The 230,686-nt window shown below is 59.9% G+C and carries 186 protein-coding genes, 2 tRNA genes, 9 pseudogenes and 1 riboswitch (1 of these 198 only partly in view); of the genes and pseudogenes, 99 read left to right on the forward strand and 98 right to left on the reverse strand.

Annotation, left to right across the window (positions count from 1 at the left end):
* The 13 genes and pseudogenes from napA to ACTG19_RS20270 all read left to right on the forward strand — a co-directional run.
* Window positions 1-1,920 carry the 3' portion of a nitrate reductase catalytic subunit NapA gene (gene napA / locus ACTG19_RS20210; protein ID WP_439989508.1) on the forward strand. It extends 570 nt beyond the left edge of the window, so only the last 1,920 of its 2,490 coding nucleotides appear in the window; the start codon falls outside the window, past its left edge; the stop codon is at window positions 1,918-1,920.
* Window positions 1,921-1,936: 16 nt separating this feature from the next.
* The gene (gene napG, locus ACTG19_RS20215; RefSeq protein WP_076495511.1) at window positions 1,937-2,674 is read left to right on the forward strand and encodes a ferredoxin-type protein NapG; all 738 of its coding nucleotides are present in this window, start codon (window positions 1,937-1,939) and stop codon (window positions 2,672-2,674) included.
* Window positions 2,671-3,546 carry a quinol dehydrogenase ferredoxin subunit NapH gene (gene napH / locus ACTG19_RS20220; protein WP_376902564.1) on the forward strand — a complete coding sequence of 292 codons (876 nt, stop codon included), beginning with the start codon at window positions 2,671-2,673 and terminating at the stop codon, window positions 3,544-3,546. Before napG ends, napH begins: the two co-directional genes overlap by 4 nt.
* Window positions 3,546-4,001 carry a nitrate reductase cytochrome c-type subunit gene (locus ACTG19_RS20225; protein WP_005334452.1) on the forward strand — a complete coding sequence of 152 codons (456 nt, stop codon included), beginning with the start codon at window positions 3,546-3,548 and terminating at the stop codon, window positions 3,999-4,001. The genes napH and ACTG19_RS20225 overlap by 1 nt, the downstream gene beginning before the upstream one ends.
* Window positions 4,002-4,012: 11 nt before the next feature.
* Window positions 4,013-4,603 (forward strand): cytochrome c3 family protein, encoded by a 591-nt coding sequence (locus ACTG19_RS20230; protein WP_005353459.1) that lies wholly within the window; start codon window positions 4,013-4,015, stop codon window positions 4,601-4,603.
* A 242-nt stretch (window positions 4,604-4,845) separates the two neighbouring features.
* Window positions 4,846-5,352 carry a molybdenum cofactor biosynthesis protein B gene (gene moaB / locus ACTG19_RS20235; RefSeq protein ID WP_421254187.1) on the forward strand — a complete coding sequence of 169 codons (507 nt, stop codon included), beginning with the start codon at window positions 4,846-4,848 and terminating at the stop codon, window positions 5,350-5,352.
* A 9-nt stretch (window positions 5,353-5,361) separates the two neighbouring features.
* Window positions 5,362-5,886, forward strand: a complete 525-nt coding sequence (gene moaC / locus ACTG19_RS20240) for a cyclic pyranopterin monophosphate synthase MoaC (RefSeq protein ID WP_005334445.1) — start codon at window positions 5,362-5,364, stop codon at window positions 5,884-5,886.
* The gene (moaD, locus tag ACTG19_RS20245; protein WP_113739135.1) at window positions 5,883-6,128 is read left to right on the forward strand and encodes a molybdopterin synthase sulfur carrier subunit; all 246 of its coding nucleotides are present in this window, start codon (window positions 5,883-5,885) and stop codon (window positions 6,126-6,128) included. The genes moaC and moaD overlap by 4 nt, the downstream gene beginning before the upstream one ends.
* A 101-nt stretch (window positions 6,129-6,229) precedes the next feature.
* Entirely contained in the window at window positions 6,230-6,703 is a 474-nt protein-coding gene (gene moaE, locus ACTG19_RS20250) for a molybdopterin synthase catalytic subunit MoaE (protein WP_113739136.1), read from the forward strand.
* Between the two features lie 87 nt (window positions 6,704-6,790).
* A pseudogene (modA, locus tag ACTG19_RS20255) lies at window positions 6,791-7,518 on the forward strand (molybdate ABC transporter substrate-binding protein).
* 111 nt (window positions 7,519-7,629) lie between these two features.
* Entirely contained in the window at window positions 7,630-8,310 is a 681-nt protein-coding gene (modB, locus tag ACTG19_RS20260; RefSeq protein ID WP_005361814.1) for a molybdate ABC transporter permease subunit, read from the forward strand.
* Window positions 8,307-9,407 carry a molybdenum ABC transporter ATP-binding protein gene (gene modC / locus ACTG19_RS20265; protein WP_162628360.1) on the forward strand — a complete coding sequence of 367 codons (1,101 nt, stop codon included), beginning with the start codon at window positions 8,307-8,309 and terminating at the stop codon, window positions 9,405-9,407. The genes modB and modC overlap by 4 nt, the downstream gene beginning before the upstream one ends.
* A gap of 84 nt (window positions 9,408-9,491) precedes the next feature.
* Entirely contained in the window at window positions 9,492-10,268 is a 777-nt protein-coding gene (locus ACTG19_RS20270; protein WP_162517520.1) for an alpha/beta fold hydrolase, read from the forward strand.
* A gap of 71 nt (window positions 10,269-10,339) precedes the next feature.
* Here ACTG19_RS20270 and moeB read toward each other — a convergent pair whose 3' ends face one another.
* Together moeB and moeA are read right to left on the reverse strand one after the other, a co-directional pair.
* Entirely contained in the window at window positions 10,340-11,095 is a 756-nt protein-coding gene (gene moeB / locus ACTG19_RS20275; protein ID WP_113739138.1) for a molybdopterin-synthase adenylyltransferase MoeB, read from the reverse strand.
* The gene (moeA, locus tag ACTG19_RS20280; protein ID WP_113739139.1) at window positions 11,092-12,318 is read right to left on the reverse strand and encodes a molybdopterin molybdotransferase MoeA; all 1,227 of its coding nucleotides are present in this window, start codon (window positions 12,316-12,318) and stop codon (window positions 11,092-11,094) included. The genes moeB and moeA overlap by 4 nt, the downstream gene beginning before the upstream one ends.
* 308 nt (window positions 12,319-12,626) lie before the next feature.
* Here moeA and folE point away from each other — a divergent pair, with 308 nt between their 5' ends.
* Window positions 12,627-13,283 carry a GTP cyclohydrolase I FolE gene (gene folE, locus ACTG19_RS20285; RefSeq protein WP_113739140.1) on the forward strand — a complete coding sequence of 219 codons (657 nt, stop codon included), beginning with the start codon at window positions 12,627-12,629 and terminating at the stop codon, window positions 13,281-13,283.
* A gap of 411 nt (window positions 13,284-13,694) precedes the next feature.
* Window positions 13,695-15,348 (forward strand): annotated as a pseudogene (locus ACTG19_RS20290) (methyl-accepting chemotaxis protein).
* A 72-nt stretch (window positions 15,349-15,420) separates the two neighbouring features.
* Here the strand turns inward: ACTG19_RS20290 and ACTG19_RS20295 are convergent.
* Window positions 15,421-17,147, reverse strand: a pseudogene (locus ACTG19_RS20295) (formate--tetrahydrofolate ligase).
* Window positions 17,148-17,214: 67 nt separating this feature from the next.
* On the opposite strand from ACTG19_RS20295, the gene ACTG19_RS20300 reads away from it, so the two are divergent.
* The gene (locus tag ACTG19_RS20300; protein ID WP_201989057.1) at window positions 17,215-17,643 is read left to right on the forward strand and encodes a hypothetical protein; all 429 of its coding nucleotides are present in this window, start codon (window positions 17,215-17,217) and stop codon (window positions 17,641-17,643) included.
* A 58-nt stretch (window positions 17,644-17,701) separates the two neighbouring features.
* Here the strand turns inward: ACTG19_RS20300 and ACTG19_RS20305 are convergent, their stop codons facing one another.
* Window positions 17,702-18,601 carry a LysR family transcriptional regulator gene (locus tag ACTG19_RS20305; RefSeq protein WP_201989058.1) on the reverse strand — a complete coding sequence of 300 codons (900 nt, stop codon included), beginning with the start codon at window positions 18,599-18,601 and terminating at the stop codon, window positions 17,702-17,704.
* Window positions 18,602-18,710: 109 nt separating this feature from the next.
* On the opposite strand from ACTG19_RS20305, the gene ACTG19_RS20310 reads away from it, so the two are divergent.
* The 4 genes from ACTG19_RS20310 (at window position 18,711) to ACTG19_RS20325 (ending at window position 21,700) form a co-directional block, all read left to right on the forward strand.
* On the forward strand, window positions 18,711-19,271 hold the full coding sequence (locus ACTG19_RS20310) for a YceI family protein (protein WP_005334411.1): 561 nt from the start codon (window positions 18,711-18,713) through the stop codon (window positions 19,269-19,271).
* Window positions 19,271-20,008 carry a hypothetical protein gene (locus ACTG19_RS20315; protein WP_201989059.1) on the forward strand — a complete coding sequence of 246 codons (738 nt, stop codon included), beginning with the start codon at window positions 19,271-19,273 and terminating at the stop codon, window positions 20,006-20,008. Before ACTG19_RS20310 ends, ACTG19_RS20315 begins: the two co-directional genes overlap by 1 nt.
* Before the next feature lie 182 nt (window positions 20,009-20,190).
* Entirely contained in the window at window positions 20,191-21,315 is a 1,125-nt protein-coding gene (locus ACTG19_RS20320) for an adenosylhomocysteinase (protein WP_201989061.1), read from the forward strand.
* 76 nt (window positions 21,316-21,391) lie between these two features.
* Window positions 21,392-21,700, forward strand: a complete 309-nt coding sequence (locus ACTG19_RS20325; RefSeq protein WP_139410592.1) for a SelT/SelW/SelH family protein — start codon at window positions 21,392-21,394, stop codon at window positions 21,698-21,700.
* A 114-nt stretch (window positions 21,701-21,814) separates the two neighbouring features.
* Here the strand turns inward: ACTG19_RS20325 and ACTG19_RS20330 are convergent, their stop codons facing one another.
* A complete protein-coding gene (locus ACTG19_RS20330; RefSeq protein WP_201989063.1) occupies window positions 21,815-23,524 on the reverse strand; it encodes a lysophospholipid acyltransferase family protein in 1,710 nt (569 codons plus the stop codon).
* A 202-nt stretch (window positions 23,525-23,726) separates the two neighbouring features.
* Window positions 23,727-24,950 carry a peptidase T gene (gene pepT, locus ACTG19_RS20335; RefSeq protein ID WP_113739146.1) on the reverse strand — a complete coding sequence of 408 codons (1,224 nt, stop codon included), beginning with the start codon at window positions 24,948-24,950 and terminating at the stop codon, window positions 23,727-23,729.
* Window positions 24,951-25,964: 1,014 nt separating this feature from the next.
* On the opposite strand from pepT, the gene speA reads away from it, so the two are divergent.
* Both speA and ACTG19_RS20345 read left to right on the forward strand, forming a co-directional pair.
* Window positions 25,965-27,866 (forward strand): biosynthetic arginine decarboxylase, encoded by a 1,902-nt coding sequence (gene speA, locus ACTG19_RS20340; protein ID WP_005344160.1) that lies wholly within the window; start codon window positions 25,965-25,967, stop codon window positions 27,864-27,866.
* Between the two features lie 271 nt (window positions 27,867-28,137).
* Window positions 28,138-28,326 (forward strand): hypothetical protein, encoded by a 189-nt coding sequence (locus ACTG19_RS20345; protein ID WP_005334402.1) that lies wholly within the window; start codon window positions 28,138-28,140, stop codon window positions 28,324-28,326.
* A 74-nt stretch (window positions 28,327-28,400) separates the two neighbouring features.
* Here ACTG19_RS20345 and ACTG19_RS20350 read toward each other — a convergent pair whose 3' ends face one another.
* From ACTG19_RS20350 to ACTG19_RS20360, 3 genes are all read right to left on the reverse strand, one after another.
* Complete coding sequence (locus ACTG19_RS20350) at window positions 28,401-28,694, reverse strand: hypothetical protein (protein ID WP_162628361.1); 294 nt, start codon at window positions 28,692-28,694, stop codon at window positions 28,401-28,403.
* Between the two features lie 282 nt (window positions 28,695-28,976).
* Entirely contained in the window at window positions 28,977-30,983 is a 2,007-nt protein-coding gene (locus ACTG19_RS20355) for a methyl-accepting chemotaxis protein (RefSeq protein WP_439989509.1), read from the reverse strand.
* 212 nt (window positions 30,984-31,195) lie between these two features.
* A complete protein-coding gene (locus ACTG19_RS20360; RefSeq protein ID WP_021229327.1) occupies window positions 31,196-32,491 on the reverse strand; it encodes an amino acid permease in 1,296 nt (431 codons plus the stop codon).
* Between the two features lie 251 nt (window positions 32,492-32,742).
* Here ACTG19_RS20360 and ACTG19_RS20365 point away from each other — a divergent pair, with 251 nt between their 5' ends.
* The 7 genes from ACTG19_RS20365 (at window position 32,743) to ACTG19_RS20395 (ending at window position 40,966) form a co-directional block, all read left to right on the forward strand.
* Window positions 32,743-33,126: a Rid family detoxifying hydrolase gene (locus tag ACTG19_RS20365; protein ID WP_005344164.1), complete on the forward strand. Its 384-nt coding sequence runs from the start codon at window positions 32,743-32,745 to the stop codon at window positions 33,124-33,126.
* Window positions 33,127-33,148: 22 nt separating this feature from the next.
* On the forward strand, window positions 33,149-34,438 hold the full coding sequence (locus ACTG19_RS20370; RefSeq protein WP_439989510.1) for an L-cysteine desulfidase family protein: 1,290 nt from the start codon (window positions 33,149-33,151) through the stop codon (window positions 34,436-34,438).
* 64 nt (window positions 34,439-34,502) lie between these two features.
* The gene (locus ACTG19_RS20375) at window positions 34,503-35,156 is read left to right on the forward strand and encodes a helix-turn-helix transcriptional regulator (RefSeq protein WP_005334376.1); all 654 of its coding nucleotides are present in this window, start codon (window positions 34,503-34,505) and stop codon (window positions 35,154-35,156) included.
* A gap of 154 nt (window positions 35,157-35,310) precedes the next feature.
* Entirely contained in the window at window positions 35,311-35,898 is a 588-nt protein-coding gene (locus ACTG19_RS20380; protein WP_201989076.1) for a histidine phosphatase family protein, read from the forward strand.
* Window positions 35,899-36,221: 323 nt separating this feature from the next.
* Entirely contained in the window at window positions 36,222-37,847 is a 1,626-nt protein-coding gene (locus ACTG19_RS20385; protein WP_019445953.1) for a methyl-accepting chemotaxis protein, read from the forward strand.
* Window positions 37,848-38,134: 287 nt separating this feature from the next.
* Window positions 38,135-39,328, forward strand: a complete 1,194-nt coding sequence (gene fabV, locus ACTG19_RS20390) for an enoyl-ACP reductase FabV (RefSeq protein ID WP_113739152.1) — start codon at window positions 38,135-38,137, stop codon at window positions 39,326-39,328.
* Window positions 39,329-39,490: 162 nt separating this feature from the next.
* Window positions 39,491-40,966 carry a YfcC family protein gene (locus ACTG19_RS20395; RefSeq protein WP_005334369.1) on the forward strand — a complete coding sequence of 492 codons (1,476 nt, stop codon included), beginning with the start codon at window positions 39,491-39,493 and terminating at the stop codon, window positions 40,964-40,966.
* 65 nt (window positions 40,967-41,031) lie between these two features.
* On the opposite strand, the gene ACTG19_RS20400 is transcribed toward ACTG19_RS20395, so the two are convergent.
* Window positions 41,032-42,246, reverse strand: coding sequence for a pyridoxal phosphate-dependent aminotransferase (locus ACTG19_RS20400; protein ID WP_005334367.1), 1,215 nt, complete (start codon window positions 42,244-42,246; stop codon window positions 41,032-41,034).
* A gap of 381 nt (window positions 42,247-42,627) precedes the next feature.
* On the opposite strand from ACTG19_RS20400, the gene ACTG19_RS20405 reads away from it, so the two are divergent.
* Together ACTG19_RS20405 and aqpZ are read left to right on the forward strand one after the other, a co-directional pair.
* The gene (locus tag ACTG19_RS20405) at window positions 42,628-42,840 is read left to right on the forward strand and encodes a DUF1653 domain-containing protein (RefSeq protein ID WP_005334366.1); all 213 of its coding nucleotides are present in this window, start codon (window positions 42,628-42,630) and stop codon (window positions 42,838-42,840) included.
* Between the two features lie 270 nt (window positions 42,841-43,110).
* On the forward strand, window positions 43,111-43,800 hold the full coding sequence (gene aqpZ, locus ACTG19_RS20410; RefSeq protein WP_019445956.1) for an aquaporin Z: 690 nt from the start codon (window positions 43,111-43,113) through the stop codon (window positions 43,798-43,800).
* A 92-nt stretch (window positions 43,801-43,892) separates the two neighbouring features.
* Here the strand turns inward: aqpZ and ACTG19_RS20415 are convergent, their stop codons facing one another.
* Window positions 43,893-44,642 carry a lytic transglycosylase domain-containing protein gene (locus tag ACTG19_RS20415; protein WP_371166730.1) on the reverse strand — a complete coding sequence of 250 codons (750 nt, stop codon included), beginning with the start codon at window positions 44,640-44,642 and terminating at the stop codon, window positions 43,893-43,895.
* Window positions 44,643-44,970: 328 nt separating this feature from the next.
* Between ACTG19_RS20415 and ACTG19_RS20420 the strand changes: the two genes are divergently transcribed.
* Window positions 44,971-45,411, forward strand: a complete 441-nt coding sequence (locus ACTG19_RS20420; protein WP_041980377.1) for a GNAT family N-acetyltransferase — start codon at window positions 44,971-44,973, stop codon at window positions 45,409-45,411.
* Window positions 45,412-45,416: 5 nt separating this feature from the next.
* Here the strand turns inward: ACTG19_RS20420 and ACTG19_RS20425 are convergent, their stop codons facing one another.
* A complete protein-coding gene (locus ACTG19_RS20425; RefSeq protein WP_005353308.1) occupies window positions 45,417-45,959 on the reverse strand; it encodes a DUF1439 domain-containing protein in 543 nt (180 codons plus the stop codon).
* Between the two features lie 97 nt (window positions 45,960-46,056).
* Between ACTG19_RS20425 and cls the strand changes: the two genes are divergently transcribed.
* On the forward strand, window positions 46,057-47,538 hold the full coding sequence (gene cls / locus ACTG19_RS20430; RefSeq protein WP_005361740.1) for a cardiolipin synthase: 1,482 nt from the start codon (window positions 46,057-46,059) through the stop codon (window positions 47,536-47,538).
* Between the two features lie 107 nt (window positions 47,539-47,645).
* Window positions 47,646-48,908 carry a DUF945 family protein gene (locus tag ACTG19_RS20435; protein WP_113739158.1) on the forward strand — a complete coding sequence of 421 codons (1,263 nt, stop codon included), beginning with the start codon at window positions 47,646-47,648 and terminating at the stop codon, window positions 48,906-48,908.
* Between the two features lie 79 nt (window positions 48,909-48,987).
* On the opposite strand, the gene purU is transcribed toward ACTG19_RS20435, so the two are convergent.
* Window positions 48,988-49,824 carry a formyltetrahydrofolate deformylase gene (gene purU, locus ACTG19_RS20440; RefSeq protein WP_019445959.1) on the reverse strand — a complete coding sequence of 279 codons (837 nt, stop codon included), beginning with the start codon at window positions 49,822-49,824 and terminating at the stop codon, window positions 48,988-48,990.
* Between the two features lie 259 nt (window positions 49,825-50,083).
* Window positions 50,084-50,240, forward strand: a riboswitch (FMN riboswitch).
* Between the two features lie 104 nt (window positions 50,241-50,344).
* Here purU and ribB point away from each other — a divergent pair.
* A complete protein-coding gene (ribB, locus tag ACTG19_RS20445; protein WP_005334344.1) occupies window positions 50,345-50,998 on the forward strand; it encodes a 3,4-dihydroxy-2-butanone-4-phosphate synthase in 654 nt (217 codons plus the stop codon).
* Between the two features lie 225 nt (window positions 50,999-51,223).
* Window positions 51,224-51,466 carry an Lpp/OprI family alanine-zipper lipoprotein gene (locus ACTG19_RS20450; RefSeq protein ID WP_005334342.1) on the forward strand — a complete coding sequence of 81 codons (243 nt, stop codon included), beginning with the start codon at window positions 51,224-51,226 and terminating at the stop codon, window positions 51,464-51,466.
* A 172-nt stretch (window positions 51,467-51,638) separates the two neighbouring features.
* On the opposite strand, the gene ACTG19_RS20455 is transcribed toward ACTG19_RS20450, so the two are convergent.
* Window positions 51,639-52,487, reverse strand: a complete 849-nt coding sequence (locus ACTG19_RS20455) for a tetratricopeptide repeat protein (protein WP_113739159.1) — start codon at window positions 52,485-52,487, stop codon at window positions 51,639-51,641.
* Window positions 52,484-53,206, reverse strand: coding sequence for a 4'-phosphopantetheinyl transferase family protein (locus ACTG19_RS20460; RefSeq protein WP_113739160.1), 723 nt, complete (start codon window positions 53,204-53,206; stop codon window positions 52,484-52,486). Before ACTG19_RS20460 ends, ACTG19_RS20455 begins: the two co-directional genes overlap by 4 nt.
* A 275-nt stretch (window positions 53,207-53,481) precedes the next feature.
* Here ACTG19_RS20460 and ACTG19_RS20465 point away from each other — a divergent pair, with 275 nt between their 5' ends.
* The 4 genes from ACTG19_RS20465 to ACTG19_RS20480 all read left to right on the forward strand — a co-directional run bounded on the left by ACTG19_RS20465 (window position 53,482) and on the right by ACTG19_RS20480 (window position 57,722).
* The gene (locus ACTG19_RS20465) at window positions 53,482-53,970 is read left to right on the forward strand and encodes a C40 family peptidase (RefSeq protein WP_005334331.1); all 489 of its coding nucleotides are present in this window, start codon (window positions 53,482-53,484) and stop codon (window positions 53,968-53,970) included.
* 148 nt (window positions 53,971-54,118) lie between these two features.
* Window positions 54,119-55,090 carry a 23S rRNA (adenine(1618)-N(6))-methyltransferase RlmF gene (rlmF, locus tag ACTG19_RS20470; RefSeq protein ID WP_113739161.1) on the forward strand — a complete coding sequence of 324 codons (972 nt, stop codon included), beginning with the start codon at window positions 54,119-54,121 and terminating at the stop codon, window positions 55,088-55,090.
* Between the two features lie 245 nt (window positions 55,091-55,335).
* Window positions 55,336-56,061 (forward strand): MaoC family dehydratase, encoded by a 726-nt coding sequence (locus ACTG19_RS20475; protein ID WP_019445964.1) that lies wholly within the window; start codon window positions 55,336-55,338, stop codon window positions 56,059-56,061.
* 245 nt (window positions 56,062-56,306) lie between these two features.
* Window positions 56,307-57,722: an SLC13 family permease gene (locus ACTG19_RS20480; protein ID WP_113739162.1), complete on the forward strand. Its 1,416-nt coding sequence runs from the start codon at window positions 56,307-56,309 to the stop codon at window positions 57,720-57,722.
* A 116-nt stretch (window positions 57,723-57,838) separates the two neighbouring features.
* Here ACTG19_RS20480 and ACTG19_RS20485 read toward each other — a convergent pair whose 3' ends face one another.
* On the reverse strand, window positions 57,839-58,825 hold the full coding sequence (locus ACTG19_RS20485; RefSeq protein WP_113739163.1) for a DUF481 domain-containing protein: 987 nt from the start codon (window positions 58,823-58,825) through the stop codon (window positions 57,839-57,841).
* A 39-nt stretch (window positions 58,826-58,864) separates the two neighbouring features.
* Window positions 58,865-59,773 (reverse strand): L,D-transpeptidase family protein, encoded by a 909-nt coding sequence (locus tag ACTG19_RS20490; protein ID WP_234923082.1) that lies wholly within the window; start codon window positions 59,771-59,773, stop codon window positions 58,865-58,867.
* A 438-nt stretch (window positions 59,774-60,211) separates the two neighbouring features.
* Between ACTG19_RS20490 and ACTG19_RS20495 the strand changes: the two genes are divergently transcribed.
* Window positions 60,212-60,301 (forward strand) — tRNA-Ser (locus tag ACTG19_RS20495).
* 86 nt (window positions 60,302-60,387) lie between these two features.
* Here ACTG19_RS20495 and ACTG19_RS20500 read toward each other — a convergent pair.
* Both ACTG19_RS20500 and ACTG19_RS20505 read right to left on the reverse strand, forming a co-directional pair.
* Complete coding sequence (locus ACTG19_RS20500; protein ID WP_439989511.1) at window positions 60,388-63,522, reverse strand: multidrug efflux RND transporter permease subunit; 3,135 nt, start codon at window positions 63,520-63,522, stop codon at window positions 60,388-60,390.
* Between the two features lie 15 nt (window positions 63,523-63,537).
* Window positions 63,538-64,694: pseudogene (locus ACTG19_RS20505) on the reverse strand (efflux RND transporter periplasmic adaptor subunit).
* 157 nt (window positions 64,695-64,851) lie between these two features.
* Between ACTG19_RS20505 and ACTG19_RS20510 the strand changes: the two are divergent.
* From ACTG19_RS20510 to ACTG19_RS20520, 3 genes are all read left to right on the forward strand, one after another.
* On the forward strand, window positions 64,852-65,580 hold the full coding sequence (locus ACTG19_RS20510; protein WP_113739168.1) for a response regulator: 729 nt from the start codon (window positions 64,852-64,854) through the stop codon (window positions 65,578-65,580).
* Window positions 65,577-66,662 carry an ATP-binding protein gene (locus tag ACTG19_RS20515; protein ID WP_439989512.1) on the forward strand — a complete coding sequence of 362 codons (1,086 nt, stop codon included), beginning with the start codon at window positions 65,577-65,579 and terminating at the stop codon, window positions 66,660-66,662. Before ACTG19_RS20510 ends, ACTG19_RS20515 begins: the two co-directional genes overlap by 4 nt.
* A 432-nt stretch (window positions 66,663-67,094) precedes the next feature.
* Window positions 67,095-70,970, forward strand: coding sequence for an SNF2-related protein (locus ACTG19_RS20520; RefSeq protein ID WP_439989513.1), 3,876 nt, complete (start codon window positions 67,095-67,097; stop codon window positions 70,968-70,970).
* A gap of 156 nt (window positions 70,971-71,126) precedes the next feature.
* Here the strand turns inward: ACTG19_RS20520 and ACTG19_RS20525 are convergent, their stop codons facing one another.
* On the reverse strand, window positions 71,127-72,020 hold the full coding sequence (locus tag ACTG19_RS20525) for a DNA replication terminus site-binding protein (protein ID WP_201989088.1): 894 nt from the start codon (window positions 72,018-72,020) through the stop codon (window positions 71,127-71,129).
* Between the two features lie 525 nt (window positions 72,021-72,545).
* Between ACTG19_RS20525 and ACTG19_RS20530 the strand changes: the two genes are divergently transcribed.
* A complete protein-coding gene (locus tag ACTG19_RS20530; protein ID WP_005337823.1) occupies window positions 72,546-72,755 on the forward strand; it encodes a DUF1127 domain-containing protein in 210 nt (69 codons plus the stop codon).
* Window positions 72,756-73,047: 292 nt separating this feature from the next.
* Window positions 73,048-74,073: a succinylglutamate desuccinylase gene (gene astE / locus ACTG19_RS20535; protein ID WP_201989090.1), complete on the forward strand. Its 1,026-nt coding sequence runs from the start codon at window positions 73,048-73,050 to the stop codon at window positions 74,071-74,073.
* A gap of 160 nt (window positions 74,074-74,233) precedes the next feature.
* Here astE and ACTG19_RS20540 read toward each other — a convergent pair whose 3' ends face one another.
* Window positions 74,234-75,784: a LysM peptidoglycan-binding domain-containing protein gene (locus tag ACTG19_RS20540; RefSeq protein ID WP_439989514.1), complete on the reverse strand. Its 1,551-nt coding sequence runs from the start codon at window positions 75,782-75,784 to the stop codon at window positions 74,234-74,236.
* A gap of 70 nt (window positions 75,785-75,854) precedes the next feature.
* Complete coding sequence (gene gloB, locus ACTG19_RS20545) at window positions 75,855-76,619, reverse strand: hydroxyacylglutathione hydrolase (RefSeq protein ID WP_139741345.1); 765 nt, start codon at window positions 76,617-76,619, stop codon at window positions 75,855-75,857.
* 72 nt (window positions 76,620-76,691) lie between these two features.
* Between gloB and ACTG19_RS20550 the strand changes: the two genes are divergently transcribed.
* A complete protein-coding gene (locus tag ACTG19_RS20550) occupies window positions 76,692-77,414 on the forward strand; it encodes a methyltransferase domain-containing protein (RefSeq protein ID WP_005361718.1) in 723 nt (240 codons plus the stop codon).
* Here the strand turns inward: ACTG19_RS20550 and rnhA are convergent.
* A complete protein-coding gene (gene rnhA / locus ACTG19_RS20555; RefSeq protein WP_021231230.1) occupies window positions 77,402-77,866 on the reverse strand; it encodes a ribonuclease HI in 465 nt (154 codons plus the stop codon). The genes ACTG19_RS20550 and rnhA overlap by 13 nt on opposite strands.
* 79 nt (window positions 77,867-77,945) lie before the next feature.
* Here rnhA and dnaQ point away from each other — a divergent pair.
* Window positions 77,946-78,679, forward strand: a pseudogene (dnaQ, locus tag ACTG19_RS20560) (DNA polymerase III subunit epsilon).
* Window positions 78,676-79,939 (forward strand): annotated as a pseudogene (locus tag ACTG19_RS20565) (TIGR03503 family protein). Before dnaQ ends, ACTG19_RS20565 begins: the two co-directional pseudogenes overlap by 4 nt.
* Before the next feature lie 93 nt (window positions 79,940-80,032).
* Here ACTG19_RS20565 and ACTG19_RS20570 read toward each other — a convergent pair.
* Window positions 80,033-81,550, reverse strand: a complete 1,518-nt coding sequence (locus tag ACTG19_RS20570) for an HD domain-containing phosphohydrolase (RefSeq protein ID WP_113739176.1) — start codon at window positions 81,548-81,550, stop codon at window positions 80,033-80,035.
* A gap of 322 nt (window positions 81,551-81,872) precedes the next feature.
* On the opposite strand from ACTG19_RS20570, the gene ACTG19_RS20575 reads away from it, so the two are divergent.
* From ACTG19_RS20575 to ACTG19_RS20600, 6 genes are all read left to right on the forward strand, one after another.
* Complete coding sequence (locus tag ACTG19_RS20575; RefSeq protein ID WP_113739177.1) at window positions 81,873-82,676, forward strand: siderophore-interacting protein; 804 nt, start codon at window positions 81,873-81,875, stop codon at window positions 82,674-82,676.
* A gap of 278 nt (window positions 82,677-82,954) precedes the next feature.
* Entirely contained in the window at window positions 82,955-84,922 is a 1,968-nt protein-coding gene (locus ACTG19_RS20580; protein WP_113739345.1) for a TonB-dependent receptor domain-containing protein, read from the forward strand.
* A gap of 125 nt (window positions 84,923-85,047) precedes the next feature.
* Window positions 85,048-86,064, forward strand: a complete 1,017-nt coding sequence (locus tag ACTG19_RS20585) for a FecCD family ABC transporter permease (RefSeq protein ID WP_047439191.1) — start codon at window positions 85,048-85,050, stop codon at window positions 86,062-86,064.
* A 7-nt stretch (window positions 86,065-86,071) separates the two neighbouring features.
* Window positions 86,072-87,109 carry a FecCD family ABC transporter permease gene (locus ACTG19_RS20590; RefSeq protein ID WP_421285816.1) on the forward strand — a complete coding sequence of 346 codons (1,038 nt, stop codon included), beginning with the start codon at window positions 86,072-86,074 and terminating at the stop codon, window positions 87,107-87,109.
* A complete protein-coding gene (locus ACTG19_RS20595) occupies window positions 87,109-87,912 on the forward strand; it encodes an ABC transporter ATP-binding protein (protein ID WP_421285818.1) in 804 nt (267 codons plus the stop codon). Before ACTG19_RS20590 ends, ACTG19_RS20595 begins: the two co-directional genes overlap by 1 nt.
* A gap of 83 nt (window positions 87,913-87,995) precedes the next feature.
* A complete protein-coding gene (locus ACTG19_RS20600) occupies window positions 87,996-88,913 on the forward strand; it encodes an ABC transporter substrate-binding protein (protein WP_139439917.1) in 918 nt (305 codons plus the stop codon).
* 119 nt (window positions 88,914-89,032) lie between these two features.
* Here ACTG19_RS20600 and ACTG19_RS20605 read toward each other — a convergent pair whose 3' ends face one another.
* From ACTG19_RS20605 to ACTG19_RS20655, 11 genes are all read right to left on the reverse strand, one after another.
* Window positions 89,033-89,386 carry a copper-binding protein gene (locus ACTG19_RS20605; RefSeq protein ID WP_042656965.1) on the reverse strand — a complete coding sequence of 118 codons (354 nt, stop codon included), beginning with the start codon at window positions 89,384-89,386 and terminating at the stop codon, window positions 89,033-89,035.
* 44 nt (window positions 89,387-89,430) lie between these two features.
* Window positions 89,431-92,559: an efflux RND transporter permease subunit gene (locus ACTG19_RS20610; protein ID WP_439989515.1), complete on the reverse strand. Its 3,129-nt coding sequence runs from the start codon at window positions 92,557-92,559 to the stop codon at window positions 89,431-89,433.
* Window positions 92,560-92,632: 73 nt separating this feature from the next.
* Window positions 92,633-94,165 (reverse strand): efflux RND transporter periplasmic adaptor subunit, encoded by a 1,533-nt coding sequence (locus ACTG19_RS20615; RefSeq protein ID WP_439989516.1) that lies wholly within the window; start codon window positions 94,163-94,165, stop codon window positions 92,633-92,635.
* Window positions 94,166-94,461: 296 nt separating this feature from the next.
* Window positions 94,462-94,962, reverse strand: coding sequence for a hypothetical protein (locus tag ACTG19_RS20620; RefSeq protein WP_439970864.1), 501 nt, complete (start codon window positions 94,960-94,962; stop codon window positions 94,462-94,464).
* A 132-nt stretch (window positions 94,963-95,094) separates the two neighbouring features.
* Entirely contained in the window at window positions 95,095-95,772 is a 678-nt protein-coding gene (locus ACTG19_RS20625) for a substrate-binding periplasmic protein (protein ID WP_439989517.1), read from the reverse strand.
* Between the two features lie 116 nt (window positions 95,773-95,888).
* Complete coding sequence (locus tag ACTG19_RS20630; RefSeq protein WP_439989518.1) at window positions 95,889-98,999, reverse strand: efflux RND transporter permease subunit; 3,111 nt, start codon at window positions 98,997-98,999, stop codon at window positions 95,889-95,891.
* Between the two features lie 9 nt (window positions 99,000-99,008).
* Window positions 99,009-100,208: an efflux RND transporter periplasmic adaptor subunit gene (locus ACTG19_RS20635; protein ID WP_005353223.1), complete on the reverse strand. Its 1,200-nt coding sequence runs from the start codon at window positions 100,206-100,208 to the stop codon at window positions 99,009-99,011.
* Between the two features lie 398 nt (window positions 100,209-100,606).
* Window positions 100,607-101,413 (reverse strand): exodeoxyribonuclease III, encoded by an 807-nt coding sequence (gene xthA / locus ACTG19_RS20640; protein ID WP_005337776.1) that lies wholly within the window; start codon window positions 101,411-101,413, stop codon window positions 100,607-100,609.
* A 251-nt stretch (window positions 101,414-101,664) separates the two neighbouring features.
* The gene (locus tag ACTG19_RS20645; protein ID WP_139493962.1) at window positions 101,665-102,627 is read right to left on the reverse strand and encodes an ion channel; all 963 of its coding nucleotides are present in this window, start codon (window positions 102,625-102,627) and stop codon (window positions 101,665-101,667) included.
* 66 nt (window positions 102,628-102,693) lie between these two features.
* Window positions 102,694-104,340, reverse strand: coding sequence for a tetratricopeptide repeat-containing response regulator (locus ACTG19_RS20650; RefSeq protein WP_005361691.1), 1,647 nt, complete (start codon window positions 104,338-104,340; stop codon window positions 102,694-102,696).
* Between the two features lie 159 nt (window positions 104,341-104,499).
* Window positions 104,500-105,546: an FAD:protein FMN transferase gene (locus ACTG19_RS20655; RefSeq protein WP_439989519.1), complete on the reverse strand. Its 1,047-nt coding sequence runs from the start codon at window positions 105,544-105,546 to the stop codon at window positions 104,500-104,502.
* A gap of 335 nt (window positions 105,547-105,881) precedes the next feature.
* Between ACTG19_RS20655 and azu the strand changes: the two genes are divergently transcribed.
* Both azu and ACTG19_RS20665 read left to right on the forward strand, forming a co-directional pair.
* On the forward strand, window positions 105,882-106,322 hold the full coding sequence (azu, locus tag ACTG19_RS20660; RefSeq protein ID WP_005337768.1) for an azurin: 441 nt from the start codon (window positions 105,882-105,884) through the stop codon (window positions 106,320-106,322).
* A 133-nt stretch (window positions 106,323-106,455) separates the two neighbouring features.
* Window positions 106,456-106,659, forward strand: a complete 204-nt coding sequence (locus tag ACTG19_RS20665; protein ID WP_083249997.1) for a hypothetical protein — start codon at window positions 106,456-106,458, stop codon at window positions 106,657-106,659.
* Window positions 106,660-106,664: 5 nt separating this feature from the next.
* Here the strand turns inward: ACTG19_RS20665 and ACTG19_RS20670 are convergent, their stop codons facing one another.
* From ACTG19_RS20670 to ACTG19_RS20740, 15 genes are all read right to left on the reverse strand, one after another.
* Window positions 106,665-107,120 (reverse strand): PD-(D/E)XK nuclease superfamily protein, encoded by a 456-nt coding sequence (locus ACTG19_RS20670; RefSeq protein WP_181221700.1) that lies wholly within the window; start codon window positions 107,118-107,120, stop codon window positions 106,665-106,667.
* Between the two features lie 93 nt (window positions 107,121-107,213).
* Window positions 107,214-107,777, reverse strand: coding sequence for a HutD family protein (locus ACTG19_RS20675; protein WP_335831464.1), 564 nt, complete (start codon window positions 107,775-107,777; stop codon window positions 107,214-107,216).
* 85 nt (window positions 107,778-107,862) lie between these two features.
* Window positions 107,863-108,522, reverse strand: a complete 660-nt coding sequence (locus tag ACTG19_RS20680; RefSeq protein ID WP_005361682.1) for a YceH family protein — start codon at window positions 108,520-108,522, stop codon at window positions 107,863-107,865.
* A 139-nt stretch (window positions 108,523-108,661) separates the two neighbouring features.
* A complete protein-coding gene (locus tag ACTG19_RS20685; protein ID WP_439989520.1) occupies window positions 108,662-110,800 on the reverse strand; it encodes a diguanylate cyclase domain-containing protein in 2,139 nt (712 codons plus the stop codon).
* A complete protein-coding gene (locus ACTG19_RS20690; protein ID WP_439989521.1) occupies window positions 110,797-111,990 on the reverse strand; it encodes a sugar ABC transporter substrate-binding protein in 1,194 nt (397 codons plus the stop codon). The genes ACTG19_RS20685 and ACTG19_RS20690 overlap by 4 nt, the downstream gene beginning before the upstream one ends.
* A gap of 162 nt (window positions 111,991-112,152) precedes the next feature.
* Window positions 112,153-112,368: a YdcH family protein gene (locus ACTG19_RS20695; RefSeq protein ID WP_005337763.1), complete on the reverse strand. Its 216-nt coding sequence runs from the start codon at window positions 112,366-112,368 to the stop codon at window positions 112,153-112,155.
* A gap of 277 nt (window positions 112,369-112,645) precedes the next feature.
* On the reverse strand, window positions 112,646-113,257 hold the full coding sequence (locus tag ACTG19_RS20700) for a hypothetical protein (RefSeq protein ID WP_005337761.1): 612 nt from the start codon (window positions 113,255-113,257) through the stop codon (window positions 112,646-112,648).
* On the reverse strand, window positions 113,254-114,615 hold the full coding sequence (locus ACTG19_RS20705) for an MATE family efflux transporter (protein ID WP_439989522.1): 1,362 nt from the start codon (window positions 114,613-114,615) through the stop codon (window positions 113,254-113,256). The genes ACTG19_RS20700 and ACTG19_RS20705 overlap by 4 nt, the downstream gene beginning before the upstream one ends.
* A gap of 108 nt (window positions 114,616-114,723) precedes the next feature.
* A complete protein-coding gene (locus tag ACTG19_RS20710) occupies window positions 114,724-116,547 on the reverse strand; it encodes a SulP family inorganic anion transporter (RefSeq protein ID WP_439989523.1) in 1,824 nt (607 codons plus the stop codon).
* 71 nt (window positions 116,548-116,618) lie between these two features.
* A complete protein-coding gene (locus ACTG19_RS20715) occupies window positions 116,619-117,209 on the reverse strand; it encodes a nucleotidyltransferase family protein (protein ID WP_439989524.1) in 591 nt (196 codons plus the stop codon).
* Window positions 117,196-117,456, reverse strand: a complete 261-nt coding sequence (locus tag ACTG19_RS20720; protein WP_439989525.1) for a GNAT family N-acetyltransferase — start codon at window positions 117,454-117,456, stop codon at window positions 117,196-117,198. The genes ACTG19_RS20715 and ACTG19_RS20720 overlap by 14 nt, the downstream gene beginning before the upstream one ends.
* Before the next feature lie 203 nt (window positions 117,457-117,659).
* Window positions 117,660-118,844 carry an iron-containing alcohol dehydrogenase gene (locus ACTG19_RS20725; RefSeq protein ID WP_201945930.1) on the reverse strand — a complete coding sequence of 395 codons (1,185 nt, stop codon included), beginning with the start codon at window positions 118,842-118,844 and terminating at the stop codon, window positions 117,660-117,662.
* An 18-nt stretch (window positions 118,845-118,862) separates the two neighbouring features.
* A complete protein-coding gene (locus tag ACTG19_RS20730) occupies window positions 118,863-119,381 on the reverse strand; it encodes a hypothetical protein (RefSeq protein ID WP_201945932.1) in 519 nt (172 codons plus the stop codon).
* Complete coding sequence (locus tag ACTG19_RS20735) at window positions 119,362-119,982, reverse strand: TetR/AcrR family transcriptional regulator (RefSeq protein ID WP_201957739.1); 621 nt, start codon at window positions 119,980-119,982, stop codon at window positions 119,362-119,364. Before ACTG19_RS20735 ends, ACTG19_RS20730 begins: the two co-directional genes overlap by 20 nt.
* An 11-nt stretch (window positions 119,983-119,993) precedes the next feature.
* Window positions 119,994-121,439: a coniferyl aldehyde dehydrogenase gene (locus tag ACTG19_RS20740; RefSeq protein WP_439989526.1), complete on the reverse strand. Its 1,446-nt coding sequence runs from the start codon at window positions 121,437-121,439 to the stop codon at window positions 119,994-119,996.
* Between the two features lie 212 nt (window positions 121,440-121,651).
* Here ACTG19_RS20740 and ACTG19_RS20745 point away from each other — a divergent pair, with 212 nt between their 5' ends.
* The 3 genes from ACTG19_RS20745 to ACTG19_RS20755 all read left to right on the forward strand — a co-directional run bounded on the left by ACTG19_RS20745 (window position 121,652) and on the right by ACTG19_RS20755 (window position 123,579).
* The gene (locus ACTG19_RS20745) at window positions 121,652-121,945 is read left to right on the forward strand and encodes a hypothetical protein (RefSeq protein WP_128835396.1); all 294 of its coding nucleotides are present in this window, start codon (window positions 121,652-121,654) and stop codon (window positions 121,943-121,945) included.
* A gap of 223 nt (window positions 121,946-122,168) precedes the next feature.
* Window positions 122,169-123,137, forward strand: coding sequence for a nucleoside hydrolase (locus ACTG19_RS20750; RefSeq protein WP_439989527.1), 969 nt, complete (start codon window positions 122,169-122,171; stop codon window positions 123,135-123,137).
* Between the two features lie 106 nt (window positions 123,138-123,243).
* Window positions 123,244-123,579 carry a DUF3634 family protein gene (locus tag ACTG19_RS20755; protein WP_005353195.1) on the forward strand — a complete coding sequence of 112 codons (336 nt, stop codon included), beginning with the start codon at window positions 123,244-123,246 and terminating at the stop codon, window positions 123,577-123,579.
* A gap of 87 nt (window positions 123,580-123,666) precedes the next feature.
* Here the strand turns inward: ACTG19_RS20755 and ACTG19_RS20760 are convergent, their stop codons facing one another.
* Together ACTG19_RS20760 and ACTG19_RS20765 are read right to left on the reverse strand one after the other, a co-directional pair.
* Window positions 123,667-124,872 (reverse strand): c-type cytochrome, encoded by a 1,206-nt coding sequence (locus ACTG19_RS20760; RefSeq protein ID WP_439989528.1) that lies wholly within the window; start codon window positions 124,870-124,872, stop codon window positions 123,667-123,669.
* A complete protein-coding gene (locus ACTG19_RS20765) occupies window positions 124,869-126,794 on the reverse strand; it encodes an NAD(P)-binding protein (protein WP_064341887.1) in 1,926 nt (641 codons plus the stop codon). Before ACTG19_RS20765 ends, ACTG19_RS20760 begins: the two co-directional genes overlap by 4 nt.
* A gap of 366 nt (window positions 126,795-127,160) precedes the next feature.
* Between ACTG19_RS20765 and ACTG19_RS20770 the strand changes: the two genes are divergently transcribed.
* Window positions 127,161-127,535, forward strand: a complete 375-nt coding sequence (locus tag ACTG19_RS20770) for a DUF805 domain-containing protein (protein WP_005337730.1) — start codon at window positions 127,161-127,163, stop codon at window positions 127,533-127,535.
* A gap of 82 nt (window positions 127,536-127,617) precedes the next feature.
* Here ACTG19_RS20770 and ACTG19_RS20775 read toward each other — a convergent pair whose 3' ends face one another.
* The 4 genes from ACTG19_RS20775 to manA all read right to left on the reverse strand — a co-directional run bounded on the left by ACTG19_RS20775 (window position 127,618) and on the right by manA (window position 133,628).
* The gene (locus tag ACTG19_RS20775) at window positions 127,618-128,721 is read right to left on the reverse strand and encodes a YdcF family protein (protein WP_064341888.1); all 1,104 of its coding nucleotides are present in this window, start codon (window positions 128,719-128,721) and stop codon (window positions 127,618-127,620) included.
* Between the two features lie 321 nt (window positions 128,722-129,042).
* Entirely contained in the window at window positions 129,043-129,795 is a 753-nt protein-coding gene (locus ACTG19_RS20780; RefSeq protein ID WP_064341889.1) for a DNA/RNA non-specific endonuclease, read from the reverse strand.
* A 233-nt stretch (window positions 129,796-130,028) separates the two neighbouring features.
* The gene (locus ACTG19_RS20785) at window positions 130,029-131,921 is read right to left on the reverse strand and encodes a PTS fructose transporter subunit EIIC (RefSeq protein WP_113739199.1); all 1,893 of its coding nucleotides are present in this window, start codon (window positions 131,919-131,921) and stop codon (window positions 130,029-130,031) included.
* 507 nt (window positions 131,922-132,428) lie between these two features.
* On the reverse strand, window positions 132,429-133,628 hold the full coding sequence (manA, locus tag ACTG19_RS20790; RefSeq protein ID WP_113739200.1) for a mannose-6-phosphate isomerase, class I: 1,200 nt from the start codon (window positions 133,626-133,628) through the stop codon (window positions 132,429-132,431).
* Window positions 133,629-133,757: 129 nt separating this feature from the next.
* Here manA and ACTG19_RS20795 point away from each other — a divergent pair, with 129 nt between their 5' ends.
* Window positions 133,758-134,633 carry a helix-turn-helix transcriptional regulator gene (locus ACTG19_RS20795; RefSeq protein ID WP_019446640.1) on the forward strand — a complete coding sequence of 292 codons (876 nt, stop codon included), beginning with the start codon at window positions 133,758-133,760 and terminating at the stop codon, window positions 134,631-134,633.
* A gap of 156 nt (window positions 134,634-134,789) precedes the next feature.
* Complete coding sequence (gene icd, locus ACTG19_RS20800) at window positions 134,790-136,043, forward strand: NADP-dependent isocitrate dehydrogenase (protein WP_113739202.1); 1,254 nt, start codon at window positions 134,790-134,792, stop codon at window positions 136,041-136,043.
* A gap of 72 nt (window positions 136,044-136,115) precedes the next feature.
* On the opposite strand, the gene ACTG19_RS20805 is transcribed toward icd, so the two are convergent.
* The 3 genes from ACTG19_RS20805 to dsdX form a co-directional block, all read right to left on the reverse strand.
* The gene (locus tag ACTG19_RS20805) at window positions 136,116-136,292 is read right to left on the reverse strand and encodes a hypothetical protein (protein ID WP_005337712.1); all 177 of its coding nucleotides are present in this window, start codon (window positions 136,290-136,292) and stop codon (window positions 136,116-136,118) included.
* A 308-nt stretch (window positions 136,293-136,600) separates the two neighbouring features.
* The gene (locus tag ACTG19_RS20810; protein ID WP_113739203.1) at window positions 136,601-137,932 is read right to left on the reverse strand and encodes a D-serine ammonia-lyase; all 1,332 of its coding nucleotides are present in this window, start codon (window positions 137,930-137,932) and stop codon (window positions 136,601-136,603) included.
* A gap of 16 nt (window positions 137,933-137,948) precedes the next feature.
* Window positions 137,949-139,286: a D-serine transporter DsdX gene (dsdX, locus tag ACTG19_RS20815; RefSeq protein WP_113739204.1), complete on the reverse strand. Its 1,338-nt coding sequence runs from the start codon at window positions 139,284-139,286 to the stop codon at window positions 137,949-137,951.
* A gap of 223 nt (window positions 139,287-139,509) precedes the next feature.
* On the opposite strand from dsdX, the gene dsdC reads away from it, so the two are divergent.
* Complete coding sequence (gene dsdC, locus ACTG19_RS20820; protein WP_439989529.1) at window positions 139,510-140,454, forward strand: DNA-binding transcriptional regulator DsdC; 945 nt, start codon at window positions 139,510-139,512, stop codon at window positions 140,452-140,454.
* Between the two features lie 147 nt (window positions 140,455-140,601).
* Here the strand turns inward: dsdC and ACTG19_RS20825 are convergent, their stop codons facing one another.
* From ACTG19_RS20825 to ACTG19_RS20835, 3 genes are all read right to left on the reverse strand, one after another.
* The gene (locus tag ACTG19_RS20825) at window positions 140,602-140,778 is read right to left on the reverse strand and encodes a hypothetical protein (RefSeq protein ID WP_005337704.1); all 177 of its coding nucleotides are present in this window, start codon (window positions 140,776-140,778) and stop codon (window positions 140,602-140,604) included.
* A gap of 311 nt (window positions 140,779-141,089) precedes the next feature.
* Entirely contained in the window at window positions 141,090-141,539 is a 450-nt protein-coding gene (locus ACTG19_RS20830) for a C40 family peptidase (RefSeq protein WP_005337703.1), read from the reverse strand.
* A gap of 191 nt (window positions 141,540-141,730) precedes the next feature.
* Window positions 141,731-142,639: a hydrogen peroxide-inducible genes activator gene (locus ACTG19_RS20835; RefSeq protein ID WP_005337702.1), complete on the reverse strand. Its 909-nt coding sequence runs from the start codon at window positions 142,637-142,639 to the stop codon at window positions 141,731-141,733.
* Window positions 142,640-142,785: 146 nt separating this feature from the next.
* On the opposite strand from ACTG19_RS20835, the gene ACTG19_RS20840 reads away from it, so the two are divergent.
* Complete coding sequence (locus ACTG19_RS20840; protein WP_005337701.1) at window positions 142,786-143,388, forward strand: peroxiredoxin C; 603 nt, start codon at window positions 142,786-142,788, stop codon at window positions 143,386-143,388.
* A 248-nt stretch (window positions 143,389-143,636) separates the two neighbouring features.
* On the opposite strand, the pseudogene ACTG19_RS20845 reads toward ACTG19_RS20840, so the two are convergent.
* From ACTG19_RS20845 to ACTG19_RS20870, 6 genes and pseudogenes are all read right to left on the reverse strand, one after another.
* A pseudogene (locus ACTG19_RS20845) lies at window positions 143,637-144,601 on the reverse strand (alpha-L-glutamate ligase-like protein).
* 3 nt (window positions 144,602-144,604) lie between these two features.
* A complete protein-coding gene (locus ACTG19_RS20850; RefSeq protein ID WP_005337699.1) occupies window positions 144,605-146,143 on the reverse strand; it encodes an inactive transglutaminase family protein in 1,539 nt (512 codons plus the stop codon).
* A gap of 3 nt (window positions 146,144-146,146) precedes the next feature.
* Window positions 146,147-146,935 (reverse strand): ATP-dependent zinc protease family protein, encoded by a 789-nt coding sequence (locus ACTG19_RS20855; RefSeq protein WP_005337698.1) that lies wholly within the window; start codon window positions 146,933-146,935, stop codon window positions 146,147-146,149.
* A 52-nt stretch (window positions 146,936-146,987) separates the two neighbouring features.
* Complete coding sequence (gene cmoB, locus ACTG19_RS20860) at window positions 146,988-147,965, reverse strand: tRNA 5-methoxyuridine(34)/uridine 5-oxyacetic acid(34) synthase CmoB (RefSeq protein WP_307896504.1); 978 nt, start codon at window positions 147,963-147,965, stop codon at window positions 146,988-146,990.
* Complete coding sequence (gene cmoA / locus ACTG19_RS20865; protein WP_069529805.1) at window positions 147,962-148,708, reverse strand: carboxy-S-adenosyl-L-methionine synthase CmoA; 747 nt, start codon at window positions 148,706-148,708, stop codon at window positions 147,962-147,964. The genes cmoB and cmoA overlap by 4 nt, the downstream gene beginning before the upstream one ends.
* Before the next feature lie 275 nt (window positions 148,709-148,983).
* The gene (locus ACTG19_RS20870; RefSeq protein WP_113739206.1) at window positions 148,984-149,832 is read right to left on the reverse strand and encodes a DUF72 domain-containing protein; all 849 of its coding nucleotides are present in this window, start codon (window positions 149,830-149,832) and stop codon (window positions 148,984-148,986) included.
* Window positions 149,833-149,994: 162 nt separating this feature from the next.
* On the opposite strand from ACTG19_RS20870, the gene ACTG19_RS20875 reads away from it, so the two are divergent.
* From ACTG19_RS20875 to ACTG19_RS20885, 3 genes are all read left to right on the forward strand, one after another.
* Window positions 149,995-150,246: an FmdB family zinc ribbon protein gene (locus ACTG19_RS20875; RefSeq protein ID WP_005337686.1), complete on the forward strand. Its 252-nt coding sequence runs from the start codon at window positions 149,995-149,997 to the stop codon at window positions 150,244-150,246.
* 32 nt (window positions 150,247-150,278) lie between these two features.
* A complete protein-coding gene (gene aspS, locus ACTG19_RS20880) occupies window positions 150,279-152,045 on the forward strand; it encodes an aspartate--tRNA ligase (protein ID WP_005337684.1) in 1,767 nt (588 codons plus the stop codon).
* A gap of 102 nt (window positions 152,046-152,147) precedes the next feature.
* Window positions 152,148-152,888, forward strand: coding sequence for a YebC/PmpR family DNA-binding transcriptional regulator (locus tag ACTG19_RS20885; RefSeq protein WP_005337681.1), 741 nt, complete (start codon window positions 152,148-152,150; stop codon window positions 152,886-152,888).
* Window positions 152,889-153,413: 525 nt separating this feature from the next.
* Here the strand turns inward: ACTG19_RS20885 and adhE are convergent.
* Entirely contained in the window at window positions 153,414-156,080 is a 2,667-nt protein-coding gene (gene adhE / locus ACTG19_RS20890; RefSeq protein ID WP_439989530.1) for a bifunctional acetaldehyde-CoA/alcohol dehydrogenase, read from the reverse strand.
* A gap of 840 nt (window positions 156,081-156,920) precedes the next feature.
* Between adhE and ACTG19_RS20895 the strand changes: the two genes are divergently transcribed.
* From ACTG19_RS20895 to ACTG19_RS20925, 7 genes are all read left to right on the forward strand, one after another.
* On the forward strand, window positions 156,921-157,556 hold the full coding sequence (locus ACTG19_RS20895; RefSeq protein WP_005337678.1) for a YchE family NAAT transporter: 636 nt from the start codon (window positions 156,921-156,923) through the stop codon (window positions 157,554-157,556).
* Between the two features lie 279 nt (window positions 157,557-157,835).
* Window positions 157,836-159,455 (forward strand): ABC transporter substrate-binding protein, encoded by a 1,620-nt coding sequence (locus tag ACTG19_RS20900; protein ID WP_026035101.1) that lies wholly within the window; start codon window positions 157,836-157,838, stop codon window positions 159,453-159,455.
* 98 nt (window positions 159,456-159,553) lie between these two features.
* The gene (gene oppB, locus ACTG19_RS20905) at window positions 159,554-160,474 is read left to right on the forward strand and encodes an oligopeptide ABC transporter permease OppB (protein WP_005337672.1); all 921 of its coding nucleotides are present in this window, start codon (window positions 159,554-159,556) and stop codon (window positions 160,472-160,474) included.
* 14 nt (window positions 160,475-160,488) lie between these two features.
* Window positions 160,489-161,400, forward strand: a complete 912-nt coding sequence (gene oppC / locus ACTG19_RS20910) for an oligopeptide ABC transporter permease OppC (RefSeq protein WP_005337670.1) — start codon at window positions 160,489-160,491, stop codon at window positions 161,398-161,400.
* Between the two features lie 54 nt (window positions 161,401-161,454).
* Window positions 161,455-162,435, forward strand: coding sequence for an ABC transporter ATP-binding protein (locus tag ACTG19_RS20915; RefSeq protein ID WP_005337668.1), 981 nt, complete (start codon window positions 161,455-161,457; stop codon window positions 162,433-162,435).
* On the forward strand, window positions 162,436-163,431 hold the full coding sequence (oppF, locus tag ACTG19_RS20920; protein WP_005337666.1) for a murein tripeptide/oligopeptide ABC transporter ATP binding protein OppF: 996 nt from the start codon (window positions 162,436-162,438) through the stop codon (window positions 163,429-163,431).
* A gap of 302 nt (window positions 163,432-163,733) precedes the next feature.
* Window positions 163,734-164,678 carry a TerC family protein gene (locus ACTG19_RS20925; protein ID WP_005337664.1) on the forward strand — a complete coding sequence of 315 codons (945 nt, stop codon included), beginning with the start codon at window positions 163,734-163,736 and terminating at the stop codon, window positions 164,676-164,678.
* A gap of 64 nt (window positions 164,679-164,742) precedes the next feature.
* Here ACTG19_RS20925 and alr read toward each other — a convergent pair whose 3' ends face one another.
* Window positions 164,743-165,969 carry an alanine racemase gene (gene alr, locus ACTG19_RS20930; protein WP_429205839.1) on the reverse strand — a complete coding sequence of 409 codons (1,227 nt, stop codon included), beginning with the start codon at window positions 165,967-165,969 and terminating at the stop codon, window positions 164,743-164,745.
* A 173-nt stretch (window positions 165,970-166,142) separates the two neighbouring features.
* Here alr and ACTG19_RS20935 point away from each other — a divergent pair, with 173 nt between their 5' ends.
* Window positions 166,143-166,592 carry a methyltransferase family protein gene (locus tag ACTG19_RS20935; RefSeq protein WP_439989531.1) on the forward strand — a complete coding sequence of 150 codons (450 nt, stop codon included), beginning with the start codon at window positions 166,143-166,145 and terminating at the stop codon, window positions 166,590-166,592.
* Between the two features lie 93 nt (window positions 166,593-166,685).
* Here ACTG19_RS20935 and tapW read toward each other — a convergent pair whose 3' ends face one another.
* A complete protein-coding gene (gene tapW, locus ACTG19_RS20940; protein ID WP_139473595.1) occupies window positions 166,686-167,825 on the reverse strand; it encodes a type IVa pilus ATPase TapW in 1,140 nt (379 codons plus the stop codon).
* Window positions 167,826-167,883: 58 nt separating this feature from the next.
* The gene (locus ACTG19_RS20945) at window positions 167,884-168,240 is read right to left on the reverse strand and encodes a DMT family protein (protein WP_005337656.1); all 357 of its coding nucleotides are present in this window, start codon (window positions 168,238-168,240) and stop codon (window positions 167,884-167,886) included.
* 112 nt (window positions 168,241-168,352) lie between these two features.
* On the opposite strand from ACTG19_RS20945, the gene ACTG19_RS20950 reads away from it, so the two are divergent.
* The 3 genes from ACTG19_RS20950 to ACTG19_RS20960 all read left to right on the forward strand — a co-directional run bounded on the left by ACTG19_RS20950 (window position 168,353) and on the right by ACTG19_RS20960 (window position 171,057).
* Window positions 168,353-169,084, forward strand: coding sequence for a substrate-binding periplasmic protein (locus ACTG19_RS20950; protein WP_439989532.1), 732 nt, complete (start codon window positions 168,353-168,355; stop codon window positions 169,082-169,084).
* Window positions 169,085-169,186: 102 nt separating this feature from the next.
* Window positions 169,187-170,194 (forward strand): vitamin B12 ABC transporter permease BtuC, encoded by a 1,008-nt coding sequence (btuC, locus tag ACTG19_RS20955; protein WP_439989533.1) that lies wholly within the window; start codon window positions 169,187-169,189, stop codon window positions 170,192-170,194.
* 65 nt (window positions 170,195-170,259) lie between these two features.
* Window positions 170,260-171,057 carry an ATP-binding cassette domain-containing protein gene (locus ACTG19_RS20960; RefSeq protein WP_439989612.1) on the forward strand — a complete coding sequence of 266 codons (798 nt, stop codon included), beginning with the start codon at window positions 170,260-170,262 and terminating at the stop codon, window positions 171,055-171,057.
* Window positions 171,058-171,079: 22 nt separating this feature from the next.
* On the opposite strand, the gene aac(6') is transcribed toward ACTG19_RS20960, so the two are convergent.
* The gene (gene aac(6'), locus ACTG19_RS20965; RefSeq protein ID WP_113739211.1) at window positions 171,080-171,538 is read right to left on the reverse strand and encodes an aminoglycoside 6'-N-acetyltransferase; all 459 of its coding nucleotides are present in this window, start codon (window positions 171,536-171,538) and stop codon (window positions 171,080-171,082) included.
* A 6-nt stretch (window positions 171,539-171,544) separates the two neighbouring features.
* Entirely contained in the window at window positions 171,545-172,609 is a 1,065-nt protein-coding gene (locus tag ACTG19_RS20970; RefSeq protein WP_005353109.1) for a 3-deoxy-7-phosphoheptulonate synthase, read from the reverse strand.
* Window positions 172,610-172,753: 144 nt separating this feature from the next.
* Here ACTG19_RS20970 and ACTG19_RS20975 point away from each other — a divergent pair, with 144 nt between their 5' ends.
* A complete protein-coding gene (locus tag ACTG19_RS20975; RefSeq protein ID WP_005337641.1) occupies window positions 172,754-173,134 on the forward strand; it encodes a diacylglycerol kinase in 381 nt (126 codons plus the stop codon).
* 81 nt (window positions 173,135-173,215) lie between these two features.
* On the opposite strand, the gene serA is transcribed toward ACTG19_RS20975, so the two are convergent.
* The 5 genes from serA to ACTG19_RS21000 all read right to left on the reverse strand — a co-directional run bounded on the left by serA (window position 173,216) and on the right by ACTG19_RS21000 (window position 179,149).
* Window positions 173,216-174,448 carry a phosphoglycerate dehydrogenase gene (gene serA / locus ACTG19_RS20980; RefSeq protein ID WP_162628365.1) on the reverse strand — a complete coding sequence of 411 codons (1,233 nt, stop codon included), beginning with the start codon at window positions 174,446-174,448 and terminating at the stop codon, window positions 173,216-173,218.
* A gap of 324 nt (window positions 174,449-174,772) precedes the next feature.
* Window positions 174,773-175,426, reverse strand: a complete 654-nt coding sequence (gene rpiA / locus ACTG19_RS20985; protein ID WP_005353106.1) for a ribose-5-phosphate isomerase RpiA — start codon at window positions 175,424-175,426, stop codon at window positions 174,773-174,775.
* Between the two features lie 161 nt (window positions 175,427-175,587).
* Window positions 175,588-176,184 carry a 5-formyltetrahydrofolate cyclo-ligase gene (locus tag ACTG19_RS20990; RefSeq protein WP_069526714.1) on the reverse strand — a complete coding sequence of 199 codons (597 nt, stop codon included), beginning with the start codon at window positions 176,182-176,184 and terminating at the stop codon, window positions 175,588-175,590.
* Window positions 176,185-176,395: 211 nt separating this feature from the next.
* Window positions 176,396-177,730 carry a Na+/H+ antiporter NhaC family protein gene (locus tag ACTG19_RS20995; RefSeq protein WP_139442559.1) on the reverse strand — a complete coding sequence of 445 codons (1,335 nt, stop codon included), beginning with the start codon at window positions 177,728-177,730 and terminating at the stop codon, window positions 176,396-176,398.
* 438 nt (window positions 177,731-178,168) lie between these two features.
* Window positions 178,169-179,149: an alpha/beta hydrolase gene (locus tag ACTG19_RS21000; protein ID WP_236380889.1), complete on the reverse strand. Its 981-nt coding sequence runs from the start codon at window positions 179,147-179,149 to the stop codon at window positions 178,169-178,171.
* A 273-nt stretch (window positions 179,150-179,422) separates the two neighbouring features.
* Here ACTG19_RS21000 and dapB point away from each other — a divergent pair, with 273 nt between their 5' ends.
* A complete protein-coding gene (gene dapB / locus ACTG19_RS21005; RefSeq protein WP_005347132.1) occupies window positions 179,423-180,235 on the forward strand; it encodes a 4-hydroxy-tetrahydrodipicolinate reductase in 813 nt (270 codons plus the stop codon).
* A gap of 180 nt (window positions 180,236-180,415) precedes the next feature.
* Here dapB and ACTG19_RS21010 read toward each other — a convergent pair whose 3' ends face one another.
* Window positions 180,416-180,676 carry a hypothetical protein gene (locus ACTG19_RS21010; RefSeq protein WP_439989534.1) on the reverse strand — a complete coding sequence of 87 codons (261 nt, stop codon included), beginning with the start codon at window positions 180,674-180,676 and terminating at the stop codon, window positions 180,416-180,418.
* Between the two features lie 229 nt (window positions 180,677-180,905).
* Between ACTG19_RS21010 and carA the strand changes: the two genes are divergently transcribed.
* The 3 genes from carA (at window position 180,906) to ACTG19_RS21025 (ending at window position 186,739) form a co-directional block, all read left to right on the forward strand.
* On the forward strand, window positions 180,906-182,042 hold the full coding sequence (carA, locus tag ACTG19_RS21015; protein WP_236380891.1) for a glutamine-hydrolyzing carbamoyl-phosphate synthase small subunit: 1,137 nt from the start codon (window positions 180,906-180,908) through the stop codon (window positions 182,040-182,042).
* 20 nt (window positions 182,043-182,062) lie between these two features.
* Window positions 182,063-185,287 carry a carbamoyl-phosphate synthase large subunit gene (gene carB, locus ACTG19_RS21020; RefSeq protein ID WP_113739215.1) on the forward strand — a complete coding sequence of 1,075 codons (3,225 nt, stop codon included), beginning with the start codon at window positions 182,063-182,065 and terminating at the stop codon, window positions 185,285-185,287.
* A 300-nt stretch (window positions 185,288-185,587) separates the two neighbouring features.
* Complete coding sequence (locus ACTG19_RS21025) at window positions 185,588-186,739, forward strand: DUF1615 domain-containing protein (protein ID WP_113739216.1); 1,152 nt, start codon at window positions 185,588-185,590, stop codon at window positions 186,737-186,739.
* A gap of 160 nt (window positions 186,740-186,899) precedes the next feature.
* Here the strand turns inward: ACTG19_RS21025 and tyrA are convergent, their stop codons facing one another.
* The 12 genes from tyrA to hinT all read right to left on the reverse strand — a co-directional run bounded on the left by tyrA (window position 186,900) and on the right by hinT (window position 199,354).
* Window positions 186,900-188,027, reverse strand: coding sequence for a bifunctional chorismate mutase/prephenate dehydrogenase (gene tyrA / locus ACTG19_RS21030; protein ID WP_113739217.1), 1,128 nt, complete (start codon window positions 188,025-188,027; stop codon window positions 186,900-186,902).
* 135 nt (window positions 188,028-188,162) lie between these two features.
* A complete protein-coding gene (locus tag ACTG19_RS21035; protein WP_113739218.1) occupies window positions 188,163-189,236 on the reverse strand; it encodes a 3-deoxy-7-phosphoheptulonate synthase in 1,074 nt (357 codons plus the stop codon).
* Between the two features lie 409 nt (window positions 189,237-189,645).
* Complete coding sequence (gene glgC / locus ACTG19_RS21040; RefSeq protein ID WP_005334047.1) at window positions 189,646-190,947, reverse strand: glucose-1-phosphate adenylyltransferase; 1,302 nt, start codon at window positions 190,945-190,947, stop codon at window positions 189,646-189,648.
* A 282-nt stretch (window positions 190,948-191,229) separates the two neighbouring features.
* On the reverse strand, window positions 191,230-192,147 hold the full coding sequence (gene secF, locus ACTG19_RS21045) for a protein translocase subunit SecF (protein ID WP_005334046.1): 918 nt from the start codon (window positions 192,145-192,147) through the stop codon (window positions 191,230-191,232).
* A 156-nt stretch (window positions 192,148-192,303) separates the two neighbouring features.
* A complete protein-coding gene (gene secD / locus ACTG19_RS21050) occupies window positions 192,304-194,106 on the reverse strand; it encodes a protein translocase subunit SecD (protein WP_113739219.1) in 1,803 nt (600 codons plus the stop codon).
* 158 nt (window positions 194,107-194,264) lie between these two features.
* On the reverse strand, window positions 194,265-194,699 hold the full coding sequence (locus ACTG19_RS21055; RefSeq protein WP_005334044.1) for a hypothetical protein: 435 nt from the start codon (window positions 194,697-194,699) through the stop codon (window positions 194,265-194,267).
* A 94-nt stretch (window positions 194,700-194,793) separates the two neighbouring features.
* Entirely contained in the window at window positions 194,794-195,651 is an 858-nt protein-coding gene (locus ACTG19_RS21060; protein WP_113739220.1) for a DUF6279 family lipoprotein, read from the reverse strand.
* A 3-nt stretch (window positions 195,652-195,654) separates the two neighbouring features.
* Window positions 195,655-196,479 carry a phosphotransferase gene (locus tag ACTG19_RS21065; RefSeq protein WP_237672026.1) on the reverse strand — a complete coding sequence of 275 codons (825 nt, stop codon included), beginning with the start codon at window positions 196,477-196,479 and terminating at the stop codon, window positions 195,655-195,657.
* A 10-nt stretch (window positions 196,480-196,489) separates the two neighbouring features.
* Window positions 196,490-197,086: a penicillin-binding protein activator LpoB gene (gene lpoB, locus ACTG19_RS21070; protein ID WP_439989535.1), complete on the reverse strand. Its 597-nt coding sequence runs from the start codon at window positions 197,084-197,086 to the stop codon at window positions 196,490-196,492.
* Window positions 197,086-197,484, reverse strand: coding sequence for a YcfL family protein (locus tag ACTG19_RS21075; RefSeq protein WP_005334038.1), 399 nt, complete (start codon window positions 197,482-197,484; stop codon window positions 197,086-197,088). Before ACTG19_RS21075 ends, lpoB begins: the two co-directional genes overlap by 1 nt.
* Before the next feature lie 83 nt (window positions 197,485-197,567).
* Window positions 197,568-199,004, reverse strand: a complete 1,437-nt coding sequence (locus ACTG19_RS21080; protein ID WP_439989536.1) for a COG3014 family protein — start codon at window positions 199,002-199,004, stop codon at window positions 197,568-197,570.
* The gene (hinT, locus tag ACTG19_RS21085; RefSeq protein WP_021231009.1) at window positions 199,004-199,354 is read right to left on the reverse strand and encodes a purine nucleoside phosphoramidase; all 351 of its coding nucleotides are present in this window, start codon (window positions 199,352-199,354) and stop codon (window positions 199,004-199,006) included. The genes ACTG19_RS21080 and hinT overlap by 1 nt, the downstream gene beginning before the upstream one ends.
* A gap of 252 nt (window positions 199,355-199,606) precedes the next feature.
* Here hinT and ACTG19_RS21090 point away from each other — a divergent pair, with 252 nt between their 5' ends.
* Window positions 199,607-201,619 carry a methyl-accepting chemotaxis protein gene (locus ACTG19_RS21090; RefSeq protein ID WP_421299351.1) on the forward strand — a complete coding sequence of 671 codons (2,013 nt, stop codon included), beginning with the start codon at window positions 199,607-199,609 and terminating at the stop codon, window positions 201,617-201,619.
* Window positions 201,620-201,678: 59 nt separating this feature from the next.
* Here ACTG19_RS21090 and ACTG19_RS21095 read toward each other — a convergent pair whose 3' ends face one another.
* On the reverse strand, window positions 201,679-202,554 hold the full coding sequence (locus tag ACTG19_RS21095; RefSeq protein ID WP_180343116.1) for a 6-pyruvoyl trahydropterin synthase family protein: 876 nt from the start codon (window positions 202,552-202,554) through the stop codon (window positions 201,679-201,681).
* 80 nt (window positions 202,555-202,634) lie between these two features.
* Here ACTG19_RS21095 and ACTG19_RS21100 point away from each other — a divergent pair, with 80 nt between their 5' ends.
* The 5 genes from ACTG19_RS21100 to ACTG19_RS21120 all read left to right on the forward strand — a co-directional run bounded on the left by ACTG19_RS21100 (window position 202,635) and on the right by ACTG19_RS21120 (window position 208,003).
* Window positions 202,635-203,978, forward strand: coding sequence for a dihydroorotase (locus ACTG19_RS21100; protein WP_100653426.1), 1,344 nt, complete (start codon window positions 202,635-202,637; stop codon window positions 203,976-203,978).
* Window positions 203,979-204,090: 112 nt separating this feature from the next.
* A tRNA-Pro gene (locus ACTG19_RS21105) sits at window positions 204,091-204,167 on the forward strand.
* A 216-nt stretch (window positions 204,168-204,383) separates the two neighbouring features.
* Window positions 204,384-204,815, forward strand: a complete 432-nt coding sequence (locus ACTG19_RS21110) for a CC0125/CC1285 family lipoprotein (RefSeq protein ID WP_041235087.1) — start codon at window positions 204,384-204,386, stop codon at window positions 204,813-204,815.
* A 204-nt stretch (window positions 204,816-205,019) separates the two neighbouring features.
* Window positions 205,020-206,279 (forward strand): dicarboxylate/amino acid:cation symporter, encoded by a 1,260-nt coding sequence (locus ACTG19_RS21115; RefSeq protein WP_005334018.1) that lies wholly within the window; start codon window positions 205,020-205,022, stop codon window positions 206,277-206,279.
* Between the two features lie 104 nt (window positions 206,280-206,383).
* Window positions 206,384-208,003, forward strand: a complete 1,620-nt coding sequence (locus ACTG19_RS21120) for a methyl-accepting chemotaxis protein (RefSeq protein ID WP_439989537.1) — start codon at window positions 206,384-206,386, stop codon at window positions 208,001-208,003.
* Between the two features lie 67 nt (window positions 208,004-208,070).
* Here ACTG19_RS21120 and ACTG19_RS21125 read toward each other — a convergent pair whose 3' ends face one another.
* On the reverse strand, window positions 208,071-208,673 hold the full coding sequence (locus ACTG19_RS21125) for a DUF924 family protein (protein ID WP_439989538.1): 603 nt from the start codon (window positions 208,671-208,673) through the stop codon (window positions 208,071-208,073).
* Between the two features lie 251 nt (window positions 208,674-208,924).
* On the opposite strand from ACTG19_RS21125, the gene ACTG19_RS21130 reads away from it, so the two are divergent.
* The 3 genes from ACTG19_RS21130 (at window position 208,925) to ACTG19_RS21140 (ending at window position 211,906) form a co-directional block, all read left to right on the forward strand.
* Window positions 208,925-209,065 carry a hypothetical protein gene (locus ACTG19_RS21130; RefSeq protein ID WP_021231002.1) on the forward strand — a complete coding sequence of 47 codons (141 nt, stop codon included), beginning with the start codon at window positions 208,925-208,927 and terminating at the stop codon, window positions 209,063-209,065.
* Between the two features lies 1 nt (window position 209,066).
* Complete coding sequence (locus ACTG19_RS21135; RefSeq protein ID WP_076492155.1) at window positions 209,067-209,987, forward strand: DUF808 domain-containing protein; 921 nt, start codon at window positions 209,067-209,069, stop codon at window positions 209,985-209,987.
* 122 nt (window positions 209,988-210,109) lie between these two features.
* Window positions 210,110-211,906, forward strand: a complete 1,797-nt coding sequence (locus ACTG19_RS21140; protein WP_162628368.1) for a M3 family oligoendopeptidase — start codon at window positions 210,110-210,112, stop codon at window positions 211,904-211,906.
* Window positions 211,907-211,969: 63 nt separating this feature from the next.
* Here ACTG19_RS21140 and ACTG19_RS21145 read toward each other — a convergent pair whose 3' ends face one another.
* Window positions 211,970-213,376 carry a nucleobase:cation symporter-2 family protein gene (locus ACTG19_RS21145; RefSeq protein WP_005353050.1) on the reverse strand — a complete coding sequence of 469 codons (1,407 nt, stop codon included), beginning with the start codon at window positions 213,374-213,376 and terminating at the stop codon, window positions 211,970-211,972.
* A 505-nt stretch (window positions 213,377-213,881) separates the two neighbouring features.
* On the opposite strand from ACTG19_RS21145, the gene ycfP reads away from it, so the two are divergent.
* Entirely contained in the window at window positions 213,882-214,421 is a 540-nt protein-coding gene (gene ycfP, locus ACTG19_RS21150) for an alpha/beta hydrolase YcfP (protein ID WP_005334000.1), read from the forward strand.
* Window positions 214,422-214,495: 74 nt separating this feature from the next.
* Complete coding sequence (locus ACTG19_RS21155; protein WP_005333998.1) at window positions 214,496-215,788, forward strand: NAD(P)/FAD-dependent oxidoreductase; 1,293 nt, start codon at window positions 214,496-214,498, stop codon at window positions 215,786-215,788.
* Between the two features lie 84 nt (window positions 215,789-215,872).
* Here the strand turns inward: ACTG19_RS21155 and ACTG19_RS21160 are convergent.
* The 3 genes and pseudogenes from ACTG19_RS21160 to ACTG19_RS21170 form a co-directional block, all read right to left on the reverse strand.
* Window positions 215,873-216,512, reverse strand: a pseudogene (locus tag ACTG19_RS21160) (energy-coupling factor ABC transporter permease).
* A gap of 87 nt (window positions 216,513-216,599) precedes the next feature.
* Entirely contained in the window at window positions 216,600-217,397 is a 798-nt protein-coding gene (gene pflA, locus ACTG19_RS21165) for a pyruvate formate lyase 1-activating protein (RefSeq protein ID WP_317103913.1), read from the reverse strand.
* A 65-nt stretch (window positions 217,398-217,462) separates the two neighbouring features.
* A pseudogene (locus tag ACTG19_RS21170) lies at window positions 217,463-220,392 on the reverse strand (sensor domain-containing phosphodiesterase).
* 135 nt (window positions 220,393-220,527) lie between these two features.
* Between ACTG19_RS21170 and ACTG19_RS21175 the strand changes: the two are divergent.
* The 4 genes from ACTG19_RS21175 to pbpC all read left to right on the forward strand — a co-directional run bounded on the left by ACTG19_RS21175 (window position 220,528) and on the right by pbpC (window position 230,541).
* A complete protein-coding gene (locus ACTG19_RS21175; protein ID WP_317103915.1) occupies window positions 220,528-222,216 on the forward strand; it encodes an FAD-dependent oxidoreductase in 1,689 nt (562 codons plus the stop codon).
* A gap of 215 nt (window positions 222,217-222,431) precedes the next feature.
* Entirely contained in the window at window positions 222,432-223,091 is a 660-nt protein-coding gene (locus tag ACTG19_RS21180; protein ID WP_005353037.1) for a DedA family protein, read from the forward strand.
* Between the two features lie 165 nt (window positions 223,092-223,256).
* Window positions 223,257-228,143, forward strand: a complete 4,887-nt coding sequence (locus tag ACTG19_RS21185) for an alpha-2-macroglobulin family protein (protein WP_439989539.1) — start codon at window positions 223,257-223,259, stop codon at window positions 228,141-228,143.
* Window positions 228,109-230,541, forward strand: coding sequence for a penicillin-binding protein 1C (gene pbpC, locus ACTG19_RS21190; protein ID WP_162628370.1), 2,433 nt, complete (start codon window positions 228,109-228,111; stop codon window positions 230,539-230,541). Before ACTG19_RS21185 ends, pbpC begins: the two co-directional genes overlap by 35 nt.
* Window positions 230,542-230,686: the final 145 nt, after the last annotated feature.

Genomic DNA, 230,686 nt, shown 5'->3' on the forward strand with positions numbered 1-230,686 from the left:
CGTACTTTCGGTATGGATGAGCCGATGGGCTGTTACGACGATATCGAGCAGGCCGATGCGTTCGTGCTGTGGGGCTCCAACATGGCCGAGATGCACCCCATCCTCTGGTCGCGGATGTCCGATCGCCGTCTCTCCAACCCGGATGTGCAGGTGCACGTGCTCTCGACCTTCGAGCACCGCAGCTTCGAGCTGGCGGACAATGGCATGGTGTTCACCCCGCAGACCGATCTGGCGATCCTCAACTATGTCGCCAACTACATCATCCAGAACGACAAGGTGAACTGGAACTTCGTCAACAAGCACACCGTGTTCAAGAAGGGGGCCACCGACATCGGTTACGGCCTGCGCCCGACCGATCCGCTGCAGCAGAAAGCGAAGAACCCGGACAGTGGCGATGCCACTCCGATGACCTTCGAGGAGTTTGCCAAGTTCGTGGCGGATTACGATGTGGAGTCGGTCTCCAAGCTCTCCGGCGTCTCCAAAGAGAAGCTGGAAAAGCTGGCCAAGCTCTATGCCGATCCGGGCAAGAAGGTGGTCTCCTACTGGACCATGGGTTTCAACCAGCATACCCGTGGCGTCTGGGCCAACAACCTCTGCTACAACATCCACCTGCTGACCGGCAAAATCTCCGAGCCGGGCAATGGTCCTTTCTCACTGACCGGCCAGCCCTCCGCCTGTGGCACCGCGCGTGAAGTGGGTACCTTTGCCCACCGTCTGCCTGCCGACATGGTGGTGACCGAGCCCAAGCACCGCGCCATTGCCGAGCAGATCTGGAAACTGCCGGAGGGGACCATTCCCGACAAGGTGGGTTTCCACGCCGTGCTGCAGGATCGCATGCTCAAAGATGGCAAGCTCAACGCTTACTGGGTGATGTGTAACAACAACATGCAGGCCGGCCCCAACATGAATACCGATCGCCTGCCTGGCTATCGCGACCCGCGCAACTTCATCGTGGTCTCTGACCCGTACCCGACCGTCACTGCCCAGGCTGCTGACCTCATTCTGCCGACCGCCATGTGGGTGGAGAAAGAGGGGGCTTACGGCAACGCCGAGCGCCGGACCCAGTTCTGGCACCAGCAGGTGAAAGCGCCGGAAGGGGCCAAGTCCGACTTGTGGCAGCTGATGGAGTTCTCCAAGCGCTTCAAAGTCGAGGAAGTGTGGCCGGCTGAGCTGATTGCCAAGATGCCGGAAGTGAAGGGCAAAACCCTGTTTGATGTGCTCTATGCCAACGGTCAGGTCAACCAGTTCCCGAAAGAGCAGAGCAAGGGGGTGCTGAACGACGAGGCCGAGCACTTCGGGTTCTACGTCCAGAAGGGGTTGTTCGAGGAGTACGCCACCTTCGGTCGTGGCCACGGTCACGATCTGGCTCCGTTCGATCAGTACCACGAAGCCCGTGGTCTGCGTTGGCCTGTGGTAGATGGCAAAGAGACCCTGTGGCGCTATCGCGAAGGGTTCGACCCCTATGTGAAAGCGGGTGAGGGGGTGCGCTTCTATGGCAAGCCCGATGGCAAGGCGGTCATCTTCGCCCTGCCGTTCGAGCCCGCCGCCGAGTCGCCGGATAAAGAGTACGATCTGTGGCTCTCCACCGGCCGCGTGCTGGAGCACTGGCACACCGGCACCATGACCCGTCGGGTTCCCGAGCTTTATCGCGCCTTCCCGGATGCGGTGCTGTTTATGCACCCGGACGATGCCAAGGCTCGCGGCGTGCGCCGTGGTGAAGAGGTGATTGTCTCCTCCCGCCGTGGCGAGGTGAAGACCCGTGTCGAGACCCGTGGTCGCAACCGTCCGCCGAAAGGGCTGGTCTTCATGCCCTTCTTTGATGCCAGCCAGCTGGTCAACAAGCTGACCCTGGACGCCACCGATCCGCTCTCGAAAGAGACCGATTACAAGAAGTGCGCCGTCAAGGTGATGAAGGCTTAAGGCGGGGGAGTGCGAGATGAGTCGTAGTCGTCGCCAGTTTCTGGCCGACATGGCCAAGGGGGCCTGCGGTGTGGGCCTGCTTGGCGTGGGGCTCGGCGGCATGGCACGCCAGCAGGCACAAGCTGTGCCTGCCCAGGCGCTGCGTCCGCCTGCCGCCCTCGATGAAACAGAGTTCCTCAGCGCCTGCGTGCGTTGCGGGCTCTGCGTCGAGGCGTGCCCCTACGACACCCTCAAGCTCGCCCGGCTGTTTGACCCTGTGACCACTGGCACCCCCTATTTCAAGGCGCGTGCCGTGCCCTGCGAGATGTGTGATGACATCCCTTGTGTGGTGGCCTGTCCGAGCGGGGCGCTGGATCAGCAGATGACCGACATCGATCAGGCCCGGATGGGGGTGGCTGTGCTCATCGATCACGAGACCTGCCTCAACTATCTGGGGCTGCGCTGCGATGTCTGTTATCGGGTCTGCCCGTTGATTGACAAGGCGATCACTCTTGAGCTGCAGCATAACCAGCGTACCGGCAAGCACGCCATGTTCCTGCCCACGGTACACAGCGATATCTGTACCGGCTGTGGCAAGTGTGAGCATGCCTGCGTGCTGGAGGAGGCCGCCATCAAGGTGGTGCCACGCCAGCTCGCCAAAGGTGAGCTGGGTCATCACTACCGGCTCGGCTGGGAAGAGAAGGCCAAGGCGGGGAACAAGTCGCTCATCGGCGACAGGCTCACCCTGCCCACCCGTAAACCGGAGGGGTTATGAGTCGTTATCCGGGGGAAGAGGCTCGCATCAAGCTGGGGTGGTGGCGGTCCCACCGCTTCCTGCTGCTGCGCAGGCTGAGTCAGTTCAGCGTGCTCGGGCTGTTTTTGCTGGGACCGCTGGCGGGCATCTGGATCCTCAAGGGCAATCTCTCCAGCTCGCTGTTGCTGGAGACTGTGCCGCTGACCGATCCGCTGACCCTGTTGCAATCGGTGGCCGCAGGCCACTGGCCCATCACCACTCTCTGGCTGGGGGCTGCCATTGTGCTGGCCGGTTACTGGCTGGTCGGTGGGCGGGTGTTCTGCTCCTGGGTCTGTCCGGTCAACCTTATCACGGATGCGGCGGCCTGGCTCCGGGGGCGACTTGGCCTCAAGGGCAACGGCCAGTTCAGCCGTGCGACCCGCTACTGGCTGCTGGCCATGGTGCTGGTGGTGCCTGCGGTGGTCGGGGTGATGGCGTGGGAGCTGGTCAATCCGGTGTCGCTCGCCATGCGCGGCCTGCTGTTTGGCATGGGGGCGGGCTGGGCCCTGCTTGCGGCGCTGTTCCTGTTCGATCTTTTCGTGGTTGAGCGGGGCTGGTGTGGTCATCTCTGTCCGGTGGGGGCCTTCTATGCCCTGGTCAACCGGGTCGGGTTTATCAAGATTTCTGCCAAGGGGCGCGAGCGGTGCAACAACTGCATGGATTGTTATGCGGTCTGCCCGGAGCGTCACATCCTGCGCGGGCCTGTTCATGGTGCCAAGCGCGGTCACGGGCCCTTGATTGCGGCTCAGGAGTGTACCAACTGTGGCCGCTGCATCGATGTCTGCGCGGAACAAGTTTTTGAAATCACTGTAGGTTTTGCCGTCAAGGCAGAAAAAACGTCGGAGAACAAATAATGAAAAAGCTGATTGGAGCAATGCTGGCCTGCCTGATGGCGGGATCCTTGATGGCAGCGGCCCCCGAGATCACCAACAGTACCGGTGGCCTCAAGTCCGAGCGTGGCGCCACTGATCTGGTGACCGATGCCACTGCCGCGCCCCTGAAAAACTTCCGCAAGGATGGCGCGCCCTACGATCGCCAGTACATGCATCAGCCGCCGCTGATCCCCCACGACATTCGCAACTATGAGGTGGACACCAAGGTCAACAAGTGCCTGGCTTGCCACAGCTTCAAGAATGCCAGCGCCATGAAGGCCCCCAAGATCAGTCCGACTCACTTCGAGACCCGCGACGGCCTGACCCTGGGTGAAGTGTCGCCGCGTCGCTACTTCTGCCTGCAGTGCCATGTACCGCAAGCGGATGCCAAGCCGCTGGTGGAAAATACCTTTAAACCGGTTGAAGCGCTGAACTGAGGAATCCATAGATGAAATTACCCGGCTTTATCCAGCGTCTGTGGACCACCTTCAAGTCACCGTCGAAGGCGGCTCTCTGGGTCATCTTGCTGATGGGCTTCTTCGGTGGCGTGATTTTCTGGGGTGGCTTCAACACCGCCATGGAAGCATCCAACACCGAGGCCTTCTGCACCAGCTGTCACGAGATGAAGGACAACGTGTTCGAGGAGTACCGCGACACCATCCACTACGCCAACCGCTCCGGCGTGCGGGCCAGCTGCCCGGATTGCCACGTACCGCACGAGTGGACCTACAAGATCATCCGCAAGGTGCAGGCCTCCAAGGAGCTGTGGGGCATGATCACCGGCAAGGTGGATACCCGTGAGAAGTTCGAGTCGCACCGGCGCGAGATGGCGGAGCGAGAGTGGCAGCGGATGAAAGAGACCGATTCGCGCGAGTGCCGCAACTGCCACAACTTCGAGTATATGGACTTCTCCCTGCAGGGGCAGCGTGCCGCCAAGATGCACTCTACCAATCTGGCCAGTGGTGAAAGTACCTGCATCGACTGTCACAAGGGGATTGCTCACCAGCTGCCCGACATGACCGGGGTGAAAGGATTCTGATCCTGCGACGACAGGCCGGGTTTGCCCGGCCTGCGTTTTGTTCATATATGGGACAAGCATCAGATTTGTGTGTCTTTTAAATCCCATATCTCGTGAAACCTTTGATAGAATCAGCCCGCCGTCACACGCTTGAGCAAGTTGGTCACCCCTGTCTGCGTCCGTTTTTGTGCTCTGACAGCTGGCCTCTCATACCCCTTCTCTTCCTGCCTCGTTGACGGCCCATAGCCACAAGGAGCTGCCCGATGGGACAGAAACACAACGCATTTATTCCCCTCAAGATCGCCGTGCTGACGGTTTCCGACAGCCGCACTGCCGCCGATGACAGCTCGGGCGACTATCTGGTCTCGGCCCTTACCGACGCGGGCCATCTGCTGGCCGATCGGGCGCTCTGCCCGGACAACCTGTTTCGCATTCGAGCCCAGGTGAGCGAGTGGATCGCCGATGAAGGGGTACAGGTGGTGCTGATTAACGGCGGTACCGGCTTCAATGAACAGAACCGGGTACCGGAAGCGGTCGGTGTGCTGTTCGAGCGCACCGTACAGGGTTTTGGCGAGATGTTCCGTCAACTCTCTTTTGCCGAGATTAAAGGCTCCGCCATGCAGAGCCGTGCGCTGGCGGGACTCGCCAATCGCACCCTGATCTGCTGTCTGCCGGGCTCCACCGGCGCCTGTCAGCTGGGTTGGGAGCAACTGATCCGCGATCAGCTCGATGCCCGCACCAAGCCGTGCAACTTTGTCTCCCACCTCTGAGAGCAAACGATGAACCAGACAGATACCAAGCAGACCCAGCCCAACCTGACGCATCTGAATCAGAGCGGCGAAGCCCATATGGTGGATGTGACCGACAAGCAGGTGACCGAGCGCGAAGCCCGTGCCGAGGCGTTTGTTGCCATGGCCCCCGAGACGCTGGCGCTGATCCTGAGCGGCCAGCATCACAAGGGTGACGTGTTCGCCACCGCCCGCATCGCCGGCATCATGGCCGCCAAGAAGACCTCTGATCTTATCCCCCTCTGTCATCCGCTGGCCTTGACCAAAGTCGAGGTGGAGATAGTGCCGCTGGCCGAGCAGAATCGGGTGCATATCCGCACCCTCTGCAAGCTCTCCGGCAAGACCGGGGTAGAGATGGAGGCGCTGACCGCCGCGTCGGTAGCGGCGTTGACCATCTACGACATGTGCAAGGCGGTGCAAAAGGACATGGTGATCGAACAGGTGCGGCTGGTAGAGAAAAAGGGCGGCAAGTCCGGCCATTTTCAGTTGGGGTCAAATAGCGGGGAACAAGCATGATCAAGGTACTTTTTTTTGCGCAAGTAAGAGAGCTGGTGGCCTGCGATGAGCTGAGCCTGCCGTGCGACTACGCCACTGCCGAACAACTGCGCGCGGCGCTCAGTGAACGCGGCGACAAGTGGGCGCTGGCGCTGGAAGCTGGCAAGCTCTTGGTCGCGGTCAATCAGACCCTGGTGTCCCTCGATACCCCCATCAATGATGGCGATGAGGTGGCCTTCTTCCCACCGGTGACCGGAGGTTAAGGATGAGCGAGATAATGACCGTGGATCGCACCATTGAGCTGTGCGGTGGTGACGAAGTGGCCTTCTTCACTTTCTCTCCAGTAACGACCGGAGGCTGAGCCATGAACGACGTAGCCATTACAGACCGCATTCTGGTGCAGCGGGCCGACTTCTCGCTGGCGGACGAATATGCCCGCCTCGCCACCCGCCCCGATAGTGGCGCCATTGTCACTTTTGTTGGCAAGGTGCGCGACTTCAATCAGGGGGAGGAGGTGAAGGGGCTGGCCCTCGAGTACTACCCCGGTATGACCGAGAAGGCGCTGGCCGATATCGTGCAGGAGGCCCGCCGCCGCTGGCCGCTGCAGGAGTGTACCCTCATTCATCGTATCGGCGAGCTGTGGCTTGGCGATCAAATCGTGCTGGTGGCGGTGAGCAGTGCCCACCGCGACGCTGCCTTTGATGCCTGTCACTTCATCATGGATTTCTTGAAAACCCGGGCACCGTTCTGGAAAAAAGAGCTGACCGCCGAGGGTGTGCAACGCTGGGTCGAGGCCAAGGAGAGCGACAACGCCGCCGCTGCCCGCTGGCAAGCCTGACCTGTTCATCACGAGGGGCGCAGGTTCAACGGGAACCACGGCCCCGTCAAGGGGCGCGGATGTGCGGGCCCCATCAGGAGAAAGGGAATGAAACCGCTATTATCTGTTGTCATCGCCGGTGTCTGCGCCGCCACCTTGCATACCGGTGCCGTGCAGGCCGATGAAGTGAAAGTGGCCGTGGCTGCCAACTTCAAGGGCACCATAGAGCGTATCGGCAAGGAGTTTACCGCCAAGACCGGCCACACCCTGGCCATCTCGTCTGCCGCCACCGGGGTGCTCTACACCCAGATCAGTCACGGCGCACCGTTCGATCTCTTCCTCTCCGCCGATGCGGCGACCCCCGAGAAGCTGGAAAAAGAGGGCAAGGGAAGCGATCGCTTCACCTACGCCATCGGCCAGCTGGGGCTGTGGAAGAAGGGGGGCCGGCCCCTGACGAGGCGACCCTGCGTAGCTGGAAAGGCAACCTTGCCATCGCCAATGCCCGTACCGCCCCCTATGGTGCTGCCGCCATGGCGACCCTCACCCATCTCAAGATCGATCCCAAGCAGTACCGGCTGCTGACCGGTGCCAACATCGGCCAGACCTGGCAATTTGTCGACACCGGCAATGCCGAACTGGGCTTTGTCGCCTGGGCTAATCTGGTGGAAGCGGGCAAGACTGGTGAAGCCTGGGCAGTGCCTGCGAGCTTCTATCCCCCCATCGAGCAGCAGGGGCTGGTATTGAAGAAAGGCGCCGCGGTCGAGGCGCTGGTCGCCTGGCTCAAGGGGGCGGGTCAGGCGCAGATCAAGGCAGCTGGTTATGCCTTGCCCCAATAAGGGGATGGGCCTGATGCGATACCCTGAGTGGTCGGCCTTCGGGTCGGCCACTCTTTGCAATAAGGATGGATACCATGCCGTTGGGGGCATTTATCAACCGGGAGGTCGGCAATGAGTGAAGGGGATCTGCTGGCGGTCTGGCTCACCCTGAAGCTCGCGGCCTGCACCACAGCGATTTTGCTGTTGCTGGCGCCGCCGCTGGCATGGTGGCTGTCGCGCAGTCAGAACCGGCTGCGGCCGCTGGTGGAGGCGCTGGTGGCGCTGCCGCTGGTGCTCCCTCCCACAGTGCTGGGTTTTTATCTGCTGCTCGCCTTCTCCCCCGAATATGGTTTCGGCGCCTGGTGGCGCGACACTTTTGGTGCCCCGCTTGCCTTCAGCTTTCTCGGCCTGCTGTTCGCCTCCATTCTCTATTCACTGCCGTTTGTGGTGCAGCCGCTCACCTCTGCCTTCGTCAACATGGGTAACAAGGAGCTGGAGGCTGCCGCTACCTTGGGGCTCGGCCCGCTGGAACGCTTCTTCCACATCATCTTGCCGATGACTCTGCCCAGCTTTGTGATGGCGGCAGCGCTGGGCTTTGCCCACACCCTGGGGGAGTTTGGCGTGGTGCTGATGATTGGCGGCAATATTCCGGGCGAGACCCAGGTGCTCTCGATTGCCCTGTTTGATCATGTGGAGGCGATGGATTACCAGAACGCCCATATTCTGGCGGGTGGCCTGATGGCCTTCTCGCTGGTGATGCTGGTGCTGGTCTACGGGGTGCTGCAGCGCAGACAGCGGAGAGTGTTTGGATGAACCAGCCCGCCACTATGCCGCCAGTGAACGAGCCGCACCGCCATGCCCTGAACCTCCATGCCCGGCGCGAGTTTGGCTCCTTTACCCTCGATTGCGCACTGACCCTCGAACTGGGGGGGATCCTCGGCCTGTTCGGCCCCTCGGGCTGCGGCAAGAGTACACTGCTGCGCATCATCGCCGGGCTCGATCGCCAAAACGGGGATCGCTTGCGGTGGCGCGATCGGGAGTGCGCCGCGCTGCTGCCTGAAGCGCGCCGGATCGGGCTGGTGTTTCAGGACTCGCGCCTCTTCCCCCATCTGACGGTGCTCGGCAATCTGCAACTGGCGTCCCGCAAGGGACGGGGGCGTTGGCAACCCGAAGCGCTGGCGGCGCGGCTCGGCTTTGCCGATCTGCTGGGGCAACCTGCCCATGCCCTCTCTGGCGGTCAACGCCAGCGGGTTGCGCTGGGGCGGGCGCTGCTGGCCGAACCCGATCTGCTACTGCTCGATGAGCCTTTCTCGGCGCTCGATCGGCGCAGCCGCATCCATCAGGCCCATGTGCTCAAGGGCTTGCAGCAGGAGAGCGGTATCCCGATGATCTTCGTCAGCCACGCCATGGAGGAGGTGAGCCTGCTCTGCGATCAGCTGGTGTTGCTGGAAAGTGGCAGGGTCGAGGCGCAAGGTCGGCCGAGCGAGATCTTCGCCCGAACCGATCTCTCGCTCGCCAGCCGTGACGATGCCGGGGTGATGCTGAATGCCACCTTGGCCCACTATGATGACGACGAGCAGATGGCGACCCTGCAACTCGGTGAGCAGCGACTGCGGGTCACCATGACCCAGGTGCCGGACGAGAGCGGCCCCTTGCAGATCAAGGTGGCGGGGCGGGATGTGGTGATTGCCACGGCACCCATCGAGCACTCCAGTCTCTCCAACTGTCTCGTCACCCGTCTGCTGGCGGTGCGCGAGGTGCGCCCCGGCCAGACCCTGTTGCAGTTGGCGCTGGGTGAGCAGATACTGCTGGCCCGGATCACCAGCCGCTCCGCCAGGCGGCTGGCGCTGTCGCCGGAGCAGCAGATCTACGCTTATATCAAGGCGGTGAGTCTGGTCAGCGAAGGCTGATTGGGCGCCGTGCCGTGGCAGGATAACCACGGTGACATAACAACAAGAGATGGTTCAGGTGATGAATCGAGAGGCAATACACTGATGCGCCGCAATCAGGTGATGAAATTCAATGGTCTTGCCCTGCGCAGTGCGGGAGAGGGCCCCTTGCTGTTGCTGCTGCATGGGCTGGGCTCCTCGAGCCTCGACTGGCAGGCGCAGATCGAACGGTTTTCCGAACACTACCGGGTGGTAGCGCTGGACTTGCGCGGCCACGGCCAGAGCATGCAGGAGGGGCCGTTCGATGTGGCGACCCTGGCAGCCGATGTGGTGAACTGGCTCGATGCACAGCCAGAACCCGCCTGGGTGGTGGGATTGTCGCTGGGGGCCATGGTCGCGCTGGAGCTGGCACTGCAACTGCCCCACAAGGTGCAGGGACTGGTGCTGGTCAACGGTTTTAGCGAGTTTCTGCTGGAGAGCCCCAAAGAGCAGGAGCGTTACGCCCAGCGCCTCAAATGGCTGCGCTGGTTCGGTATGCGCCCGCTCGCCTGGTGGCTGGGACGCGAGCTCTTCCCGGGCCCGGATCTGGCACAGGTGCGCCACACCTTCCGGCTGCGTTTCGTGCGCAATAAAAAGAAAACCTACAAGGCGCTGCTGGAGGCGTTACCCGGCTGGTCGGTACGCGCCCGGCTCGGCGCCATCTGGCAGCCGGTGGCCATCATCTCCACCAGTCACGACTACCTGCCGCTGGCCAAACGGGTAGAGCAGTTTGCCGCCCTGCCCAACGCCACCATCCACACCCCCAACGGCCACCACGCCTGGCCTGCGGAAGACCCCTCGGGCTTTAATCACCTGTTGCAACGGATCCTCACGACCCATTGAGAAAGGGGTTGTTAGGCGCAGATACCAAAAAGCCGAACCACAGGGTTCGGCTTTTTTTGATCCCGTTTGCGTCAAGGATGGGAACAGACGGGGCAGTCGGGGCGTTTGGGCAGCTTCATCTCGCGGAAGGTGCCGCTCAGGCCATCGATCATCAGCAGGCGGCCGCTGTAGCTTTTGCCCATGCCCGCCAGCAGCTTGATGGCTTCCAGTGCCTGCAGGCTGCCCACCAGACCAACTACCGGAGCGAGTACGCCCGCTTCGACGCAGGTGAGGGCCTGCTCGCCAAACAGGGCGCTGAGGCAGGCGTAGCAGGGTTCATCTTCCTGCCAAGTGAAGCTACAGAGCTGACCCTCCAGCCGGATGGCGGCGCCACTGACCAGCAGTACCCTGTGCTGGCGCGCCTTTTGGTTGAGCAGGTTGCGAATGGCCAGGTTGTCGGTGCAATCGAGCACCAGCTGATGTCGGGGCAGCTGGGTATCGAGCAGCGCCTCATCGGCCACGGCAGCGTGGGTCTCGACGTTGAGCCAGGGATTGAGGGTTCGCAGCGACTGGGCGGCAGAGTCTACTTTGTAGTGGCCAATGCGCTCATCGTTGTGCAACACCTGACGCTGCAGATTGGAGAGCTCCACCTTGTCGAAATCGACCAGGGTGAGCTGGCCAACTCCGGCTACCGCCAGATACTGGCTGGCGGCGCAGCCAAGGCCACCAGCGCCGATCACCAGCACACGGGCCTGCTTGAGCGCCTCCTGTCCCTCGAAGTCGAAGGATTTGAGGATGATCTGGCGGTTGTAGCGCAGCAGTTCGGCGTCGCTCAGGATCTCGCTCACAGCAGCAACCCCCCGAATGGCTCCACGGTCACCGTCTCGCCCGCGGCAACGCGGCCCCGTTCCCGTTCAAGAACGATGTAGCAGTTGGCTCGCGACAGTGAGCTGAACACGGCGGAGTCCTGCGAGCCGGTGCTGCGCACCTCGAGGCCGTTTGGCCCCTGACTCAGGATGCCGCGCTGGAAGTCGAGTCGGCCCGGGCTCTTTTTGAGTGGCTCGGCCGCAATGGCTTGCAGCTGGAGCGGGCGCTCGAAGTGCTGGCCCGCCAGCTTGGCCAGCGCCGGTTGCACCAGCTGATCGAAGGTGACCATGGCGGAGACGGGGTTGCCCGGCAGGCCGAAGAACCAGGCGCGGGGCAGACGGCCAAACGCAAACGGCTTGCCCGGCTTGATGGCAAGCTTCCAGAAGCCAATCTCGCCGAGCTCGTCCAGCAGTTGTTTGGTGAAATCCGCTTCCCCCACCGAGACGCCGCCGGTGGTGATGAGTACATCGGCCTCTTCGTCGGCGCGGATAAAGGCAGCGCGTAGCTGGGCCGGATCGTCGGGGATGATGCCAAGGTCGAGGCAGTCGCAGCCCATGCGCGCCAGCATGGCCCGCACGCCGTAGCGGTTGGAGTCATAGATATCGCCGTGGGCGAGCGGGGTACCGACCGGTTTGAGCTCATCGCCAGTGCTGAAGATGGCCACTTTCAGCGGTCGGCGCACCGCGACGGTAGCCACGCCGAGGGAGGCTAGCAGTGGCATCTCTCTTGGGGTGAGGCGAGTGCCGGCTGGCAGCACGCAGGCGCCCTTGCCGATATCGCTGCCGGTGCGGCGGATATTCTGGCCCGGTTCGGGTTGCGTAAGAAAAGTGATCCGATCGCCGTCGGCCTGCGTTTCTTCCTGCATCACCACCGCATCGGTGCCTGCGGGAACCGGGGCGCCGGTCATGATCCGCACGCAGTGGCCGGCGGGCCACTCGCCCTGATAGGGCTGACCGGCAAACGCTTTGCCCGCCATGATGAGCGGGGTGCCAGCAGTGAGATCCGAAAGGCGCACGGCGTAACCGTCCATGGCGGAGTTGTCGAAGGGGGGCACGGCGAGGGGAGAGGCGATGTCGCTGGCAAGAACCCGGCCAAGGGCCTCTGGCAGGGGCTGCTGCTCGCTGTCGCAGCAGCAGGCGAGTTGTTCCAGCATCCCTTGCAGGGCATCGCTTAAGGGGAGTAGTCCGCTGGTATCAAATCCCATCGTCATGACCTCTTTCTATGATTGAAGGCGGGATTATCACAAAAATCCCCGGGGATGGGCAGGTTATCTCAAGGATTCTCGGGGTAATCGGCGCAGAAACGGGGGTAGATGGCCATAAAGTATGAGGTGACGCACAAGTTGACTTGAATCTTGGCGGCAATGGCCGTTTACTATGCCGCCATAACAGATGGCCGTTACATCCCGAGTGGCGACCATTACAGCGATACCGTCGGCCCTGTACGCCGCCATAACATAAGGGGTTGCTCCTTGAGCGGCCCTCACAGTCCCTGAGCGTGGGAGAGAAGATAATGACAACCTTAAGTCCGGAAGCCTTGCTGGTCAGGGCTGCCCTCGAAGCCCAGGGACTGGAAACCCCCCTGGTCACCAACGAGCTGAACAGCCAGGAGAAGCGGGAGAAGATCGAAGGCCATATGCGCTCCATCATGGAGACCCTGGGGCTGGATCTGGCCGATGATAGTCTGGCCGAGACGCCGCATCGCATCGCCAAGATGTACGTCAACGAGATCTTCTCCGGCCTCGACTATTCCACCTTCCCCAAGGTGACGGTGATCGAGAACAAGATGCAGGTGGACGAGATGATCATGGTGCGGGACATCAGCCTCACCAGCACCTGCGAACACCACTTCGTCACCATCGACGGCATGGCCCATGTGGCCTATATCCCTCGTGGCAAGGTAATTGGCCTGTCGAAGATCAACCGAATCGTGCAGTTCTTTGCCCGCCGTCCCCAGGTGCAGGAGCGGCTGACCCAGCAGATCCTGCTGGCGCTGCAGACCCTGCTCGGTACCAAGGATGTGGCTATCAGCATCAAGGCGACCCACTACTGCGTCAAGGCACGCGGCGTGATGGACTCCACTTCCTATACCACCACCACCTCCCTCGGCGGGGTGTTCAAGACCCAGCCCGATACCCGGGCCGAGTTTCTCGGTGGCCTGCGCGGATAAGATGGCGGTTGTTTTGTAACCGCCACGCTGAATAAACGAGACGCCAGCAGCCATTGCTGGCGTTTTTCATTGGTCCCGGATGAGAGTGGCGGCCTGCAACGGCTTGGCCCGTGTGGCTTGCCTTATGCAAACGTTATGCATTTTTCCGATTTATTCATCTGAGCGGTATATTTAATCGAACACGAAAAACCCCTCGTTTTCACCTTACAAAAAGTAACCGGGCAGACTCTTTCCGAACCGTCACAATCCGGTTACTCTAGCGCCCCCTCACGGCTCTCGCTGCCGCTCATGGAATTCAGAGATATTCATCAAGGTTGGATGGTGCGCCACTGAACAGGTGGCCAGATAGTTCATGCCAGGAGGGCGTGAACCGGACGAGTGCTACGAATTTAACGACCACCAGGATATCCCATGAATACCAGTTCCATGACCATAGGCAAAAAACTCACCGCCGGCTTTGCCGTGCTCGGTTTGATGGTCGCCTTTATCGGCGGTTTTTCCCTTGTCCAGTTTGGCAACATGAATGATGTTGCCATCCGGTTTACCGACAGCATCTTGCCAGCGGTCAATCGCACCAGCGCGATCGGGGATTCTCTCGGTGAGTTGCGTCGTTATGAGCTGGGTTATTTCGTGGTGGCTGCCGAGCCGCTGAAAAGGGCTGAATATCGGAGTATTGCCAGTCAACAGCTTAACTCGATCGCGCAGCAGCTGATTGCCCATGACAAGACGATCTGGCCTGAGGATGTGGCGGAGCGCCGTACCTTCGATACGGTGAAATCTGACTGGGATCGTTACGTCGCCCTGCACCAGCGAGTCAAACAGCTGCAAGACAGCGATCAGCTTGCCGAAGCCCAACGCATCTTCCTTGAGGAGGGAGTTCCCCTTTACACCGCGCTGAGCAAGTCAGTGGCCTCCCTTATCCAGATTAACCATGGTTATGCGTCTGAATCCCGCAGCGACATTGTCGACTCTTATCAATCCGCCAACCTGAGCGTCACCATCGCACTGGTGCTCGGTCTGCTTCTTGTGGTGGTGCTCTCCGTGGTACTGACCCGCCAGATCCGCGACCCGCTGATCATGCTGGCCCGTCAGGCCCAGCGTATTGCCAATGGCGATCTGGGTCAGGGCGAACTGCAGCAGTGGATCCGTGACAGCCGCTTCAACCGTGATGAACTGGGTCAGCTGGGCTCCGCCATCAACCGGATGCAGGGCTCCCTCTCCGATCTGGTGAGCGAGATCGCCGGCTCCGTGAGCCAACTCAGCAGCGCAGTGGAGGAGGTGAGCGCCATCTCCAGCCAGTCTGCCAGCGGCATGGCCATCCAGCAGAACGAAGTCCCAGGTGGCGACAGCCATGAACGAGATGCAGTCCACCGTCAACGAAGTGGCCCGCAACACCACGGATGCCATGAGCGCCGCCAAGGATGCCTCCCGCACCTCCGCTGCCGGCAGCGAAGTGGTACGCAGCTCCATTGCCAGCATCGAAGAGGTGTCGGTCAAGATTGAACAGGCAGGCACAGTGGTGCAGCAGCTGGAGGCCGACAGCGCCAACATCAGCGTGGTGCTGGATGTGATCCGCGATATCGCCGGTCAGACCAACCTGCTGGCCCTTAACGCCGCCATCGAAGCGGCCCGTGCCGGTGAGCAGGGTCGTGGTTTTGCGGTCGTTGCGGATGAAGTGCGCTCCCTAGCCCAGCGTACCCAGGACTCCACCGCCGAGATCAGCAAGATGATCGAGCTCTTGCAGAGCCGCGCCGCCGAGGCGGGCAACGCCATGCAGCTGAGTCGTCACCAGATGCAGGAGAGTGTCGGTCTGGCGCGGGATGCCGGTACCAGTATCGAGACCATCAACGGTGCCGTGGTGCGCATCACTGACATGAACACCCTGATCGCCACCGCCACCGAAGAGCAGAACGCGGTGACCGAAGAGCTCAATCGCAGCATCGTCAACATTCACAATGCCGCTGACGAGAATGCCCAGGGCGCTCATCAGATCGCCCAGGCTTGCGTCGAGCTGAGCAAGCTGGCCAACACCCTGCACCATATGACCCAGCGCTTCACCCTCTAAGGGGTGATGCATGGATAACAGAAGGCCCCGCCAATTGGCGGGGCCTTGTTGTTTCTGGCGTTGTGGAAGGGCTCAGCTCAGGCCGACTATCTCGCCGTTCTCATCGATATCGATATGGCGATAGGCAGGCAGACTGCCCAGCCCCGGCATGGTCATGATGGGGCCCGCCAGCGCATAGACGAAGCCTGCACCGGCGCAGAGCTTCACCTCGTCGATGGGCACCTCGAAATCGGTCGGTACTCCCTTGAGGGCGGGGTCATGGCTGATGGAGAGCGGCGTCTTGGCCACGCAGATGGGCAAGTGATCCCACCCTTCGGCGGAGAGCTGGGCCAGCTGCTGGCGCGCTCTGTCGGAGAGCTGCACTCCGCGGCCGCCGTAGCCGCACTCCACCAGGGTCGCCAGTTTGGCGTCGAGGCTCGCCTCGTCGGGGTAGAGCAGTTTCACCTTACCGGGTTGCTCGCAGGCGGTGACCACGGCGCGGGCCAGCTCGCTGGCACCGGCACCACCCTGGGTGAAGGCGTTGGAGATGGCTGCGCCACAGGCGCCGGCTTGCTGCGCTTCATGGGCCAGCAGCGCCAGTTCGGCCTCGCTGTCGGTGGGGAAGCGGTTGATGGCGACCACCACCGGCACCCCGTAGCGGCGGGCGTTCCTGATATGCCAAGCGAGGTTGGCGCAGCCCTGCTTGAGGGTCGGCAGATCTTCCCCTTGCAAGCTGGCTGGCAGCGGCTGGCCCGGGCGGATATCGAGCAGGCCGCTGTTGGCCTTGAGACCGCGCACCGTGGCCACCAGCACCACGCAGGCGGGGGTAATACCGGATTGGCGGCTCTTGATGTTGAAGAATTTCTCCAGCCCCATGTCGGAGCCAAAACCTGCCTCGGTCACCACATAGTCGGTCAGGCCAAGGGCGATGCGATCGGCGATCACCGAGGAGTTGCCGTGGGCGATGTTGGCAAAGGGGCCGGCGTGTACCAGCACCGGTGTCTGTTCGGTGGTCTGCATCAGGGTCGGTTGCAGCGCATCTTTGAGCAGCACCGTCATGGCGCCCGCTACTTCCAGCTGTTCGGCGGTGACGGGCTTGCCGTGAATGTCGCGGGCCAGCTGGATGCGGCCGATGCGATCGCGCAGATCCTTGAGATCGCTTGCCAGCGCCAGAATGGCCATCAGTTCGGAGGCGGCGGTGATGACGAAGCGATCGCTGCGCTCCACACTATCGGCAGCGCCCCCCTGTCCAATCGTGAGGTGGCGCAGGGCGCGGTCATTCATGTCGAGGGTGCGCGGCCAGAGGATGTTATCGGCATCGATATCGAGCCGCGGCAGGCCGGTTTTGGCGGTGAACTTGGCACCCAGTTTCTGTTCGTGGAACAGGCGGGCATCGAGGGCAGCTGCCGCCAGATTGTGGGCCGCCGTTAGGGCGTGAAAATCGCCGGTGAGGTGGAGGTTCATCTCCTCCATCGGCACCACCTGGGCGTGGCCGCCACCGGCTGCCCCCCCCTTGACCCCGAATACCGGCCCGAGGCTCGGTTGGCGGATGGTTGCGATGCTGGGCTGGCCGATATGGTTGAGCCCCATGGAAAGGCCAAGGGTGGTCACCGTTTTCCCTTCACCGAGCGGGGTAGGGGTGATGGCGCTCACCAGTACCAGCTTGCCGCTCTGTGTGGGCTGAGACTTGAGCAGGTCGAGGCTGAGTTTGCCTTTGCAGTGGCCATGAGGGCTGAGCAGGTGCTGGGGGATGGCGAGGCGTTCGGCCAGCGCGTGAATGGAGAGAGGGACTGGCGGGAGATCTCGATATCGCTTAGCATCAGCACCTCGTTGGCATATCGGGGTAAAATATGCGGCGCAGTCTAGTGGAATATAACGGGTAATCCAATGACGAAAACGATTTTATTTGGTGAGGGTGAGGTTCGTCAGAATCCTGTTCTGCTGGATCTCAACGAACTCTATCATCCCCCCAAGCAGCCGATGACGGCGCTGGGGATTGTCAGCGCGCTGGTGCCGCTGTTCGGTTTCGGCTGGCAGGCGATGACCCAGGACCCCGAAACCCAGCTGCGCCACGAGATCCGCAAACGGGTCAACAAGCACAAGACCGACGAGGCAAACCTCATTCTGATCCTGCAGCTGGCCGCCATGTTTGACTGCCCCGAGATTGAAGTGGCGCTCCCCTATGCCCTGAGTGAGCCGCAGTTGTCGGTTGTCCGCACCCGACTGCCACGCTGGCAGTTGCACCCCGAGCAGGAGCGTCTGCTAGCCAAGCTCACCCCTGTTGCCGCATCCACCACCGCACTCGACCAGCGTTAGGCTTCAAGCCGGACCAGCAGGCCGGACAGTCAGGCCGTATCCTCTGCTCTGGCAATCATCACGGCTTATCCCACTGTTGCGGGGCGAGATAGCGCTCCTGCACGAACTCGATAAAGCAGCGCACCTTGGCCGAGACGAAGCGGCGGTGCGGATAGACCGCATAAAGTCCCACCTCTCCCTTGTCCCACTCTGGCAGCAGGCTGACCAGTTGCCCTGCCCGCAGCGCCTCCCCCACGATAAAGGTGGGTTGCAATATGATGCCCTGATCATCACAAGCGGCGCGGGTCAGCGCCACCCCGTTGTTGGCCCGCAGCGGCCCCTGTGGCCGGATGCTCTGCTGCTCGTTTCCCCGTTTGAAGTGCCACTCCGGCTGGGTCAGGGTGTAGATCAGACAGTCGTGCTGCTTGAGATCCTCGGGTTTTTCCGGTCTGCCCTTGCGTGCCAGATAGGCGGGGCTGGCGCAAAGCTCGACCCGAATGGTGGCCAGTTGGCGCGCCACCAGCGAGGAGTCGCTGAGGTGGCCGATCCGCAGCGCCAGATCGAATCCCTCTTCCACCAGCGCTACCCGTCGGTCACTGTACTCGATATCGAGCTTGAGATCGGGAAAGCGCTGGCGAAACAGCGGCAGGGCGGGGGAGAGGTGCAGATAGCCAAAATCCATCGGCACCGAGAGCTTGAGGGTGCCGTTCGGCTGCTGGTTGTGGTGGGTCAGCTGGCTGTGGGTCTCTTCCAGCTCTGCCAGCAGGGCGAGGGAGCGCTGGTAGTAGAATTGGCCCGCTTCGGTGGGATTGACCTGACGGGTGGTGCGCGACAGCAGCCGGGTGGCGAGGGACTCCTCCAGCTGCTGCATCAGTTTGGAGGCCATGGCGACCGAGATGCCGAGCTGGTTGGCGGCCTTGGTAAAGCTCTGGCACTCCACCACCTTGATAAAGGTGCGCATGGCGGCGATCTGGTCCATTTTCCATCCTCAGTAAATAATGAATTTAATAAATCACTGATTATTCATCTTCAGAACGAGGTTAGCATTTTAACCACTGATGTGAACCCCAAGATGAAGGAACGAACGGATGAAAATGACCAAGGCTCTGCTGGCCTCCTGCCTGTTTATGGCTACCCCTCTGATGGCGGCGGATTACGATGTGGATGCGGCGCACACCACGGTGCAGTTCAAGGTGGGTCACCTGGGCTTCTCCGAGCTGGTGGGTCGCTTCAACACCTTCAGCGGCACCTTCAGCATGGATGACGCCAACCCGGCGGCGGCCAAGGCGAGCTTTGAAGTGGATGCCGCCAGCGTCGATTCTAACCACGAAGCCCGCGACAAACACCTGCGCAGTCCTGACTTCCTCGACGTGAAGCAGTATCCCAAGATGACCTTCGTCAGCTCCGCTTACGAGGGCACCAAGGATAAAGGCGTGCTGAAAGGGACCCTGACTCTGCACGGCGTATCCAAGGAAGTGGCCTTCGATCTGGTCAAGATCGGTGAGGGCAAGGATCCCTGGGGCGGCTACCGCAGCGGCTTCAACGCCTCCACCACCATCAAGCGCAGTGACTTTGGCGTGAGCTACATGCTGCCCGGCATCCCGGACGAGATGAACATCAACCTGTTTGTCGAAGGCGTGCGCAAGTAATGGGCGCGGAACTTCTGCTGCAAACCCTGGCGGCTCCTCTGGGAGCCGCTTTGCTATCGTGGCGCTGGCCGCGACTGGGTTATCTGTGGGGCGCCCTGGCGCTCTGGCTGGTGGGCTCCTTGCTCGGCGGTCTCTATGGTATTCCGGCCAAGGCGTGGCAGTGGCTGCCGCTGACCCTGCTGGTGCCCGCCATTGCGGCTCAGGTGAACTATCAGCGCGGTTCGCTGCTGCTCTTTGCGGTGTTCAGTGCGCTGGTGTGGTGGCAGGGATTGGCCTCGGTACTGGCGAGCGAACCCGGGATCTGGCTGGCGCTACTGCCCGCCATCCTCTGGTTTGGCTGGAGCACCTTGCGCTGTGATAGCCGCGAGGGGCTCGGGTTTGCCCTCGGTTTTATCTGGCTGGCGCTGGTGATCGGCATCGATGGCAGTCTGCTGATTGCCCAGCTGGCCGGTGCGCTGGCCGCTTTCGCCGGTTTTCGCGCCCTGCTTGCCACCTTTGTTGGCATCAAGGTAGCACCCGCCGGTCTGGCGCTGGCCCTCGCCTTCGTCCAGATGCTCGCCTGGCAATATGTGGAGGTGCCGCTGGTGGTGTTGCTGCCGGTCTGGTTGCTGCCGCTGCTGGAGTGGGCATTGCGTGACAAACCGTTGCCAGTGCGTTGGGTGGGACTGATCCTGCTCGCTGCCGCGGGAACCGGGCTCAGCCTGTGGTGGGTGTGGCCTGCTGCTTCTTTGTACTGATTTTTGCATGAAAAACAGGCAATTACAGTCATTTTTGCATACCCGCTCATACTCTTGGCAGATAATGATTGAGCCACCTATGTGTTTCAGATAAAAAGGTTTTTCATTTTATTTGGACACACACAGAACCCGGCCGCGCCGGGTTCTGTTTGCCTGCTTTGCGGCACATAAGGAGGCCACAGTTGCGCAGTCAAGGATCTGAGCATCTGTTTTTTCGCCATTTCACCGGACAGGGACGTATCGATGGTCTCTGTATTCTGCTGGTCACTCATCTGCTTCCCGATCGCCCCCGTTTTATCGAAGCGCTTTCCCGGATTGGGCGGATTGGTGCCATTTTACCCAAACCGAAATCGGTACACGGCCCGACCCTGGAGTGGGTATCCCAGCACTATCCGGTGCTGCCCCTCAACCGGCGCTGGACCAATGATCCCGGCAGTCTCATCCAGCAGATTGCGCCGCTGGTGGCCCCTCACGAGCGGTTGCTGATCCTCGATATTGGCGGTTACTTTGCCAAAACCCAGGTGATCTTGAGTGAATACTTCGGCCCCCGTTTCCTCGGGGTGGTGGAGATGACCGAGAACGGCCATCAACGCTATGAGCAGGAGGTGCTGGCGACCCCTGTGGTGTCGGTGGCGCGCAGCCCCCTCAAGCAGGCCGAGGATATCCAGATTGGTTTGAGCGTGGTCTACTCCGCGGAGTCGCTGGCCCGCAACCTCAACCGTACCTTCAACGTCTGCGAAGCCGTGCTGTTTGGCTATGGCAAGGTGGGGCGCAGCATCGCCCGCGACCTGCGCTGTCGCAACCTCCATCTAGGGCTGGTGGAGACCGATGTGCTGCGACAGGTCGAAGCGCTCTCTCACGGTTTTCGCTTGATCACCAAGGCTGAAGCCTTGAGCCGCGCCGAGCTGGTGATCTGCTCTACCGGCAACGGCTCCCTGGACTTGGCGGATCTGCAGGCGCTGCGCCACGGCACCATGGTCGCCTCGGTCACCTCGGCCGACGACGAGTTTGCCTTCTCGCTGGCCCAGTTGCCGTGGCCGAGCGAAGAGGTGTGCCCCCATGTGCTGGCCCTCAACCGGCCGGATGGCACCCAGATCTACCTGCTCAACCGGGGCGAGGCGGTCAACTTCGTCCATGGCGCCGTGATTGGCGAATATGTCTATCTGGTGCTGGCGGAGATTATGGAAGGGATCCGGATGCTGGCGGCAGGCCCTCTTGCTCCCGGCCTGTTCGAGCTGCCAGAATCGGCGATGCGTACCATTGCCCGCCATTGGCTGGCCGATTTTCATGGGGTTGATCAGCACTGATTTGACCAAACCGGGATTGGCCATTGGGCGGCAGTACGCCACTTCCCGCCATTATCGCTTTTTTATGGAGTCACTCATGACCGAGTCTGAAACCCTGATCAGCAAACCCCGCATCGAAATCCGCTACTGCACCCTCTGTCGCTGGATGCTGCGCGCCGCCTGGCTGGCGCAGGAGCTGCTATCCACCTTCGACAGCGATCTGGGGGAGGTGGCGCTGGTGCCGGCCAGCAAGGGGGAGTTCCGCATTCTGGTGAACGGGGTGCAGGTGTGGGATCGGGTGGTCGATGACGGCTTCCCCGAGGCCAAGGAGATCAAGCAGCGGGTGCGTGACGTCATCGCCCCTGAGCGGGATCTCGGCCACTCGGATCGCAAGACGGCCGAGTAACGCCAGATGGGCCGAGCGCCTCGAAAAGGTGCTGAGCATTAGATCGAAAGGAGAGGGAGGCGATGGCCTCTCTCTCCTTTTTTGCCTTTGGCTGTTTGCCTGGCTCCAGCAGGGTTATAAGCGCGGCTCGGCCAGATTACTGCCGATATAGCGGGCCCGCTTGTGGGACTTGATGCGGCTCACATCGACCCACACCAGCCCGTCGATGCAGTGGTTGAAGTCGGGGTCGATGCCAAAATCCATAAACTGCACCCCGCCCGGCTCGCACAGCTCGGAGTACTGCTTGTAGAGCGTGGGGATGGCGCAGCCCAGATTGTCGAGACGAGCCTTGAGTGTTTTGAGATCGGCGCCGTAATCCAACCCCTCGAACAGAGGTTGCGTCTCGGGGTAGGGACGGCGGGAGGGGGCCAGCGCCAGCTCGGGGGCAAAGTGCTGGCGGTAGAAGCTCACCAGCAGATCCTTGGCCGCCGGCGGCAGGCTGCCGGAGAGCGACACCGGGCCAAACAGGTAGCGGTAGCGGGGATAGCGGGCCAGATAGGCACCGATGCCGAACCAGAGATAATCGAGCCCCCGCTTGCCCCAGTAGACGGGCTGGATAAAGCTGCGGCCAAGCTCGATGGCCTGCTCCAGCCGGGGCAGCAGCTTATCCTCAAAGCCGAACAGGGTGTGGCTGTAGAGGCCATCCTTCCCCTTGCTGGCCAGCAGCTCCGCCACCGGGGCGAACCGGTAGGCGCCGATAATATCGAGTCGGGCCGGATCCCAGAGGATCAGGTGGTGATAGTCGTTGTCAAAGCCATCGAGATCCCGCCGCTTGCCGGAGCCTTCCCCCACTGCGCGAAAGGCGATCTCCCGCAGTCGCCCCAGCTCGCGCAGGATCACCGAGTGGCTCAGTTCGTGGCGGCGGTAGAGGTAGATCCCCTGACCATCCGGGGTGGTGCCGAGCTGCTCGCAGCTTTCGATGGCCTGTTTGAGCTGGCGGCGATCCTCCGGCAGGGCGATGGGGGCCTCGGTCTGCAGGCGCCCTGCCTTGCCACGGCCAATCCGGTAGAGGTGGTTGCGCACCAGCCGCGCCGCCGTCTTGGCGGGCAGCTCCTGAAAACTGCCGAGCGGAATGCGCGCTCCTATGGTCACCGGCAGGGTCTGCCCCTGCTGGCGAAACAGCTGGCGTACCAGCAACAGGGCGGAGGCGGGCTTGTTGAGCCAGGAGGCGAGATAGAACCAGAGGCTGTTGCGCCCTCCCAGATGGATGGGCACCAGCGGGGTGCGGGTGCGCTGGGCCAGTTTGATAAAGCCTGCCTGCCAGGGGCCATCTTTTACCCCCTTGAGGCCAAACCGAGATACTTCGCCTGCGGGGAAGATCACCAGTGCCCCTTCATGGGCGAGGTGTTCGTTCATGGCGAGGATGGCCTGTCGATCGGTCTTGCCCTCCATATTGTCCACCGGCAATAGCAAAGGGCGCAGCGGCGCGAGCTGGGCCAGCAGCTGGTTGGCGACGATCTTCACATCGGGGCGGATGCGACCGAGCAGTTGCAGCAGCGCCAGTCCATCCAGCGAGCCGATGGGGTGGTTGGCAACAAGAATGACCCGGCCGCTGGCGGGAATATGCTCCAGTTGCGCCTCGCTGACCCGATAGTCGAAATCGAGCTGGGTCAGCGCCTGCTCGACAAAGTCGAGGCCGCGCAGGTGCGGGTAGCGGGCGGCAAAGTCGGCAAAGGCACGTTCGTTGAGCAGCCAGCCCAGCAGCCGCTTGAACAACGGGGTAAGCAGAGGGTAGCCAAGCAGGCGGGGGAAGTGCTGGGTCAGCAGGGTATCGATAGTGAACATCTGGAGGGCTCCGGCGATCCGTTGCTCCCAGCATGATGTGGCACTGTTCCCGCGACATGTCAGCGGGATGACAGTTTGATGGCAGCGGCAGTCAGTAGCTCCTGAGCGACCCTCCCCGGTTTCCCTTTGTTGATGGGTGATGGCCAGATAGCAAGGGGGGAGCCGGTTAACCGGCTCCCCCCTTGGTTGTCATGGTAATCGATTAACCGCGCCAGGCTGCGGTGAGGCGCACCAGCTCCACCAGGGTGGCGACCGATTTCTCCATGGATTGCAGCGGGATGAACTCGTGCTTGCCGTGGAAGTTGTGGCCACCGGTGAAGAGGTTGGGGCAGGGCAGGCCCATAAAGGAGAGGCGGGCGCCGTCGGTACCGCCGCGAATGGGCTTGATTTTCGACACCACGTCGGCGGCTTCCATGGCGGCCTTGGCCAGCTCGACGATATGCATGTGCGGCTCAATCTGGCTGCGCATGTTGCGATAGCTGTCGGCCAGGGTTAGCTCGATGCGGGCCTTCGGATATTCGGCCTGTAGGGCGGCCACCCGGCTCTGCATCTCGGCCTTGCGTGCGGCGAAGTGCTCGTCGTCGAAGTCACGGATGATGTAGTGCAGGGTGCTCTCCTCCACGGTGCCGCTCATCTGGGCCAGATGGAAGAAGCCCTCATACCCTTCGGTGCACTCCGGGGTCTGCTCGGCAGGCATGGCGGCGTGGAAGCGGGCGGCCAGGGTCTGGCTGTTGATCATGCTGCCCTTGGCGGTGCCGGGGTGGACGTTATTGCCGATAAAACGCACCGTGGCGCTGGCGGCGTTGAAGTTTTCATACTCCAGCTCGCCCAGTTCGCCGCCATCCACGGTATAGGCCCACCTGGCCGGGAATCTCTCCAGCGGGAACAGGTTGGCGCCACGGCCAATCTCTTCATCCGGGGTAAAGCCGACCCAGATATCGCCGCGCGGGATCTCGGGGTGGGCCTGCAGGTGGTCGATGGCAGTGAGGATCTCGGCGATACCCGCCTTGTCGTCGGCGCCAAGCAAGGTGGTGCCGTCGGTGGTGATGAGGTCCTGACCCAGATAGTTTTTCAGGAAGCGGTAGTCACGGATGGCGAGCACCTCGTCACCCTTGCCAAGGCAGATGTCGCCGCCCTGATAGTTTTCGATGATTTGCGGTACTACGTGCTCCGCCTCGTAGTCGGCGGTGTCCATGTGGGCAATCAGGCCGATAGCGGGGGCGTCCGGCTGGTTGCCCGGCAGGCAGCCGGTGAGGTAGCCGTGTTCATCCAGGGTGACCTGGCTCAGCCCCAGCGCCTTCATCTCTTCTTGCAGGGCACGGGCAAAGATCAGTTGGCCTTCGCTGCTGGGGCAGGCTGGATTGGTCTCATCGGAGCGGGTATGAAAAGTTACGTAACGCAGAAAACGCTCAAGCAGGGTATCCATTAGTCAGCCTCTAACCGATTGTGAGCGGTCATTGTGGCCAATCCGTGCGGGGTACTCATTGCGTCAGCGCAGGTTTTTCCCATTTTTTGACGCAAGGGAAGAGCGGCGAATGTGCGGCGCGCGGGGCAACGTCCGGGAGGGAGATCGCATAAATGTGGCATTTATTGCGATATTTAGGCGCTGGCGGTGGCGGCCAAATTCCCCTCAGCCACCGCACAGCAAGGCGTCAGCCCAACCATGGCGTTTTCGCACACTTTTCAAGGGGAAACCGGGCTGTCGCATAACCTGCGCCATCCCAGAGCCTGCCTGCCCGCCAGCAAGATTTGATCGACTTATTAAAAGGGGATTTTGAACACTATTTTTTATTGTCACTGCCCGCGGTAAGTGTGTACACTCCGCGCCGATCCAAGGGCAACCCTGAAGCAGGCAGAGCCGCCAGAAACCCGACCGATCATACGCCTATAGGGCGAGGCACGCAGAAACGACAGACACTGCTGGGGAATGGTTTCTTTAATACCGGTTAGGCTCCGGTATCAGGGAGAACAACAGACTCTCATCCTTCATTTGACCGAGTGGGCCACCGGCTCATCATCTTCCCTTGTCATGGGCGGTCACTGACGGTGAGGTGGGCTGTGGTTGTTGTCGTCTATCAACACGCATGCGTGCTGGCGCCTTCGCTTCTCTTCCTTGGAACCCTCTCCTTCTGTCGGGATCGCTGCCGAATGATGAACTGACGGCGTGGCTGATGTCGTCTGTCATCAAAGTACCGCGGCGCTACGGCATAGTGGCACCGCATACCGTTGAGCTTGATGTAAAGCCACCAGCCCCACATCAAGACTCGTTACTTCCCCAAGATCCACCAGGCAGCCTCTGGCTTGCCGCGATGTGCAAAGCGTTGGTTTGGGTGGCTGCGTCTCGTGATGGCAGCGCTCGCCGTACTCTGCACTAGATGGTCTGGATGTGATTGAGGGTAACGAAGGCGACTTTGGGTCGCTCATTTGCGAGGCATAGCCCATGACTAACTGGTCCAGCAAGGACTCCTTGAAGGTCTACAACGTTCCCTACTGGGGTGCGGGTTTTTTCAATATCAATGACGCCGGTCATGTGACCGTCGCCCCCGACAAATCACGCCCTGACGCGCATATCGTGCTCTCTGACGCCATCGAACAGTTGCGTCAGTCCGGGCTGACCACCCCCGTGTTGCTACGCTTCCCCGACATTCTCAAGAGTCGGGTCGATGCGCTGTTCAACGCCTTTGGTCAGGCCATCGAGAAGTCTGGCTATGAAGGGGACTACCTCTGCGTTTACCCGATCAAGGTAAACCAGCAGCGTCGTGTCATCGAGACCATCAGCCAGTCCTACAGCGACAAGCCCCGGCTTGGCCTGGAAGCTGGTTCCAAACCGGAACTGCTGGCCGTGCTGTCCCATCACCATGAGCAAGGCTCGGTGATCGTCTGCAACGGTTACAAAGACCGCGAATATATCCGCCACGCCCTCTTGGGCAACCTGATGGGCCACAAGGTCTACATCGTGGTGGAGAAGCCCTCCGAACTGGAGATGGTGCTGGACGAGTCAGCTCGTCTCAATATCAAGCCCAACATCGGGGTGCGTGCCAAGCTCGCTTCCACCGGCTCCGGCATGTGGGAATCGAGCGGCGGCTCCATGTCCAAATTTGGTCTCTCCGCCTCCCAGATCCTGGCGCTGATCGAGCGTCTGCGCGGGCTGGGCAAGCTGGATTGCCTGCAACTGCTGCACTTCCATCTGGGCTCCCAGATCGCCAATATCCGCGATATTCAGGGTGGCATCCGCGAGTGCGGCCGTTTCTACGCTGAACTGCGTCGCCTCGGTGCCAACATCGAAGTCGTGGACGTCGGTGGCGGCCTGGGTGTGGACTACGAGGGAACCCGTTCCCAGAGCCACTGCTCCGCCAACTACAGCCTCTCCGAGTACGCCAACAACGTGGTATGGGGCATCGGCGATGTCTGCCGCGAGTTCGACCTGCCGCACCCGACCATCATCAGCGAGTCTGGCCGTGCCCTGACCGCTCACCACGCCGTGCTGGTTACCAATATCATTGGTGCGGAAGGGGTGGAGATGAACGACATCAGCGCGCCGGACGAAGATGCACCGACCATTCTGCAGAACATGTGGAAAGGCTGGCTGGATCTGCGCAGCGAAGATCCCTCCCTGCTGGAGATCTTCCATGACTCGGTGGCAGATCTGGGTGACGTGAATACCCAGTACACCATGGGCCTCTTGAACCTTGAACAGCGTGCCTGGGCCGAGATGCTGCACCAGAACACCTGTCTGGCGCTCAAAGAGATGCTCAACCCGGTCAACCGCAACCACCGTGCGCTGGCTGACGAGCTGAGTGAAAAGCTGGCGGACAAGTGCTTTGCCAACTTCTCCCTGTTCCAGTCCCTGCCGGATGCCTGGGGTATCGGTCAGGTATTCCCGGTGATGCCGCTGGCTGGCCTCGATCGTCCGCTTAGCCGTCGCGGTATCCTGATGGATATCACCTGTGACTCCGACGGTCAGGTCGAGCACTATGTCGACGGTCTGGGGGTCGAGAGCACCCTGCCGATGCCGGTCTACGGCGAGAACGAAGAGTGCCACGTCGGCTTCTTCCTGGTCGGTGCCTACCAGGAGATCCTGGGGGATCTGCACAACCTGTTCGGTGATACCCACTGCGCGGAAGTGTGGCTGGACGAAGAGGGCAAGATGGACATTCGCAACGTGGTGCGTGGCGACACTGTCGACCAGCTGCTGCGTTACGTCAACATCGACCCGTCCGTGATCCGCGAAAACTACCAGCGGATCGCCGCTCACCCGGCGCTGGACGATGCCACTCGCAAAGCCCTGCTCGACGAGCTGGAGCTGGGCCTGCAAGGCTACGCCTATCTGGAAGACGAATAAGCTTTCTGTTTGCCCCTCGCTTTTGAGGGAAAATCAAAAACGGCGCCTGCGGGCGCCGTTTTTGTTACCGGGGGCCATCCGGCGATATGACGGTGTGCTCGGTCCATCTTCATTTGGATAACCTATGATGGCTCGGGGCATCCGCAAGCCACAGATCTGGCAGATATCTATCCCTTTCAGCCGCTTCCATTGATCTGCATCAAGCTTGAACCTCGGTGGTTATTTTACGGTCAGGAGTGATGTTGATGGGATGTAACAAAAGGATGTGCATATGGAACTGAAAAGGGACCCGAGATGCTATACCGACGTCTGTATCGACGGTAAGTGGTATCACTACGACCACTGCAGCACCAATGTCTACATGCTGATGGGAGGCGCCGCGCCGAGCCTTCAGCTGGCCTATGAGCCGAGCAGCGAAGAGGAGCTAATCGAGATGCTCCAGCAGCTGGGGCGCTTCTGACTCACCGAATTGATGTCTTGCCATATGGCCATCGGGCACGTTGCCACGATGGCCACGACTCTTTACCGTTGTACCTAATCTCGACGGGTTTTATTGCCTAATAGCCCCTTGCCTAGCTCCAGCATGGCTACGGCCGCAGCGTAGCTGCTATCGGACTTGCCTATCTCATCGGCCACATAGAGGAAGTTGGAGCGATACTTCTCCACCGCCTCGCGCGGGTTAGCTGCGTCGATAAAATCCTCTTCCACCTCGAACCCCTGCGTCAGCAGCGCCGCTTTCTCGGGCAGGAGGGTGGGGGAGGCCATGTCGATAAAAGTGTACTGCTGCCGGTTGGAGGCCGGGATAGAGAAAAATTGGTACTTCGCCATTTGCGATACCTCGCCTGAACGGTTGTGTCGTGATGCGAGCTTCCTCTCGCCGAACTCTTGTCGAACTGCCTCTCGGGCGTCGAACTGATCCCCGGGCCTGTGGCTGGCAAAAAGGTAACGTTCGAATCTTATTGTGGCTGAAGATTACTCCGCTTTATCCTCATCGCACAATGGGTAGTCGATACTTTTTTCGCCAAGAAAAACAATGCTGCCTGATCGTCTGAATTTGCAAAAAACCAGCCCCGGTAGGGGCTGGCGATGGAGTGGGGGGCGGTGGCTGGCTCAGAGCACGAAGCTCTGTACCATGGCGCGCAGCTGTTCGGTGAGCTGGTGGATCTGGCGGGCTGCATCGCGGGCGGCGTTGGCCACTTGCAGCGCCTCGTCGCTGCCATCCGAGATGCGCACCACGTTGCGTTCGATCTCGTTGACCACGGCGCCCTGCTGCTCGATAGCGCTGGCGATGATGGCGTTGGTATCGACCATTCGATCCACCTTCTCGGTGATGGCGCCGAAAGCCTGTTTTGCCTCCTGCGCCAACCCGACCCCCTCCTGTGCTTCATGACTGGCCGCCGACATGGCGGTGACCGAGGCGCGGGCGCCGGATTGCAGCTGTTCAATCATCTGCTGGATCTCGACGGTAGCCCCCTGGGTGCGGTTGGCAAGAGATCGCACCTCGTCGGCCACCACCGCAAAGCCGCGACCCTGCTCACCGGCCCGGGCCGCTTCGATGGCAGCGTTGAGGGCCAGCAGGTTGGTCTGTTCGGCGATGCCACGGATCACGCTGATGACGCCGCCAATCTGGCTGCACTGCTGTTCCAGTTGACCAATGCTCTCGGCGGTGCGCAGCACTTCGCGGTTGATATGGTCGATGGCCTTGATGGTGCGCTCCACCACATCCTCGCCCTGACCGACCACGTTCTGCGCCTCCTGGGTCATGCGGGCGGCTTGCAGGGCGTTGCCCGCCATGTCTTGTGAAGTGGCGGCCAGCTCCTTGATGGCGGTGGCGACCTGATGGGTCTCCCCTTGCTGATCGGCAATGACCTCCTGTGAGCGGCAGGTGCGCGCTTCGATCTCGGTGGCGCTCTCCACCACGGTGACGCCATTTTCACGCACTTGCAGCATCAGGGTGCGCAGGGTCTCCAGGGTCACGTTGTAATCCCGGCTGATGGCGGCCAGCTCGTCCTGACCGACGATCTCGATATGCTGGCTAAGATCCTGGGCGTTGACCCGGGCGGCAATATCACGCACCCGCCCCACGGTTTCGCGCAGGGAGAGATAGGCGCCGATCATCAGGTAGAGGTAGAGCAGCAAGCTGACGGTCAGCGGCGCGGTGACCCACCAGAAGTGGCGCTGGTTGGCGGCCAGCCGCTGATGCAGATCGGCCTCCAGCCGCTGGCGTACCTGGCCTGCCAGCGCGGTGATAGCCTCGTCCATCTTATCCCCCAGCGCCTGTACCTCCTTGGTGGAGAGTTGCACCAGCTGATCCTTCATCATCTTGTTTTCCATGGTCTCGACCCCCTGACGCACCAGCTGTATCAGAGCATCGGTCTGCTGACCCAGCTCGGCGCGGTAGGCCGGTTCAATCTGGTAGAGCAGGGTCAGATCGGCCTCCAGCTCCTGCATGGTGGCGCTGATAAGGTCGAGACGAAAACGCAGGCCGCTGTAGCCCTCTGCCTGAAACAGGCCGAAATCGGCGATGGTGGCGGCGCGATCCCGCACCTGGGCCAGCAAGTCGCGCAGCTGCGGCAACCGCTCGCTGGCGAGGATTACCATGTAGTAGGTACCGAGCGACGGATCCTGGATCAGGCTGCTACTGGCGGTAATGTGCTTGTAGAGGTGGCGCACCTCGGTCAGCAGCTTGTCGTGGCGCAAGTTGCTCTGCTCCACTTCCAGCTTGCCCGCTTCACTCTGCAGGGCGGCCCAGCCCTGCTGGATCACCTCAAAGGAGGGGTTGTTCTGGCGGGTGTCGGCAAAGGCTTGCAGGCTCTGATCAACTGCTTGTGCGGCTGCCTTGACCTGATCATCACCGACCGGATCCACCTCATGGGCGTGACGGGTCACCAGATTGCGATGGGTGAGCAGGGCTTGCTCGATAGCGGGCACGGGGGCGAGATTGGCCACTCCCGCCAGCTCGCGGTTGGCCTGCGCGTTGTCATCCTGCAGCCGCCCCAGCAGATTGGCCATGCTGTAGGCCAGTGGCAGCAGCATCAGGCAGGACCAGAGCAGGAATTTATATTTGAAGGAGAGCTGATTGCCCAGCCGGATGGCGGGGTTGAAAATCCATTTCATGTTAAGCCTCGATACCTGAGTGCGGGCGTGAGTCGTGTTGCCTGAATAGTACTCCGAGCGGCCTCCCTTGGGTGATGGCCGGTTGCAAGTTGTGATCCCCTTGGCTTTTTGCCCCGCGGGGTGACTTGGCAGCCGCAGCGACAGAGAGGCGGGTTGCGCCAATAAAAAACGGGCCACCCGAAGGTGACCCGCGGTCGATAAGGGGACACCGATCAGTTGAACGCCAGGAAGGGCGAGACACAGAGCAGCAGGCCGGTGACGATGATGATGTAGAGGGAGGTGCCCTTGTACTTGTGCAGCGCCGGTACCTGATAGACCAGATAGGCCGGGATGAGGCAACCCACCATGCCGAAGATGGGGCTGCAGATGGAGGTGAAGCTCAGTACCGGTGCGTTGAGCACGATGGCACCCCAGGAGAGCATGACGGTAAACACCATGATCCCTTTGCCTACCAATCCTTTGTTGATGCGGTTTTCCGGCAGCACCCGGCGCAACAGGTTCATCGCCAGACCCTGACAGGCTTCACGGAAACCGAGGTAAACGCCGAAGTAGGCGGTCATTACCGCAAAGATGTTGAGGGTGAGGCTCAGGAGCTTGAGGGTCTGGCCGGGCATCCCCTGGGCTACCATGGCCAGCGCGGAGATGTTCTCTTCAGAGGCTTTGACCGCCTGATCGTGGCCCATGGCCAGAGTGAAGGAGACCGCGTAGAAGAACACCACCACAAACAGGATGCCGAAGGCGATATTCATGGCGCGCATCGCCTTGAAGCGGGCCACTTCCAGCGACTTTTCCCGCGAGCGGTAGGAGATCACCATGGGGCTCAGGCTTTGAATAAAGAGGATGGAGGTGAGAGTGAAGGGGAGCATGATGATGGCATCCTTCATCCAGTCACCGGCAGCGGGCATGGCGGTGATGTTGGCCGCATCCCACTTGTCCACCATCATCAGGCCGAGCACGGCCACCACGCTGATCTTGGTCAGCACCATAAAGGTGGAGATCTTGAACAGCAGGTTCTCGCCGCGCGAGGCCAGCGCCACCAGACCGCAGATCAGCACCAGACCGTAGAGCGGGTTTTCGGAGAGCAGGCCGTCGGTGACGCCGAAGCTCTGCAGGAAGGAGGCGCTGTCATTGGTGATGGCGGTGGAGTAGACGAAGACCCAGATCACCAGCATCACGAAGTAGAGCGCGCCGAGCAGCACACCCCAGTTCTTGCCGAGGTAGCCGGTGATGACGCTGGGGTAATCCTTGCACTCCGGCGAGGTGGCCAGGGTGTTGATAAAGAGGCGCTGGAACATGTACATGGCGGGGTAGCCGATCACCGCCGAGAGCAGAAAGACCCACAAGCCCATCAGACCCACCTGTACCGGCAGGAAGACGATCCCTGCGCCGATGGCCATGCCGATGCTCATGATGATCCAGCCCCAGTCGGTGCTGTCGAAGCGAACCGCTTCTTTCCATTCCAGCGTGCCCATCACGGGGCTGGCGAGTGTAGTGCTATGCGCGTCCATTAAAACCTTCTTTTTTGTAGGGATGTGGGAAAGCGGCGCAAATATAGTTGAATGAAACTGTCATAAACAATGCCCATAAGAGTACTTTTGTTCAAATCAGGATGGTGATCACGGTTTATATTGAGGCCGAAAGGTGCCTTTAAACGCCATTTTTGTATCTTTTTGTTGAATGGATAAAATAAAAAGCAAATAATGTTGAACGGAATGAGATTCATGATTGCAAAAAAAATTGCACAAACAGGAGTGGCTATATGAAACGCATCATCACAGCAGCAGCGGCACCTGACGCTATCGGTCCCTACAGCCACGGCACTGCCTATGGCGACCTTATCTTTACCTCCGGTCAGTTGCCGGTCTGCAAGCAGCAGGGTGGTGTGGTGGAAGGGGGGATTGCCGCCCAGACCCGCCAGTCACTGGAAAACCTGAAATCCGTGCTGGAAGCCGCTGGCGGCTCGCTGGATACCGTGCTCAAAACCACCTGCTACCTCGCCGAGATCAGCGATTTTGCCGCGTTCAACGAGGTCTATAAAGCCTATTTCCAGAAAGATTGTCCGGCGCGCAGCTGCTTCGCAGTGAAGGATCTGCCGATGGGCGTCAAGGTTGAAGTGGAAGCGATCGCCCATATCGCTCGTTAATGCTGATAAAAAGGTTCAAGTGATGAAACAAGCGTGGCAGCAGTATCTGCAGATTATTCAACAGGTTGTCAAACCAGCGCTGGGTTGTACCGAGCCAATCGCCGCCGCTTATGCCGCGGCTGTCGCCGCTCGGCAACTGGGGGGGGAGCCCGGTCGCCTCGAGGTTGCGGTGTCGGACAACCTCTATAAAAACTCGATGGGTGTCTATGTGCCGGGCACCGGCAAGATCGGTCTGGCCATTGCAGCCGCGGCCGGTGCCATCGGCGGCAACGCCGATGCCGGGCTGGAGGTGCTGGCCGCGATCCAGCCAGAACAGGTGGAGCGTGCCCAGCAGCTGATCGATGCTGGCAAGGTGCAGGTGAGCCGCACCGCCGCCCCCGAGTTTATCTTCTGCCGCGTGACCGTTTATGGCACTGATGACAAGGGTGAAGAGCACAGCGCCGAAGTGACCCTCTGCGGCGGTCATACCCGCATCGTCGAGCAGCGCCGCGATGGTGAAGTGACCTTCACCGCCGATCAGAGCCAGGGCGGCGCCACCGGTTCCATCTGCGATGGCGTCGATATCAGCATCGCCGCCATCTACGAGTTCGCTACCCAGGTGGAGTTCGAGCAGATCCGGTTCATCCTCAAAGCCTCCGAGCTTAACGGCAAGCTCTCTGCCGAGGGGATGAATAACCCCTATGGCCTGGAGATTGGCCGCACCATGCAGCAGAACATCAATGCCGGTCTTATCGGCGAGGATGTGATGAACCGCATCGTGATGATGACGGCGGCCGCCTCCGATGCCCGCATGGGGGGCGCGACCCTGCCAGCCATGAGCAACTTCGGCAGCGGCAACCAGGGCATTGCCGCCACCATTCCGGTGATGGTGATTGCCGAGCGCTTTGCGGCCAGCGAAGAGCAGCTGGCTCGCGCCCTCATCATGAGCCATCTGGGCGCCATCTATATCAAATCCCACTATCCGCCGCTGTCGGCCTTCTGTGGCAATACCGTGACCAGCGCGGCCGCCTCCATGGCCATGGTCTATCTGGCGGGCGGCAGCTTCGAGCAATCCTGCTTCGCCATCCAGAACGTGCTGAGCGACAGTGCCGGCATGGTGTGCGACGGGGCGAAAGCCTCCTGCGCCATGAAGGTGAGTACCTCCTCTGGCGCGGCGGTGCGCGGCTTCCTGATGGCTCTCAACAGCCACTCGGTGTCGGGGCAGGGGATCGTCGCCGGCGACGTGGATCAGACCATCCGCAACGTCGGCCAGATGGTGAAGGAGGGCATGTCTGCCACAGACAGCACCATTATTGATATCATGTCCGCCTGATGTCCCTGTCGGTTGCTGCCCGGCGCCTATTGTCCGGCAGCAACCCTTGCAAGAAGGTCCCATTGTGAAGCTGCAAGAGTTGAGTCCGAGCGATTTTGAGATCCTCAAGTCGATGGAGAACATAGTGGATGGCATCGCCGCCATGTATGGCCAGCACACCGAAGTGCTGCTCCACAGTCTGGATGCGCGCAATCCCTCGATCGTCAAGATTGCCAACGGCCATATCACCGGCCGCAGTGTCGGCGCCCCCATCACCAACCTGGCGATGATGAAGCTCAAGAGCGGGCAGGATATCTCCAGCCCCTACATGACCAAGTGCGCCACCGGCAAGACCCTGCGCTCCATCACCACCGTGATCCGCAACGGGGAGCACAGGGCCATCGGGTTGCTCTGCATCAACAGCGACATGGATGCCCCGTTGCAATCCGTGCTACGGACCATGATGCCGGAGTGCATGCATCCCCACGAGAGCCATGCCACCCCGGAGGTGTTTGCCCGCAACATCGACGAAGCGCTCAACAGCACCATCGACACCGTCAGTGCCGAGGTGCGTGGCAACGAGGCGGTGCCTCCGTCCCAGAAGACACGGGTCATCGTCAATCAGCTGCACGACATGGGGATCTTCGAGCTTAAAGACAGTGCCCAGATTGCGGCGCGCCAGCTCGGGATCTCGGTCCACTCCATCTACCGCTATCTGCGGGAGATCAAGAAGGGCTGAGTCGATACACTCTGGCCAAATTGGCAGCAAACGGGTCAGCCTTGACCCGTTTTTTACGCCCGCTTTAGCCTCTCTGTTTGGGCCATCCTTCGGGCTCATCTGCTATCATCTTCCCCCTTTATTTTTCTATCTCTCTGAACATGCTGGAGAAATCATGTCTCGACTCATCTATCTGCTGCGCCACGGCCAGACCCGCTTCAATGCCGAGCAGCGTCTGCAGGGGCGTTGCAACTCCGAGCTGACCGACAAGGGCGAGGCGCAAGCCATCGCCATGGGGCGGCGGCTTGCTGGCGAACTGGCGGAACCCGCCCGCTGGACCGTCTATGCCAGCCCGCTCGGCCGTGCTCGCCAGACTGCGCTGCTGGTGTGCGAGCAGCTGGGGTTGGCGGCAGAGCGTATCGTCTGGGACGACCGGTTAATGGAGCTGGGGATGGGGGAGTGGGAGAGCTGCCAGATACCGGCGCTGCGTCTTGCCCACCCCGAGCTCGATACCGGCAAAGGGGACTGGTATCTGCAGGCACCGGGGGCCGAGAGCTCCGAGAGCATTCAGCGCCGGGCACACCAGTGGTTGCAGGATCCTGCCATCGCCGAGCGGGCCATCGTCATCTCCCACGGCCTGCTCGGTGCCATGCTGCGTGGCGTCTATGCCGATCTCGACTATGAGGCGACCTGGTCACAGGAGTTGCCGCAAGATGCCTTCTATAAGCTGCAGGATGGTCACGTCACCCGCATTGCTTGCTAGTTTCGTGGACGTTGCCGCCATCAGTGCATGGACGATGCAGGCTGCAACACGCTACGGATTTTGCTTTGCGAAGATTAGACATCAACGAAATGATGAATAGACTAAAAAGCGCACTATCAATAAGGACATTAGTCCTTCTCCTGCGGTGATGTGTTTAAGGTCTGGTTTTGCGAACAGGTTGCAACTTGCATTGCACTATGGTGCACAGACCGCGCTTTTTTAATGAGGTAAGCGGGTGATTGTATTGAAATGAGTGGTCGCGTGATGCTTGGTGTATCAATTGCATATTAAACGACCAGTGGCCTGAGTATGAGGACGACACCATGAAAGGGATCTCGGTTCGTAGCAAATTATTGATGCTGGTTGTGGTACCGCTGTTTTGTATGATTTTGCTGTGCACTCTCTCCCTTTGGGGGATGCGCCTGATGAATCAGGCTGCCCATCAGGTGAATGAAGAGGAGGTGCAGCAGTTATCCGAACTGAAGCTGATTTCAGACTTGTATGCGGTCAGTGTCGTTGATGCGATCAATAAAGCGCATGTTGGATTAATCACCCGTGAAGAGGCAAAACGTTCCGTTACTGAAGCGCAGTTAAAAGCCGCAACGGAATGGAAGCGTTACATGGCCCAGAAGATGTCTGCGGAAGAGCGGGCGATAGCGGAGTCTGCCCAGGTATTGATGAACAAAGCCGACATTACACTGGATGGTATTCAGAGTGATCTTTCATTAAAAGCTCCTCTTGATAAGGCAATTCATCAGTTATACAGCACGGTTGATCCTTTTAATGAGGAGCTGGGCAAGCTGGTTGAACTCCAGCTGAGATTTGCAGATGAACATGTTGGTACCTTGGAAAGTCTGGCCGTTGATTTTTCATTTGCCTTCCTCTCCATTACCGGGATTGCCTTGTTCGCTTTATCCGTGCTGGGGATCTGGATTTTTCGCGGGATCAGTCAACCGCTCACCGCTTTGCGCAGAGCGCTTTACAAATTGCAGCATGAGCAGGATTTGACCGTCACCGTCCCTGTTATTCGGGAAGATGAATTGGGGCAAGTCGCACGGGCGCTGAATGATATGGTTAGCCATTTCCGCAGATTGATTGGCGAAATGGATGACGTGGCCGAACAGTTATCGACAGGCGCCGATGCACTGAACGAGCTGGGGCTAACCAGTGCTGAACAAATGGCCCAGCAGCGTCTGGAGACAGATCAGAGCGCTGCGGCGATGAATGAGATGAGCGCAACGGTTAACGAAATCGCCCAGAATACAAATAGTGCCGCAATTGCCGCCCGTCAGGCTGAAAACAAGGCAGAAGAGGGGCAAGCGGTTGTCAAGGAGACCATTGGGAATATGGCTCTGCTCTCTGGTCAATTACAAAATACATCCACTGTGCTGCAAAACCTGGCTATCGAGAGCAATAACATTACTCAGGTGATGGGGGTTATTCGCTCGATTGCCGAACAAACCAATTTATTGGCACTGAATGCGGCAATTGAAGCCGCCAGAGCGGGTGAGCAGGGGCGTGGCTTCGCTGTTGTGGCTGATGAAGTCCGGGTACTTGCTCAGCGCACCCAAAACTCTACCGGAGAAATCCAGAACACCGTCAATCGCCTGCAACAGAATGCAACTATGGCTGTTGATAGTATGAATATCGGATTATCTGAAGTGGAGAAGACGAATACCCTGATGCTGACCTGCGGCGTCTCTTTGGAAGAAATTGTGAGTGCGGTGGATGATCTGAATAATCTCAATGTGCAGGTCGCTGCTGCAGCCGAAGAGCAAAGCAAAGTCACCGAAGAGATGACGCGCAGCATGGTCAATATTGCCGATATCGCAGTACATACCTCGGACTCGGCAGCCCATGTATCGGCCAAGTGTCAGCGTCTTGATGAGATGGCCAAGTCAATGAGAACACAGATTAATCATTTTAAATGGCGCTCACATGCCGCTTGATATAATTCGATGACATTACCCCCAGGCCCCGAGAGTTCGGGGCCTTTTTGTATCATGTTGGTCGTACTGCACCTGCGTTGAAACATGTCATCGGTTTCCATAGATATGGGGAGATTCATTACCGGACTGATGAAGTGAGGCTTTCCGAAAAATTGTGCATTTTTGACGGCAGCCGTCACCCTGAATGGCCATTTTTGCCGCAGTTCAACACATCAGAGCACCTTATCGCGGCAAGATGAGGTATCTTATGCCCCGATTTCATCCATTAAACGGATCCGAGACCCCATATGATCATCAAACCCAAGGTTCGCGGCTTTATCTGCACCACCACTCATCCGGTCGGTTGTGAAGCCAATGTTCGTCGCCAGATCGCTTATACCAAGGCCAAGGGCACCATCGAGAATGGTCCCAAGAAGGTGCTGGTGATCGGCGCTTCCACCGGTTATGGCCTGGCCTCCCGGATTGCGGCTGCCTTCGGTAGCGGCGCCGCCACCCTCGGCGTCTTCTTTGAAAAAGCGGGCACCGAGTCCAAGACCGGTACCGCTGGCTGGTACAACTCTGCCGCCTTCGACAAGGCAGCCAAAGAGGCGGGCCTCTACGCCAAGAGCGTCAACGGCGATGCCTTCTCCAGCGAGTGCCGCGCCAAGGTGATTGAGCTTATCAAGCAGGATCTGGGTCAAATCGATCTGGTGGTCTACTCCCTGGCCTCTCCGGTGCGCAAGATGCCGGAAACCGGCGAAGTGGTGCGCTCTGCCCTGAAACCGATCGGTGAGGTCTACACCACCACCGCCATCGATACCAACAAGGATCAGATCATCACCGCCACCGTCGAGCCGGCGAACGAGGAAGAGATCCAGAACACCATCACCGTCATGGGCGGTCAGGATTGGGAGCTGTGGATGGCTGCCCTGCGCGATGCCGGCGTGCTGGCTGACGGCGCCAAGTCCGTGGCCTACTCCTACATCGGTACCGATCTGACCTGGCCAATCTACTGGCACGGCACCCTGGGCCGCGCCAAGGAAGATCTGGACCGCGCCGCTGCCGCCATCCGTGGCGATCTGGCTGCCAAGGGCGGCACCGCTCACGTGGCCGTGCTCAAATCCGTAGTGACTCAAGCCTCCTCTGCCATTCCGGTGATGCCGCTCTACATCTCCATGGCCTTCAAGATCATGAAGGAGAAGGGCATTCACGAGGGCTGTATGGAGCAGGTGGATCGCATGATGCGCACCCGTCTCTACGCGTCCGACATGGCGCTGGACGAGCAGGCTCGCATCCGCATGGATGACTGGGAACTGCGTGAAGATGTGCAGCAGACCTGCCGCGACTTGTGGCCATCCATCACCAGCGAGAATCTCTCCGAACTGACCGATTACACCGGTTACAAGCAGGAGTTCCTGCGCCTGTTCGGTTTCGGTCTGGACGAGGTCGATTACGATGCGGATGTAAATCCGGACGTGAAATTCGACGTGGTCGAGCTCTGAGTCTGACTCAAGTGAAAACAGGGCCCCGCGGGGCCCTGTTTTTTTGGCAAAAATCCCGCTAATTTGCGGAATTTTATTATCAGCGATCACCTTTTCCCCATATCAAACCCGCTAGTCTTGCGCTGATCGGATCACAGACGGCATTGCCGAGGAACGGAAGCTATGACCACTCCAAACGAGGCGCCCAAGAAGCGCCAACTTCCCACTGTCTATACCCTGCTTTTTATTATCATCGCCCTGATGGCCGCCCTCACCTGGGTGCTGCCAGCGGGCAAATATGACTATGTCACCGCCAAGACCCAGCAGCCGGTGGCGGCAGCGGCCGTGGCCGATTACAGCGGCGACGAGCGGCTGTTGCCTGTACCCGGCAGCTACACCGAGTTACCCGCCCACCCGCAAGGGGTATTCGAGGTGCTCAAGGCCCCCATTCAGGGCTTTCACAAGGCGGCCGACGTAGCGCTGTTCGTGCTCATCATCGGTGGTTTTCTCGCGGTGACCATGCAAAGCGGTGCGCTCGATGCCGGGGTGGGGGCCATTGTGCGCGGCTTTGCCGGCCGTGAGCGGCTGCTAATTCCTGTGTTGATCGCCCTGTTTGCCCTCGGCGGCTCCACTTTCGGCATGGCGGAGGAGACGGTGGCCTTCTGGGCGCTGATCGTGCCGGTGATGATGGCGGCGGGCTTTGATCGCATGGTGGCGGCGGGGATTATCCTGCTTGGCTCCGGGGTCGGGGTGCTTGCCTCCACCGTCAACCCGTTTGCCACCGGCATTGCCTCCGGTTTTGCCGGTATCCCCATCGGCGAAGGGATCGGTTTGCGGGTCATCCAGTGGCTGCTGCTGGTGATCTTCGCCTCCTGGTTCGTGATGCGCTACGCCAAGCAGGTGCAGCAGGACAAGTCCCGCTCCGTGCTGGCCGACATCGTCTATGACGACGAGTTCTCCCAGATGAAGAGCGGCAACCTCGCCTTCACCGGCAAGCAGAAGCTCACCATGCTGGTCTTCTTTGGCACCTTCCTGCTGATGATCTATGCGGTGGTGCCCTGGTCCGATTTGGGGATCGACGTGCTGCCCACCTTTGGCTGGTGGTTTGACGAGCTATCCACCCTGTTCTTCAGCGCCTCCATTCTGATCGCGCTAATCAACCGGATGCCGGAATCCAACTATGTGGCCACCTTCCTGAGCGGCGCTCGGGATCTTATCGGGGTGGCGCTGGTGGTGGCGGTGGCGCGCGGCATCTATGTGGTGATGGAGCAGGGTGTCATCATCGACACCATTTTGCACTGGGCCGAAGGGCTGGTGACCGGACTCTCCTCATCGGTCTTCATCCTGATGGCCTATCTGGTGCACATCATCCTGAGCTTCTTCATCCCCTCCACCTCGGGGCTGGCGACCGTCTCCATGCCGCTGATGGGGCCGCTGGCGGACTTCTCCGGTATCTCCCGGGATCTGGTGATCACCGCCTATCAGTCCGCCTCCGGCTGGATCAACCTGTTCGCCCCCACTGCCGCCCATCTGGTGGCCGGTCTGGCGCTCGCCAAGATCCCCTATGATCGCTTCGTACGCTGGGTGCTGCCCTTTATCATCGGCGTGGCCCTCATCACCATGGCGGTACTGGTGGCCGGTGCCCTGCTGCACGGCTGATGGTGCGGATAGAAAACGACAGATGACAAAAAGGCTCCCGCGGGAGCCTTTTTCATGAGCCTTGCTTACTGCTTGTAGCCCTTGAGGAAGCGGGCGAGGCGGCCGATGGCATCCTCCAGCTCCTCTTCGCGGGGCAGGAACACCAGCCGGAAGTGATCCGGCGCCGGCCAGTTGAAACCGGTGCCCTGTACCAGCAGCAGCTTCTCCTGCTGCAGCAGGTCGAACACCATCTTCTGATCGTCGCGTATGTCATACACCTTGGGGTCGAGGCGCGGGAACATGTAGAGCGCCCCCTTGGGTTTGACGCAGGAGACCCCGGGGATCTCGTTCAAGAGCTCCCACGCCTTGTCCCGCTGCTTGCGCAGGCGACCGCCCGGCAGGATCAGCTCGTTGATGCTCTGATAGCCACCAAGGGCTGTCTGGATAGCGTGCTGCATCGGCACATTGGCACACAGCCGCATGGAGGCCAGCATCTCCAGCCCTTCAATGTAACCGCGAGCACGGCCTTTGGGGCCGGTGATGACCATCCAGCCCTGACGGAAGCCGCAGGCGCGGTAGGCCTTGGAGAGGCCGTTGAAGGTCACCACCATCACATCGTCGCACAGGGTGCAGACGCTGGTGTGGGAGATATCGTCGTAGAGGATCTTGTCGTAGATCTCGTCGGCGAAGATGATGAGATTGTGCTGGCGGGCAATCTCGATCACTTCCAGCAGGAACTCGCTGCCGTAGACGGCACCGGTCGGATTGTTGGGGTTGATCAGTACCAGGCCGCGGGTGCGCGGGGTAATGCGGGCGCGGATATCGTCGAGATCCGGGTACCAGTCAGCTCCTTCGTCGCAGCGATAGTGCACCGCATGGCCACCGGAGAGAGTGACGGCGGCGGTCCAGAGCGGGTAGTCGGGGGAGGGTACCAGCATCTCGTCGCCATTGTTGAGCAGCGCCTGCATCGCCATCACGATCAGCTCGCTGGCGCCATTGCCAATGTAGATGTCGTCGATATCGACCTTGCGCATCCCTTTTTGCTGGTAGTACTGCATCACCGCTTTACGGGCAGAGAAGAGCCCCTTGGAGTCGCAGTAGCCCTGGCTCAGCGGCATGTTGAGGATGACATCCTTGATAATCTCTTCCGGCGCATCAAAGCCGAACGGGGCCGGGTTGCCGATGTTGAGCTTGAGAATGCGGTGGCCTTCGTCTTCGAGACGGCGAGCCTCTTTATGCACCGGGCCGCGGATGTCATAGCAGACATCGTCGAGCTTGTGCGACTTGTCGATTGTGAACATGGTGAGTGTGATTCCTTCCCCACAGGGACGCGTTGGCGAAAAAGGCGATTTTTAGTATCAAATTTCTTTTCCCCTATTCTTCACAGAATTGAATGCTAGAACAATCCTCTTTTTAGAAGAATTCCCTGATTTTTAGCCCTGAAACAGGGTTGCTAGAACGTTAAATTCAGCACGATCTTTGGTGCTAACCAAGGTTAACTAGTGAAACATGGGGAACGAATTAACAATGCTGCCTGACTGTGTTGCAATATCCGGATCCTGTGGCACGATTGGCTTGTGTAAAAAATCGTCTTCGTCCCCCTTTTCGATGAGTTGAATGGTACCCATGGTGTCATCTTTATGTGGTTCGCTCATCGGTGTTCACTTCTACGAGGTTTTCCCATGCAAGCACCCGTTCCAGGCCGCTATCGCCACTTCAAGGGGGGTTACTATCAAGTGCTTGCCTTGGCTCTGCATACCGAAACCCAGGAGCAGCTGGTCATTTATCAATCCGAGCAGGATGGTCAGGTTTATGCCCGACCCGTCGCCATGTTTATGGAGTGGATTGAGCATCAGGGGCAGGTTGTCAGCCGTTTTGCCCCTGCAGGAGACTGACCACGCCTCCGTTTTTATCGTTCAAGGGATGAGCACTCGAGCTAAACGGTGTCACAAGTTGTCGTATGACGCCCTTGGGTATGAGATGTGCAGCCAGCTGTCTTAATGATAAATCCCTTATCTAATCAACTGATTGTGACGAACATCACATTCAGTGAGCTCTGCCTGCAGGGTTCGCAATCTGGACTCACACTCCCATAATGCTGCGCTTGTTCAAGCATGGGCCCTTCTCGGGTCTTGTTCTGTGTTATCTCAAATGGGAGAAATAATGTGAAACCTGTTGCTGCTGAGTTTATGGGCACTTTCTGGCTGGTATTGGGCGGGTGCGGCAGTGCCGTGCTGGCTGCAGCTTTCCCTCACGTCGGGATTGGTCTGTTGGGGGTCTCGCTGGCTTTCGGTCTGACCGTGCTGACCATGGCGTTTGCCATCGGCCATATCTCCGGTTGCCACCTCAATCCGGCCGTGACTGTCGGCTTGTGGGCGGGTGGTCGTTTTCCGGCATCCGGTGTACTGCCTTATATCGTGGCGCAAGTGCTGGGTGGCATTGCCGCTGCTGCCGTGCTTTACGTGATTGCCAGCGGTCAGGCCGGGTTTGATCTCTCTGCCGGTTTTGCTTCCAACGGCTACGGTGAGCACTCTCCGGGTGGTTACAGTCTGACTGCCGCACTGGTGTGCGAAATGGTGATGACCGGTTTCTTCCTGTTTGTCATCATGGGGGCCACCGATAGCCGTGCGCCTGCCGGTTTCGCGCCGATCGCCATCGGTCTGTGCCTGACCCTGATCCACCTCATCAGCATTCCGGTGACCAATACCTCGGTCAACCCGGCTCGCAGTACCGGTGTTGCGCTGTTTGTCGGTGACTGGGCTATCAGCCAGCTGTGGCTGTTCTGGGTTGCCCCGATTGTCGGTGCCATTCTGGGTGCGCTGGCTTATCGCCTGGTGGCGACTGAGCAGAAGTAATCATTTGCGAAACAAAGTGTGGTATCGACACGCCTGCGGGCGTGTTTTTTGTTTCTGGAGGGGCGAGAAAAGAGCATTAACCGAGGCTAACCTCAGAGCCCTTTGGCCTGCAGCATCTCTTTGTAGCGCAGGTGGAGGAGCTGGACGCGCTCCACATAGGCACGGGTTTCCGCATAGGGCGGGATACCGCCATGTTTTTGTACGGCGCCCGCGCCGGCGTTGTAGGCCGCGGTCGCCAGCGCCACGTTGCCGTCATACTGCTTGAGCAGTCCCGCCAGGTATTTCACCCCGCCGAAGATATTCTGCTCCGCCAGCAAGGCATTGCCGACCCCCAACTCCCGCGCCGTGGCGGGCATCAGCTGGGTCAGCCCCATCGCCCCCTTGCGGGAGACCGCCAGCGGATTGAAAGCGGATTCAGCATGGATCAGCGCCCGGATCAGCGCAGGCTCAACCTGATAGGTTTTGGCGGCCGCCTTGATGGTGCTGGCATAGTCATAGAGAAACAGCCCTGTGGTCTGCCAGTTGACGCTGGATTTGGGGTCGCAGGCGAAGCAGTCGTTGAACAGCAGCAGCTCGTAATGGCCCTGTTCGGGCGCCATGTCGGAGTAGCGAACCACCCCGTTTTGTTGCACCGATTTATAGACCTGGATCTGCTTCTTGCCGTTGGTGGCGACTGCCGCTGTTTGAGCGGTGTCGGGTTGTGAGGCGGGAGTGGCATCTTTGCTCGGACGCAAGGGGGAGGGCGCGGCGGTCAGGAAGATCACCTCCGCGGGAGGGGGAGTCTGGCTCCATCCGCTCAGGGGGATCAACAACATATGGCCTGCCAGCATCCATGCTTTCAACCCTAATACTCCTTCTTGTGATGACCATGTTGAGTAAAGCATCATGACGAGGGCAGAACAAGCGGCCAACAGGGGGCAAATGATCCGATTCGGTGACCGGGATCAAAGTCTCCGCCGCAATAAAGGATTGTCATCATAAAGCACGGTTTTGGCCGTCAGGCGGTGGGTCATGGCCTCTTCCACCGGGTAAGCAAGCTGCCCACGACGTCCGCTTTTTTGTTGACGAAAGGCATGCTATCGTGCTGGCGTCATGTGGTCGGATTAGCGCACCGTATCTGGCACTAATAACTGATTATCAAAGGATTTGTCTGTGACAAGCAAGCTGGCGATGGAACTCACTTTCGAAGAGTACTGCGACGCCGACCTCTCCCTTATCAGGGACTATTACGAGACGACGTTTTCCCACTATGTGCCGGATCTGGCCGAGCGGATCTTTGTCGTGCGTGATGCTCACTGGCTGGTGGGGGCGGTTCGGTTGCGGGACGAGGAGGAGTTTTACCATCTGTGCGGCTTTCGCCTGTTGCCCCACTACCAGTCGCTGGGATTGGGGTCACGGCTGCTGCAGCACGCCTGTCACGGTCTGTTGGACAAACCTGTGGTCTGTCAGGCGCTGCCCTTCGAGAAGCCTTTCTATCTCAAGGCCGGGTTTGCCGATATGCCCCTCAATCAATTGAGCGGGTCGCTCTTCTCCCTCTACGAGCGGCAGCAGCAGCAGGGTTATCAGGTGGAGCTGTTGGTACGGGATACCACCCAGCCCCTCCTGAATTGAGCGGTTTAGCGCGGTTTGGTCAGCAGGTGGATCTTGCCCGGTGACAGCTCCAGCCCCAGCAGATTCTCCTTCAGCCAGGCCTGATCCGGATCCTTGTCATTGAGTTTGTAGACCGGTTTGGTCTCGAGCCGCTTCTCCATGCTCTGCAGCAGCATGTTGAGCATCAGCCCGAACTTCTTCTCGGCCGCCTCCGGCTCCAGCTTGTACTCCACCAGCTTCATGTTATCGAGAAACAGCGCGCTCTGGCTCTTGTCATAGCGGGGTCTCGCCTCATAGGTCATCTGCAGGCGGGCGTCATATTCGGTATTGTCTGGCAGGGCGATTTTGAGCTTGCCCTTGCCATAGACCCGGGCGGTATCGGGGCGTTGGCGACCGATCTGGACGTCGCTCTGCTCAAGCGTCACATGGGCCTTGATGATGCCCGGCAGCTCCAGCTGTTTGTCGACTTGCACCTGAGATTGCAGGTACTGGTTTATCTGTTGCTCATTGATGTCATATGAGCCTTGGCCTAGCATGGCCAGGCTGAGCAGCATAGATTGCAGGATCATGCGTGCGACCTGATAGAATGGATTTGCCTTACAGCATACCATCACGGCCGGTTGGGGTCTGCCCACCGCGCTGTTTGTCGATTAGAAGGAGTCCCCGTTGTTTAACGGTCTGGAACACGATCTTCAACTGCTGTTTTCCCGTTTTCTGGGTTGGCTGCTACTGCTTTTTCATACCGTGATTGTCACCGGTGTGTCGTTTCGGGTGGTGATGAAACGCCGTCCCATCGGGGTGTCGCTGGCCTGGCTGGCGCTGATCTATGCCATTCCGTTTGCCGGGGTTGGCTTCTATGTGCTGTTTGGTGAAATAAAGCTGGGGCGCCGCCGTGCCGAGCGCGCCCAGGCCATGTATCGCCCTTATGCCATCTGGATCCGCCAGCTGGCCCGTCTGTTCCCGCAGCACTGCTGCGAAGTGGGCGCCAAGGCACAGCCGCTGCACGATCTCATCCAGGGACGGCTCGCCATGCCGATGCTCTCCGGCAACCGCATGACCTTGCTCAACAAGCCGGACTGGATCTTGCGCGAGATAGCCCAGGATATCCGTCGCTCGACGCTCTCCTGCTATCTGGAGTTCTATATCTGGCATCCGGGCGGCGATGCCGACGAGGTGTGCGAGGCGCTCATTGAAGTGGCGCAACGAGGCGTGGATTGTCGCTTGCTGCTCGATTCGGTGGGCAGCAAGCAGTTCTTCCGCTCCCACTGGCCCAAAAAGCTGCGCAAGGCGGGGGTCAAGCTGGTGGAGGTGCTGCCGGTCGGCGCCTGGCGCATTCTGTTCCAGCGTCAGGATCTGCGGATGCACCGCAAGCTGGTGGTGATTGATGACAGGGTGGGTTACACCGGTTCCATGAACATGGTGGATCCCCGTTTCTTCAAGCAGGATGCCGGGGTCGGCCAGTGGGTCGACATCATGATCCGGGTGCAGGGGCCCATGGTGCCGCTGATGTGGTCGATCTTCGTCTGGGACTGGGAGATGGAGACCGGCGAGCGACTGCTCGACAGTCTGCAGCATGAGCCGGAGGCCTGGCCCCAGACCAACTACCGCGCCCAGCTGATCCCGTCCGGCCCCTTCGTCGGCGGCGACTGCATCCAGCAGAGCCTGTTGCTGGCTATCTATCAGGCGCGCAGTCATCTGGTGCTGACGACCCCTTACTTTGTACCCGACGATCCGCTGGCGGCCGCACTCAGTTCGGCAGCGGCGCGCGGGGTGCAGGTGCAGTTGGTGTTGCCGGCACGCAACGACTCCATCATGGCCAATTACGCCTGCAACGCCTTTATGGAGGAGCTGCTGGCGGCCGGGGTGGAGATCTACCGCTACGATGCCGGTCTGCTCCATACCAAGAGCGTGCTGGTGGATGATGACTTCGCGCTGGTGGGGACGGTCAATCTGGATCGGCGCAGCCTCTGGCTCAACTTCGAGGTGACCCTGCTGGTGGATAACCCCTCGTTCGTGGCCCAGATGACCCGGCTGGTACAGGGCTATATGGCGGAAGCCACCCCGATGACCCTGGCCCAATGGCAGGCCCGCCCCTGGTACAAGAAGGCGATGGAGAACATCTTCTATCTCTTCAGCCCCTTGCTGTGATGTTGTGGCGAGCCGCAAGAAAGTGGACTCGCCATCTGATTGGACTTGCCTAGCCCCGAGTCCGCCCCGTAGAGTGCAGTGACAACTCCCTGGAGACACATGGATATATGAAAAAGATAGTGGCCCTCGCCGTGGGTGCGGCACTGGTAGGTGGTGGTCTGGCTGCGTGCTGGTACACGGGCAACAGCTTCGACAACATCATGGCGGAGCAGATCGCCAAGGTGGAGAAAGAGAGTGGGCTCGACATGCAATGGCAGCCGGGCAGCAGCAACCTTTTCACCCGTGACGGGATCCTGAAGGTCGTGGTAACGCCGGAGGAGCTGGCTGCCATCGACAGCGAGCTGGAGGGCAGTCAGCCCATCGAGTTGCAACTGATGGTCAAGAGCCAGATCCTGCCGCTCTACATCAAGAGCCACTTCCTGCTCGATACCCATAATGGCACGCTAGCGCCGGTTTTCACCGCACTGGGCATGGAGCAGTGGGAACTCGGTCTGGAGTCGGTCACCAGTCTCTGGACCCAGGGTAACAGCAGCCGTTTCTGGGCCAATGAATTCAAGATCAAACAGGGGCTGGACGAGTTCAGCTTCCTGCCCCTGAGCGGCGAGTTCCACGGCAATCTGGAGGGGAATGGTCACCTCACCATGACCTGGCAGGGGATGACGGTCCATGAAGAGCAGAGCAAGATGGACTTGGTGCTGGCTGATCTGAAAGGGAGTGCCGACATTGCCGAGATCAGCGGTGTGCTCCTCTCGCCCCAGAGCGAGATGACCCTCTCGGCCCTCACGGTGCAACTGCCTGACAGCGTCAAGGTCGCCCTGCAGGGGATGACCACCGAGACTCAGCTGACCGGTGATGATGCCCAGACCCTCTCCAGCAGCTATCAGATGAAAATTGCCAAGCTGGATCTGGAGAACGAGACCGACACCCTGGCGGTGACCGACAGCAAGTTGGCGCTCAACCTCAACGGTCTGGATCTGGAAGGGTATCAGGGGCTGCAGGCCGCCGGTGGCAAGGGGGTTGAAGATGCCGCCATCCAGCAGGCGCTGGACAAGATGCTCAAACGTGGCGCGACCCTTGAACTGGCCGATCTCAGCGCCAAGCTCAACGGTGAGGCGGTGACCATGAAGGGGGACGTGAAGCTGGCCTCCACCTCGCTGGAGCAGCTGTTCAACAGCGACGCGGGGATGCAGGCCCTCTCCGGCGTGCTGCATGCCAGCCTTAGCGACAAGCTGGGTAAGGCGGTGCCGCAACTGGCCCCCATGCTCGATCAGCTGACCCTGATGGGTTATCTGAAGGCCGACAAGCAAGCGCTGACCTCCGAGCTGAAGCTGGAGAAGGGCGCGGTGACGGTAAACGATCTGCCGCTCTGACACTCGGCGCAGAAACAACAACGGCTCCCATGGGAGCCGTTGTTGTTTCTGGTGTTTGCATACGGGCCGTGTGGGCGAATTACTTGAAGACCACCGTCTTGTTGCCGTAGACGAACACCCGCTCGTTCAGTACCAGCTCCAGCGCGCGGCTCAGCACCGATTTCTCCACATCCCGACCCGCCTTGGCCATGTCGTCCGCACTGAAGGCATGACCGACGTGGATCACGTCCTGTTCGACGATGGGGCCTTCATCCAGATCGTCGGTCACGAAGTGGGCGGTGGCGCCGATCAGCTTGACGCCGCGATCAAACGCCTGCCGGTAGGGGCGGGCACCGATGAAGGCGGGTAGGAAGGAGTGGTGGATGTTGAGGATCTTGCGCGGATAGGCCTCGACGAAGCTCGGGGTCAGCACCCGCATGTACTTGGCCAGGATCACATAGTCAGGCTCATAGCTGTCGATGATGGCGCGAACTTGCTCTTCATGTTCGGTCCGGCTCAGATCATCGTGACTGACGGTGTGGAACGGGATATCGAACTTGCCGGTGAGCTCGGCCAGGGTATCGTAGTTGCCGATCACCGCAACGATATCCATATCCAGCGCGCCCGCGTAGTTCTTCATCAGAATATCGCCGAGGCAGTGGGTCTCCTTGGTCACCAGGATGACGATGCGCTTCTTGCCCGCCTTGACCAGACGGCGTTGGGCACCGGTGGGTAGGGCATCATCGAGGTCGGCCAGCAGGGTCTCGTCGTTGAAGCGCCCCTCCAGCTCGGTACGCATAAAGAAGCGGCCATTCTCGTGATCCACAAACTCATCGTTCTTGATGATGTTGAGCTGGTGCTTGTAGCAGATGTTGGTGATCTTGGCGATGAGCCCTTTGGCATCCGGGCAATCCGTGAGCAGTATTTTCTTTTCCATCTCTGTCATTTTCCGTTTGTGGTGTTGGCGCTGCTGTCTGCGCCGGCAGCGTTGTTCAGGCTCTCTTTTCGGGCCCTGTTTTTTGGTTTCGGGAACTATGCCATAAACCGATCCGCGCCATAAAGAAATTCGCCAGTCATGGCCTCTCGTGCTGGCGAGCGGGCCGCAGAGCGGGATCCCGGGCGCAATGTTGAAACGCTTTTCAGCCTGCGGGGGATTTTGACTGGTATCTGCAACCGTTTTTCTTTAGGCTGTCTGCGCTTATTCTCAGGGCGGGGTGCAATTCCCCACCGGCGGTATCCCGATTGACTCGGGGAGCCCGCGAGCGCCCGACTTGGCTGATTGCCGGGTCGGGGTCAGCAGATCCGGTGAGATGCCGGAGCCGACGGTCATAGTCCGGATGAAAGAGGATAAGACAGACCTTGCCGTGTTGGCCCTTGTGGGCTGGCTGCTGCATGCCCGTCTCTGTCTGCCTTTCCATGCCCTGATTCTGGTCCTTGTCTTGTTTAGGAGTTTTACCATGAATCAGTCTCTACTCAGTGAATTCGGTGATCCCGTTGCCCGTGTCGAAGCGGCGCTGTCTGCCTTGCGTGCCGGAGGCGGCGTGCTGGTGGCCGACGATGAAGATCGGGAGAACGAGGGCGACCTCATTTTCGCCGCCGAGTCCATGACCAATGAACAGATGGCGCTGATGATCCGCGAGTGCTCCGGTATCGTCTGCCTCTGCCTGCCCGACGAGCGGGTTCGCCAGCTCGAACTGCCGATGATGGTGGAGGCCAACTCCAGCCACTACCAGACCGCCTTTACCGTGACCATCGAAGCGGCGCAGGGGGTCACGACCGGTGTCTCGGCTGCTGATCGCATCACCACCATCCGTGCAGCCATCGCAGACGGCGCCAAACCGGGCGATCTGCACCGCCCGGGTCATGTTTTCCCGCTGCGGGCGCGAACCGGTGGGGTGCTTACCCGCCGTGGTCATACCGAAGCGACGGTCGATCTGATGCAGCTGGCTGGCCTCAAACCGTTTGGTGTGTTGTGTGAATTGACCAAAGAAGATGGCTCGATGGCGCGTCTGCCAGACCTGGTTGCGTTCGGTCGCAAGCACCAGATGCCGGTGCTGACCATCGAGGATCTGGTGCAATATCGTCAATTGTTGTCAGAACGTACAGCCTGAGCCTCATACGAAATTGTAATAAGGCAAAAATTTGGTTAACCTTTGTCCGTGCCCCCACCACACGGCACTCATTTTTTAGACGAATCTGGACAAAAACTGTTCATTCAAAAAAAAATGAGGGTTTTAATGCATTTATCTGTGGTGGGGACTATGCAAAGTAGGATTTTTTTGTGCCATAATCACGCCGCTTGCTAAACGTCTGGCGAGTTCAAGGGAGCTTTAAAAATGAAAAAATTGTTGTTGGTAGGTGTTGTTGGTCTGTCCGCTCTGCTGGGCGGTTGTGCAAACACCAGCGAACTGGAAACTTCCGTTCAGAATCTGTCTAACAAAGTTGACCAACTGGCTCAAGATGTTAGCGCAGTTCGTGCTGATCAGTCCAAAATCGCTGCTGATGTTGCCGAAGCCAAGCAAGAAGCTATGCGTGCTAACCAGCGCATCGACAACATGGCTACTTCCTACAAGAAGTAATCCATGCGAAAAAAATGGCGCAGTTTTGCGCCATTTTTTTTTGCCTGAAATTCACCGTATCTTCACTATTCCCACAGCACCTTATTCCCACAGTACCTTCTTCGTACTTGACCCATGAGGTCATGCCGGTCTCCCGGCACTCCCCCATCATTACCAGCCAGTTCGATTCCGATCAGTAGAGCAGACTATAGAGTTTGCGACGGTAGCTCTGGGCCGCCGGTGTGCTGCCCATGGTCGCCAGAATATCGAGATAGGTCTTTCTGGCATCGCCGAATGCCAAATCCCGCTTGAGGATCTCCAGCAGCAGTCCCAACGCCTCTTCCTGACGACCAGCCTGGTTGTATTGCACCGCCAGCTCCTGAGTCAGGGCAAAATCATCAGGCTGTTCTGCATGACGGGCTTCCAGCGCGCGCAGTTCCGGGCTGTCTGCCGCTTGCAGGGCCAGCGCCAGCCGTGAGCTCAGGGTATGGAAGTGGCTATCCTGCGCCGCCATCGGGATGGTGCCGAGGCGCTCCTGCGCTTCCTCCAGCAGGTTGAGGTCGAGCGCGGCCTGGATCAGCCACAGGCTGATGTCGTGACGTTCAGGAGCTAGCTGGTGTGCCTTGGTCAGATGGGCATAGGCGATGCTGGGCTGCTCGTCAGCCAGCGCCTGTTGTCCCTTGGCCAGCAACTCTTCCTCTTCTTTGGGGGCGAAGGCGGCGAAATACTGGCGCAGGGTGGCTTCATCCTGCGGTCCTTCGATGATCCCCTGTTCGTCAGGGCGACCCTGATGGAACAGCACCAATGCGGGCAGGGCGCGCAGGCCGAGCTGACTGGCCAGCGGCTGCAACTGGGGATCGTTCATATCCACCTTGGCCAGGGTGACCTGCTCATTGGCGGGCCCAACCAGTGATTCGATCAGCGGTGTCATCCCCTGGCACTCCGGCATCTGCGGAGCATGGAAATAGATGACGACCGGCTTCTTCATGGACGCATCGATAAGTTCAGCGTGAAAATTCTGGGGAGTAATGTCGACGATCATGAGTTGGACTCTTCAGAAAGGGTGTTGAGTAACATGGGGTTAAGCGAGTGGCAATTCAAGCGCTCATCCAGCCGGTAAAAGGTCACGGGGGCTGCCGTCGCCGCGAGGCTGAGCCAGCCGCTGGCAAATGGCCAATCCTGTACCTGATAAGGGGTGTCATCGAGTCGATTGTCGAGTCGCCATCCTTCCTCCGGGATAAATCGCACCTTCTCCAGTCCCGCCGCTATGCCGCCACCGTGGGCTTTCAGTACCGCCTCCTTGCGTGACCAGAGCCGGTAGAAGGCGCTCTCCTGCTCTTGAGCAGGCTGTGCGCAGAGCCACTCATATTCACTCTGTGCATAAAACCGGCGGGCCAGGGGGAGGGGATGATGCCGCCGTTTGCCCAGTTCGATATCCACCCCAAGCGGCCCCTGCGGGCAGAGTGCCAATACCAGCCAGCTGCCACTGTGGCTCAGATTGAACTGCCAAGCATCATCATGCAGTCGGGGCTTGCCGTGGGGGCCGTTGCAAAATTGCAGACTGGCGGCGGGTTGTTGCAGCCGCTCGGCCAATAGCTGGCGCAGCAGGGAGCGGCTCACCAGATATTCCTGACGCCGTTCAGGATGGGTCATGGCTTGCCAGATATGCTGCTCATCGGTTGACAGCCATTCAGGCAATTGAGCAAGCAGTTCCTGGCATACCCTGGCCGGTTTTAACAAAAAAAGATCGGTTTCGATCATTATTTTTCACTTTAAAAAGGTGCTGAAGCAGGGATAAAAGCCAGTTATCTATGAGGCCCAAGGCTCTTTTTGCGATTGTATATTGTTTGGGCATGATCACATTAATTATGAAAAATCGTGCATTTCCTTGCAAAAATGTGAGCTCGATAGGGATTTTCACTTGCCTCGATAGAATTCTTGGATATAGTCGGGTGCTGTTGCCTTATAAATTGCCCTTTGGGGCCGTATTTTAACAAGATTTACTATTTAGCGGGGATAAAGGATTGCGCCACCTGATGCTACTGCTGGTCGCGCTCGGAATGGTGGGTTGTGCCTCGGCACCCCAACCCGAGGTCGCAAGCAAGATCGAAGTTTCCATGGTTGAACCTGTCATCGAACCGGAAGCTTCCCAGACACCCGATGTGAATGAAATCCTGACTGTATATAAAGAGTGGCGTGGTGTTCCGTACCGGATGGGTGGCAGCAGCCAGCGCGGTATCGACTGTTCCGCCTTTGCCCGTGAAGTGTTCCGCAATGCCGTCGGTATCGAATTACCCCGCGATACCCGCTCCCAAGTCCATGAAGGGACGCGCGTTTCCAAGCAGGATCTGGTCGAGGGTGACCTGGTCTTCTTCAAAATCAATCGTCGTCTCAACCACGTTGGTATCTATGTCGGCAATGGTGAATTCATCCATGCCTCGACCCGAGCCGGTGTGACGCGCTCCAAGCTGGATAGCCAATATTGGCGCAACAAGTTCTGGCAAGCTCGCCGGATCGATATCTGAGTCAGGCTGGACAAACGGCTCGCAGTACGGACTGTTTTTCCAACCTCACTTGAACCGGGCTCGATAGCCCGGTTTTTTATTGCCCTCGTTTAGACTTTCCCGAGTCAAATCACTATAGTGTGGGCCCGTTTTCTTCGGCAGGCTCAGCATGAAACCCCGCATCCCATCAGCCGGTGGCCCCAAGTCGGGCGACCGCAAATCCGGACTTCACTCCCGTAATCGCCATCAGGCAGGTTACGACTTTGAGGCGCTCTGCCTGCGAACTCCCGAGTTGGCTGCCCACGTCTTTATCAATGACTACGGCACCCGCACCATCGATTTTGCCGATCCCGATGCAGTGAAGACCCTCAATCGCGCCCTGCTGGCCCATCACTACGGGATTGCCCACTGGGACTTGCCTGCCGGTTACCTCTGCCCGCCTATCCCGGGACGGGTGGATTACCTGCACTGGGCGGCCGACCTGCTAGCCGAGAGCGCAGACCAGCTCCCTACCGGCAAGGGGGTGAGGGTGCTGGATATCGGGGTGGGGGCAAACTGCATCTATCCGCTGCTGGGGGCCCGTGAATATGGCTGGCGTTTTGTCGGATCGGATATCGATCCGGTCTCGGTCAAGGCAGCCACCCTGCTGGCCAAGAGCAACGGACTCGGCAACCAGATTGAGTGCCGCCTGCAGGGTAACCCCAACCATGTGTTTCGCGGCATCATAGGGCCGAAGGAGCGCTTCGCCCTGACGCTATGCAATCCGCCGTTCCACGCGTCGCTGGAAGAGGCGAGCAAGGGGACGGAGCGCAAGCTGCGCAATCTGGGCAAGGAGGTGACAGGCGCCCCTGTGCTTAATTTTGGCGGCCAGAAGGCCGAGCTCTGGTGCGAAGGGGGCGAGGCGGCGTTTCTGGCCAACATGATTGCCCAGAGCAAGGAGTTTGCTACTCAGTGTCTCTGGTTCAGCTCGCTGGTGTCGAAAAAAGAGAATCTGCCGGGGGCGAAAAAGGCGTTGAGCCGGGTGGGGGCACGTCAGGTACGGGTGATCGACATGGCACAGGGCAACAAGGTGAGCCGGATCCTCGCCTGGTCCTTCCTGGATGAAGAGGGATTGCGTCGCGGCTGGTCGAGCGCGCGCTGACTCCCCACCACAAGGCCCGACGAGGGCCTTTTTTCATGATGAGCACCGCGAATTTCCCCTGCTGGCGGCATCTTTGGCAATCGATTTCCTCATTGGCAGATCGTGCTGGTTTACATGGTGTAAGTAGTTACTTCCGCCTTGGTACAGGTGTACGCCGAGATTTTTTTGCACTTACAGCTGAAACTTTAATAAAATAGGACTGGTTAGACCTCTTTACAGGCATTGAATCAAATAGGGATCGGTAGATGAAAGTTGTCGATTTTCTGAAGCGCAAGCGCGAAATTCTGGCGCAGCACCCCTTTGAGCTCAAGGATTGGCTCTCTCCGGCGATCCGCGACTACTGGCGTGAGTTTCAGCAAAAGGCACATCTTCACCCTTTGCTGGGGCGTGTGCTGGACTTGCAAGCCGAGTCCCAGAGCGAGCAGCAACAGGATGCAGCAACCGTGGCACAAGTAGCCAACGGTCAGCCTGCCGTGGCTCAGGAACCCGCAGTTGAGCTGGGGGCCGAGGCGGCCGAGCTCTATGCCGCCCTACAGGCCCGCATTGGTGAAGAGACCCATGTGGGCGAATGGCTGCACGTCAGCCAGCAGATGATCGATCAGTTTGCTGCAGTGACCGGGGATCATCAGTGGATCCACACCGATCCGGAGCGTGCGGCCGCAGAGTCGCCTTTCAAGACCACTATCGCCCACGGCTTCCTGACCCTGGCGCTGCTGCCGCAGTTGACCGGCTCGGTCGATGAGGCCACCCCCGAGTTCCCGACCGCCCGCATGGTGGTGAACTTCGGGCTGGATCAGGTACGTTTCCCTTACCCCATCAAGGTGGACAGCAACATCCGCGCCCGCACCAAGCTGGCCCGGGTCACCCCCATCAAGGGTGGGCTGGAGTTGCTCAAAGAGATCAAGGTTGAGATCGAAGGGATCCGCCGCCCGGGTTGCGTCATCGAGTCGGTGACCCGCATCTACTTCTGAGCCCCCTCATCGGCATGAATGGTGAAACGGGCCCGCTGTCGTGTGCAACGAACAGCGGGCCCGTTTTTTTGCCTGTTTGTTGCAAGGGTTGAGGCGTCAGCTATAGCGTGCCGACCCCAGCTTGATATGACTCACAAAACGGTGCGCCGTGCAGTTAGCCAGCTCTCATTTTGGCGAGTTGGCCGCGTGAGGCGATAGCATGTTATGCCACTATTGGTTTCTTACTCCCGATCCTGGAGACAATAGTGCCCATCAATAACAAGATTATTCTGCCACTGCTGCTGAGCCTCACCATCCTGCTGATCCCGACCCACTGGATCCCGCTGGAGGGGATCACCGTCATCGAGCAGCGGGTCGTGGCCATTTTCGTGCTGGCCGCCCTCTGCTGGATCCTGGAGCCCATCCCTATCTTTGCTACCTCGGTGCTGATCATCGTGCTGGAGCTGCTGCTGCTCTCCGACAAGGGGCTCTGGTTCATGACTGCCGACAAGGCTGAACCGGGGTTTGGTGAGCTGCTCAAGTCCACCGAGGTGATGGCGACCTTTGCCTCGCCGGTTATCATGCTGTTTCTCGGTGGTTTTTTCCTCGCCATTGCGGCGACCAAGTACCATCTGGACGTCAATCTGGCGCGGGTGTTGCTGCGCCCGTTTGGTCAGGATCCCCGGATCGTCATGCTGGGGCTGATGTTGATCACCGCCACCTTCTCCATGTTTATGAGCAATACCGCCACCACCGCCATGATGCTGGCCATCCTTACCCCGGTGCTGGCGGCGTTCCCCGACAAGGACCCGGCCAAAATCGGCTTTGTGCTGGCCATTCCGCTGGCGGCCAACCTCGGCGGGATCGGCACTCCCATCGGCACTCCGCCCAACGCAGTGGCCCTCAAATACCTGACCGGCGAGCATGCCATCTCGTTCGGCCAGTGGATGGGATTTGCGGTGCCCTTTGTGGTGCTGTTGTTGCTGCTTGGCTGGTTCCTGCTGGGGCGCTTCTTCCCGAGCACCCTCAAGCGGATGGATCTCAAGATTGAGGGGCGCTTTATGCAGACCCCCCGCGCCTGGGTGGTCTACCTCACCTTTATCACCACCATAGTGCTCTGGCTGCTGGGGGATCTGCATGGCATGAGTTCCTACGTGGTCGCCATGATCCCGGTAGCTGTGTTCCTGACCACCGGCATCATCACCAAGGACGATCTGCACAAGATCTCTCTCGATGTGCTCTGGCTGGTCTCGGGCGGTATCGCGCTGGGGCTGGCGCTGGAGGACTCCGGGTTGGCCGAGCGGCTCATCACCCATATTCCGTTCCACGAATACTCCACGCTGGCGGTGCTGATCGGCGCCTGTCTGCTGGCAGTGGTGATGGCCAACTTTATGTCCAACACCGCAACCGCCAATCTGTTGCTGCCACTGGTGGCAGCGCTGGCGGTCAGCATGCCGGAGCTGGTAGAGTGGGGCGGCAGTCACACCCTGATCCTGGCGGTCACCATTTCGGTTTCGCTCGGGATGTCGTTGCCCATCAGTACCCCGCCCAATGCGCTGGCCCACGCCACCGGTCTGGTGGAGAGTCACCAGATGGTGCGCATCGGCGTCATCATGGGGTTGGTTGGCACCCTGCTGGCGATGGTGTGGATCTACCAGATTGCCGCTTGGGGACTGATCTGAGCGTACGGCCGGTTTCTCATCTGTTGCCTGCTCCATCATCGGAGAAGTGCCATGGCAGGTGATGACCAAAACAGAAAGAGGAGCCGACTTGGCTCCTCTTTCTGTTTGCAGTTGACTCAGAAACTGGCGCCCAGATTGAGCAGGTGCCTGAATTCGGTCTCTTTGTACTTTTGCTCGAGACCGACGAAATGCACTTCGCCATCTTCCCACTCCATCTCGCTCGACCAGGAGAGGCGCAGGTGGTCGTTGAAGTAGTAGCGCAAGCCCACGCTGCCAGCCACATCTCGATTCAGAGTGATATAGGGGGAGGGTTGATCCAGATAGAGCAGATAGCGCCCCTGACTGAACAGCTCCAGTTTTTCCCGCCATATCGGGATGGGTTGGCGATAATCCCAGTTCATGCTGGCAAAGGGGTAGTCGATGATCCGGTTGCCTTTGAAGAGCAACCCAATCCCGCTCTCTTCTCTGAAGTAGGCCTTGCGCAGACCCCCTTGTGCTACGAACTCCAGCCGACGGCGCTTCTCGTTCCAGAAGCGGTAACCCGGCCCGGTACCATAGTCGAGGCTGAGGTAGTTGCTTTCCAGCATGTCATATTCGGCATTGAGCGAGCTGCGCAAAAACCACTGCTGATCGAAAAAGTAGTCAATGGTCGGGTTCAGTTTGTAGTCGTGGTTATCGGTGACGCTGTCAGACGTTTCGTAGGAGTACTCTCCGGAGAAGCTGTAGCGCCAGTCCAGATTGGCCAACTCGGTCTTGCCCTTGAAGTTGACGTTGTTGGTGTGCTTGTCCTTGTGTTTGAGCTTGATGTTGAGATCGCCACTACCGGTCCAGAGCCAGGCCTTGCGTTCATCCTGCTCATCCTTGAACAGGGTGAATCCACCTTTGGCGGTCGCCTTGGGTTTATCCTGATGCTCTAGTCGCCAGCGCTTGATGGCATCCCGCTTGACGGTAACGGCACCGGTATAGGGCAAAGAGATGCGTACCGACTCATCGCCAATCTCTTCGATGGTACCGGTCAGACGATCGCCATTGTTCATCCAGAGAATGTCTTTGGCCCACAAGGAGTGACAGGCCAACAGGAGTAGGAGGGGCAGGAATTTCATGAGGTAAGGTGACTCCGGTGTGACTCGGGCGCTGGTGACTTAGCCACTGACAAGTTGGCTGCTGATGGGGCGGGGCAGGCCATTTTTGCTCTCCAGCGCCGCCGTCACCTCATCCTGCATCACATCAGGTGCGCTGATAAAGCTTTCTACGGCCGGTGATAGCATCAGCGGGGCGCCATTTTCAAGCTCCTCTTCGGTGCGGGAGAGCGGGGAGTGTACCTCCAGCCAGCGGCGACCATCCGGTTCGATGGCTACCTTGACCGGTTGATTAATGACCCGCACCGGCGTGCCGATCGGCACAATCTTGAACAGGGCCTCGATATCGTCAGGTCGCAGCCGGATGCAGCCTGCACTCACCCGCAGACCGACGCCAAAATCCTTGTTGGTGCCGTGGATCAGGTAGTCGCGCTTGCCATAGCCAAGGCGCATGGCGAACTTGCCGAGGGGATTCTCCGGGCCGGGGGGCACTACGGCGGGCAGGGTGATCCCTTTTTGCTCCAGCCAGGATTTGCGCACCATGGGGCCGGGCACCCAGGTCGGGTTGGGATTCTTCTCGATGACCGTGGTGGTCATCTCGGGTGTCTCACGGCCGATATCACCGATCCCGATGGGCAGCACGATGACCTCGCTCTTCCCTTGGGGGAAGTAGTAGAGGCGCAGTTCTGGCAGATTGATGACGATCCCCTCGCGAGGCACATCTGGCAGCAGCATCTGGGTGGGCAGCGTCAAGCGGGTACCCGGCTTGGGTAAATAGGGATCTACACCCGGATTTGCCTCAAGCAGCGCCAAAAATCCAATTTGCGTATTTTTGCCAACCAGTTCCAGATGTTCATTCTGCTGGATGATGTAATCCTCCAGCTCACCGATGAGGCGACTCCCGGCAGGTGGCAGCTGGTAGCGTTTGGCCTCTGCCGGCGCCGCGCAGAGCAGGATCGCTGCCAGCAGCATGGAAAGGGCGGGCGTTAAGGGTAGGGGCTTGAGTTTCGGCAATCGCATAAGAAGATCCATCAGTTCAATCGGGGCGGAACATCATCAACACAGCCGCCAGGATGGCGCGATTGTTCCTCAATCAGCCCATGATTACCAGCTTGCCGCGCACTCGCAATGATGTGGGGATACATAGGAAACCTGCCAAAATCGGCATCACCCATAAATTTGAGCGCCAAGCAGGAAAAAGAGACGCCTCATGGCAATGGGTTAATATCACGATATGGATAATGGCCGGGTGTGTGAGCGGGTGGACACAGGGCTATACAGGGCGGCCTCGCAACGCGAACATCACGCGCCGCATTGTGAGCCTGCTCCCAGATATCTGATTCAGCCATTTGATATCTAAGAAATTTTTATTGCATCCTCGGCCCAGCTTGGGTAAAAATCTCTCCCCACGGAGAGATGCCGGAGTGGCCGAACGGGATTGACTCGAAATCAATTGTGGCAGAAATGCCACCCAGGGTTCGAATCCCTGTCTCTCCGCCACATACCAAGCCCAACCTGTTTAGCAGGTTGGGCTTTTTCTTTTGGTGATGTGCTGAGGGACTATCCGGCCGCCAGTGTATCTGTGGTCATCGATCCGGATGAATGCTGTTGGATGCTCGCCGTGCCCGCCAGGCTTGAATGCGCGCCTGGGTACCGATGACGAAGACGAAGAAGACCGGTACGAAGAAGATAGCCAGCAGGGTGCCGCTGATCATGCCGCCAAACACGCCGGTGCCGATGGCGTGCTGGGTCTCCGCGCTGGCGCCACTGGCGAGCATCAAGGGCACCACCCCGAGGGTGAAGGCCAGTGACGTCATCAGAATGGGGCGCAGGCGTAGGCGGGCAGCAGTGACAGCTGCATCAAGCAGTGAGCGCCCTTCGCTCTGCAACTGGCGCGCAAACTCCACGATGAGGATGGCATTCTTGGCCGACAGACCGATGATGGTGATCATGCCTACTTTAAATAAGACGTCGTTGGGCATGCCGCGCAGCATCACGGCCGCGACGGCACCGAGCATGCCCAGCGGCACCACCAGCATCACCGAGAGCGGGATCGACCAGCTTTCATAGAGTGCCGCCAGCACCAGGAAGACCACCAGCGCCGACAACAGCATCAGCAGAGGGGCCTGCTCGGCCGACTGGCGCTCTTGCAACGACTGTCCCGTCCAGGCCAATGCGAAGCCTGGCGGCAATTGCGCCACCAGGCGCTCCATCTCCGCCATCGCCGCTCCGCTGGATATGCCGGGCGCAGCCCCCCCGGCAATACGCACGGCAGGGAAGCCATCGAAGCGCATCATCTGTTGCGGCGATTCGCGCCATTCCGGTGTCACCACCTCCCGCAAGGGGACCATGCCGCCGCTGGCATTGCGCACCCGCAGGCCGAGCACGTCATCGAGCTGCATGCGCGCCGACGCGTCGGCCTGCAGAATGACCTGCTGCATGTGCCCGCCGTTGGGGAAGTCGTTGACGTAGAGCGACCCCATTGCGGCCGACAGGGTACTGCTTACGCTGGCGAACGAGAGTCCCATGGCTTCGGCCTTCTGTCGGTCGATCTCGAGGTGAATGCTCTCGCCGGGAGGCAGATTGTCGGGATACACATCACTGACTACCTGGCTGTTGGCGGCCAGTTCCAGCAGTTGGGCCTGAGCGGCCAGCAGCGCGGCTTCCCCCCGGTTGGCTCTGTCTTGCAGGAACAGGGTGAAGCTGGAGGCGGTGCCCAGCTCGTCGATGGCGGGCGGCAGCAGGCTCATTACCGTGCCTTCAGGAATATTTGCCATGGCTGCTTGTGCCAGATCTGCCTCTTCGGCTGCCATGGCGCCATGACGCTGATCCCAATCTTTGAGCATGGTGAAGGCCATGGCGGCATTGGGGCCTGCGCCGGAGAAGCTGAAGCCCTGCACCACCAGGTTGGTGTCCAGCGCCTCGCGAGAGGCGACGTGAGCCTCGAAGGCCTTGACCACCTCAAGAGTACGCTCGCTGGTGGCGCCGGTCGGCAGCTGGATGGAGGTCATGAAGTAGCCCTGATCCTCGTCTGGCAGGAAAGAGGAAGGCAGCTGGGCGGCGGCGATGGCCAGCACGGCGCAGAGGGCGGCAAAGGTTGCCATCATCCGTCCGCTGCGCCCGACCAGCCGGGTTACCCGCGCACCGTAGCCTGCCGTGAACCGCTCGAAACCCCGGTTGAAGGCACCGAAGAAGCCGCGCCTCTCATGATGATCCGGACTGACCGGACGCAGCAGGGTGGCGCAGAGTGCAGGCGTCAGGGTCAGGGCGAGGAAGGCCGAAATCAGGATCGACACCGCCATCGACAGGGTGAACTGCTGGTAGATGACCCCCACTGAGCCGCTGCCAAACGCCATGGGGAGGAATACCGCCGTGAGCACCAGGGTGATGCCGATCACCGCCCCGGTGATCTCCTTCATGGCCTGCGAGGTCGCCTCACGGGGCGACAGCCCCCGGGTGGCCATCAGGCGCTCGACGTTCTCCACCACCACGATGGCGTCGTCGACTATGATGCCGATGGCCAGCACCATGCCGAACATGGTGAGGGAGTTGATCGAAAAACCGGCCAGCAGCATCACCGCGAAGGTGCCAAGCAGAGCGATGGGGGCGACGATGGCCGGGATCAGGGTGTAGCGCAGGTTCTGCAGGAAGAGAAACATCACCAGAAACACCAGCACCATGGCTTCCAGCAGGGTGTGGATCACCTTTTCGATGGAGACCTTGACGAAGGGGGCCGAGTCAAACGGGATCGAATAGGCCATGCCCGCCGGCAGGGTGGGGGCGAGCTGGGCGAGACGGGTGCGCACCGCATCTGCGGTACGCACGGCGTTGGCGCCGGGGGAGAGCTGGATGGCGGCGCTGGTGGCGGCCACGCCGTTCTCCCGGTTGGAAAAGGCGTAGGATTGCGCCCCCAGCTCGACCCGAGCGACATCACCCAGCACCAGCTTGGCGCCATCGCCACCGGCTCGCAGCACGATGGCGGCGAATGCCTCGGGGGTCGTCAGTTGGCCTTGAACCGTGAGGGGAACCGTCAGGCGCTGGCCAGGCAGGGCGGGTTCGTCGCCGAGGCGCCCCGGTGCAATCTGGATGTTCTGCTGCTCGATGGCCTGCGCCACCTCGCTGATGGTCAGCCCGTAGGCGGCGAGTTTGGCCGGATCTACCCAGATGCGCATGGCCTGCTCGGCGCCGAACAGTTGCACTCGTCCTACCCCGTCGATGCGGCGCAGCTCCTGCACAATATTGCGTGCCATGTAGTCGTTGAGGGCAACCTCATCGAAGCGGCCATCCGGTGAGGTCATGCCGACCATCATCAGAAAGCCGGATGAGGCGGACTCCACCTGCAGGCCGGTTTGCCGCACTGCTTGTGGCAAGCGAGGTTCGACCGCCTTGATGCGGTTTTGCACGTCCATCTGGGCCAGCTCCGGATCGGTGCCCGGCTTGAAGATGGCAGTGATCTGCGCGCTGCCCGAGGCGTCCACCGACGACTCGAAGTAGAGCAGGTTCTTCACTCCCGACAGCTCGCGTTCGATCAGGCTCACCACCGCATCGTTCAGGGTCTGCGGCGTGGCGCCCGGATAGGTGGCATAGAGGGTCACCGACACCGGCGCCACCGAGGGATAGCGGGAGATGGGGAGCTTGGGGATGGCGATGACCCCTGCCAGCACGATGAACAGGGCGATCACCCAGGAAAACACCGGGCGATGGATAAAAAACTGCGGCATGGATAACTCTCCGATTCAGCGAATGCCACCGTCAGCCGGTTGGCTGACAGCGGGTGGTTGCCAGGGGGAGGCAATGACCTGACCCCCCGGGTCAGACGGTCGATCCCTTCGATCACCACCTGTTGCCCGGCACGGAGCCCGGACGCGATGCGGTACTGGCTATTCACCAGTTCAGCGGTGTTGACCGGAACCAGCTGTGTCTGCCCCTGGCCATCCACCACCCACACGCTGCTCTGACCCGAGGTGCGAACTACCGCCTGCTGGGGCACGCTCAGGGCGTTGGCATAGCGGGCACGGGGGATGCGCGCCTGCACATAGAGGCCGGGCAACAGCCGCCGCTCAGGGTTATCCACCAGCACCCGCAGCAGCACGTCGCCGGTTCCGGCATCGACCTCGATACCGGAGAAGAGGATGTGCCCCTGCATGCCGAGCGGCTTGCCATTGCTGCCGAGTATTTCCACCGCCAGTTCCGGTGCCGTTGAGCCAGCTTGCTGGCGCAGGGATTCCAGCACCGAGGCCGGTTGGCGCACATCGACGTAGACCTGATCGATCTGCTGGATCCGGGCCATGGGGGTGGCATCGGTTGGCGACACCAGAGCCCCTTCACTCACCAGCGCCTGATCGATGCGTCCGGCGATGGGGGCATCCACGCTGGCAAATTGCAGGTTCAGCTGGTGCCGGGCCAGAGTCGCCCTGGCCTGGGCTACATCGGCGGCCGCCTGATCCCGCTGGGAGATCGCATCGTCATAGGTCTGGCGGCTGATGGCGTCGGTGCGCAGCAGCGGCTTCAGGCGGTCAATCTGGATGCGGGCGCGGGCCAGCACCGCCTCGGCCCGTTGCAATGCGGCGGCGGCGCTGTCGACATCGGCCTTGAAGGGGGCCGGGTTGATCTGGAACAGCACTGTGCCTGCGCTGATCTCGGCGCCCTGCTCGAACAGGCGGCGCTGCACGATGCCGCTGATCTGGGCGCGAATGTCGGCGCTGCGCAGTGCCGCCACCCGGGCGGGCAGATCCTCGCTGATGACAAGCTCCCGGCCAGTCAGAGTCAGCACCGACACCTGAGGCAGGGCGGGTGCCTCCTGCTCTTGCGGTGCGGCATCGCAACCCGCCAACCCGAATGCGGCAATGACGGCGAGCAGGGCGCCCGCATACCGCTGTTTTACAAACATCATCCACTCACCTCGTTAAACCGTCTCTCCGGTGTGATGTGACCGAAAAGTGCATCGAGCGGCCATTATGGCGAGGGGCTATTGCGAATGATTCGAGGCTTTGTGGAGAATCCATGGAGGCGATGATAAAGTTCAACGCCACCTTTTTTCGAGTCCGACTATGTCCCATCTCAATGCTCCCGCCAGCCCGGCGGGCCAGTCACTGGTACTGATTGCAGAGGATGAAGCCGAGATCGCCGACATCCTCGCCGCTTACCTGCAACGTCATGGCTTGCGCTCCCTGCACGCCGCCGATGGCCGTGAAGCGTTGGCCATGCATCAGGCATTCAAACCCGACCTCCTGCTGCTGGATGTGCAGATGCCGCAACTGGATGGCTGGCAGGTGCTCAGCGAGATCCGGGCGCGCGGCGACACGCCGGTGATCATGTTGACCGCCCTCGATCAGGATCTCGACAAGCTGATGGGGCTGCGCATGGGGGCGGATGACTATGTGGTCAAACCCTTCAATCCGGCCGAAGTGGTGGCGCGAGTGCAGGCCGTGCTCCGGCGCTCCCGGGCCGTAAAGCCTGCCACGGCGAACGTGCTGCGGGTCGGTCAGTTTCAGATCGATCTGGAGAGCCACGAGGCCAGCATTTTCCGCGATGACCAGCAGCAGGTGCTGGAGCTGACCCTGACCGAGTTCAAGTTGCTCGCCTCTTTGATGCGGGCGCCGAAACGGGTGTTCAGCCGCGCCGAACTGCTGACTCACTGCCTGCCGGAGGGGGATACCCAGGAGCGCACTGTGGATAGCCACATCAGCAAGTTGCGCAAAAAACTGGAGACACACGGCATTCAGGGGGTCCCCGCCAGTGTCTGGGGCGTTGGCTATCGCTTCGGGGGCGATGCATGAAATCGGCGCCCGACCTTCGCAGGCAGATCATCCGCTCTCTGGGCTTGATGACGCTTGGCATCATCTCCCTCGCGGTGATCGGCACCTATGTGTTTTATGGCATCGCCGTGGCGTTTGTGCCGGGCAGCATCTCCGAGACCTGGGTGCCCTCCAGAGTCGAGATGTTATGGATCGGCTCCACCATTCTCATTGCATTGGGGATGGCGCTGTACGTGGCGGTTCGCCTCTCTCGCCGCATCCTGACTCCCCTCAACTCGGTGGCAACCAGCCTGCGTGAGGTGGCCGAGGGCAAACTCGATGCCCGTGTGCCGGAGGATGAGCAGGCGATCGGGGAGACGGCGCAACTGGTGCGCGACTTCAACGCCATGGCCGAGCGGCTGCAGAGCATGACCCGCGAGCGGGAGTTCTGGAATGCCGCCATTGCCCACGAGTTGCGCACTCCGGTGACCATTTTGCGCGGCCGCTTGCAGGGGCTGGCCGAAGGGGTATTTCCTCCCAGCAGCGAACTCTTCGAGGGGTTGCTGCGTCAGGTGGAGGGGCTCAATCACCTGATCGAGGATTTGCGGGTATTGAGCCTCAACGACAGCGGCCATCTGGAGTTACAGCGGACCGAGGTCAGGCTGGCCGACGAGCTTGCCGTGGTGCTTGAGGCATTTGCCAGCCCTCTGGCGGCGAGCGGATTTGTGTTGCAGCGGGAGCTCGATAGCGAACTTCATGTCTGCTGCGATCTGTTTCGTATCCGTCAGGCTCTGATGGCGCTGTTGGAAAATGCCCAGAAGCACGCGCTGCCGGGCCTGCTGACCGTGCGGCTGTATCGCTCGGAGAGTGTGTGCGTCCTGAGTGTGGAAGATGAGGGGCCAGGCATCAGCGAGGAGATCGCCGCCTGCATCTTCGATGCGTTTCGTCGGGGAGATCCGTCACGCTCGCGCAAGAGCGGCGGCAGCGGACTCGGACTCGCCGTGGTCAAGGCGATTGCAGAGGCCCACGGCGGCAGCGCGGTGTGCCAAGCTACCGGACGGGGAGGGAGCCGATTCGTGCTCTCCTGGCCCATCTCGGCCATGTCCGGTGGCCCTGAAATCTAGCCTAGGGGGGCAGGTTCTGATGAAGCTATACAGCTGACAGCTGCCCGCACAGGGGCGTTCGACAAGCGACCGTCATAGGGGTTTCTACCGCTTGTGCCGGGTGAGCAGGAGGGGTTGGGACATGGTTCATTTGGCGCGAAATCACGGTTTTTTGCCGCTAAAAATTGAAACCGTTTTCAGAAATCCTTTTCAACTGTGATCCGCTTCAAAGCTTTTTCGGGCGCCAACCTCTAGCATTGGCTCCACGAATTAGGGGCTAGCGCTCCCGATTTTCCCGCTGTGGGAGGTAACCGGATGATCCGGCTATTTCCTTCGTTACTTTCGACGGTCATCATGGATGGCCGTTTTTTTTTGAGTTATTTCACGGTAAAGGGTCGAGCCGCTGGCGCTTTACCGTTAAAATTCCGCTTTTGCACTTGCCCGTGAGTCTTGATGTCTGCGTCCACCCTCTCTTCGGATAGTTATGCCCTGCTCGCCACCCTGCAATTGCAGCGCGTTGCCAGTACCCGTTTGCTGCAAGAACAACTGGCGATAGGCCATGCCCTGATCGATAAACTGACCCGATTGCAGGATGCGGGGCTGGTCAGATTACGCGGGGAGCAGCAGTGGAGCCTGACCGCCGAGGGGACGTTGGCGCTGATCCTGGGGGTGCGTGCCGGTCTCTGCCCGGCGCCGGACTGGAGCCGGGTGCCCTCATTGACCGGGCAGGATCTCACCCATGCGGTGGTGCGCGAGCTCTGCCGCGGCAAGGCGGGGGAGATCCCGACCTATTTCTCGGCCAGCGATCTGCTGACCCTGCTCGATACCCCGGACGCTCACCAGTTGCTGGCGGGCTCCAGCCCCGCCTGGCAGCAAATGTTGCTGGAGCACTTCTCGCTGCAACTCTTGCTTGATGCCCCCTATGAAGAGCGCTGGCCGCTGGCCAATGCGCTGGTGCGCTGCGCTCCCGAGGTGCAAGCTCGGGCCAAAGCGTTCGAGGCGGAGTGGCGCTGGCTCTGCGGGGATGGCGAGAGCACATTGCCAATCGGCGAGGACCAGGATGCCGCCCCCGGCTGGCCGGCCCTGCAGGCGCTGGCCCAGCAGAGCCAGAGCGGCCCGCTTGGCGAGCGACTGCTCACCGCGCTGGGCCAGTGGCAGGCAACCGATGAGGGTGAGGCGGGCCAGTGGCCCCGTTCATTCAGTGCCCTGCTCTGGCTTGGCTGGTTGCAGCAGGCTGATCCCGTCATTGCCAGCGAACAGCGCAAGAAGTGGCAGCGCAGTCTGACCGGCCAGTTCCCCCTGCTTGCCGACCTGCTCAGCCAGTGGGCGGGTGATCGCCACGGTCAGGCGGTCGGCCTGTTCGATACCCTGCAACTGCCGGTGGAGGAGCTCCACTGGGGCTACCTCTGGCTCGATCTCTGCGCGCTGGCCCGTCACGGTGCCCAGAGTCCGCAGGTGGCCATGCTGCACAAGTGGGATCTCACCCATTTGCTCGATGCCGAGCCCCATCATCGCCTGATGGCGTTTTGTCAGGATCTGCTGCGCATCTTGTTGGGCGAGGTGGCCAAAGGGGCGCCCTTGTGCCAGCTGCGCGGCAGTGAGGAGAGTGCGCAAGAGGGCAGTGACGAGCAGGATGATGACGGGGACGAGGATAAAACCGCGGCCTCTGCCAGCTGGCTCAACTGGCTGCAGGGGCTGGGACGCTCCAGTGGCGTACGCAAGCCGCAGGAGCGGTTGGTGTGGCTGCTCCATGCTGACGGCCCCGAGCTGGAGTGCAAGATCCAGAAACTCAGTACCAAGGGGGAGTGGACCGCCGGTCGCCGGGTCGATCCGGCCCTGCTCTCCACCCAATATGCCGCCATGCTCGACGAGCACGACTGGGCACTGGTTCGCACCCTGCCACGGGTGATGGGACGACTGCCGCGGGATGTCTGGGCGCCGCTGGCCGATCACCCCCGCTTGTTCAACGCCAAGGGGCAGAAGCTGCAACTGGCCATCAGTGCCCCCCTGCTGCAGGTGGTGGCTACCGAACAGGGGATGAGCGCGCAGCTCTGCCCCGATGCGGCCGCCCGCGGGGCCCATATCATGCCGCTGGCGCAGGACCTGTGGCAGCTGATCCTCACTCCGCAGCCGCTGCTCGACCGCTTGCCAGCGCTCGAATCCATCCCGCTGTTGCCCGCCGAGGGGCTGGCCGAGTTGCAACGCACCCTGGACGCTATTCCCGAGTTGCCCTGGCACAGTCAGGTTGCGGGGCTTGGCGGCAACGCCGAACTGGCTCCCTGGCCGGGCATTCCTTCGGTGCAACTGGATTGGCAGGATGGCCAGCTGTCGGTCAAGCTGGTGACCCGCTTTGAGGATCTGCCGCCCCAGCCCCTTGGCAAGGGGGAGGCGATCGTGCGGCAGGGGATCAAGGCGTACCACTACTGGCAGCGGGATCTCGGGGCCGAGAAGCTGCAGGCCCAGTTGCTGCGCAATCAATTGCCCATCGGCCTGCCCGGCAGCGAGTGGCTACTGCAGGGGGAGCAGGCGCTGGCGCTGGTCAATGCCCTGCCCGAGCTGGTGGATGCCGGTGTGGTCATTCACTGGCATCAGGACAGCGCCCGTCTCAAGAGCCTTGATGAAGCGGCCCTGAGCCTGCGCATCGAGCGGCGGCAGGACTGGTTCCAGGTCGAAGGGGCACTGGCCCTCGATGAGCACCAGATCCTCGACCTGCGCCTTATTCTGCGCCAGATGACCCCGGGGCAGCGCACCGTTCAGCTCGACGAGAAGACCAGCCTGATGCTGAGCGACAAGCTGGTGGAGCGGCTCACCATGCTGGGGGCCATGCTCGATGAAGAGCAGCGGATCAACAACAAGCTGGCCTATCCGCTCACTCGTCTGCTCTCGGTCATTACCACCGAAGGGGATGCGGCGTGGCAATCCCTGCAGCAGGAGTGGCAGCAGGAGGTCGAGTGCCCGGACGAGCTGCTTACCTCCCTGCGGGACTATCAGAAAGAGGGGGTGCGCTGGATGGCGACCCTGGCCCATCACGGTTTTGGTGCCTGTCTGGCCGATGACATGGGTCTGGGCAAGACGCTGCAGGCGCTGATTGTGTTGCGGATGCGCCAGCACCTTGGCCCTGCGCTGGTGGTGGTGCCCAAGTCAGTGGTCACCAACTGGCAGGAGGAGGTGGCCCGTTTCGCCCCCGAGCTGGATGTGGTGGTGTTCGAGAATCCGGCCGAGCGGGAGGGGATTATTCGCGAGGCCAAGGCCGGTCAGGTGATCCTCATCAACTACGGCATGCTTGGCAGCCTGGCGGAGGCGCTCAAGTCCCGCCGCTGGTCTTCCATGGTGCTTGATGAGGCCCAGCAGATCAAAAACGCCGGCACCCAGCGCGCCAAGCTGTTGTTCCAGCTCGACGGCGATTTTCGCCTCGCCCTCTCCGGCACCCCCATCGAGAACCATTTGGGGGAGCTGTGGAGCCTCTTTACCTTCATCAACCCGGGGCTGCTCGGCAGCCTCGGCGAGTTCAAACGTCGCTTTGGCAAGGCGGTCAAGGATCCCCAGCACATGGCACTGCTGCGGGCGGTGATCAGCCCCTTCATCCTGCGCCGTCTCAAGCAGCAGGTGCTGACCGAGCTGCCGGACAAGACCGAGATCATCCACCACATCAGCCTCTCCCCCGAAGAGCGCCAGCTCTACGAGGCGACCCGGCGGGAAGTGGTGCAGCAGGTGCAAAGCGCCGATGGTCGCGCCCTGATGCATGTACTGAGTGGCCTGACCCGGCTGCGCCGTCTCTGCTGCTCACCGGAGCTGGTGATGCCCGAGTGGTCGCAGACCAGCAGCAAGCTGGACGAGGCGATGGCCCTGCTGGAAGAGGCGATCGACGGCGGTCATCGGGTGCTGGTGTTCAGCCAGTTCGTCGATCTGCTGAGCCTGCTGCGTGCCCGCATCGAGCAAAAATCCTGGGATTACTGCTATCTTGATGGGGGCTGCTCTGCCAAGTCCCGTCAGGACTCCATCCTGCGTTTTCGTCATGAGGAGGTGCCGCTGTTCCTCATCAGCCTCAAGGCAGGGGGGACCGGCCTCAACCTCACCCAGGCCGATACCGTGCTGCACCTCGATCCCTGGTGGAACCCGGCGGTGGAAGATCAGGCGAGCGATCGGGCCCACCGCATGGGCCAGACCCAGCCGGTGACCGTGTACCGGCTGGTGTGCGAGCAGACGGTGGAGGAGAAGATTGTCGCCCTGCACGACGAGAAGCGGGCGCTGGCCGATGGCCTGCTGAGCGGCCAGTCCGAGGTGCGCGGGCTGGATGTGGAGAGCCTGCGGGCCCTGCTGATGGGCTGATTGGCGACGCCGCCTTACATACCGTCTATCGATACAGAAAAGGGGAGAACATCCAGAGATGTTCTCCCCTTTCTTATTTGGGGTGCTGATGCGGGATACTTCGTTTATCGCGGCAAGGCGGCCCGGTTATCCCTGAACCAGCTATCCCTGATCCAGTCACCCCTGATAGAGATAGAGGTGCAGCCGCTCGATGATGGGCTCGCCGCCAATCTTGCGATCTCGCCGAGCCTGTCGGCTCTTGGGGGGATAGTTGCCCAGATGGGTGACCGCGGGCGGGGTATCCGAGCAGAGCAGCAGAGGCAGGCTCGCCTTGATCTGCTGCTTGCGCGGGGTGCGCTCCAGCCAGAGCAGGTTGATCATCGGGTGGGTCTTGACCGGGCGGCGGATCCGCAGCTCGGCATCAGCGGGCAGACGGCGAATGTCGTACACCTCCTGATCCACCATCTTGCTCCACTCCTCGTTGTTGGAGAGGGCCGGTATGTAGCGGCGGCTGCGCTCCAGCATCTCAAGCACCTGTTCGCGACTGAGGCGATTGATGGTCTGCTTATCAGCCCAGGTAAAGCCGAGGGATTGCAGCTCCCCCGCCAACAGGGTCAGCTTGCGGTAGACCTGCAGGGTGATCACCCCGGGCAGAGCGGTATGTACCAGCTCGAACTTCTCGTCACGTCCCCCCGCCTGCTGCACCAGCGCCTTGAAATCGAGCTTGTGCTGGTTGATTTGGTCGATCAGCGGTTGCAGCAAGGGGGCTGCGGCGGCAGGAAAGCGCAACCAGCCGGGCAGCCGATGAGTCGCCTTGGTGGAGCAGCCGGGACGGGCGCTGTGGTCCCGATAAGCGGCGAGGGTGGCCGCCAGCGCGGCTTCACCGTTGAGATAGCCCACCTCAATTTGTTCGATCGGGTCGTGTTCTTCCCCCTGTGGCACCGGGGGGAGGGGATAGACATGGGCCTCCTGCAGATCGAGTTGGCCAAGCAGATCGGCCAGCTGGTTGAGAGAGGCTTCTATGGCGGCCATCTGTTGACGCAGGGCGGCGGTCGGGGTAAAGGTATCCATCGATGATCCTGTGGTCTGACCCACTGTTGACGACATCAGGTATGACATCGCTGCGGGTAGCAAAACTACTGTATAAATAAACATACCAGCATGCGGTTGGAGTGCCAAGAGGCACTTTGGGGAGGGGGCAATGTGCGCCTCTGAATGGGGATGCGGTGCTGGTTTTATTTATGTTTCATTGTGTTAAATAAAGATCACTGCAAGATCATTAAATTAACAACCATGTGTAACTCCGCTGTTGCCAGCTGTTCACACCTTGTCCATCCCTGCATATGTAAAGCAGTAAAATGCATATATAGATGGGTGCCATGCAGCACAATATGCTGTGCGACTCTGCTGGCCAACCGTTAAAATAATTATTTGTTTAAAATCAAAGCGTTAAAATTAAATCCTGCTGTTTTTAGACATTAGATTTACTAATGTAACGTATCAAAATTCGTCAATTGAGTCGGCCCTGCTCCCTGACTAAGCTTTGCGCATCAAATAAAGCTCAGTGCGTAAACAAATATTCAGAGGAGCCACATCATGGCCAACATGACTTATACCGAAACCGGTTACCAGCATTCCAGCCAATTGAATCTGGTTGCTCGCGTTAAAATGACCGTTCTGACCTGGCTGGAGCGCAGCCGCAGCCGTCGCCAGCTCTCCGAGCTGCCCGAGTACCTGCTCAAAGACATCGGCCTGAACGAAGCTGACCGTTATCAAGAGACCACCAAGCCGTTCTGGCGTGGTTGATCAGCCGGGCATGGATGCCTTGTTTTTCTGCTGAGTCGTTTGCTGTTCTGCCCCGTGGCGCCCGGCCGCCAAGTCTGTCATTGTCTGTTTTATATCCCCCGTTTTCCCCCTGTTATTTGTTGGTCCTTTTTCCTCTCCTCTTTATTCCACATTGCTACTGCCATTGCTGTCGTCGTTCGATTGTTATCATACTTGTATCGTTAATGTTTGAATTTGTTTAAAAAACGATTTTAAGCCGCGATGCCTTGCGTATAATCCGGCCATAGTATTCCAGCGCAAGAGGGTGAGACGGATGATTCCCCAGCACGATTTTTTGACCTTGACCCGCAGCCGTGAGTGGCAGCTTGAGCCCTTTGAATTTGCCCTGCCCGATGGTGCGCGGGTCAGCGTCTGGGATACGGGCGTGCTCTGTCTGGAGCCTGCCAGTGGCGCGGGCGACCAGCCGGGAGGACGCAAGGATATCGTCCTCTCCTGCGGCATCCACGGCAACGAGACCGCTCCCATCGAGATCTGCAACCAGCTTCTGAGTCGTCTGCTCTCAGGCGAGCTGAGCGCCCGTCATCGGGTGCTGTTCCTGTTTGGCAATCCGGCTGCGATGAATCTGGGGCTGCGGGAGGTGGAGGAGAACATGAACCGGCTCTTCTCCGGAGCACACAGCAAGGGGGAGGGGCTCTGCAATCGGGAGCGGATCCGCGCCATGCGCCTTGAGCAGTATGTGAGCCGCTTCTTTGCCGATCCGGCTCGTCCCCGTTACCACTACGACCTGCACACCGCCATTCGCGGTTCGCGCCACGAGAAGTTTGCCGTCTACCCCTTCCCCCACGAGCGGCCTCACTGCCGCGAGCAGGTGCAGTTCCTCGGCGCCTGCGGGGTGCGTACTATTCTGCTCTCCGCCAGCCCGACCACGACCTTCAGCTACTATAGCTCCCGCCAGCATGGCGCCCATGCCTTCACGGTGGAGCTGGGCAAGGTACGCCCGTTTGGCGAGAACGACATGACCCGCTTTATCGAAACCCGTCAGGCGCTGCAGGAGCTGGTCACTCAGGATGAAGTGGCACTGGAGCCGTGGCGGGCGGATGATTTCACCCTGTTTGCCATCGATCGGGTGATCACCAAAAAATCGGCGGACTTTCGCTTCCTGTTCGCCAGCGATGTCGACAACTTCACCGAATTCCCCCAAGGGTTCGTGCTGGCCGAGGATGGCGAGCTGCGCTACACGGTCGAGAAGCCGCGTGAGGCGGTGGTCTTCCCCAATGCCAATGTGGCGATCGGCCAGCGCACCGTGCTGATGGTGGTGCCGACAAGGCTCTGGGAATAGCGGTGATAGCTTTGCCTGCAGAGCGGTGATGCATCCGCAGGCGGCGCCAAGCCATTGTTTTAGTCGGTGGCTCAGACACAGCAGCGGTTAGCCGCAGTAATAAAAAACGGGGCCAGTCAGATGACTGGCCCCGTTTTTTATCGGGTTCAAGCGGTGAGGCTTAGCTGTTGTTCTTCACAAACAGGGTCAGCTCCTGACCGGGCTTGAGGTAATCCCCTTTATCCAGCTGGTTCCAGCGCATCACATCGTTGATGGCCACCTGGAAGCGAGCCGCGATGGAGGAGATGGAGTCGCCACGGCGAACCTGATACACCATCGATTTGTCGCTCTTCTTCCCTTGCTTGGGATAGACCACCAGCTGCATGCCTGGCTTCAGGGCCGACTTGGCGTTCAGACCATTCCACCTGGCGAGCTCTTCGTGGGAGACACCGTGCGCCTGGCTGATGCTCCACAGGTTGTCACCCGAGCGCACCTTGTAACTGACCTTGGCCTTCTGGCTGCTGCCACGGTTGGCCAGCTGCTGCGGGGCAGTACTTGCCTTGCTGCTCACGGCATGGCCGCTGGTCGGAATGACCAGACGCTGACCGCGACGCAGGCTGTTGCCACGCAGATTGTTGGCCAGTTTCAGCTCGCTCACGCTGACGCCGTGATTCTGGGCGATGCGTGACAGGGTGTCGCCACTGGTGACCTGATAGGAGCGGGTACGGATACGCTCGCTCTTGGGCAGGTCGGCCAGTGCCAGCTCCAGGGTATCGGCATACTCTACCGGTACCAGCAGGCGGTAAGGGCCACGGGGCGACATCACGCCACGGCTCAGGGCAGGATTGACCTCCTTGAGCTGCGAGGTGCGCAGACCGGCCAGTTGGGCGGCCACATTCAGATCGATCTGGCTGCCAGTCTCCACCACTCGCAGCTTCGGCTCGTTGGCGAGCACCGGCAACTGGATATTGTACTTGTCCGCATTGCTGATCATGTCAGCCATGGCGAGGATCTTGGGCACATACATCCGGGTTTCGCGCGGCAGATCGAGCGACCAGTAGTCGGTCGGCTTGCCTGCGCGCTGGTTACGCTGGATGGCGTTGCGCACCCGTCCTTCACCGGCATTGTAAGCGGCCAGCGTCTGCAGCCAGTCACCGTCAAAGAAGCGGTTCAGGTATTCCAGATAGTCGAGCGCCGCATTGGTGGAGGCCAGCACATCGCGCCGTCCGTCATACCAGTTGTCGTGGCGCAGACCGAAGTTTCTGCCTGTCGCTGGCACAAACTGCCAGAGTCCGACGGCATTGCTGCGGGATCGGGCATGGGGATCAAACATGCTCTCGATCATCGGGACAGTAATAAGCTCCATTGGCAGCTCACGCCGTTCAATCTCCTCTACCATCAGATAGAGGTAGGGTTCAGCCCGGCTGGCAATGGTCGCCAGATGCTTATCATTGCGCAACAGCCACTCACGTTGCTGGCGGATGGGCGGATTGTCCGGAGTTTCCAGTTGCATATCATCGCTGATACGCACCCACAGATTGTCCGTATCTTCCATTTCGTCCAGCTGTTCATCGCCAAACAGGAAATGGGAAGAGTGTTTTTTATGCGCTTTTTTCTTGACCTGGGGGGACTTGATCGGCTCGATTGCCGTTAGCGCCCGGTCATCCTGATGGCTCAGGTTTTGGCAGCCGCTGAGCAACAGCGCTGCCAATAAGGCCGTTCGTACCTTCATCTCGTTCCGGTCATTTTTAGGAAAAACAGCCCGCATCATAAGGGGCAATGGCCCCCTGATCAAGGTTTGTTCAAAAAACGTCCTTCCACTGACGCAGGATGGTGAAGGTATCTACCGGATTTTCCACGCATTTTAGTCCATGTTTTTCAGCAGAAAATTTCACTGAATCCTGTTCGCAGCGCAGAAAAATGTTGAAAGTGCGTTCGTCACCCAGCCGGGTTGGCAGGCTTGGCAGCCCTTGTTGCCGTAGTTTGCTGATCAGCCCGATCTGGCGGCGGATCGCCGGGTTGTCCGGCTCGACCGCATAAGCAAAACGCAGGTTTGAGAGGGTGTACTCGTGGGCACAATAAATGAGTGTCTCATCGGGCAGGGCGGCGAGTCGTTGCAGCGAGTGGTACATCTGCTCCGGCGTCCCTTCAAACAGGCGGCCACAACCGGCCGAGAAGAGGGTATCGCCACAAAACAGCATGCCGTTGCCGTGGTAGGCGATGTGGCCGCGAGTGTGCCCGGGCACATGGATCACCTCGAGGGCGAGGCCGTGCCAGTTGATCTGATCGCCATCTTCCAGCCACTGACCGTGGTGATCCGGCATCGGGTCAAGTTTGGGGCCATAGAGCCGGGCGTGGGGGAAGTGGGCAAGCAGGTCGGTGACGCCCCCGACATGGTCGTGATGGTGATGGGTCAGCAGGATGGCATCGAGCACCAGCCCCATTGCCTCGAGCCGCTCCAGCACGGGGGCCGCATCGCCCGGATCGACCACCAGGCAGTGATTTTCGTGGCGGATCAACCAGATGTAGTTGTCATTAAAGGCTGGAACTGTGATCACTGGATACATGAGTCTGCTTCTCTTTAGGGAGGGTATCTTATATAACAGGATGGCGTTCGAAACCCCGAGTTGAGCCCTATTATGCAGGTGGCACGTACCGAACAACAAATCGAGATCCCGACCAGCTGGTCTGCATTGCCTATGGGGGACTGGGTGGCGGCCGAGATCCAGGATCGGCTCGACAACTGGTGTCCCAATCTGTTTGGGTATCATCTGCTGAAAATTGGCGCTCTGAGCGCTGAACTCTCCTGCAAACGCTCCTCCATTCGTCACCAGATCGGGGTCGCCCCCGGCGGGCGGCTGCTCGACATGTATGGCGATCCCCTCGATCTGCCGGTGCGGACCGGCAGCGTCGATGCCTGCCTGCTGGCCCACTGCCTCGATTTCTCTGCCGATCCTCATCAGGTGTTGCGCGAAGCCGAAAGGGTGCTGACCGACGATGGCTGGCTGATCATCAGTGGTTATAACCCCATGAGTCTGGTCGGGATCGGTCACTGTGTGCCGTTCTTGCGGCGCAGAATGCCTTGGTCAGCACGGATGTTCACCCCGGGGCGGGTGACGGACTGGTTGCATCTGCTGGGATGCGAGGTGATGTTCGACGAGCGTTTCGGTTACTCGTTTATGGGAAAACAGAGCTGGCACAGTTGGTGGCGGGAGAGTATCGGGCGGGATTATTGCAGGGCATTTGCATCGGTATACGTGATTGCGGCCCGTAAACGGCGCTTTCCACTGATCCCGGTGCGGCGGCGCTGGCAACTGCCAAAGTCCCTCGCTACACCGGGAATGGCCCGTCAGGGCTGGTAGCCGGTATCCTCGGCCAGATCCTTGCCGCAGGCGGCCTCTCTGGCCAGCTCGTCGCACCGTTCGTTCTCCGGGTGGCCGGAGTGACCCTTCACCCAGAGCCACTCAATCTGGTGGCGACCCACTTCCGCATCCAGCTCCTTCCAGAGATCGACGTTTTTGACCGGTTGCCGGTTGGCGGTCATCCACCCTTTCTTCTTCCAGCCGATGATCCACTGGGTGATCCCCTGGCGGACATACTGGCTGTCGGTGGTGAGGCGAACCTTGCACGGTTCGTTGAGGGTGCGCAGCCCCATGATGGCGGCCATCAGCTCCATCCGGTTATTGGTGGTCAACCTGAATCCGGCGGAAATCTCTTTGCGGTGCTTGCCGTAGACCATGACGGCCCCGTAACCACCCGGGCCCGGATTGCCGAGGCAGGAGCCGTCGGTATAGACATCAATCTGTTTTAACATGAGCAATCAATCTGTTTTAACATGAGGCTTGGGGTAAACTAGCGAGTAATTAAAGCCGAAGTTTGACATAGATTGGATCATGAACACACCCCAACTGAATCGCCAGATCATTCTGGATACTGAAACCACAGGTATGAATACGGCGGGTGGCCCTGTCTATCTGGGGCACCGCATTATCGAAATCGGCTGTGTGGAGGTGATCAACCGCAAGCTGACCGGTAACCACTATCACGTCTATATCAAGCCGATCGTCTGGTCGACCCGGAAGCGATCCAGGTGCACGGTATCACCGACGAGTTTCTGCGTGACAAACCGTCGTTCAGCCAGATTGCCGACGAATTCCTCGAGTTCATCCGCGGCGCCGAACTGATCGCCCACAACGCGCCGTTTGACGTGAGCTTCATGGACTACGAGTTCAGCAAGCTCGGACTCAACTTCAAGACGGCGGATATCTGCACCATCACAGATACCCTGGCGATGGCGCGGGATCTATTCCCCGGCAAGCGCAACAACCTGGATGTGCTCTGCGATCGTTACGGTATCGACAACTCCCACCGTACCCTGCACGGGGCTTTGCTCGATGCGGAGATCCTGGCGGACGTCTACCTGCTGATGACCGGCGGCCAGACCAAACTCAATCTGGCCACCGAGAGCAACGAAAACGAAAGCAATCAGGACACCAGTATTCGCCGGTTGGAGAGCAACCGACCTGCCCTCAAGGTGGTGCGTGCCAGCACCGAGGTTCAGGCCCTGCACGAGGCGAGACTGGATCTGGTACAGAAGAAGGGAGGAAGTTGTCTGTGGCGGCAATGAGCAAGTGGTGTGCCGGCCTGCTGCTGTTGCTCTCGCTGGGGGCGACGGCGACCGAAGTGTTTGCTCCCTCCGACATCCCGCTGCTGGATAACCGCTTTCGCATCGATTATGGGGTTAAGGAGATAACCTTCATTATCAAGCGCAAGCCAGGCACTCCGTCCGTGATCCTGGTTCGCCCCGATGGCAGCAAGCTTTACGTGGGCAAGGTCAAACCCGCAGATGTGGGTTGGCTGGCGCTGCCGGAGCATGATCTCATTACCCTGCGCAATCCCATGCCGGGCCCCTGGCAGGCGATTGGCGAGGTGGATCCCGACAACCGGGTGCGCATTCTCTCCGATATCCGGCTCGATATTGCCGCCCTGCCGATGCAGCTCTATCAGGGGGAGGTGGTCAAGCTCAAGGCGTGGTTGCTGATCAATGGTCAGCAGCCGAAATAAATACTATCTCTCTGACCTTGGCATGACCGTCAAGCTGCAATCGTTCAGCGATGCCGATAAGAAAGAGGTCGTGCTGGATCAAGTACTTGGCCACTATCGCGATGATGGCAAGGGGCTCGACGAAGTGCCGGGTGATGGCATCATGACGGCGGAAGTGACGCTGCAGGATATTCCCGGTGGCAAGTACCGCGCCATGTTCAGCACGGGCAATCAGGTGTTTGTCCGTGCCCGTTATCAGGATGTGCTGCTTTACCCCTATCCGTTCAGCTATAACTTGTCGCCGCCTTCGGATGAGCTGGGTGCCAAGCTCTCACTGCTAATCGACCGTGATGAGCTGGATCCCGCCTCTGTGGTGGTCAAGGGGAGTGTGACCAGCAATGTGGGCGGCCTCTACGAGTTCAGCGAGACTGCCAGCGACCCCAAGCTTGATATCGATCTTTCCAACATCAAGGAGGTCGGTCAGCATGAGGTGAAAGCAACCCTCTATGGCACCACTCGCCTCGGCCGTGAGCTGAAAATCGAGTTGCCGGTGAAAACCTTCAATGTCTTCCCGCCACCGCCGCCTCCTGTAGAGGTGGTGTCGGCCGCCGCACCGGCCTCCAGTGCTGAGGCGACCCATCAAGCCCCGGCAGAGGAGGAAATGGGCTGGCTGATCTGGGCATTGGCGGGTGGTGGTGTGCTGCTGGCGGTATTGGGTGGGGTCGGGTTTGTGGTGATACAAAAACGGCGTGCCCTGAAGCGTGCTCTGGCCGCTGCGCAGGCCGAGAATCAGCAAGCCGGACAACCTGCCGCCAAGCTGGATCTCAATCTGCCAGAGCAGTAACCCTCGTACTGAAGTGGCGTGATGCCAGAGATAAAAAACCGCCCTGATAAGCAGGGCGGTTTTTTTTAGTTCATAAACAGAACAAGCTGGCTATCAGTGTTCGCCGATATAGACATCCTTGTTCTGCTCGCGGATCTCGAGGAACTTGTCCAGATTGGCCATCATCAGCTCGACCAGCTGGGGGTCGAAATGCTGCCCCTTCTCCTCTTCAATCAGGGCCAGCACCTTGTCCAGCGGCCACGCCTTCTTGTAGCAGCGATCCGAACCCAGGGCATCGAACACGTCAGCCAGCGCCACAATCCGCCCCTCCAGCGGAATATCCGTCCCTTTCAGACCGCGGGGATAGCCACTGCCATTCCACTTCTCATGGTGATTGCCAGCGATGGTGGCACCAATCTGGAACAGCGCCAGATCGCTGCCGGAGAGCATATCCTGCCCAAGCTGGGCGTGGGTTTTCATGATCTCCCACTCCTCCGCTGTCAGCTTGCCCGGCTTGTGCAAGATGGCATCGGGAATTCCCACCTTGCCAATATCATGGAGCGGTGAGGCACGTTTCACCAGCTCGCTCTGCTCTTCGCTCATGCCCATCAGGTGGCAGAACTGTTCGGTATAAAGCGCGACCCGTTTGACGTGCAGTCCTGACTCTTTTGAACGGGTTTCGACCAGTTCGCCGATGCGATAGATGATCTCCCGCTGGTTGTCGGCGATCACCTCATTGAGCCGGATATTCTCCAGCGCCACTATGATGTTTTCGGTAAACAGGGTCAGCAGACTGGTATCGATCTGGCTGAGCTGGCGGGTGGTCTCGATGTGGAACAGCAGGTGGTGGCGCGGATTCTGACAGTAGAGCACCATCTGCGTGGCGTTATAGACGTTGCTGCGCTTGCTCATGGCCTGGCGCAGGATCTCCGGCGCGTCCGTGAGGAGCATGGCTGGATGGCCGGGGAGCAGGGGCTCCAATACTTGATCCTTCACCTCATAGGCGTATTGCTTGACGTCGTATATCTGGGTTTCCCCCAGATGGAGCAGGGCGCTGAGCTGCTCCTGGGCGCCTTCGACAAACTGGCGCAGGGCCCGTTTCTCAAAGATCCCCTTGGAGGCTTCGATGACTTTTTCCAGCCCCTGACGGTTACTCTCCAGGGTGCGGATATCCCGATATGAGCGCAGGCTGGCCCGCAGCAGGGTGCGCAGCTTCTGGGAGGTGAGCTCGGTTTTATCCTTGTAGTCGTTGATGTCGTAGTTGGTGACCACGTCATCTTCCGGCGCCTGGCCGGGTTGGCCGGTACGCAACACGATGCGTACCATCTTGTTTTGCAGATCTTCACGGACGTATTTGACGACATCGAGGCCGGCGTGGTCGACCTCCATCACCACGTCCAGCAGCAACAGAGCAACGTCCGGGGTGGTGGCCAGCAACTCTTTGGCCTGTGCCGCGGAATAGGCATGCAGAAAATCGATGGGGCGATTGTCAAACTCGAATTTGTTCAAGGTGATCTTGGTGATGCGATGCACTTCAGGCTCATCGTCAACAATCATCACCTTCCAGCCCGCTTGCTGTGCGTCGGGGAGGGAGAGATCGTCATCATCAATAATCAGGATCTGGTCATCCATCATACAATCCTGTTTGGCATCCTGTGCTTACATTAACTGCTTCACTAAGGATAGGAAACTTTGGGAAATAAAATTTGATCTCGAAAAACTATGGTCGAAATAAGCAAATGGAACCCTTTGTGACTGTGGCGTTGTCCGGCTGCTTTCTTTGCCCAATCATGGAGCTAGCGTGCATAAAGCCTATGTCTGGATTGGGGTGTGTATGCCAGTGGTTGGGGATGTTTGAATCCAGCTTGTAGCTATTAGACGAGAAGTAATCTTATTTGATAGTAATTCCTATTTGCGTGTAGCATGGGCGACACACTCAACGAGGAGCCCCATCGTGTCCCCATCTCTGCCTCCCAATCGCCCCCGTCTGCTGACTGTCAAAGCCATTACCCAGATCACCCCCCATTTGCGTCGCATCACCTTTGGTGGCAGCGAGTTGGCTGACTATCCCTTTACCTGTGGTGGGGCCCATATCAAGGTGATGCTGGCCCAGCCCCATCAGGTAGAGCCGGTGCTGCCTGCCATGACCCCGAGCGGCCCGCGCTGGAGTGACCCGGCTGACAAGCCGGTGATCCGCACCTACACCATCCGCGCATTTCGCCGTGATGAGCAGGAAATTGATATCGACTTCGTGCTGCACGGTGACGGCGGGCCCGCCAGCGCCTTTGCCACCCATGCCAAGCCGGGAGAGAAGGTGATCCTCTCCGGGCCGGGTGGTCCCAACCCCATGCTGAAACCGGCCGATCACTACTGTCTGGTGGGGGATCTCACCGCCTTGCCCGCCATCATGGCGATGTGTGAGGTGATGCCTGCCGAGGCCAGAGGGGAAATTGCGATTCTGGTGCCGGATCAGGCCGATGCTCAGCCGTTGACGCTGCCGGTCGGGGTGCGCTGTCACTGGTTTGTCGGCGAGCCCGAGTCCAGCGGCCTGTTGGAGCATGTGATTGCTCTGCCGCTGGTGCGCGATGGTGGCTTCTTCTGGCTGGGTGGGGAAGAGGCGCTGGTGCTGCCGCTGCGCCGCCATTTTCGGTCTGTGCTCGAGGTGGATCGCCAGTCGCTCTACGCCGTGCCGTACTGGCGTCGGGGCAAGAGTGAAGAGGCCTATCACCAGACCCGTCACGATGTGATGGATAATTAAGCGGATGCGAAAGAATACCTGATTCACTCTTGCAAATAAAAATGATTTGCATTTAGTATTGCGCCGTCCCGATGTCAGTCGGTACGGCGCTTTTGTTATTGATGGCTGCGAGTGGCATAGCACAACGCAGGGCCTGCCGTAATGCACTGATGTTTGGGGTGATGGGGCATGGACGACTGTTCATGCCAATGAACTCCATCACTTTGCACCGGGTCTGGCGAGGTCAGACAGGGATGTCGGTGGTGTTGGCCTTGGTTGTTTTATGTGGAGTGTTGATGATGCGTACATCATCCCGACGATTTGCAGTGCATCCGCTGGTGTTGTCCCTTTTTGCCCTGCCAGTTCTGGCCCAAGGGACTGCGCCTGTCACCGCTCATGAAACTATGGTGGTGACGGCGAGTAAAACCCGGCACAGCGAGCTGACCGCCCCGGCCAGCGTCTCTGTGGTGACCCGGGCCGAGCTCGACAAGCTCAATGTCAATGATCTGACCGGCGCTCTGAAACAGTTGCCGGGGGTCAATATCAGCCCTGCGACCAGCTACGGCCGCAGCGAGATCAAGTTGCGCGGGCTGGAGGGGGATTACACCCTGTTGCTGGTGAATGGCCGGCGTATCAGCTCCCGCGATGCTCTTACCTCCGGTTATGGCAATGATTTCGATCTCTCCGCCATCCCCATGGCGGCCATCGAGCGTATCGAAGTGATCCGTGGCCCCATCTCCTCCCTCTACGGTGCCGATGCGCTGGGTGGGGTGGTCAATGTCATCTTGCGCCAACCCGGGGAGAAGACTGAAGCGGCGGCCACCTATACCTTCAGTGACCCCACCGACGGTCACGGAGGGGATATCAACAAGGCGAGTGCCTATGTGGGCGGGGCGCTGATCGACAACAAGCTGCTGGCCAACCTGGTGGTGGAAGGGAACCACAGGGATGCCTGGCAGAGCGAGCAGAGCATCAACCCCAAGGCCGATGCCATCGAGCAGCGTGAAAAGCTGGGGATCCTCTCCAACGTCAAATGGTTGATCGATGATCGTCAGGATCTGGATGTAGGGATGAACTACGCCAAAGACGATCGCGAGGCCCACTGGAACAACTACGGCCAGACGCCGCGCAACATCCAGCAGATGGAACGACTGGGACTCAACGCCACCCACGTCGGCCGTTGGGATCAGTTCGACAGCCGGGTCGGCTATGCCTTCGAGCAGGTTGACCTGTTTGACGACTCCGAACTGATGACGGCGCTGAGCAAGACCAGCGGCGATGTGAGCCAGACCAACCACACCTTCGATGGCCAGCTGAGCGGTAATCTGGGCAGCCACCTGCTGACCAGCGGTGCCGAGTACCGCATCACCGAACTCAAGCATAACGTCAACCTCAAGGGGGGCGATGTCAGCGTCAACCAGAGCGCGCTCTATCTGCAGGATGAGTTTGGCTTTGGCGATCTGGCGTTGACCCTGAGTGGCCGGGTCGATCACCACGAGACCTATGGCACCGAGTTCAGCCCCCGTGGTTATGCCCTCTACAGCCTGACGGACAACTGGGTGGTCAAGGGCGGGATTGGCAAGGCGTTCAAGGCGCCGACTATTGCCCAGTCCAACCCGGATTATGCGGTAACCGCCTGTCGCGGTCGCTGCGCCGTGGTGGGCAACCCGGATCTGAAACCGGAAACCGCCGTCAGCTACGAGCTGGGCACCGCCTATGATGGTTCGTTCTGGGGCGCCGGGGTTACCGCCTTCCACAACGATATCAAGGACAAGATCCAGAGCGAGGCATGGACCTCCACCTGGCGTCCGGGGGTGATGACCTATCAGAACGTCAGCAAGGCCCGCATCAAGGGGGTGGAGCTGAGTGGTTGGTTTGATATTACCGATGCCCTGACCCTCTCCAGCAACGTCACCCTGATCGACGGGGAAGACAAGACCAGCGGCAAGGATCTCTATCGGACGCCGGAGCATACCGCCAACGCCAAGCTGGAGTGGCAGGTCATCGAGAGCCTGAGTACCCAGCTCGGCTGGAACTACACCGGCAGCCAGATCCTTCCGGTTCCGCGCATGAGCGGCACCACCTATGAGACCACCGCCGCATTCCACACCCTGGATGTCGGGGCAGTCTGGAACGCCACTCGGGCACTGGATCTGAAGTTCGGGCTCAACAACCTGACCAATACCAAGCGTGACTGGGTTGCCACCGAGGCCGATCAAATTCTCGACGGGCGTACTGTCTATGCCGGTGTGGCCTACAAGCTGTAACGGTTGAACGGGAGCCCGCATTGGCGGGCTTCCGTTGTTGCCACGGTATCACCTCGGGTGACGGCTTTTATTTCAATTACATGTATGTCAACAACATGCGCATTGCCACCATAAGGAGTTAAAGGGTGTTTAGAGACCAGACCTCGCTGTTCTGGCTGGGATTGTTCCTCCTGTTCATACTGCTTTCTCTTTCGCTCGCCACCGGTGCGGGCGTCTATGGTGCCCGCGAGGTGTTCGGCTACCTGATGGGTGACGCGCCTTGGGCGAGTGACGAGAAGCTCGCCATGGTGCTCAATACCTTGCGACTGCCGCGCACCCTCTGCGCCATGGTGGTCGGCGCCTCTTTATCTCTGGCTGCCTCCTTGCTGCAGAGCGCGACCCGCAATCCGCTGGCGGAGCCCGGCCTGCTCGGGGTCAACGCCGGGGCCGTCTTTGCGCTGGTGGTGGGGCTTACCTGGTTCGGGGTGGAGTCCGCCTACGGCTATCTGCTTTGGGCCGGACTCGGCGCGCTGCTCGGCAACGTGATTGTGCTGGGGCTCGGCATGATGATTGGTCGCTCCAACCCCCTCAAGCTCATTCTGGTCGGGGTGGCGCTCTCCGCCACCTTCGGCGGTCTCTCCAGCTTTCTGCTGCTCTCCAACAAGATGGTGCTGGAGCAGTACCGCTTTTGGAACCTCGGCTCCCTGTCGGCGGCCAATCTCGATGCCATCATCGCCGTGCTGCCCTTCGTGCTGGCGGCGTTTGTCATCACCCTGCTGCTCTGTCGACAGCTGACCCTGATGCAGATGGGGGACAGTCAGGCCCAGGCGCTGGGGATCCGCCCAAACCGGGTGCGAATTGGCGTGCTGCTGGCCGCCACCCTGTTTACCGCCAGTGCCATCGCTATCGCCGGCCCCATCGGCTTTGTCGGCTTTCTGGCCGCCTACTGTGGCCGACTGGTGGAACCGGTGAAGCTATCGGTGCAGGTCTGTTTCTCCGCCCTGTTCGGCATGCTGTTTCTGCTGTTGGCCGACATTCTGGCGCGCTGGCTGATCCAGCCGTTCGAGCTGCCCAACGGGGTCATTCTGGCCCTGATCGGTGCACCTGTACTGATCGCCATCGTTCACCGCGGGGGCTTTCGTACCCTGCTGACCGTCAAGTGAGGGGCTGATGCGTACACCTACCGATATGCTCTGCCTGCGGGCCGGCAACCGCTCTTTGCTGATCCATCTGCCGAGCTGGCGCTGGCTGGCGCTGCTCGCCATGGCGCTGCTGGCGCTGGGTCTGCTGGCCCTGAGCGTTGGCGGCGGCAAGCTCGGCTTTGCCGGGGTGGTCAACACTCTGCTGGGGGAGGGGACGCGGCTTGAGCAGCTCACCCTGTTCAAGATCCGGCTGCCGCGCATCCTTGGGGTGATGGTGGCGGGGGCGGCCATGGGGCTCTCCGGCTGTCTGGTGCAGACTCTGGTGCGCAACCGGCTGGCTACTCCCGACATGGTGGGGGTCAACAACGGCGCCTCTCTGGCCATCATCGTCTTCTCCCTCTACCTGACGGTGGGCAGCTGGCCCTGGTGGGCGGCCCCCATCGGCGCTATCTTCGCGGCGCTGGTGCTCTATGCCCTCTGCCGCAAACCGGGTGAGCAGGGCTATCTGTTCGTGGTGATAGGTATCGGTCTCTCCGAACTGTTCGAGGCGCTCGGCCAGTTTGTGATGTCCACTCAGGCCTTGCTGCATTTGAGCTCTCTCTATCTGTGGAATATGGGCAGCTTTATCGCCGTGGGTTACAGCACCATCACCCCTATCGCCATCCTGTTGCTGGTGCTCTGCCCGTGGATCGTCTATCTCTCCCGCGCGCTGGCGGTGCTGCGCTTTGGCCCCGAGATGGCCAGAGGGCTTGGCGTCAACGGCGATCGGGTACAACTGGGCATTCTGGCCCAGGCCATTCTGGTGGCGGCGCTCGGCACCGCCATCGGCGGCCCCGTGGTCTTTATCGCCATGGCGGCCCCCATTCTTGCCTCCTGGCTGGTGAAAGACCGGGTGGTGCCGCTCTGGCTGGCGGCGCTTAGCGGCGCCCTGCTGCTGCTTGCCAGCGATACCTTGGTCCGGGTGCTGGCCAGCCCTCACGAGGTGGCGACCGGCATCATGACCCGCATTCTCGGCGGCCTGTTGCTGCTGTTTCTTCTTGTTAACGATCGCCAGAGGGCTGACTGATGACGCTCACCGTAAATCGCCTCCACTTCGCCTATCAGCAGACGCCCATCCTGCGGGATATCTCCTTCAGCGTGCCGAGAGGCAAGCTGGTGGGGATCGTCGGCCCCAACGGCTGCGGCAAATCGACCCTGCTCAAGCTGTTATCCGGCCAGATGAAAGCCCAACGCGGCGAGATCCTGCTCAAAGGCAAGCCGCTTGCCAGCTACCCCATGAAGGCGCTGGCGCGGGAGCTCGCCTATCTGCCCCAGCGACCGACCCTGCCTGCCGGCATTCTGGTGGAGCAGTTGGTGCAGTATGGCCGTCACCCCCATCAGGGCTGGTTCAATCAGTGGGGCGAGGAGGATGCCCGCATAGTGCGCAGCGCCTGCGAGCGGATGCAGCTTGAAAGCATCTGGCAGCAGAGCGCCGCGTCTCTCTCCGGTGGGCAGGCGCAGCGGGTGTGGCTGGCGATGATCCTGGCACAGGACAGCGACATGGTGCTGCTCGACGAGCCTACCAGTGCCCTCGATATCGGTCACCAGACCGAGGTGATGGAGGCGATCCATCGCATCACCGCCGAAGGCAAAACCGTGCTGCTGGTGATCCACGATCTGGCGATGGCGGCCCGCTACTGTGACGAGTTGATCGCCATCGGCGAGGGGACCATTGCCGCCATGGGCCCGGCCCGGGAGGTGGTGACCAAGGATCTAATCGACCGGCTCTACCAGACCAGTGTCGACATTCTGCATGCCCCCGGCGATGGGGCGCCCATTATCGTGCCCCGTCGTCACGAACATGGCCGTTCCCTGCGTTCGGTGAGTTGAGTCATATGGGCCTGCTCTGTTGGCCCGCCGAGTGTATTTACGCGGCCGATTATCCGGGCCGTGCAACGAGAAGGAGTGAGATGATGAAGCGTTTTGCCGCCCTGGCAGCAGCCATCCTGATGCTGGCCGCGCCGCTGGTTCAGGCGCAGGAGATGCGTGAAGTGACCGATGCGTTTGGCCAGAAGGTGCAGGTGCCAGTCCAGCCAACGCGGGTGGTGGTGCTGAGCGAGCTCGAACTCGACAGCACCCTGACCCTGGGGCTGACCCCCATCGGCGCCGTCAATGGCCGTGGTCAACCCACCTTGCCCCGCTATTTGCTGAACAAGGCGGGCATGGGGATCCAGGTGATCGGTGATCTCGACAGCCCCAATCTGGAGTCGCTGATTGCGCTGGAGCCCGACCTTATCCTGACCGGCCAGACCCGTCCCGAGCTGCTGACCTTGCTGGGGGAGATCGCGCCGACCGTGGTGACCAGCAAGTGGGGTGAGCCTTGGCAGGATAGCTTCCGCCGCACAGCTCACACCCTCAACCGCGACCAGCAAGCTAATACTTTCTTGCTGCAGTATGCCGAGCGGTTGACTCAGGCTCGCAGCAAGCTGGCCAAGCATCAGGGGGAGAGCATCAGCATAGTGCGCTGGAACCCCAAGGGGCCGAGCTTTATGTATCAGGGCACCTTTGCCAGCAGCGTAGTGGAGTCGATGGGGCTGGTGCGTCCGAGCAAACAACAGGGGACTGGCGCGCCCCACTCACCGGCGCTGAGTCTGGAGTCCCTCAACCTGCTGGATGCTGACTGGCTGGTGGTCGGCACCCTGAGCGCCAGCGGTGATGCGGTGGATGCCATGCGTCAAGCGGAGCAGACCCCGGCGTTCCAGCAGTTGCCGGTGATCAAGGCCAAGCGCTTTGGCGCCGTGGACGGGTCGCTCTGGACCTCCAGCGGCGGCCCGCAGGCGGCCCTCAAGGTGATCGAGGATGTGGAGCAGTTGCTGGCAACCCGCAGCTGAGTGCTATCGCGCGCCAGAGGTTGACCACACGAACAGGTTGATCAAAAGAAGAGGGAGGCTGATGCCTCCCTCTTGCGTTGTCACTGTCTATCGTGACCTCTTCGGCGAGCCAGAGCCATTTATTGCGGCTGGATGGCTGTCACTGTGAGCTTGCCGCTCTGGCTTTCGGCATGAAAGTGGATGGCATCCCCCACCTTGAGCCCTTTGAGCTGGGCCGGATCTGCCACTCGAAAGACCATGGTCATGGCGGGCATCTTGAGATTCTCGATCGCCTCGTGCTTGATGCCGACCTTGCCGCTCCCCTCATCGAGGCGGGTAATGACCCCCTTGGTCATCACCATTGCGGCCTGTTCGCTCATCTCACCCGTCTGGCTCATCTCGTGCCCTTCATGGTGCATCATCTCTTCGGCTTGCAGGTTGGTCTGGGTGGCAAGGCCAAGCAGCAATGTCAGGGTCAGCGTCTTGTAGTTCATGATGGTTTCCTCATCGTTCAGTCAATATGGATCGTGAAATCGGGTTATTCGGATTGCGGGTTCGCGCCCTTGCCAAGGCTGCGGCTGCGCCACAGGTAATAGGCCGCTGGCAGCACCAAGAGGGTCAGCACCAGCGCGCTCACCATGCCGCCGATCATGGGGGCGGCGATGCGCTGCATCACTTCGGATCCGGTACCGTGGCTCCACATGATGGGCAAGAGGCCGGCGATGATGGTGACCACCGTCATCATCTTGGGGCGCAGGCGCAGGGCGGCGCCGTGGATCACCGCCCGGTGCAGCCCCGCCTTGTCCGGCTTGCCGCAGGCTACGAGGTCATCCCAGGCGTGGTTGAGGTAGACCAGCATCAGCACACCCGTCTCCACCGCCACCCCGGCCAGGGCGATAAAGCCGACCCCCACCGCCACCGAGAGGTTGAAGTCGAGCAGCCAGAGGGTCCAGATCCCGCCCACCACCGCCAGCGGCAAGGTGGTGAGAATGAGCAGCACCTCCTGGAAGCGGCGAAACGCCAGATAGAGCAGCAGCACTATGATGGCGACCGTGAGCGGCACCACGTAGGCGAGGCGCGCCTTGGCCCGCTCCATGTATTCGAACTGACCGGACCAGGTGAGGGCGTAGCCCGCCGGCAGCACCAGCTGTTTGTCCACTTGTGCTTTGGCTTCATCGACGAAGGAGCCGATGTCGCGGCCGCGAATATCGACGTAGACCCAGCCGTTGAGCCGCGCGTTTTCACTGTGCAGCATGGGGGCTTCATCGCTGATGTAGACCTGGGCTACATCCGCCAGCGCGATGCGAGCGCCACTTGGCGTGACCACCGGCAGCAGCTCCAAGCTGGCTACAGAATCGCGATAGCTCTGGGGGTAGCGCAGGTTGATGGGATAGCGTTCGCGCCCCTCGATGGTTTGGCCCACCTCCATGCCGCCCACCGCGGTGGCGAGCACCGCCTGCACGTCGGCGATGTTGAGGCCGTAGCGGGCTGCTTTGAGCCGGTCGATATCCACCTTCACATAGCGGCCACCGGCCACCCGCTCGGCGTAGACCGATGAGGCGCCCTCCACCTTGCCAACGATCTGTTCGAGCTGCTGGCCGAGCTGCTGGATCACCTTGAGATCGGGCCCCGCAATCTTGATACCGACCGGGGTCTTGATACCGGTAGCCAGCATGTCGATGCGGGTCTTGATGGGGGGCACCCAGGCGTTGGTGAGTCCGGGGAAGCGGATTAGGGAGTCGAGCTCCTCTTTGAGCTTCTCCGGGGTCATACCGGGGCGCCACTGGTCCCGGGGCTTGAGCTGGATGCTGGTCTCCATCATCACCAAGTCGGCGGGGTCGGTGGCCGATTCGGCGCGACCCGCCTTGCCGAACACGTTCTGCACCTCGGGCACGGTACGAATGAGCTTGTCGGTTTGCTGCAAAATCTCCCGCGCCTTGCCAACCGAGATATTGGCCGCTGTGGTGGGCATATACATGATGTCCCCCTCATCGAGCGGCGGTATGAACTCGGAGCCCAGGTACTTGAGTGGCCAGAAGCCCGCCACCGTCACCACGGCGGCGACAGCCAGAGTGGTTTTTGGACGGGCCAGCACGGCTTTGAGCAGCGGCACATAGCCCTGGCTCAGCCAGCGGTTGAGCGGGTTGGCCTGCTCCGCCAGCACCTTGCCACGGATGAAGTAACCCATGATCACCGGCACCAGCGTGATGGCGAGCCCGGCCGCCGCCGCCATGGCGTAGGTCTTGGTGTAGGCGAGCGGGTGGAACATCCGTCCCTCCTGCGCCTCCAGCGCGAACACCGGCAGGAAGCTGATGGTGATGATCAGCAGGGAGAAGAAGATGGCGGGGCCTACCTCGATGCTCGCCTCGGTGACGATGCGCCAGCGGTTCTTGTCGGTGAGCGCCTCCCGCTCCATGTGCTTGTGGACGTTCTCAATCATCACGATGGCGCCATCCACCATGGCGCCGATGGCGATGGCGATGCCCCCGAGCGACATGATGTTGGCGTTGATCCCCTGCAGGTGCATGACGATAAAGGCCACCAGAATGGCGATGGGCAGGGTGATGACCACCACCAGTGACGAGCGCAGGTGGAACAGGAAGGCCAGACACACCAGCACCACCACCGCGAACTCCTCCACCAGCTTGCCGGAGAGGTTGTCGATGGCGCGCTGGATAAGGTCGGAGCGATCGTAGACGGTGACGACCTCTACCCCCTCTGGCAGGCTGCTCTTCAGCTGGGCGAGCCGTGCCTTGACCCCGTCGATGGTGTGCTGGGCATTCTCGCCGTAGCGCATGACGATGATGCCGCCCACCACTTCCCCTTCACCATTGAGCTCGGCCAGACCGCGCCGGCTCTGGGGGCCGGTGACCACATCCGCCACGTCGCCCAGCAGCAGCGGGGCGCCGCGCACATTGGTGCCGAGCGGGATCTGCTTCAGATCCTCCACGCTCTTGAGATAGCCGTTGGAGCGCACCATGTACTCCGCTTCCGCCATCTCGATGACGGAAGCGCCTGTCTCCTGATTGCCCTGTTTGATGGCGGTCTCGATAAGGGAGAGCGGGATGCCGTAGGCGCGCAGCTTGTCCGGATCGACCCGCACCTGATACTGGCGCACCATGCCACCCACGGTGGCAACCTCTGAGACCCCCTCCACCGTCTGCAACTCGTACTTGAGGAACCAGTTTTGCAGGGAGGTGAGTTGGCTGAGGTCATGCTTGCCGGTTCTGTCCACCAGCGCGTACTGATAGACCCAGCCCACCCCGGTGGCATCGGGGCCGAGCTGGGGACGGGCGGAGGCGGGCAGATTGGGCGCAACCTGGCTCAAATACTCCAGCACCCGGGCGCGGGCCCAGTAGAGATCGGTGTTGTCGTCAAACAGCACATAGACGAAGGAGTCGCCGAAGAAAGAGTAGCCGCGCACCGTGGTGGCCCCCGGCACCGCCAGCATGGCGGTGGTAAGCGGATAGGTGACCTGATCTTCCACCACCTGTGGCGCCTGGCCCGGATAGGAGGTCTTGATGATCACCTGCACATCGGAGAGATCCGGCAGGGCGTCCACCGGGGTCTGTTTGACCGACCAGAGCCCCCAGGCGGTGAGCATGAGGGTCAATAGCAGCACCAGAAAGCGGTTGCCCACGGACCAGCGAATAATCGACGGGATCATGGTTTTGCTCCTTGCTCATTTTGTGCAGAGAGCTGAACCTGTTTGTTGACAACGTAGCGAATGATGGAAGGGATCATGATTTCTTCTCCATCTCGGGCATCGTCATCTGATGCTGGCTATGGTCCATGCCTTCCATCTTGCCCATCTCATCTGCCGCAGGCTTGGCGGTGTCGTCAGTTGCTGGTGCCTTCTCCTGATGGATGGTGGTGATTCGGTACTCATCCCCCTCCTGTATCACCTGCAGATGAAGGGTCTGCCCCTCGACCAGCTTGCTGATATCGACCCCGTCGGCGACGGTGAACTCCATCTCCATGGCGGGCCACTGCCACTCGGGGATGGGCTGGTGGGAGACCATCAGGGTACGGTTGGCCAGATCGATGCTTTCAACCTCGCCCTGGGTCCACACCTGGGCGGGGCGCACTGCCGTCATACGCTGGAAGTCTGAATCGATGGCCGACTCGGAGTCGAGCAGGAACTGGGCCGAGCTGACGATGTTATCCCCAGCCTCTACCCCTGCCTTGATGGCAACCTTGTCGCCAAACTGGGGGCCGAGAGTGACGGCGACCGACTTGAAGTTGCCATCCCCCAACGCCAGCACCAGCCGATCCTGACTGCCGGTGCGGATCACAGCTTCGCTCGGTACCACCAATTGCGGCTCTCCCTTGCCCGCCTGAATGGTCACCTTGGCGAACATATTGGGTTTCAAAAACTCGTCCGGGTTGTCAAAGCGCAGCCGCACCTTGAGGGTGCGAGTAGCGGCATCCAGGGTCGGATAGAGGTAATCCACCTTACCTTGCCAGCTGCGGCCGGGGGCATAGTCGAGAGTCATGGTGACCGGATCCCCCACTTTCAGCTGGGCGGCTTGACGCTCGAACACCTCGGCACTGACCCACACCTGCTTGAGGGTGCTGATGTTAAAGAGCGCCGCTGCGGGCTCAACATACTGGCCCTCGCGCACCTTGAGCTCGGAGACATAACCGCTGCTGGGGGCGTAAATGCTGATGGTTTCGCGCACCTGGCGGGTGCGCTTGAGGGCCGCAATCTGATCCGCCGGTACCTGCAGGGATTTGAGCTTGCCCTCGGCAGCGCGCAGCAGCAGTGGGTTGGCCGTGTTGAGTGCCAGCAGGTATTCGTGCTGGGCGTTGACCAGATCCGGCGCGTAGAGCTCGTAAATAAGGCTCCCCTTGCTCACCTGCTGCCCCTCGCTCTTGATGGCGAGGGTGCGGATCCAGCCCGCCATGCGGGCGTTGATCGCCTCCAGCCGATCCTCGTCATACCCGACATAGCCCACCGTCTCGATCTGCTGGTGGATAGGCAGTCGCTCGACCTTAGCCAGCCGCACCCCCAGGTTCTGCTGGATCTCGGGGCTGATGGTGACGGTGCCCGGTGAGCCGCCCTGTTTTTCCTCATAGACGGGGATAAAGTCCATCCCCATGTTGTCCTTGGCCGGGCCGTCGCGCTTGTCACGGGGATCCATGGGGTTGACCCAGTAAAGGGGCGTCTTCTCTTTGGCGCTGGCGCCATCGGAGGTCTGTTTGGCGGCCCAGTAGCCGCCACCAGCGCCAAGGGCGAGCAGCAGGGCCGACATCAGGACGGTCTTGTTCATGACTGGCCTCCGGCGCGGATTTGCATGCAGAAAGTGCAGGAGGGTAATGCGCCCGCAAAGGCAGCAACCTTGGACGGTGAAAAGTGGGCTGGTGACATAATACGTCTTCTCTTTTGCAGGCCGCCGGTCGGGTGAGGTGCAAGGCATCACCCAAGGGGCTGGCGGCAAACGGGGCGCAGCTGTATCAGTGCGCACGGCTCCCTGTGAGCGGACCGGTTTGGCCGGGGCACAGGGTCAGGCAAGGCGGCAGGAAACGGGCAAGCCGAGGCTTGCCGCTGCCGCAAGAGAAGCGCTTTCTAGTGGCGTAACACCGACAGCATCAGATGTCGGCGCGGCCAGGAGGGAGGGTGAGTGCCGCGCGAGCGCAGGAAGGGATCCCGCAACCAGTTATCAAGCAGTGACGCTGCGACGTTGTTGCCAAGTAGCAAGGGAAAGAGCAGCAGGGCGACCAGTATCCCAAGCAGAGTCATCGCGCCGAAGGAGGGGGCATTGATGCCTGTCTGCATCTGGCACTCATCGCCCATGGCTGACCCCTCGTCTCCCTGATGGCAGGAGAGGGGCATGACATCGTCCGGGTGATCCATCGCGAGCATTGCATGAGAGATATCGCTATCCGCCATCGCCATGGATGAATCGAACATCACCATCGATTGGGCGCTGCTTGGGGTCGGCTCGGAGGAGAGGGGAGAACCATGCCAGCTGATGCAGAGAGTCAGATTGCAGACGAGCAGCAGCGCCAGCAATAGCCGGGCCAGAGCAACAGAGGGCAATCTTGCAGCAAGCTGGGTGAGTGACAATCCGAGCATCCTTAGGGGGGCAAGTTGCCAAACTCTAAACCTTGCTCGCACGAGAAGGTCAAGGCTTCTGCTGGCGCTGCTGCTGCAGGTAGAGGTCACTGTATTTTTCCAGCAACTGGTCTATCCATTGACTCATGCCGGGCGCTGCAACATGGGCTCCAGTTGTTCGAGGGTGCCAAGATGGGGGGATTGCAGTGAAACAGAAATATAGAGCTCACCGCGCTGCAGTGGCCACTGCAGATCAGCCATTCCGCTGCTCGGGTAATTTTCGCTCAAAAACAGGCGGCCGGAAGAGCGGCCATAGGGAACGAAGTCGACCCGGTCACTGGCCAGCAGGCCAAATACCTGCTTGAGGGAGTTGACCCTGTAGATGCGGGTATTCGCTTGTAAAAAACCATCCATTTCGCTGCCAAGGCTAACGCCTATCATCATGGCGCCCCGCAATCCGGTCAGATCCTCCCGTCGTTGCAGCAAGCGGCTTCCGAGTTGGCGCACGAACACCGCCATGTCATTGATGGCCATGGGCGTTCGGGTAAAGCGGGAGTAGTGCGCTCTCTCTTCGTTGCGCAGCGCACAGATATTGATGTCGACCTCTCCTTTCGCCACTTTCTGCTGACAGCGGGCCCAGGGGCCCACATAGGAGAGATCCACATTGAAACCCAACCGTTGATAGAGGGTACTGACGACTTCGGCACAAACGCCGATGATCTTGCCATCGCTCAGCCAGTTCCAGGGGGGATAATCGTGATGACCACAGGCGGAGAGGGTCGTGGTCGTCAAGGTCGTCGCAAGCCAGAGCTGAGCCAGCATATCCGGATCCTGTGCAAAAAAGTCTCGATATGTGTCATTGAAGCACACCGCAGACAAAAAAATACCCCCGCACGGGCGGGGGTAGTTTGTTATCGGTGGAACGCCCGTGGAGAGCGTTACGGCTTGGCGCGCTTTTCCGATCCTCTCATGATGAGGCGGAAGAAAAGCGGGATAAAGAAGATGGCGATAAAGGTGGCCGCCAGCATGCCGCCGATGACCGGCCAGCCGAGGGCGTGACGGCTTGCCGCACCGGCCCCGCTGGAGGTGACCAAAGGCACACAGCCGAGGATGAAGGCGAGCGAGGTCATCACGATGGGACGGAAACGCAGGCGCGCCGCCTCCAGTGCCGACTCGATGAGGCTCATCCCCTCTTCGTGCTTCATCACCGCGAACTCCACGATCAGGATAGCGTTCTTGGCGGCAAGGCCGACCAGGGTCACCAGCCCGATCTGGAAGTAGACGTTGTTGGTCAGCCCCACCAGCCAGGTGGCGAGCAGGGCACCGAACAGGGCGAACGGTACGGCGGTGATCACCGCAAACGGCAGGCTCCAGCGTTCATACTGGGCGGCCAGAATGAGGAAGATCATCACGATACCGAAACCAAAGGCCATGCCTGCGCTGCCTGCGGCCGCTTTCTCCTGATAGGCGGAGCCGGTCCACTCCAGCTTGGCGTCGTTGCCAAGAGCCTCATTGGCGACCTCTTCCAGCGCGGCGATGGCTTGACCCGAGCTGTAGCCAGGGGCGGGCTGGGCCATGATCTTGGCGGCCTGGAAGATGTTGAAGCGTTCGACCAGTTCGGGGCCGGTGGCATCACGCACCGTCACCAGACTGCTGAGCGGGATCATCTCCCCCTTGTCGGAGCGGACATAGACGTTGCGGATGTCGCTCTTCTTGGCGCGATAGTCTGCCTCGGACTGCAACTGCACCCGGTAGGTACGCCCGAACTGGTTGAAGTCGTTGACATAGACCTGGCCGAAGGTGGCCTGCATGGTGTCGAACACCGCGTTGATGGGCAGCCCCAGCGCCTTGGCTTTCTCGCGATCCAGATCCAGATAGACCTGTGGCACGTTGGCGCGGTAGGTGCTGGTGACGCTGGCAAACTCCGGGCGTGCCTTGGCTGCTTCAAGGAAGCGCTGTACTTCGTCGGAGAAGGCCTGGGCGTTGCCGGTGCCACGGTTTTGCAGATAGGCCTCAAGGCCACCTGTGGTGGACATCCCCTGAATGGGAGGCGGGTTGAAGGAGGCGACAAAGCCATCCGCCAGCCCCATCAGGCTTAAGCCCTGGAAGGTCTTGGCCAGCGAGAAGGAGTCCTGTCCGGCCCCCTGACGCTCACTCCAGTCCTTCAGGGTAATGAAGGTCATGCCGCTGTTGCTGATGATGGCATTGGAGAGAATGTCAAAGCCCGAGAAGGTGATCACATCCTTCACATGGGGGTTTGCCATGGCGATCTTGTCGAACTGATCCGCCACCGCCTGGGTCCGGCTCATCGCGGCCGCATCCGGCAGCATGACGGCGGAGATGAGGTAGCCCTGATCTTCGTTCGGTACCAGTTCGCCTGGCACTTTCAGGAAGAGGCCGTAGATGGAGAGGATCAGCACGGCGATGATGGCAAAGGCGACCCCCACCCGACGGTTCAGGAAGGCCACACCCCGTACATAGCCGCGGGTCAGCTGGTCAAATTTTTCGTTGAACCAGACGAAGAAGCGGGCCGGTTTGTGGTGTCCCTCTTTCAGCAACACGGCACAGAGGGCCGGGGAGAGAGTCAGTGCCACCAGACCGGAGATAGCGACCGAGACCGCGACCGTGATGGCGAACTGTTTGTACATCACCCCGGTCATGCCGCCCATAAAGGCGACCGGCAGGAACACGGCGCAGAGCACCAGCACGATGGCGACCACCGGACCGGAGACTTCCTGCATGGCGAGGATGGCAGCCTCCTTGGCGGAGCACTTCTTCTCGCTCATGATCCGCTCGACGTTCTCGAGCACCACGATGGCGTCATCCACCACGATACCGATGGCAAGCACCATGCCAAACAGGGTCAGCAGGTTGATGGAGAAACCGAGCACCAGCATGCCGGCGAAGGTCCCGATGAGCGACACCGGCACCGCGATACAGGGGATCAGGGTGGCGCGGAAGTTCTGCAGGAACAGATAGACCACCACGAACACCAGCACGATCGCCTCGAACAGGGTGTGTACCACCTCTTCGATGGAGATCTTCACGAACTCGGTGGTGTCGTATGGGATCTGGTACTCGATATCCTGCGGGAAGCGCTCTTTGAGTCGCTCCATGGTGGCGTGTACCGCATCGGCAACAGCGACGGCGTTGGCGCCCGGCTGCAGATAGGTGGCGATACCGATGGCCGGTTTGCCGTTGGCGCGGGCGACCAGGTCATAATCCTTGCCCCCCAGCTCGACCCGGGCGACATCGCGGACCCGGATCTTGGAGCCATCTGGCATGGAGCGGACGATGATGTTCTGGAACTCCTTCACATCCTCAAGGCGCCCTTTGGTCTGCACCGTGTAGGTGAAGTCGATGGGTGCCGTGGTGGGTTGGGCTCCGATCTTGCCCGCCGCGAACTGGGTGTTCTGTTCGCGAATGGCGCCGATCACGTCGCTCGGGGTGAGCTCGAGCTGGGCCAGTCGGTCCGGCCGCAGCCAGATGCGCATCGCATAGTCGGTACCGCCAAACAAGGTGGTATCACCGATGCCGGGAATCCGCTTGAGCTCGTCGATGATGTTGAGCAGGGCGTAGTTCGACAGATAGGTGGTATCAAACGAGCCGTTCGGTGACTGGAGGGTGACCACCTGCAGGATAGAGGTCGATTTCTTCTTGACCGTCACCCCCTGCTTCTTCACCTCTTCCGGCAGCTGGGCCATGGCGGCCGAGACCCGGTTGTTGACGTTGATGGTGGCCTGATCCGGATCGGTGCCGATCTCGAAGTAGACGTTGAGGTTCATCTGGCCGTTGGAGGCCGACCCCGACTGCATGTAGATCATCCGCTCGACGCCGTTGATCTGCTGCTCCAGCGGTGCAGCCACCGTCTGGGAGATCACCTCCGGGGTTGCGCCCGGATAAAACGCCGTGACCGAGACCACCGGCGGGGTGATCTGGGGATATTGCTCGATGGGGAGCGCCCGCATCGCCGCCAACCCGCCCAGCACGATAATGATCGAAATCACGCTGGCGAAGATAGGGCGTTCTATGAAGAACTTGGAAAACATACGGGCTCCTTACTTGGCCGCAGACTGGCTGACCACCTTGCCGGTGATCGCCTTCATCTCGTCGGCAGAGACAGGTTTTACCACGGCGCCGGGGCGAGCCTTCATCAAGCCTTCGACGATATAGCGCTCACCTGCCTGCAGGCCGCTCTCGATCAGCACGCCGGAGTCGACTGCCGCGCCCAGGGTCACCGGACGGGGCACTACCTTGTTGTCGGCATCGACCACCATCACCATGCGGTCAGCCTGGGACTGGACGATGGCACGCGGCGGCACAACGATGGCGTTTTTGCGGGTGCCCAGATCGATGGTCATACGGACAAACTGCCCCGGCAGCAGTACGCCGTCCTTGTTGTCGAAGATGGCGCGGGCACGGATGGTGCCGGTTTGGGGATCGACCCGGTTGTCGGAGAAGTTGAGCTTGCCCGCCTCCGGATAGAGGGAGCCATCGGCCAGACGGATATGGGTGCGCCAGGTGGTGGCATCCTTCGCCTCAATCACCCCTTTCTTTACCGAGTTTTCGAAGTTGAGGCGATCCTGCTCCGAGTAGGAGAAGTTGACGTAGAGCGGATCAAACTGGGTGATGGTAGTGAGCAGGCCGTTGTCGCCGCTGGTGGAGATAAGGCTCCCCTCGGACTGGGAACTCTTGCTCGCCATGCCGTTGATGGGGGCGGTCACCTGGGTGTAGCTGAGGTTGAGCTCCGCCTCTTTCACCTTGGCCTGAGCGGCCTGATGACTGGCGATGGCCGCTTCATAGTTGGCGATGGTGTCGTCATAGTCCTTGCGACTCACCACCTGACGCTTGAAGAGGGGAATGATGCGATCCCGATCGGCACGGGCCTTGTTGAGACGGGCCTGCTCCTGAGCCAAAGTCCCTTTGGCCTGCTCCAGTGCCACCTTATAGGGCTCCGGGTCAATCAGAAACAGCTCCTGACCGGCGGTAACCGGCTGGCCTTCCACATAAGTGCGCTTGAGCAGGATGCCACTGACCCGGGAGCGCACATCGATCTCGCGAAAACCGGCGGTCTCTCCCACCATCTCGGTGGTGAGCGGCACATCGGTCAGCTTGACCTCGGCGACCACCACAGGGACGGCGGGCATGGTCTGGGCCGTCTGGGTCGTCTCGCCGCCACAGGCACTCAGACCGCTGATCAGCGCCAGGGTCAGCAAGCTGCGTTTGTAAACCTCTCTTCCGGCATTGGGCACCTTCATCATCACACTCCTATTGGATCGATTTCGGCTGCTGCGTTCAGCATGTTTCTCCATACACATCATTAACTTCATGATTAAAAAAACAACTTCTTTATGATTGGAATGGGAGATGATAGGGCGGCAACCTTGAACACAACCTTCTCAAAGTGGCAATTAGGGTTGCCGATTGACGAAAAAAGTCTGACTTTTCCGATATGGGCGGGGGGCTTCGGGGATGTTCATCCAGGGCCTGGGCTCTTCGCAACCGTATCACGCTTGCCACTCCTTGCTGCAAAAAAATAAGGTGCCATAAGGCACCTTTTCTGGATGGGTTTTTTACGCCCTTTTATCGCGGGCAACCGCGAGCCGCTTCACAGTTTACGAATTCGTCGCGGCTCATCGGTTAATCTTGCGCCGTGTCAGGCGAAGCAGGCCCAGATGGGGGCGTGGTCGGAGGGTTTCTCGATGCCGCGCAGCTCGTAGTCGATACCGGTCTCGGTCACCTTGTCCTTGAGGGCGTCGGAGGCCATGATGAGATCGATGCGCAGGCCGCGGTTCTCGTCAAAGCCCTTGGAGCGGTAGTCAAACCAGGAGAAACGCTCGCACTCGGTGGGATTGGCGGCGCGGAAGGTGTCGGTCAGGCCGAACCCTTTCAGCCGCTCCATCCATTCGCGCTCGATGGGCAGGAAGGAGCATTTGCCATCCCGCAGCCAGCGTTTGCGGTTTGCCTCGCCGATGCCGATGTCGAGATCGGTGGGGGAGATATTCATATCCCCGATCAGCACCAGCTGGTCGTCCGGGGTGTGGTTGGTCTCGAGGTAGTGCTGCAGATCCTCGTAGAACTTCTGCTTGGCCGGGAACTTGGTCTCGTGATCCTGACTTTCACCCTGCGGGAAGTAGCCGTTCATCACCTTGATGAGAGAGCCGTCTTCGCGCTCGAAGGTGGCCATGATCATCCGGCGCTGGGCCTCTTCGTCATCGGTGGGGAAGCCTTTCTCCACCTTGACCGGCTTCTGCTTGCTCATGATGGCGACCCCGTAGTGGGCCTTCTGGCCGTGAAACTCCACGTGATAGCCCATGGCCTCCACATCGGCCAGCGGGAAGGCTTCATCGTGCACCTTGATCTCCTGCAGGCCGATCACATCGGGCTGGTGCTTGTCGATGATGGCTTGCAGTTGGTGCAGACGGGCGCGCAGGCCGTTGATATTGAAAGAGATGATCTTCATGTCCGGGATGCTCATGTCATTTTTATAAGTGGCTATTGGACTAGGAATCGGCGGTGGATGCAAGTTCGGGGGCTGTGACTGGTGCAGCTGCTTGGTAACCTGTTCACGATCCGTCGCGAGAGGTTGTCAGCAAGGTGAAGCGCAGCGCAGGAACCGGATTGTATATGTATACATGAGCACTCTTGGTTACAAAAAAGCGAGCAGCACATGAGCCTTGATCACAGCCTCGCAGTAGGATCGTGGACAGGTTTTCAGCGGGTCATCTTCTTGACGAATACCACCACAAACAGCGCCAGCGTAAAGCTGCCGGTGAAGGCCTCGAAGGCGGCGAAGATCCTGGAGAGGCCGACCGGAGTGAAGTCGCCGTACCCCAATGTGGTGAAGGTGACCACGCTGTAGTAGAGGCATTCGAGCAGGAAGATGGCGTTCTCTTCAAAGGATGCCTCTGGTCGGTAGATCAGGTAGTTGCCCGCGAAGTTGAGGCCGCAGAAGAAGTAAAAAATGCTGCAGATGAAGATGAGCAGCAACGAGAAGAGCACTACCCGCATCGGGGCCTCGCCGTAGCCACAGAAGAGATCGACCACCCAGGAGGTGAAGCGCTGGGCCGACCAGAACGGCAGTTGCAGGCGGCGCATGGTGAGCTCCTGCTGGATATAGTTGCCGGACATGGTGAAGATCCCCTGTGCCTCGGAGGCTTTGCGCAGATCCCGGTAGGTCTCTTCCGCCTCCTTGAACCAGATGCGCGCCTGTTTGGGATCCCGTTCACGGCGCCCCTTGCGATCCTGCATCACCCGTTTGCCGGTCTGCATGTTGTCGAGCCGGGTGTTGTGCCAGCGGATGCCGAGCAGGTTGACGTCATCGAGGGTGGCGCACTGGAGGTTGGCATCACTGAGATCGGCCTTCATCAGGCTGCCGCCCTTCATGCGCAGGCCGTAGAGGTGACCACCGCGCAGGTTGGCGCGATAGAGGTTGCACTGCTCCAGCAAAAATCCCTGATCGGACTCCTTGTTGACCAGATTGAGGCCAGCCAGATTGGCCCGTGACAACTGCAGGCCGTGGCAGAGTCCGCCAGCGCGGACGTACTGTTCAAGCGCCTCGGCGGTGTGAGCTCCCTGATGGGTATGGTGGGGATCATGCCAGTGGCAGAGATCGTGCTCGCCAGCCTCTTCACTGCAGTGGCGGCCATCGGCCACCAGATAACGACACATCGCCATCTTCATTTCCCTCGCATTGCCGAACTGGTTTCAGCATAGGCGGGGAAAGGGGGGCGCGGCGGCGTCTTAGCTGAACTGGTTGAACTCCTGACGCAGCTTGCGAAAACGCTCCTGCTGGGCCGGGTTGAGGGGGATGCCGTCGAGCACGTCCAGGGTGTCTTTGCACTCGGCACCAAATTCCGGACTCTTGCGGTTTTTCTGCATCAGTTGCAGCAGCACCTGGATCTTGTTGAGAGCCGCACCGGTATTGGCGGGGGCGCGGCGCAGGGCCTCGCGAAAATGGCCGAGGGCCTGCTCCAGCTCGCCGCTCTGATAGGCCTTGATCCCCAGATCGTTGAGCTGCTGGTAGCGCTGACGCCGCTCCAGCACCGTCTTGTCATCCCGGGTTGCCTGAATGCAGGTGGTGAGCAGCCGATCTTCGTCCTCCGCCAGCAGCCCTTGCAGGCTTTCGGCATATTCAAACTCGCCGAGCTGGTAGAGGGCAAGGATGGTCTCGCCAAGCAGGGCGGGGGGCATGGTGGCCGGTTCATCGAGCCAGTTCTGGTTGGCGCGATAGAGCATCTTCTTGCCCTTGAGCAGCTCGCCCAGCGCAATCTGCACCCGGGCCTGACAGATCTGCTCGAACACCGGGTAGTTGAACTCCGACATCATCAACGAGTCGCGGATGCGCGACAGGGCGGAATTGACCTGCTTTTGCAGGTTGGCGATGTGGTAGCTGTCGTTGCTGTTGAGGGCGTAGAGGGTCAGGGTCTGGATATAGGCTCCAAGATAGTGGGGCGTGCGGTGAATGGAGTTGCGCGACAGGTCGATCAGCGACATCAGCACATCCTTGGCCTGGGCGTAGTCGTGGCGCTGCAGGCACACCTCCGCCAGTCGTCGGGAGAGTTGCACCGACTGGGGGGAGATATCCACTGCCCGTCTGAGCTCCTGCTGCGCCTGCTCGTCATTGCCAAGGGCCAGCAGGGATTCTGCCAGCCAGAGGTGAGCCTCCACCATCAGTGGGGTATTTTTGAGGGTCGCCTGCAGATGGCTGACCGCCTCTTCGTGGAGCCCCAGGGTGTTGCACGCCTTGCCCAGCGTCAGGCGGGCCCAGCTGTTCTCCTGCCCGGCCAGCAGCTGGCGCATCAGGGCGCGCGCCTCCTGCGCCTGACCCAGCTTGAGGTGGGTATCGGCCTGCAGGCAGCGGCAGTAGTTGGCAAAACGGGGCACCGCATCGGCCCGCTCGGCACAGGCGGTAATGAGGGCTGCCAGATTGTCATCGGCCAGCGCGGTAAAGACGCTGGCCAGGGCGTTGCGCCGGGCGAGGGCACGCTTCAAGCGAAACGAGAACTGCTCCTGAGAGAAGGGCTTCATCAGGTATTCGTCGGGCTCGGCTTCCAGCGCGCTCAGTACCATGGCGCGGGAGCTGTCGCCACTCACCATGATCACCACGCTCTGGGGCGGGATCAGATCTTTGTCGCGCAGGCTTTCGAGCAGCTGGCGGCCATTCTCGCCAACCCCGAGATCGTAATCGATGAGATAGATGTCGAAACTGCCCTTCTGGCAGCGGCGCCGCGCATCCTCGGCGGTATTGGAGTAGGTGATGTTGCTGATACCCAGATTGAGCAGCATCGCCTTCATCATCACCTGAAACGAGCGCTGCTCATTGACCATCAGAATGCGTTGTGGCTTGGCTGGGCTCTTTTTCTCTGGCTCTTGTTCAGGTGTCTGCATCTGTCTGGGTCGAGGCGCTACGGGCTGATGAGGGAAAGTGTGCCACCAAAGCGCCCGAAGAGGCAATTGGCCAAGTTGTCGATTGCGAACCGTCTCCGTTTGTCCGCCTTTTGCCCGCGATGAGTGAAAGAAAAAGGCCCTGTTGCCAGGGCCTTGAACTCACCGTTTTTTCTCTGCCAGATAGGGAGCAAATTGCGGCGTGTACTCAGCCTTGAACCCCTGTTCGGTCTTGATGATGAGATAGACCGCCAGCTGGTGCTGTTTGGCAAATGCCATCCCCGCTTCAGGCCCCATCACCATCAGCGCGGTATCGAGGGCATCGGCCTCCAGCGCGGTCGGGGTGATGACGCTGGCGGAGACCAGCTTGTGGGTGACCGGCTGGCCGGTGGCGGGGTCGATGATATGGGAGTAACGCTGGCCATCCATCTCGTAGTAGTTGCGATAGCTGCCCGCGGTGCTGAGCGCCATGCCGTTGGGGATGACGATATCGGAAAACGCCCCCGGCTGATCGGAGGGTTCGACGATGGCCACTTTCCATGGCGAGCCCTTGCTGTTGTTGCCCTTGCTGCGCACCGCACCGGCCACTTCGATCAGGTAGTTGTGTACCCCCTTGCCTTCGAGCAGGGTGGCAATCTCGTCAGAGGCAGCCCCCTCGCCGAGGGTGGAGAGGTCGAGATAGAGATCCGGGATCGTTTTTTCGAGCAGGAAGTGATCCCCCTGCGGGGTCAGGGTCAGCTTGTCGATGCCCACCTTGTGGCGGGCGGCGGCGATGGCTGCCTCATCGGGCCGCTTGACCGGCCGTTTGTCCGGGCCAAAGCCCCACAGATTGACCAGAGGCCCCACGGTCACATCCAGCTTGCCGTCGGTCAGCTTACCGGCATCAATCCCCTGCTGGACTATGATGGCCATGGCGGGCGGGATGGCAAACGGGGTGTTGGCGGGTCCCTGATTGAAACGGGAGATGAGCGAGCCCGGATCGTAGGTGGAGATCTCCTTGTTCATCCGGGCCAGCAGGCTCTCTACGTCGCTTTTGAAGGCGGGCTCCCCACCGGGGTAGCTATCGCTCAGGGTCACCACATAGTAGGTGCCCATGGTCTTGCCCTGAATACGGGTCTGGGCAGGCGGGGTGGGCTGGCAGCCGGCCAGCGCCAGCAGCAGGGTCAGCAGCAGGCCGCGCAGGGCCGCCACGGGGGTTATCGCAATCATCCGGCGCTCTCATCTGGAGAAGGTTCATATCGGGGCGCTAGCTTAGCCAAGGGGCGCCCGCCGGGCGAGCCCTGATAGGGGCAATCGGAGGGAAAAGAGCAGAAAAAATTAAACAGTTTTGAACCTGTGGCGGGAGCGGGTCGTATCGTCCATCCGTGAGGGAGAGAGTGGCGAGTAGAGCACCGTCTGGTGACCTGGCCCGCAGCTTTGGCCAAAAGCCATAGCCGATTGAAGACAATTGAGTAAAATGAAGGTCGATTTAGACGGCATCTTTGCGAAGCGTTCACCGCATCCGCCAAGTCGTTGCCATCCATTGCCAATCAAAGGAGAAGATGATGAAAAAGGCGATTACCCTGCTGTTTCTGAGTACCCTGGCTGCCCCCGTGCTGGCGGATGAGTGTGCACTGGTCATCGAAGGCAATGATGCCATGCAGTACAACCTCAAAGAGATGAGCGTGCCGGCCACCTGCAAGGAGGTGACGGTCACCCTGAACCACACCGGCAAGCTGCCTGTGACCGCCATGGGTCACAACTGGGTGCTGGCCAGCACCGCCGACTATCAGACCGTGGCGACTGCCGGGATGAGCGCCGGGGCCGAGAACGGCTATCTGCCCAAGGATGATCCCCGTGTGCTGGCTCACACCAAGCTGATCGGCGGCGGCGAGAGCAGCAGCGTCACCTTCAAGACCGACGGTCTGGCGGGCAAGGATCTCACCTTCTTCTGCTCCTTCCCCGGCCACTTCGCCATGATGAAGGGCTCCTTCAAGGTCAACTAAGGTGCTGACCGGCATCGAGCCGGTTGCCTCAAAAGCCGGGATTTCCCGGCTTTTCTATTGAGCTATATATCTGACAGAATTGGCTGGCATCAGACGAGGTTTTTGTTCTAAAGACGCTGGAAGATACACGGAAATGCAATTAGTAAAATTGGTTCTCAGTTGTTGTTTACTCTTGGTGTGTACCATCGCCTTGGCAGCAGAACCTCCGGTAAAGAAAAGTCGTAGTGGTATATGTCATCCGAAAGGGGGGACTTATTACAACCGAACCAAGCATTATATCCCTTATGACACAATGCAAGCATGCCTCGACAGTGGAGGGCGGGCACCCAAACGTTAATCAAATTAGAGCCAGAGTGAAAACTCAGACAAGTCATAGCATTTGACATTTTTGGTAGCGCATTTTTTCGCCTCGGATTTTAGCCATTCAAATGCAGCTTTTTTATGGCCTTGGCCTTCAATCAAAATGATGACATTTTGTTCAGGAGCTTTGTTTGCGCTTTGTAAAAAGAAAGGAAATTTACGGTCTACAGAGCCGGAAACTTGTTGCTGATGAGGTTCAATACGAGTTAACCCATCAATTGGATGGTTAATTACAAAAGCACTGATTGCTTTAAGCCCATAGAGATCCTCGTAAGGAACTCTGCATTTGAATGTTTTGGCGTTAACTAATTTATTATCCTCAACATAACCAAATTCATTCAAAATCTCTCTAATTCTTTTCTGTAGTTGTTGATTACTTTTTTCTTCTTCAGTGGTGAGTTCTGGTGGTGCTTCGAATCCATCAAGTGTGTATTGCATAGGATCTCTCATCACAAAAGCTATGAGAGACCCATATTACTCCGAGATATATAACTTTCAATATTCGTGAGTAATTTTTAACCGCGGCAGATCCTATTTGAGAACATCCTGCAGGGTAAAGAAGGCGATGGAGGTCTTCTTCTGGCATTCGAAGTGAATGCTCTCTTCCCCGGTCACCACCAGCGTCTCGTTGATAGCCACCTCTTTGCCCTGCACGGCCAGCTGGCCGCTCAGCAGGTGACAGAGGTAGGTCTTCTCTGGCTCGAGGGTAAGGGTCAGCGGGAAGGGGAGGTTCAGTACCCGCACGTTGGCGCTGATGCGATCCGGATGGTAGATAAGCCCCAGATCGGTCACCTCTTTTTTCAGCAATTCGCAGTGGGTCTCCTCATCGCCGCTAAAGTGCGCCGCCTCGAAGGTGGCGTAGGGGTGGCCGTTGAGCACAAAGCCTGCCCCGCTCACCGGCAGCAAAATGCGCTGATAGCCGGGAAAGGGGGAGAAGGGACCCGCGCTCTTGATGGGGGCCGAGCTCAGTCGATAGTCAAAATCGAGTTTGGCAAGGCTGCTCCCCTTGGGTGAGATGAGGATCTGGCTGGTAGTGCCCTGCTGGTTTTTCCAGGGCATCTTCTGGTGGTCAGACTCTTTAATCAGGGTGATCACGGGCACTTCCTCACGATAAAAAAACGCAGGGAGCCGGGGACATCTGCCTCGGCTCCCTGATAGAGATTGGCGATGGTAAAGGCGATCAGCCCTGACCATCCAGAGCGGCCAGCCGTGCTTCCATGGCGGCGAGACGGCTCTTGAGCTCGCTCACCTCCTGCTCCAGCTCGCTCAGACGGTCGGCGGCAGGGGAGGCATAGGCCGCGGCGGGGGCGGCATCCATCATCGCCTGAATATCCACTTCGCCGCTGAACAGGTGGGCGTAGCGGGATTCGCGCTTGCCCGGCTCGCGCGGCAGCTTGACCACGTAGGGGCCACGCTCGATGAGCTGGGTCAGTACCGCATCCACCTCGGTGACATCATCGAAGCTGCAGAGGCGGTTGGTGCGCGAGCGCAGCTCCCCCGGGGTTTGCGGGCCGCGCAGCAGCAGTTCGCAGACGATGCCAAGCTCCTGGGCACTGAATTTCAGCTCGCCAAATTCGGTGTTGCAGAATCTGTGCTGGTAGCGGGGCACCCGGGCGTTGAAACCTGCAGTGTTGACCACCAGCCGCTTGCGGATCAGCTCGTCCACCACGGCGCGGATATCGAGCTCGGAGAGCTCCAGCACCGGCTCGCGGTTGCTCTTCTGGTTGCAGGCGTTGACCAGTGCATTAAGGGAGAGGGGATATTGATCCGGGGTGCAGATCTCTTTTTCAATCAGACAGCCGATGACGCGGGCTTCCAGTGGGCCAAGTACTAACTCCATTTCCTACTCCCTTCCAAATCGAGACATCAAGAGCCCCTATCTTAGTCATGGTCCGCGCCGCGTCTAGCGTTGTGCGCCATTTTTGCGAGCTGATCAGGGCGTTGGCGAAAGGCTCGCCAACGCCGCAGATCTCCGCTTTTTATCGCTGCCCCTGATAGAAGCGCGCCTTATTGGCATACATGGCGTCGTCAGCCACCCGGCTCAGCTCCGCCAGGGGGGTCTGGTCGCTGCTGCTCCAGCCGATGGCAAAACGCAGCGGGAAGCAGTGCTCCCCATGCTGCACGATGGCGTGCTGCTGGCTTGCCTCCAACCTGCCTGCCAGCTGCTGGCTGGCGAGGTGATCCGCCTCCGCCAGCAGCACGAACTCGTCGCCGCCGATACGGAAAATCTTCTCATCCTGACGGCAGAGGGTGCGCAGTTGGCGAGCCATCTGGATCAGCAGGGCATCGCCTGCCTCGTGCCCATATTGGTCGTTGGTACGCTTGAGGCCGTTGAGATCGAGCATGAAGAGGGCGAGGTGACGCTCGGGATGGCGTGCCAGCACCGCCTGATAGTGATGGAAGGCCTCTTCGAACGCCTGCCGGTTGGGCAGCCCGGTGAGGTTGTCGGTGCGGGCGACCCGCGCCAGCTCGTCGGTGAAGAGGCGCCCCTCGATACCCACCGCCAACTGCTTGGCAAACAGCCGCAAGATGGCCCTGTCTTCGGACTCCAGCCCTTCTGCGCTCACCATCAGATAACCAAACAGCACGCCACTTTGGCTACCGGGCAGAGTCATGATCTTCCAGAGTGCGTTATCCCACTGGCATTCGGAGTGTTTGACCTCCTCATCCATCAGTTGAGCCAGTTTTTCCTGCAGGGCATCCCGCAAGGGGGCATCGACCCCCTGGGTCAGGGAGTAGTGGGGCTGCCCGTCTCGGCGGATCACCAGTCCCCAGCGGTGGCCGGGATAGAGCTGCGAGAGCTGCAGCAGGGCGGAGCTGGCCAGCTCGGCAATATCGATATCCAGCTGCTGATGCAGACCGAACTGCAACCAGGATTGCAGGATATGGCGGCTGCGCTCCTCCCGGCTCAGGGCCGAGCGCAGGGCGGTCGTTTGCGAGGCAACCTCTTGCTCCAGTTCGTCGTTGAAGCCGAGCAGCCGCTGGTTGAAGGCCTCTTTCTCGCTATTGGCCTGCTGCAGCTGTTCATTTTGCTGATAGAGCGCCCGCACCTGATCCGAGATGGTGCTGGCCATCTCTTGCAGCAGCTGGCGCACCTCGTCGTACTCCACAAAGCGCAGCGGCGCCTGCCGTTGCTGGTAGTTGCCCTTGCCATAGCTGCGCACCAGCGCGGCCAGCGAGCGCAGCGGTCGGGTGAGCCAGCGGGTGAGCCAGACGCAGCCGATGGCCACCAGCAGCAACATGACGGCGATGCTGACGGTCAGCAGCTGTTGGGATTTGTTGAGCTCGCTGACCCTGTCATTGCTGTAGCTGTAGAGGGTGATGGTGGGGGTGATCTCCTGCTCCAGCTGGGGCCAGCCAATAGCCAGGGGCTGCGCCATCTTGCTTGGCTCCCTGTCATCCATCGCGTTGGCGTTCTGGTGAGCCCCTTCGTAAAGACGGTTCTCGCCCTGGGAGATCACCAGATATTCGCTCCCCTTGAGATAGGGTTCCAGCAACTGGGCCATCTGCCGCCAGGGGAGAATGGTCATCACGAAGCCGGAAGGGGTCTGCATCACCCCTGCTCGCTGGTGGTTGCGATAGATGGGGGCCACCAGCGCCAGCCCGCCACTGCGGTTTTGCTCCATGTCGTCGACCAGTACGGGATCATTGACGGGGAGCAGCAGATGCTTGCCCTGTTTCGCCTCGCGGGTCTTGCCCCAGGCCATCAGCTGCGGCATCAGGTCGCTCGACTCGAGGTGGGAGGCCTGGCCATTGATGTACTCCACCACCAACCCCTTGTCATCGATGAGGTAGGCCGAGGTGAGCAGGCTGTTGGATTTGACAAAGGTGGCCAGCGCCAGCCGGGCATGGCTGGAGAAGAGAAAGTTGTCGAGGGCCTGATGGAGCACCCGATCCTGGCTGAGCTGATTGAGCTGGGTGCCGATCAGCTCGCTGCGAAAGCGGGCCTCGCGGGTCATGCTGGTGAGGGCCCGCTCCAGCTGCGATTGCTCGCTCTGGGCGATGATTTGGTGCTGGCGGATCAGCAGCACAGTGCTGGCCAGCAGTGCCGGCAGCAAGGCGACGGTGAACAGGATGATGATGAGGGTCGGGCCGAGCCGAAAGGTGCGATGTTTCATGGTGTTTTGACCTGCCGGTACTGCTGATCGGCCAGCTGCTGCATATAGCGGGCGGTGTCGGCGGCACTGATCCCCTCTTTAAAGCGCTCGAACCCTTTCTCCATCGCTTGCCAGGCGATGGACATGGCGCTGTCGGAGGGCATGGGGGTACTGAGGGTGAACTGTTCCAGCAGCACTTTTTCCTGAGGCGTGGGACGGCGGCTGATGGCGGTAAAAGCCTGCTGATTGACCGGCAGCAGCGCCCCCTGATGATAGATGAACTGCTGAATATCCTGACGCTGGATAAAGGCCATCAATGCCTTGATGACGGGTTTCCTATCCTCATCATCCATCGCCCAGCGGGAGGCTCCCATCACGTAGGCGCCGCTCATGGAGTGCATGGGATGGCTTTGCCAGCGGGGCAGCAGGGCAACGCCCAGCTTATCCCCCATGTTCTTCACCAGATCGTTGAAGGCCCAGTCCCCATTGATGAGGTAGGCGCTCTTGCCCTCATTGAAGCGGGTGAGGGCGGTGTCATAGTCGCACTCGGGATCGACCCACTGTTCGCTGACGACGGTGCGGTAGGCCTCCAGTGCCTGCACCATGGCCGGGCTGTCGAGGGTGATGCGCCCTTCGGTCACCGGCGAGCCGCCAAAGGTGTGTAAAAAGGCGGCGAAGTAGTACATGTCGTGATAGGGCAAGCTGACGGGGTAGACCCCTTTGGCCTTGAGAGCCGGGGTGATAGCAGTCAGTTGCTGCCATTGGGTCACCGGAGTCGAGACCAGCGCCTTGTTGTAAAACAGCATCAGATGGTTGCCCTGCATCATGGGCATGCCCCAGCGTTGCCGATCCAGGGTGACATAACGCAAGGCGCTGGCCATCAGCGCGGGGGAAAACCACTCGGTCAGGAGCGGGGCGAGGGTCATCTGGCGATAGAGGCCGATAAAATCGGAGGGGATTAGCATCAGGTCGGGCAGCCCCCTGGCCTGAGCTGCCAGCAGGAGATCCGCCTTGATCTTGCCCGGCTCAATCTGGGTGACTCGCACTCTGTGGTTCCCCTCCTGATTGAAGCGGGCGATCACGTCGTCGATCACGTAACCGGCTTGCTGGGAGTGCCACAGCTCCAGTTCAGGCTCCTGAGCCTGCAGGGGGTGGCTCAATGCGAACAGGCAAAGCAGCAAGAGATGATAAAAAGATCGTTTTCTGCTCATGTTATCATCACCGTTATTCCCTGAATTCCAAGGGAAAAATGTAACAAACTACCGGCAAGATCGGTAGGCTCGGGTGTCAACTAATTGACTGAAACAACAAAAAGCCCGGCGCGTGGGCCGGGCTGGGGGATAAATTGCTTATCCGCATATTCTTCGAGGCATCTATTGTGGATGTTGTTTGAGGATGTCGTATATCTCCTCTTTCAGTTTGAGTTTCTGTTTTTTCAGATCTCTCACCTCGGCGCTATAGTCGCTGGCGTGATGCTTTTCCAACTTTCTAATCTCCGCATCCAGGTCGTTGTGCAAGTCAAACTTCTTCTGGAAATGGACATCACTGCTCTTCAGTTTCGAGATGAGTTCTCTGTACTCTGGGAACATGTAATGGAGCCTCCTTGGTTTCGTTTGATTGTGCCTGTAAGACCAAAGCTACCCCTTAGTGTCGGGGATAAATGTGATCCTGATCGGATTTGGGGGCAATGATTTGGAGTATTCGGCGGGATATTTATAACTTGTTGAATCAAAACAAGATAAGTGATTTGTCAATCTGAATGGTGCGCCAAACTGTGCGGCAAGTCACAACTGGGGCTGTGTTGGCGTGAGGGGGGTAGGATCAAAAAAGGGACCGAATGGCCCCTTTTTATGGATGCAGGCGACGTTACTCTTTCTCTTCGTCCGCCTGCTCTTTTTTCTTTTTCTTCTCGGGCAGCGGCTTGCCATCGCGGTGGATCACCTTGCCCGCTTCAAAGCCAATCTGGGCCGCCAGCTCCTCCAGATCCGCCGACTTGGCCTGATCACCGATGGCGTAGCGATAGTTGGCGATGGAGAGTTTGTCAGCCACCGGCGTGCCCGGGACGATAGGCTCGCGCCAGCCCTGGCCGATGTGGGCCACCAGGGTGCCGTTCATCAACAGCTCGCCGACGATCTCCTGGGTCGGATTGCCCTTGCCGTAGGTGAGACCCTGCGGGTGCTTCTTGCCGACCAGCGGCTCGTTGCTGGCGGGGATCAGCTTGGTGCGGATCAGCCACTTGGGCTTTTTGGTGTTGCCTACGGCCTTGCCGGTCTGGTACTCGTTGATCTTGATGGTCTTGATCATCTGGGCCATGAAGTCCTTGGTCAGCGCCTTCTGGGCGTCGCTGGTTTCATCGATGGCGATGGGGGCCACATACCAGGTCTGGGTGGCTTGAGCCTTGGGAGCGGCAGGGGCAGTTTGCGCCATGGCCAGGGGGCTGAGCAGGATGGCAGCCAGCAAGAGTCCTATCTTCTTCATTGTGATTCCGCTTTTGTTTCAACAAGAATTTTGTTTTGCCAGCGACGACTGCGCCAGCGCCAGAACATGGCCAGACCGCGCACCCACTCGTCGCAGGCCAGCGCCAGCCAGATACCGACCAGTCCATAACCCTGCATGATACCGAGGAAATAGGAGAGTGGCACGGCAATTCCCCACATGGAGAGCAACGCCATGTAGAGGGGGAAACGGGCATCCCCGGTGGCCCGCAGAGCGTTGATCACCACCAGATTGAAGGTGCGGCCGGGTTCGAGGATAAGGCTGATAACAAACAGCTGCGCCACCTGGGTGATGATGTCGGCATCATCGGTAAAGAGGCTGATGATGGTACGGCCATTGAGGGCCGCCGCCACGGCGATGACGCAGGTGACCGCCAGCCCCAGCTTGAGGCTCTTGAGCAGCTGCTGATAGGCGCGATCGAACTGTCTGGCCCCCGCCAGATGACCGATGATGATCTCGTTGCCAAGGCCGATGGAGAGGCCAAACAGCAGGATAAACAGGCAGATCTGAAAGAAGTAGGATTGGGTCGCCAGCGCCTTGTCACCCAGCAGTCCGACAAAGGCTGTCACCACCATAAACTGCAGCATCCAGGAGAGGTTCTCTCCTGCCGCAGGCAGGCCGATATGGAGCACCTTGCCCAGCATCTCCCGGCTGGGGTGGACGATATCACGCACCACCAGTCGAATGCCGGTCTTACGGGCTACCAGCCACACCAGCAGCACCACGCCGATCAGGCGGCCCGCGACCGTGCTGATGGCGACACCGGCGACGCCAAGTTGGGGCAGGCCGAACCAGCCGTAGAGCAGCAGCAGGTTGCCGACGAAGGTGATGAGGTTGACGATGAGGGTCACATACATCGCCTGACGGGTGTGGCCGTGAGCGCGCAGGGTGGCAGCCAGACAGAGGGCCGCGGCCTCCGGTAACAGGCAGAGACCGATGATCTGCAAGTAAAGCGTCCCGTCGCTCATCAGATTGGCAGGCAGGTTCATCAGCGCCAGCATGGTGCTGGCCCCCGCCATCACGCCGATGGCCGCTACCAGACCGATCAGCAGATTGAAGCCGATAGCGGTGTGGATCACCACCCGACTCTTCTCCCGATCGCCCGCCCCCAGATACTGGGTGATCACCACGCTGGTACCGATACTGACGAAGCTGAACAATGTGATGGCGAGATCGAACACCTGATTGCCGACCGCCAGCGCCGCCACTCCCTGATAGGAGACATGACCCACCATGAAGGTATTGAGGGCGCCCGTCAGAAAGTGCAGGGCGAGATCGATAAAGAGCGGCCAGGTCAGCGCAAAGAGGGTGCCCGGGCCTGCGTGGGATTGAGATTGCATGGCATGTCCAACAGCTGGGAGGGCACGGGGGAGTGCCCTCTGGGGGCGCATTTAACACCAAGGCCAAGGCCGGTGCAATCCTTGTGCAGGATTGCATCGGCCAGGGGATCAGGCTGGCGTGGCGCCCGCCTCCTGTTCGCTTGGCAGGGTGAGGCGAGCCGAGTCGGGCAGGGCATCATCCTGCGGCCAGTTGGAGCGGATGACATCAGTGGTGCTCTCCACCACCGCATCATCCTTGAACACCGGCTCGCGGTAGCAGCGGGTCAGGCGCAGCGCCTGATACATGTCGGGGCAGAGGATGATCCCCTCATCGCCTACCCGCACGCCCGCCTGCTTTAACCAGTGAGTCATCTGGCCGTGGCGACCCGCCATCACCATATGGATGCCGCGCCGTTTCAGCTCTTTGTGCAGCTCTCCCACCATGCTCATCACGCTGATGTCCTGATGGGTGAAGCAGGCGACCGCATCGATCACCAGACACTTGGGAGCTCGGGGATCCTGCACCAGCAGGGCCAGCACCCGCCGCTTGAAATAGGGGGCATTGAAGTAGGTGAGCGGCGAGTTGAAGCGATAGACCAGAATACCCGGGATCGCCTTGGCCTGTTCGTTGTCTCCCAAGGTGCGCACCACCCCTTCATCATCCATGCCGAGTAGTTGATCGGTGGGACGCATCACATTGCGCAGGAACTGGAACAGCCCCAGCAACACGGCGAGGGTGATCCCGGGGATCACCCCCATGGTGAGCACGCTGATAAAGGTGACCAGAGCCAGCCAGAAGGCGGAGCGATCGGAGTGACGCAGGGCCCAGAGGCCACGAAAATCGGTGAGCGACAGGGAGGCCACCACCAGCACCACCCCGAGGGCAGCGGTCGGGATGTATTGCAGTGGCGCAGTCAGATAGAAGGTGATGAGGGCGATCACCGCAGCGGCGATGATAGAGACCAGCTGGCTCTTGCCGCCGTTGGCATCGTTGACCGCAGTGCGCGAATCCGCCCCGCTGATGGCAAAGCCTTGCGAGACTGCGGAGGCGAGGTTCGCCATACCGAGGGCCCGAAACTCTTTGTCTGCGTCGATTTCGTAACCGTTTTTGGCTGCAAAGCTGCGAGCGGTCAGCATCATGGAGACGAAGCTCACCATGGCCAGGTTAAGGGCGGGCAGCACCAGCTCCCGCATCAGACCGGGGGGAAATTCCGGCATCTGGAACGCGGGCAGGCCGGAGCCCACCGTCCCCAGGGTGGCAATATCAAACTGGCCGAGATTAAAGCCCCACACCAGCGCAGCGGTTACTACCATGGCCACCATGGAGGAGGGCCATGCCGGTTTGTAGCGCTTGGCCAGCAGCAGGGTGAGCAGGGCCACCAGACTCATGGCCAGAGTGGGCAGATGGGTCTGGGTGATATAGGTAGCCCCGCTGGCGATCCGCTCGATGAGGTAACGTTCGCTGAAAGTGAAGCCGAAGATCTTGGAGAGCTGGCCCACCATGATGGTGATGGCCACACCATTGAGCAGCCCCATCAGGATGGGTCGGGAGAGAAAGTCCGCCAGCACTCCCAGCTTGAAGCGGCTGGCAATCAGGCACCAGAAGCCGGTCATGGCGGTCATGGTCATCACCAGTTGCCAGTGACGGGTGGGGTCGCCTGCGGCCAGCGGCGTCACCACGGCGGCAATGACCGCGCAGGTGGCGGCATCGGGGCCGACAATCAGCTGGCGGGAGGTGCCAAACAGGGCGTAGACCAGCATGGGCAGGATGCAGGAGTAGAGACCGACGATGGCACCCACCCCGGCAAGCTCGGCATAGGCGATGGCGACGGGCAGCGCCACGGCCGCCACCGAGAGTCCGGCGCGAAGATCTGGCATCAACCAGGCGCGCTGGTAATGCAGCAGGGCGGCGAGGCCCGGTAGCCAGCGTTCGAGAGAGAAGAAGTCGCGCATTATTTAACCCATTGAGTTACAACCAGCTTTTCCCCTAGTGTGCCCAAGGTTATCGAAAGATTGCAATCAGGTTATGGCCAGTTTACCTGAAGGTCAGGCCAGATAGCCTGCCAGCGTTTCTCCTTGATGCGCTGGGTAAAAATCTGTTTGTCCTGACGACATCTGGGGTTGGCACTCACTTGCAGCGACCAGTTGATGGTAAAGCCGTAGGGGGCGAGCCACTCGAACTCGCCATCTCGGGTGAGGCGTACGCCGATGCAGGTGGGCACCTCGACCCAGTGGCTGAGCGCCTCAAGGCTGCTGGCAAACGGCGCTACCAGCTGGCGAGTGTGCATGCGGGCCTGATTGCGCACTTCCCACTGCTGGCCGGGCAGGCGTTTGGCGAGCCAAGCTTCGTGCTCCGCTTCGGCCAGCCCTTGCGGGTCGCTTTTATCGAGATAGATAAGGTCGATATCGTTGAGCGGGGTGGGCGCCGCCTTGTGGTGAAGGTGATCCCAGATGAGGTTGCGGATAAAACCGGCTCCCAGCGCCCAGTCGGGCAGATTGAGCTCGGCCGCGGCTTGCAGGCAGGCCATCCGCTGCGGATCGGCCCGCAGCAGGGCTTCTGTTTTGGCTTGGAATTGCTGTTCGAGGACGGTGTTCAGAGGTTCAGTTGTTGGCATTGCGGCGTAACCAGACATCAATGTAGCGGCAGCTCGGCACTATAGTGAGTCCCTCCGCCTGAGTCCAGTTGAAGAAGGCACGCGCCAGCTGATCGGCAATCCCCTGCACCCGCAGCTCGGGGGGCACGAAGGTGCTGTAGGCGTCGATGGTCTTGGCATCGAGCCGCCGGTAGCGCAGTCTCGACTCTTTCCCCTCCACTATACAGATGAACTGCTGCTGGTTGGCCTGATGGATGATGTCGCTCATGGTGGGCACCTCTGGCATAAAGTTGGGTCTCTCGGCACAACATAACTGTTAGCCAAGGTATAGAACAGATAATGAGAGCCCGTGGTCAATATCATCCCCCTTTGACAGAGGGCGCATCGATATCGCGATGCAGATCAAGGTGCCCGATGGTGAGTCGGGCACCGCGTTAGTGTCAACACAAGAGTGTTGGCAAAGGGGCGGGATCAGGCCCAGGCTCGCTCCAACAGAGTGAGTAACTGCTCACGGTCGGCGTCCTTGCGATTGAACAGAAGGGCGCCGTCGTTGATCGCAAGATCGCGGATCTCGGTCAGTAGCGAGCGATCGCTTACCCCTGCCTCGCTCATGGTGCGCGGCAGCTTGACCGCTTGCCACAAGGTGTCGCGCAGGGTGCGAATGGCTGTGATGGTCGCCTCCGCCCGCTGATGGGCCGGGGTGGCAGCAAAGCGCTCTGCCCCCACCAGCGGCAACAGCAGCCGGGCCAACTCGCTATCCACCTCGGGGCGGTTGTAGTCGAGCACGGTCGGCAAAAAGAGGTTCATGCACAGCCCGTGGGGCAGATGGCAGCGGGCTCCCAGACTGTGGCCGAGGGCGTGCACCAGCCCCACCATGGAGTTGGAGAATGCCATGCCAGCCAGCGTGGAGCCTTCCGCCAGTTGCAGCCGCAGCTGTTTGTTTTGCGGGTCGTGGATGATTTGCGGCAGGGCGCTGGCGATCTTCTCCACTGCCATCAGGGCCAGCGCATCGCTCACTGGGTTTTTCGCTGTGCCGATAAAGGCTTCGATGGCGTGGGTCATGGCGTCCATGGCGGTGGCGGCGGTGATATTGAGGGGCAGCCCCTGGGTCAGGCGCGGGTCGAGCACCGCCAGCTGGGGAAGCAGGAAGGGGGAGGTGAAGGGCACCTTGCGCCCGCTCGCCTCATCCTTGATCACTGCAACCAATGTCACTTCTGATCCTGTGCCCGCCGTGGTGGGCACCACCGCCAGCGGCTTGAGGGGACGGGTCAGGCAACCGGCGCCCGAGTAGTCGAGCAGGTGTTCACCCCCCATGGAAGTGAGAATGTTGACCGCCTTGGCGGTGTCGATGACCGAGCCGCCCCCCAGTGCCACCAGACTGTCGCAGTCGAGCTCGCGATAGCGTTTGGCGATCCGCTCCACCACGGCGGTGGAAGAGTCGGCCGGGATCTCGTCCCAGATGGCGGCGACCGGCAGCTCCCCCTCGGCCAGCACATTGGCCAGCAGGGTGGCAAGGCCGGTGGCATTGACCCCCTTGTCGGTCAGCAGCAGCGGGCGGCGGGCCCCGAGGCTGGCCAGCTCGCTGGCCAGTTGCTCCAGCGCCTGTTCACCGGCCAGCAGTTTGACCGGGCAGAAAAAATCGTAATAGCGGCTCATTTCAAGGCTCCTTGCGCGTTAGCCGGTCACCAGACCCAGATAGATGTTGCAGGCCCGGCCGATCTTGTTGGTCGGGGCTGGATAGTGGCGCAGCAGAGGCCGCGCGATAAAGGCGGGCAGGATCAGGGACTGCAACTGCTCAAGCCCCCGTACCAGATGCATGGCAACGGTCAGGTCTCCCTCCACCAGCAGCCGGTTTTCACTGAACGCCTGATTGACCCCGAGCCGAAAGCTCAGGGCGCGAAAGGCGATATTGGGGTGCTTGAAGCGCACCCGCAGCGGATGGATGGTGGCATGGGGGGCGACTGGCGCACCGGGATACCAGCGCCCACCCTGCTTGTGCATGTTCATGGCGTAGCCGATGCCGCCTACTTCGAGGCGGATTGCCAGCCCGTCCGGCAACGGCGCCAATTCGCGGCGTACCGCCTCATCGGTGCGGGCGGCGCGGCAGAGGGTACGACCCACCATCCAGAGCAGTGTGGTGATCCAGAGGCGGCGGCCAAGTGCGGCCAGAGATTCAACGGTCGGAGTTGTCATAGGGGTTGGCTCCTGAGATGGCTGACCAGAAGAGGGCAAAGGCACTGGCTTGCCAGTAGTCGTCCTCTCCCAGCTCCGGTTGATCGACAAACAGTGATGCGCAGGCGAGGAACTGGCCCTGACACACCTCCAGCAACAGTGGCGCGGGGGCCTGCATCAGCTCGCCGCTGGCCTGCCCCTTTGCCAGTAGGGCAGGCAGAAAGCGCAGGGCATCGTTCAGGATCTGGCTGCGGGCCGGTCTGGCCAGCAGCGGAGAGTGAAAGAAACCCAGCACAAATTTGAGCTCATTGGGGTTAGCCTGCATCCACTCCATCGCCAGCTGCCAGTAGTGGCGGGTCTGGTCGTACAGCGGCAGGGTGGGATCTGCTTCATGGATGGCGCTCCCCATCCGGGTTTTCACATCCTGATAGAGGGCGAGGATCAGCGCCTCCTTGCTCGGAAAGTGGTGGAACAGAGTGCCGTTGGCCACCCCGGCCGCCTTGGCGATACGGGCGGTGGCGGCCCCCTGCAGGCCATCTTCGGCGCAGAGGGCGAGGGCGGCATCCAGGATCTGGCGGCGCTTGTCGGTCATGTTTTGTGGCTGCGGGATAGCCTGGTTCATGGTCATCTCCATCAGCGCAGGAAGAAGGCCATCATCAGCTTCTGGATCCAGCTGTGGTAGGGGGGATGGATCAGGGAGCCGGTGGTGAACTTGCCGCGGGTCAGCACGGTTTTCGCCTTGGAGAAGGTAAGAAACCCCTCGTGGCCGTGGTAGTGGCCCATGCCGGAGGCGCCGATGCCGCCAAACGGCACATCGTCGGCCGCCACCTGAAACAGGCTCTCGTTGATCGCCATGCCGCCGGAGTGGGTCTCCTGGGTCACTCGCGCCTGCAGCTCGGGGTCGAAGCTCATCAGATAGAGGGCCAGCGGGCGGGGCCGCTCAGCCACATAAGCGAGCGCCTCCTCCAGGGTGTCGTAGGGGATGAGCGGCAGCAGCGGCCCGAAGATCTCCTGCTGCATCATCTGACACTGACCCGGCACCCCGGTCAGCAGGTGGGGCACCAGCAGGCGACGCTGGTCGTCGCGGGCCGGGTTGCCACAGGGGTGGAGCTGGGCACCCGCCTGCTCGGCTTCATCCAGCCAGCTGACGAGACGTTGATACTGGCGGTCGTTGATGATGGCGCCGTAGTCAGCACTATTGAGCCCCTGTGGGTAGAGCTTGCTGAAGTGGCGGCGATAGGCGGCGATAAAGTTATCCACCTCGCTGCGTGGCAGCAGCACATAGTCGGGGGCGACGCAGATCTGCCCGGCGTTGAGGCTCTTGCCGAAGATCATCCGCTCGACCGCGGTGGCGACCGGCATGTCGGGGGCGATGAGACAGGGGCTCTTGCCACCCAGCTCAAGGGTGAGGGGGGTGAGCTGGGGCGCGGCGGCGGCCATCACCAGCTTGCCCACCATGGTGGAGCCGGTAAAGAGCAGGTGATCGAACGGCAGTGAGCTGAACGCCGCCGCCATCTGGGCATCCCCCTCGATGATGGCGATCTCGTTTTCGTCAAACACGCTGGTGAGCATGGTGCGCAGCACGGCGTTGGTATGAGGGGTGAACTCGGAGAGTTTCAGCATCGCCCGGTTGCCCGCCGCGATGGCGGTGATGAGGGGGCCAAGGCTCAGCATCACCGGAAAGTTCCACGGCACGATAATGCCGACCACCCCGAGCGGCTGGAAGTGCACCTCTACTTTGGCGGGGGCCAGCAGCAGGCCGGTGTGACGGCGGTGGGGCTGCATCCAGCGCTTGAGCCGCTTCTGGGTGTAGTTGATCTGCATGATGCAGGGCAGCACATCGGCGATCAGGCTGTCGTAGTGGCTGCGCTGGCCATAATCTGCTGCCAGCGCCTTGCACAGCTCTCCCTTGTGGGCGAGCAACGCCTGCTTGAGTTTGGTCAGCTGCGCCCGGCGCTCGGCTAGGGTAGGCATGGGGTGAGCCAGACTCGCCCGCTTGAGTCGTGCCAGCTGATCCGGCAGGGACAATTTGATGGCGAGGATATCCTCAGGAGAGTGTTGAAGCTGCGCCGCACCCATGTTGTTCTCCGCATGAAAAATGACCGACTGATTAGTCGGTCTAAATTTAGCTGTTTGTTACCGGAATGTAAAGCTGGCAAGCTGTCTGCCGCTCACCGCGAGCCGGACGCAAGAGAGAACTGTGTGTCTCCCCACACTTTTGTGGTTTGTTCGTTGGTGAATTATCTAATAAGGGGTAGTTTTTGGCTATTAACCTACACGGAGAGAGCACTATGACCAGGGAACTGAACAGCTTGTTGGCCCGGCTTGAAGATGTGGTTGAGCGGATGCCGGATTGCTTCAACACCTACGAATTCGCCCAGAAGCTGGCACTGCAATATCAGCCGGAGTTCTTTGCCGCGGGCCACTCTCTGGCCGAGCACGAGGGCAAGGTACTGCGGGTGCTGCACCAGAAGATCGCCGAGGCGCTGGCAGGCAGCGAGAGGGTGATTGAAGGGGCGCTGCTCCCCTGCGTCACTCCCTGGGGGGAGAAGGCGACCTCACCGCGCTGGCATCGCAAGCACTGAGGGGCGTAGTCAGGCAGATCGGTGCCAGATAGCAGATAATGAACAATGATAAAGAGCGCGGCGCTGGCAACAGGGCCGCGCCGTTCTTTGTGCAGATTGTCGCCAGCAGCGCCCCCGCTGCCGGGAGCAAAGGCCCGGTCTGTGATCCCATGCCGGGATACGAGACCGTCAGCCGGGTAGACTCTCCCTTTTGTCGCAGGGTTTGTCACCGTAGGAATTTCTCATGACCCATAAAATCATTCTGGATACCGATCCGGGTATCGACGATGCCATGGCCATCCTGTTTGCCGAGGCCCACCCCGCCATTGAGCTGCTTGCCATCACCACTGTTTTTGGTAACGCCACCATCGACAATGGCACCCGCAACGCCCTCTGGCTCAAGCAGAAGTACGGCATGAAAGCAGATGTGGCCAAAGGCGCTGCCGCCCCGCTGCTGCGCGAGCCGGTCGGCCCTACCACCATAGTCCACGGCCCGAGCGGCTTTGGCGACATGGAGGCGGGGGAGGTGACTATCGCTCCGGATCCCCGCCCCGCCTGGCAATATATTGTCGAGGCGGTGAAAGCCGCGCCGGGGGAGATCACCCTCGTCACTATCGGCCCGCTCACCAATCTGGCGCTGGCGCTACAACAGGCGCCCGAGATTGTCTCGCTGGTGAAACAGGTGGTAGTGATGGGCGGCGCCTTTGGCGTCAACGGCCATCGCGGCAACGTCACCCCCTATGCCGAGGCCAATATTCACGATGATCCCGATGCCGCCGACCGGGTCTTTACCGCCGACTGGCCTGTGGTGATCATCGGGCTGGATGTGACCCAGCAGAGCTTCTTCAGCAGCGTCTATCTGGATGAGCTCAGGGACAAGGCGGGGGAGCCGGGCCGCTTCCTGTGGGATGTCAGCCGCTTCTACCTGCGCTTCTACTCGGAGAAGCTGGGGCTCTCCGGTTGCCACGTTCACGACCCGTCCGCCATCGCCTATGTGATTGATCCGACTCTCTTTACCCTGCGGGAGGGGCCGGTGCGGGTGAGCACCAGCGGCCCGGCCATCGGCCACACCCTGCAAAAGTTCGATGGCAAACGCCACTCCCACGATGACTGGGCAGCCTATCGCCCGCAGCAGGTCGGGGTGGCGGTGCGCGATGAAGCCTTGCTGGCGCTCTATCGCGAGACGCTGGTGGGCTGGGGCAAGGACTGCTGAGCAAAGAGGCGCTATTGCGCTGACGCGGGGGCTGTGATCGGCGCCAAACAATCGGAGCGCACGGCCGCTTATACTGCCTTATATCAAGAGCTTGGGAGGGATGAAGATGGCCTGGATTTCCTTGATAGTGGCGATTGCGCTGATCTGGTGGTTGATGAAGCTGGGGCGTGGTGCCCTGTTCGAAATCCGCCTTGCCCCCGGCAAGGTGGTGGTCAAGCAGGGCAAGGTGTCACCCGCCTTTATTGAGCATGCCAAGCAGATCCTGCGCCACGACACGGTGCGCGGTCGCATTGTGGGGCAGCGTGATGGCGATGGCGTCAAGCTGATCTTCTCCCGCTCCATCCCCGAGCCGGTGGCCCAGCGTTTTCGTAATATCTTCCCCTATGGCGATTACCGCCAGCCAACGGCGCCACTGCCGGGGCCCAAATCCCGAAAGGGATAAGCACCGGAACCTGGTTCATCAATAGCAAACGGGCCTCCAGTGGAGGCCCGTTTTTATGGCACTTGGCCAAGAGAGAGCTGACAGCCCTTACTCCTTGCCGTTCAGCTCGCGCTGGGTCTTGACCGCCGCCGCCTTGACGGCGGTGCCTTCATTGCCCCAGGAGGCGCGCAGGGTGTTGACCAGCTCGGCGAGCCGCTCATCATCCATGGTCCAGCCATAGCCCGGCATGTGGTAACCCAGATGGCCGTGGGTGACCGGTGTTTCGGCACCGTGCAGCAACACGTTGATCAGGCTCGACGGATCGCTCGCCAGCACGGTGCGGTTGTTCACCAGCGAAGGGATGACGTGGTCATTGCCCTGGCCGTTGACCCCGTGACAGGTGGAGCAGTACATGGCGTAGTCCGCCTTGCCGCTGGCACTGGCGTAGGCGCGGGCCCCTTTCTCCGCCACCGGTTCATCTTTCAGATCGGTGAGATAGGTGGCGATGCTGGCCAGATCGGCGTCGCTGAAATACTGGCTGCTGTGAGTGATCACTTCCCCCATGGGGCCCGCGACCGCTTCATGCTGGCTGCGGCCGGTTTTCAGCAGATCGATCAGCGCCTGCTTGCTGTAACGGCTGCCGCGAATGTCGGGGGCATACCAGCCATCCAGCGCCGCCCCGCTCAGGTAGACGGGATCCGCCTCGGTCAGCGCTTTCTCCTGCATCCCCAATCCGCGTGGGGTGTGGCAGCTGCCGCAGTGACCGGCACCCTGCACCAGATAGGCGCCGCGGTTCCACTCTTCGCTCTTGCCTGCGACCGGGGTGAAGCGGCTGTCATCGTGATAGACCCAGTTCCAGCCCATCAGCGGCCAGCGCATGTTGAGCGGCCAGGGGATGTCGCTCTCCTTGTTGGCGATGGCCAGCGGCTGCACCTCCTTCATCAGGTAGTGATAGAGATCTTCGAGATCCTTATCGCTCATCTTGGCGTAGGCGGTGTAGGGCATGGCCGGATAGAGGCGATGACCATCGCGGGCTACCCCTTCGCGCATCACCTTGATGAACTCCGGCAGGCTGTAGTTGCCGATACCGTGTGCCTTGTCGGGGGTGATGTTGGTGGCAAATACGGTACCGATGGGGGTCGGGAACCCTTTGCCGCCTGCCAGCGGCTTGCTGGTTTCGCTGGTGTGGCAGGCGGCGCAATCGCCGAGCTTGGCCACGTATTCCCCCGCAGACATGGCGGGGGCTGCGTTGGCGGCAAGGGCGGGCAGGGCCAGCAACAGGGCGCTGGCGGTCAGTGACAGGGCGCGGCTCATTGGGCACCTCCCTTGCTCATGGCAACCAGCTCGTTGACGGCGCGCCACGCTTCGTCGATGGCGGCGTGGGCGTAGGGGCTCCAGCCTGCATCCGAGTTGGCGATGGTGATGTTGCCGATCGGTTGGCGACCCAGTTCAATCCATTTTTCACACTGCGCTTCGTCATCAAACAGGGTGTTGGTGACATAGGAGTAGCCGTGAGACCAGCGGTTGACCGTGATGGCGAGGATATCCTGCTCATGGTTGAAACCGGCGCTGCCGAGCATCCCCTGCAACTGCTCGCGGATCATCTGTTCATGCTGCTCGAACGGCATGCCGAGGATCATGGCGCGCCCCTTGCGGGACTGCTCGCGGGCCGAGAGGCCGCTGCCCGGCAGGGTCGGCACATAGACCATGTGCAGGCACATCGGCTGATCCGGGCTCTTGGGATGCTCGTAGCCACCCATGCTGACCGGATAGTCGAGCTTGACCCGGCTGTAGGGTGCGGCGGGGGAGTAGACCTCGTGTACCCCTAGCTTGACGAAGGCTTGCCAGTTCTTGATCACCACCTTGGTGTAGACCAGCGGCGCCTTGGCATTTTGGCGCAGCGCCTCCTTCTGGGGCTCCGGCATCTCGGGCACCATGTAGGGGATCATCATGTTGTAGCCAGCCATGATCGACTGCTTGGCCCGCACCCGGTGCAGTTTCCCCTCCTTGATGTAGGTGACATCCACCGCCAGCTTGCCGTCGGCGAGGCGCACGTTTTTGGCCTGCAGCGCCGTGCTGCCAAGGCGCAGTTGCACCTTGTGCTCCGGCAGGTCGAGTTTGCTGTAGTCAAACTTGGCCAGCACCACATCCTGCATGGTGTGACCCGGCGCCACCTGCGGAATGAGCTTGCGTACCATCAGGCGGGTGAGACCGGCGTTGCCATCGGGGAAGTGGAAGATGTAGGGGTCGTCCAGCTCCGCCTGCTCCTCGGCATCCAGCGGCGTCAGATTGAGGCCGTCGAACCCCGGCAATGCGCAGAGGCGCGCATCGGCGCAGGCGGTGGCGTCGATGCCGACCGCCTGGAAGTCGTTGGTGCGCTGCTGGAAGTAAGTGATCGCCCGCTCGCTGAGGCCCACTTTATCGCGCAGGAAGGTGGTGTAGCTGTTGCGAGTCACCCACTCATCCTGCTGCTCGCGGGTCATGCCGCTCAGGTAGTCGATCTTCGATTCGTGCAGGGCCAACAGGGCGGCCTTGTCGGCATCATCGAGGGGGAAGTCACCGATAAACTCTGCCAGCGGCCGACCGTTCAGGCGATCGCGCGGGATGTCATCCGCCACGTTGTGACCCGGATCGCCGTTCACTATCTTGTTGACGCCAAAGTGCTTCTCGTCGAAATAGACGCCGCGGCTCAGCCCCAGATCCGGATAGAAGGTCTGCTGGAAACCGGCGGCCAGCTCGTCGATGTTGACCTCCAGCGCCTTGAGCAGCCCGAGCGCCACCGGGCTGTAGACCGAACGCGGTGATTGCAGGGACTCACTGCCGCCGTAACCCAGACGCAGGCCATCGGGGGTGGTGAACTCGTTGCGCTTGGCGTGGCCGCCGAAGTCATCGTGGTTGTCGAGCAGCAGGATCTTCTTATCCGCGCCGAGCAGTTGCTGATAGAAGCAGGCAGCGGCCAGACCGCTGATCCCGGCGCCGACGATCACCAGATCGACCTCTCCCTCTAGGGGAATATTGGCAAAATCATACTGCTTGCCATCACGGGCGATGCTGTGGGCCGGTTCGAAAGAGCCCGGGTGGTTACCGCGCAGGCCGGTGAGGGCGGGCGGGTAGGCCAGGGTTTTATCCGCCAGCGTGCTGCCGCCTTCGGCAGCTTTGAGCAGATTGATAGGGGCGACGCCTGCCGCAATGGTGATGGCAACGCCGTTGAGAAAATCTCTGCGTGTAATACTCATGGCTATCCCTGTGTTAGGAGAAGTAATGAATAAGTGGATTCATTATGGGAGGGAGACACAGATCCTGTTCAGGATTGGGCGCCGAATCTACCGCTATCCTCACGCTGAGTCCATACGATTGCTAATGGATTATTAAGCACCATTTTCCTGCTTGTGACGAGAGTGATGCGCTGATGGGGGTGATTTGCCCTGTTGCAGGGCAAATTATCTTCCGGAACGGTCGGTCAATCATTGCCGCAGCTGATTAGTTTGGGAGGCGTTCGGGCATCATTGTCGATTCGGGGGGATGATCGCGCTAAGCTCTTAACTACTTGTTTTATCGACTCTCTTTTTATTCATAGGCATAAAGGCCACTCAGGAGGCGCAATGAACTGGTATATCTCGGTCCTCAAGCAATATGCGGTATTCAGCGGGCGGGCCCGTCGCACCGAATACTGGATGTTCGTGCTGTGCAACGTCATCGTCATGCTGTTGCTCGGCATGGTGGACAAGCTGATTGGCGGCGACAATGAGCTGATAAGCTCCATCTATTCGCTTGCTGTGCTGCTGCCATCGCTGGCGGTGGCGGCCCGTCGTCTGCACGATACCGACCGCAGCGCTTGGTGGCTACTGCTCGGGCTTATCCCCATTATCGGCACCCTGGTGCTTATCTACTTTATGGTTTGCAACGGTCAGCAGGGACCAAACCGCTTCGGTGATGATCCCAAAGCGGCCCCCTCGCAGGGCTTTATCGTCAGCTAACGGGCGCGGCTTGGCCAATCATCGGTCAATAAAAAGAGAGGGAGGCATCACGCCTTCCTCTCTTTTTCGTTTTGATGGCCGATCAACGCTCAATCAGCGGGGCTGAGCGGTAGCTCCACATGCCGTAGGTGCGCAGGGCGTCGCGGTAGATGCCGAGCAGCTCGCTCTCGCTCGGGGTGGCCAGCTCCTCGAGGGGCTTGTCAGGGTAGCTGACGCTCGCCACCTTGATGTTGGCTGGGCCAATCTGGTCGCAGGCGATTTCCAGCACCGTCTGACCGCGGCGCACATGGCTGGCGGAGCTTACCAGCACCGCATAGTCAATCTGGTGGCGGGCGAGGGCATAGGCGCTGTAGAGGGCGTTGTCCACCGTGCTGGTGGCGTAGTTCTCTTCAATCAGGCGGCTGCGGTCGATGCCGTGGTTGGCCAGCCAGTCAGCCATCAGCTTGCCCTCGGTCTGGCGGTTCTGGGGCACGCCGCCGGTCAGGATGATCAGCGCTTCCGGGTCGGCCTTGGCCAGCTCAAGGGTGGTTTGCAGGCGGCCCAGCAGGATCTTGTCCATGCTGCCGTCGGGATTGAGGGCGTAGCCCAGGGTGACGATGGCGCGTTTGCCCTCCCTGCTGGCCTTGACCTGATCCTCGGTCAGTTCGGTCTGCAGCGGGGCGGCGGTGATCCGCTGCACCCGGGCGATGATCTCCTCCAGATCGGCGGCGCGGCCACTGTTGCGATCCGCCACTTTCGCCAGATAGCTGCGGGAGGCATCCTTGTTACCCTTCACCAACTGCCAGATGGCGAGATAGCTGTTGATGTCGAGATCATCGGGGGCGACGGCCTGCGCCTGCTCCAGCAAGGTGATGGCGCGGCTCAGGTTGCCGTTGTAGATCTGGGCGTTGGCAGCCGAGATGAGCAGGTCGGTGCGGTAGGGTTCCAGCTGGTAGGCGGCCAGCAGCCGCTCGGTCACCAGCTCCATATTGCTCGGCATCTTGGCGGTAAAACCGGCGTGGGAGATCTTGGCAGGCGACTTGTAGATTTGCAGCGCTTCGCCGAGCAACATGTCCACCGCCTGGCGTTTGCTGACCAGGGTATTGAGGTCGTGCTCCATTTGCATCGAGCTCTCGGCCGCTTGCAGGGCGAGGGGCGAGAGCGCCAGCAGGCCGCCGAGGGTGAGGGCAAGAAGGGTCTGTTTCATCAAAAGGTCCTCTGTCGGGCTGAATCGCGCCGTGGCGCAGCGATTTGCGGGCCGATGGGATAAGGCAAATGTGCGTCAATTCAGTCTGTTAGTGCCAAAGAGAGGCAATATACCAGTTAACGGCGTGGCAAACTGTGAGTCGGGGCGGGTCGTCGGGCGATGCCACACCTGTGGCCGCAAAAATGGCCGCAATGGGTCAGCAGCCATCTGAAAGGGGCAGGGGGGGCGTGACTCCCCCTGCTGGGAGGGGCGCGGGCCCCTCCCTCTATCGCGATGTAAGACTGATGGCGTCTCAATCTATCTACTGATGAGTATTCGCGGTCAGTTCCACATCTGGGAGACGCGGGCTTCCAGCGTCTCTTGCTGCTCTTCGGGCATATCGCTGAAGAAGTTGAGTTGGGTCTGCTCCTCCACCTCGCGTACCGAGACCCGGTAGTCGGCGATCTGGCTGATGGGCACCTCTTCCTGCGGCATGATAAAGGCGATGGCCTGCAGTCTGGTTGGGTCCATCACGATCTTGTAGTAGGCGCTCGGGATCGCCACACCCTGACCGATGGACTCTTCAGAGCCGGTAAAGATGGGGCCGGTGATCACCTGCACATCCTTGCGGGAGACCGCCCACTTGTTCACCTTGTCCTCCAGCACGCGCCACGCCTTCTGGTTGAGCACCCCGATCTGCGGTGTCATGTTGCTCAGCAGGAAGCTCTCTTTCATGGTGTTCTTGTTCGATTTCATGTCCCCCGCCGGGGCCTGATGGCCACGGTCGTAGCCCGAGCCCTTGTAGTCGGAGAGGGTGGCGCGATAGGCAACCGGGATCTCCCTGTCCTCGGCGAAGGCATCCTTGCGGGGCACTGTGCCCTGTGCGCTCTGGGCGGTCATCCGGTAGGAGACCCAGTCCGCCACCTTGTAGTCGTAGTTGTAGCCGACCGCATACCCTTCACGGCAGAGCTTCTGATCCGATTCAGAGGGCAGACCAAAGCGCACGTGGTCGCCACACGTCCAGTGGGCTGCCAGCAAGGGGGTGGCAGTGAGGGTGAGGGTAACAGCTAGAACCAATTTATTGATTTTTATCATTTTTATGATGCTCCAGTTTAGTAGGCGGAGCCATTTGACATGAGATCTGACCAGCGCTTCAATTGCTGTTTTTTTACACGTCACCGTTCTGTGACGGCTCGCCAAGATCCGTGATGTGAGTAGTTAATATGTTTTAAATCAGTGGCTTGGTCGGTGGGATGATGTGCGGTTGCTCGGCAGGCAACGAAAAGGGGCCCGTGATGGGCCCCTTGTGATGAGCTGTCTGACTGCTATCAGGCGGCGTTTGCCTTGTTGCCCAGCGTGCGGGCCAGCAGTGCTTCCGGATTGTGAATCGCCTCCTTGGTCTTCACATCGATGACTTCGATATCAGTGAAGCGCTCGCGGTTCTTGATAGCCACGTCGTGGGCGAAGATGACGCAGCGGGCGTTGGCGACATCCTTGGCGGTAATGCGGTTGATGATGCCGTTGGCGCCCTGGGTCTCGACCTTGATCTTGATCCCCTGCTTGGCGGCGGCCTTCTGCAGGCTCTTGGCGGCCAGGAAGGTGTGGGCAACGCCAGACGGGCAAGCAGTGATGGCCAGTACGTCTGCTTCCCCTTCCGCTTCAATGACTTCGAAGCTGGTTTGGGGGGCGGTCACGTCATCTTCTTCGCTCACCGGCTTTTTCAGCAGGTTGACGATGATGGCAGTGGTCAGGGCGCCGAGGATGGTACCCAGGATGTAGCCCATCTTGCCTTCAACAACCGGCAGGACAATCCAGCCACCCCAGGGGGCGTGGTTGATACTGTGCATCATGAAGCCGGTGATGTTGCCGACGATGCCGCCTGCGACGATGGCCGGGATAACTCGCATGGGGTCAGCAGCGGCGAACGGGATAGCACCTTCACTGATACCGATCATGCCCATGATGGCGGCCGCTTTACCGGATTCACGCTCCTCTTTCTTGTAACGCTTCGGAGACATGAAGGTCGCCAGTGCCATACCCAGCGGCGGTACACAGATGGCGATACCGACGCCGCCCATCAGCCAGGGCTGGGTGTTGACCTGAGTCTGGGCAAACAGGGTTGCAACCTTGTTGACCGGGCCGCCCATATCGAAGGCGGTCATACCACCCAGAATGGCACCCAGCATCACTTTACCTGAGCCCGCCATGCTGGAGAGCCAGTGGTTCATCCCTTCCATCATGGCGGCGATCGGGGCACCGATCCCCCACATCACGATGCCACACACCAGGAAGGTACCGATCAACGGATAGATGAAGATGGAACCAAGGGAGGTCATGGAGTCAGGCAGCTTGATCCGTTTGAGCTGATTGACCACGAAACCTGCGATAAAGCCCACCAGAATGGCGCCGAGAAAACCGGTCTGATAGTGCTGTACGGCAATCCAGGAGCCGATCATGCCCGGGGCCAGGCCCGGTTTGTCAGCCAGCGAGTAGGCGATGTAGCCGCCCAATACGGCAGTAAACAGGGTCAGGCCGGCGATACCCATGGTCGCCATATCCTTGAGGAAGCCCGCTTCCGGCACGGCGCCCTTGCCGCTCATCATGACCGACAGGGAGAGCAGCACACCGCCCGCCACGATAAAGGGGATCATGTGGGAGGTACCAAACAGCAGGTGCTGCTTCATGGTGTTGAGGCGATCCTTGAAGGTGCGATCGGTGGGTTCAACCGGAGCAGTGGCAGCCGGTTTGGCGGTTGGCGCCGTTTTTTCTGCTTTCGGGCCTTGCTTGAGCAGGGTCAGGGCTTGCTCGACGGTAGTGGCCGCCTTCATCTGCTCGATAAAGCCCGGCTCCAGCAGACGGGTAGATAGTTCGGCCAGCACTTCGATGTGGTGGTTGGCGCCGCCATCCGGGGAGGCGATCATGAAGATCAGCTGGGTCGGCTTGCCATCTTCGGCGCCGTACTCGATACCCTGACGGCTGACACCGATGGCAATGGCCGGACGGCTGACCGCCTTGCTCTTGGCGTGGGGCAGGGCGACACCCTGCTCGAAGCCGGTGCAGTCCAGCTGTTCGCGGGCCCAGATATCCTTGACGAATTGCTGTTGATCAGACACGGCGCCATCGCGCGCCAGCATCTGTGCCATCTCGTCGAACAGAGCCTCCTTGCTGGTGGCCTTCAACTCCAGGCAGATGAGTCTGCCGTTGGTCATGGTGGGTAACATATTACACTCCTGGCTCCGTTGCCGAGCCGCATGATGGGGGGAACAATTGACCTGGATATTGTTCTCCCGTTGGCGCGGTGCCGAAATCGGACAAATGTGCCGTTTACTGGATTTTTGTGCTGGCAAGAATGAGCTGTGATTCTCATCTCGTTTTGGCGTGATGATTGAATTCGATGTGAATATTAATTTAATTATTTGGTATCAATCACTTACTTTTGTTTCGTTCGTGCGAAATCTTATCTTAGTGTCCAGGTCGATGATGGGTTTTCTGTGATGAATGGAATGGATATTTGTGTGATTTGTTATGGGTCAATAGTGTGAGCTGGTTGGCAAATAGCAGGCGCCTCAAGTGATTTTATTGTCATTAATTGGGAGGGAGATAACTCTGTGAGTATGGTCAACCGTGTTGTCAAGAGATGAAAGGGGATGGATGGGGATAAAAAACAAGGGCCATCATTGATGGCCCTTGTGCATATTCGAATGGGGCATAGCCTCAGGATGTGCCCGTTAGCAGCTGTTGCCGGCGCGGGCGACCCGTCCTTCGGCCAGCAGTTGATAATTGCCAGTCGCTGCAGGAATAAAGGCTGATTGCCCCTTTTCCAAACGCAGTGACTGTTCGCCCTGCTTGAGGGTCACTGTGTCATCGATGGCAAAGAGGATCTCGGCGCTGGCAGTGGTGAGCTGATGCTCGCCAGCCGGGTAGACGCTGAAAGTGAAGTCAGGTACCGGCACGTCGAAGTGCTGTACCGCACCATCACAGCGGGGGGCCAGCAGGATCTGGTCGTCCGGCTTGGCGACACAGCGGGTGCAGTCCAAGAGCTCTGCCACGTCGATGTATTTGGGGGTGAGGCCGGCGCGCAGTACGTTGTCGGAGTTGGCCATGATCTCGAGACCCGTGCCGCGCACATAGGCGTGCGGGGTACAGGCATCGAGGAACATCGCCTGACCGGGCTCAAGCGTCACCACGTTGAGCAGCAGCGGCGAGAATAGGCCCACATCTCCCGGATACTGGGCCGCCAGACTGGTGATGAGGGCAAACGTCTCCTCATCCTGATGGGCGGCGGCATAGGTTAGCAGCCCTTCCAGCGCCTCCTCCTTGCACGCCCCTTCCAGTACCAGCAGCTGGTGGAAGAAGTGCTGCAGGCCCGCTTCATTCTGGCTGGCGGCAAGGGCTGCGGTCAGATCGGCGATGGCCGCCAGATTGACCCGCTCGAACAGTGCCAGAATGGCGGGGATAGCGCGAAAACCGTTCATCGCCTGATAGGGGGTGAGGGCAAAAACCAGCTCCGGCTTATGGTTCGGGTCCTTGTAGTTGCGATTGCTCGCCTTGATATCGATGCCTGCGGCCTCCTCTTTGGCAAAGCCCGCTTCGGCCTGAGCCTTGCTCGGGTGCACCTGAATGGAGAGAGCCTTCTCGGCACACAACACCTTGAACAGGAACGGCAGGCTGCCAAAACGGGCGAAGGTGGCCTCACCCAGCGCGGCGGCTGGAGCCCTGTCGATCACCGAAGAGAGCTTTTGCACACTGCCCGCCAGCGTCACCTCGGAGCAGCCGTTGGGATGGGCGCCCATCCACAGCTCGGCCTGGGGTTTGCCTTGCGGGTTGGGGATGCCAAACAGGGTGGTGAGGGAGTCATGACTGCCCCAGTCATAGCCTTGAATCGGGTTTTGCATCAACAGAAAGGAGGGCAGATCGCTACTGCTCATAAGGGACGCCTCGTCTAGTTTGAAGAAAATCGGGTGCAGAAAAGGGTGGCATTACTGCGGTGGACCGGACTATAACATGGGCGGTCGTGCGCGCCGCAACCGCTTGCCTCTCTCTTGATCAGGATCACCATGTCTCTCATCTTCAGCCAACTGCTCGACGGAGCCCTGAGCGAACAGGTTCCATTTGACCAAATCTGGTTTGCCAGTGAACAGGGGGTGCCACCCAGTTTCAGCTATCAGGTCAACTTTCCCCGCCTCGAGCTGGTCTTTAGTGGCGAGTATCTCAACCAGATCTGGGACAGGGAGGAGGGGGTCAGAGAGATCAGCGTGTTACCAGGGCAGGCGCTCTATATTCCCCCCAACGGCTGGAACAAGCCGCTCTGGACCACCGACTGCTCGGTGCTGAGCCTGCTCTTTGGCAAACGCCAGCTGGGGTTCAGTCTGGTGAGCAAGCGCCGTGAAGATCCGGACTTTTTCGATGTGCAAAAGCACAGCATCATGGCGCGGGCGGGCCATGTGATCGAACACATTTTGGCGGCGCTGAACGTACTGACCGAGGATCCCGGTCGCTCCCCCACCGATGATCACCTGCTGCAGGCTCTGCTGGCGAGTGCCCGTCAGCTGTTGCTGGAGTCCGCCACGGATCGGCCACGGGGGGCAGAGCTCTTTCACGGGATCTGCATCTATATCCAGGAGAACTTTCACCGCTCCATCACCCGTGACTCCATCGCCCATCGTTTCAACGTCTCGGCCAGCCATCTCTCCCACCTGTTCCGCGAGCAGGGTCATATGCGCCTTGCCGATTACATCAGCTGGGTGCGGATCGATCGGGCCAAATTCATGCTGAAAAAGTACCGCTTTCGTCTTGAAGAGGTGGCCAGTCGCTGCGGTTACAGTGACGTGAACTACTTCTGCCGGGTGTTCAAACAGAAGACCGGTTTGACCCCTTCCCAGTACCGCTCCCTGAGTCAGCCGCAGGCGGCGGCCAGCGAGCTGGAGGGATAACGGGGCGGGGTCGGGGAGGCGTGGTGACGGCGCACTGGCGGGTGGCTACCTCTTTGGTCTGACATGCTTTCTTGTCGTTTTATTATGAAAATGAATGGGCTAAGATGGCCGCGCGCAACAAACAAGTTGATAACAAACGGAAGTTAGGAGATGCCGATGGAAAGCAAAGTAGTAATCCCGACCCAGGGTCAGAAAATCACAGTCGATGCCAACGGCAAGCTGCAGGTTCCCAACCATCCGATCATTCCGTTTATTGAAGGGGATGGCATCGGTGTTGATGTAACCCCGGCCATGTTGAATGTGGTGAATGCTGCGGTCGAGAAAGCCTACAAGGGCGAGCGCAAGATCGCCTGGATGGAGATCTATACCGGCGAGAAGTCGACTCATGTCTATGGTGAAGGTGCCTGGCTGCCGACCGAAACCCTGGATTTCATTCGTGAATATTGCGTGGCCATCAAGGGCCCGCTGACCACGCCGGTCGGTGGCGGTATTCGCTCCCTCAACGTAGCCCTGCGTCAGGAGCTGGATCTCTACATCTGCCTGCGCCCGGTGCGTTACTACGACGGCACCCCGAGCCCGGTGAAACGTCCTGATCTGACCGACATGGTGATCTTCCGCGAAAACGCCGAAGACATCTACGCCGGCATCGAGTGGAAGGCCGACAGTGCCGAAGCGAACAAGGTGATCGCCTTCCTGCAAAACGAGATGGGCGTGAAGAAAATTCGCTTCCCCGAGTCCTGCGGGATCGGCATCAAGCCGATGTCCAAGGCCGGTACCGAGCGTCTGGTGCGTGCCGCTATCGAGTATGCCATCGACAACGATCGCGACTCTGTGACCCTGGTGCACAAGGGCAACATCATGAAGTTCACCGAAGGTGCCTTCAAGGATTGGGGCTATGCTCTGGCCCAGAACGAGTACGGTGCCCAGCTGATCGACGGCGGCCCCTGGTGCTCCTTCAAGAACCCGAAAACCGGCAAGACCATCGTCATCAAGGATGTCATCGCCGACGCCTTCCTGCAGCAGATCCTGCTGCGCCCGGCCGAGTATGACGTCATCGCCTGTATGAACCTCAACGGCGACTACATCTCCGACGCGCTGGCCGCTCAGGTAGGCGGTATCGGTATCGCGCCGGGTGCCAACATCGGCGATGGTGTGGCTCTGTTCGAGGCGACCCACGGCACTGCACCGAAATATGCCGGTCAGGACAAGGTTAATCCGGGCTCCCTCATCCTCTCTGCCGAGATGATGCTGCGCCACATGGGCTGGGTCGAAGCGGCCGATCTGATCATCAAGGGGATGGAAGCGGCGATCCGCAACAAGACCGTCACCTATGACTTCGAGCGTCTGATGGAAGGGGCCACCCTGCGCTCCTGCTCCCAGTTTGCTCAGGACATGATCGACCAGATGTAATCTGCTGCTTGCCAGAAACGCAAAACCGGCGCCATGTGCGCCGGTTTTTTTATCGCGAAAGAGTGCAGGGGCTTATTGCGCCTGCTCTACGTGTTGCTGATAGCGTTGCTGCCATTTGCTGGTTTCTGCTTCATCACCCTGGGCCTTCCAGAAGGCGCAGATGGTGTTGGCAAGTTCCGAAGCCATCGCGTGATCTCCGTCACGTCGGCTCATCAGATAATCTCCCAGCCAGCTTTGATATTGTTTCATTACCCGATCTCCTTATCTCATGTGCCCTTGAGGGTGCCCACCTTGACGGGAGCCTGTCGGCTCATCCTGGGGGGAGCATCATCAGGCATGATGGTGCAAAGTCACGACCCGGGCAGAGAGCCCGATGGGCAATCTGGCGGCGAACGTGACGCGAGATGTCAAAAAATGAGCGCCATTTTAGCACAAACTGACCAACTTGGGGAAATTGTCGCCATGGATTGCGACAGAACTGCCCCATCCCCTTGTTCCCAAAACAGAAAACCCGCCGTGATGGCGGGTTGATTTGCAGATAAATGTGGCAAAACAGCCTAGATCTTGGCGCTGGCCAGGTACTTTGCCATCTCTTCGGCGGGCACCATGCCGCCGCCGGTGGCCCACACCAGATGGGTGGCCTGTGCCATGGTTGCGGCATCGAAACCGCGCCCGGTGAGCCACTCGGGATTGGCAGCCACCCGCCACGGGCCGGCCATACCTGCCAGAGCTGAGGGCTCGAGTGTGATCTGCTCATCGCGCGCCAGCAGTCCCAGCAGGTCATACATCTCCTGATCGCTCAGGGTGTAGAAGCCCGCCAGCAGCCGCTCCATGGCGCGGCCGACGAAACCAGAGGCACGCCCCACCGCGAGGCCATCGGCTGCGGTGAGGTTATCGATGCCCAGATCCTGCACCGCAATGGCATCGTGCAATCCGGTGTGGACCCCCAGCAACATGCAGGGGGAGTGAGTGGGCTCGGCGAAGAAGCAGTGAACGTTATCCCCGAACGCCAGCTTGAGACCAAAGGCCACGCCGCCTGGGCCGCCACCCACGCCGCAGGGCAGGTAGACAAACAGCGGGTGGTCGGCATCCACCTTGATACCCATCTGGTCGAACTGCTTTTTCACCCGCTCGCCCGCCACCGAGTAGCCGAGGAACAGGGTGCGGGAGTTCTCGTCGTCGATAAAGAAGCAGTTGGGATCGCGCTCGGCCTCTTTGCGCCCCTGTTCCACCGCCACCCCGTAATCTTCGGCATATTCGACCACGATGACGCCGTGTTCACGCAGCTTGCGCTTCTTCCACTCCCGCGCATCGGCCGACATGTGGACGGTGACGGTAAAGCCGAGCTTGGCGCTCATGATGCCGATAGACATGCCGAGGTTGCCGGTGGAGCCCACTGCGATGCTGTACTGGCTGAAGAACTGGCGATACTCCTCGCTAAAGAGCTTGCGGTAGTCATCCTCTTCGCAGAGCAGACCAGCCTTGATCGCCAACTGTTCGGCGTGAGTCAGCACCTCGTAGATACCGCCTCGCGCCTTGATGGAGCCTGAGATGGGCAGGTGGCTGTCTTTTTTCAGCAGCAGTCGACCGGTGACCTCAACCCCGTAGCGCTGGTTGAGCGTAGCCTGCATCGCCGGAATAGCGGCGATCTCGGACTCCAGAATACCGTTGCTGGCGCGGGTCTCGGGGAAGGCTTCGCACATGTAGGGAGCAAAGCGGGCCAAGCGGGCGGAAGCGTCTGCCACATTGCTGCTATCGAGTCCCACATAGGGCAGACCGGCAGCCAGAGTGGTGGTGTTGGGGTTGAACCAGGTGACTGACTCAAGCGCGATCAGGGATTGCACCAGTGGAAATTGTGCGGTGAGCTGTTGTACGTCGATGTTTTTCATAGTGTTCTCGGTCTTGTTACACGATAAAGGAGAGCAGGAAGGTACCGGCCAGCGCCATCAGGGAGGCGACCAAGGTGGCGGTGGTGTAGTACTTGAGCGTTTCGTTCAGGGTGGCGCCGCAATACTGCTTGACCAGCCAGAACAGAGAGTCAGTCACCATGGTGCAGCCAATGGCACCGGAGCCGATGGCCAGGGTCATGATCTCCGGGCTGATATCCGGGTAGTGCACCATGATGGGGGAGACGATAGCGGTAGCGCCCATCATGGCGACGGTGGCGGAGCCCACGGCGGCGTGCAGCACGATAGCCACCAGCCAAGCGAGCAGAATCGGGTGCATATCCAGCTGGGAGAGAATGGTGGCCAGACTATCGCCCAGCCCGCTTGCCTTGAGTACGCCGTTGAAGGCGCCGCCCGCTCCGATAATGAGCAGGATATTGGCGATGGAAGAGAAGCACTCCTCGGTCTTGTTGAGCAGCCCTTCCATCTTCATCTGCTGGCGGATCCCCAGCACGTAGTAGGCGGTGAAGGCGGCGATAAACATGGCGGTGATGGGGTTGCCGATAAACTCCAGCACGGTGTAGAGGTGGCTGGCGTGCTCCATATTGAGCTCGGCGACCGTCTTGGCCAGCATCAGCAGGATGGGCAGCAGCACGGTAAAGAGCGAGGCGCTTAAGGTCGGGAGAGTTGCTTCATCGCGGGCCTTGATGTCGGCAAAGGCTGCGGGCACCTCCTTGAACGGGAGCCGGTTACCCAGCAGCTTGAGGAACAGCGGGCCGCCCACCAGCGAGGCAAACAGCCCGACCGCGAGGCCATAGACAATGACCGAGCCGACGTCAGCCCCCAGCTGATTGGTGACGTAGAGGGCTGCCGGGTGCGGCGGCACTATGCAGTGCACGGCCATCAGGGCGGTGCAGAGCGGAATGGCCAGGGTCAGCAGCGAGGTTCTGGTCTTGCGGGCGATAGAGAAGGCGAGCGGGATCAGCAGCACCACCCCGACTTCGACAAACAGGGTGATGCCGCACACCAGACCCACCAGCACCATGATGACCTGTGGCGAGAGCCAGCGGCATTTCTGCAGGGCGAGGCCGATGCGCTCCGCCGCCCCTGACACCTCCATCATCTTGCCGAGTATGGTGCCAAGACCGATGACGGCGGCGAGAAAGCCTAGCGTGCCGCCAATGCCATCTTCCATGGCGCTGACCATCTTGAGGGGCTCCATCCCCATCAGGGTGCCGACATAGAAGCTAGCCAGCAGCAGGGCAAGGAAAGGATGCACCTTGCCCTTCACTATGGTGACCACGATAAGAACGATGCTACTTAGCAAGGTAGCGATGACCCATACCTCTGAACTCATACTGCGCCTCGACATCTGTTGTGTGTGATTGTTTATGCGCTTATTGAATGAAAATGAGGCGGGGCTGACAAATGATGAAATCGACCACTTGAGTGAGCCGAGGTGATGCAAGAGCGCTGCATTGGTCACAATTTATCGAAATCACACTCTTTGGGTCTTTTGGTTTCATCCTGAAAGTGGCCTGTGGGTGTATCATCGGCGGCTCTTGCGAAGAGGGGGATGAATGTATAACGGGGATAATTACATATCGCGCAACAAGCTGTTGAGCGGCTACCAGTTGGCCAAGTTGCACACCTTCGAGGCGGCCGCCCGCCACGGATCCTTTGCCATGGCGGCTGATGAATTGTCGCTGAGTCCCAGTGCCGTGAGTCACCGGATCAGCGCGTTGGAAGAGGAGCTGGGGTTCAAGCTCTTTGAGCGTTTTCACCGCAAGGTGGTACTGACGGCGGATGGGCAGCGGGTGTTCTGGGCGCTCAAATCCTCGCTGGAGTTCATCAATCAGGAGATCCTGGAGATCAAGAATCAGGAGCTCTCCGGTACCCTGACCATCTATTCGCGTCCCTCCATCGCCCAGTGCTGGCTGGTGCCCAGGTTGGCTGATTTCTCCCGCCAGCATCCGCAGATCGAGCTCAATATCATCACCGGCAACGAGAACATCAACCTGCATGGTTATGGCATCGATTTGACCCTCTATTTCGATGAGAAGAGCCCGGAGCGGCTTGCCATCCACCCGCTGATGGATGAGTACATGCTGCCGGTCTGCAGCCCGGCATATGCCGAGCAGCACAGGCTTGTCGGTAATCCCGCCAACTTGTCCTTGTGCCGTCTGCTTCATGATCGGCAGGCATGGGGATTTGACTCGGATACCGACGAATGGAGCTGCTGGGCTCGCCACGCCGGGGTCAGCCTCGAGGCATGCCAGCTGAGCATGGGTTTTGATCGCTCGGATCTCGCCATCATCGCCGCTATGAATCACGCCGGGATCGCCATGGGGCGCAAGAATCTGGTGAGCAAGCGACTGGCACGCAACGAGCTGGTGGCCCCTTTCCCCGGGCTCGAGGTCAAGTGCGAGCAGCGTTATTACATGGCGACCCTGCCCAACCGGGCGTGTCCCAAGATCCAGGCCTTTATCGACTGGGCGCAGGAAATGGCTGCCGAGATGGAATGAGCCGCTGTTGTCAGGCGAGAGAACAAAATGGCGGCGGCAACATGCGAGTTAACGGAGGTAGCGGTTTAACATGGCGGGAAATAGGGGAGAGTGTCAGCGGAATAGCCTTGCTGCCAACCGTGGCTGGCAGCAAGGCAACGGTCGGGATCAGGTGGTCTTTTCCAGATGGTTCTGGTAAATCTGCTGCCACTTGTCCAGTTCGTTTTCATCACCCTGCTGCTGCCAGAACTCGCAGATGGAACTCGCCATCTCGCATGCCATGGCGTGGTCACCGTCACGGCGACTCATCAGGTATTGCCCCAGCCAGCTTTGATACTGTTTCATTGCACGATCTCCTTATCTATTTAACCCTTGATACTGCAGCTGTGGGACACCCGTCCGGCAGTGTTGCGCCACACTCCACTTTCGCCGCGCGCTGCTTGTTGTCGCCGCGCGTGTTGTCAATCAGGACAGAGAGCGTATGAGAAAAAGGCAAAAGTGTTAAAAATTGGCCACCACCTTATCACAAAATGGTGTGATATGCAGGCTTTGGGTCCAATTGAGTTATAAGCGCGGGTTGTGTGTCCCGACATCGCGACAGGGATTGACGGAAAGTATCGGCACGCAACTTGTGCCGCAAGCAGGCGTTTGAGCGGCTACTGGGTCACCCGACGTGCCTGCCAGTAGCGACTGTTCCAGTAGACGTTGTCGAGGCGGGAGCGGATCACTCCCTTGCTGGTGGAGGCGTGAATAAACTCGCCGGCACCTGTGTAGACCCCCACATGGTACTGTTGCCAGCCGGTTTTGAAGAAGACCAGATCCCCGTGTTGCAGCCGGTAGCGATCCACCGGTTTGCCAATGCTGGCCTGAGATTCGGTGGTTCTTGGCAGGTTGAAGCCCAGCACCTGACTGTAGGCGAGCTGGGTGAAGGCGGAGCAGTCTAGCCCGGCACGGCTGGCGCCGCCCATGCGGTAGGGAACACCGCGCCATTGTTGGTAGAAGCCATCAAAGGCACTGCTCTGCCGGGGGGCCGGAGGCGGCTCCGGCGTGCTGGAACAGGCGGCCAGCAGCAGAGTCAGCAGGGATAGCAGCAGCTTGCGATACATCGGGCTCTCTCCACGGACAGGTCTACCAAACGAGACATTTATCGAACGCCATATCCTGCCAAATCGTTTTGGCGGTAGGGGGCGCGACAACTTTTCCATCATAAACAAGGATCTGGCTCCAGACCTAGTCTCCGAGAGGAAAAATGTGGTGGGGAACTGAAAAACGCCAACCCGAGGGCTGGCGTTTGTTGTCACTCGTTGTGGCTGATCAGCGGTTTAAGCAGCTCGGCCAGCTTGTAGAAGGTCTGCACCCGGGTGGTGCTGGGGCGCCAGACCAACCCGATTTCGCGATAGGAGGTCTCTCCCGGCAGCGGGATGGCCACCAGATCGGAGTTGGCAAGAATGCCTGCATCGATGGCCATCTGCGGCAGGAAGGTGGTGCCAAGACCCGCTTCCACCATCTGTACCAGGGTGTGCAGGCTGGTGGCGGCGAACGGGTTGATCTTGCTCTTGTCCCGCAGGCGACAGGCGCTCACTGCGTGCTCGGTGAGGCAGTGCTCCCGCTCCAGCAGGAAGATGCTCTGGTTGGGCAGCTCCTTGTAGTCGAACGGGGTATGCAGACCGGCCGCCATGCTGGCGGGCATCACCATGTGGAACGGATCCTGACCGACGGTCTTGCAGTGAAATCCACCTATCTCGATGGGCAGGGCGAGGATCAGCAAGTCGAGCTGACCCTGTTCCAGCTGCTTGAGCAGATTGCTGGTGGTGTCTTCACGCAGCAACAATTCGAGGTCAGGATAGGTTTTGCTGCACTCTTTCAGCAGCTTGCTCAGCAAGAAGGGGGCGATGGTGGGAATGCAGCCCAGACGTACCGTCCCCTGCATCACGCCACCCTGATGTTGCCCGAGCTCCATCAGATCCCGCGCATCGGAGAGCAAATTGCGAGCGCGCTCGACGATTTCCATGCCGACCGGGGTCATAATGAAGCTCTTGTGGTCCCGCTCCACCAGTTGCAGGTTCATCATGTCCTCCAGCGTCTGGATCCCGGTACTCAGGGTCGACTGGCTGACATGACAGGCCTTGGCGGCGCGGTTGAAGTTCTTGTGCTCATCGAGAGCGACCAGATATTGCAGCTGTTTGAGGCTGGGCCAACGTTGCATAGAAAAACCCGATTAATGCTATCTATTTAATTTGATTTAACTAATCTACCACCGGGTCTATAGTTTGTCGCTTGAATTAGATGGACTTGGCTCTAGGTAGCCCAATCCTCACCGGATTGTTCACTTCACATAAAGAGGAATTGAATATGGTATTGGTAGGCCGTCCCGCACCCGATTTTACCGCCGCAGCTGTTCTGGGTAATGGCGAGATCGTTGATTCATTCAACCTGTCATCCCACATCAAAGGCAAAGCTGCCGTTGTCTTCTTTTATCCGCTCGATTTCACCTTCGTCTGCCCGTCCGAGCTGATTGCCTTCGATCACCGTTATGAAGAGTTCCAGAAGCGTGGCGTGGAAGTGATTGGTGTTTCCATCGATTCCCAGTTCTCCCACAATGCATGGCGTAACACCAAAGTGGAAGATGGCGGTATCGGTCAGGTCAAGTACCCGCTGATCGCCGACGTGAAACACGAAATCTGCAAAGCCTATGACGTTGAGCATCCGGAAGCCGGTGTGGCGTTCCGTGGCTCCTTCCTGATCGACAAGAACGGTGTCGTTCGTCACCAGGTTGTCAACGATCTGCCGCTGGGCCGCAACATCGACGAGATGCTGCGCATGGTCGATGCCCTGCAATTCCACGAAGAGCACGGCGAAGTGTGCCCGGCTCAGTGGGAAAAAGGCAAAAAAGGTATGCAAGCCTCTCCGGACGGCGTTGCCAAGTACCTGTCCGAGAATGCTGACTCCCTGTAATCGGGTCGCACTCTCCTTGAAGAACCGGCGTCTTGGCGCCGGTTTTTTTATACCTGAGATTTATCCATCCTCTGACATAGTGGCCAGACATTTCTCGCTCCATCGCTCGCTATTCCAAGCGGCCGTTCGCTGGCGTACTCGTTGTTTCGAAATGAGGTGCTGATCCGAATGGCTGGGTGGGATATGCCGACAGACAATCGCCATAAAAAAAGCGCGCCATAGGCGCGCTCAGTTCACAAGCGAAGAAGTTATTCCTCAAAGATCCCGAAGTGATCCTTGGCGAAATTGACCCGCTGCTCCACGTTCATCTTCACCTGCCCCAGCTTCTCGATGGTCTTGAGGTTGGGCACCAGGCCGCGACCGTTGGCGATCTGGATGGCAAGACCGGGGCGGGCGTTGAGCTCCAGCAGCATGGGGCCGCGGAACTTGTCCAGCACCATATCGGTACCGATATAGCCCAGACCCGACATCTCGTAGCAGGAGGCGGCCAGGGTGAGCAGGGTATCCCAGTGGGGCACCTTGAGTTCATAGAGGTCAAGGCCGGTGTCCGGGTGGTGGCGCAGCGGATTGCCAAACTGCACCGCCCGCAGGGCACGACCGGTACGCAGGCACAGACCCACCCCCACGGCGCCCTGGTGCAGGTTCGCCTTGCCATCGGAGGCGGCGGTGGAGAGGCGCATCATCGCCATCACCGGGAACCCCTTGAAGATGATGACCCGGGCATCGGTACCCCTTCAAAAGAGTAGCCGTCGAACACATCATCAAAGTTGATGAGGCCTTCGACCAGTGCCACGTCTGGCTTGCCGCCAAGCGAATAGAGCCCCGCCAGAATGTTGGAAACATGGCGCTCCAGATCCTGACCGGTAGAGGCGCTGCCGTTGGGTTTATAGAAGAGGCCATCTTCCTGACGCAGGATCACCAGGATCCCCTTGCCGCCCGAGCCACGGGCCGGCTTGATGCAGAAGCCCGGCCAATCTTTTACCAGCTCGGTGATGCGACCCACATCGTGCTGGGCACGGATGGTACCGATCAGCTCAGGCACTGTGACCCCTGCATCCAGCGCAATTTGCTTGGTCTGCAGCTTGTCATCCACCAGCGGATAGAGGCTGCGCGGATTGTAGCGGCTGATGTAGGAGTGGTTGCGTTTGTTCATGCCGAGGATGCCTGATTGGGACAGGCTCCACGGGGTGGTGTATTTTTCCCAGAACCACATCGGTTACTTGTCCTTACCCGGGGTGACGCCAGATTTCATCTCGTCCACCAGCGGCTTGAAGCGCTTCAGTTCGCTCAGCTTGTAGCCGGTGTAGTTACCCATCAACAGCACGGTCGCCATCAGCACCAGCTGCAGGCCGAGGAAGTTGAAGGTGAGGTGACGAATAAGCTCGTTATCCATGGCCAGATAGGCGATGACGGCAACCAGCAGAGAGCCACCACCCTGGCGGAACACCTCTTTCGGGCCCTCTTCTTCCCACAGGATGGACATCCGTTCGATGGTCCAGGAGAGGATGATCATCGGGAAGAAGGTGATCTTCATACCATCGGTCAGCCCCAGCTTGAAGGCGAACGCGGAGAAGATACCGATCATCGAGATAACCATGATGATGATGGCCGATATTCGGGCGACCAGCAGCAGGTTAAGCCGAGACAGATAGGAGCGGATGATGAGACCGGTGCCGACGATCAGCAGGAAGCCGATGAGACCGGTGACCAGCGAGGTCTGGATAAAGGCGACCGCGATCAGCACCGGCATAAAGGTACCGGAGGTCTTGATCCCCACCAAAACCCGCAGGAACACCACCATCAGCACGCCGATCGGGATCAGCAGCAAGCCCTTGAACAGAGTCTGCTCTTCCAGCGGCAGGCTGTGGATGGAGAAGTTCATCATCTCTGATTTTTCGAACTTCTGCGCCAGTGCCACGCTAACCGGCTGCTCCTGCTCGATCATCGAGAAGCTGACACGGGAGTTGTGACCACCGGTCACGTCCAGCAGGGCGCCGGAGTTATACTCCCACAGCAGCAGGTTGGCCGGACGACCCTGTTCACCGGTTTGCGGGTTGAACAGCTTGTAGTCGGTCGGGCTGTTGAATACCTGCAGGTAATCCACCAGTTCCTGACGACGGCGGCCATCTTCCAGATTCAGGGCATGCACCACGCGGGTGGGGACGTCAGCATTGTTGAGCAGCTCGGCGATCAGGTTGGCGCGGCTCTTGTGCTTTTTCAGCAGCTCGGCGTTCTGCTCCTGCTTCTCGATCTCCTTGATGATCTCGCGAGTCAGGGTGTAGCCGTCGGCAGAGCGCTCCTGTGCCCGCTCGAGGATCTGCTTCATCGCGGTGGCATAAGGCTCACTTTCGATCTGCTTCTCGATGGCGGGCGGTTGCGGATTGGCGGCCGGTTTGGCATGGGCATCCGCCATCATGTCGACGCGGTAGTAGAGCTCCTGACGGCCAGAGGCGGTGCGGATGGACCACTCGGCGCGGGCATCGCCATCTTTCTCGACAAAGGAGAGGCCGTAGCCGGGGCTGGCGGCGTTCTCGTTCATCAGGGTGAAACCGGGCTGGGTGCCCGGAATGGCCAGGGAGGCGATCACCGGCTCACCGGTCGCCTCAAACTCCAGCTTGGCTTCGATGGACCAGATCTGGCGCTTTTCACCGGGCGTCAGCGGCACATCCAACGCGATATGGTGATAGATCGTCATCCCCAGGCCGACAATGTACAGCAGGGCTACCAGCAAATAGAACGGCTTACGGGAAACCATGGATTATTTCACATCCTTGAGCTTGGGTTTGGGTTGGATATATTCGCGGGCCACATCAACCACGGCGATGTCTTTCAAAAATTCGCGACCCAGCAGCACAGGGAAGGTCATGTCGCTACGGTCTTTCAGGGTAAATTCGGCTTTCTCGGTCATGTCGCCAATGCGCACGGCCAGACGCACCACCGGACGGCGGTCCAGATCGTCGGCAGAGGCCTGACGCACACGCACATGGCGTACCAGCGGCGCTTCGATCTGGATCTTGTCGTCCACTTCCTGATGGCTCAGGAAGAAGCGCACCCAGTTTTTGCCGTTGCGCTCGAAAATGGTGATCTCCTGCGCACTGATGGAGGAGGTGGTCGCACCGGTATCGACCCGCGCCTGGAAGGCGTCGTTGGCTGCATCAACCCAGATCCACTCGGCTTCACCGACCATCAGTTTGCCATCGATGGTGTGACCCTGATTGGGGGCCGGGCACTTCTCGGTGGGGATGGCCATCGGCTTGGGCGGCTCGGAGGGGAGGGTGGCGAGCTTGTGGTCTACTTGCTTGACGGACTCTTTCATATTGGTGACATCTGTGTTGAGCTGAACCAGCAGGTGCTGTTGCTGCACATACTGCTTCTGTTGCTGTTCCATGGATGTTTGCAGGCGTTGCTCGCTCTGGCTCAGCTCGCTACGAAGCTCGGCCAGCGTCAGAGCAGGGACCTGAGGCGCTTTTTCCATATTGACACACCCGCCGAGACTAAGCAGGGAGAGCAGGGTCATTCCTTTTAATTTGCTTTTCATGTCATTCATTTAACTGTGCTTCCTGGAATTGGGTCAGTGTAACTTCCTGAATCGCCATCGGCTAGTCTTTGGCCTTGCGGGCAATCAGTACGGCACGTTTCGGCGCCGGGTGTCCTTCTACCGTGAGTGCTGGATTGTCTGGATCCAGATAGTCACTCAGGGATTCATTAATCATCCAGTCGGTACGACGCTGTTCGTCGGTGCTGGTCATATTCTCGTCTACTATCCGCACGTCGGTGAAGCCGCAGCGCTCGACCCACAGCTTGAGGGCGCGGCTTGAGGGAATAAACCAGACGTTGCGCATCTTGCCGTAACGGTCAGTGGGCATCAGCACGTCGTTGACACCGCCGTCAATCACTAGCGTCTCCAGCACCAGCTCGCCATCATCTTTCAATTGATTGCGCAGCTGCTCGATGTGCTCGATGGGGGATTTGCGGTGATAGAGCACCCCCATGGAGAAGACGGTGTCAAAGGCCCGCAGCTCCGGCAGCTCCTGAATGCCGAGCGGCAACAGGTGGGCGCGCTGATCATTGCCCGCGAAGTGGCGAATGGCCTCGAACTGGCAGAGAAACAGCGGGCTAGGGTCGATGCCGACCGCCAGCTTGGCCCCTTCACCCACCATACGCCAGAGGTGGTAGCCGCTGCCGCAACCCACATCCAGCACGTAACGGCCTTCGAGCGGGCTGATATGGGGCAGCACCCGATCCCACTTCCAGTCAGAGCGCCACTCGGTGTCGATATGGATGCCGTGCACGGTGAACGGCCCCTTGCGCCAGGGCATGAAGTGGCGCAGCAGGCTCTCGACCTTCTTGCGTTCACCTTCGCCAATGCTCTCGGCCGAGCCAATCTCGACCCGGCTTTTCAGCTCGATGTTGCCGGGGGAGACCACCGGCAGCTTGTTGAGGGCGCGGTTCCAGCGCGGCAGGTCGCCATGCTGGTTGTCATGTTGCCAGGCGTGCAGCTGGGCGGGCAGGGTATGCAGCCAGTGGCTCAGCCGGTTTTTGGCAATCAGTTGATAGAAATTGGCAAAGTCGATCATGGCTGGGCGTCGCTGGATTTGATGGCAATCATGGAGCCGAAGTTAAAGCATTGGAACCAGAGATCCTGATGGACGAAACCGGCATCCCGTAGACGGGCCTGATGCACCGGCAGGCTGTCGGTGCGCATCACGTTCTCAAGGGCAGTGCGTTTCTGGCTGATCTCCAGCTCGCTGTAGCCATTGGCCCGCTTGAAGTCGAGGTGAAGATCGATGAGCAGCTCGTTGACCGGTTCATCTTCGAAGCGGAACTTTTCGCTCAGGATCAGGATCCCGCCCGGGCGCAGACCATCGTGAATGCGCTGGATCAGGGCGGCCCGTTTTTCTGGCTCGACAAATTGCAGAGTGAAGTTGAGCACCACCACGGAGGCGTTCTCGATCTCGATGTCGCAGATATCCGCCTCCACCAGCTCCACCGGCACCTCGGATTTGAAACCGGAGAGGTGGGCGCGGGCGCGCTCAATCATCGGGTGGGAGAGATCCACCGCGGTGATGCGGCAGCCGGACTGGCTGACATGGCGACGCATCGCCTGGGTCGCGGCGCCCAGTGAGCAGCCGAGATCATAGAGTCGGCTCTCGGGTTGGGCGTAGCGGGCGGCCATCATGCCGATGGCGGAGATGATGTTGCTGTAACCCGGCACCGAGCGCTGGATCATATCGGGAAACACGTCGACGACCTGTTCGTCAAAACAGAAGTCTCCCAATCGGGCGATCGGGGCGGCAAAAATTTGATCTTTGGTATGCATGCTGGCGCAACCTGACAGCCGGGACATCACCCGGCTGTATTGTTCAATTGAGTCGTTGGGTGACACCCATCAGAGTAGATTTATCACCTGTTTACGAACGGGTTGGCTGGTCGTGAAATCCTTTGGACCTGTCCTGTTCGTACGGGCCATGTTCCGGACCCTTACTTGGGGCGGTAGTGTAGAGGATTGATGCCCGTTTGTCTTGACGCCAGGGCTTGCCACGCCACAAAAAAGCACTTTTTTTGCAGCGAAACGATGGCCGCAGAATGGGTTGGCTAAAAGCGCAGCACTCCCTGCCGTGCGCGATCGTTTTCCCCCGGCCAGGGGGCCATCTCCTGCTCCAGCAAGCGGGTGATCTGACGGGCCAGCTCAGGTGCCTGGGCGTTGTCGGCAGTATGTATATAGAGGTAGAGATCTTTCCCCTCCGCGAGCCACTGGCGCCAGTGGGGGAGCCAGCTGGGCAGGAAGGGGTGATTGGCCGCCGGATCCGGAAGGCCGATAAAGCGCACCATGGGGGCGTTGGCGGTGGCCAGCAGATGTACCGGCAGGCGTGGCTTCTTGCCCTGGGCATCGACAAGGGCTGGCGTGGTTGCTGGCACCGAGAAGAGTGGCCGGCTGTCGAGCATCACCCGGTTCACACCCTGTTCCATCAGCAGTCGGTTCAATGCCCGCTCGGCCTCCCCCTTGGCGAAGAAGTCGTGGTGGCGCACTTCGAGGGCGTAGCGAAAAGCCCGCGGCAGCCGATCGATGAAGGCCGCCAGTCTGGCCAGCCCCTGTGGCCCGAAACGGGCGGGCAACTGCAGGGTGAGCAGACCCAGCTTGTCGTGCAGCGGGGCGAGCAGGCGAATAAAGTCGGCGACTTGCTTGTCTGCGCTCACCAGATCGCTCTGGTGGCTGATGGTTTGCGGAAACTTGAAGTTGAAACGAAAGTGATCGGGCACCGCATCGGCCCAGCGCTGTACCGTGTCCGGTGTCGGCAGGGCGTAGAAGGTAGTGTTACCCTCCACCGAGTTGAACACGGTGGCGTAGTGGGCGAGGTGTTCGGCAGGCTTGGCGCCAAGGCCCAGCAACTGGCCGGGCCAGCTGGGGTGGGACCACTGTGGCATGCCCAAATAGAGGCTCATGATGGCTATTCTCTTCGCTCTTGGTGCATTCGTGCCGATTTTTTGCCCGCTTTTTGCCATCGAGTGCAAAAAACTGGCGAAAGGAGGCTGCTGGCCATTTTACCCAAAAGGGGGTTTTCCTCTATAATGCCAGCCCTTTTGTTTTTCAATTTCTTGTGACCCATGCCTATCTACGAATATCGTTGCGACGTCTGTGGCCATGAATTGGCAAAACTGCAAAAGCTTTCCGATGCCCCCCTGACCGACTGTCCGGCCTGTAGCAAGCCGAATCTGGTCAAGCTGATATCGGCGGCAGGCTTCCGGCTCAAGGGAACCGGATGGTACGAGACTGATTTCAAACCGGGTAAGAAAAAGAATCTGGCCAGCTGTGAGACAGACGGTGCTTGCCAGTCGTGCCCGGCGGCCCAAGGTTAACCGTCTCTCTACAATTTCGAAGGAAGAAGTCCATGCGCTCTATCTATTGCGGACAGGTCAATGAGGCCCATGCAGGGCAGACCATTACATTGTGCGGTTGGGTTCATCGTCGTCGTGATCTCGGCGGTCTGATCTTTATCGATATGCGCGACCGGGAAGGGATCGTTCAGGTGTTCTTCGATCCGGACAAGCCGGATGCGTTCGCCCTGGCCTCCGAGCTGCGCGGCGAGTTCTGCATCCAGGTGACCGGCGTGGTGCGCACCCGTCCCGAGTCCCAGCGCAACAGCGACATGGCCACCGGTGCCATCGAAGTGTTCGCCCACGAACTCAACATCATCAACCGTGCCGAGCCGCTGCCGCTGGACTTCAATCAGGTCAACAGCGAAGAGATCAGCCTCAAGTATCGTTACCTGGATCTGCGTCGTCCCGAGATGGCCAAGTACCTGAAGACCCGTGCCAAGGCCAGCGCCTTCGTACGCCGCTTCATGGACGAGCACGGCTTCCTCGATATCGAGACCCCGATGCTGACCAAGGCCACCCCGGAAGGTGCCCGTGACTATCTGGTGCCGAGCCGCGTGCACAAGGGCAAGTTCTACGCTCTGCCGCAATCACCCCAGCTGTTCAAGCAGTTGCTGATGATGTCCGGCTTCGATCGCTACTACCAGATCGTCAAGTGCTTCCGTGACGAAGACCTGCGTGCCGACCGCCAGCCGGAATTCACCCAGATCGACGTGGAGACCTCCTTCATGACCGCGCCGCAGGTGCGTGAAGTGATGGAAGAGATGATCCGCAAACTGTGGCTGCACATCCTGAACGTGGATCTGGGCGACTTCCCGATCATGACCTTCGACGAAGCCATGCGTCGCTACGGCTCCGACAAGCCGGACCTGCGTCTGCCGATGGAGCTGGTTGATGTGGCTGACCTGCTGACTGCTGTCGAGTTCGCCGTGTTCGCGGGCCCCGCCAACGATCCGAAAGGCCGTGTGGCTGCCCTGAAAGTCCCGGGCGGTGCCGAGCTCTCTCGCAAGCAGATCGACGAATACACCAAGTTTGTCGGCATCTACGGTGCCAAGGGCCTGGCCTGGATGAAGGTCAACGAAGCGGCCAATGGTATCGAAGGCGTGCAGTCTCCGGTTGCCAAGTTCCTCTCTGACGCCATCGTGCGCGAGATCCTGGCCCGTACCGGCGCAGCCGACGGCGACATCATCTTCTTTGGCGCTGACAGCAAGAAAGTGGTCTGCGATGCCATGGGCGCCCTGCGTCTGAAAGTGGGTCGCGATCTGGGCCTGCTGGAGAACAGCTGGAAACCGCTGTGGGTTATCGACTTCCCGATGTTCGAGGAAGATGGTGAAGGTGGTCTGGCTGCCATGCACCACCCGTTCACCGCGCCGAGCAACATGAGCCCGGCCGAGCTGAAAGCCAATCCGGTGGGTGCTTACGCCAACGCCTACGACATGGTGATCAACGGCTACGAAGTGGGTGGCGGCTCTGTCCGTATCCACAACAGCGAGATGCAATCCACCGTGTTCGATATCCTGGGTATCACCCCGGCCGAGCAGCGCCTGAAGTTCGGCTTCCTGCTGGATGCCCTGAAGTACGGTACCCCGCCGCACGCCGGTCTGGCCTTCGGTCTGGACCGTCTCAGCATGCTGCTGACCGGCACCGAAAACATTCGGGACGTCATCGCCTTCCCGAAAACGACCGCGGCCGCCTGTCTGATGACAGACGCCCCCAGCCTTGCCAATGCCGCCCAACTGGGTGAGCTGGCGATTGCAACCACCGTCAAGGGCGACGAGTAAGCCGATACCGGCACCGGAGGCCGCCGCCGTGCGGCCTCTGTGTTTCCCTTGGGTTAGTCATGATCAGTGTTACTGACATTTAAAAAATAACGGAGAGTCTCTATGGCAGGTCACAGTAAATGGGCCAACATCAAACACCGCAAGGCCGCTCAGGACGCCAAGCGTGGCAAGATCTTCACCAAACTGATCCGCGAAATCACTACCTCCGCGCGTCTGGGTGATGCCGATCCCGCCAACAACCCGCGTCTGCGTGCTGCGGTGACTGCCGCCCTGACCAACAACATGACCCGCGACACCATCAACCGTGCCATTCAGCGTGGCGCCGGTGGTGGCGATGGCGAACAGCTCGAGACCATCGTATACGAAGGTTACGGCCCGGCTGGCTCTGCCGTGATGGTAGAGTGCCTGACCGACAACCGTAACCGTACCGTAGCCGAAGTGCGCCACGCCTTCAGCAAGTGCGGTGGCAACCTGGGCACCGACGGCTCCGTTGCCTATCTGTTCAGCAAGAAAGGTCTGCTGACTTTCGTGGGCGTAGACGAAGATGCTCTGATGGATGCCGCGCTGGAAGCGGGCGCCGATGACGTGGTCACCGAAGAGGATGGCACCATCGAGGTGTACACCACCCCGAACGACTTCGGTACCGTGCTGGACGGTCTGGAAGCTGCCGGCTTCAAGGCCCAGAGCGCCGAAGTGACCATGATCCCCTCCACTGAAGCGGAGCTGGATGCAGAAACTGCACCCAAGCTGATGCGTCTGATCGACATGCTGGAAGATCTGGACGATGTGCAAGAGGTGTATCACAACGGCTCCATCTCCGATGAAGTCGCTGCGACCCTCTGATCGCTGAATCGTGCTCTCCCGATGGCAGCCTGATGGCTGCCATTTTTTTATCTTTGCATCGTGGCAACTGCTGATGTGTCGGTTGAGCAACTGGTGCTGCAACTCTCTTCACTGACAGGATTTCCCGCTTTCTCTGCGCATTATCATTGCTCTATTCATGCCAGTCGGTTGGCCCTGTACGTACGCCAGTCGGCAGTTCTGCTGCGTTGCGATAGCGAGGCTCCGCTTATCCTGTTTATCACCCCTATAGCTCTTGAGATGGCGTTGACTGCTCACATCTGCCCGACAGGGTAATTGCTTTGCGGGTAGGGGAGAGGAGGTGATGGAGCGTGCTCTTGTTATCACTGGTGCCCATCAATACAGAGTGACAGGTTGGGATGTCGATAACGGATTGGCTGGGGCACGCTGGTTGGTTGGGAAGTTAGGGGCTGCACTTGCGCAATCGTCAGGGAGATGATGGCTGTGATTAGTAGCAGATAAAAAAAGCCCGCGCAGTGCGCGGGCTTGTTATCTCAGGACTGGTTATCAGGCCTTGGATTTCTTCTTGCCTTCAACCTTGGCTTCAACCGGGGCAGCAGTTACCGGAGCGGCTTCGGTGAACGGACGACCGTAGTAGGAGTCCAGCAGAACCTGCTTCAGCTCGCTGATCAGCGGGTAGCGCGGGTTGGCGCCGGTGCACTGGTCATCGAAGGCTTCGATAGCCAGCTGGTCAACCTTGGCCAGGAAGTCAGCTTCAGTCACGCCAGCTTCGCGGATAGAGGCCGGGATACCCAGGGTAGCCTTCAGCTCGTCCAGCCAGGTCAGCAGCTTCTCGATCTTGGCAGCGGTGCGGTCACCGGCAGCAGTCAGACCCAGGTGGTCAGCGACTTCGGCGTAACGACGACGAGCCTGCGGGCGGTCGTACTGGGAGAACGCAGTCTGCTTGGTCGGGTTGTCGTTCGCGTTGTAGCGGATGACGTTGCTGATCAGCAGGGCGTTAGCCAGACCGTGCGGAATGTGGAACTCGGCACCCAGTTTGTGAGCCATGGAGTGGCACACACCCAGGAAGGCGTTAGCGAACGCGATACCGGCGATGGTGGCAGCATTGTGCACCTTCTCACGAGCGATCGGGTCGTTGGCACCGTTCTGGTAGCTGGACGGCAGGTACTCTTTCAGCATTTTCAGGGCTTGCAGCGCCTGGCCGTCGGAGTACTCGTTAGCCAGTACGGAAACATAGGCTTCCATGGCGTGAGTCACGGCATCGATACCACCGAAGGCACACAGGGACTTCGGCATGCCCATGACCAGGTTGGCATCAACGATGGCCATGTTCGGGGTCAGCTCGTAGTCAGCCAGCGGATACTTCTGACCAGACACTTCATCGGTTACTACCGCAAACGGAGTGACTTCAGAGCCGGTACCGGAAGTGGTGGTGATACAGACCAGTTCGGCCTTCACGCCCATTTTCGGGAACTTGTAGATACGCTTGCGGATATCCATAAAGCGCATGGCCAGATCTTCGAACGCGGTGTTCGGGTGCTCGTACATCACCCACATGATCTTGGCTGCATCCATCGGTGAACCACCGCCCAGCGCCAGGATAACGTCCGGTTTGAAGGAGTTGGCCATCTCGGCACCCTTGCGAACCACAGCCAGGGTCGGGTCAGCTTCTACTTCGTAGAACACTTCCACTTCCATATTCTGTGCTTTCAGCAGGCTGACCAGTTCATCGGCGTAGCCGTTGTTGAACAGGAAGCGGTCAGTTACGACCATGGCACGCTTTTTACCTTCCAGGTCGCTCAGAGCGATCGGCAGGGAACCACGACGGAAGTAGATGGATTTCGGAAGTTTGTGCCACAGCATGTTTTCTGCCCGTTTTGCGACTGTCTTCTTGTTGATCAGGTGCTTCGGACCCACGTTTTCGGAGATGGAGTTACCGCTCCAGGAGCCGCAACCCAGGGTCAGGGACGGAGCCATTGCGAAGTTGTACAGGTCACCGATACCGCCTTGGGTAGACGGAGTGTTGATCAGGATACGCGCGGTCTTCATCTTGTCGCCGAAGTACTTGATGCGGTCAGCGTTGCGGTCCTGGTCGGTGTACAGACCTGAGGTGTGGCCGATACCACCGATGTTGACCATGTCACAGGCCATATCAACGGCGTTTTCGAAGCTGCTTGCACGGAACATACCGAGCAGCGGGGACAATTTCTCGTGAGCAAACTCATCTTCTGCACACAGCTTGACGCCTTCACCGATCAGGATCTTGGTATCAGCCGGTACAGTCACGCCTGCCATCTCGGCAATCTTGGTGGCTGGCTGGCCAACGATGTTGGCGTTCAGGGCGCCGTTGATCAGGATGACTTTACGGACCTTGTCAGCATCTTCTTTGGAGAGCACGTGGCCCTTGTGGGATGCAAAGCGCTCTTTAACCTGGTCGTAGATGGCATCAACAACGATGACTGCCTGCTCGGAAGCACAGACCACGCCGTTATCGAAAGTCTTGGACATCAGGATGGAGGCAACGGCACGCTTCACGTCGGCGGTTTCGTCGATAACGATAGGTACGTTACCGGCACCCACACCGATAGCAGGCTTACCGGAGGAGTAGGCTGCTTTCACCATGCCCGGGCCACCGGTGGCCAGGATCAGGTTGATGTCTTCGTGCTTCATCAGGGCGTTGGAGAGCTCAACAGACGGTTGGTCGATCCAGCCGATGATGTCTTTCGGTGCACCAGCGGCAACAGCGGCATCCAGTACCAGCTTGGCAGCGGTATTGGTGGAGTTCTTGGCGCGGGGGTGCGGGGAGAAGATGATGGCGTTGCGGGTCTTGAGCGCGATCATGGATTTGAAGATCGCAGTAGAGGTCGGGTTGGTGGTCGGAACGATACCACAGATGATACCTACCGGCTCGGCGATGGTGATGGTACCCATCTGATCATCTTCGCTCAGAATGCCGCAGGTCTTCTCGTCTTTGTACTTGTTGTAGATGTATTCGGAGGCGAAGTGGTTCTTGATAACCTTGTCTTCGATGATACCCATACCGGATTCTTCCACGGCCATCTGGGCCAGGGGGATACGGGCGTTGTTGGCGGCCAGGGCGGCGGCACGGAAGATATTGTCTACCTGCTCTTGAGAGAAGCTGGCGAATTCACGCTGGGCTTCCTTAACGCGGGCGACCAGTGCATCCAGTTCAGCCAAATTGGTTACTGCCATGTTTATCTCCTGATTATTTGAAAACTGTTTAGTAAGACGTTGGCAATGCCCGGCAATTATAGTCGCCCTGTCAAGACGGTATCGTTGCAACAGCTTTTTCACATGCCTTACTAAATCGCTTTCTGAGTCGATTATAGAGCGGGGCTGACTCAGAAAAACTTGATCTGGATCATGTGTAACAAAAGAACAAAAGAAATTTTATTTCACAATCCTTGTTTGACTGATGTTATCGGAATGTGCATCAAAGGGAAAGGCGAGAGACTTGTTAACGCAGGGTAATAAACCACATTTATCAAGTGGTTAATTTCAATCGAACATAGGATTGCAGAGCTATTTTGGCGGTATAGGTTAGCAAATATGAGTGAATCGGTTTCAAAATCACCGACAAACGCACTTTATTCCAGCGTTTGTTGCAAAAATGATTGTTGTTTTAATCCATGACTAATCCACTTTATTCCCCGAGGGGGCCATTTCTGCCCCCTTTCCCGGTTTTTGCATTGTGGCTCTCTTGCCGAGTCAATGAAGTGATGTCTGGCCTGAAATAGTGGGAAGGCAAAGCCTGGATCCTCTCGAGTCGCTCGGTCATTCGGTCTGTCATCGTCGGACTCTCTGGTCATGATTAAGCAGGCTTGCGCTCACTTTTCTGGCGCGTGTCGGGCGGTAGAAAGGGCTTTTGGCATCGGTTTATGCCAGTTAGCGCGGATGCATGAGATGAACTAACTAAAAAACCCTCAAAATGGTGAGATTATTTGATTGGTGCCCGCTCTGGCTATGATGTAAATTTACGCACGAAATTAATGGACTGGCCCGCTGGGCCCGAAACTCTATTGGAAGGCGCCTATGGCAGCAATTGACGTCTCGTTGTATCTGAAGTTTTTTGTCGGTTTGTTCGCAATTATCAACCCGCTTGGTTTGTTGCCGGTGTTTGTCAGTCTGACCAGCCACCATACCCAGGCCGAGCGGATGAAAACCAATACCACCGCCAATATCGCGGTGATGGTGATCCTGCTGGTCTCCATGTATATGGGGCAGCTGATCCTCGATGGGTTTGGCATCTCGCTGGCGTCTTTCCGGATCGCCGGTGGGTCGCTGATTACCCTGATTGCCTGGTCGATGCTGCAGGGCAAGCTGGGCGAGGTGAAGCACAACAAACAGGAGAAGGGCGAATTGGCGGTGCGTGAGTCTATCGCCGTGGTGCCGCTGGCGCTGCCGCTGATGGCGGGTCCCGGTGCCATCTCCTCGGTAATTGTCTATGCCAGCCAGAGCCACTGGCAGCAGCTGCTCGGCATGTCAGTTGTTGTCGTGGTCTTCTCTTTCTGCTCCTGGCTCATCTTCCGTGCCGCGCCGCTGCTGTTCAAGATCATGGGCAACACAGGCATCAACGTGGTGACCCGTATCATGGGTCTTATCATGATGTCGCTGGGTATCGAGATCATGGTGGCCGGTATCAAGGGGGTTTTCCCCAGCCTGATGTGAGCCAGCTCCGCTTTATGAAAGCCGGTCCTCGTGACCGGCTTTTTATTGGTTGCTTTTTGCCCGGTCTTTTCTAGAATCGGTCGTTTGTGTGAAAAATGAGCGCTTTGCCGGTGTTTTAATACTGAAAAAGCGCACGCCAGCTGATTTTTTGACCAGAAAATGACGATTACCCTGACAATATCTGTTGCATTATCGGAATTGGCAGGGAATTATGCTGGGAGCGGGTTTTAACCCCGTCACTTTAAAAAATGCATGGAATGTTCTTGTTGGAGTAGGGAAATGACTCATAAAAAAACAATGATTAACACATTGCTGATGGCTGCACTGTTTGGTGGCGTCAATGTGGCTCAGGCTGCCGATGTCCCGGCGGGAACCAAGCTGGCTGAAGTCCAGCAACTGGTAAAAGGCAACGGCTCAGAGCCTGCGACCCTTGACCCGCACAAGACCGAAGGAACGGTCGAATCCAATATCCTGCGCGACCTGTTTGAAGGTCTCGTTGCATCCGGCCCGAAAGGGGAAATTCTCCCGGCTGTGGCTGAATCCTGGGAAACCAAGGATAACAAGCACTACGTCTTCCACCTGCGCAAAGATGCCAAGTGGTCCAACGGTGACCCGGTCACTGCCCACGATTTCGTTTTTGCTTTCCAGCGTGCCGTTGATCCGAAAACCGCCTCTCCTTACTCCTGGTATCTGGAGATCCCGACTATTGCCAATGCCTCCGAGATCATCGCAGGTAAAAAGCCGGCTGATACGCTGGGCGTGAAGGCGACCGACGACTACACCTTCGAAGTGCAGCTCGAGAAAGCCATCCCTTACTTCGTCAGCATGCTCTCCCACACTACCACCTATCCGGTACCGAAGAAGGTGATCGAGAAGTTCGGTGACAAGTGGACCCAGCCGGAAAATATGGTATCCAACGGTGCCTATACCCTGAAGAACTGGGTGGTGAACGAGCGCGTCGAAGTGGAGCGCAACAAGCACTACTGGAACGATGGCAAGACCGTCATCAACAAGGTGGTCTATCTGCCCATCCAGTCTACCAACGCCGACCTGAGCCGCTATCTGGCGGGCGAAGTGGACATCACCTATCAGATGCCCATCGAGCGCTTCAAGCAGATGAAGAAAGAGAAGCCGGACGAGCTGAAAGTGACCGGTTATGTTGGTACTTACTACTACCAGTACAACGTCAAGAAGAAGCCGTTTGACGATGTGCGTGTCCGTACTGCGCTCTCCTATGCCATCGATCGCAACGTGATCGCCGACAAGGTGATGGGTCAGGGTCAGACGCCGGGTTACACCCTGGTGCCGGACTTCGTCGATGGCTTCAAGCCGGTAGCGCCCGAGTGGTCGAAGATGACCCAGGCTGAGCGTGATGCCAAGGCCAAAGCGCTGCTGCAAGAGGCCGGTTTCGATGCCAGCAAGCCGCTGAAGTTCGAGCTGCTCTACAACACCGATGACAACCACAAGAAAGTGGCTGTGGCCGTGGCCTCCATGTGGAAGAAGCTGGGCGTGCAGGTGAGCCTGGTCAACCAGGAGTGGAAAACTTACCTGGAAACCAAGAAACAGGGTCAGTTTGACGTAGGTCGTGCCGGCTGGATCGCCGACTACAACGAAGCCTCGTCCATGCTGGATCTGATGCAGACCACCCACGGCAACAACGACGGCAAGTACTCCAATCCGGAGTTCGACAAGCTGATGGATTCGTCCCGTGATCAGGTTGATGTGGCGGCCCGTAACAAACTCTACGTCCAGGCTGAAGAGATCCTGGCCAAGGACATGCCGATTGCCCCCATCTACCAGTACGTGACTGCCCGTATGGTCAAACCCTATGTAGGCGGCTACCCGGCCAACCCGCTGGATAACCTCTACAGCAAAGATATGTACATCATTGCTCACTGATTTAAAGCAACAAGTCGCATAACAAGCAGGGCCCGCCGGACGGCGGGCCTTTATTACAACCGCGACCATTTGGAAGCAGTACAGGACAGGAAATGTCTATGTTGAAATTCATTTTTAAACGGCTATTGGAAGCGATCCCGACTCTGCTGGTCTTGATCACCGTCTCTTTCTTCATGATGCGTTTCGCCCCGGGTAACCCCTTTACCAGCGAGCGTTCACTGCCCCCCGAAGTCATCGCCAACATCGAGGCCAAATACGGGCTCGACAAACCCATTGGCATGCAATATCTCACCTACCTGGGCAACCTGGTGCAGGGTGATTTGGGCCCCTCTTTTAAATACAAGGATTTCACCGTCAATGATCTGGTGAGTCAGGCGCTGCCTGTTTCCGCCAAGATCGGGACCACGGCCTTCTTCTTCGCCGTGCTGCTGGGGGTCACCTTCGGCACCATAGCGGCACTGAAACAGAACACCATCATCGACTATCTACTGATGTCGTCGGCCATGGCCGGGGTGGTGATCCCGGGCTTTGTGCTGGCGCCCTTGCTGGTGCTGTTTTTCAGTATTCATCTGGGTTGGTTCCCTGCCGGTGGATGGCAGGGGGGTGGCATCCAGTTTATGGTGCTGCCGGTGTTCGGCATGATGATGTACTACATCTCTGCCATCTCGCGGATCATGCGGGGCAGCATGATCGAGACCATGAACTCCAACTTCATTCGTACCGCCCGTGCCAAGGGCTTGCCGCTGCGCCACATCATCCTGAAACACGCGCTGCGTCCGGCCATGCTGCCAGTGGTCTCCTATCTGGGCCCGGCCTTTGTCGGCATCATCACAGGTTCCGTGGTGATCGAGACCATCTTCGGCCTGCCGGGGATCGGTCAGCTGTTCGTCAACGGTGCCCTTAACCGTGATTACTCCATGGTGCTCGGTCTGACCATTCTGGTCGGCGCCCTCACCATCACCTTTAACGCTGTGGTCGATATTCTCTACGCCTTTATCGATCCCAAGATCCGTTACTAATTCGGGAGTTCATCATGGTTGTTTCAACTGAAAAACGCGATGCCGTCGAGGCGTTCGCGCAAAAAGTGGAAGTGGTGGAGGGGCGCTCCCTGTGGAAGGATGCCCGTCGCCGTTTCCTGCGCAACAAGGCGGCCCTGACCAGCCTGATCATTCTGACCATCATCGGTCTGGCGGTCATCTTTGGCCCCCATTTGTCCCAATACACCTTTGACGATCCGGACTGGGGCGCCATGCAGTCACCGCCGGATATGGAAGCGGGTCACTACTTCGGAACCGACAGCTTGGGGCGCGATCTGTTCGTGCGCACCCTGCTGGGCGGCCGTATCTCCCTGATGGTCGGCATCATGGGCGCCATGGTGGCGGTCATCATCGGCACCTTGTATGGCGCGGCTTCCGGCTTTATCGGCGGGCGGGTCGACAGCCTGATGATGCGGGTACTGGAAATCCTCAACGCCTTCCCCTTCATGTTCTTTGTCATCATGCTGGTCACCTTCTTTGGCCGCAATCTGGCGCTCATCTTTATCGCCATCGGGGCGGTGAGCTGGCTCGACATGGCGCGGATCGTGCGGGGCCAGACTCTCAGCCTCAAGAGCAAGGAGTTTATCGAGGCAGCCCACGTCTGTGGCGTCTCCAAGTGGAAGATCATCACCCGTCACATCGTACCGAACGTACTCGGTATCGTGGCCGTCTACGCCACCTTGCTGGTGCCGGGGATGATCATGTTTGAATCCTTCCTGAGTTTCCTGGGCCTTGGGGTTCAGGAACCGATGACCAGCTGGGGTGCCCTGCTGGATGAAGGCTCCAAGTCGATGGAAGTGGCCATCTGGCAACTGCTGTTCCCCGCCTGCTTTATGGTGGTGACCCTGTTTTGCTTCAACTTCCTCGGGGATGGTCTGCGTGACGCCCTCGATCCGAAAGATCGTTAATCGAGCATCGGATCGACAGGAAAGCATCACGAAAGATCGATAAGGAGTTTTTATATGAAGTTACTGGATGTGAAAGATCTGCGGGTCGAGTTCAAGACCCCGGACGGCAATGTGGTGGCGGTTAACGACCTCAACTTTTCTCTCTCTGCGGGTGAAACCCTGGGGATCGTCGGCGAGTCCGGCTCCGGCAAATCCCAGACGGCCTTTGCCATCATGGGGCTGCTGGCCAAAAACGGCATTATTACCGGTTCCGCCAAGTTTCAGGGTGAGGAGATCCTCAACCTGCCGGAGTCCAAGCTCAACAAGATCCGCTCCGAGAAGATCGCCATGATCTTCCAGGACCCCATGACCTCGCTCAACCCCTACATGAAGGTGCAGGATCAGCTGATGGAAGTGCTGATGTTGCATAAGGGCGTCAGCAAGGCGGAAGCGTTCGAAGAGTCGGTACGGATGCTCGATGCGGTCAAAATTCCCGAAGCACGCAAGCGGATGGGCATGTATCCCCACGAGTTCTCCGGCGGCATGCGTCAGCGGGTGATGATCGCCATGGCACTGCTCTGCCGGCCGCAACTGCTGATCGCTGACGAACCGACTACCGCACTCGACGTGACCGTACAGGCCCAGATCATGACCCTGATGAACGAGCTCAAGCGCGAGTTCAACACCGCCATCATCATGATCACCCACGACCTTGGCGTGGTCGCCGGTATCTGCAACAAGGTGCTGGTGATGTATGCCGGTCGTACCATGGAGTACGGCAAGGTAGACGATATCTTTTATCGCCCGAGCCACCCCTACACCGAAGGCCTCCTGCGCGCAATTCCCCGCCTCGATACCGAAGGGGAAGTGCTGCCCACCATCCCGGGCAATCCGCCCAACCTGCTGCGTCTGCCGACCGGCTGCCCCTTCCAGGAGCGTTGCCACCGGGTCAGCGAGATTTGCGGCCAGCAGTCACCGATCCTGACCCCGTTCAACGACGGTCGGGAGCGTGCTTGCCACTGGGTTTCGGATGCCATGAACAAGGGGGCCAACTAAATGGGTGCCGACAAAAAATTGCTGTTGGAAGTGTCTGACCTCAAGGTCCACTTCAGTATCAAGAGTGGCAAGGCGTGGCCCTGGGCCAAACCGTCCGACCTCAAGGCGGTCGATGGGGTGACCTTGCGTCTCTATGAGGGGGAAACCCTCGGTGTGGTGGGGGAGTCCGGCTGCGGCAAATCGACCTTTGCCCGCGCCATCATCGGTCTGGTACCGGCCACCGATGGCAAGGTGGTGTGGCTGGGTGACGATCTCACCAAGCTCGATCAGAATGCCCTGCGCGAAAAGCGTAAAGAGATCCAGATGATCTTCCAGGACCCGCTGGCTTCTCTGAACCCGCGCATGACCATCGGCGACATCATCGCCGAGCCGCTCATCACCTTCTACCCCAACCTGCCGCGGGAAGAGGTGAAAGAGAAGGTGCGCGCCATGATGAGCAAGGTGGGGTTGTTGCCCAACCTGGTCAACCGCTATCCGCACGAGTTCTCCGGCGGCCAGTGCCAGCGGATCGGGATTGCCCGGGCGCTGATCCTCGAGCCCAAGATGATCATCTGTGATGAGCCGGTGTCGGCGCTCGACGTCTCTATCCAGGCACAGGTGGTCAACCTGCTCAAATCCCTGCAAAAGGAGATGGGGCTGTCGCTTATCTTCATCGCCCACGACCTGTCGGTGGTCAAGCATATCTCCGATCGGGTGCTGGTGATGTATCTGGGCAACGCCGTCGAGTTGGGGACCCGCAAGGAGATCTTCGCCAACCCGTTGCACCCCTACACCAAGGCGCTGATGTCAGCGGTGCCGATCCCGGACCCTGAGCTGGAGCGCAACAAGGTGATCCAGATCCTGGAGGGGGACTTGCCCTCACCGATGAACCCGCCGTCCGGTTGCGTGTTCCGCACCCGCTGCCCGGTGGCTGGCCCCGAGTGTGCCAAGACCCGCCCCGTGCTGGAGGGGAACTTCGATCACGCGGTCTCCTGCCTCAAGGTCGACCCGCTCTGATGGGGATGTGTTGAACCTGCTTGCGGGGCTCCTTGATGGGGCCCCGATTTATTTTTGACGGCAGTGAAGATGCCTCTTGGCGTTATCATTTACCGCTGCTACTATCCGCGCAACAAGGGGAGTAACTTCTCGCCGGTTTGTCGTCATTACGGTGCACCCATTTCCTGCAGTGCACCCGGCAGCCGGGCAGCCGATGCAAATCTGCTGTAAGTGAGACCTTGCCGAGAGGCAAGGTGTATCTGCTCCAAACGCAAACCCACGCCTCTCGGTCGTGGGTTTTGTCGTTTTTGGGAGAAGTGAAAATGGGTGAATGGTGGATGTGGACCGGTTTCTTCAGCATAGTGCTGGTCCTGTTATGGATAGACATACGCTTTGTCGGTGGCGGCAAGTCACACAAGGTGTCCCTCAAAGAGGCGGGTGTCTGGTCCCTCATCTGGGTCAGCGTGGCGCTGCTCTTCAACCTGGCCATCTGGCTCTGGCTGGATCACAGCGCGGGCCGTGAGATTGCCAACCAGAAGGGACTGGAGTTCCTCACCGGCTACCTCATCGAGAAAGCGCTGGCAGTGGACAACGTATTCGTCTGGCTGATGCTGTTCGGTTACTTTGCCATTCCGGCCGAGCTGCAGCGCCGGGTGCTGCTGTACGGGGTACTGGGTGCCATCGTGATGCGTGCCGGTATGGTGTTCGCGGGCAGCTGGCTCATCGAGCAGTTCCACTGGATCCTCTATCTGTTTGGCGCTTTCCTGCTGCTGACCGGTGCCAAAATGCTGTGGGCGGCCGACAAGGAGCCTGATCTCGCCAACAACCCGTTGCTGGGCTGGATGCGCCGTCGTTTCAAGGTGACCGAGACCCTGGAAGGGGAGAAGTTCTTCGTCTGGCGGGACGGTGTGCGCTATGCCACCCCGCTGCTGCTCATTCTGGTGCTGGTGGAGGTGAGCGACCTCATCTTCGCGGTGGACAGTATCCCGGCCATCTTCGCGGTGACCACGGATCCCTTCATCGTGCTGACCTCCAACATCTTCGCCATCATGGGTCTGCGTGCCATGTACTTCCTGCTGGCGGGTGTGGCTGATCGCTTCGCCTTGCTCAAGTACGGTCTGGCACTGATCCTGATGTTTATCGGGGTCAAGATGCTGCTGCTGGATATCTTCAAGATCCCGACCGGCATAGCACTGGGCGTAGTCGCGTTGATCCTACTGGCATCCATGGGGCTGAGTCTGTTTGTGACTCGTAAAAAGGCCGCTTAAACGCAACATCATTTAATACCAAACAACAAGGGCTCCCGCGGGAGCCCTTTTTCATATCGCGTGATCAGCGTTTGATCTTCTTGGGGTTGGTGTAGCCCCAGATGGTGTACATGTCCGCCAGCAGGGCGCCGTTGTACTCCTCCAGATCCGCCTGTTTCACTTCGGCTTCACCCTGACGGCCAAACAGCACCACCTCGTCGCCGGGTTTCACCCCTTTCAGATCAGTCACATCCACCATGATGGTGTTCATGGAGGTCTTGCCGACCACCGGCACCTTCTGACCCTGGATCAGCACATAGGCTTTGTTGCTGAGGGCGCGGCGATAGCCATCGGAGTAGCCCAGCGGCAGGTTGGCGAGCCAGGAGTCACGCTTGAGGGTAAAGGTGCGGTCATAACCGACGGTGTTGCCCGCGGCATAGTGGTTGATCGAGGCGACCTGGGTCTTGAATGCCATCACCCGCTTGTACTCGGTGTGGGAGGGGATGGAGTCGCCGTAGAGCAGGCCGCCCGGGCGCACCATGTCGAAGTAGGCGTCCGGCACAGCCAGAGTGGCGAAGGAGTTGGCGGCGTGGATGGTGATCTTGCTGCGATCCAGCTTACCCGCTTCCAGCAGCCACTGGGAGTCCAGTTTGAACTGGGCCAGTCCCATCTTGACGTCCTCTTTCTCCTCAACCGGGAAGTGGGTCATGATGCCGACCGGGGTGATCCCCTTTAGCTTGAGCATAGCCAGCGTATCCTGCTTGGCATCGGCCAGACGCAGGTCGATGCCGTTGCGGCTCATGCCGGCGGAGTTGAGCGCGATATGCACCGGAATGGTGGTGTGGTGGCGCTGGGCGATCTCGGCGATACCCTGGGCACTCACCAGACTGCCGATCAGCTCCTCCATCTTGTAGGGCAGGGCCTGCTCTACTTCATCCGGGGTGGCAGCACGCACCCGCATCAGACGGCCGGTAAAGCCCTTCTCGCGGGCGACGCGCGCCTCTTCGTTGCTGGCGATGCCGATGCAGGGGATATTTGCCTTGACCACGGAGGGGACCAGCAGGTCGATGCCATGACCGTAAGCGTCGGCCTTCATGATGGCGCAGATCTGCGGGCCCTTGTCGCCGAGACGATCCTTGAGGGTCTGGATATTGTGCTCAAAGGCGCCCAGATCCACTTCCAACCAGGCGTTGCTGGCGGTTTGCTCCTGGCCGTTGCGATGATCTGTCGCAAGGGGCAGATAGGGAGCCGCAACGGCTTGGCCCGCGAGCAGGCCGAAGATCAGGGTAGCCAGCAGAGTTTTCTTGTGCATGGTGATTCCTTTTTGTTGTTCGCGTTGGATAGTTTGGACGGGGTCGGCCACATTGGTGGTGGTTTAACCACAACTTATTGTTATTATTATGATCTTTGTCACTCTCAACAGGCGCTGACTGGTTGGGAGTCTACCGCAACACGGGTTCGGCCGACACTCGTCAGGGGAATAAAATGGTCAATCTTGAGTTACGTTTGCCACCACCGCTGATCTTCCTGCTCTGTGCAGGGGCCATGTGGTGGCTAAGAGGGGAGAGCCAGCCCGGCATCTGGGCAATGACGCTGATGGCTGTGCTGGTCGTGGCGGGGACCATCATGGGCTTTGGTGCCCTGCAACGATTTCGTCACCACCAGACCACGGTCAGCCCCACCAAACCTCAGCACACCAGTCGTCTGGTGACCTGTGGCGTCTATCGTGTCAGTCGCAATCCCATGTATCTGGGGCTGCTTTGCTGGCTGGCCGCCTGGGGCTGTTATCTGGGTGGAAGTTGGGTCTGGGTTGGGCCAATCGTGCTGGTTGCCTGGCTGACCCGCTTTCAGATCATGCCGGAGGAGCGGCTGCTGCGCGCCCGTTTCGGCGACGAGTATGTGGTATATTGCCAGCGCGTTCGCCGTTGGTGCTGACTGGCTGTGAGCTGCGTGAGCTGAGGGATAAGTCGGGTCAGCTGTGCTGGATAAAGAGAACCCCGGGCGGGCCCGGGGTTCTCGAGGAACTGGTTAGAAAAAATCGCCCTTCTCGTCCTTGGTGGGTTCGAGGCTCCAGCCGGTGGCATCGCTGCTGCTGGCAATCTGCCCCTTCTCCTTCCACAGCTTGATCTTGAGGCGCAGGTTGTTGGCCGAGTCGGCGTTCTTCACCGCCTCTTCTTCCTCAATTACCCCTTCCACCACCAGATCGAACAGGGCACTGTCGAAGGTAACCATGCCGAGGGCCTTGGATTTCTCCATCACCTCTTTGAGGCCGCCAAATTCGCCGCGCTTGATCATGTCGCGGATGGTGTGGGTGCCGAGCATGATCTCCACTGCGGCCCGGCGGCCGCCATCGGTGGTTTTCACCAGCCGTTGGGAGACAAAAGCCTTGAGGTTGTTGCCCAGATCGTTGAGCAGCTGGGGGCGGCGCTCCTCGGGGAAGAAGTTGATGATGCGATCCAGCGCCTGGTTGGCGTTGTTGGCGTGCAGGGTGGAGATGGCAAGGTGGCCGGTTTCGGAGAAGGCCAGCGCATGTTCCATGGTCTCGCGATCGCGAATTTCACCGATAAGGATGACGTCCGGCGCTTGACGCAGGGTGTTTTTCAGGGCGGCGTGGAAGCTGCGGGTATCCACGCCAACCTCCCGCTGGTTGATGATGCTCTTGCGGTGGCGATGAACGAACTCTACCGGATCCTCGATGGTGATGATGTGGCCGCCGCTGTTGCGGTTGCGGTGGTCGATAAGCGCTGCCAGCGAGGTAGATTTACCCGACCCGGTACCGCCGACAAACAGTACCAGACCGCGTTTTTCCATGATGGTGTCGAGCAGCACAGGCGGGAGTTTGAGATCTTCAAAGCGGGGGATTTCGGTCTTGATGTTGCGGGCCACCAGAGAGACTTCGTTGCGCTGCTTGAAGATGTTGACCCGAAAGCGGCCGATCTGGGGCAGGGAGATGGCGAGGTTCATCTCCAGATCCTTGTCAAATTGCAGTTTCTGCTCGCCATCCATGATCTCGGCGGCGATCCGCGCCACTTCACCCGGCTCCAGCGGCGTTTCGTTGAGGGGGCGCAGGCCGCCGTTAAACTTGGCGCAGGGGGGCGCGCCGGTCGACAGATAGAGGTCTGAGCCATCCTGCTTGGCCAGGATCTGTAACATGTCTCGCAATTCCATTTTTTTGCCTCGTCGATCAATGAGATGCCATGAGCGGGATGATATTGAGTGTACAGCCTCAGGCGCCGGTCAGTTTCTCGCGAAAGACAAAAAAGACCGCCCCGAGAATGCAGAGCCCTGCCCAGAGATAGTCCCATTTCAGATCTTCCTTGAGATAGAAGATAGAGAAGGGGACGAATACGGTGAGTGTGATCACTTCTTGCAGGATTTTAAGTTGGCCCACGCTCATCACCGTATGGCCGATGCGGTTGGCGGGCACTTGCAGCAGGTATTCGAACAGGGCGATACCCCAGCTCACCAGGGCGGCAATGATCCAGGGTTTATGGTTCATGCTCTTGAGGTGAGCGTACCAGGCGAAGGTCATAAAGACGTTGCTGCAGAGCAGCAGACCGATACTGGTGAAAATCGGGTTCATAGGGTTCTCCTTGAAAATCCGGCGCATTTTATCCCTGAACCACGGGTTTTCATACGTGGTGCGGGAGGGTATTTTTAACCAACAGGATAAGCCGTGCGAGGTATGCGACGGGATGGGCAAGTTATGCGGGATAGTGTTGTTACTGTTATTTGCCATGCCGGTGCGTGCGGCCCCGACGCTGACGGTGGCCACCGATCTGTGGCCGCCATTTCGCATCCTGCAAGCGGATGGCCGGTTGCAGGGGCTCGACATGGACATCCTGCGCCGGTTGCAACAGGCGAGCGGCATTGAGTTGCAGGTACGGCGGATGCCGTGGGGCAGGGCGCTCAAGCAGATGCAGACCGGACAGGTCGATCTGATGATTGGACTGGCCCACACCCCGGAGCGGGCACAATTTATCGATTATCTGCAACCGGCCTACTACCAGTGCTGGCCCGCCTTCTATGGCAAGCGGGAGCAGGTGGCCCGGTTCGATCAATACAGTCACCTGCTGGGCGTCAAGGTGGGATTCGTGCTCAACTCCGCCTACTTTGAACCGTTCGACAGCGACATCCGGCTCGACAAGCACGGGGTCGCTACCGAGGATCAGCTGCTGCGGATGGTGCAGCGCGGCCACCTGCCGTTGATGATTGGCACCGACTGTCAGGTTGATTACGCCCTGAGCCGCGAGCCGGCCCTTGCCCTGGCCAAAGCCCCTTACCGGCCAGCCCGTCCCATCACCCTGTATCTTGGGATGAGCAAACGCTCACCCTATCAGGATCTCAAGTTGCCGCTGGCGCAGGCGTTGCAAACGCTGGTGGTCAACGGCGAGATCCAGCAAATCGCCAGACCCTATCAGCCTTGACCTCGGGTGGCACGGCGCTGTTATCATTCCCCCTCTCGATTCTCCTCCGCGGCCAGAGTGGCCAGCCGGGGGAGAAACCCTCTTTCGTTGCGGGGAACCTGCTTGTATCTCTCACTTGTTGCGCGTCAGCAGCGCTGGCAGCGGCGTTGGCTGCTTGGCCTCTTGCTGCTGACCCTGCTGCTTTTTCTCTTCTCCCTCGCGTGGGGTGAATTTGTGCTGCTGCCCTGGCAGCCGCTGGGGGAGCTTGAGCAGCGCATTTTGCTGGAGCTGCGTCTGCCGCGTGCCTTGCTGGCCTTGCTGGCAGGGGCGGCACTCGCCTGTGGCGGCGCCGTGTTGCAGGTGATGCTGCACAACCCGGTGGCCGAACCCGGTCTGCTTGGCGTCTCGAGCGGAGCAGGGCTGGCCGCCATGGTGGCGATGGCGGTGGCCAAGGCGCTCGGCGTCTATCTGCCTGGCTGGGGGCTGTCGCTGGCGGCCTTTGGTGGCGCCCTGCTGGTGACCATGCTGCTCATTCGACTGGCGCGCCGCGCCCGGCTCGGCCATGCCAGATTGCTGCTGTTTGGTGTCGCCATCGGCATTCTCACCAATGCCGCCATGACCTGGCTGCTCTATTTTGCCGACGACAGCTCGCTGCGCGAGTTCATGTTCTGGATGATGGGCAGCCTCTCCTATGGCAGCCAGCAGCTTGGCTGGTGGTGGCTGCTGTTGCCGTTCACCCTGCTCTGGCTCTGCCGCCAGGGCAAGGTGCTGCAACAGCTGCTGCTGGGGGAAACCCAGGCTCGCCTGATGGGGATGGATGTGGACAGGATGCGGGTGCGGCTGGTGCTGGCGGTCTGCCTGCTCACCGGGTTGGCGGTGTCGCTTTGCGGCGTCATCGGTTTTGTCGGGCTGGTGGTACCCCATCTGCTGCGGCTCTGTGGCGGCAGCGATCAGCGCTTCCTGCTGCCCGCCTCGGCGCTCGGCGGCGGGGCCCTGCTGCTGGCGGCCGATTTGGTTGCTCGATCCACCCTGAGCGCGGGGGAGTTGCCTATCGGCGTCATCACCGCCTCGGTGGGGGCGCCGCTCTTTATCTACCTGCTATTGAGGCAAACTGCCGATGGTGCTGCATGAATATCTGCATGATTTGGTCGGGGCGCGCAGTCTCCTTATTTACCTGTTGTTGAGGCAAGATGCCGATGTCACCCGCTGATCACATGCCGGTTTCTTCTGGTGCTACTGCGCCGCTGCTGGAGGCGCGCGAGCTCGCCATTGCCGGACGGCTCTCTCCCCTCAATATCCGTTGGCATGGCGGCCAGTTGGTGGCGCTGCTTGGCCCCAATGGCAGTGGCAAGTCGACCCTGCTCGGGGCGCTGGCGGGGATTTTACCCGCCGATGGCACAGTGCTGCTGGGGGGGGAAGTGCTTACTGACCTGAGTTGGCCCGAGCTTGCCAAACGGCGTGCCATGCTGCCCCAGCGTCAGCCCCAGCTGTTTCATATTCCGGTGTTTCAGGTGTTGAGCCTCGGGCTCAATGAGGCGGTTGCGCCCGCCAGACAGAACGAGGCGATAAATGCATTGTGCGAGGCATTGGAGCTGGAAGCTTTGCTGGCTCGTGACTTCAGCCGGTTGTCGGGGGGCGAACAGCAGCGGGTGCTGATTGCCCGCACCTTGCTGCAGATGTGGCCGAGCCTCAATCCGACCGGCAAGGTGCTGCTGCTGGACGAGCCGCTGGCGGGGCTCGACCTGCATCACCAGCTGGCGCTATTGCGGTTGCTGAAAACCCTGGCCGGGCAGGGCTTGCTGGTGGTGCTCGCCATCCACGATATCAATCTGGCCATCGACTGGGCCGACCGAATTCTCTGCCTGCAAGGGGGCGCGGTGGTGCGCGAAGGGGGTGTCGAGCTGGTGGATGAGGCGCTGCTGGCACAGGTATTCCAGATCCGCACCAACCGCATCGAAGCTGCGGGGCGCGTGTGGTTTATGCCCAGTTTGTGAGAAACAAGAAAGGCCCTTGGCGTCAGCCGAGGGCCTTTTTGAAGAAGACCACCCGCTCTGTTTCGCGGAAGCCGAGTAGCTCGTGCATGTTCTGCGAGGGTAAATTGTCGATAGCTGTATCGGAGGCTATTTCGCGGCAACCCTGCTCACGGCCCCACTGCGCTACCCGGACAATCAAGGCGCGGGCCAGCCCGCGCTGGCGCGATGCCGGTTGCACATAAATTCCTTCCAGATAGACCTCCGGGCTGCTTTCGCAGCCGTTCACGTAATCGTGGCGCAGGGCTGCATCGGCAAAGCCTACCGCCTGACTCTGCTCATCCAGCGCCAGAAAGGCGTTGAGATGTGCATTGGCCAACATCTCAACCCCTTCCTGCAGGTGGGCCGAAAGTGCGTGGTGCGGCCACAGCTGCTGGCGCAGGGTTGCCCACTGCGCCAGCAGAGTCTCGTCGAGGGGGACTATCTGCCAGCCGATATTCGTCATCGGGGCTCAGGCTTGCCGCTTGGCAAGGCGTACCAGTGCAGCCTCTGCCAGCATCGCCAGCAGGGTTTCGGTGTCGCTCCATGACAGGCAGGCATCGGTGATGCTCTGGCCAAAGGTGGCGGCGCAGCCGTTCTCCACATCCTGACGCCCTTCCACCAGGAAGCTTTCTGCCATGATGCCGGCGATGCCGGTACGGCCGCGGCGCAGCTGATCGCAGATATCTTGCGCCACCAGCAGCTGACGGCGGTGATCCTTCATGCTGTTGCCATGGCTGAAATCGACCACCAGACGCTCCGGCAGGCCCACATCGGCCAACGCTTCACACGCTTCATCGACACTGGCGGTGTCGTAGTTGGGTCGGTGGCCGCCACGCAGGATCACATGACCAAAGGGGTTACCGGCGGTGCGGTAGATGGTCATCTTGCCGTCCTTGTCCGGCGAATAGAAGATGTGGCTGTGACGGGCGGCGCGCACCGCATCGATGGCGATGCGGGTATTGCCGTCGGTGCCGTTCTTGAAGCCAACCGGGCAGGAGAGGGCCGAAGCCATCTCGCGGTGTACCTGGGATTCGGTGGTGCGTGCGCCGATGGCGCCCCAGGTGATGAGGTCGGCAATATACTGGCCGGTCACCATATCGAGGAATTCGGTGGCGGTTGGCATGCCGATCTCGTTGATGTCGACCAGCAGTTTGCGCGCCAGTTTCAGCCCTTCGTTGACGTCGAAGCTGCCATCGAGGCGAGGATCGTTGATCAGCCCTTTCCAGCCGACGATGGTGCGCGGCTTCTCGAAGTAGGTGCGCATCACGATGCAGAGGCTCTCTTTATACTGCTCGCGCAGGGCGTTGAGGCGTTGGGCATACTCGCGAGCAGCAGCGGGATCATGGATAGAGCAGGGGCCGACAATGACCAGCAGGCGCTGATCGTCTCCGGCCAGAATGGCTTCCACTTCGCGACGGGCATCCAGCAGATTCTGGGCAATGGTATCGGTGATCGGAAACGCGTGGGCAAGCTCGCTCGGAGTGATCAGTGACTCCAGGCGACGGGTGCGCAATTCATCTGTGTGAATGGACATACAACTCAAGTCTCGAGTGGGTGGTGTCAGCCGCAAGGGGCGAAAAAGCAAAGAGATAAAATAAAGCAAAAGTCCCCTGATTGAAACCTTGGGGGGCTCTGATAGGATGTGAGGCCAAAATCGATTCCAAATGAGGTAGTTAGCGTGGCAAAGCCAGGGGCAACCGGGGTCACCCGCATCATCAACGCAACCGGTTACAGCATGAAGGGGCTCAAGTCAGCCTGGATTAACGAGGCGGCGTTTCGGCAGGAGCTGATGCTGATCCTGTTGCTGATGCCGCTGGCCTTCTGGCTGGGGGATTCTCTCAACCAGATCCTGCTGCTTATCGTCATCAGCTGGCTGGTGGTAATTGTCGAGATCCTCAACTCTGCCATTGAAGCTGTGGTAGACAGGGTTGGCTCCGAGCATCATGAGCTCTCCGGTCGTGCCAAGGATTTGGGCTCTGCCGCCGTCTTTATCGCGTTGGCCCTGAACGCCCTGGTATGGGGCGCGTTGGTGGGCCGCAATCTGTTGGGGTGGTGGTAAGCCACTACGCTGCCTTTAGGTTCTGCTTCATAAAAAAGCCCGTCATCACGACGGGCTTTTTGCTGCGCAGATAAGGGCTTATCAGTGGAGGATCCGGGCACGGATGGTGCCGTTGATCTCCTTGAGCTTGGCGAGCGCCTTCTCGCTGTGCTCGGTCTCCACGTCGATCACCACGTAACCGATATGGCTGCTGGTCTGCAGGTATTGACCGGCGATGTTGATCCCCTCTTCGGCGAAGATCTGGTTGATCTGGTTCATCACGCCCGGCTGGTTGCGGTGAATGTGCAGCAGGCGGCTGGAGCCCTTGTGGCCCGGCAGCGACACTTCCGGGAAGTTGACGGCGGAGAGGGTGGAGCCGTTGTCGGAGTATTTGACCAGCTTGTTGGCCACTTCCAGCCCGATGTTCTCCTGCGCCTCATGGGTGGTGCCACCAATGTGCGGGGTCAGGATCACGTTCTCCAGCCCACGCAGCGGGCTTTGGAACTCTTCGTCATTGGACTTGGGCTCGACCGGGAAGACGTCGATGGCGGCGCCGGCAATATGGCCGCTCTTGATGACGTCAGCCAGCGCATCGATATCCACCACGGTACCGCGGGCGGCGTTGATGAAGATGGCGCCCGGTTTCATCATCCGCAGCTGCTCGGCACCGATCATGTTCTTGGTGGAGGCGGTCTCCGGTACGTGCAGGCTGATGACGTCAGACATATTGAGCAGCTCGACTATGCTTGGCACCTGAATGGCGTTGCCCAGCGAGAGCTTGTTCTCGATATCGTAGTAATAAACCTTCATGCCGATGCTTTCGGCGATGATGCCAAGCTGGGTACCGATGTGGCCGTAGCCGATGATGCCGAGCTTCTTGCCGCGCGCTTCCACCGAGCGGTTGGCCAGTTTTTCCCACACGCCGCGATGACACTTGGCGTTTTTCTCGGGGATGCCGCGCAGCAGCAGCAGGATCTCGCCCAGTACCAGCTCGGCGACCGAACGGGTGTTGGAGAAGGGGGCGTTGAAGACCGGAATACCGCGGATCTGGGCCGCTTCCAGCTCGACCTGGTTGGTACCGATGCAGAAGCAGCCGATGGCGACCAGCTTGTTGGCGGCGTCGAGGACTTTCTCGGTGATCTGGGTGCGGGAGCGCAGCCCGATGAAATGGACGTCGCGGATCTGCTCGATCAGCTCCTCTTCGGAGAGCGAGGTCTTGAGATACTCCACACTGGTGTAACCTGCGGCACGAAAGGTCTCTACGGTGTTGGGGTGAACCCCCTCCAGCAGCAGAACCTTGATTTTATCCTTGTCCAACGAAAACTTGGCAGTCATGACGATCCCTCTGTATGTGCAAACGTAAGTGCAGATTTGGTGTGCGAAGAAAACCGTAAAGTAGCAAAAACGTTTGGGAGAGGGAATATTTGTGACGAAAGTCAAATTCTTTGAAGTTATCAACGAATGTTGTAAACATCCGTATGCAACTTGTTGAGGGATAAATAAAAACGGCGCCATCAGGCGCCGTCATTTATTCACAGTGCAATGTTTGGGTCATATCCCATCCCGGGGCTCAATCAACGCCGCTGCTGCGTCAGAGGTGGCAGAGTGGCGCTGGCGGGCGAGGGAGAATGCCGCTGCACTGTGCTGCCGGTATCGGGATTACTGGGTAATCACGCCGTCCGGCGTACCGATCAGGACCACATCGGCGCCGCGCGCGGCGAACAGGCCGTTGGTGACCACGCCAACAATGGCGTTCAGTCGCACTTCCAACGCCTTGGCGTCGGTAATGGCCATGCCTTTCACATCCAGAATGTGGTTGCCGTTGTCGGTGACCACCCCTTCACGCCACACCGGGTTGCCACCCAGTTTGCGGATTTCGCGGGCCACGTATTCGCGGGCCATCGGGATCACTTCCACCGGCAGCGGGAACTGGCCCAGCACGTCGACGGTCTTGGTGTTGTCGATGATGCAGATGAACTTGTCAGCGACGGCGGCAACGATCTTCTCGCGGGTCAGGGCTGCGCCACCGCCCTTGATCATGTCGCGGGTTGCGTTGATCTCGTCGGCGCCATCCACATAGACGGAGAGGGCGTCGATCTCGTTGAGATCATATACGGTGATGCCGAAGCCCTTGAGGCGCTCGGTAGAGGCCACGGAGCTGGATACCGCCCCTTTGATCTCGTCCTTCATGGTCGCCAGCGCGTCGATAAAGTGGTTGACGGTAGAGCCGGTGCCCACCCCGACGATGGTGCCGGGAACCACATACTTGAGCGCAGCCCAACCGGCCGCCTTCTTCATTTCATCTTGAGTCATGATCGTTCCTTAAGAAAAAAGCGGGCGCATTATATCCAACCCGGTACCCCGTCGCGACCTTGTTGCTCACGTTTCGGGGCAAAAAGAGGGACTTTGTAAATCGTTTGCCTGTTTATTCTGCGTTTGCGCGCACAAAGCAGGGGCTGCCTGCCAAAAACAGCCTATTCAAAGCGCCAGCAGTGGCTCGGGGTGATGATCTGGGGCAGCGGCACATCCCACTCCTCTTGCGGGACGGAATCTACCTGCTGGCAGTCGTGGGCAATGCCGAGTGGCTTGGGGCCCAGCTTGTGCTCATGCCAGATGGCGAGAGTGCGATCGTAGTAGCCGCCCCCCATGCCAAGGCGATTGCCCTGGGCATCGAAGGCGACCAGCGGGGTGCAGATAAGATCGAGCGTGCTGTGGGGCACCACTTGCAGAATATCCAGCTCCGGCTCTTCGATGCCGTAACGGTTGCGTACCATGGGGCTGGTGGCGGTATAGCGCAAAAAGAGCAGGTGACCCGGGGTAAAGGGGTGGAGCACCGGCAGGTAGACCTCTTTGTGCTGGGCCCACAGCCAATGGATGGTGGGCAAGGGGTTGATCTCCCCATCATTGGCCAGATAGAGGGCAATGCGTTTGGCGGCGAGGATCTCGGGGTGTTGCTTGAACTGGGCCAGCAGTTGTTGGGCCGCCGCCTGCTGCTCGGCCGGACTCAGATTTTTGCGGCGTTGACGAACCAGTTGGCGCAGGGATTGACGTTCGGGTTGGGACTCATGCATGGGGAACCTCTGGTATAGCTGCGCATCGATGGCTTGAACGCGCTCTACCTTAGCACATTCACTCTTGACGTTAAGGGGGACAGGGGAACTCCCGCCCCGGACGGCGGATGCCCGGGACGGTAGGATAAATGCTGGCTGGTCCGATAGTGAGTCAACAAGGGCCAGGGGGGGCCCCTGTTGATGGCATGTCGGCACGCCAGCGTCTGGTCAGTTACTTCTCAGCCTTGCCGCGCATCTGGTGCTTCACAAACACTGCAATGAGTGCCGCTACCGCGAGAGCCATCGGGTAGAAGCTCATGCTCACCACGGCTAGCGGCGACAGGGCGAAGATGGATCCCAGCAGCAGCGCCTGTGCGCCCCAGGGGATCAGACCCTGTACCACGCAGGAGAAGATATCGAGCATGGAGGCGGCGCGTCGCGGGGTGACACCGTGGTGTTCGGCCAGATCCCGGGCTACCTTGCTGGCGACGATAATAGCCACCGTGTTGTTGGCGGTGCAGAGGTTGGTGAGGCTCACCACCCCGGCGATGCCGAGCTCGGCGGCTTTCTCGTTCTGTTCACCATTGTGCTCGCGAGTGAAACGGGCAATCAGGGCGCTGATGCGCTCACTGATCCAGGCCAGACCACCCTGACGATCCATCAGGGCGCCGAGACCGCCGATCAGCATGGAGAGCAGGAAGATCTCCTGCATGCCGGTAAAGCCCTGATAGATATCCTTGCTGAACTGACCGATGGCGTAGCCGTTGATCATGCCCACCACTCCGGCGGCCAGAATGCCGATCCCCAGCACCACAAACACATTCACCCCGGCGAGCGCCAGCCCCAGGATCAGCAGATAAGGCATCACCTTGAACAGCTCGATGGCGCTGCCGCTGGCAGGGGATTCACCCACTGAGCCCAGGGTCAGATAGAGCAGGATCACCGCGATGGCGGCAGGGGCCGCAATCTTGAAGTTCTCGCGGAACTTGTCCTTCATCTCGCACCCCTGACTGCGGGTTGCTGCTATGGTGGTGTCGGAGATGATGGAGAGGTTATCGCCAAACATGGCGCCGGAGAGAATGGTGCCTGCCATCAGCACAGAATCAATACCGGCTGCCTGCGCTACGCCAAGGGCCACCGGCGCCACGGCACCTATGGTGCCCATGGAGGTGCCCATAGCGGTAGCAATAAAGGCAGAGATGAGGAACAGCCCGGGCAACAGCGCCCAGCCAGGGATGAGCGACAGGCCCAGCGCCACGGTGGCATCAACCCCGCCGGTGGCCTTGGCCACGCTGGCAAAGGCGCCCGCCAGCAGATAGATAAGGCACATCGCCATGATATTGCTGTGGCCGACCCCCTTGAAGAAGGTCTCCAGATTGCTGTTGAAGCTCTCTTTGCCAAGCAGCAGGGCGAGCATCACCGCAGGCAAGGCTGCAACCGGAGCGGGCAGCTGATAGAAGGCGAACTCGACCCCCTGCAGGGTCAGCCAGGTACCGGTACCGATAAAGAGTGCGAGAAAAACCAGAAGTGGCAGCAAGGCCCTGGCACTGGGTTGAGTCTGGATCATGTGTTCCTCTGAAATTGAACAATGACCTCCTGTCATAAACTGCTTTGTACCTGTATCGGATAGGGATAGGGGGAAAACAGGGCGGGCATCCTGCCGCATTGGGGTGCCCACAGTAGTGAGTCAACCTCGCTTGGTCAAGATAGACGTCCAGATGGATAAGTGTTTTTGTTTGATGATTCTGGTGTTGTTGAGATATCCAAAGAATATTCGGAAAAAGAAGTTAGCGCTGTTTATTGTTCATTACTGTTCTGACACAGTCCGCGGGTATCTGGGGGTATCGCGTGCCTTTAATAAGGAAAGAGGGAAACGATAAGATCTCTGCATGCCATCTTGGGGATTTCTCCCGCTGCCAAACGTCAGCCGCACCTCTCTCTATCTCTACGTGAGCATGGTGCGGATATTTCCAGAACGCGTGGACACAAGACCTGGGCTGTGTGGTTACTGTGTCAGTTTCTCTACCGCCTGAACGGCTGTCGCGAGAGCATCCTGTTCCAGCGTCAGCGGAATGTGGCCAATTCCGGGCAGCAGGGTGACAGGCCAGGAGATGCCGAGACGTCTTAACTCAGGTTCAAGTTGATCTGTTTGGAAGGCTTCGTCATTTGCACCCGCGACCACGGCGCAGGGGCATTGCACATTGCGCAAATTCTGCTGATAGTCGCGCTCCGGCTGAAAGTTAGAGGCAAGGTTGAAGGAGTAAGAGGGGGTCAGCAGGGATTTCGCCTCATCATTAAGGGCAAAGTTCAGCACGGTCAGATGGTTGAGTGCGGAAATATGGAAACCGTTGAGGATGCTCAGGGCGATGAGGCGAGGCAAGCCGACACGCACCCAGCCACCGCTGTTGGGCCGGTAGTTGGCGGCGGTGGGGCCGAGATAGGGGGAGAGCAGCAGATAGCTCTCGAACAGAGTTTGTCGCGCACTGCCAGCAACACGCAGGACAAAGCCACCCCCTGACGAGAAGCCGACGAGTGTTGCAGGCTTGTCGGGGGCTACCGACTTGATGAAATCTTCCAGATCATCCTCAAGCTGGCCGATGTAGGCAATGGTGCCTTTGTTGCCCGATGCGCCATGGCCGCGAATATCGAGGGCGTAGGCGTCGTATCCCGCTTGCGAAAAGGCGCTCGCCATCTTGTGCATGCTCTGGCTGCTGGCAGAAGAGCCATGAACCAGTACCACGCTGCCCTTGACCTTGTTGTTCTCTGCGTGCTCCTTTGCGCCATAGTGCCGATAGGCCAACTGTGTGCCGTCACGCGCCGGGTATCTTGAGAGAGGTGGCATGTTGCTCCAGCCACTCCCCTTGAAAGGGTCGTTCATGCTGGCCATCGCCGGTGCCGGGTTCGGCCCGCCAAACAGCAGAGCCGCGGCCAGCATGACCAGGGTCAGTGATATCAACCCCACAGCAAACAGCAATCCTGCGCTCATCCTTGCACCTCGTTTGATATCGACACGGGCGTTGCCCTGATTTTGCTTATGCTGGCATTTCACTCGTTCGAACCTATCAGATGGCACCCGGTCTGCCAAATGATGGAGTGAGACGATGAAAAACGGCCTGTGACCAAAAGGAAGTTCATGGCCAGCCAGCGGGCGCTGCCGTTGGCGAGTGCAGCAAGGCGTGGTGGCATCATGGCTTTTCAAACCCGGCGCGGGCTGGTAAAACGGTCTCTTTCCATAATTAAAAGAGATGAGAGGGTGGAGATGGACAATCCGATCCGTGTGGCCGTGATGGGCTGTAATGGTCGTATGGGCAAGGTGCTGCTGGAGGCCATCACCAACACCGATGGCGTAGTGGTCGGTGCCGCGCTGGAGCGGCCGGGTTCGGCGGTGATCGGCCTTGATGCCGGTGAGCTCAATGGGCTGGGCCATCTGGGCGTGGCCATCAGCGATAGTCTGGACAAGGTGCGCGATGAGTTTGATCTCATCATCGACTTCACCCGCCCCGAGGTGACCCTTGCCAATCTGGCCTTTGCACTGGCCCACCACAAGCAGATGGTGATCGGCACCACCGGTTTTGACGATGCAGGCAAGGCTGCTCTGAAAGAGGCGGGCAAGCAGATCGGTATCGTGTTCGCCTCCAACTACTCGGTCGGGGTCAACCTGGTGTTCAAGTTACTGGAACAGGCCGCCAAGGTGATGGGGGATTACACCGACATCGAGATCATCGAGGGCCACCATCGCCACAAGGTGGATGCGCCATCCGGTACTGCGCTCTCCATGGGGGAAGTGGTCGCCAAAACGCTGGGCCGGGATCTCAAGGAGTGCGCCGTCTATGGTCGCGAGGGGATCACCGGCGAGCGGGATCGCAACACTATCGGCTTTGCCACCATTCGCGCCGGCGATCTGGTGGGGGAGCATACCGTCATGTTTGCCGATATCGGCGAGCGGGTGGAGATCAGCCACAAGGCCTCCAGCCGCCTGACCTTCGCCAACGGTGCTGTGCGGGCGGGCAAGTGGCTTGGTCAGCAGGGGGCCGGTCTTTATGACATGCAGGATGTGCTCAATCTCAAGTGATGCCTCTGAGCGGCACTTTCGTATTACTGCTACCCCAGTGAAAAACCCCGGCTTGCCGGGGTTTTTGCTGTCAGTCAGCCAGAGTTTGTGTAAAAAGACACGCTATCGGCAATTTTTATCTGAACGCCTTATAAATCACACTATTGCGTTATCCGCCAGATTTTCCCTTCCTGAATGTCATCACCAGGTAACAGATTTGAGCATCTTTATGGCGGATAAAGCCATTTTTTTACACGGACTGGAAAAGACTAAAAATTCAAACACAGAAAAACGTTTTCCATTTTTCACGTTCACTCTTGTCATCATAAAAACGTTTAATTTGTCATTAATGTTTTTTGTGTAAAAATAAATGCTATTGTTTTTATTGGTTTTTTTGTTTGTTTTTGTCGTTATCGCTGGCTTGGTAGCATCTTTTGGTGGTGGTTTTTCCTTTTCTTTCATAGGAGGGGGTTGCAAAGCGGTTTAGTGCATAGATAATGGGTAATGTTGCTTTTTTATTGAATTTAGATGCATTTCATCTGAGAAAAGACGTTGAAATGCCACTTTTTTTAAGTAGAATGCGCCCAATTTGCCAGAAATCTGCCGGGTTCGAGTCCTGTCCAAGACCGGAACCGAGCCCGCAACACCCAGGTAAATTGCTGAATTTAAAGCTAAATAACTGGAGGTTGTCTTGAATCACACTGCATTGCTAGTGCTGGAAGATGGAACTGTGTTCAAAGGCGTGTCGATAGGCGCCGAGGGATGTTCCGTTGGTGAAGTGGTTTTCAATACGTCGATGACGGGCTATCAGGAAATCCTCACCGATCCCTCTTATTCCCGTCAGATAGTCACCCTCACTTACCCCCATATAGGCAACACCGGCACCAACAGCGAAGATGAAGAGTCCAGTCAGATCCATGCTCAGGGATTGATCATTCGGGACCTTCCGATACTTGCCTCCAATTTCCGCAATCAGCAATCCCTCTCCGAATACCTCAAGTCTCACAACATCGTTGGCATCGCCGACATCGACACCCGCAAACTGACCCGCATCCTGCGCGAGAAAGGCGCTCAGGCTGGCTGCATTCTGGCCGGGAAACAGGTCGATGAAGCATATGCTCTCGAACAGGCCCGCGCCTTCCCCGGTCTGAAGGGGATGGACTTGGCCAAAGAGGTGACAGTTGGTGAAGCGTACAACTGGACCGAAGGGTGCTGGCAGCTTGGCAAGGGGCACGTCACCCCGGATGCCGACCAGCTGAAGTACCACGTAGTGGCCTATGACTTTGGCGTCAAGCGCAACATCCTGCGGATGCTGGTTGACCGTGGCTGCCGCCTGACCGTGGTACCGGCCAAGACTCCGGCCGCCGAGGTACTGGCGATGAACCCGGATGGCATCTTCCTCTCCAACGGCCCCGGCGATCCCGAGCCGTGCGACTACGCCATCGAGGCCATCAAGGCTTTCCTTAATACCAACACGCCGGTGTTCGGCATCTGTCTGGGACACCAGCTGCTGGGTCTGGCCTCCGGCGCCAAGACCGTCAAGATGAAGTTTGGCCACCACGGCGCCAACCATCCGGTTAAGAGCCTCGATGACAACACCGTCATGATCACCGCCCAGAACCACGGTTTTGCGGTAGATGAGAACAGCCTGCCGGATTGCCTGCGCGCCACCCACGTCTCCCTGTTCGATGGTTCCCTGCAAGGTATCCATCGCACCGACCGTCCGGCCTTCAGCTTCCAGGGGCACCCCGAAGCGAGCCCGGGCCCGCACGATTGTGCCGGTCTTTTTGACCACTTTATTGAATTGATTAAGCAGTATCGCGCCTAAGAAATAGAGGAAAGAGTTTCATGCCAAAACGTAATGACCTTCAGAGCATCCTGATCCTCGGCGCCGGCCCCATCGTCATCGGCCAAGCCTGCGAATTTGACTACTCTGGCGCCCAGGCGTGCAAAGCCCTGCGCGAGGAGGGCTACCGCGTCATTCTGGTCAACTCCAATCCGGCCACCATCATGACCGACCCGGAGATGGCAGACGCCACCTACATCGAGCCCATCACCTGGGAAGTGGTGCGCGAAATCATCAAGAAAGAGCGCCCGGACGCCATCCTGCCCACCATGGGCGGCCAGACTGCGCTTAACTGCGCACTGGCGCTGGAGAAGCATGGCGTGCTGGCCGAGTTCGGTGTCGAGATGATCGGTGCCACCGCCGACGCCATCGACAAGGCCGAAGACCGCTCCCGTTTTGACAAGGCGATGCGCAGCATTGGCCTCGAGTGCCCGCGTGCCGGCATCGCCCACAACATGGAAGAGGCGTGGGGCGTGCAGCAGATGGTCGGCTTCCCCTGCATCATCCGTCCCTCCTTTACCATGGGCGGCTCGGGTGGCGGCATCGCCTACAACACCGAAGAGTTCGTCGAGATCTGCGAGCGCGGTCTGGACTTGTCGCCGACCAAAGAGCTGCTCATCGACGAGTCGCTGATCGGCTGGAAAGAGTACGAGATGGAAGTGGTGCGGGATCGCAACGACAACTGCATCATCGTCTGCGCCATCGAAAACTTCGACCCCATGGGTATCCACACCGGTGACTCCATCACGGTCGCGCCAGCCCAGACGCTGACCGACAAGGAGTACCAGCTGATGCGCAACGCCTCCATGGCGGTGCTGCGCGAGATCGGCGTCGAGACCGGCGGCTCCAACGTCCAGTTCGGTATCAACCCGAAAGATGGCCGCATGGTCATCATCGAGATGAACCCGCGGGTGTCGCGCTCCTCTGCGCTGGCCTCCAAGGCGACCGGTTTCCCCATCGCCAAGATTGCTGCCAAGCTCGCCATCGGTTACACCCTCGACGAGCTGATGAACGACATCACCGGCGGTCGCACTCCGGCCTCCTTCGAGCCGGCCATCGACTACGTGGTCACCAAGGTGCCGCGCTTCAACTTCGAAAAATTCGCCGGTGCCAACGACCGTCTGACGACCCAGATGAAGTCGGTCGGTGAAGTGATGGCCATCGGCCGCAACTTCCAGGAGTCCCTGCACAAGGCGCTGCGCAGCCTCGAAACCGGCAAAACCGGCTTCGACCCCATGGTTGACCTCAATGCGCCGGACTCCCTGACCCGCATCCGTCACGAGCTGCAGGACGCCGGTAGCGACCGTATCTTCTACATCGCCGATGCGTTCCGCGCCGGTCTCTCCATGGACGGTATCTTCAAGCTGACCAAGATTGACCCCTGGTTCCTGGTGCAGATTGAAGATCTGGTGAAGCTGGAAGAAGAGGTGAAAGAGCGCGGCATGGCCGGTCTCGATGCCGACTTCCTGCGTGCCCTGAAGCGCAAAGGCTTTGCCGATGCCCGTCTGGCCAAGATCCTCGGTGTGGCCGAAGGGGAAGTGCGCAAACTGCGTGCCCGCCACAACATCTTCCCGGTCTACAAGCGGGTCGATACCTGCGCCGCCGAGTTCGCCACCAACACCGCCTACATGTACTCCAGCTATGACGAGGAGTGCGAAGCGGCCCCGAGCAACCGCGACAAGATCATGATCATCGGTGGCGGCCCGAACCGTATCGGTCAGGGTATCGAGTTCGACTACTGCTGCGTGCACGCAGCGCTGGCCCTGCGCGAAGACGGTTACGAGACCATCATGGTCAACTGCAACCCGGAGACCGTCTCCACAGATTACGACACCTCGGATCGTCTCTACTTCGAGCCGGTGACCCTGGAAGATGTGCTGGAAATCGTGCGCATCGAAAAACCCAAGGGTGTCATTGTTCAGTACGGTGGCCAGACCCCGCTGAAACTGGCCCGTGCACTGGAAGCCAACGGCGTGCCGATTATCGGTACCAGCCCGGATGCCATCGACCGCGCCGAAGACCGCGAGCGCTTCCAGTCTGCTGTCGAGCGTCTCGGCCTCAAGCAGCCGGAAAACGGCACCGTCACCGCGCTGGAGCAGGCGGTGCTGCTGGCCGAGCGTATCACCTACCCGCTGGTGGTTCGCCCCTCCTACGTATTGGGTGGCCGCGCCATGGAAATCGTCTATGACGAGCAGGATCTGCGTCGCTACTTCGCCGAGGCGGTGAGCGTCTCTAACGAATCGCCGGTGCTGCTGGACCGCTTCCTGGACGATGCGACCGAGCTGGACGTGGATGCCATCTGCGACGGCACCGATGTAGTCATCGGCGGCATCATGGAGCACATCGAGCAGGCCGGTATCCACTCCGGTGACTCCGGTTGCTCCCTGCCTCCCTATACCTTGTCCAAGAAGATTCAGGACGAGATCCGCGAGCAGGTGCGCAAGCTGGCGCTGGAGCTCGGCGTTATCGGCCTGATGAACGTGCAGTTCGCGGTCAAGGGCGATGACATCTACCTCATCGAGGTGAACCCGCGCGCCGCCCGTACCGTGCCGTTTGTCTCCAAGGCGACCGGTGCCCCGCTGGCCAAGATTGCCGCCCGCGTGATGGCCGGTCAGAGCCTGAAAGAGCAGGGCTTTACCAAAGAGATCATCCCGCCCTACTACTCGGTGAAAGAGGTGGTACTGCCGTTTGCCAAGTTCCCGGGGGTTGACCCGCTGCTGGGGCCGGAGATGCGCTCTACCGGTGAGGTTATGGGGGTGGGCAGCAGCTTTGCCGAGGCCTATGCCAAGGCGCAGCTGGGTGCCAACCACGCCGTACCGAAAGAGGGTCGTGCCCTCTTGTCAGTGCGTCACAGCGACAAGGCGCAGGTGGTTGACTTGGCTGCCAAGCTGCTGGAGCTGGGCTACGAGCTGGATGCCACTCACGGCACCGCGGTCGCGCTGGGTGAGGCGAGCATCAACCCGCGCCTGGTCAACAAGGTGCACGAAGGTCGCCCGCACATTCTCGACCGCATCAAGAATGGCGAGTACACCTACATCGTCAACACCGCCGAAGGGCGGGTGGCGATCCAGGACTCCAAGCAGTTGCGTCGCGCCGCCTTGCAGAACAAGGTGGCGTATACCACCACCATGAACGAGGCGTTTGCCACCTGCATGGCCATCAGCGTGGATGCCACCGCCAATGTCAACTCGGTGCAGGAGCTGCACCAGAAGGTGAAAAACCGCTAAGAGTTTGCAGCGGGCATCAGCCCGACTTGCCAGACGACCAACCCCCGCCAGCGATGGCGGGGGTTTCTTTTTATCTGTCGCTAAGCGTTCGGTTCGGGGCGGGTGAGCCATTGAGGAAGGTCATGAGTTCCGCATCGCAGACAACGGATGGCGCGTGGGGTGGTAAAAGCTGGCAAGGGGAGGGGATGCTGCGAGTGCGGGTTTCAACTGCGGCAGGCAATCCTCTACAATGGCCCCACTTTGCTTGTCAGTGCAGTGCCAGCGGCGCAGCCTGTAGGGCCAACAAAAATGGACATGCTTATGACCGCTTTGCCTTCCTGTCGTCTTCTTGCCTTCTGCTCAGCCTTGTTGCTGGCCGGTTGTGCCAGTGATCCCGCCTCCGCTCCCACCAAAGAGGCGAGCGTGAGCAACCCCAAAACGCCGCCTGCCATGCAGCCGCGCAAACCGGCGGATATGAAGAGCCGCATCGTGCGCTTCTTGCCCCGTCAGGTGCCGGACAAACAGGGGTGGGCCAACGACGTGGTGACGGCGCTCACCACCCAGGGGGTGACGGTCAATGATCACAATGTCTGTAGCGTGCTGGCGGTGGCGGAGCAGGAAGCCACTTATCAGGCCGACCCAGTGGTGCCGGGCCTTGGCAAGATCGCCTGGAAAGAGATCAACTCACGGGCCGCCAAGCTGCTGATCCCCGAATTTATGGTGCGGGCCGCGCTCTCCATCAACTCGCCCACCGGCAAGAGCTATGCCGAGCGGATCGACAAGTTGCGAACCGAGCGGGAGATGAGCGAAATTTTCGAAGACATGATCAGCATGCTGCCGATGGGCAAGACGCTGTTTGGCAACCTCAACCCGGTGCATACTGGTGGCCCGATGCAGGTGAGCATCGCCTTTGCCGAGGCCAACGCCCGTGGCTACCCCTATCCAATCAAGGATTCCATCCGCCACGAAGTCTTTACCCGTCGCGGCGGCATCTGGTTTGGCACCAAACATATCTTCGGTTATCCCGCCGACTACCCGGATACCCTCTACCGCTTTGCCGATTTCAACGCCGGCTGGTACGCCAGTCGCAATGCCGCTTTTCAAGCCGCCGTCAGCCGTTTGAGTGGCAAAACTCTGGCGCTGGACGGGGATCTGATCCGCTATGACTCGGATCTGCCGGGCAATACCGAGCTTGCCGTCTACACCCTCGCCAACCGGGTCAATATGAGCAAGCAGGCGATCCACCAGAGCCTGCGTAAAGGGGATACCGCCGAATTTGCCGAGACCGATCTCTACCATCGCATCTTTACCCTGGCCGACAAGCAAGCGGGCAAGCGACTGCCCCGCGCCATCCTGCCCGGCATTCAGCTAAAGAGCCCGAAAATCACCCGAAACCTTACAACCGCCTGGTTTGCCAAGCGGGTGGATGACCGAGAACAACGCTGCGTGCGGCAGATGGCGACGATTCGGTAAGACTGGGTTTGCTGCGAGACTAGTTGCAAAGCGGGTTGCCATTGTTAATGACAACCCGCATGCTTAATCGCCCCTTCCAATGGAGATCTTTGGCTCCCATCCAGTCATGAACGGTGGCGGCTCCTTCCGAGTGGCATGAGTTGTTACTACTTTTGCAGGATCAGCCGTGTTGGCGGCGGTCGTTGGCCTGGGCCAGTAGCATGCGGCTTTCACGCAGGAACTGGTCGGCATGCTCGCCGAAGAAACCGGAGACTTGCGAGAAGGCATCGATGAAACCGTCCCTGTCCCCTCGTTCCAGCAGCCCCAGCGCTTCACCGAAGTTTTGGTAGTAGCGACGGATCATCGCCAGATTCTGCGGTGACGACAAAATGATGTCGGCATAGAGGTGGGGATCCTGAGCGAACAGCCGCCCCACCATGGCGAGCTCCAGCCGGTAGATGGGGGAGCTCAAACTCAGCAGGCGATCCAGATTGGCCTGCTCCCGGGAGAGGTGCCAGCCATAGGCAAAGGTGGCGAAGTGACGCAGCGCCTGAATGAGGGTCATCGCCTCATCGTGGGCCTTGGCTTCCACCTGTTGCAAGCGGGCGCCCCAGATGGTCATCTGATCCAGCAGCCATTGGCTGGCGGCGGGGTCACGACCCTGGCAGCAGACGATCACCTGCTTGGCGAGACTCGCCACATCCGGCCCGAACATGGGGTGTAGTCCCAGTACCGGCCCTTGGTGCACCGCCAGCATATGTTCGAGCGGCGCCGCCTTCACGCTGGTGACATCCACCAGCAGGCTGTGGGCGTGCAGGTTGCCGAGGCGGTCGATGATCTGGCAGGTGATATCGATGGGCACCGCCACCATCACCAGACCGGCTCCGGCGAGGATCTCGTCAGCGCGCGGCCAGTCGGCTTGTTCCAGCGTCTCGACCCGATAGCCTGAGAGGCTGAACATATGGCCGAACAAGCGGCCAAGCTGGCCCTGACCACCGATGATGACCACCTTGCCAAGATCCGGCTTTATGCATTTGAAGCCGGTATCTTTCTCGCTGGCATAAGATTCACGCATCACCCGGCGCAGCACGTCTTCGATGAGATCGCCGGGCACTCCCAACTGCTCGGCCTCGGCGCGGCGGCGGGCCAGCATGCTCGCCTCCCTGTCCGGTGCATAGATGGGCAGGCCGTGGCGGCTCTTTACCTCACCCACTTCTCCCACCAGGGCCAGACGGGCGGCCAGCAGATCGATCAGCTGCTTGTCCACCGCATCTATCTTGTCCCTGAGTACATTCAACTCTTCAGCCATATCCAGTCCCTGCTGGCGCCGCGAGCGGCGGCGCCCTGAAATTCAAGATGCAACAAGGTATCACGGCGTGAGCGGCTTGATGCCACCAGCAGTGATACCTCGATTGTTCAATAGGTTACGCCAAGATACCACGGCTTACCGTGCAGTTCTGCCCTTGAGGGGGTCAGCCAGCTGGTTGTGGCAGCGGGCCAGCAGGGTGGCGGTGGTGTCCCAGTCGATGCAGGCATCTGTGATGGAGACCCCGTAGCGCATCTGCTCCTTAGGCTGCTCGCTGGACTGGTTTCCCTCGAACAGGTTGGATTCGAGCATCACCCCGATGATGGAGCGGTTGCCCTCCTGGATCTGGTGGATGACGTTGTCGGCCACCTTGGGCTGCAAACGGTGATCCTTGCTGGAGTTGCCGTGGCTGCAATCCACCACAAGGCTCGGCAGCAGGCCCGCTTTCTCCAGCGCCTCTTCCGCCAGCGACACGTTGACCGAGTCATAGTTGGGATGTTTGCCGCCGCGCAGGATCACGTGGCCATCCGGGTTGCCCTGGGTCTGCAGCAGAGCAACCTGGCCCTGCTGGTTGATCCCCATAAAGGCGTGAGGGGAGGAGGCCGCCTGCAACGCATTAATGGCAGTCCCCAGGTTGCCGTCGGTGCCGTTCTTGAAGCCGACCGGCATGGAGAGACCTGACGCCATCTCCCTGTGGGTCTGGGATTCGGTGGTGCGGGCGCCGATGGCTGACCAGGAGAAGAGCTCGGCCAGGTATTGCGGGCTGATGGGGTCGAGCGCTTCGGTGGCCAGCGGCAACTCCAGCTCCGCCAGCCAGCAGAGCAGCTCGCGGGCACGGTTCAGCCCCAGCTCCACATCGAAGGTGCCATCCAGATTGGGGTCGTTGATAAAGCCTTTCCAGCCGACTGTGGTGCGCGGCTTCTCAAAGTAGACCCGCATGACAATGTAGAGAGAGTCCTGATAGGCATCATGCAGCGCTTTGAGTCTGGTTGCGTACTCTTTGGCGGCGTCCATGTTGTGGATGGAGCAGGGACCACAGATCACCAGCAGCCGGTGATCGCGGCGGTGAATGATATCGGCGATGGTATTGCGGGCCCCTTGCACGAATGCCAGCGCCTTGTCGGAGATGGGTAACTTCTCCTTGAGCTGGGTAGGCGTGATCATCACTTGTTCGGACTGGATATGGATGTTGTTCAGGGGGTCTCTTTGCATGATTTCATTCTCTCTACTGTATTAAGCTAAAAGCGATTGTACCGATATGTTTACGTTGGTACCTGCTTTGTTACGCAGCCGCCCTCACCTTACCAAGGAAAAACAAACAATCAAGTGAAACTAGCGGGTTTACCGCTAAAAAGTCAGATAAAGGAGCTGCTATATAGCGCGAACAGGAATAATACAGAGGATTTTTCGGAGGGGTGATGGTTTTTGTGTAATTTAATGTTTACGGTTTGTGGGCGTAAAGGTTGCATTGTCCAGCTGTTTACCCACAGTAAATGGTATCTCTGGGAGACTGCAACGCGATGGCAATGATGGTGTGAGGTGGCTATCTGGTCAGCCATAGAAAGAGGGAGCCATCATGGCTCCCTTTACGGTAGGAAGGGGGATCCCGTCTGGCTGCGGATCAGCGCTTTTGTTTTCCCTGCAGCTCTTTGTTCAGGCGAGTGAGCATCCCCTGGGTGACCAGCACTATGCCCTGCTCGGAGCGGTGGAAGCGACGTGCATCTTCATCGGCGTTTTCACCGATCACCGTGCCTTCCGGCAGTTTGCACCCCTTGTCGATCACCACCCGGCGCAGTCGGCAACCGGCACCAATCTCCACACCCGGGAAGATAACGGCCTGATCCAGAGTGCAGAAGGAGTCGACCCGCACATTGGTAAAGAGCACCGAACTCAGGATGAAAGAGCCACTGACGATGGTGCCCCCGGCAAACATGGAGTTGATGGTCATGCCGTGCTGGCCGTTTCGGTCCTGCACGAACTTGGCGGGAGGAGTCATGTTCTGACTGGTCCAGATGGGCCAGTCCTGATCGTAGATATCCAGCTCAGGCGTGACGGAAGCGAGATCCATATTGGCCTCCCAGAAGGAGTCCACGGTGCCCACATCGCGCCAGTAGGGGCGGCGATCCGGACAGCAGCCGACACAGGACATGCCAAACGGGTGAGCGAATGCGGTGCCCTCTTTCACCACGCGGGGGATCACGTCCATGCCGAAATCGTGATGGGACTGCTCGTTGGCAATGTCCTCTTCCAGCAACTGATAGAGATACTCGGCATCGAAGATATAGACGCCCATGGAGGCCAGCGCGGTGTCGGCCTTGCCCGGCATGGCGGGCGGGTTGGCGGGCTTTTCGACGAAGGCATTGATCTTGCGATCATCATCCACCGCCATTACCCCGAAGGCGCTTGCTTCACTGCGTGGCACCTCGATGCAGGCAACGGTCACCTTGGCGCCCATATTGACGTGGTCGAGCAGCATGGCGGCGTAATCCATCTTGTAGATGTGATCGCCTGCCAGCACCACCACATATTTGGGGGCGTGATCGCGGATGATATCCAGATTCTGGTAGACCGCATCGGCGGTACCCCGATACCAGTTCACCTCATCTACCCGCTGCTGGGCAGGGAGCAGATCGATAAACTCGTTCATCTGGTAGCGCAGGAAAGACCAGCCCGATTGGAGGTGGCGCAACAGGCTGTGGGATTTGTACTGGGTCACGACACCGACCCGACGGATGCCGGAGTTGATGCAGTTGGAGAGCACGAAATCGATGATGCGGAATTTGCCGCCGAAATGAACGGCAGGTTTTGCACGGTTGTCGGTTAACTGTTTGAGGCGACTACCCCGCCCTCCTGCGAGTACCAAAGCCATGGTCTCGTTCAGCAACTGTCTGGATTTTGCTGTATTGGCAGGTTGTAACAACATCTCATATCCCTTTGTAGATAAATCACTACAATGTTGCCTCCTTTGAGCCCTCAAGAAAGTGCTTTCAGTCACATTTTATGGTTTCTGACGTAATAAAATGACCTTTTTGTTATTAAAAATGACGGGTTGATCCGTCATTGCTTTCAATATGGTCAGTTGTCAATTGAGGCGAGCCGAACGACAAAATGGGCGGCGAGAGAGGAGGGATGAAAAAGCCCCTGCCAATGGTTGGCAGGGGCCCGGTTTGTTGAGACCCGGTGAGCCGGGTCTGATTAACAAGGTTCAGGCTGCGTTGGCCAGTGGCTCCTCGCTCTTCTTCTGGTAGGCCTGCGGGGTGAGCCCAAGCAGCTCCTGCACGGTCGAGGCGACGGTAATGGAGGAGACGGTGCCCACCAGGATCCCGGCAAACAGGGTGAAGGAGAAGCCGTAGAGGGCGTCACCGCCAAACAGCAACAGAGCGCCCACGGTAAACAGGGTGGTGCCCGAGGTGATCATGGTGCGACTGAAGGTCGCCTTGATGGCCACATCGGAGCATTCGTGGATGCCCATCTGGGTACGCGAGCTCAGCAAATCCCGCAGCCTGTCCGAGATGACGATGCTGTCGTTGAGGGAGTAGCCGATCACCGCCATCAAACCGGCGATGATGTTCAGATCGAATTCGATCTGAAAGAGTGACAGCAGCCCCAGCGCCACGATAGCGTCATGGACCACCGAGAGCAGGATGCCGATGGCCTGACGCCACTCGAAACGAAACGCCAGATAGGCCGACATCGCCAGCGAAGCGACCAGTACCGCCAGCATCCCCTGCTGGAACAGTTCTGCACCCACCTGAGGGCCGACGATGGTGGTGCGCAGCAACTCGACCGGCATCCCCAGCTGTTGGGTCAGCATGGTGGCGAGATCTGCCGCGGGCCAGGGCAGTTCGTGGGGGGGCAGCTTGATCAGCCACTCGCCGGGAATACCGGCCGAGCTCAGCTCAACGGCTCCCGCCAGCGGGGAGACCAGCATGGCATTGAGCTCATGGGCCTCTTTCAGGGTCTGGATATGAAACTCCAGCAGGATCCCGCCGGTAAAATCGAGCCCCAGAGTGAGGCCGTTCACCAGCAAGATGGCGACGCTGGCCACGGTCAGCAGGATGGAAGCCCACAGGCCGATATAACGCCAACGGGTCAGCCCCATGGCAACGATCATTCTCAACATAATTCTCTCCTTGGCCAGCCAGCACCAGGCTGTTGGCCCATCACGACGTGTCGCGACACGCCGGGAAATAGTGTTCTGCTTTGGCCGCTCCGGCCATGTCCATGGCCGATGGCGCAGCCAAAGCCGCTCATCAGAGGGACAACTGTCTCTGTCCCGTTACACCTTCAGCGTGCGCTCGCTGCTGCGTCCCCACAGGGGGTTGATGATGGCGCGCGTCCCCCAGATCCCGGTGATCATGCTGGAGAGCAGACCCAGAATGAGGGTGATGGAGAAGCCCTGCAGCGGACCGGAGCCGATGGAGTAGAGCACTACAGCGCAGATGAGCGTAGTGATGTTGGCATCGAAAATGGTGTGGAAGGCGGAGCGATAGCCAAAATCGATGGCGTTGGCCAGTGAGCCCCCTTCTCGCAGACGGTCCCTGATCCGCTCGAAGATCAGCACATGGGTATCCACCGCCATGCCCACCGTCAGCACCAGACCGGCGATTCCCGGCAGGGTCAGCACGGCGCCCGGCAGCACCGCCAGCATGCCGACCTGCATCAACAGGTTGGCGACCAGCGCCGTGATGGCAACCCAGCCGAATTTGCGGTACCAGGCCATCATGAACAGCATCATGCCTGCCATGCCGAAGGCCAGCGCGGTGAAGCCCGCCTCGATATTCTGCATCCCCAGCGTCGGGCCAATACTGCGTTCTTCCAGGATCTTGAGAGGGGCGGTGAGGGCACCGGCGCGCAGCAGCATGGCCAGCTCTTGCGCCTCCGGCAGACTGCCAATGCCGGTGATGCGGAACTGGTTGCCAAGGGCGGTCTGGATGGTGGCGACGTTGATCACCTCGCTCTGGGCCCGCAGTTTGCCCTGGGCGTTGGTCTTGTACTCGGTGAAGACTGTCGCCATCGGCTTGCCCACATGCTGGCGGCTGAACTGGTTCATCTTGCTGCCACCTAGGGTGTCGAGCACGATATTGACCTGGGGTTGACCCATTTCGCCCATGTTGGCGCGGGCATCGACGATGTGCTCGCCGGTGAGTACCGGCTTGCGCGCCATGCCGACGGCCTGACCGTTGCGATCGGCGATATAGAAATGGCTGTCGGCTTTGGCCTCGTAGAAGGCCAGCGAGGCGGTGGCGCCGATCACCTCTTTCGCCTGTTTGGGGTTGTGTACTCCGGGCAGTTCGATACGGATGCCATCCTGACCCTGACGCACCACCGAGGCCTCGACGATGCCGAGTTCGTTGATCCGTTTTTTCAGGATCGACAGGTTCTGGGTCACGGCGTTGTTGACCAGCAGGGTGCGCTCAGCATCGCTCAGCACCAGTTTCAGATCATTGCCGGAGCGGGTCAGCTTCCACTGATCCTGACGGGTACCGGCACTCTCTTTGATGATAGAGAGCCAGCTATCCTGTTCGGCCACCTCCGGCAGGGTGACGGCTACGGCGCCCTGTGCCGTGCGCGTGACGCTGGCGCCGCGCAGATTGGCTTCGCGGAAGCGGGTGCGCAGGGTGTCCACCAGATTCTTGGTCTGATTGTCGATGACAAAGTCCACGTCCACCCCGATCAGCAGTTGGGAGCCGCCGCGCAGGTCGAGCCCCAGCTTGATGGGGTCGGCGCCGAGGCGGGTGATCCAGGCCGGCGCATTGGAGTGAAACTCCAGGGTCAGGGCGGCACTGTCGACCCCTTGCTGCTCCAGCAACTGCTTGGCTCGCTGCTGCTCGCCCTGACTGGCAAAGACCAGCTCGACCCGCTCAGGTTGCTCAAGGACCTTGAGCGGGGTCAGGTGTTTGTCACTCAGCAGCATCTGTTGTTGAGCGGTCAGGCGCTGCTGTCCGTGCAGGCCGAGGGAGGGCTGCTCACCGAAAAAGGTGGGCAGGGAGTAAAAGGTAAAGGTCAACAGCATCAACAGCAGTAGTGCGTACTGCCACTTGCTCATGCGGTTGAGAACGGTGCGATTGCTCTTTCTCATGGCAAACAAGCCTCTGTCAGGAGAATGGTGCCCGGGCCGATAGCAACAAGGCTCGGCAAGGCGCAAAAAATGGGATGCATCAGATGCGGATCAGGCAGCCGCCGGATCCGTCAGGAAGAGGAGATGAGCAAACAGTGGATGTGCCAGCCCCTCCGGGGTCAGGCGCTCAGATAGCTCTGGGTGAAGCGGTATTGCAGATGTTGGCGCTGTAGATGGCGTCGGTGGATCGCGCCAAAGCGATCGCGAAAACTCTGTTTGTGATAGAGCTCGGGTGCCAGCATTAGCCAGCCGAGCAGCAACAGCAGGATGGCCTGGGCCGACCAGCTCTGGATCAGCTCGTAGACCACACTCTTGGGCTGGTTGTCACTGCGCAGGGATTGTTCGAGACGCAGCAGGTGATTCTGATGGCTGCCGACAAACTTGATGATGCCATCATCGCTGTCGCTAAGCTGATTGAACACCTGAGTCTGCTGCTGTTCACTCTGGGGAGATGCGGGTAGCAGCGGGCCTTCCATTCGGGCGATGGAACAAAGCAGGGTGAGGGCGATAACCAGAGTTACCAGCACCAGTTTTACTTTGTCGATAAGGCGCAAAAGTTAATTCCCGATAAATAGGAAGGGCAAACTACCATAAGCGCCCGGTTTGAACAAGGTTGCTCGGGCGTAAGGTACCATTCGGCGCCGTTTGTCAGCTGCCGCTCATCTGCTTGAAGTCGCGGGCGTAGCCCTTGAGCAGGGAGTAGAGATGGGCCCGCTGGGAGATATCCAGCGACTGGCTCATGGCGCTCAGCCAGTTGACGGTACGTTGGCGCGACTGCTCGGTATAGCCGGTAAAGCGGCCATCCATCAGCCCATCCCCCTCGGCCAGCAGGTCAGTCAGCTCGCGGGTAAAGTCGGGACTCTGGCGCTGCTTCATCAGCCTGTCCAGCTCCTGGATCCAGGACTCCTGAAACTCGAGCCAGGGGGGCATGAGCTCGTATTGCCATTCGGCCCACTGGGCCACCAGTGGCGCCTGTGCCGGTTTCACCTCGCCAATCCAGAACTCGAGTCGCTTGTTCATCTTGTCGCGAAACTCCGCCAGCATCTGCTCTTTGGGCTCAGTGGCAAAGTCCTTTTGCCGCTCCTGTTGCCGCTTGATACGATCGGTCATAAAGTGGGCCACCTGCTCATCGGTCAGGGTGCGCGCCAGCCTGACCGCGCGGGGGATAGTGTTTTCCAGCGTGCGGGTCAGGCTCTGCTGCACCGCATCTAGGTTGGTCGAGATCTGCTCCGGCGTCATGGGGCTGGCCACCGCCTTGGCCAGTGCGTCGAGATCCTTGGCGTAGCGCGGCAGCTCGTGCTGGCGATGCCAGGCCATCAGCCCCTTCACTTCGCGGCTGAGCAAATCCTTTTGGGAGTAAGAGAGGGCAAAGTAGTCATCCAGTTGCCAGATGATGGCGGTATCGAGCCAGTAGTAGATCACCCGGGTGGAGCAGCCGGTCAGCAGCAGGCCGATCAGCAGCAGACCCCAGGTTTTCGGCTTGTGCCAGCGCACCTTGTTTATCATCTGTTACTCCAGTCGTTGCCGGTTGATGGCGATCAGGGTGTCATAGTCGAGTGAGGGCTGCTGCTCTGCCATCAGCAGGGCCCAGAGCAGGCCGATATAGTCGACCCAGGGTAAAAATGCCTCGCTCTGAAAATCGGGCCACTGGTGGCGCGGCAGGGCCTGCAGATAGTGCGCTTCCAGCTCGTCGCGCCGCTCGGCGGGCCACTCATGGGTGCGCTGGATGCTGGCGAGCTCAAAGCCGGGGTGACCTGCCGCGCCATACTCCCAGTCGATGACCCAGGGTTTGCTTCCCAACAAGTTAGCCGGATTGAGATCATGGTGGCAAGGGCGCCAGCAATCATTTGGCTCACTGCTGGCGAGCAAGCTCCGCTCCAGGGCGGGCAGCCAGGAGGGAATGCGGGCCAGTCGGGCGCGATAGCCCGCCGCGTGGGCTCGCACCGCCATCACTACCGCAGGCAGCGGCAGGCGATGGAGCTTGCGCAGCACCTCAGCCAGCAGACGGGGCTGATCGGCTTCCGGTGGTGCCGCGTGCACCCAGTTTGGCTCATCGCACCATTCGAGCAGCATCAGACCGCTGGCGGGATCGCCATAGTGGCAAGGCAGCGTCAACCCTTCTGCCATCGCTCCCTGATAAAGCTGCCACTCGGTGGGACGGTCGATGCCAAGGCGCACCGGGTCGGAGTGGCCCTGACGCAAAAAGTAACTGCGCCCCGAGGGGAGGCGCAGTCGATAGTTGCAGTTGGTCAGACCTAACCCGAGTGGTTCCAGCAGCCCCTCCCGCCAGGGGGCGGGTAGGCTGGCCAGTAGCGGATCACAGTTGCCTGTCACCAGGAGCCTGTTACCAGCCAAAGGTGGATTTCTTCGCCTGTTTGCGGATCTCTTTCTGGTCAGCCCACAGCAGTTCGCCGTTTTGCAGATCCATCAGGTTCATGGTCATCTGGTAGTAGACATCCTTCACCTTGCCATTGTCTTTGACGATGCTGGCGAGATTGCCATAGACCATGTAGCGGGCACCGGTCTGCTTGCCCAGACGCACCATGGAGGCTGGATCCACCATGCCGCTGCTCTGCTGGTATTCGAGCTGCTGCTTGACGGCGGCCACCTTGCTCATGTCGACGAAGCGGAACTTGCCGGCCCGCAGCAATTTGGTGCGGATGGTATCGGTGATCGCTTCGGTATCGATGTGCTCGGAGGTCTTGTTGCGGATAGAGTCCATAAACATCACCGGACGACTGCCTGCGGTGATCTCGCTGGTGGCAGGGGAGGCGAGCATGGAGTCTGCCATTTTGTCGGCGATGGCCTGCAGATCGCTTGAGCCGTAATCGACGGTGACGGTTTCAGTTTCAGTGGGATCGCCATAGCTGACGGTGGTGCTGGAGCAGCCGCCCAAGAGCAATGCAGAGGTCAATATCAGCAGGGCATGATTCATTTTCATCAGTAGGATTCCTCAATCACTTCGCGTACGTAAATCCGGTAACCCTGCGCCGCCGGGCTGGGCGCCAGGGCCGAGAGGGTGCGGGTCTGATAGCCATGCAGCTTGATGGGGGTCCAGCCGCGGCCATCGCTGGCGACCTCCTGACCGGCCTCATCATACCAATAGAAGATATATTGCAGCTTGTTATCGCCGCGCTGGGTGCTGGCGGCGGCCACATTGACCTGCAGCAGGCCATTTTGCTGGCGGCGGCTCAGCTCGGTCAGGGTGACGTTGACGTTTTGATGCTGCTCCAGCGTGGGTGCACCGCCCGCCGGGCCATAGAGCGCCACGCCGGAGGTGTTGGTGGCACAGCCGGTCAGCAGCAGCGCGAGCCCGAGGGCCAACCCGTATGCTTTCATCTTGCTCTCCTTAATCGGGGTGAGTGGGGCCGCGTGTGAGCCTGCCCGGTTAATTGTCTTGCTCATCTCTCTTCGCCATCTGCTTAGAGCGGCATCACCCGGGTGGTCAGAGCGGCACCGAGGCGCTGTACCCAGACCAGGGTGGTGCGTCCCTTGTGGATGGTGAGCGGCAATTGCCGCTGCGCTGCCCCCGCCCCCAGGGTGAGATTGATGTCACCTGCCGGCACCATTCCCTGCCAGCTCGATGCCTGAGCTGGCAGCGTCAGCCAGCTGCGGGTATCGGCCCGCTCCGAGAGGGTGTTGAAGATCCCCACCAGAATATTGCCCACATCCCCTCCCTCTTTGGCGGCGGTGCGGCGCATCTGCTCCTTGGCCACCAGTCGCAGCGCCTGGCGGGTCAGCATGCCGGGCAGCCGCTCCTGCAGATCTTTGGCGGCCAGCGCTTCCAGCCTGACCAGCTCGCTGGTCTGCCAGGCCCGCTTGCCGACTTCCACCGTCAGCGGGCCGGTGTCGCTGGCCCGATTATCGTAATAGGGGATGGCGACGGTAAAGGTACGAAAATCGCCGCGGGAGGTGGAGATGGGCAGCGGCAGGAACAGTTCGCGCCGTGCCGGGATCAAACCATCTTCAAACAGCACCACCAGTTGGCCTTGATCTTTTGCAAGCGGCGGCGCTTTGCGGCCTATCTTTTTCTCGGTCTCGCGGATCTCGTCCGGTGAGCCACGCAGCCGCGCCAGACGCAGCAAGGCATCTTGCAGGCTGCGGTTGTCTGGCGCTATCTGGTAGCCGCGCTGATAGTCGACCCAGGCATCGTTGAGATCCCCGGCCGCCTCATAGAGCACGGCGGAAAAATAGAAGGTGTAGGCGTTCTGAAAACCGTTCTTGACCTTGCCGATCAACCGGTCGAGATCCGGTGCGCCGCGCGACATCAGCTGGCGCATCTCGCCTTCTGCTTCGGCCTCTTCGCTCTCATCCTTCGCCTTGCGCACCTCATCGGCTCGCCGTTTCAGGGCCTGTTCCTGCACCTGATTGGCCCGGCGCACCTCCACCAGGGCGCCATCGGCATCACCCCGTTGCAGATAGTTGAGGGCCAGATAGTGATGCAGCATGGTGCGTTCGTAATCGGGAGTACGATAGGCCATCGACTGATCGTTGGTGAGCAGACTGCCCACCTGATCCAGACCGTGGCTCAGCCGGTATTCGGCCTGATTGTCTTCCCACTGAAGGCGGCTGTCGGCGGCGGTGAACGCCTGCTTGCTGCCCGCATCCTGACCGGCGAGCCAGGCAATGCGCCCCTGTTCGAGCCGATCCAGCACAAAGGTGTCATCCCCCAGGGTGGAGTCGCGCACTTCGGGCAGCGCCTCGGCGGCATGGCCCAGCAGCAGCTGGTTGCGCAGGGGCACCATCTGATCGGAGTAGGAGACGAACATATCCTGCCAGCGGGAGGCGCAGCCTCCCAGCAACAGCAGGGCGCCGCAGAGCAACAGGGCGCTGCGGCAGGTTGAGGCGTGGCGATTCATTACAGGCTGAGCAGCGGTCCCAGCGGCTGGCCACCGACCAGATGCATGTGGATATGGTAGACCTCCTGCCCGCCGTGGCGGTTGCAGTTCATGATGAGGCGGTAGCCATCTTCGGCGATGCCCGCCTCGCTGGCCAGTTTGCGGGCCACGGTGAACATCCGGCCAAGGGCCAGTTCATGTTCGGCTTCCACGTCATTGACGGTGGGGATCAGCACATTGGGGATGATCAGAATATGGGTTTTGGCCTTGGGCTGGATATCCCGGAATGCGGTGACCAGATCGTCTTGATAAAGGATGTCGGCGGGGATCTCTTTACGGATGATTTTGCTGAAAATGGTTTCTTGCGCCATGGCTAACTCCCTTATATGAAACAGAAAATTGAACTAGAACCCCAAGCGGCTCCCGAAAGGGGGGCGAGCAGCACGCCAAGTGTGACACAAGCCGACATTTGACACAGCTGATGTCCCATTCCCTTCAGTTATTGTTAAAAATACCGATAGCCAGAGGGACGTCATCTGCAGCGCCTGTTCAGGGTGGTCTGCAGGGTATCAAAAGGACGGGGTACTCAGGCAAGGGACTTTTGCATATACAGCGGGACAATAATGAAACAAACAATGTCGGATCTCTCCATCTTGCAGCGAGTCTACCTTGGCTTCGCGATCCTGGTGGCCGTGATGGTGGCCAGTTCACTGCTCACATTTCGTAGTCAGGAGACCCTGGGGAACGCACTGGAGCAGGTTACCCAGCAGTCTATGCCGTTGGTGATTGCCAGCAGCCAGACCCAGATCACCCTGCTCAGCGCCAACAAGTGGCTGGGGGATGTGCTCACCGAGCAGGACCCCAAACAGCTGCCAGCCGAAGTGGCCGAACTGAAACAGGCGAAGGCCGCGGTGGGCAAGAGCCTTGACGTCTTGCGCCAGCAGGTGGCCCACCACCCCGAACTGCAAGGGGAGATGAGCAGCCTCAGCCAGCAGGTCGACAGCTACCTGCAACTGACCGATACCCTGCCCGGCGAACACGAGGCGCTGCTCACCCGACTGCACAAGGTCAATCTGGCCAAGGGGCAGTTTCAGGTCAGTCTGCCCCAGTTCAAGAAGAGTCTGGGTGACATGATGGTCACCATCGACGACAGCTTCATCAAGATGCTCTCCGAGACCCTGACCACCAAGCTTTCCGCTATCGAACTCTCCACCATGGACGCCCTCAATCAGACCATTCCGGCCCCCATCGAAGGGGCGCTCAAGCGCAACAAGATGCAGATCGAGGGGTTCAACAGCACCATCAAGGATCTGCAGGGGGAGCTGAAGAACTTCGAGAACGACATGGGCCACTATGTTCACGGCTTCGTGCGTGACACCACCGCAAGCGAAGGCGTGCTCTCACAGTATCTGGCGCTGATGAAGCAGCAGGAACTGATGCGGGAGAAGAGCAAGCAGGCCAGCGCTCTCATCGTCGAGATCCAGAACCGGCTTGAGCGGATCACCGGCCAGAGTCAGCAGCTGATGAGTCAAAGCATTCAGCACGCCAAAGCCACACAGAGCCAGAGCACCCTGACCCAGGGAACCAGCATCGTAGTCGCCATCCTGATCGCCATGCTGGTGGCTTATACCCTCGGCAAGGCCATTCGCCGTCCGCTCAGGGAGTTGCTGCGGGTGTTGACCGAAGTGACCCAGGGCGACATGACCCAGCGCATCGGTTTTCAGAGCAAGAACGAATTCGGCCAGCTGGGCAGCCAGATCAACCTGCTGATTGCCCAGATGGGGGAGGTGCTGGCACAGCTTTCACAAGCGTCTGCCCAGCTTAACGATGCCGCCCACGGCAATCGCCACACCACCGAATCGGTGCGGGCGGATCTGGAGAAACAGCGGCAGGAGACCGCCTCGGTCGCCGCCGCCATGACCCAGATGGAGGCCTCGGTGCGGGAAGTGGCGCAGGCCGCCAACCAGACCCTGGAGCGGGTGCAGGATGTGGAGAAGGCCTCCGAGATGGGGCGCAAGGTGATGGCAGGCAATATCACCACCACTCATCAACTTGCGGGCAAACTGCAACAGACCGGCAAGGTGATTGGCGATGTGAGCGCCATGAGCAGCCAGATCGGCAACATCCTCGATGTCATTCGCGGCATCGCCGAGCAGACCAACCTGCTGGCCCTCAACGCCGCCATCGAAGCGGCGCGGGCCGGCGAGCAGGGGCGCGGATTTGCGGTGGTGGCGGATGAGGTACGCAGTCTGGCGGGCCGTACCGCCCAGTCCACCAGCGAAATCCAGACCATGATCGAGAACCTGCAGCAGGGGGTCGCCAAGGCGGTGACCGTGATGCAGGAGTGCTCTCGCGAGATGGACAGCTGCGTGGATCAGAGCTCTCACGCCAACAACGCCATGGAGGAGGTGCAGGGAATTGTGGTGCTGATCAGCGACATGTCGAGCCAGATCGCCTCTGCCGCCGAGCAGCAGCAGGCCACCAGCGCCGATATCGCCACCAACCTCAACCGCATCTCCGATATCTCGGATCTCAACTATCAGGGGATTGAGCGGGTAGCCGAGACCAGCCAGCAGCTGGACTCCCTTGCCGAGCAGCAGGAGAGCCTGGTCAAGCGCTTCCGCCTCAGCGCCTGATGGTCGAGAGTTGAAACAACAAGGCCCCGCAGATGCGGGGCCTGGCCGTGACAAGGGGATCAGGCGTAGGCAATCGCGCCCTTGCCGACCCCTTCATAGGCGACAATCTTGACGAACTTGTCGCCCACCATCTTCTTCACTTCGCGAGCAATGTAGCAGGCCAGCAGTTCGACCGTGGTGTCGGTGTCGATCATCTCCACCTCGGCGGTGGGGATGGCCAGCTGGAACAGCCCTTGCGGCGCCACATATTTGAAGCCGCAGTGATGCTCGCCAAGCTGGGCATTGGCGCGGGGGCTCAAAGCGAGCTCGGTCAGCGCCACCTTGTCCTCCTCGGTGCCAAGGTAGATATCGCCCCAGCGCTCGGCCCAGTTGAGCTCAAGCTCCTGGTCGCGCTCGCCATCGACGTGGATCTCGATGGGAGAGCGGTGGCCGTGGGCGATGCGCTGGCAGTTGCCATCGTGCTTTTTCAGGCCATGGCTGTAGTGGTAGAAGGCACCGGTGATCGCCTCCTGACGGAGGGTCAGGGAGAGATCCTTGATATTGCCCGGCAGCCGTTTGGCCAGTACCGCCAGCAGGTAGCGGGTCACCGACTCTTTATCAACTTGCGGAGCCGGGATAAAGGCGAAGCCCTGGGATGGGCAGCGCAGATGGATGGAGCGACCCGGGCGCAGCAGATCCACTGTGCTTTCGTCACCATCCAGAGCCTCAACGTGGATCAGCGGGCACTCGGTCGGCACCAGCAGCTTGTGGTCCACCTCTTCATCGATGATCGATTTGATCAGCTTCTTTACCCGGCCAAAGTCCAGCAGCATGCTCATTTCGTTGAGCTCACCGCTCATTTCGATATCTACCAGCCAGCTCTCACCCACCATGCCGCGGCGTTCGCACAGGTAGCTGGAGTCGATCACGGTCAAATCTCTTACAAATAACTTCATCAGTCAGGCCTTGCTACAGAGAAAGGGCAGTTTTGCGCTATTATGACCCGCGATTATCGGCAAAGGAACTGGAACCCCCCATGAACAAACTGCTTATCAAGAATGCCACCTTGGTCAACGAAGGCCGTATCTATGCCTCCGATGTGTTGATCGAGGGGGAACGGATTGCTCGCATCGCCCCGGATATCGAGGCGCCCGATGCGCTGGTTATCGATGCCGCAGGTCGCCATCTCATCCCCGGAATGATCGATGATCAGGTCCACTTCCGGGAGCCGGGATTGACCCACAAGGGGACTATCGCCAGCGAATCCCGCGCCGCCGTCGCCGGTGGCACCACCAGTTTCATGGAAATGCCCAACGTCAATCCCCAGACCACCACCCTCGACGCTCTCGAAGCCAAATACCAGATCGCCGCCAACTCCTCCGTCGCCAACTACAGCTTCTATCTCGGTGCCACCAACGACAACCTTGCAGAGATCAAGCGTCTCGACCCCAAGCAGTCCTGCGGGGTCAAGGTGTTTATGGGCTCCTCGACCGGCAACATGCTGGTGGACAATCAGGAGACCCTGGCGGCCATCTTCCGCGAAAGTCCGGTGATGATCGTGACCCACTGCGAAGACACCCCGACCATCGCCAAGGCGGAAGAGGCGGCGCGGGCCAAGTGGGGCGAGAATGTGCCGATGGGCGAGCACGGTCGCATTCGCAGTGACGAGGCGTGCTACAAATCCTCCAGCATGGCGGTGGCGCTGGCGAAAAAATACGGTGCCAAGCTGCATGTGCTGCATCTGACATCGGCCAAGGAGCTGTCGCTCTTTACCGCCAGCCACGACCTGAGCGAGTTGAAAGACAAGAACATCACCGCTGAGGTGTGTGTGCACCACCTCTTCTTCAATGATGCCGATTACGAGACCCAGGGCAGCCTGATCAAGTGCAACCCGGCGGTGAAGAGTGCCGCCGACCAGCAGGCACTGCTGGATGCGGTACGCAACGACGTGCTCGACATCATCGCCACCGACCACGCTCCCCACACCTGGGAAGAGAAGCAGAACAGCTACTTCAAGGCGCCGTCCGGTGTGCCGCTGGTGCAGCACTCTTTGCAGGCGCTGCTGGAGCTCTACCACAACGGCGTGTTTACCCTGGAGACTATCGTCAAGAAGACCTCCCATGCGGTGGCCGAGCGCTTCCAGGTGCAGGATCGCGGTTATATCCGCGAGGGGTATTTCGCCGATTTGGTGCTGCTGGATCTGGGCAAGCCCTATGTGGTCAACGATGACAACATCCTCTACCACTGTGGCTGGTCGCCCTTCAACGGCTACCGCTTCCACAGCACGGTGGAGATGACGTTGGTGAATGGCCAGATCGCCTGGCAAAACGGGCAGGTGACTGACCAGATCCTGGGCAAGCGGCTGACCTTTAACCGCTGATTGTTCGCAAAGCAGGCGAACGCACCGTGGCTTAGGAATTGGCGGCGTTTCCCTGTTGACAGGGCAGGGTCATCTCCATAAACTCTGCCCCCGTCAGCCGAGCTGACTCCGTCGGTGTGTAGCGCAGCCAGGTAGCGCATCTGCATGGGGTGTAGAGGGTCGGAGGTTCGAATCCTCTCACACCGACCAAATTCCCCGGTAAAGGCCTTGTCAAACGACAAGGCCTTTTCTTTTGCCTGCGATTTGCCGCACAGGCGCGAAGCCAGTGGTGATGCATGCTGGTCGCTGCTGGCGTGAGTCGATTGTGCAGCCACCGCGCTTTATGGTGTAGTAACAACTCTGTTGCTCATTTGTCTGGCGAGGCCTCTCGTGTCTGCATCCGTATCTAAACCCTGTTGTCTGCTGATGCTCACCCTGCTGTTGGTGGGCTGCGCCACCCCTTACGAGAGTGAAAAGTCATTCTGGAACGGCCAGACCGGTTTTTCCCAGACCCGGCTTGGCCCGGACAAGTGGCAACTGGAGTTTGTCGGCAACGATCTGGTGGACAGGGAGACCGCCCGCAAATATGTGCTCAAGCGGGCAGGGGAGCTGGCACTGGCAGAGGGTTACTCCTGGCTCAAGGTCGATGAGCTGACCATTAACCGCGATGCCGTCAGGGTGACCCCATCACGGCCGATATTCGGCTTTGACGAAGATGAACCTGATCTCTTTATGGCCCAGATGCAGGTGCAGCATACCATCTCGGCGCTGCTCACTTTTCGCCTGTTGCCACGGGCACTCGATGAGCGAACTCTGAATGCGAAATATCTCGCCGAAATCAAAATAAACAGTGATTAATATTGGTGGTTTGCAAGATCCATATCACATACACCTAATGGCAGGATAAAATTCTGGATAAAGCCTCTAGATTTACCCCCTGCTTTTAGGCATTCTCCCAGCATACCAGCCGCCAGGAATCAACGGCTCGGATCACAAAAACGGACTGTAGTGGCTCCCACGCCACTGTTTACGGCTTGCACCAATCAAAACCGGGACTCCCCCATGAAAATGAATAAACTGACGGTCGCCATCCTCATCTCCATGATGTTTGGCATCCTCACCGGCCAGGGCTATCGGATGTTTGCCGCAGATCAGGCTGCGGATTTCGCCAATAACATCACGATCCTGACCGATATCTTCCTGCGCCTGATCAAGATGATCATCGCTCCCCTGGTCTTCACCACCCTGGTGGTCGGTATCGCCAAGATGGGCGACACCCGCACCGTGGGTCGTATCGGTGCCAAGACCCTCGGCTGGTTCATGCTGGCCTCCCTGATGTCCCTGAGCCTGGGTCTGGTGATGGTGACCCTGATGCAGCCGGGTGTGGGTCTTTCACTATCCCTGCCCAATGACACCGCCAGCTCGGGCATTGCTGCCGGTGCCATTACCCTGAAAGATTTTGTGACCCACGCCATCCCCAAGAGCGTGGTCGAGGCGATGGCCACCAACGAGATCCTGCAGATCGTGGTCTTCTCCCTCTTCTTCGGTCTGGCTGCCGCCGCGCTCGGCGATCTGGCCAAGCCGGTGGTGGTGCTGATGGCCAGCGCTGCCGAGATCATGCTGAAAGTGACCGGTTATGTGATGAACTTTGCACCGTTCGCGGTATTTGGCGCCATCGCCGCCATGGTGGCCAAAGAGGGGCTGGGTATTCTGGTTACCTACGGCAGCTTTATGGCCCAGTTCTATATCGCGCTGGCCTGTCTCTGGCTGCTGCTGATCGCCATGGGTAGCGTCTTCCTGCGTGGTCGCGTCATCAAGCTGCTGGCGATGATCCGCGAGCCGATCCTGCTTGCCTTCTCGACTGCCAGCTCCGAAGCGGCCTATCCGAAGACCCTGGATCGTCTGGAGAAGTTCGGTTGTGACAAGCGCATCGCCAGCTTCGTGCTGCCGATGGGGTACTCCTTCAACCTCGACGGCTCCATGATGTACTGCACCTTCGCGGTGATGTTCATCGCCCAGGCGTATGGCATCGAGCTCTCCATGGCCCAGCAGATCACCATGCTGCTGCTGCTGATGGTCACCTCCAAGGGGATGGCCGGGGTACCGCGCGCCTCTCTGGTGGTGATTGCCGCCACCCTGAACCAGTTCCATATTCCGGAAGCGGGCATCCTGCTGCTGCTGGGGATCGATCACTTCCTCGATATGGGCCGCTCTGCCACCAACGTGCTGGGCAACGCCATCGCCGCCAGCGTGGTCGCTAAGACCGAAGACAGTCTGGGTGAAACCGTCGCGCTGGGCGAGAGTGAGCCAGCCAAAGCCTGATCACAACGCCATGAAAAATAAACAACAACGGCCCGCCAATGCGGGCCGTTGTTGTTTATGGCTCGTCTACACTGCTAGATAGTTTTCATCTGGAGTGTACGGTTATGAACATTGCTCGTCGGCTTCAACTGATAGCGCTGCTGGTTATGCTGGCGCTTGTTTTCCTCAGCTGGTTCAGTATCAACCGCCTTGGGGCTGGCAATCGAGACTTGAGCTATGTGACGGACAATACGGTGCCCAGTATTGCGCTGATCAAGGAGGTGCAGGCTGCGTTTTATGAGCTGCACTCCCGGGTTCAAAGCCATATCCTCAACACCGACAATGACAAGATGCAGCAGATAGAAGCGGATATTGCCGAGCATCGCAAACAGATCAATTCGCAACTGGAGAAATATAAAGCAGAGATGCTCTCCAATGACGAAGACCGACGCCTGACCGACGATGATCAACGAATTATTGCGCAATACTATCAGGAGATAGACAAGGTTCTGCAGCTCTCCCACCAAAACAAAAACGACGAAGCGCGAGACATGCTGGCAGGAGAAGCCACCAGAGTGTTCCAGCAGTTTGCCAAGGCAATCGAGCTTCATGTCAACTTCAATATGGATTTGGGACTGGCGCTCAAGAAGCAGGGCCAGGAGAATTATGACAACAGCCTGCAAACCCTGTTGTTTATCGCTGGTGGTGCCACCGTACTGACGATGGGGCTGTTTGTCTGGTTGTTCAATCAGGTGGCCAATCCCCTTCGCACCGCCATGGATACCCTGACCCGGATCCAGCGCGACCTCAACTTTACCCTGAGAGCAGATGTGAAACAGCAGGATGAGATTGGTCTGACCCTCAATGCGGTCAACCGGCTGCTCGATACGCTGCAACAGACATTTACCGAATTTTCCGTCGGCAGCTTGCAGATCAAGAGCACTGCCGAATCCCTCTCTCAGGCAGCGCAACACTTGGCCAGCTCGGCTAATCAGGCCAATGATGCCACCAGTCTGATAGCCGCCGGTGTGGAAGAGATGACGGTCAGCATCACCGATATCTCCCAGCGCACTCAGGAGACGAGCCGCATCACCAACGAGTCGGGGCAACTGGCGACCGAAGGGGGCCGGACCATTGAGCGCACCGTTCATGCCATCAACGAGATCGCCAACTCGATCCGGCAGGCCTCGGCCGAGGTCATTGCGCTGGGTGAGGGCATTTCGCGCATTGGCGGTGTGGTCAACGTGATCCGTGATGTGGCGGGGCAGACCAACTTGCTGGCCTTGAACGCGGCCATTGAGGCGGCGAGGGCCGGGGAGTCCGGCCGTGGCTTTGCGGTGGTGGCAGATGAAGTGCGCAAACTGGCTGAGCGCACAGCCCAATCCACTCAGGAGATCTCCGCCACGGTAGAGGCGATCCAGCAGGAGTCGAACAATACAGTCTCCCGCATGCATCTGGTGGAGGAGAAGGTGAGCCAGGGGGTCACCATGGCGACCGAGAGTGGTGCCATTATTGCCGAAATCCGCAGTGCGTCGCACCGGGTGATGGAGCAGGTGGGCGAGATCACCAATGCCATCCGCGAGCAGAGTTCGGCCGCCGAGTCGATCGCTCATCAGGTGGAGCAGATTGCTCAGGTCGTGCAGCAGACCAGCAGCACAGCGGAAGAGACCTCAGCCGCCGCCGAGGAGCTCAATGTCACCACCGAGAGCATCCACCAGCAGATATCCCGCTATCGCATTCAGTAACGCCGAGAGTTGTTATCCATCCGCTATCCCCGCCCGCCAGCTGGCGGGGATTTTTTATATGGCTTGTTTAGAAGCCTGAGCCCGGTTGCTGCAAAAATGCCGCCTCTTCCGGTGTGCTGGGGCGACCCAGAATGTCGTTGCGGTGGGGGAAGCGGCCAAAGCGTTCGATGATCACCTGATGGCGGCGGGCAAAGTCGGCAAATCCTGCGAAGGTCGCTTGCGCCGGTGTGCCAGCCTGCTCGGCAGCCAGAGCCTCGAACAGGGCCACACTTCTGGCTTGTTGTTCGCGGGATTCGGCATGTTCCAGCGGCAGATAGAAGAAGACCCGCTCCAGTGGCGAGAGGGATTTGTCCGCCCCGATGGATAGCCCTTTCAGGCAGAGATCCCTTGCTAGCGGATCCTGGGCAAAGGCCGCAGGCGTGCCGCGATGGATATTGCGGGGCAGCTGGTCAAGCAGCAGGATCAGCGCCAGCCGACCGCTGGGGAGATCGGCCCAGTGGGCGAGGCTGCCCTCGGCTGCCGCCTCTGCCTGTTCGCCAAAGCGGCTGGCCAGCAGGGCATCTGTTTCGCTGCTTTTTCCCCACCAGAGCGGGGCTTGCCGTGTGGCCCGCAGGACATCATCGGCTTCGTCGCCAAACCAGAAAGCGAGCAGAGGTTGCCAGGGTTGCATGGGAACTCCTTGAGGTGATTCAGAGGGAACCAGGAACAAATGGCTCAGGGGTGCTGCCGAAACGGCGGCTTCTCGTTACACTGTGCCATCTTTTGCCCGAAAGACGTAACCCCCCGATGGCGAGCGCCGGATTTTTGGCTCGGCCGATGATGGCCTGCGATCGCCATGAGGTGGTCCTGTTGACCCTGGTGGTTATCGGGATGTACATCTCTCTCGCGGTGTTGTTCTCACTGATATAAGGAATCTTTGATATGGCCGGAACCAGTTTGTTGGCCCTGCTCGACGATATCGCCAGCGTGCTCGATGACGTGGCGCTGATGACCAAGGTCGTGGTGAACAAGCGCGAGACATTTTTCGGGAAGACGTTTCTCACTGATATAAGGGATCTTTGATATGGCTGGAACCAGTTTATTGGCCCTGCTCGACGATATCGCCAGCGTGCTTGATGACGTGGCGCTGATGACCAAGATGGCGGCGAAGAAAACTGCCGGGGTGTTGGGGGATGATCTGGCCCTCAACGCGGAGCAGGTTTCCGGAGTGCGTGCCGAGCGGGAGCTGCCGGTGGTGTGGGCGGTGGCCAAGGGCTCATTTCGTAACAAGCTGATTCTGGTGCCCGCAGCCATCGCCATCAGTGCGCTGGTGCCCTGGCTTATCACGCCACTCTTGATGCTGGGAGGCGCTTACCTCTGCTTTGAGGGGGCCGAGAAGCTGGCCCACAAGTTTCTGCCCCATGAGGCGAGTGAGGGGGAGGCACACACTGCTCCTATTCCCGATGATTTGGCCGCGTTTGAGCAGCAGAAGGTGAAGGGAGCGATCCGCACCGATTTTATTCTCTCTGCCGAGATCATCGTCATCGCCCTTGGCACGGTACAGGGAGCAAGCCTCGCGCTGCAGCTCTCGGTAGTGGCGGGCATCGCCCTGCTGATGACCATCGGGGTCTACGGGTTGGTGGGGCTGATCGTCAAGCTCGATGACATCGGTCTGCATCTGCTGCAAAAAACCGATGGCAGCGCCCTGCGCCGCGCGGTGGGGCAGGGACTGCTGGTGACGGCTCCTCGTCTGATGCACCTGCTGGCACTGGTCGGCACCATTGCCATGTTTATGGTGGGTGGTGGCATTCTGGTGCATGGCTGGCCTTTTGCCCATCACCTGATTGAAGGCGCAGCCGCTGTTGTCGCCACCCTGCCAACAGTAGGGGCCGTACTGGCGGCGGTGACGCCGACGCTGCTCAACGCCGTGGCCGGTGTGGTGGCGGGTCTGCTGCTGGTTGCCGTGATGACGCTGGTGAGCCGTCTTGCCCCGGCCAAGGGATAAGCGAGCTTGCGGGCCATTTTCTCTTTTTCCTCTCTTCATTTTTTGGCCCTCGGGTTGCCCGGTCTCTGACTTGCTGCCCGCAGGTCTGTTGCGCCTCCCGATAAAGGCCTTTGCGAGAAGCTATGTATCAACAACAGTGGAATAACGACCATATCTACCCGGGCCTCGACAGCACCGAGCTGGAAGCGGACATGCGCGCAGCCCGCCACGCGCTGGAAGAGCTGGCCAGCTATATGGCGGGTCTGGACGGGGTGCGCGGCGATGACGCAGCGCTGCAGGATTTTTTGCGGGAAGTGCGGCTGCGCGCCCGTGATATTCGCCATATCGGCTGGAACGTCGCCATTCTGGCCGCGTGCCGCGGCAGTCAGGATGCGCGGGATCCGCAGGCCAAACAGCTGGCGTCCCGTGCCCGCGCCCTCAACGCCGATCTGTTCAAGACCCTGGCGCCGGTGGAAGATCTGATGCTGGCGCTGCCGGAAGATGCATTTGTCGCGCTGATGAGTGATACGCTGCTCGGCGAGGAGGCGTACCGCTTGGGCCATGAGCGTCGTTTGCAGGATCAGCGCTTGCCGGTGGCGGCGGAGCAGCTGGTGATCGGTCTGGGCACCGATGGTCTGCACGCCTGGGGCAACCTCTATAACGATCTGGTGGGCAAGATCCGGTTAACCATTGATGGCCGCGAGATGGGGCTGGCCGAGGCGAGCAATCTGCTCTCCAGCCCGATACGTGCGCTGCGTTTAGAAGCCTTTGATGCCATCAGCGCCGGTTGGGAAGGGGAGCAGGAGACGGTTGCCGCTATCCTCAATGCCCTTAACGGCTGGCGGTTGGAGCTGGCCCGTCAGCGCGGCAAAACCCGTGTGCTCGATGCGCTGGATCTCTCCTGCCATCAAAGTCATATCGAACGCGCCACCCTCGATGCCCTGATGAGCGAAACCTGGCGAGCCCGTGGGTTGGGCCAGCGGGCGCTGGAGCTGATGGCCGAGCGCCTTGGTCTCGACGATCTGGGGCCGGAGGATCTCTTTGCGCCGCCTCCGGCCGTCAGCAGCCGCGAGATCCCTTTCGAGGAGGCGATCGAGTTGATTGCCGATGCCTTTAGCCGTTTCGATCCCGAGATGGGGGCGTTTGCCCGTATGATGGCCGAGAAGGGGTGGATTGATGCGGCACCCACGCCAAATCGCCGCACCGGTGCCTACTGCACCAAGTTTGCCGAACCGGTCGAGCCGCGGGTCTTCGTCACCTATGCCGGCACTATGGACAATGTCATTACGCTGGCCCATGAGCTGGGTCACGCCTGGCACAACTGGGTGATCCGCGATCTGCCGATGAGTCAGCGCAGCTACCCCATGACGCTGGCGGAGACCGCCTCCATCTTTGCCGAAACCCTGGTGCGAAGCGCCCTGTTCGAGCAGGCGCAAAGCCCGGAAGAGCAGCTGGCCATCGCCTGGGCGGAGGCCGATGGCGCAGCCACCTTCCTGGTCAATATTCCGGCCCGCTTCGATTTCGAGCGGGCGCTGGTGGCCGAGCGGGCGCAGGGTTATGTGTCGGCAGAGCGACTCAAAGCGTTGACCGACGAGGCGTGGGGACGCTGGTATGAGGGGAGCCTGACCCGCTATCACCCCATGTTCTGGGCGGCCAAGGCGCACTTCTCCATCGCCGGGCTGGGCTTTTACAACTATCCCTATCTGTTCGGTTATCTGTTCAGCCTCGGGGTCTATCAGCAGTTGATGAGCCGCAAGGCGGCGGGGGAAGAGGGCGTGGCCGAGGCGTATCGCGCCTTGTTGCGCGATACCGGCCGGATGAGCGCCGAAGATCTGGTAGCCAAGCATCTGGGGCAGGATATCCGTGAGGCCGCCTTCTGGCAGGGGAGTCTGGCACAAGTAGCGCAGGCGGTAGAGCGCTTCACGCAGTTGCCTGCCTGATTGGGTCAGCGGTGATATGAACAACAGGCCCCCGGACAGTCTCTCTGTCCGGGGGCCTGTTTGTTATGCCTGTTCTTGCTGCGGTTTGATGGGGCCAACGAACAGGGGGCGGGTCTGGTGAGTCAGGTCAGGCTGATAGCCGTTGAAGAAGAGGTTGAGCAGCACCGAGCTGATGGTGGCCAACAGAATACCGCTATGAAAAAGCGGTTGTAGCTGCGCCGGAAGCTGTTGGAAAAAATTCCCGGAGACCGTCGGGATCATGCCAATTCCGAGACTGATGGCGACGATATAGAGGTTGTGACGGTTGCTGTTGTAATCGGTGCGCGCCAGGATGCGAATGCCGGTGGCCAGCACCATGCCGAACATCACGATACCGGCGCCCCCCAGCACAAAGGGCGGGATGGAGGCGACCAGCACCGACATCTTGGGGATGAGGCCAAAGGCGAGCAGGATCCCCCCCGACATCACGCAGACCCAGCGACTCGATACCCCGGTCACGCTCACCAGACCGATATTCTGGGAGAACGAGGTGTGGGGGAAGCTGTTGAATATTCCACCAATAATGGTGCCGATGCCATCCACCCGCAGCCCGCGTACGATATCACCGCGCCTGGCCGGATGGCCGACGATGTCGCCAAGGGCCAGAAACATCCCCATGGATTCGATAAAGGTGATGAGCATGATCACCGTCAGGGTGGCGATGGAGATGGGATCGAAGGTGGGCCAGCCGAAGGCGAAGGGCACTATGGGGGCAAACCAGGCTGCCTCGCCGAGGCCATCTAGGCTTACTTCGCCCATGGCTATGGCCACCACGAAACCGAAGATGATCCCGAGCAGCACCGAGATATTGCTGAAAAAGCCCTTGGTGAAGCGGGTCACCAGCAGGATAAAGACGAGCACCAGAAAGCTGGTGCCGATATAGCGCAGGCTGCCATATTCCGGATTGCCCTTGCCCCCCGCCATCCAGTCGATCCCCACTTGCATGATGCTGATCCCGATGGAGGTGATAACCACCCCGGTCACTACGGTGGGGAAGAGCGGCATCAGCCGACCTATCAGTGGCACCAGCAGGGTCGAGATGATACCGGCGGCGATGGTGGCGCCGAAGATGCCCGTCAGCCCCAGATCCGGGTTGGCTCCGATGGCCAGCATGGGCATCACGGCGGCAAAGGTGACCGACATGATGACCGGCAGCCGGATCCCGGCAAAGCGGCCAATCCCGACACATTGCAGCAGGGTGACGATGCCGCAGCAGAAGAGATCCGAACTGATGAGGTAGGAGATTTGATCCTTGGGCAGCCCCAGACTGCCGCCAATCACCAATGGCACCGCCACGGCGCCGGCGTACATCACTAGCACATGTTGTAGGCCCAGGGTAAAGAGTTGGCCCATGGGGAGCATGCGCTCCACTTCATCCACCGGGCGCTTGCGCGCACCCGGTCGGGGGGAGGGGGGATTGGTCTCGTTCATGAACAGATCACTCCTTGAAGCCCGCGTAACTGCTACAGGCAAGATAGTGAAAGCCGCAGCTTTCCCGGTCATTGATCTCGTGTATTGACAGAGGTGCCAGATCCCTCGGCAGTAGTGAGAGGGAGCCGGTGCAGCACGGGTCAGTGCACAAAACATGCACAAAGCCACTTACGAGAGAAAACGTTTGGCGATAACGCCTTGTTTTTGCGGGATGAGTCACATACCGGCCAGATAAGTGTCCGGCTGCTGGCAGGGGAAGGAGGTGAGGGCATCTCAGATTGGTAAGGGGTTTATCATTATTGGTCTGGCGATCTCACTTTGATAGCCGGGCACCATAACGTTGCTCGCAATGCGCCCCTCTGCATGTGACGGCGCTCGCGGGCCGCAGGGCGCAATCGGGGGCGGGGGCGTGATCCAAAGCAAGAAAGTTGGATGTTTTGGTGGCGCACGGGGCCGCCGCTGGGGTAGTTTCGATAAAACCGACACAGATCCTGAGGTCTTATCCATGATCATCTATCTGCATGGCTTTGATGCAACCAGCCCAGGCAATCACGAGAAAGTGCTGCAGTTGCAGTTTATTGATGATGATGTGCGTTTCGTGCACTACAGCACGGTTCACCCCCGTCATGATATGAGCCATCTGCTCAAGGAAGTGAAAAAACAGCTCGATATGAGTACCGATCCCAAACCGCTGATCTGCGGCGTGGGTCTTGGTGGCTACTGGAGCGAGCGGATCGGCTTTCTGTGCGGCATTCGCCAAGTGATCTTCAACCCCAACCTCCATCCGGAAGAGAACATGCAGGGCAAGATCGACCGGCCGGAAGAATATGACGATATCGGTACCAAGTGTGTAACTGAATTTCGTAAGAAAAATTCAGGAAACTGCCTGTGTATCCTTTCCGTTCAGGATGAAGTGCGCGATAATCGGGACACTGAACGTGAATTGAAGAACTATTACGACATCGTGTGGGATGAGCGCGAGACTCATAAGTTCAAAAATATCTCGCATCATCTGCAGCGGATGAAGGCCTTCAAAGAAGCCTGATCCATCACGTCGACCGATTTCGTTTTAGGGAGCCAATGGCTCCCTTTCGTTTTGAGGAACCGAGGAAAATCATCATGATGAATATTGTCGTTGTAGGCGGCGGCGCCGGTGGCCTGGAGCTGGCCACCAGTCTGGGTCGCAAGCTTGGCAAGAAGAACAAGGCCAAGATCACTCTGGTCGATCGCAATCGCACCCACCTGTGGAAACCCCTGCTGCACGAAGTAGCCACCGGCTCCATGGACGCGGGCATCGATGCTCTGAGCTACCAGTCTCACGCCAAGAACCACGGTTTCGACTTCCAGCTCGGCACCCTGACCGACATCAAGCGTGACGATAAACGCATCGTGCTGGCCCCGATCCACGACGACAATGGCGACATCGTGGTCAACGAGCGCGAGCTGCCCTACGACTATCTGGTGATGGCCATCGGTTCTGTCTCCAACGACTTCAACACCAAGGGCATCAAGGATAACTGTATTTTCCTCGATAGCCCCTCCCAGGCGCACCGTTTCCACAACAGCATGATGAACCGCTTCTTGCAGTTCGCCACCGAATATAAGCCGGGCGATAAGGTGAAGATTGCCATCGTCGGCGGCGGCGCCACCGGCGTTGAGCTCTCTGCCGAGCTCTACAACGCGGTCGAGCAGCTCTACGCCTACGGCTTCAAGAACCTCACCACCGACAGCCTGAAGGTGACCCTGGTGGAAGCGGGCCCGCGCATTCTGCCGGCCCTGCCGGAGCGCATCAGCGGCGCCGCCCATCAGGAGCTGGTCAAGCTGGGTGTGGACGTGCGTACCGCCACCATGATCACCGAAGCGACCAGCGACGGTCTGCACACCAAGGATGGCGAGCTGATTGAAGCGGATCTGATGGTGTGGGCGGCCGGTATCAAGGCGCCTGACTTTATGAAGGATATCGCTGGTCTTGAGACCAACCGCATCAACCAGCTGGTGGTGAAAGAGACCCTGCAGACCACCCGTGACGAGAACATCTTCGTTATCGGTGACTGCGCAGCCTGCCCGCAGCCGGATGGCAAGTTCGTGCCGCCGCGCGCCCAGTCTGCCCACCAGATGGCCAGCCAGGCGTTCAAGAACATCCTGGCCAAGATGAACGGCGGCGAGATGAAGCCCTACCTCTACCACGACCACGGTTCGCTGGTCTCCCTCAGCCGCTTCTCCACCGTGGGCAGCCTGATGGGCAACCTGATGCGCGGCTCCATGATGGTGGAGGGTTACATTGCCCGTCTGGTCTACATCTCCCTCTACCGGATGCACCAGATCGCCCTGCACGGCTACGTCAAGACCGGCCTCATCATGCTGGTGGGTCGCATCAACCGGGTACTGCGCCCGACCCTGAAGCTGCACTAAGCCGGGATTTGGCAACATGTTGAATACCAAAAGGAGAGGCGATGGCCTCTCCTTTTTTATGGGCGCAGATCAGGAAAGAGAGAGCTACTTGCCCAGATAGGTGCGGTCGAAGAAGGTATTGACCCAGTGAGGGCGGTAGATGGCCAGCACCGTCATCGCCATGCCGTTGAGCAGAGCTTCGGGGAACAGCAGCAGTGGCCAGATGGAGAGGTAATCCGCGGTGATGGTGTGCCAGGGGTAGCTGTGACTTAGCCCCATCAGCAACGCACTGGCGGCCACCTTGACCGAGATGGTGATGGCGCCGCCGAGAAAGGCGGCCACGAAGATAGACAAAGAGATGGCGCGGCAGCCAGGCCCAGCTGGCCAGAAACAGCAGCCAGCTGGTGGCCACCGGCAGGGCGATGCCAACCAGTGCCTGCCAGCCAAAATCGGCCAGATTGGTGACGCCGAAGTAACCGAGCACCAGCAGGGTCAGACAGGGGGCTAGCAACGCCAGCCGCCAGCCCAGCAGCAGGGTGAGGGAGGTGAGCCCGAGAAAATGGACCTCCAGCCCCTCATGCAGACCGGCCCTTAGATACCAGAGCGGCACCAGCGCGATGGCACTGCCCAGCAGCAGGTGCTGATAGAGGGGGTTGTCATGGAGGGTTTGCCACAGGGAGCGGCGCAGGCTAAAGGCCAGCAGTACCAGCCAGATCAGAAGGGCGGCGAGTTGTCCTTCACTCATCTTGTCGTCCATTTATGCAGTAGAGTCCGGGCGGCCTTCCCGACCACCCATAGCAGAGCAGGCTGACGAGTCAGCCTGCTTTTACCATCAATATTTGACGTTGCTGTGGTACTTGCCGAGGATGCCCTTGACCCGTTCCATGGTCTCCTTGCTGGGGGGCTTGATCCCGCTCAGCTCGTACGGGTCGCCCAGCACGTCCCACTTGTGTTTGCCCAGCTCATGGTAGGGGAGCAGCTCCACCTTCTCCACGCTCTCGCCCAGCTCGGCGATGAACTGGCCCAGCCCTTCGGCGCTCTCGTCGTCATCGCTCCAGGTCGGTACCACCACGTAGCGGATCCACATGGTCTTGCCTTTGGCCGCCAGATAGCGGGCAAACTCCAGGGTGTATCTGTTGCTGACGTGAGTCAGCGGAATGTGTTTCTCGTCATTGATCTGTTTGATGTCGAGCAGCACCAGATCGGTCTGGTCGAGCAGCTTGTCCACCTGTTCGTCGAGATGACGGACGAAGCCGTTGGTGTCGAGACAGGTGTGGATCCCTTTCTCTTTGCAGGCGGTAAAGAGTTCGGTAATGAAAGCCGGTTGCAGCATGGCTTCACCGCCGGACGCTGTCACGCCACCGCCGGAGGCATTCATGAAGTGGCGATAGCTGGTGATGTCACTCATCAACTCCGGTACGGTCACTTCGCGGCCACCTTCGGTATCCCAGGTATCGCGGTTGTGGCAGTACTTGCAGCGCATCAGGCAGCCTTGCATGAATACGATAAAGCGTATTCCCGGGCCATCGACAGTGCCGCAGGTTTCGACGGAATGGATCCGGCCAACGGTGCCGTGAGCTCCGGCTGGCTGGCTGATTTCAACGGCTGGGATCCGATTAATGACAGACATAAACAACTCCAACGATTCGAGCAGGCCGTTATTTTATTACATAAACCCCTATTGATCCTACACCTTTAGTCCGGCGCCCGGCTGCCAAGCAGCAGCTCCAGCCCCTTGATGGTGAGCGGCCGACTGGTGAGAAACCCTTGATAATGCTGGCATCCCAGGGCTTTGAGGATGGTCAGCTGCGCCTCCTCTTCCACCCCTTCGGCGGTGACGGTAAAACGGAAGACCTGGGCCAGATCGAGTATCGCCTTGACGATGGCTCTGTCCTGTTCGCTGTGTACCAGGGTCTGAATGAAGCTTCTGTCCAGTTTCACCTCGTCGGCGGGCAGATCCCGCAGATAGGCCAGCGACGAGTAGCCGGTACCGAAGTCATCGATGGATATGAGGATGCCGAGCTCCTTGAGCTGGCGCATTCTGGCGATACTCTCCTGCCGATTCTCCAATACTACCGATTCGGTCACCTCCAGCAGCAGGCGGGAGGGGGCACACCGGTATCGCGCAAGATGTACTCCACCTGTTGTACGAAGCCCTGGGTGTGGAACTGGCGGGCACTGACGTTGACCGACAGATGGGGGATCTGCAGGCCACGGTTGAGCCAGAAGCTGTATTGGGCGCAGGCGGTCTTCATCACCCAGTAGCCGATTTCGAGGATCAGGCTGGTCTCTTCGGCGATGGGGATAAACTCCCCGGGTGGCACCATGGTGCCGTCGCTGCGCTGCCAGCGCAGCAGCGCCTCGATACCCGACAGCGAACCATTGTCGACCCGGTATTGCGGTTGGTAGTGGAGTTGCAGCTCGTGGTGACGCAGGGCATCGCGCAGCTCATTGGTGAGGGTCAGCCGGTTCTTCTCATGCTGGGCCATCGCCTCGGTAAAGAAGACGTAGTGGCCCTGACCGGCGCGCTTGGCCATGTGGGTCGCGGTGTCGGCCTGTTGCCCCAGGACCAGATGATCCGTCACGTTGCCGGAGAAGAGGCTGATCCCCACTGAGGCGCTGCAGTGCAGCTTGTGATCGCCGATGTCGAACGGGGTGCGAAACAGCCCCATCAGTTCGCGGGCGAAGTGCTCTGCCAGAATTTTGGCGGTGACTTCCCCTTGTCCCAGCTGGGTAAAGAGCAGGGCAAACTCGTCCCCCGAGATGCGCGCCTGCACCAGATTGTCCTGGGGCAGCTCCCTGAAACGCTGCACCACGGCTTGCAGCAGCAGATCGCCGCAGGCGTGACCGAGGGAGTCGTTGATCGACTTGAAGTTGTCGAGATCCACCAGCAGCAGGGCACCCCACTGGCTGTTGGAGGCGTTCAGGGTCTGCTGCAAAATATGGTTGAGACTGCGCCGGTTGTGCAGACCGCAGAGATCGTCGTAGTAGGCGAGCTGCTCGATATGTCTGGCCGCCTCTTTTTCCTGGGTGATGTCGTAGAAGCTGCAGATAAAGTGGCTGAGCTCCCCCTGCTCATCCTTGACGCCGTTCACCATCAAGCGCACCGGAAAGAGGTGACCATCCTTGTGCAGGCAGCGCTCTTCCCCAAGCCAGAACTCCTGCTCGTTGACGGTGCGGCTGACATCCTCCTTGAGATGATCCCCGTAGTAGGTGGGACGCAGCTTGCGAATGGAATGACCGATCACCTCTACCTCGCCAAATCCGGTGATCCGGCTGAAGGAGTGGTTAACCTTGAGGATGATGCCGTTGTGATCCATCACGATCAGCCCATCGTGGGTATTGAAGGCCACTTCCGCCAGCCGCAGGGCATCGTCGGTGGCGAGGCGCTTGAGTTCGATGGCGGCCCGCTCGTGCTGGCTGCTCAATAGATCCAGCAGCTGTTCGGGCTCCTCAAGAGGGGTATCGAGCAGCAGGGTGATCTGGCCAATAGGGGCGCCGCTTTGACCATGGAGCGGAATGCCGATGTAGGCGCTGGCATTGAGGGCAAGCAGCCGGGTCGCTTTGGGATAGCGTACGGGCAGATCTTCCACATAGATGGCCTGACCGTGCTGGAACAGCTCCTGAGCGGGGCCGGGGTCGAGCTGGATAGGCTTGAGGGTGGAGCAGATCTCCTCGTTGATGACGCAGCGGGGGATGATCCAGAGATCCTGACCGCGGGGCTGGAATTCGCCGATCCAGCCCACCCGGGCACCGCTGGCGCTCATGGCCCAGCTTACCAGCGTCTTGCAGTAGTCGATGCCGGTCTGCTGGTGCAGCTCGGGCGGGAGGGCCAGCTCGGCGCGGTGCTCTTCCGGTTGCCAGTGGCCGAGCAACTGGGCGCTGCTGCGCACCAGCTGCAACATCTCCTCGCTAAGCGGGGTGGGATCGAGATACTCCAGACTCAGCACCCCGAACAGCTTGTCCTGCTCCAGCAGGGCACCATCGAGGCGTGAGCGCACACCGGCACTGGTCAGATAGAGGTGATTGCTCAGCATCGGCTGGTGGGCCGCTTCCGAGAAACTCAACGATTTGCGGGTACGCAGGGCGCGGATATAGCGGCTGTCACCACGAATGGGGTAGAGCGCCTCGACCCCCAGGGTGAACACCGGGGTGAGTTGTTCGCTGCCGAGATCGCCGTTGGCCTGATAGTGCCAGAGGATGAGCCGATCGGCCCCCAAACTCTCTTTAAGGGCCTCGAGCAGGGGCGCATACTGTTGCTGGCTCGCCATCTGGCTGAGGCGCGGCAGTTGCAATGCCAGATCGGCGATGGGCTCCTGACGAAGGTTCTGCAGACAGATGAGCCAGAAGCCATCCTGCTCGTGAGCGAGTGCGATATGCCAGAGCTGGCTGGCAAAGCGCACGGTGATCTTGCCGCCATGGCCGTTGGCCAGCAGTTGTTCGATGGGCAGGCGCAGGGCATCGGGCAGCTGGGCAGGCCAGGGGGCGCGCGGTTCGTCGAGCCAGTAGAGCGGGGTTTGCATCACGTCGGTCAGGGCGACCAGCCGTTGACTGCGCAGGTCCAGACGGAAAAAGAGTGGCGTCTGGAGGGCAGGAGGAAGATGACTGAGTGCGGTAGACGACATGAACAAACAACATCCTGTTAAGCAACCGTCGGGGTTGCAAGAATACTGCAAAATGGTGTGAAACAAAATTTCATTGAATTCTAAATTAGAAAAGTCTAATTTATTGCCCATTATCATGTATGAGGAGTCTTGCAGATGAAACGGATCCTGATTATCGGTGGTGTCGCGGGGGGCGCATCGGCGGCGGCTCGTACTCGTCGTTTGAGTGAAGAGGCAGAGATCGTGATGTTCGAGCGGGGCGAGTTTGTCAGCTTCGCCAACTGTGGTCTGCCCTACCACATCGGGGGGGATATCCCCAATCGGGACGCCTTGCTGCTGCAGACACCCCAGAGTTTCAAGCGCCGTTTCAACGTCGATGTGCGGGTCTTCCACGATGTGATTGAGATCGACAAGGCGGGCAAGACCTTGCTGGTGCGCAACCTGCAAACCGGTGAAGAGCAGCGTGAGCATTACGATGTGCTGCTGCTGAGCCCGGGTGCGGCGCCAATCCGTCCTCCTTTCCCCGGTATCGACAGCCCCCATGTTTATACCCTGCGCAACATCCCGGACATGGATCGCATTCTGGCGGCCCTGCACCACGATCAGCCGCGCCACGTCACTGTGGTGGGCGGCGGCTTTATCGGGCTGGAGATGATGGAGGCGCTGCATCAGCGCAAGCTGGATGTCACCCTGCTGGAGCTGGCCGATCAGGTGATGGCACCGGTGGACAAGGAGATGGCCAACATGCTCCATGCCCGCATCCGGGAAGAGGGGATCGACCTGCGCCTTCGCACCGGCCTCACCGCCATCGAGAGTCTGGATCTGCCTGCCGAGAAAACCTCCGCCGTGCCGACCGCCAAAAGCGGTGGCCTGCGCCTGACCCTCAATGACGGTTCCCATCTTGATACCGGTCTCTTGATCCTCGCCATCGGCGTCAAGCCGGAAACCCTGCTCGCCGCCAAAGCGGGGTTGGAGCTGGGCCCGCGGGGCGGCATCAAGGTGGATGCCGGGATGCGTACCTCGGATCCCTTCATCTATGCGGTGGGGGATGCGGTGGAAGAGATTGACTTCGTCACCGGCGAATCTGTGCTGATCCCGCTGGCGGGCCCGGCCAACCGGCAGGGGCGCATCGCCGCCGACAATATGTTGGGCCGAAGCGAAACCTACAAGAAGACGCAAGGGACCGCCATCTGCAAGCTGTTCGATCTGGCGGTGGCCAGCACCGGCCTCAACGAGAAGCGACTGGTGCAACTGGGATTGCCGTTCGAGAAGGTTTATGTCCACCCGGGCAGCCACGCCGGTTACTACCCCGGCGCCCATCCGGTCAGCCTCAAGCTGCTGTTTGCCCCGGATGGCAAGATTTATGGCGCCCAGGCCATCGGCAAGGATGGCATCGACAAGCGCATCGACGTGCTGGCGGTAGCTCAACGTGCCGGTCTCACCGTGTTTGATCTGCAGGATCTGGAGCTTACCTATGCGCCGCCGTTCGGCTCGGCCAAGGATGTGATCAACATGGCGGGCTTCGTGGCAAGCAACCACCTGAAGGGGGACACCCAGCTCTGCCACGTGGCCGAGGTGCAGGCTCGTAACCCCCATCAGCTGGTGGTGGATGTGCGCAATGGCCCGGAGCTCGACAAGCTGGGCCGCATTCCGGGGGCGCTGCATATCCCCCTCGACGAGTTGCGTGGTCGCCTCCATGAGTTGCCCAAAGAGAAAGAGCTGCTGATCAGCTGTCAGGTCGGGCTGCGCGGCCATGTCGCCTGCCGCTTGCTGAGCCAGCACGGCTTCAAGGTGAAAAACCTCTCCGGCGGCTTCAAAACCTGGCAGATGGCCACCGCCGAGTAACCGTTTTATTTCTGTGCCTGTTTGCCCCTCTCCCTTGTGCGTGCAAGATGAGGGGCTTTTTGTTTCTGCTTTTCGCCCTTCTTGCATTCCCCTCGTTGCTGCAATATTTCGACACACTTTATTTCCTGTGCCGGACAAAATTAACGTTTTGTTCAGGGGATGGGTGCTATAACCCCTGCCTCGTTCATGATGAACCGTGTAGTAGGGAGAGTGACATGCTGGATATGCTGATGGCCATTTGGCATCAGGATTTTGACGCCCTGGTTCAGATGCAGGCGGTACCCCTGCTGATCAGTTGCCTGATGCTGGTACTGCTGCTGGAGTCCGCATTCGTCTTCCTGCCCCTGCCGGGGGACAGTCTGGTACTGCTGGCCGGTGGGTTGGTGGGCATGGGGGTGTTTGGCCCCGAAGTGACTCTTGTCTATCTGCCGTTGGCTGCTGGCATAGGTTCTGTGCTCGCCTACTGGCAGGGACGGGCACTGCAGCGCACCCGCTTTATGGATCATATCGAACGGATGTTGCCTCCCGACAGCCTGCCCAAGGCGACCCGGCTGCTGAAAAAGTACGGTTTTCTGGCGATGTTCTCCTCCCGTTTTATCCCGTTCGTGCGGGTACTGACCCCCATGCTGATGGGGATTGGCCGCCTGAGCGTGCTGCGCATGTGCGTGGCCAGCTTTGCCAGTGCCTTTATGTGGGCGCTCTGCCTTAGCCTAGTGGGCAAGCTGGCGATGAATACCCCCTTCTTCCTCCACCACAGCGAACTGTTGACCCGGGCCCTGCTGATTACCTCGCTGGTGCTGTTTCTGGCGGCCGTCATGGCCATCCTGTTTCGCTGGTTCAAAGGCGGAGCAAAAAACGAGACCAGCCACGACTAGATGACAACCCTTGCCGCACTGGATCAGTGGGCAAGGGGATTCTCGTGCAGTAGGGGCGCGGAAATGTGCCCATTCGGGTAATGAGCTTTGTGTCGGGTGAGCAGGATGCCTTATCCTGTTTGCTGCCACGCTGCGCTTGCAGCGCTCCAACTCGGGATGGAACCTATGCGCCTCTTCGACTCTCCCTCTGCGTCTCACCGCTCTACCGCCGGAACCGGCGCTCTGCGCCGCCGCTGGTCAACCCTGCTGCTTTGCGGGATGGTCGGTTTGCTGTTGGCCGGTTGTGGCCCCGACAAGCCTGTCGCCAATGGGCCGACTATAAAGCCTGCCGCGCAGCAGGAAACGGGCGCCCCAAGCGCCGTGGTGCAGGCAAATGCCCGCCAATATCGCGATGCCCCGGCGCTGGCGCTGGTCTTCTCTGGCCCCTTGGCGCCGAAGGCCAATTGGCAGAGCTGGCTCGGGGTCAGTGAGGGGGGCAAGCAGGTGCAGGGGGAGTGGATCCTCGCTGAAGATGGTCGCACCCTCTATTTCCCGAACGTGCAGCCCGATAAAAGCTATGAAGTGAGCCTCAAGGCGGGGCTGGGCCCATCCCCCCAGAGCTGGACCCTCAAGACCCGGCCGCTGGAGGCGGGGGCTTCGTTTACCGCCAGCGGCATGGTATTGCCGCTGCGTAAGGAACTTCGCTTGCCCATCAGCGCTGTCAACGTGGATGAGGTCAATATCGATTTCTTTCGGGTCGATGCGGAATATCTGCCCCGTTTTCTGGCGGAATATCGCCCCGGTGCCGGCATGGGGAACTGGGAGCTTGAGCAGATCACCCAGCGGGCCAAGCGGGTATTCAGCGGCCGCTATGCGCTGGAGCTCGATGCCAACCGGCGCGAGACCCGCCTCATCAATGTGAAGGAGCCGCAGCTGGCTGAGGCTGGCGTCTACTTTGCGGTGATGTCGCCCCTTGGCAACTACGACTGGCGCAAGGAGACCACCTATTTTGCGGTGAGCGACATGGGGCTCAGTGCCCGCCGTTACCGCGATCAGCTGGAGGTGTTCGTCAGCTCCCTGGCCAGCGCCGACCCGCTCAAGGATGTGCAGCTCTCCCTGCTCGACGAGAAGGGTAACCGGCTGCAGGTGCAAACCACCGATCCGCAGGGCCATCGTCGCTTCGATCAGGTGCAGGGGGCCCGCTTGCTGCTGGCCGAACAGGGCAACCATCTGGCGGTGCTGCGCCTCGATGGGGCGGCGCTCGATCTCTCCACCTTCGATCTCGGCACCCAGCCCTGGCAGGCCCAGCAGTTGTATCTGTTCAGTGGGCGCGATCTCTATCGCCCCGGCGAGCGGCTCGACAGCGAGATTTTGCTCAAAGGGCAGGATGGCCAGCTGCTGCCGGGCATGGCGGTGGAGCTGGAGGTGAAGCAGCCGGACGGCCAGCTGCTCGAACAAAAGCGGCTGCTACCGGACAATCTTGGCGCGGCCCACTACGGTCTGCGCCTGCCGGACGATGCGCCGCTCGGGCGCTGGACCATTAACCTCAAGACCGCCGCTGGTAGTCGTTTCGAGTGGCCCTTTTTGGTGGAGGAGTTTTTGCCGGAGCGGCTCAAACTGCAGCTTGGCAAGGGGCCGGATGGTGAAGTGACGGATCTGGGCGCCTCCCTCACCCTGCCGCTGCAAGGGGACTATCTCTACGGTGCACCGGCGAGCGCCACCAAGGCCAAGGCGGAGGTAAAGATCAGCCGCGCCACCATGCCTTTTACCCAGTGGCAGGAGTTCACTCTGGGTGACGTGCTGCTTGCCGAGCAGGCCAAGGATCTCGAGGCGCGCAGTCTCACCCTCAATGAGCAGGGGCAGGGGACTTTTTCGCTTGCTGATGAACTCGATGGGGTGCGCGCCCTCGGGCCGCTGGAGGTGGCCTATCGGGTGTCGCTCGCCGAGCCCGGTGGCCGCGCCGTCAATCGCAGCCGCACCCAGTATGGCTGGCCCGCGGGCAGCCAGTGGCCGGCGCTCAAGGCCGACTTCGTGGCGGATCGGGTAGAGGGGGGTAAGCCGCTCCCCTTCCAGATCCTCAACCTTGATGAGCAAGGCCAGCCGGTGGCGGGGGCGGTGAAGGTGCGCCTTATCAACGAGTACCGCGACTACTACTGGCATTACGCCGATGGGGAGGGGTGGAAGTACGAGTTCAACAGCCAGCCCTATCTGGAACAGGAGCAGACCCTGCAGCTGGATGGCAAGGGGCCGACCCCGCTCACGCTTCAACTGGCGGCGGGCTGGTATCGATTGGAGGTGGAGAACAGTCAGGGCCATCAATCGAGCCTGCGGGTGGAAATAGGCAGTTATGCCTGGGGCGGTGGTGGCGAGCAGGCACGGCCTGACAAGATTGCCATCACCCTCGACAAGCGCGCCTATCAGGCGGGTGACAAGGCCAAAGTGACGCTGGTGGCCCCGCGCCCCGGCAAGGGCTTGCTGCTGGTGGAAGATGGCGACGGTCTGCGCTGGTGGCAGCGTATTGAACTCAAGGGGGCCGGTGGCGATGCCAAGGATGCCCGCGGCGAGTTCGAGATCCCGGTCAGTCCCGAGTGGCAGCGCCATGACTTGCATATCTCGGCCCAGATCGCCGCGCCAGACAGCGCCTCCAAACCGGCTGGCAAGCAGCAGGGGCAGAGCCTGCGCTCGGTCGGACTGGTGCCGCTCACCCTGGACCGGGAAGCGCGCCGTCTGCCGCTCACCCTGAGCGCGCCTGATACAGCGGTGCCGCTTACCCGGCTGGAAGTGACCGCAACCTCCACCCCCAATAGCCAAGGGCGGGTGGTGCTGGCGGCGGTGGATCGGGGCGTGCTCAACATCAGCGACTACCAGCCTCTCGACCCGTTCGAGATCTTCTTTGGTCGCAAGCGCTTCGCCCAAGATTTGTTCGACAACTACGGCCAGGTGATCCCGCCGCAGGATGGCAAGCTGGCCCGCCTCAACTACGGGGGCGATCGGGCGCCGCTGAAAAAGGGTGGCGCGCTGGAGAGCCGGGTCGAGATAGCCGCACTGTGGAGCGGCGTGGTGAGCTTTGACCAGCAGGGCAAGGCAGTGATCCCGCTCGATTTGCCCAACTTCAACGGCGAACTGGCACTGATGGCGCTGGCCTGGAACGAACAGCAAGTCGGCGAGGCCGAGCGCGCCGTCAAGGTGGTGGCGCCCTTGGTGGCCGAGATTGGCTGGCCGCGCTTTGGCGCGAGAGGGGATGAGACCCGTGCGCTGGTGCAGCTGCGCAACATGAGCGGCGAGGAGCAGACCCTCTCCCTTGCCTGGACCCTCAATGGTGGGCTCAAGGCAAACGGCGAGCTACCCCGCACCCTGGCCCTTAAAAATGGCGAGGAGCAGTGGCTGACCCTGCCGCTCACCGTGACCGGGGCGAGCGGTGTGGCGAGCCTGCAGTTGGCGGCCAGCGGCAAGGATTTTGCCATCAGCCGCGACTGGTATCTGCCGCTGCGCTCCCCCTGGCCTGCCGAAACTCGCCAACGCTACCAGATGCTGGCCCCCGGCCAGCAGATGAGCTTTGCGCCAGCTGAGCTGGCTGGGCTGGATCGCGCCAATCTGCAGGGGCTGCTCAGCCTCTCCGGTACTCCCCCCTGGGATCCGGCAGCCCAGTGGCAGGCGCTGGCCGACTACCCCTACGCCTGTCTGGAGCAGACTCTGTCCCGTGCCTGGCCTTACTTGCTGACCACGGCCGATGAGCGGGCCGCCTGGAGCAAACCCGCAGAGGGCAAGAAAGCGGCGAGCGAGGCGGATGTGCAACGCGCCCTGCTGCAACGGCTGCAGCGGTTGCAACTGCCAAGCGGCGGTTTTGGCCTGTGGGATGGTCGCTCCGACGAGGAGCAATGGCTCACCGCCTATGCCGCCGACTACCTGCTGGCGCGCAAGGAGGCGGGCGACGCCGTGCCGGAGGCAATGCTCAATCAGGCGCTGAACCGGCTGCAGAGCTATCTCACCGACAGCCAGTATGGCGAGCGCTGGAGCAGTGCCCCCGAGCACAGCCGGCTGGCCTATCAGGCCTACAGCGCCTATGTGCTGGCCCGGGTGGGCAAGGCGCCGCTCGCTACCCTGCGCCTTATCTGGGAGCAGCAGGCCGATCACGCTCGCTCCGGTTTGCCGCTTTTGCACCTCTCGCTGGCGCTCTCGGCCATGGGGGATGAGCAGAATGCCGCCAAGGCCCTCAGCCGGGCATTGGCGACCGAGCGCGGGGATGACTATCTGGGTGATTACGGCTCACTGCTACGCGATGAAGCCCTTGAGCTCTCCTTGCTGCGTCAGCACAAGCTGGCTGCGGAGCGCTGGCTTGATCTCAGCGCCAAGGTGGCCGATACCCTGGCTCACCGTCAGTGGCTCAGCACTCAGGAGCGGCTTGCCCTGTTGCGACTCGCCCGCTTCGATCCGGCCGCCGACTGGCAGGCCAAGGTGACTTCCTCTCTTGGCAGTGGATCCCTGAGCGGTTCGGCTCCGCTGCAGCAGAGTGCCCCCGAGGCACTGGCCGCGAGCACCGTCACCAACGAGGGCAAGGGATCCCTCTATGTGCAGCGCACTCTGGTCGGTTACCCCGAACAGGCACCGGCACGGATCAGCAAGGGGATGAGTGTGACCCGCAGCTGGTTCAACAGCGACGGTCAGCTGTTTGATCCCGCCAAGGTGAAGGTGGGCGATCTGGTGGTGGTGCGGCTCAACGTCAGCAGCGAGTCGGCGGTGCCCGATGCCCTGCTGGTGGAGATGGTGCCCGCCGGCTTCGAGCTGGAGAACCCGGCCCTTGGCAACAGCATCAAGCTGGAAGAGCTCTCCATTGAGGGGAAACCGGCGTGGCAGAGCGAGTGGAACGACTATCTCAAGCATCAGGAGTTTCGCGATGACCGCTACACGGCAGCGCTGGATCTGAGCGAGGGGAGCAACCAGCAGCTGGTCTACCTGATGCGGGCGGTGACGCCGGGTCGCTATCAGGTGCCACCGACCCAGGTAGAGGATATGTACCGGCCTGAACTGCGGGCTGTGGGTGAGGATATCCACGAGGTGCGTATCTCTGAGTAACAAACCCTCCCTTGAGCGGGTTCGCCCGCTCACTTTTTGGCAGCATGGTTGGCTGAAATTAGGTCGCACTGGCCGCGCTGGCTGGCGCTGGCTGGGCCGTCTGCCGCGCTGGCTGCGTTTCTCGGTGCTGGGAGTTGTCGCACTGCTGCTGTCATTGCTGGCGTTGGATCGACTCTTCCCGCCGCCGCCACTCGACCCCGCCTATGCGCGGGTGGTGCTCGACATGAAGGGGCGGCCGCTGCGCGCCTTTGCCGATACCAGCGGCGTGTGGCGCTACCCCGTGACCCTGGAGCAGGTCTCCCCCCGCTATATCGAGGCGTTGCTGGGCTACGAGGATCGCTACTTCTGGCGTCATCCTGGAGTCAATCCGGTGGCCATGGTGCGCGGGGTCTGGCAGTGGCTGCGCTATGGGCGGGCTGTGTCGGGCGGCTCGACCCTCACCATGCAGGTGGCGCGTCTTATCGAACCCTACCACAGGAGCGTGCCCGGCAAGTTGCGCCAGATGGCCCGTGCGCTGCAACTGGAGTGGCACTACGACAAGCGCACCCTGCTCACCGTCTACCTCAATCGGGCGCCGTTTGGCGGCAATCTGGAGGGGGTGCAGGCGGCAAGTTTTGCCTATCTCGGCAAGAGCGCCGCCAAGCTGACCTATGCCGAGGCGGCGCTGTTGGCGGTGCTGCCGCAGGCCCCCAGTCGCAACCGGCCGGACCGCCATCCCGAGCGGGCCCGCACCGCCCGTGACAAGGTGATGCAGCGGCTGGTAGCGCAAGGCGTCTGGCCCGAACAGGTGTGGCTGGAGGGGCGTATCGAGCCGGTGCTGGCCCGCGGTCACTTCACGCCGATGGAGGCGCCGCTCTTTGCCCGTCTCGCCGCCGACCATCAGGCCGGGGCGCTGGTGCACACCACCATTGATGGCGATCTGCAGCGCTGGTTGGAGGGGCGGGTGGCGAGCTACATTCGCCGCTTCCCCGAGCAGACCTCAGCGGCGTTGCTCTTGGTAGATAACAAAACCATGGCTGTGCGCGCTTATGTGGGTAGCGCCGAGTATGGCAATTTGCGCCGCCACGGTTATCTCGACATGGTGCAGGCAATCCGCTCTCCCGGCTCCACCCTCAAGCCCTTTATCTACGGTCTGGCGATGGATGAAGGGTTGGTGCACTCGGCCTCCCTGCTCTCCGATGCGCCGAGGCTGGGATCTGACTATCGCCCCGCCAACTTTTCCGGCGCCTTTCAGGGGCCGGTGACCCTCGCTCAGGCACTGCAGCAATCCCTCAACGTGCCGGCGGTGCAGGTGCTGGAGGCGCTCGGGCCCGACAAGCTGGTCAGCCGCCTCGACAACGCTGGGGTGCGGCTGGCGCTCTCCGACAAACCCAATCCGGCCATTGCGCTGGGGGCGGCGGGCATTCGACTCGAGCAGCTGGTGGCCATCTACAGCGCACTGACCCGGCAGGGGCAGGTGGCAATGCCGGTCTGGCTGGCGGGGCAGCAGGCGGTGTCACGCCCCTTGCTGAGCCCGGGAGCGGCCTGGATCATCTGGCAGATATTGAGCGCGCAGGGACGGGCGGACCAACCCTTTGCCAGCGAGGCGACCGGCCGGGTCAACAGGCTGGCCTGGAAGACCGGTACCAGCTATGGCTATCGCGACAGCTGGGCGATGGGGGTCTCCGGTCGCTGGACCATCGGCGTCTGGCTGGGGCGCCCCGACGGTACCCCTATGCCCGGTTTTTACGGCCAGAGCGCGGCGGTGCCGCTGCTGCTTTCGGTCTACTCGCGACTGGCTGACAACAGCCCTCTGCCGGCACAGCCCAACACGGTGAGCGAGGCCGAGATTTGCTGGCCGCTGGGGCGCAAGGCGAACGCGACCCTGCCTGAAGCCTGTTTGCAGCGCCAGAGCGCCTGGTTGCTGGAAGGGCGCGATCCTCCCACCTTGCCGGATCCCATGGACTGGCCCTCGCCGCTGCGGCAAGTTGCACTCACTGCCGAAGGCAAGCCGACGCTGACCCGTTGCCCCGATGCGGCACAATCCGGTTTTCGGGCACTCTGGCCGTTGTCGTTGGAGCCTTGGCGGTCCCCCAGCGAGCGGCGGCAGTCGCTGCTCGCCAGCAGTTGTGCAGGGGAGGGGCAGAGCGCCGAGCTGCAGGCCCCCATTCGCATCGTGGCGCTGGGGGAGGGCAACCTTATCCGCAGCCAGCGCTATCGGTTGCAGCCCAAGGTGCTGGGCGGTGTCGGCAAGTCGGCCTGGTTTCTCAACGGCCAGCGACTGCGCTGGGACGGGGATCAGGTGCTGAGTGTGGCGGGTCGTTATCAGCTGGTGGTGGTGGATGAAGCGGGCAACAGCGATCGTATCGAGTTTCGCGTGGTGCATCCTGACAGTGATGCCGGCACCATCACCCGTTGATCGTTTTGCCGACAGCCATTGAGGTGAATGTAATTAACTATTTGAAATGCATCAATATTTGATTGGATGAATTAATTTATGAATAATTACGAGTTCATTCAAATCCAATCGGGAGTTCTCTTTTGCTGCGTGTTCTGTGTCCCTT

Source organism: Aeromonas sp. 3P (assembly GCF_051919745.1).
In the GTDB taxonomy this organism is placed as follows: domain Bacteria; phylum Pseudomonadota; class Gammaproteobacteria; order Enterobacterales; family Aeromonadaceae; genus Aeromonas; species Aeromonas veronii.

What these genes read in the sequence shown, in the direction of transcription:
- napG (WP_076495511.1), top strand. Translation starts at nt 1,937, where the DNA reads ATGAGTCGTAGTCGTCGCCAGTTTCTGGCCGACATGGCCAAGGGGGCC.
- napH (WP_376902564.1), top strand. Translation starts at nt 2,671, where the DNA reads ATGAGTCGTTATCCGGGGGAAGAGGCTCGCATCAAGCTGGGGTGGTGG.
- ACTG19_RS20225 (WP_005334452.1), top strand. Translation starts at nt 3,546, where the DNA reads ATGAAAAAGCTGATTGGAGCAATGCTGGCCTGCCTGATGGCGGGATCC.
- ACTG19_RS20230 (WP_005353459.1), top strand. Translation starts at nt 4,013, where the DNA reads ATGAAATTACCCGGCTTTATCCAGCGTCTGTGGACCACCTTCAAGTCA.
- moaB (WP_421254187.1), top strand. Translation starts at nt 4,846, where the DNA reads ATGGGACAGAAACACAACGCATTTATTCCCCTCAAGATCGCCGTGCTG.
- moaC (WP_005334445.1), top strand. Translation starts at nt 5,362, where the DNA reads ATGAACCAGACAGATACCAAGCAGACCCAGCCCAACCTGACGCATCTG.
- moaD (WP_113739135.1), top strand. Translation starts at nt 5,883, where the DNA reads ATGATCAAGGTACTTTTTTTTGCGCAAGTAAGAGAGCTGGTGGCCTGC.
- moaE (WP_113739136.1), top strand. Translation starts at nt 6,230, where the DNA reads ATGAACGACGTAGCCATTACAGACCGCATTCTGGTGCAGCGGGCCGAC.
- modB (WP_005361814.1), top strand. Translation starts at nt 7,630, where the DNA reads ATGAGTGAAGGGGATCTGCTGGCGGTCTGGCTCACCCTGAAGCTCGCG.
- modC (WP_162628360.1), top strand. Translation starts at nt 8,307, where the DNA reads ATGAACCAGCCCGCCACTATGCCGCCAGTGAACGAGCCGCACCGCCAT.
- ACTG19_RS20270 (WP_162517520.1), top strand. Translation starts at nt 9,492, where the DNA reads ATGCGCCGCAATCAGGTGATGAAATTCAATGGTCTTGCCCTGCGCAGT.
- moeA (WP_113739139.1), bottom strand. Translation starts at nt 12,318, where the DNA reads ATGGGATTTGATACCAGCGGACTACTCCCCTTAAGCGATGCCCTGCAA.
- folE (WP_113739140.1), top strand. Translation starts at nt 12,627, where the DNA reads ATGACAACCTTAAGTCCGGAAGCCTTGCTGGTCAGGGCTGCCCTCGAA.
- ACTG19_RS20300 (WP_201989057.1), top strand. Translation starts at nt 17,215, where the DNA reads ATGACGAAAACGATTTTATTTGGTGAGGGTGAGGTTCGTCAGAATCCT.
- ACTG19_RS20305 (WP_201989058.1), bottom strand. Translation starts at nt 18,601, where the DNA reads ATGGACCAGATCGCCGCCATGCGCACCTTTATCAAGGTGGTGGAGTGC.
- ACTG19_RS20310 (WP_005334411.1), top strand. Translation starts at nt 18,711, where the DNA reads ATGAAAATGACCAAGGCTCTGCTGGCCTCCTGCCTGTTTATGGCTACC.
- ACTG19_RS20315 (WP_201989059.1), top strand. Translation starts at nt 19,271, where the DNA reads ATGGGCGCGGAACTTCTGCTGCAAACCCTGGCGGCTCCTCTGGGAGCC.
- ACTG19_RS20325 (WP_139410592.1), top strand. Translation starts at nt 21,392, where the DNA reads ATGACCGAGTCTGAAACCCTGATCAGCAAACCCCGCATCGAAATCCGC.
- ACTG19_RS20330 (WP_201989063.1), bottom strand. Translation starts at nt 23,524, where the DNA reads ATGTTCACTATCGATACCCTGCTGACCCAGCACTTCCCCCGCCTGCTT.
- pepT (WP_113739146.1), bottom strand. Translation starts at nt 24,950, where the DNA reads ATGGATACCCTGCTTGAGCGTTTTCTGCGTTACGTAACTTTTCATACC.
- speA (WP_005344160.1), top strand. Translation starts at nt 25,965, where the DNA reads ATGACTAACTGGTCCAGCAAGGACTCCTTGAAGGTCTACAACGTTCCC.
- ACTG19_RS20345 (WP_005334402.1), top strand. Translation starts at nt 28,138, where the DNA reads ATGGAACTGAAAAGGGACCCGAGATGCTATACCGACGTCTGTATCGAC.
- ACTG19_RS20350 (WP_162628361.1), bottom strand. Translation starts at nt 28,694, where the DNA reads ATGGCGAAGTACCAATTTTTCTCTATCCCGGCCTCCAACCGGCAGCAG.
- ACTG19_RS20355 (WP_439989509.1), bottom strand. Translation starts at nt 30,983, where the DNA reads ATGAAATGGATTTTCAACCCCGCCATCCGGCTGGGCAATCAGCTCTCC.
- ACTG19_RS20360 (WP_021229327.1), bottom strand. Translation starts at nt 32,491, where the DNA reads ATGGACGCGCATAGCACTACACTCGCCAGCCCCGTGATGGGCACGCTG.
- ACTG19_RS20365 (WP_005344164.1), top strand. Translation starts at nt 32,743, where the DNA reads ATGAAACGCATCATCACAGCAGCAGCGGCACCTGACGCTATCGGTCCC.
- ACTG19_RS20370 (WP_439989510.1), top strand. Translation starts at nt 33,149, where the DNA reads ATGAAACAAGCGTGGCAGCAGTATCTGCAGATTATTCAACAGGTTGTC.
- ACTG19_RS20380 (WP_201989076.1), top strand. Translation starts at nt 35,311, where the DNA reads ATGTCTCGACTCATCTATCTGCTGCGCCACGGCCAGACCCGCTTCAAT.
- ACTG19_RS20385 (WP_019445953.1), top strand. Translation starts at nt 36,222, where the DNA reads ATGAAAGGGATCTCGGTTCGTAGCAAATTATTGATGCTGGTTGTGGTA.
- fabV (WP_113739152.1), top strand. Translation starts at nt 38,135, where the DNA reads ATGATCATCAAACCCAAGGTTCGCGGCTTTATCTGCACCACCACTCAT.
- ACTG19_RS20395 (WP_005334369.1), top strand. Translation starts at nt 39,491, where the DNA reads ATGACCACTCCAAACGAGGCGCCCAAGAAGCGCCAACTTCCCACTGTC.
- ACTG19_RS20400 (WP_005334367.1), bottom strand. Translation starts at nt 42,246, where the DNA reads ATGTTCACAATCGACAAGTCGCACAAGCTCGACGATGTCTGCTATGAC.
- ACTG19_RS20405 (WP_005334366.1), top strand. Translation starts at nt 42,628, where the DNA reads ATGCAAGCACCCGTTCCAGGCCGCTATCGCCACTTCAAGGGGGGTTAC.
- ACTG19_RS20420 (WP_041980377.1), top strand. Translation starts at nt 44,971, where the DNA reads ATGGAACTCACTTTCGAAGAGTACTGCGACGCCGACCTCTCCCTTATC.
- ACTG19_RS20425 (WP_005353308.1), bottom strand. Translation starts at nt 45,959, where the DNA reads ATGATCCTGCAATCTATGCTGCTCAGCCTGGCCATGCTAGGCCAAGGC.
- ACTG19_RS20435 (WP_113739158.1), top strand. Translation starts at nt 47,646, where the DNA reads ATGAAAAAGATAGTGGCCCTCGCCGTGGGTGCGGCACTGGTAGGTGGT.
- purU (WP_019445959.1), bottom strand. Translation starts at nt 49,824, where the DNA reads ATGGAAAAGAAAATACTGCTCACGGATTGCCCGGATGCCAAAGGGCTC.
- ribB (WP_005334344.1), top strand. Translation starts at nt 50,345, where the DNA reads ATGAATCAGTCTCTACTCAGTGAATTCGGTGATCCCGTTGCCCGTGTC.
- ACTG19_RS20450 (WP_005334342.1), top strand. Translation starts at nt 51,224, where the DNA reads ATGAAAAAATTGTTGTTGGTAGGTGTTGTTGGTCTGTCCGCTCTGCTG.
- ACTG19_RS20455 (WP_113739159.1), bottom strand. Translation starts at nt 52,487, where the DNA reads ATGATCGTCGACATTACTCCCCAGAATTTTCACGCTGAACTTATCGAT.
- ACTG19_RS20460 (WP_113739160.1), bottom strand. Translation starts at nt 53,206, where the DNA reads ATGATCGAAACCGATCTTTTTTTGTTAAAACCGGCCAGGGTATGCCAG.
- ACTG19_RS20465 (WP_005334331.1), top strand. Translation starts at nt 53,482, where the DNA reads ATGCTACTGCTGGTCGCGCTCGGAATGGTGGGTTGTGCCTCGGCACCC.
- rlmF (WP_113739161.1), top strand. Translation starts at nt 54,119, where the DNA reads ATGAAACCCCGCATCCCATCAGCCGGTGGCCCCAAGTCGGGCGACCGC.
- ACTG19_RS20475 (WP_019445964.1), top strand. Translation starts at nt 55,336, where the DNA reads ATGAAAGTTGTCGATTTTCTGAAGCGCAAGCGCGAAATTCTGGCGCAG.
- ACTG19_RS20485 (WP_113739163.1), bottom strand. Translation starts at nt 58,825, where the DNA reads ATGAAATTCCTGCCCCTCCTACTCCTGTTGGCCTGTCACTCCTTGTGG.
- ACTG19_RS20490 (WP_234923082.1), bottom strand. Translation starts at nt 59,773, where the DNA reads ATGCTGCTGGCAGCGATCCTGCTCTGCGCGGCGCCGGCAGAGGCCAAA.
- ACTG19_RS20500 (WP_439989511.1), bottom strand. Translation starts at nt 63,522, where the DNA reads ATGCCGCAGTTTTTTATCCATCGCCCGGTGTTTTCCTGGGTGATCGCC.
- ACTG19_RS20510 (WP_113739168.1), top strand. Translation starts at nt 64,852, where the DNA reads ATGTCCCATCTCAATGCTCCCGCCAGCCCGGCGGGCCAGTCACTGGTA.
- ACTG19_RS20515 (WP_439989512.1), top strand. Translation starts at nt 65,577, where the DNA reads ATGAAATCGGCGCCCGACCTTCGCAGGCAGATCATCCGCTCTCTGGGC.
- ACTG19_RS20520 (WP_439989513.1), top strand. Translation starts at nt 67,095, where the DNA reads ATGTCTGCGTCCACCCTCTCTTCGGATAGTTATGCCCTGCTCGCCACC.
- ACTG19_RS20525 (WP_201989088.1), bottom strand. Translation starts at nt 72,020, where the DNA reads ATGGATACCTTTACCCCGACCGCCGCCCTGCGTCAACAGATGGCCGCC.
- ACTG19_RS20530 (WP_005337823.1), top strand. Translation starts at nt 72,546, where the DNA reads ATGGCCAACATGACTTATACCGAAACCGGTTACCAGCATTCCAGCCAA.
- astE (WP_201989090.1), top strand. Translation starts at nt 73,048, where the DNA reads ATGATTCCCCAGCACGATTTTTTGACCTTGACCCGCAGCCGTGAGTGG.
- ACTG19_RS20540 (WP_439989514.1), bottom strand. Translation starts at nt 75,784, where the DNA reads ATGAAGGTACGAACGGCCTTATTGGCAGCGCTGTTGCTCAGCGGCTGC.
- gloB (WP_139741345.1), bottom strand. Translation starts at nt 76,619, where the DNA reads ATGTATCCAGTGATCACAGTTCCAGCCTTTAATGACAACTACATCTGG.
- ACTG19_RS20550 (WP_005361718.1), top strand. Translation starts at nt 76,692, where the DNA reads ATGCAGGTGGCACGTACCGAACAACAAATCGAGATCCCGACCAGCTGG.
- rnhA (WP_021231230.1), bottom strand. Translation starts at nt 77,866, where the DNA reads ATGTTAAAACAGATTGATGTCTATACCGACGGCTCCTGCCTCGGCAAT.
- ACTG19_RS20570 (WP_113739176.1), bottom strand. Translation starts at nt 81,550, where the DNA reads ATGGATGACCAGATCCTGATTATTGATGATGACGATCTCTCCCTCCCC.
- ACTG19_RS20580 (WP_113739345.1), top strand. Translation starts at nt 82,955, where the DNA reads ATGCGTACATCATCCCGACGATTTGCAGTGCATCCGCTGGTGTTGTCC.
- ACTG19_RS20590 (WP_421285816.1), top strand. Translation starts at nt 86,072, where the DNA reads ATGCGTACACCTACCGATATGCTCTGCCTGCGGGCCGGCAACCGCTCT.
- ACTG19_RS20595 (WP_421285818.1), top strand. Translation starts at nt 87,109, where the DNA reads ATGACGCTCACCGTAAATCGCCTCCACTTCGCCTATCAGCAGACGCCC.
- ACTG19_RS20600 (WP_139439917.1), top strand. Translation starts at nt 87,996, where the DNA reads ATGAAGCGTTTTGCCGCCCTGGCAGCAGCCATCCTGATGCTGGCCGCG.
- ACTG19_RS20605 (WP_042656965.1), bottom strand. Translation starts at nt 89,386, where the DNA reads ATGAACTACAAGACGCTGACCCTGACATTGCTGCTTGGCCTTGCCACC.
- ACTG19_RS20610 (WP_439989515.1), bottom strand. Translation starts at nt 92,559, where the DNA reads ATGATCCCGTCGATTATTCGCTGGTCCGTGGGCAACCGCTTTCTGGTG.
- ACTG19_RS20615 (WP_439989516.1), bottom strand. Translation starts at nt 94,165, where the DNA reads ATGAACAAGACCGTCCTGATGTCGGCCCTGCTGCTCGCCCTTGGCGCT.
- ACTG19_RS20625 (WP_439989517.1), bottom strand. Translation starts at nt 95,772, where the DNA reads ATGCTGGCTCAGCTCTGGCTTGCGACGACCTTGACGACCACGACCCTC.
- ACTG19_RS20630 (WP_439989518.1), bottom strand. Translation starts at nt 98,999, where the DNA reads ATGTTTTCCAAGTTCTTCATAGAACGCCCTATCTTCGCCAGCGTGATT.
- ACTG19_RS20635 (WP_005353223.1), bottom strand. Translation starts at nt 100,208, where the DNA reads ATGAAGGTGCCCAATGCCGGAAGAGAGGTTTACAAACGCAGCTTGCTG.
- xthA (WP_005337776.1), bottom strand. Translation starts at nt 101,413, where the DNA reads ATGAAGATCATCTCTTTCAATATCAACGGCCTGCGCGCCCGTCTGCAC.
- ACTG19_RS20645 (WP_139493962.1), bottom strand. Translation starts at nt 102,627, where the DNA reads ATGGCGATGTGTCGTTATCTGGTGGCCGATGGCCGCCACTGCAGTGAA.
- ACTG19_RS20650 (WP_005361691.1), bottom strand. Translation starts at nt 104,340, where the DNA reads ATGCAGACACCTGAACAAGAGCCAGAGAAAAAGAGCCCAGCCAAGCCA.
- ACTG19_RS20655 (WP_439989519.1), bottom strand. Translation starts at nt 105,546, where the DNA reads ATGATTGCGATAACCCCCGTGGCGGCCCTGCGCGGCCTGCTGCTGACC.
- azu (WP_005337768.1), top strand. Translation starts at nt 105,882, where the DNA reads ATGAAAAAGGCGATTACCCTGCTGTTTCTGAGTACCCTGGCTGCCCCC.
- ACTG19_RS20665 (WP_083249997.1), top strand. Translation starts at nt 106,456, where the DNA reads ATGCAATTAGTAAAATTGGTTCTCAGTTGTTGTTTACTCTTGGTGTGT.
- ACTG19_RS20670 (WP_181221700.1), bottom strand. Translation starts at nt 107,120, where the DNA reads ATGCAATACACACTTGATGGATTCGAAGCACCACCAGAACTCACCACT.
- ACTG19_RS20680 (WP_005361682.1), bottom strand. Translation starts at nt 108,522, where the DNA reads ATGGAGTTAGTACTTGGCCCACTGGAAGCCCGCGTCATCGGCTGTCTG.
- ACTG19_RS20685 (WP_439989520.1), bottom strand. Translation starts at nt 110,800, where the DNA reads ATGAAACATCGCACCTTTCGGCTCGGCCCGACCCTCATCATCATCCTG.
- ACTG19_RS20690 (WP_439989521.1), bottom strand. Translation starts at nt 111,990, where the DNA reads ATGAGCAGAAAACGATCTTTTTATCATCTCTTGCTGCTTTGCCTGTTC.
- ACTG19_RS20695 (WP_005337763.1), bottom strand. Translation starts at nt 112,368, where the DNA reads ATGTTCCCAGAGTACAGAGAACTCATCTCGAAACTGAAGAGCAGTGAT.
- ACTG19_RS20700 (WP_005337761.1), bottom strand. Translation starts at nt 113,257, where the DNA reads ATGAAGAAGATAGGACTCTTGCTGGCTGCCATCCTGCTCAGCCCCCTG.
- ACTG19_RS20705 (WP_439989522.1), bottom strand. Translation starts at nt 114,615, where the DNA reads ATGCAATCTCAATCCCACGCAGGCCCGGGCACCCTCTTTGCGCTGACC.
- ACTG19_RS20710 (WP_439989523.1), bottom strand. Translation starts at nt 116,547, where the DNA reads ATGCGCGACTTCTTCTCTCTCGAACGCTGGCTACCGGGCCTCGCCGCC.
- ACTG19_RS20715 (WP_439989524.1), bottom strand. Translation starts at nt 117,209, where the DNA reads ATGCCAACAACTGAACCTCTGAACACCGTCCTCGAACAGCAATTCCAA.
- ACTG19_RS20720 (WP_439989525.1), bottom strand. Translation starts at nt 117,456, where the DNA reads ATGAGCGACATCATCCATCAGGCCAACCAGCAGCAGTTCATCTGTATA.
- ACTG19_RS20725 (WP_201945930.1), bottom strand. Translation starts at nt 118,844, where the DNA reads ATGAGCCGCTATTACGATTTTTTCTGCCCGGTCAAACTGCTGGCCGGT.
- ACTG19_RS20730 (WP_201945932.1), bottom strand. Translation starts at nt 119,381, where the DNA reads ATGACAACTCCGACCGTTGAATCTCTGGCCGCACTTGGCCGCCGCCTC.
- ACTG19_RS20735 (WP_201957739.1), bottom strand. Translation starts at nt 119,982, where the DNA reads ATGAACCAGGCTATCCCGCAGCCACAAAACATGACCGACAAGCGCCGC.
- ACTG19_RS20740 (WP_439989526.1), bottom strand. Translation starts at nt 121,439, where the DNA reads ATGGGTGCGGCGCAGCTTCAACACTCTCCTGAGGATATCCTCGCCATC.
- ACTG19_RS20745 (WP_128835396.1), top strand. Translation starts at nt 121,652, where the DNA reads ATGACCAGGGAACTGAACAGCTTGTTGGCCCGGCTTGAAGATGTGGTT.
- ACTG19_RS20750 (WP_439989527.1), top strand. Translation starts at nt 122,169, where the DNA reads ATGACCCATAAAATCATTCTGGATACCGATCCGGGTATCGACGATGCC.
- ACTG19_RS20755 (WP_005353195.1), top strand. Translation starts at nt 123,244, where the DNA reads ATGGCCTGGATTTCCTTGATAGTGGCGATTGCGCTGATCTGGTGGTTG.
- ACTG19_RS20760 (WP_439989528.1), bottom strand. Translation starts at nt 124,872, where the DNA reads ATGAGCCGCGCCCTGTCACTGACCGCCAGCGCCCTGTTGCTGGCCCTG.
- ACTG19_RS20765 (WP_064341887.1), bottom strand. Translation starts at nt 126,794, where the DNA reads ATGAGTATTACACGCAGAGATTTTCTCAACGGCGTTGCCATCACCATT.
- ACTG19_RS20770 (WP_005337730.1), top strand. Translation starts at nt 127,161, where the DNA reads ATGAACTGGTATATCTCGGTCCTCAAGCAATATGCGGTATTCAGCGGG.
- ACTG19_RS20775 (WP_064341888.1), bottom strand. Translation starts at nt 128,721, where the DNA reads ATGAAACAGACCCTTCTTGCCCTCACCCTCGGCGGCCTGCTGGCGCTC.
- ACTG19_RS20780 (WP_064341889.1), bottom strand. Translation starts at nt 129,795, where the DNA reads ATGATAAAAATCAATAAATTGGTTCTAGCTGTTACCCTCACCCTCACT.
- ACTG19_RS20785 (WP_113739199.1), bottom strand. Translation starts at nt 131,921, where the DNA reads ATGTTACCCACCATGACCAACGGCAGACTCATCTGCCTGGAGTTGAAG.
- manA (WP_113739200.1), bottom strand. Translation starts at nt 133,628, where the DNA reads ATGAGCAGTAGCGATCTGCCCTCCTTTCTGTTGATGCAAAACCCGATT.
- ACTG19_RS20795 (WP_019446640.1), top strand. Translation starts at nt 133,758, where the DNA reads ATGTCTCTCATCTTCAGCCAACTGCTCGACGGAGCCCTGAGCGAACAG.
- icd (WP_113739202.1), top strand. Translation starts at nt 134,790, where the DNA reads ATGGAAAGCAAAGTAGTAATCCCGACCCAGGGTCAGAAAATCACAGTC.
- ACTG19_RS20805 (WP_005337712.1), bottom strand. Translation starts at nt 136,292, where the DNA reads ATGAAACAATATCAAAGCTGGCTGGGAGATTATCTGATGAGCCGACGT.
- ACTG19_RS20810 (WP_113739203.1), bottom strand. Translation starts at nt 137,932, where the DNA reads ATGAAAAACATCGACGTACAACAGCTCACCGCACAATTTCCACTGGTG.
- dsdX (WP_113739204.1), bottom strand. Translation starts at nt 139,286, where the DNA reads ATGAGTTCAGAGGTATGGGTCATCGCTACCTTGCTAAGTAGCATCGTT.
- dsdC (WP_439989529.1), top strand. Translation starts at nt 139,510, where the DNA reads ATGTATAACGGGGATAATTACATATCGCGCAACAAGCTGTTGAGCGGC.
- ACTG19_RS20825 (WP_005337704.1), bottom strand. Translation starts at nt 140,778, where the DNA reads ATGAAACAGTATCAAAGCTGGCTGGGGCAATACCTGATGAGTCGCCGT.
- ACTG19_RS20830 (WP_005337703.1), bottom strand. Translation starts at nt 141,539, where the DNA reads ATGTATCGCAAGCTGCTGCTATCCCTGCTGACTCTGCTGCTGGCCGCC.
- ACTG19_RS20835 (WP_005337702.1), bottom strand. Translation starts at nt 142,639, where the DNA reads ATGCAACGTTGGCCCAGCCTCAAACAGCTGCAATATCTGGTCGCTCTC.
- ACTG19_RS20840 (WP_005337701.1), top strand. Translation starts at nt 142,786, where the DNA reads ATGGTATTGGTAGGCCGTCCCGCACCCGATTTTACCGCCGCAGCTGTT.
- ACTG19_RS20850 (WP_005337699.1), bottom strand. Translation starts at nt 146,143, where the DNA reads ATGGTTTCCCGTAAGCCGTTCTATTTGCTGGTAGCCCTGCTGTACATT.
- ACTG19_RS20855 (WP_005337698.1), bottom strand. Translation starts at nt 146,935, where the DNA reads ATGAATGACATGAAAAGCAAATTAAAAGGAATGACCCTGCTCTCCCTG.
- cmoB (WP_307896504.1), bottom strand. Translation starts at nt 147,965, where the DNA reads ATGATCGACTTTGCCAATTTCTATCAACTGATTGCCAAAAACCGGCTG.
- cmoA (WP_069529805.1), bottom strand. Translation starts at nt 148,708, where the DNA reads ATGCATACCAAAGATCAAATTTTTGCCGCCCCGATCGCCCGATTGGGA.
- ACTG19_RS20870 (WP_113739206.1), bottom strand. Translation starts at nt 149,832, where the DNA reads ATGAGCCTCTATTTGGGCATGCCACAGTGGTCCCACCCCAGCTGGCCC.
- ACTG19_RS20875 (WP_005337686.1), top strand. Translation starts at nt 149,995, where the DNA reads ATGCCTATCTACGAATATCGTTGCGACGTCTGTGGCCATGAATTGGCA.
- aspS (WP_005337684.1), top strand. Translation starts at nt 150,279, where the DNA reads ATGCGCTCTATCTATTGCGGACAGGTCAATGAGGCCCATGCAGGGCAG.
- ACTG19_RS20885 (WP_005337681.1), top strand. Translation starts at nt 152,148, where the DNA reads ATGGCAGGTCACAGTAAATGGGCCAACATCAAACACCGCAAGGCCGCT.
- adhE (WP_439989530.1), bottom strand. Translation starts at nt 156,080, where the DNA reads ATGGCAGTAACCAATTTGGCTGAACTGGATGCACTGGTCGCCCGCGTT.
- ACTG19_RS20895 (WP_005337678.1), top strand. Translation starts at nt 156,921, where the DNA reads ATGGCAGCAATTGACGTCTCGTTGTATCTGAAGTTTTTTGTCGGTTTG.
- ACTG19_RS20900 (WP_026035101.1), top strand. Translation starts at nt 157,836, where the DNA reads ATGACTCATAAAAAAACAATGATTAACACATTGCTGATGGCTGCACTG.
- oppB (WP_005337672.1), top strand. Translation starts at nt 159,554, where the DNA reads ATGTTGAAATTCATTTTTAAACGGCTATTGGAAGCGATCCCGACTCTG.
- oppC (WP_005337670.1), top strand. Translation starts at nt 160,489, where the DNA reads ATGGTTGTTTCAACTGAAAAACGCGATGCCGTCGAGGCGTTCGCGCAA.
- ACTG19_RS20915 (WP_005337668.1), top strand. Translation starts at nt 161,455, where the DNA reads ATGAAGTTACTGGATGTGAAAGATCTGCGGGTCGAGTTCAAGACCCCG.
- oppF (WP_005337666.1), top strand. Translation starts at nt 162,436, where the DNA reads ATGGGTGCCGACAAAAAATTGCTGTTGGAAGTGTCTGACCTCAAGGTC.
- ACTG19_RS20925 (WP_005337664.1), top strand. Translation starts at nt 163,734, where the DNA reads ATGGGTGAATGGTGGATGTGGACCGGTTTCTTCAGCATAGTGCTGGTC.
- alr (WP_429205839.1), bottom strand. Translation starts at nt 165,969, where the DNA reads ATGCACAAGAAAACTCTGCTGGCTACCCTGATCTTCGGCCTGCTCGCG.
- ACTG19_RS20935 (WP_439989531.1), top strand. Translation starts at nt 166,143, where the DNA reads ATGGTCAATCTTGAGTTACGTTTGCCACCACCGCTGATCTTCCTGCTC.
- tapW (WP_139473595.1), bottom strand. Translation starts at nt 167,825, where the DNA reads ATGGAATTGCGAGACATGTTACAGATCCTGGCCAAGCAGGATGGCTCA.
- ACTG19_RS20945 (WP_005337656.1), bottom strand. Translation starts at nt 168,240, where the DNA reads ATGAACCCGATTTTCACCAGTATCGGTCTGCTGCTCTGCAGCAACGTC.
- ACTG19_RS20950 (WP_439989532.1), top strand. Translation starts at nt 168,353, where the DNA reads ATGGGCAAGTTATGCGGGATAGTGTTGTTACTGTTATTTGCCATGCCG.
- ACTG19_RS20960 (WP_439989612.1), top strand. Translation starts at nt 170,260, where the DNA reads ATGTCACCCGCTGATCACATGCCGGTTTCTTCTGGTGCTACTGCGCCG.
- ACTG19_RS20970 (WP_005353109.1), bottom strand. Translation starts at nt 172,609, where the DNA reads ATGTCCATTCACACAGATGAATTGCGCACCCGTCGCCTGGAGTCACTG.
- serA (WP_162628365.1), bottom strand. Translation starts at nt 174,448, where the DNA reads ATGACTGCCAAGTTTTCGTTGGACAAGGATAAAATCAAGGTTCTGCTG.
- rpiA (WP_005353106.1), bottom strand. Translation starts at nt 175,426, where the DNA reads ATGACTCAAGATGAAATGAAGAAGGCGGCCGGTTGGGCTGCGCTCAAG.
- ACTG19_RS20990 (WP_069526714.1), bottom strand. Translation starts at nt 176,184, where the DNA reads ATGCATGAGTCCCAACCCGAACGTCAATCCCTGCGCCAACTGGTTCGT.
- ACTG19_RS20995 (WP_139442559.1), bottom strand. Translation starts at nt 177,730, where the DNA reads ATGATCCAGACTCAACCCAGTGCCAGGGCCTTGCTGCCACTTCTGGTT.
- ACTG19_RS21000 (WP_236380889.1), bottom strand. Translation starts at nt 179,149, where the DNA reads ATGAGCGCAGGATTGCTGTTTGCTGTGGGGTTGATATCACTGACCCTG.
- dapB (WP_005347132.1), top strand. Translation starts at nt 179,423, where the DNA reads ATGGACAATCCGATCCGTGTGGCCGTGATGGGCTGTAATGGTCGTATG.
- ACTG19_RS21010 (WP_439989534.1), bottom strand. Translation starts at nt 180,676, where the DNA reads ATGAAAGAAAAGGAAAAACCACCACCAAAAGATGCTACCAAGCCAGCG.
- carB (WP_113739215.1), top strand. Translation starts at nt 182,063, where the DNA reads ATGCCAAAACGTAATGACCTTCAGAGCATCCTGATCCTCGGCGCCGGC.
- ACTG19_RS21025 (WP_113739216.1), top strand. Translation starts at nt 185,588, where the DNA reads ATGACCGCTTTGCCTTCCTGTCGTCTTCTTGCCTTCTGCTCAGCCTTG.
- tyrA (WP_113739217.1), bottom strand. Translation starts at nt 188,027, where the DNA reads ATGGCTGAAGAGTTGAATGTACTCAGGGACAAGATAGATGCGGTGGAC.
- ACTG19_RS21035 (WP_113739218.1), bottom strand. Translation starts at nt 189,236, where the DNA reads ATGCAAAGAGACCCCCTGAACAACATCCATATCCAGTCCGAACAAGTG.
- glgC (WP_005334047.1), bottom strand. Translation starts at nt 190,947, where the DNA reads ATGTTGTTACAACCTGCCAATACAGCAAAATCCAGACAGTTGCTGAAC.
- secF (WP_005334046.1), bottom strand. Translation starts at nt 192,147, where the DNA reads ATGTTGAGAATGATCGTTGCCATGGGGCTGACCCGTTGGCGTTATATC.
- secD (WP_113739219.1), bottom strand. Translation starts at nt 194,106, where the DNA reads ATGAGAAAGAGCAATCGCACCGTTCTCAACCGCATGAGCAAGTGGCAG.
- ACTG19_RS21060 (WP_113739220.1), bottom strand. Translation starts at nt 195,651, where the DNA reads ATGATAAACAAGGTGCGCTGGCACAAGCCGAAAACCTGGGGTCTGCTG.
- lpoB (WP_439989535.1), bottom strand. Translation starts at nt 197,086, where the DNA reads ATGAAAATGAATCATGCCCTGCTGATATTGACCTCTGCATTGCTCTTG.
- ACTG19_RS21075 (WP_005334038.1), bottom strand. Translation starts at nt 197,484, where the DNA reads ATGAAAGCATACGGGTTGGCCCTCGGGCTCGCGCTGCTGCTGACCGGC.
- ACTG19_RS21080 (WP_439989536.1), bottom strand. Translation starts at nt 199,004, where the DNA reads ATGAATCGCCACGCCTCAACCTGCCGCAGCGCCCTGTTGCTCTGCGGC.
- hinT (WP_021231009.1), bottom strand. Translation starts at nt 199,354, where the DNA reads ATGGCGCAAGAAACCATTTTCAGCAAAATCATCCGTAAAGAGATCCCC.
- ACTG19_RS21090 (WP_421299351.1), top strand. Translation starts at nt 199,607, where the DNA reads ATGAAACAAACAATGTCGGATCTCTCCATCTTGCAGCGAGTCTACCTT.
- ACTG19_RS21095 (WP_180343116.1), bottom strand. Translation starts at nt 202,554, where the DNA reads ATGAAGTTATTTGTAAGAGATTTGACCGTGATCGACTCCAGCTACCTG.
- ACTG19_RS21100 (WP_100653426.1), top strand. Translation starts at nt 202,635, where the DNA reads ATGAACAAACTGCTTATCAAGAATGCCACCTTGGTCAACGAAGGCCGT.
- ACTG19_RS21110 (WP_041235087.1), top strand. Translation starts at nt 204,384, where the DNA reads ATGCTCACCCTGCTGTTGGTGGGCTGCGCCACCCCTTACGAGAGTGAA.
- ACTG19_RS21115 (WP_005334018.1), top strand. Translation starts at nt 205,020, where the DNA reads ATGAAAATGAATAAACTGACGGTCGCCATCCTCATCTCCATGATGTTT.
- ACTG19_RS21120 (WP_439989537.1), top strand. Translation starts at nt 206,384, where the DNA reads ATGAACATTGCTCGTCGGCTTCAACTGATAGCGCTGCTGGTTATGCTG.
- ACTG19_RS21125 (WP_439989538.1), bottom strand. Translation starts at nt 208,673, where the DNA reads ATGCAACCCTGGCAACCTCTGCTCGCTTTCTGGTTTGGCGACGAAGCC.
- ACTG19_RS21130 (WP_021231002.1), top strand. Translation starts at nt 208,925, where the DNA reads ATGGCCGGAACCAGTTTGTTGGCCCTGCTCGACGATATCGCCAGCGTG.
- ACTG19_RS21135 (WP_076492155.1), top strand. Translation starts at nt 209,067, where the DNA reads ATGGCTGGAACCAGTTTATTGGCCCTGCTCGACGATATCGCCAGCGTG.
- ACTG19_RS21140 (WP_162628368.1), top strand. Translation starts at nt 210,110, where the DNA reads ATGTATCAACAACAGTGGAATAACGACCATATCTACCCGGGCCTCGAC.
- ACTG19_RS21145 (WP_005353050.1), bottom strand. Translation starts at nt 213,376, where the DNA reads ATGAACGAGACCAATCCCCCCTCCCCCCGACCGGGTGCGCGCAAGCGC.
- ycfP (WP_005334000.1), top strand. Translation starts at nt 213,882, where the DNA reads ATGATCATCTATCTGCATGGCTTTGATGCAACCAGCCCAGGCAATCAC.
- ACTG19_RS21155 (WP_005333998.1), top strand. Translation starts at nt 214,496, where the DNA reads ATGATGAATATTGTCGTTGTAGGCGGCGGCGCCGGTGGCCTGGAGCTG.
- pflA (WP_317103913.1), bottom strand. Translation starts at nt 217,397, where the DNA reads ATGTCTGTCATTAATCGGATCCCAGCCGTTGAAATCAGCCAGCCAGCC.
- ACTG19_RS21175 (WP_317103915.1), top strand. Translation starts at nt 220,528, where the DNA reads ATGAAACGGATCCTGATTATCGGTGGTGTCGCGGGGGGCGCATCGGCG.
- ACTG19_RS21180 (WP_005353037.1), top strand. Translation starts at nt 222,432, where the DNA reads ATGCTGGATATGCTGATGGCCATTTGGCATCAGGATTTTGACGCCCTG.
- ACTG19_RS21185 (WP_439989539.1), top strand. Translation starts at nt 223,257, where the DNA reads ATGCGCCTCTTCGACTCTCCCTCTGCGTCTCACCGCTCTACCGCCGGA.